The sequence below is a fragment of the Cupriavidus basilensis genome (assembly GCF_000876015.1).
In the GTDB taxonomy this organism is placed as follows: Bacteria; Pseudomonadota; Gammaproteobacteria; order Burkholderiales; family Burkholderiaceae; genus Cupriavidus; species Cupriavidus basilensis_B.
On record NZ_BBQM01000024.1, the window covers coordinates 1 to 230686 of the forward strand.

At 68.5% G+C, this 230686-nt stretch carries 180 protein-coding genes and 1 pseudogene (1 of these 181 cut by a window edge); 90 read left to right on the forward strand and 91 right to left on the reverse strand.

Going from position 1 to position 230686, the window contains the following annotated elements; translation table 11 throughout:
• The 6 genes from KF708C_RS26115 to KF708C_RS26140 form a co-directional block, all read right to left on the reverse strand.
• Window positions 1–1571, reverse strand: a 1571-nt coding sequence (locus KF708C_RS26115) for a condensation domain-containing protein (protein WP_231586583.1), incomplete at its 3' end; no start/stop codon positions are given.
• Window positions 1572–9470, reverse strand: coding sequence for a non-ribosomal peptide synthetase (locus tag KF708C_RS26120; protein ID WP_059413917.1), 7899 nt, complete (start codon window positions 9468–9470; stop codon window positions 1572–1574). It lies immediately after the preceding gene.
• Between the two features lie 48 nt (window positions 9471–9518).
• A complete protein-coding gene (locus tag KF708C_RS26125) occupies window positions 9519–12818 on the reverse strand; it encodes a non-ribosomal peptide synthetase (RefSeq protein WP_059413921.1) in 3300 nt (1099 codons plus the stop codon).
• A gap of 4 nt (window positions 12819–12822) precedes the next feature.
• Window positions 12823–17460: a condensation domain-containing protein gene (locus KF708C_RS26130; RefSeq protein WP_059413923.1), complete on the reverse strand. Its 4638-nt coding sequence runs from the start codon at window positions 17458–17460 to the stop codon at window positions 12823–12825.
• 59 nt (window positions 17461–17519) lie between these two features.
• Window positions 17520–18293 (reverse strand): thioesterase II family protein, encoded by a 774-nt coding sequence (locus KF708C_RS26135; RefSeq protein ID WP_020206419.1) that lies wholly within the window; start codon window positions 18291–18293, stop codon window positions 17520–17522.
• Window positions 18294–18295: 2 nt separating this feature from the next.
• The gene (locus KF708C_RS26140) at window positions 18296–18529 is read right to left on the reverse strand and encodes an MbtH family protein (RefSeq protein ID WP_020206418.1); all 234 of its coding nucleotides are present in this window, start codon (window positions 18527–18529) and stop codon (window positions 18296–18298) included.
• 283 nt (window positions 18530–18812) lie between these two features.
• On the opposite strand from KF708C_RS26140, the gene KF708C_RS26145 reads away from it, so the two are divergent.
• Together KF708C_RS26145 and KF708C_RS26150 are read left to right on the forward strand one after the other, a co-directional pair.
• Window positions 18813–20288 carry an MDR family MFS transporter gene (locus KF708C_RS26145; protein ID WP_059413925.1) on the forward strand — a complete coding sequence of 492 codons (1476 nt, stop codon included), beginning with the start codon at window positions 18813–18815 and terminating at the stop codon, window positions 20286–20288.
• Between the two features lie 163 nt (window positions 20289–20451).
• The gene (locus tag KF708C_RS26150) at window positions 20452–21873 is read left to right on the forward strand and encodes an MFS transporter (protein WP_020206416.1); all 1422 of its coding nucleotides are present in this window, start codon (window positions 20452–20454) and stop codon (window positions 21871–21873) included.
• A gap of 9 nt (window positions 21874–21882) precedes the next feature.
• Here KF708C_RS26150 and KF708C_RS26155 read toward each other — a convergent pair whose 3' ends face one another.
• Both KF708C_RS26155 and KF708C_RS26160 read right to left on the reverse strand, forming a co-directional pair.
• Window positions 21883–22344, reverse strand: a complete 462-nt coding sequence (locus tag KF708C_RS26155; protein WP_059413927.1) for a GNAT family N-acetyltransferase — start codon at window positions 22342–22344, stop codon at window positions 21883–21885.
• Between the two features lie 73 nt (window positions 22345–22417).
• Entirely contained in the window at window positions 22418–24391 is a 1974-nt protein-coding gene (locus tag KF708C_RS26160; RefSeq protein ID WP_043367551.1) for a sensor domain-containing diguanylate cyclase, read from the reverse strand.
• Window positions 24392–24690: 299 nt separating this feature from the next.
• On the opposite strand from KF708C_RS26160, the gene KF708C_RS26165 reads away from it, so the two are divergent.
• Together KF708C_RS26165 and KF708C_RS36940 are read left to right on the forward strand one after the other, a co-directional pair.
• On the forward strand, window positions 24691–25152 hold the full coding sequence (locus tag KF708C_RS26165) for a CopD family protein (protein WP_059413929.1): 462 nt from the start codon (window positions 24691–24693) through the stop codon (window positions 25150–25152).
• Window positions 25153–25170: 18 nt separating this feature from the next.
• Window positions 25171–25290: pseudogene (locus KF708C_RS36940) on the forward strand (PIN domain-containing protein); the annotation flags it as partial.
• A gap of 63 nt (window positions 25291–25353) precedes the next feature.
• On the opposite strand, the gene KF708C_RS26170 reads toward KF708C_RS36940, so the two are convergent.
• A complete protein-coding gene (locus KF708C_RS26170) occupies window positions 25354–26517 on the reverse strand; it encodes a GGDEF domain-containing protein (RefSeq protein ID WP_231586584.1) in 1164 nt (387 codons plus the stop codon).
• A gap of 353 nt (window positions 26518–26870) precedes the next feature.
• Between KF708C_RS26170 and KF708C_RS26175 the strand changes: the two genes are divergently transcribed.
• Complete coding sequence (locus KF708C_RS26175) at window positions 26871–27698, forward strand: hypothetical protein (RefSeq protein ID WP_059413933.1); 828 nt, start codon at window positions 26871–26873, stop codon at window positions 27696–27698.
• Between the two features lie 41 nt (window positions 27699–27739).
• Here KF708C_RS26175 and KF708C_RS26180 read toward each other — a convergent pair whose 3' ends face one another.
• Window positions 27740–28270, reverse strand: a complete 531-nt coding sequence (locus KF708C_RS26180) for a hypothetical protein (protein WP_370552858.1) — start codon at window positions 28268–28270, stop codon at window positions 27740–27742.
• A gap of 122 nt (window positions 28271–28392) precedes the next feature.
• Here KF708C_RS26180 and KF708C_RS26185 point away from each other — a divergent pair, with 122 nt between their 5' ends.
• Window positions 28393–28740, forward strand: a complete 348-nt coding sequence (locus KF708C_RS26185) for a winged helix-turn-helix domain-containing protein (protein ID WP_020201556.1) — start codon at window positions 28393–28395, stop codon at window positions 28738–28740.
• Window positions 28741–28809: 69 nt separating this feature from the next.
• On the opposite strand, the gene KF708C_RS26190 is transcribed toward KF708C_RS26185, so the two are convergent.
• Both KF708C_RS26190 and KF708C_RS26195 read right to left on the reverse strand, forming a co-directional pair.
• Complete coding sequence (locus KF708C_RS26190) at window positions 28810–29295, reverse strand: hypothetical protein (protein ID WP_059413937.1); 486 nt, start codon at window positions 29293–29295, stop codon at window positions 28810–28812.
• Window positions 29296–29538: 243 nt separating this feature from the next.
• Complete coding sequence (locus tag KF708C_RS26195) at window positions 29539–29880, reverse strand: hypothetical protein (RefSeq protein ID WP_020201554.1); 342 nt, start codon at window positions 29878–29880, stop codon at window positions 29539–29541.
• Between the two features lie 820 nt (window positions 29881–30700).
• Here KF708C_RS26195 and KF708C_RS26200 point away from each other — a divergent pair.
• The 13 genes from KF708C_RS26200 to KF708C_RS26230 all read left to right on the forward strand — a co-directional run bounded on the left by KF708C_RS26200 (window position 30701) and on the right by KF708C_RS26230 (window position 45669).
• On the forward strand, window positions 30701–30994 hold the full coding sequence (locus KF708C_RS26200) for a hypothetical protein (protein ID WP_059413939.1): 294 nt from the start codon (window positions 30701–30703) through the stop codon (window positions 30992–30994).
• 651 nt (window positions 30995–31645) lie between these two features.
• The gene (locus KF708C_RS26205) at window positions 31646–32785 is read left to right on the forward strand and encodes a polysaccharide biosynthesis/export family protein (RefSeq protein ID WP_059414205.1); all 1140 of its coding nucleotides are present in this window, start codon (window positions 31646–31648) and stop codon (window positions 32783–32785) included.
• On the forward strand, window positions 32782–33219 hold the full coding sequence (locus KF708C_RS26210; protein ID WP_059413941.1) for a low molecular weight protein-tyrosine-phosphatase: 438 nt from the start codon (window positions 32782–32784) through the stop codon (window positions 33217–33219). Before KF708C_RS26205 ends, KF708C_RS26210 begins: the two co-directional genes overlap by 4 nt.
• Window positions 33220–33239: 20 nt before the next feature.
• On the forward strand, window positions 33240–35498 hold the full coding sequence (locus KF708C_RS34895) for a polysaccharide biosynthesis tyrosine autokinase (protein ID WP_082079904.1): 2259 nt from the start codon (window positions 33240–33242) through the stop codon (window positions 35496–35498).
• 340 nt (window positions 35499–35838) lie between these two features.
• A complete protein-coding gene (locus KF708C_RS26215; RefSeq protein WP_156173958.1) occupies window positions 35839–37293 on the forward strand; it encodes a mannose-1-phosphate guanylyltransferase/mannose-6-phosphate isomerase in 1455 nt (484 codons plus the stop codon).
• A gap of 31 nt (window positions 37294–37324) precedes the next feature.
• Window positions 37325–38455, forward strand: a complete 1131-nt coding sequence (gene gmd / locus KF708C_RS26220; protein WP_059413943.1) for a GDP-mannose 4,6-dehydratase — start codon at window positions 37325–37327, stop codon at window positions 38453–38455.
• A 5-nt stretch (window positions 38456–38460) separates the two neighbouring features.
• Window positions 38461–39426 carry a GDP-L-fucose synthase gene (gene fcl, locus KF708C_RS26225; RefSeq protein WP_059413945.1) on the forward strand — a complete coding sequence of 322 codons (966 nt, stop codon included), beginning with the start codon at window positions 38461–38463 and terminating at the stop codon, window positions 39424–39426.
• A 43-nt stretch (window positions 39427–39469) separates the two neighbouring features.
• Window positions 39470–40753, forward strand: coding sequence for an oligosaccharide flippase family protein (locus tag KF708C_RS34900; protein WP_082079907.1), 1284 nt, complete (start codon window positions 39470–39472; stop codon window positions 40751–40753).
• Window position 40754: 1 nt separating this feature from the next.
• On the forward strand, window positions 40755–42176 hold the full coding sequence (locus tag KF708C_RS35970; RefSeq protein ID WP_156173959.1) for a hypothetical protein: 1422 nt from the start codon (window positions 40755–40757) through the stop codon (window positions 42174–42176).
• Window positions 42173–43051: a glycosyltransferase gene (locus KF708C_RS34905; RefSeq protein WP_082079910.1), complete on the forward strand. Its 879-nt coding sequence runs from the start codon at window positions 42173–42175 to the stop codon at window positions 43049–43051. The genes KF708C_RS35970 and KF708C_RS34905 overlap by 4 nt, the downstream gene beginning before the upstream one ends.
• Window positions 43044–43916, forward strand: a complete 873-nt coding sequence (locus KF708C_RS34910; RefSeq protein ID WP_197090431.1) for a glycosyltransferase family 2 protein — start codon at window positions 43044–43046, stop codon at window positions 43914–43916. Before KF708C_RS34905 ends, KF708C_RS34910 begins: the two co-directional genes overlap by 8 nt.
• A 74-nt stretch (window positions 43917–43990) precedes the next feature.
• Window positions 43991–45124 carry a glycosyltransferase gene (locus KF708C_RS34915; protein WP_082079914.1) on the forward strand — a complete coding sequence of 378 codons (1134 nt, stop codon included), beginning with the start codon at window positions 43991–43993 and terminating at the stop codon, window positions 45122–45124.
• Between the two features lie 86 nt (window positions 45125–45210).
• Entirely contained in the window at window positions 45211–45669 is a 459-nt protein-coding gene (locus tag KF708C_RS26230; RefSeq protein WP_231586605.1) for a DapH/DapD/GlmU-related protein, read from the forward strand.
• A gap of 1411 nt (window positions 45670–47080) precedes the next feature.
• On the opposite strand, the gene KF708C_RS26235 is transcribed toward KF708C_RS26230, so the two are convergent.
• Genes KF708C_RS26235 through KF708C_RS26260 form a run of 6 tightly spaced genes read right to left on the reverse strand, consistent with a single transcriptional unit; the run spans window position 47081 to window position 53049 of the window.
• Complete coding sequence (locus KF708C_RS26235) at window positions 47081–47935, reverse strand: glycosyltransferase family 2 protein (RefSeq protein ID WP_059413949.1); 855 nt, start codon at window positions 47933–47935, stop codon at window positions 47081–47083.
• Window positions 47925–48482, reverse strand: coding sequence for an acetyltransferase (locus tag KF708C_RS26240; protein ID WP_059413950.1), 558 nt, complete (start codon window positions 48480–48482; stop codon window positions 47925–47927). The genes KF708C_RS26235 and KF708C_RS26240 overlap by 11 nt, the downstream gene beginning before the upstream one ends.
• Window positions 48483–48528: 46 nt before the next feature.
• Window positions 48529–49782, reverse strand: a complete 1254-nt coding sequence (locus tag KF708C_RS26245) for a glycosyltransferase WbuB (RefSeq protein ID WP_059413952.1) — start codon at window positions 49780–49782, stop codon at window positions 48529–48531.
• Between the two features lie 4 nt (window positions 49783–49786).
• Entirely contained in the window at window positions 49787–51220 is a 1434-nt protein-coding gene (locus KF708C_RS26250; RefSeq protein WP_082079917.1) for a UDP-glucose dehydrogenase family protein, read from the reverse strand.
• Complete coding sequence (locus KF708C_RS26255) at window positions 51198–51671, reverse strand: VanZ family protein (RefSeq protein ID WP_059413954.1); 474 nt, start codon at window positions 51669–51671, stop codon at window positions 51198–51200. Before KF708C_RS26255 ends, KF708C_RS26250 begins: the two co-directional genes overlap by 23 nt.
• Entirely contained in the window at window positions 51661–53049 is a 1389-nt protein-coding gene (locus tag KF708C_RS26260; RefSeq protein WP_059414209.1) for an undecaprenyl-phosphate glucose phosphotransferase, read from the reverse strand. The genes KF708C_RS26255 and KF708C_RS26260 overlap by 11 nt, the downstream gene beginning before the upstream one ends.
• A 505-nt stretch (window positions 53050–53554) precedes the next feature.
• Here KF708C_RS26260 and KF708C_RS26265 point away from each other — a divergent pair.
• The 5 genes from KF708C_RS26265 to KF708C_RS26285 all read left to right on the forward strand — a co-directional run bounded on the left by KF708C_RS26265 (window position 53555) and on the right by KF708C_RS26285 (window position 60005).
• The gene (locus KF708C_RS26265) at window positions 53555–53755 is read left to right on the forward strand and encodes a hypothetical protein (protein ID WP_059413957.1); all 201 of its coding nucleotides are present in this window, start codon (window positions 53555–53557) and stop codon (window positions 53753–53755) included.
• Window positions 53756–54441: 686 nt separating this feature from the next.
• On the forward strand, window positions 54442–55233 hold the full coding sequence (locus KF708C_RS26270) for an XpsR family transcriptional regulator (RefSeq protein ID WP_370552861.1): 792 nt from the start codon (window positions 54442–54444) through the stop codon (window positions 55231–55233).
• Between the two features lie 370 nt (window positions 55234–55603).
• Complete coding sequence (locus KF708C_RS26275; protein ID WP_059413961.1) at window positions 55604–57307, forward strand: hypothetical protein; 1704 nt, start codon at window positions 55604–55606, stop codon at window positions 57305–57307.
• A gap of 182 nt (window positions 57308–57489) precedes the next feature.
• A complete protein-coding gene (locus KF708C_RS26280) occupies window positions 57490–58605 on the forward strand; it encodes a hypothetical protein (RefSeq protein ID WP_020201540.1) in 1116 nt (371 codons plus the stop codon).
• A gap of 545 nt (window positions 58606–59150) precedes the next feature.
• Window positions 59151–60005: an EAL domain-containing protein gene (locus tag KF708C_RS26285; RefSeq protein WP_020201539.1), complete on the forward strand. Its 855-nt coding sequence runs from the start codon at window positions 59151–59153 to the stop codon at window positions 60003–60005.
• Here KF708C_RS26285 and KF708C_RS26290 read toward each other — a convergent pair.
• Window positions 60002–60808: an NAD(P)H-dependent oxidoreductase gene (locus KF708C_RS26290; protein ID WP_059413962.1), complete on the reverse strand. Its 807-nt coding sequence runs from the start codon at window positions 60806–60808 to the stop codon at window positions 60002–60004. The genes KF708C_RS26285 and KF708C_RS26290 overlap by 4 nt on opposite strands.
• A gap of 102 nt (window positions 60809–60910) precedes the next feature.
• Here KF708C_RS26290 and KF708C_RS26295 point away from each other — a divergent pair, with 102 nt between their 5' ends.
• Together KF708C_RS26295 and KF708C_RS26300 are read left to right on the forward strand one after the other, a co-directional pair.
• Window positions 60911–61804, forward strand: a complete 894-nt coding sequence (locus KF708C_RS26295) for a LysR family transcriptional regulator (RefSeq protein ID WP_059413964.1) — start codon at window positions 60911–60913, stop codon at window positions 61802–61804.
• 120 nt (window positions 61805–61924) lie between these two features.
• A complete protein-coding gene (locus KF708C_RS26300; RefSeq protein ID WP_020201536.1) occupies window positions 61925–62500 on the forward strand; it encodes a nitrogen fixation protein NifQ in 576 nt (191 codons plus the stop codon).
• An 85-nt stretch (window positions 62501–62585) separates the two neighbouring features.
• Here the strand turns inward: KF708C_RS26300 and KF708C_RS26305 are convergent, their stop codons facing one another.
• Genes KF708C_RS26305 through KF708C_RS26325 form a run of 5 tightly spaced genes read right to left on the reverse strand, consistent with a single transcriptional unit; the run spans window position 62586 to window position 68947 of the window.
• Window positions 62586–64283 (reverse strand): dipeptide ABC transporter ATP-binding protein, encoded by a 1698-nt coding sequence (locus KF708C_RS26305; RefSeq protein ID WP_063923069.1) that lies wholly within the window; start codon window positions 64281–64283, stop codon window positions 62586–62588.
• A 20-nt stretch (window positions 64284–64303) separates the two neighbouring features.
• Window positions 64304–65116, reverse strand: coding sequence for an ABC transporter permease (locus tag KF708C_RS26310; protein ID WP_020201534.1), 813 nt, complete (start codon window positions 65114–65116; stop codon window positions 64304–64306).
• Window positions 65113–66069, reverse strand: a complete 957-nt coding sequence (locus tag KF708C_RS26315; protein WP_059413967.1) for an ABC transporter permease — start codon at window positions 66067–66069, stop codon at window positions 65113–65115. The genes KF708C_RS26310 and KF708C_RS26315 overlap by 4 nt, the downstream gene beginning before the upstream one ends.
• Window positions 66070–66123: 54 nt before the next feature.
• Window positions 66124–67725, reverse strand: coding sequence for an ABC transporter substrate-binding protein (locus KF708C_RS26320; RefSeq protein WP_231586587.1), 1602 nt, complete (start codon window positions 67723–67725; stop codon window positions 66124–66126).
• A gap of 16 nt (window positions 67726–67741) precedes the next feature.
• Window positions 67742–68947 (reverse strand): C45 family autoproteolytic acyltransferase/hydolase, encoded by a 1206-nt coding sequence (locus KF708C_RS26325; RefSeq protein ID WP_020201531.1) that lies wholly within the window; start codon window positions 68945–68947, stop codon window positions 67742–67744.
• Between the two features lie 775 nt (window positions 68948–69722).
• Here KF708C_RS26325 and KF708C_RS26330 point away from each other — a divergent pair.
• Window positions 69723–70772 (forward strand): porin, encoded by a 1050-nt coding sequence (locus KF708C_RS26330; RefSeq protein WP_059413969.1) that lies wholly within the window; start codon window positions 69723–69725, stop codon window positions 70770–70772.
• A 52-nt stretch (window positions 70773–70824) separates the two neighbouring features.
• Here the strand turns inward: KF708C_RS26330 and KF708C_RS26335 are convergent, their stop codons facing one another.
• The 7 genes from KF708C_RS26335 to KF708C_RS26365 form a co-directional block, all read right to left on the reverse strand.
• A complete protein-coding gene (locus tag KF708C_RS26335; protein ID WP_082079922.1) occupies window positions 70825–71847 on the reverse strand; it encodes a GntR family transcriptional regulator in 1023 nt (340 codons plus the stop codon).
• Window positions 71848–71946: 99 nt separating this feature from the next.
• Window positions 71947–72963, reverse strand: coding sequence for an alpha/beta fold hydrolase (locus KF708C_RS26340; RefSeq protein WP_059413971.1), 1017 nt, complete (start codon window positions 72961–72963; stop codon window positions 71947–71949).
• Entirely contained in the window at window positions 72960–74057 is a 1098-nt protein-coding gene (locus KF708C_RS26345) for a Zn-dependent alcohol dehydrogenase (RefSeq protein ID WP_231586588.1), read from the reverse strand. The genes KF708C_RS26340 and KF708C_RS26345 overlap by 4 nt, the downstream gene beginning before the upstream one ends.
• A 37-nt stretch (window positions 74058–74094) precedes the next feature.
• On the reverse strand, window positions 74095–74919 hold the full coding sequence (locus KF708C_RS26350) for a phytanoyl-CoA dioxygenase family protein (protein WP_020201526.1): 825 nt from the start codon (window positions 74917–74919) through the stop codon (window positions 74095–74097).
• 78 nt (window positions 74920–74997) lie between these two features.
• The gene (locus tag KF708C_RS26355) at window positions 74998–76209 is read right to left on the reverse strand and encodes an alpha-hydroxy acid oxidase (RefSeq protein ID WP_059413974.1); all 1212 of its coding nucleotides are present in this window, start codon (window positions 76207–76209) and stop codon (window positions 74998–75000) included.
• 49 nt (window positions 76210–76258) lie between these two features.
• Complete coding sequence (locus KF708C_RS26360; RefSeq protein ID WP_020201524.1) at window positions 76259–77521, reverse strand: MFS transporter; 1263 nt, start codon at window positions 77519–77521, stop codon at window positions 76259–76261.
• Between the two features lie 348 nt (window positions 77522–77869).
• A complete protein-coding gene (locus tag KF708C_RS26365) occupies window positions 77870–78730 on the reverse strand; it encodes a fumarylacetoacetate hydrolase family protein (RefSeq protein ID WP_059413976.1) in 861 nt (286 codons plus the stop codon).
• Window positions 78731–79016: 286 nt separating this feature from the next.
• Between KF708C_RS26365 and KF708C_RS26370 the strand changes: the two genes are divergently transcribed.
• The 4 genes from KF708C_RS26370 (at window position 79017) to KF708C_RS26385 (ending at window position 83168) form a co-directional block, all read left to right on the forward strand.
• A complete protein-coding gene (locus tag KF708C_RS26370) occupies window positions 79017–80237 on the forward strand; it encodes a CaiB/BaiF CoA transferase family protein (protein ID WP_059413978.1) in 1221 nt (406 codons plus the stop codon).
• A 52-nt stretch (window positions 80238–80289) separates the two neighbouring features.
• On the forward strand, window positions 80290–81270 hold the full coding sequence (locus KF708C_RS26375) for a Bug family tripartite tricarboxylate transporter substrate binding protein (RefSeq protein ID WP_231401564.1): 981 nt from the start codon (window positions 80290–80292) through the stop codon (window positions 81268–81270).
• A gap of 9 nt (window positions 81271–81279) precedes the next feature.
• Entirely contained in the window at window positions 81280–82104 is an 825-nt protein-coding gene (locus tag KF708C_RS26380; RefSeq protein WP_059413980.1) for an HpcH/HpaI aldolase/citrate lyase family protein, read from the forward strand.
• Window positions 82105–82280: 176 nt separating this feature from the next.
• The gene (locus KF708C_RS26385; protein ID WP_020201519.1) at window positions 82281–83168 is read left to right on the forward strand and encodes a LysR family transcriptional regulator; all 888 of its coding nucleotides are present in this window, start codon (window positions 82281–82283) and stop codon (window positions 83166–83168) included.
• 25 nt (window positions 83169–83193) lie between these two features.
• On the opposite strand, the gene KF708C_RS26390 is transcribed toward KF708C_RS26385, so the two are convergent.
• Window positions 83194–84105 (reverse strand): LysR family transcriptional regulator, encoded by a 912-nt coding sequence (locus tag KF708C_RS26390; protein WP_020201518.1) that lies wholly within the window; start codon window positions 84103–84105, stop codon window positions 83194–83196.
• A 130-nt stretch (window positions 84106–84235) separates the two neighbouring features.
• Between KF708C_RS26390 and KF708C_RS26395 the strand changes: the two genes are divergently transcribed.
• The 3 genes from KF708C_RS26395 to KF708C_RS26405 all read left to right on the forward strand — a co-directional run bounded on the left by KF708C_RS26395 (window position 84236) and on the right by KF708C_RS26405 (window position 89132).
• Window positions 84236–85918, forward strand: coding sequence for a GMC family oxidoreductase (locus KF708C_RS26395; RefSeq protein ID WP_082079925.1), 1683 nt, complete (start codon window positions 84236–84238; stop codon window positions 85916–85918).
• Between the two features lie 307 nt (window positions 85919–86225).
• Complete coding sequence (locus KF708C_RS26400) at window positions 86226–87998, forward strand: GGDEF domain-containing protein (RefSeq protein WP_059413982.1); 1773 nt, start codon at window positions 86226–86228, stop codon at window positions 87996–87998.
• 204 nt (window positions 87999–88202) lie between these two features.
• Window positions 88203–89132 carry a GntR family transcriptional regulator gene (locus KF708C_RS26405; protein WP_059413984.1) on the forward strand — a complete coding sequence of 310 codons (930 nt, stop codon included), beginning with the start codon at window positions 88203–88205 and terminating at the stop codon, window positions 89130–89132.
• A gap of 43 nt (window positions 89133–89175) precedes the next feature.
• Here the strand turns inward: KF708C_RS26405 and KF708C_RS26410 are convergent, their stop codons facing one another.
• Window positions 89176–89601 (reverse strand): Lrp/AsnC family transcriptional regulator, encoded by a 426-nt coding sequence (locus tag KF708C_RS26410; RefSeq protein WP_059413986.1) that lies wholly within the window; start codon window positions 89599–89601, stop codon window positions 89176–89178.
• A gap of 147 nt (window positions 89602–89748) precedes the next feature.
• On the opposite strand from KF708C_RS26410, the gene KF708C_RS26415 reads away from it, so the two are divergent.
• From KF708C_RS26415 to KF708C_RS26425, 3 genes are all read left to right on the forward strand, one after another.
• A complete protein-coding gene (locus tag KF708C_RS26415) occupies window positions 89749–90813 on the forward strand; it encodes an ornithine cyclodeaminase (RefSeq protein ID WP_059413988.1) in 1065 nt (354 codons plus the stop codon).
• On the forward strand, window positions 90813–93458 hold the full coding sequence (acnA, locus tag KF708C_RS26420) for an aconitate hydratase AcnA (RefSeq protein ID WP_059413990.1): 2646 nt from the start codon (window positions 90813–90815) through the stop codon (window positions 93456–93458). Before KF708C_RS26415 ends, acnA begins: the two co-directional genes overlap by 1 nt.
• Before the next feature lie 73 nt (window positions 93459–93531).
• Window positions 93532–94650, forward strand: a complete 1119-nt coding sequence (locus tag KF708C_RS26425; RefSeq protein ID WP_059413992.1) for a succinylglutamate desuccinylase/aspartoacylase family protein — start codon at window positions 93532–93534, stop codon at window positions 94648–94650.
• 63 nt (window positions 94651–94713) lie between these two features.
• Here the strand turns inward: KF708C_RS26425 and KF708C_RS36945 are convergent, their stop codons facing one another.
• The gene (locus KF708C_RS36945) at window positions 94714–96054 is read right to left on the reverse strand and encodes a tail fiber protein (protein WP_059413994.1); all 1341 of its coding nucleotides are present in this window, start codon (window positions 96052–96054) and stop codon (window positions 94714–94716) included.
• Window positions 96055–96537: 483 nt separating this feature from the next.
• On the opposite strand from KF708C_RS36945, the gene KF708C_RS26435 reads away from it, so the two are divergent.
• The 3 genes from KF708C_RS26435 to KF708C_RS26445 all read left to right on the forward strand — a co-directional run bounded on the left by KF708C_RS26435 (window position 96538) and on the right by KF708C_RS26445 (window position 99598).
• Window positions 96538–97404, forward strand: a complete 867-nt coding sequence (locus tag KF708C_RS26435) for an alpha/beta fold hydrolase (RefSeq protein WP_082079928.1) — start codon at window positions 96538–96540, stop codon at window positions 97402–97404.
• A gap of 96 nt (window positions 97405–97500) precedes the next feature.
• The gene (locus tag KF708C_RS26440; protein WP_059413996.1) at window positions 97501–97803 is read left to right on the forward strand and encodes a YciI family protein; all 303 of its coding nucleotides are present in this window, start codon (window positions 97501–97503) and stop codon (window positions 97801–97803) included.
• A gap of 232 nt (window positions 97804–98035) precedes the next feature.
• Complete coding sequence (locus tag KF708C_RS26445) at window positions 98036–99598, forward strand: class I adenylate-forming enzyme family protein (protein WP_059413998.1); 1563 nt, start codon at window positions 98036–98038, stop codon at window positions 99596–99598.
• 519 nt (window positions 99599–100117) lie between these two features.
• Here the strand turns inward: KF708C_RS26445 and KF708C_RS35975 are convergent.
• Window positions 100118–100294, reverse strand: coding sequence for a hypothetical protein (locus KF708C_RS35975; protein ID WP_155887968.1), 177 nt, complete (start codon window positions 100292–100294; stop codon window positions 100118–100120).
• A 71-nt stretch (window positions 100295–100365) separates the two neighbouring features.
• Between KF708C_RS35975 and KF708C_RS26450 the strand changes: the two genes are divergently transcribed.
• Both KF708C_RS26450 and KF708C_RS26455 read left to right on the forward strand, forming a co-directional pair.
• Window positions 100366–101088: a helix-turn-helix transcriptional regulator gene (locus KF708C_RS26450; RefSeq protein ID WP_020201506.1), complete on the forward strand. Its 723-nt coding sequence runs from the start codon at window positions 100366–100368 to the stop codon at window positions 101086–101088.
• 50 nt (window positions 101089–101138) lie between these two features.
• Entirely contained in the window at window positions 101139–101414 is a 276-nt protein-coding gene (locus KF708C_RS26455) for a hypothetical protein (RefSeq protein ID WP_059414000.1), read from the forward strand.
• 21 nt (window positions 101415–101435) lie between these two features.
• Here the strand turns inward: KF708C_RS26455 and KF708C_RS26460 are convergent, their stop codons facing one another.
• The 10 genes from KF708C_RS26460 to KF708C_RS26500 form a co-directional block, all read right to left on the reverse strand.
• Window positions 101436–102689 carry a hypothetical protein gene (locus KF708C_RS26460; RefSeq protein ID WP_231586589.1) on the reverse strand — a complete coding sequence of 418 codons (1254 nt, stop codon included), beginning with the start codon at window positions 102687–102689 and terminating at the stop codon, window positions 101436–101438.
• Window positions 102690–102691: 2 nt separating this feature from the next.
• Complete coding sequence (glmS, locus tag KF708C_RS26465; protein WP_059414002.1) at window positions 102692–104521, reverse strand: glutamine--fructose-6-phosphate transaminase (isomerizing); 1830 nt, start codon at window positions 104519–104521, stop codon at window positions 102692–102694.
• 84 nt (window positions 104522–104605) lie between these two features.
• Window positions 104606–105049: a hypothetical protein gene (locus KF708C_RS26470; RefSeq protein ID WP_020201502.1), complete on the reverse strand. Its 444-nt coding sequence runs from the start codon at window positions 105047–105049 to the stop codon at window positions 104606–104608.
• A 13-nt stretch (window positions 105050–105062) separates the two neighbouring features.
• Entirely contained in the window at window positions 105063–106385 is a 1323-nt protein-coding gene (gene pgaC / locus KF708C_RS26475) for a poly-beta-1,6-N-acetyl-D-glucosamine synthase (protein WP_059414004.1), read from the reverse strand.
• 29 nt (window positions 106386–106414) lie between these two features.
• Window positions 106415–108460 (reverse strand): poly-beta-1,6-N-acetyl-D-glucosamine N-deacetylase PgaB, encoded by a 2046-nt coding sequence (gene pgaB, locus KF708C_RS26480; RefSeq protein WP_059414006.1) that lies wholly within the window; start codon window positions 108458–108460, stop codon window positions 106415–106417.
• A gap of 6 nt (window positions 108461–108466) precedes the next feature.
• On the reverse strand, window positions 108467–110512 hold the full coding sequence (gene pgaA, locus KF708C_RS26485; protein ID WP_231586590.1) for a poly-beta-1,6 N-acetyl-D-glucosamine export porin PgaA: 2046 nt from the start codon (window positions 110510–110512) through the stop codon (window positions 108467–108469).
• 686 nt (window positions 110513–111198) lie between these two features.
• Complete coding sequence (locus KF708C_RS35980; protein WP_156173960.1) at window positions 111199–111348, reverse strand: hypothetical protein; 150 nt, start codon at window positions 111346–111348, stop codon at window positions 111199–111201.
• A 60-nt stretch (window positions 111349–111408) separates the two neighbouring features.
• Window positions 111409–112242: a hypothetical protein gene (locus KF708C_RS26490; protein WP_059414008.1), complete on the reverse strand. Its 834-nt coding sequence runs from the start codon at window positions 112240–112242 to the stop codon at window positions 111409–111411.
• 218 nt (window positions 112243–112460) lie between these two features.
• Window positions 112461–113696: an SGNH/GDSL hydrolase family protein gene (locus tag KF708C_RS26495; protein ID WP_156173961.1), complete on the reverse strand. Its 1236-nt coding sequence runs from the start codon at window positions 113694–113696 to the stop codon at window positions 112461–112463.
• 285 nt (window positions 113697–113981) lie between these two features.
• Window positions 113982–114875, reverse strand: a complete 894-nt coding sequence (locus KF708C_RS26500) for a LysR substrate-binding domain-containing protein (RefSeq protein WP_020201497.1) — start codon at window positions 114873–114875, stop codon at window positions 113982–113984.
• A gap of 104 nt (window positions 114876–114979) precedes the next feature.
• Here KF708C_RS26500 and purB point away from each other — a divergent pair, with 104 nt between their 5' ends.
• The 4 genes from purB to KF708C_RS26520 all read left to right on the forward strand — a co-directional run bounded on the left by purB (window position 114980) and on the right by KF708C_RS26520 (window position 119793).
• Entirely contained in the window at window positions 114980–116344 is a 1365-nt protein-coding gene (gene purB / locus KF708C_RS26505; protein ID WP_059414014.1) for an adenylosuccinate lyase, read from the forward strand.
• A 63-nt stretch (window positions 116345–116407) separates the two neighbouring features.
• Window positions 116408–117397: a Bug family tripartite tricarboxylate transporter substrate binding protein gene (locus tag KF708C_RS26510; protein WP_029043284.1), complete on the forward strand. Its 990-nt coding sequence runs from the start codon at window positions 116408–116410 to the stop codon at window positions 117395–117397.
• Window positions 117398–117458: 61 nt separating this feature from the next.
• Entirely contained in the window at window positions 117459–118568 is a 1110-nt protein-coding gene (locus KF708C_RS26515) for a mandelate racemase/muconate lactonizing enzyme family protein (protein ID WP_020201494.1), read from the forward strand.
• A gap of 163 nt (window positions 118569–118731) precedes the next feature.
• Window positions 118732–119793: an alpha/beta fold hydrolase gene (locus KF708C_RS26520; RefSeq protein ID WP_059414016.1), complete on the forward strand. Its 1062-nt coding sequence runs from the start codon at window positions 118732–118734 to the stop codon at window positions 119791–119793.
• Window positions 119794–119910: 117 nt separating this feature from the next.
• Here KF708C_RS26520 and KF708C_RS26525 read toward each other — a convergent pair whose 3' ends face one another.
• Entirely contained in the window at window positions 119911–121716 is a 1806-nt protein-coding gene (locus KF708C_RS26525; protein WP_059414017.1) for an IlvD/Edd family dehydratase, read from the reverse strand.
• 177 nt (window positions 121717–121893) lie between these two features.
• Window positions 121894–122583 (reverse strand): GntR family transcriptional regulator, encoded by a 690-nt coding sequence (locus KF708C_RS26530; RefSeq protein ID WP_059414019.1) that lies wholly within the window; start codon window positions 122581–122583, stop codon window positions 121894–121896.
• A gap of 318 nt (window positions 122584–122901) precedes the next feature.
• On the opposite strand from KF708C_RS26530, the gene KF708C_RS26535 reads away from it, so the two are divergent.
• The 7 genes from KF708C_RS26535 to KF708C_RS26565 all read left to right on the forward strand — a co-directional run bounded on the left by KF708C_RS26535 (window position 122902) and on the right by KF708C_RS26565 (window position 134534).
• Window positions 122902–124347 carry an NAD-dependent succinate-semialdehyde dehydrogenase gene (locus KF708C_RS26535; protein ID WP_059414021.1) on the forward strand — a complete coding sequence of 482 codons (1446 nt, stop codon included), beginning with the start codon at window positions 122902–122904 and terminating at the stop codon, window positions 124345–124347.
• A gap of 303 nt (window positions 124348–124650) precedes the next feature.
• Entirely contained in the window at window positions 124651–125604 is a 954-nt protein-coding gene (locus KF708C_RS26540; protein WP_063923065.1) for a Bug family tripartite tricarboxylate transporter substrate binding protein, read from the forward strand.
• A gap of 1 nt (window position 125605) precedes the next feature.
• Window positions 125606–126385, forward strand: coding sequence for an HpcH/HpaI aldolase family protein (locus KF708C_RS26545; protein WP_029043283.1), 780 nt, complete (start codon window positions 125606–125608; stop codon window positions 126383–126385).
• A 12-nt stretch (window positions 126386–126397) separates the two neighbouring features.
• Window positions 126398–128137: an L-arabinonate dehydratase gene (gene araD, locus KF708C_RS26550; protein ID WP_020201487.1), complete on the forward strand. Its 1740-nt coding sequence runs from the start codon at window positions 126398–126400 to the stop codon at window positions 128135–128137.
• Between the two features lie 260 nt (window positions 128138–128397).
• On the forward strand, window positions 128398–129291 hold the full coding sequence (gene imuA, locus KF708C_RS26555; RefSeq protein WP_059414025.1) for a translesion DNA synthesis-associated protein ImuA: 894 nt from the start codon (window positions 128398–128400) through the stop codon (window positions 129289–129291).
• The gene (locus KF708C_RS26560; RefSeq protein WP_059414028.1) at window positions 129224–130777 is read left to right on the forward strand and encodes a Y-family DNA polymerase; all 1554 of its coding nucleotides are present in this window, start codon (window positions 129224–129226) and stop codon (window positions 130775–130777) included. The genes imuA and KF708C_RS26560 overlap by 68 nt, the downstream gene beginning before the upstream one ends.
• Window positions 130778–130973: 196 nt before the next feature.
• Window positions 130974–134534: an error-prone DNA polymerase gene (locus KF708C_RS26565; RefSeq protein WP_059414030.1), complete on the forward strand. Its 3561-nt coding sequence runs from the start codon at window positions 130974–130976 to the stop codon at window positions 134532–134534.
• A 118-nt stretch (window positions 134535–134652) separates the two neighbouring features.
• On the opposite strand, the gene KF708C_RS26570 is transcribed toward KF708C_RS26565, so the two are convergent.
• Window positions 134653–134904: a hypothetical protein gene (locus KF708C_RS26570; protein ID WP_020201483.1), complete on the reverse strand. Its 252-nt coding sequence runs from the start codon at window positions 134902–134904 to the stop codon at window positions 134653–134655.
• A gap of 435 nt (window positions 134905–135339) precedes the next feature.
• Between KF708C_RS26570 and KF708C_RS26575 the strand changes: the two genes are divergently transcribed.
• Window positions 135340–137280, forward strand: a complete 1941-nt coding sequence (locus tag KF708C_RS26575) for a methyl-accepting chemotaxis protein (protein WP_231586591.1) — start codon at window positions 135340–135342, stop codon at window positions 137278–137280.
• A gap of 240 nt (window positions 137281–137520) precedes the next feature.
• On the opposite strand, the gene KF708C_RS26580 is transcribed toward KF708C_RS26575, so the two are convergent.
• From KF708C_RS26580 to KF708C_RS26605, 6 genes are all read right to left on the reverse strand, one after another.
• The gene (locus KF708C_RS26580; protein ID WP_020204091.1) at window positions 137521–137928 is read right to left on the reverse strand and encodes a Zn-ribbon domain-containing OB-fold protein; all 408 of its coding nucleotides are present in this window, start codon (window positions 137926–137928) and stop codon (window positions 137521–137523) included.
• A 4-nt stretch (window positions 137929–137932) separates the two neighbouring features.
• A complete protein-coding gene (locus KF708C_RS26585; RefSeq protein ID WP_020204092.1) occupies window positions 137933–139099 on the reverse strand; it encodes a thiolase domain-containing protein in 1167 nt (388 codons plus the stop codon).
• 128 nt (window positions 139100–139227) lie between these two features.
• Window positions 139228–140778, reverse strand: coding sequence for a class I adenylate-forming enzyme family protein (locus KF708C_RS26590; RefSeq protein ID WP_059414035.1), 1551 nt, complete (start codon window positions 140776–140778; stop codon window positions 139228–139230).
• Between the two features lie 224 nt (window positions 140779–141002).
• Complete coding sequence (locus KF708C_RS26595; RefSeq protein WP_059414037.1) at window positions 141003–142298, reverse strand: MFS transporter; 1296 nt, start codon at window positions 142296–142298, stop codon at window positions 141003–141005.
• A gap of 211 nt (window positions 142299–142509) precedes the next feature.
• Window positions 142510–143373: a crotonase/enoyl-CoA hydratase family protein gene (locus KF708C_RS26600; RefSeq protein WP_231586592.1), complete on the reverse strand. Its 864-nt coding sequence runs from the start codon at window positions 143371–143373 to the stop codon at window positions 142510–142512.
• Between the two features lie 45 nt (window positions 143374–143418).
• Window positions 143419–143685 (reverse strand): DUF2917 domain-containing protein, encoded by a 267-nt coding sequence (locus tag KF708C_RS26605; RefSeq protein ID WP_197090432.1) that lies wholly within the window; start codon window positions 143683–143685, stop codon window positions 143419–143421.
• A gap of 125 nt (window positions 143686–143810) precedes the next feature.
• Here KF708C_RS26605 and KF708C_RS26610 point away from each other — a divergent pair, with 125 nt between their 5' ends.
• The 9 genes from KF708C_RS26610 to KF708C_RS36000 all read left to right on the forward strand — a co-directional run bounded on the left by KF708C_RS26610 (window position 143811) and on the right by KF708C_RS36000 (window position 161239).
• Window positions 143811–144734: a LysR substrate-binding domain-containing protein gene (locus tag KF708C_RS26610; RefSeq protein WP_059414041.1), complete on the forward strand. Its 924-nt coding sequence runs from the start codon at window positions 143811–143813 to the stop codon at window positions 144732–144734.
• 388 nt (window positions 144735–145122) lie between these two features.
• Complete coding sequence (locus tag KF708C_RS26615; RefSeq protein WP_231586593.1) at window positions 145123–147627, forward strand: filamentous hemagglutinin N-terminal domain-containing protein; 2505 nt, start codon at window positions 145123–145125, stop codon at window positions 147625–147627.
• A gap of 11 nt (window positions 147628–147638) precedes the next feature.
• Entirely contained in the window at window positions 147639–149402 is a 1764-nt protein-coding gene (locus KF708C_RS26620) for a ShlB/FhaC/HecB family hemolysin secretion/activation protein (protein ID WP_059414226.1), read from the forward strand.
• Between the two features lie 34 nt (window positions 149403–149436).
• The gene (locus KF708C_RS26625; RefSeq protein WP_059414044.1) at window positions 149437–150258 is read left to right on the forward strand and encodes a peptidylprolyl isomerase; all 822 of its coding nucleotides are present in this window, start codon (window positions 149437–149439) and stop codon (window positions 150256–150258) included.
• A 79-nt stretch (window positions 150259–150337) separates the two neighbouring features.
• Window positions 150338–158005: a two-partner secretion domain-containing protein gene (locus KF708C_RS26630; protein WP_231586594.1), complete on the forward strand. Its 7668-nt coding sequence runs from the start codon at window positions 150338–150340 to the stop codon at window positions 158003–158005.
• Entirely contained in the window at window positions 158005–158370 is a 366-nt protein-coding gene (locus KF708C_RS35990) for a DUF7674 family protein (RefSeq protein WP_156173964.1), read from the forward strand. Before KF708C_RS26630 ends, KF708C_RS35990 begins: the two co-directional genes overlap by 1 nt.
• A 365-nt stretch (window positions 158371–158735) precedes the next feature.
• Window positions 158736–159197, forward strand: a complete 462-nt coding sequence (locus KF708C_RS35995; protein WP_156173965.1) for a hypothetical protein — start codon at window positions 158736–158738, stop codon at window positions 159195–159197.
• Window positions 159198–159813: 616 nt separating this feature from the next.
• Entirely contained in the window at window positions 159814–160389 is a 576-nt protein-coding gene (locus KF708C_RS34920; protein ID WP_082079935.1) for an Imm42 family immunity protein, read from the forward strand.
• A 610-nt stretch (window positions 160390–160999) separates the two neighbouring features.
• A complete protein-coding gene (locus KF708C_RS36000) occupies window positions 161000–161239 on the forward strand; it encodes a hypothetical protein (RefSeq protein ID WP_156173966.1) in 240 nt (79 codons plus the stop codon).
• Between the two features lie 799 nt (window positions 161240–162038).
• Here the strand turns inward: KF708C_RS36000 and KF708C_RS26635 are convergent.
• Window positions 162039–162446 carry a DUF1484 family protein gene (locus tag KF708C_RS26635; protein WP_082079940.1) on the reverse strand — a complete coding sequence of 136 codons (408 nt, stop codon included), beginning with the start codon at window positions 162444–162446 and terminating at the stop codon, window positions 162039–162041.
• A gap of 359 nt (window positions 162447–162805) precedes the next feature.
• Window positions 162806–163696: a LysR substrate-binding domain-containing protein gene (locus tag KF708C_RS26640; protein ID WP_029043836.1), complete on the reverse strand. Its 891-nt coding sequence runs from the start codon at window positions 163694–163696 to the stop codon at window positions 162806–162808.
• 124 nt (window positions 163697–163820) lie between these two features.
• Here KF708C_RS26640 and KF708C_RS26645 point away from each other — a divergent pair, with 124 nt between their 5' ends.
• From KF708C_RS26645 to KF708C_RS26655, 3 genes are all read left to right on the forward strand, one after another.
• Window positions 163821–164720 (forward strand): NAD(P)-dependent oxidoreductase, encoded by a 900-nt coding sequence (locus KF708C_RS26645; RefSeq protein ID WP_059414049.1) that lies wholly within the window; start codon window positions 163821–163823, stop codon window positions 164718–164720.
• Window positions 164721–164800: 80 nt separating this feature from the next.
• Window positions 164801–165757, forward strand: coding sequence for a Bug family tripartite tricarboxylate transporter substrate binding protein (locus tag KF708C_RS26650; protein ID WP_059414228.1), 957 nt, complete (start codon window positions 164801–164803; stop codon window positions 165755–165757).
• An 80-nt stretch (window positions 165758–165837) separates the two neighbouring features.
• Window positions 165838–166419 carry an amino acid synthesis family protein gene (locus KF708C_RS26655; RefSeq protein WP_059414051.1) on the forward strand — a complete coding sequence of 194 codons (582 nt, stop codon included), beginning with the start codon at window positions 165838–165840 and terminating at the stop codon, window positions 166417–166419.
• Between the two features lie 3 nt (window positions 166420–166422).
• Here KF708C_RS26655 and KF708C_RS26660 read toward each other — a convergent pair whose 3' ends face one another.
• Window positions 166423–169605, reverse strand: coding sequence for an EAL domain-containing protein (locus KF708C_RS26660; RefSeq protein ID WP_029043838.1), 3183 nt, complete (start codon window positions 169603–169605; stop codon window positions 166423–166425).
• Window positions 169606–170048: 443 nt separating this feature from the next.
• On the opposite strand from KF708C_RS26660, the gene KF708C_RS26665 reads away from it, so the two are divergent.
• The 4 genes from KF708C_RS26665 to KF708C_RS26680 all read left to right on the forward strand — a co-directional run bounded on the left by KF708C_RS26665 (window position 170049) and on the right by KF708C_RS26680 (window position 173649).
• Entirely contained in the window at window positions 170049–170444 is a 396-nt protein-coding gene (locus tag KF708C_RS26665) for a hypothetical protein (RefSeq protein WP_059414053.1), read from the forward strand.
• A 23-nt stretch (window positions 170445–170467) separates the two neighbouring features.
• Window positions 170468–170899 (forward strand): DUF2846 domain-containing protein, encoded by a 432-nt coding sequence (locus KF708C_RS26670; protein WP_020423845.1) that lies wholly within the window; start codon window positions 170468–170470, stop codon window positions 170897–170899.
• A 193-nt stretch (window positions 170900–171092) separates the two neighbouring features.
• The gene (locus KF708C_RS26675) at window positions 171093–172106 is read left to right on the forward strand and encodes a Bug family tripartite tricarboxylate transporter substrate binding protein (protein WP_231586595.1); all 1014 of its coding nucleotides are present in this window, start codon (window positions 171093–171095) and stop codon (window positions 172104–172106) included.
• A gap of 367 nt (window positions 172107–172473) precedes the next feature.
• Window positions 172474–173649, forward strand: a complete 1176-nt coding sequence (locus KF708C_RS26680; RefSeq protein ID WP_020204111.1) for an OpgC domain-containing protein — start codon at window positions 172474–172476, stop codon at window positions 173647–173649.
• Here the strand turns inward: KF708C_RS26680 and KF708C_RS26685 are convergent.
• The 7 genes from KF708C_RS26685 to KF708C_RS36950 all read right to left on the reverse strand — a co-directional run bounded on the left by KF708C_RS26685 (window position 173644) and on the right by KF708C_RS36950 (window position 180616).
• Entirely contained in the window at window positions 173644–174348 is a 705-nt protein-coding gene (locus tag KF708C_RS26685) for a TetR/AcrR family transcriptional regulator (protein WP_059414055.1), read from the reverse strand. The two genes, KF708C_RS26680 and KF708C_RS26685, sit on opposite strands and share 6 nt — an antisense overlap.
• Window positions 174349–174439: 91 nt before the next feature.
• Window positions 174440–175429: a Bug family tripartite tricarboxylate transporter substrate binding protein gene (locus tag KF708C_RS26690; RefSeq protein WP_059414057.1), complete on the reverse strand. Its 990-nt coding sequence runs from the start codon at window positions 175427–175429 to the stop codon at window positions 174440–174442.
• A gap of 88 nt (window positions 175430–175517) precedes the next feature.
• Window positions 175518–177446, reverse strand: a complete 1929-nt coding sequence (locus tag KF708C_RS26695) for an acyl-CoA synthetase (RefSeq protein WP_059414060.1) — start codon at window positions 177444–177446, stop codon at window positions 175518–175520.
• A 2-nt stretch (window positions 177447–177448) separates the two neighbouring features.
• On the reverse strand, window positions 177449–178255 hold the full coding sequence (locus tag KF708C_RS26700; protein ID WP_020204115.1) for an enoyl-CoA hydratase/isomerase family protein: 807 nt from the start codon (window positions 178253–178255) through the stop codon (window positions 177449–177451).
• Window positions 178256–178307: 52 nt separating this feature from the next.
• Entirely contained in the window at window positions 178308–179492 is a 1185-nt protein-coding gene (locus tag KF708C_RS26705; protein ID WP_029043840.1) for an acetyl-CoA C-acyltransferase, read from the reverse strand.
• A gap of 362 nt (window positions 179493–179854) precedes the next feature.
• A complete protein-coding gene (locus tag KF708C_RS26710; RefSeq protein WP_059414061.1) occupies window positions 179855–180406 on the reverse strand; it encodes a TetR/AcrR family transcriptional regulator in 552 nt (183 codons plus the stop codon).
• Between the two features lie 87 nt (window positions 180407–180493).
• A complete protein-coding gene (locus tag KF708C_RS36950; protein ID WP_269432181.1) occupies window positions 180494–180616 on the reverse strand; it encodes a hypothetical protein in 123 nt (40 codons plus the stop codon).
• Window positions 180617–180667: 51 nt separating this feature from the next.
• Here KF708C_RS36950 and KF708C_RS26715 point away from each other — a divergent pair, with 51 nt between their 5' ends.
• On the forward strand, window positions 180668–181855 hold the full coding sequence (locus KF708C_RS26715; RefSeq protein WP_059414064.1) for a thiolase family protein: 1188 nt from the start codon (window positions 180668–180670) through the stop codon (window positions 181853–181855).
• Between the two features lie 20 nt (window positions 181856–181875).
• Here KF708C_RS26715 and KF708C_RS26720 read toward each other — a convergent pair whose 3' ends face one another.
• From KF708C_RS26720 to KF708C_RS26755, 8 genes are all read right to left on the reverse strand, one after another.
• A complete protein-coding gene (locus KF708C_RS26720; protein ID WP_059414066.1) occupies window positions 181876–182496 on the reverse strand; it encodes a glutathione S-transferase family protein in 621 nt (206 codons plus the stop codon).
• A gap of 48 nt (window positions 182497–182544) precedes the next feature.
• Window positions 182545–184020: a gamma-glutamyltransferase family protein gene (locus KF708C_RS26725; RefSeq protein WP_059414067.1), complete on the reverse strand. Its 1476-nt coding sequence runs from the start codon at window positions 184018–184020 to the stop codon at window positions 182545–182547.
• A gap of 67 nt (window positions 184021–184087) precedes the next feature.
• On the reverse strand, window positions 184088–185629 hold the full coding sequence (locus KF708C_RS26730) for a hypothetical protein (RefSeq protein ID WP_059414069.1): 1542 nt from the start codon (window positions 185627–185629) through the stop codon (window positions 184088–184090).
• Window positions 185630–185820: 191 nt separating this feature from the next.
• Entirely contained in the window at window positions 185821–186201 is a 381-nt protein-coding gene (locus KF708C_RS26735) for a 2Fe-2S iron-sulfur cluster-binding protein (protein WP_029043843.1), read from the reverse strand.
• An 80-nt stretch (window positions 186202–186281) separates the two neighbouring features.
• The gene (locus KF708C_RS26740; protein ID WP_059414071.1) at window positions 186282–186590 is read right to left on the reverse strand and encodes a hypothetical protein; all 309 of its coding nucleotides are present in this window, start codon (window positions 186588–186590) and stop codon (window positions 186282–186284) included.
• 48 nt (window positions 186591–186638) lie between these two features.
• Complete coding sequence (locus KF708C_RS26745) at window positions 186639–186995, reverse strand: 2Fe-2S iron-sulfur cluster-binding protein (protein WP_059414073.1); 357 nt, start codon at window positions 186993–186995, stop codon at window positions 186639–186641.
• Between the two features lie 80 nt (window positions 186996–187075).
• On the reverse strand, window positions 187076–187807 hold the full coding sequence (locus tag KF708C_RS26750) for a TenA family transcriptional regulator (protein ID WP_059414075.1): 732 nt from the start codon (window positions 187805–187807) through the stop codon (window positions 187076–187078).
• A 147-nt stretch (window positions 187808–187954) separates the two neighbouring features.
• On the reverse strand, window positions 187955–188887 hold the full coding sequence (locus KF708C_RS26755) for an ornithine cyclodeaminase family protein (RefSeq protein WP_059414077.1): 933 nt from the start codon (window positions 188885–188887) through the stop codon (window positions 187955–187957).
• 472 nt (window positions 188888–189359) lie between these two features.
• Here KF708C_RS26755 and KF708C_RS26760 point away from each other — a divergent pair, with 472 nt between their 5' ends.
• The 7 genes from KF708C_RS26760 to wrbA all read left to right on the forward strand — a co-directional run bounded on the left by KF708C_RS26760 (window position 189360) and on the right by wrbA (window position 196512).
• Window positions 189360–190898 (forward strand): hypothetical protein, encoded by a 1539-nt coding sequence (locus KF708C_RS26760; RefSeq protein WP_020207105.1) that lies wholly within the window; start codon window positions 189360–189362, stop codon window positions 190896–190898.
• Between the two features lie 278 nt (window positions 190899–191176).
• Entirely contained in the window at window positions 191177–191908 is a 732-nt protein-coding gene (locus KF708C_RS26765) for a TenA family transcriptional regulator (protein ID WP_059414075.1), read from the forward strand.
• A gap of 75 nt (window positions 191909–191983) precedes the next feature.
• Complete coding sequence (locus KF708C_RS26770) at window positions 191984–193444, forward strand: aldehyde dehydrogenase family protein (RefSeq protein ID WP_059414232.1); 1461 nt, start codon at window positions 191984–191986, stop codon at window positions 193442–193444.
• A 44-nt stretch (window positions 193445–193488) separates the two neighbouring features.
• Window positions 193489–193968, forward strand: coding sequence for a GlcG/HbpS family heme-binding protein (locus KF708C_RS26775; protein WP_020205484.1), 480 nt, complete (start codon window positions 193489–193491; stop codon window positions 193966–193968).
• A 119-nt stretch (window positions 193969–194087) separates the two neighbouring features.
• Window positions 194088–195086 carry a 2Fe-2S iron-sulfur cluster-binding protein gene (locus KF708C_RS26780; protein ID WP_059414079.1) on the forward strand — a complete coding sequence of 333 codons (999 nt, stop codon included), beginning with the start codon at window positions 194088–194090 and terminating at the stop codon, window positions 195084–195086.
• A 2-nt stretch (window positions 195087–195088) separates the two neighbouring features.
• Window positions 195089–195766 (forward strand): GntR family transcriptional regulator, encoded by a 678-nt coding sequence (locus KF708C_RS26785; protein WP_020205486.1) that lies wholly within the window; start codon window positions 195089–195091, stop codon window positions 195764–195766.
• 125 nt (window positions 195767–195891) lie between these two features.
• Complete coding sequence (gene wrbA, locus KF708C_RS26790; RefSeq protein ID WP_020205487.1) at window positions 195892–196512, forward strand: NAD(P)H:quinone oxidoreductase; 621 nt, start codon at window positions 195892–195894, stop codon at window positions 196510–196512.
• Between the two features lie 22 nt (window positions 196513–196534).
• On the opposite strand, the gene KF708C_RS26795 is transcribed toward wrbA, so the two are convergent.
• The 13 genes from KF708C_RS26795 to KF708C_RS26855 all read right to left on the reverse strand — a co-directional run bounded on the left by KF708C_RS26795 (window position 196535) and on the right by KF708C_RS26855 (window position 211148).
• Window positions 196535–197164 (reverse strand): uracil-DNA glycosylase family protein, encoded by a 630-nt coding sequence (locus KF708C_RS26795; protein ID WP_059414080.1) that lies wholly within the window; start codon window positions 197162–197164, stop codon window positions 196535–196537.
• A gap of 163 nt (window positions 197165–197327) precedes the next feature.
• Window positions 197328–198818: a 5-carboxymethyl-2-hydroxymuconate semialdehyde dehydrogenase gene (gene hpaE, locus KF708C_RS26800; RefSeq protein ID WP_059414082.1), complete on the reverse strand. Its 1491-nt coding sequence runs from the start codon at window positions 198816–198818 to the stop codon at window positions 197328–197330.
• Window positions 198819–198862: 44 nt separating this feature from the next.
• Window positions 198863–199282, reverse strand: coding sequence for a RidA family protein (locus KF708C_RS26805; protein WP_043367136.1), 420 nt, complete (start codon window positions 199280–199282; stop codon window positions 198863–198865).
• Between the two features lie 35 nt (window positions 199283–199317).
• Window positions 199318–200325, reverse strand: coding sequence for a 3,4-dihydroxyphenylacetate 2,3-dioxygenase (gene hpaD / locus KF708C_RS26810; protein ID WP_231586596.1), 1008 nt, complete (start codon window positions 200323–200325; stop codon window positions 199318–199320).
• Between the two features lie 98 nt (window positions 200326–200423).
• The gene (locus tag KF708C_RS26815) at window positions 200424–201815 is read right to left on the reverse strand and encodes an amidase family protein (RefSeq protein WP_059414086.1); all 1392 of its coding nucleotides are present in this window, start codon (window positions 201813–201815) and stop codon (window positions 200424–200426) included.
• Window positions 201812–202573 (reverse strand): ABC transporter ATP-binding protein, encoded by a 762-nt coding sequence (locus KF708C_RS26820; RefSeq protein ID WP_020205493.1) that lies wholly within the window; start codon window positions 202571–202573, stop codon window positions 201812–201814. Before KF708C_RS26820 ends, KF708C_RS26815 begins: the two co-directional genes overlap by 4 nt.
• Window positions 202570–204321, reverse strand: a complete 1752-nt coding sequence (locus KF708C_RS26825) for a branched-chain amino acid ABC transporter ATP-binding protein/permease (RefSeq protein ID WP_059414087.1) — start codon at window positions 204319–204321, stop codon at window positions 202570–202572. Before KF708C_RS26825 ends, KF708C_RS26820 begins: the two co-directional genes overlap by 4 nt.
• A 33-nt stretch (window positions 204322–204354) precedes the next feature.
• A complete protein-coding gene (locus KF708C_RS26830; RefSeq protein WP_059414090.1) occupies window positions 204355–205377 on the reverse strand; it encodes a branched-chain amino acid ABC transporter permease in 1023 nt (340 codons plus the stop codon).
• A gap of 2 nt (window positions 205378–205379) precedes the next feature.
• On the reverse strand, window positions 205380–206618 hold the full coding sequence (locus KF708C_RS26835) for an ABC transporter substrate-binding protein (RefSeq protein WP_156173968.1): 1239 nt from the start codon (window positions 206616–206618) through the stop codon (window positions 205380–205382).
• Window positions 206619–206761: 143 nt separating this feature from the next.
• The gene (locus tag KF708C_RS26840) at window positions 206762–207457 is read right to left on the reverse strand and encodes a Crp/Fnr family transcriptional regulator (RefSeq protein ID WP_059414094.1); all 696 of its coding nucleotides are present in this window, start codon (window positions 207455–207457) and stop codon (window positions 206762–206764) included.
• Window positions 207458–207588: 131 nt separating this feature from the next.
• Complete coding sequence (locus KF708C_RS26845) at window positions 207589–208662, reverse strand: porin (protein WP_059414096.1); 1074 nt, start codon at window positions 208660–208662, stop codon at window positions 207589–207591.
• A 391-nt stretch (window positions 208663–209053) separates the two neighbouring features.
• Complete coding sequence (locus KF708C_RS26850; RefSeq protein WP_043367138.1) at window positions 209054–209977, reverse strand: LysR family transcriptional regulator; 924 nt, start codon at window positions 209975–209977, stop codon at window positions 209054–209056.
• An 85-nt stretch (window positions 209978–210062) separates the two neighbouring features.
• Window positions 210063–211148: a calcium:proton antiporter gene (locus KF708C_RS26855; protein WP_029044145.1), complete on the reverse strand. Its 1086-nt coding sequence runs from the start codon at window positions 211146–211148 to the stop codon at window positions 210063–210065.
• A 420-nt stretch (window positions 211149–211568) separates the two neighbouring features.
• Between KF708C_RS26855 and KF708C_RS26860 the strand changes: the two genes are divergently transcribed.
• Window positions 211569–211994, forward strand: coding sequence for an OsmC family protein (locus KF708C_RS26860; protein WP_020205501.1), 426 nt, complete (start codon window positions 211569–211571; stop codon window positions 211992–211994).
• Window positions 211995–212147: 153 nt separating this feature from the next.
• Window positions 212148–212879 (forward strand): BON domain-containing protein, encoded by a 732-nt coding sequence (locus KF708C_RS26865; RefSeq protein WP_020205502.1) that lies wholly within the window; start codon window positions 212148–212150, stop codon window positions 212877–212879.
• Window positions 212880–212904: 25 nt separating this feature from the next.
• On the opposite strand, the gene KF708C_RS26870 is transcribed toward KF708C_RS26865, so the two are convergent.
• Window positions 212905–214011, reverse strand: coding sequence for a GlxA family transcriptional regulator (locus tag KF708C_RS26870; RefSeq protein WP_059414098.1), 1107 nt, complete (start codon window positions 214009–214011; stop codon window positions 212905–212907).
• A 120-nt stretch (window positions 214012–214131) separates the two neighbouring features.
• Here KF708C_RS26870 and KF708C_RS26875 point away from each other — a divergent pair, with 120 nt between their 5' ends.
• Window positions 214132–215388, forward strand: coding sequence for a glutamate carboxypeptidase (locus tag KF708C_RS26875; protein WP_020205504.1), 1257 nt, complete (start codon window positions 214132–214134; stop codon window positions 215386–215388).
• A 30-nt stretch (window positions 215389–215418) separates the two neighbouring features.
• On the opposite strand, the gene KF708C_RS26880 is transcribed toward KF708C_RS26875, so the two are convergent.
• Entirely contained in the window at window positions 215419–216309 is an 891-nt protein-coding gene (locus KF708C_RS26880) for a LysR family transcriptional regulator (protein ID WP_059414100.1), read from the reverse strand.
• Between the two features lie 192 nt (window positions 216310–216501).
• On the opposite strand from KF708C_RS26880, the gene KF708C_RS26885 reads away from it, so the two are divergent.
• From KF708C_RS26885 to KF708C_RS26900, 4 genes are all read left to right on the forward strand, one after another.
• Entirely contained in the window at window positions 216502–217014 is a 513-nt protein-coding gene (locus tag KF708C_RS26885; RefSeq protein WP_082079948.1) for a CidA/LrgA family protein, read from the forward strand.
• Window positions 217007–217699 (forward strand): LrgB family protein, encoded by a 693-nt coding sequence (locus KF708C_RS26890; RefSeq protein WP_020205507.1) that lies wholly within the window; start codon window positions 217007–217009, stop codon window positions 217697–217699. Before KF708C_RS26885 ends, KF708C_RS26890 begins: the two co-directional genes overlap by 8 nt.
• Window positions 217700–217799: 100 nt before the next feature.
• A complete protein-coding gene (locus KF708C_RS26895) occupies window positions 217800–218714 on the forward strand; it encodes a glutaminase (protein ID WP_020205508.1) in 915 nt (304 codons plus the stop codon).
• Window positions 218715–218909: 195 nt separating this feature from the next.
• Window positions 218910–219152 (forward strand): hypothetical protein, encoded by a 243-nt coding sequence (locus KF708C_RS26900; protein ID WP_020205509.1) that lies wholly within the window; start codon window positions 218910–218912, stop codon window positions 219150–219152.
• 28 nt (window positions 219153–219180) lie between these two features.
• On the opposite strand, the gene KF708C_RS26905 is transcribed toward KF708C_RS26900, so the two are convergent.
• From KF708C_RS26905 to KF708C_RS26915, 3 genes are all read right to left on the reverse strand, one after another.
• Entirely contained in the window at window positions 219181–219825 is a 645-nt protein-coding gene (locus KF708C_RS26905; protein ID WP_059414102.1) for a LysE family translocator, read from the reverse strand.
• Window positions 219826–219922: 97 nt separating this feature from the next.
• Window positions 219923–220762, reverse strand: coding sequence for an alpha/beta hydrolase (locus KF708C_RS26910; RefSeq protein ID WP_082079950.1), 840 nt, complete (start codon window positions 220760–220762; stop codon window positions 219923–219925).
• Window positions 220763–220865: 103 nt separating this feature from the next.
• Entirely contained in the window at window positions 220866–221525 is a 660-nt protein-coding gene (locus tag KF708C_RS26915) for a helix-turn-helix transcriptional regulator (protein ID WP_059414104.1), read from the reverse strand.
• Between the two features lie 148 nt (window positions 221526–221673).
• On the opposite strand from KF708C_RS26915, the gene KF708C_RS26920 reads away from it, so the two are divergent.
• Window positions 221674–222126, forward strand: a complete 453-nt coding sequence (locus tag KF708C_RS26920) for a RidA family protein (RefSeq protein WP_059414107.1) — start codon at window positions 221674–221676, stop codon at window positions 222124–222126.
• 11 nt (window positions 222127–222137) lie between these two features.
• Here KF708C_RS26920 and KF708C_RS26925 read toward each other — a convergent pair whose 3' ends face one another.
• On the reverse strand, window positions 222138–223088 hold the full coding sequence (locus KF708C_RS26925; RefSeq protein WP_059414109.1) for a LysR family transcriptional regulator: 951 nt from the start codon (window positions 223086–223088) through the stop codon (window positions 222138–222140).
• A 370-nt stretch (window positions 223089–223458) separates the two neighbouring features.
• On the opposite strand from KF708C_RS26925, the gene KF708C_RS26930 reads away from it, so the two are divergent.
• The 4 genes from KF708C_RS26930 to KF708C_RS26945 form a co-directional block, all read left to right on the forward strand.
• Window positions 223459–224379: an alpha/beta hydrolase gene (locus tag KF708C_RS26930; protein WP_043367010.1), complete on the forward strand. Its 921-nt coding sequence runs from the start codon at window positions 223459–223461 to the stop codon at window positions 224377–224379.
• A 138-nt stretch (window positions 224380–224517) separates the two neighbouring features.
• Window positions 224518–225786 carry an efflux RND transporter periplasmic adaptor subunit gene (locus KF708C_RS26935; RefSeq protein WP_059414111.1) on the forward strand — a complete coding sequence of 423 codons (1269 nt, stop codon included), beginning with the start codon at window positions 224518–224520 and terminating at the stop codon, window positions 225784–225786.
• Between the two features lie 194 nt (window positions 225787–225980).
• Window positions 225981–229181, forward strand: a complete 3201-nt coding sequence (locus KF708C_RS26940; protein ID WP_020204765.1) for an efflux RND transporter permease subunit — start codon at window positions 225981–225983, stop codon at window positions 229179–229181.
• A gap of 11 nt (window positions 229182–229192) precedes the next feature.
• Window positions 229193–230686: the 5' portion of an efflux transporter outer membrane subunit gene (locus KF708C_RS26945; RefSeq protein WP_059414113.1), read on the forward strand. Its footprint extends 24 nt past the window's final position; only the first 1494 of its 1518 coding nucleotides appear in the window; it begins with the start codon at window positions 229193–229195; the stop codon falls past the right edge of the window.

Here is a 230686-nt window from a genome sequence, read left to right on the forward strand (position 1 = left end):
TGCTGGTGCACGGCAAGGCCATCGGCGGGCGGCGCTTCGCCCTGGCCCAGCGCTAGCAGCGCCGAGCGCTCGCCGGCATCGAGCAGCGCTACCGCGTCCAGCGCCACTTCGGGCGCCTCCGCCAGTTGCCGCAGCAGCCGCAGGTAGTGCGCGCCGAGCCGCGCCACGGTGGCGGCGTCGAACAGTTCGGCGGCGTAGTGGAAGCAGGCGCTGATGTGCCCGTCCGTGCTTTCGCGCGTGTCCAGCGTCAGTTCCAGCGCGGTGCTGCGCTCGCCGATGGGCGCGGTCTCCAGCACCAGCCCGGGCAGTTCGGCCAGCGCGGCGCGGTCGCTGCGGCGGTGGTTGTGCACCACCTGGAACAGCGGGTTGTAGCTCATGCTGCGCTCGGGCTGCAGCGCGTCCACCAGTTGCTCGAACGGCAGGTCCTGGTGCGCCTGCGCGCCGAGCACGGCGGCGCGCGCCTGTTCCAGCGCGGCGGCCAGCGGCTGGCGGCCGTCCAGGCGGCCGCGCACGATCTGGGTGTTGACGAACAGGCCGACCACGCCTTCGGTCTCGATGCGGTTGCGGTTGGCCACCGGCACGCCCACGCACAGGTCGCGGCTGCCGGCATGGCGGTAGAGCAGGGCCTGGAAGCCGGCCAGCAGCACCATGAACAGCGTGGCGCCGTGCGCGCGCCCGCGCTCGCGCAGCGCCTGTGCCAGCGCGTCGGGGATTTCGATGTCGAGGCGGTGAGCCTGGTAGACGGCGGCGGCCGGGCGCGGGCGGTCGGTGGGCAGCGCCAGCACGGCGGGCGCGTCGGCCAGTTGCGCGCGCCAGTAGGCCAGTTGCCGCTCTTGCTCGCCGGCTTCCAGCCAGTTGCGCTGCCACGCGGCATAGTCGGCGTAGCCGACCGGCAGTGCCGGCAGGCTGGCGGCATCGCCCAGCAGATGCGCGCGGTAGCAGGCCGCCAGCTCGTCGATCAGCAACTGCATCGACCAGCCGTCCGAGACGATGTGGTGCATCACCAGCAGCAGCCGGTGCTCCTCTTCGCCCAGCCGCAGCAGGCGCACGCGCAGCAGCGGCGCGCTGCCGAGGTCGAAGGGCTGGCCGGCCAGCTCGGCGGCGATGGCGTCGGCGCGCGCGGCGCGGGCCTGCGGCGTGGCTTCGGCCGCGCTGCCCTGGTACAGGTCCAGCAGCGGCATGGCCAGCGCGGCGGCGGGCAGCACGCGCTGGCGCACTTCGCCGGCGGCGTCGGCCACGAAGGCGGTGCGCAACGCGGCGTGGCGCTGCGCCAGCGTGGCGAAGGCCGCGCCCAGCGCCGCCACGTCGAGGCGGCCGCGCAGGCTGACGCCGCTGCTGATGTGGTAAGCCGCGCTGGCCGGCTCGAACTGGTGCAGGAACCACTGGCGCTGCTGGGCGTAGGACAGCGGCGCGCCGGCGGCATCGTCACCGCCTTGCGGCAGCGCAGGAATCGGCAGTTGCGAGAAGGCGATGCCCTGCTCGGCCATCTTGTCGAGGAACGCGCGGCGCTGCGCCGGCGCCAGCGTGGCAAAGCGCGCGGCCAGGCGGGCCGCGGTGTTGGCTTCGATCATTCAGACTGCCTCCAGGGTATTGGCGAACGCTTCCAGTTCCAGCAGCGCGCTTTCGTCGGCGTGGCGGGTCTGGCCGTCCAGCGCGGCGGCCAGCTCGGCCAGCGTGGCGGCGCCGAACAGCAGGTGCAGCGGCGCGTCGATGCGCAGTTCGCCTTGGATTCGGGATAGAAGCTGCACGGCCAGCAGGGAGTGGCCGCCCAGCATGAAGAAGTTGTCGTGGCGGCCCACTTGCGGCAGGTCCAGCAGCTCGCGCCAGATCGCCGCGAGCCGCGTTTCCAGCTCACCCTGCGGCGCCTGCGCGGCCGCATCGGTGGCGGCCCTCGTGCTGGCCGGCGGCAGCGCGCGCCGGTCCAGCTTGCCGTTGGCGGTGAGCGGCAGCGCGTCCAGCATCACGATGGCGGCCGGCACCATGTGCGCGGGCAGCGTGGCGGCCAGCGCCTGCCGCAGCGCGGCGGGCGCCGGCGCGTGGCCAGCAGCGGCGACGGCATAGGCGACCAGTTGTGGTCCGCCGCCATTGCCGATGGCTTGCGCCACCACCACGGCCTGCCGCACGCCCGGCAGCGCGCGCAGCCGCGCGGCGATCTCGCCCGGCTCCACGCGGAAGCCGCGGATCTTGACCTGGTCGTCGATGCGGCCCAGGTAGGCCAGCACGCCGTCGGCGCCGCGCCGCACGCGGTCGCCGCTGCGGTACAGGCGCGCGCCGCCGTCCGAGAACGGATCGGGCACGAAGCGCCCGGCGGTCAGCGCGGCGCGGCCCAGGTAGCCGCGCGCGAGACCCGGGCCGCCCAGGTAGAGCTCGCCGGCCACGCCGTCGGGCAGCGGCTGCAGCGCGCCGTCCAGCACGTAGGCCGTGGCGTTGCCCAGCGGCGTGCCGAGCGGCAGGCCCGGCGCCTGCGCGCCCGCCGGCGGCGCGCTGCCGGCCACGTGCAGCAGCACGCCCACGGTGCTCTCGGTCGGGCCATAGTGATTGACCAGCCGGCATTGCGGGCGCGCCGCGTGCAGGCGCGCGCGCAGCGCGGCGCCGGTGGCCTCGCCGCCCAGCAGCAGCGTGTGGGCCGGCAGCACGTCGGCCGCGCTGGCGCCCGCGGCGCCGGCGCCGTCCAGCAGCGCTTGCAGATGGCTGGGCACGATCTTCAGCACGTCGATGCGGTGGCCGGCCATGTAGCGCGCGAAGGCCGCGGCGTCGAACACGCAGCGGCGCGGCGGCAGGTGCAGCGCGGCGCCGCTGGCGAGCGCGCCGAACAGCACGGTGTGGCCGAGGTCGGCCGCCGGCGTCGACACCATCGCCATGCGCAGGCCGGGCGGCAGCGCGAGTGGCGCCAGCACGCCGTGCAGGTAGTTGCCGAGCGCGCTGTGGGAAATGCCCACGCCCTTGGGCTGGCCGGTGGAACCCGAGGTGTAGATCACGTAGGCGAGGTGGTCGGGCAGGAGCGCCGGCGCGGGGTCGTGGTCTGCGCCATCGGTTGCCTGCGCAGGCTGCGTCAGGTCGATCACCTCGACCGCGCGCGGCGGCGTCGGCAGCAGGTCGGCGCGCTGCGCCAGCAGCAGGGCCACGCCGCTGTCGCCGATCATGTAGGCGAGGCGCTCGGCCGGATAGTCGGGATCGAACGGCACGTAGGCGCCGCCGGCCTTGAGGATGGCGAGCAGGGCGACGACCATCTCGACGGAACGCTCGGCCAGCACGCCGACCGGCACGTCGGGCCCCACGCCCCGCGCGATCAGGCGATGGGCGAGGTGGTTGGCGCGGCGGTTCAGTTCGGCGTAGGTGAGCGTCTGTCCGTCAGCCTCCAGCGCGATGGCGTCCGGCTGCCGGCCAGCGTGCGCCTCGAACAGGCGATGCGCCGGCGCGAACGCCGGGTAGGCCTGCGGATTGCGGCCCAATGCCAGCAGGCGGGCCTGCTGGTCTTGCGGCACCGGCGCCACTTGTCCCAGCGGGCGGGCGCCGTCCTCGCTCATCCGCGTCATCAGCGCGAACAGGCTTTGCGCCAGCATGCGCGCACGCGGCTCGCCGAGCCTTGCGCGGTCGAAGCGGCAGGTCAGGCGCAGCGTGTCGGTGTGGGCGAGGACCAGCGTCAGCGGGTAGTTGGTCTCGGCGCGGTTGCGCACGTCGGAGAATGCCAGCCCGCCCGGCGCGCGGCGCAGCGCGGCGTCCACCGGATAGTTCTCGAAGACGAGGATGGCGTCGAACAAGGCTTGCCCGCCTTGTCCGGCCCAGCGCTGGATTTCGTAGAGCGGGGTGTGTTCGTGCTCGCGCGTGGCGAGGTTGAGGGCCTGGACCTCGCGCAGCCAGTCGCCGACGGCTTGCTCGGGGCGCGGCGTGGCAATCACCGGCAGCGTGTTGATGAACAGGCCCAGCATCTGCTGCGAGCCGGGCAGGTCTGCGGGTCTGCCGGCGACGGTGGCGCCGAAGGCCACGCAGTCCTGGCCGGTATAGCGCTGCAGCAGCAACAGCCACGCGGCCTGTACGAGGGTGTTGAGCGTGACCTTCTGCGCGCGGGCGAACGCCGCCAGCGCGGCGGTGCGGTCGGCATCGAGCATGTGATGTTGCTCGGCATGGCCTTCGCCATGTTCAGGCGCGGGCAGCGCGGCCATCAGTCGGGTCGGCGTATCGAGCGCGGCCAGTTGCGCGGACCAGAACGCGCGGCCGGCGTCCGCATCGCGGCCTTGCAGCCAGCCGATGTAGTCGGCGAAGCGGCCGCCCGTGGCGGGCAGGGCTTCGCCGGCGTAGTGGCGCAGGACTTCACCGAGCAACCGGGACGTGCTCCAGCCATCGAGCAGCAGATGGTGGACGGTCCAGAGCAGATGATGGCGACTGGCGCCGGTGCGGATCAGCGCGACGCGCATCAGCGGCGGGCGTTCGAGGTCGAAGCCTTGCGCCAGTTGATCGGCGGCAAGCTGGTCGAGATCACGCTGGCATTGCGTTGCATCGCGGTCCGACCAGTCCTCCATGACGACCGGCAGCGTGACATTACGCGCGACCCACTGCAACGGCTGCTCGCCGCGGTGGAGGAAGCCGCAACGCAGGCTGTCATGGCGCGCGAGCGCGGCATGCCACGCGGCGGCGAAGCGCGTGGCATCGAGGCCGTCGATGTCGACGCGCAACTGGTTGGTGTAGGCGCTGCCGGCTGGGGCATAGACGCTGTGGAACAGCATGCCGGCCTGCATGGGCGAGAGCGGATAGAGATCCTGCACCTGCGCCGGATCGAGGCCAAGACCATCAAGCTGCGCCTGCGACAGCCGCGCGAGCGGGAAATCGGACGGCGTGAAGCCGGCGGCCTCGTTCGACGCGCAATGCGCGATGACGGCAAGCAGTTCGGCGCGGTAGTCCTCGGCAAGCCGCTGCACGGTGGCGTGCTTGTGCCGCGCGCGGCTGAAGGCAAAGGACAGACGCAGCTCGCCGCCATGCACCTGCCCGCTGACCGACAGCGGATGCGACAGTGGCGCGCTGGCATCCTGGCTGGCGCCGGTGTTGCCGAAAGCGGGTTGCCACGGCGCGCCTTCGGCGAGGCTGGCGTCGAACTGGCCGAGGTAGTTGAACACGACCTCGGGCTTTGGGATCGCCGCGATGGCGGCTTGCTGTTCGGCGGTGCCGAAGCGGCGCAGCAGGCCGAAGCCGATGCCCTCGCCGGGCACGGCGCGCAGTTGTTCCTTGACGGCCCTGATCGCGTCCGGCAGTGCGCCGGTGCCGTCGAGCGCAACGGGGAACAGCGTGGTGAACCAGCCCACGGTGCGGCTGAGGTCGAGCGCATCGTCGACGCCGGCCACGCGGCCGTGGCTTTCGAGGTCGATCAGCGTTCGCGCGTTGCCGCTCCAGCGCGCCAGCACGCGCGCGAGCGCGGTCAGCAGCAGGTCGTTGATGCGGGTGCGGTAGGCGGCGGGCGCGTGCTGGAGCAGCGCCTGGGTGGCGTCGGCGGGCAGTATCAGCGTGAGGCTGTCGCGTTCGGCGACGGTGAGCGAGCCGCTCGGGTCGTCGCAAGGCAATTCGGCGGCTGTGCCGGACAGGGCCAGCCAATGCGGCAGCTCATCCGCGCGCGATGCCGTATTCCGGCGCAGCGCCTCCGACCAGCGCTGGCAGGACGCCGTGCGCGCGGGCAGCGCGGCCGGCTGGCCGGAGCGGCGCTGCCGGTAGGCGGCCAGCAGGTCTTCGATCAGGATGCGCCAGGACACGCCATCGACCACAAGATGGTGAATCACCAACAGCAGTTGCCATTGGCCCGCCGCGCCTTGCAGCACGACGGCGCGCAGCAGCGGTCCGTGCGCGAGATCGAGGCTGCGCTGCGCCGCTTCGCAATGGGCAATGCGTTCGGTCTCGTTCGGGAACTCGCGTACCCACAGCAAGTCCGGCGCGGTTTCCGCGTCCGCATAGGTCTGGACCCAGGCACCATCCGCCGGCGAGAACCGCAGCCGCAGCGCATCGTGGTGCGCGACCAGATCGCCCAACGCCAGCGACAGCGCCGCCGTATCGGGTGCCTCGCGGCAATCGAGCAGCACGGATTGGTTCCAGTGCCGGCGGCGTTCCATCGGCATGGCGAAGAAATCCGCCTGGATCGGCAGCAGCGGCACGGCGCCGGTTGGCACGGCTTCTTCGGCCGCGCCATCGCGCGGCAGCGGCTGCGCGACGGTGGCGAGCTCGGCCAGCGTCTGCCGCTCGAACAACTGGCGCGGCGTCAGCAGCCAGCCGGCGGCGCGGGCACGCGCGACGATCTGCAGGCTGAGGATGGAGTCGCCGCCCAGCTCGAAGAAATTGTCGGCGCGGCCCACGCGCGGCAGGCCGAGCACCTCGGCCCAGATGGCGGCAAGCGCGGCTTCCGCCTCGCCCGCGGGCGCGACGAATGCCTGCGTGCCGCCGAACTCGGGCGCGGGCAGCGCATGGCGGTTGAGCTTGCCGTTGGGCGTGAGCGGCAGCGCGGCGAGCACGACGAAGGCGGCGGGGACCATGTAGTCGGGTAGTTGCTCGGACAGCGCCGCGCGCAACGACGCTACGTCGATGGCCGCGTTCTCCGCCGGCACCACGTAGGCAGCGAGTCGGGCACCGTTCGGGCCGTCGACGGCGATCACGGCGGCATTGGCCACGCCATCCTGCGCCAGCAAACGCGCCTCGATCTCGCCCGGCTCGATGCGGAAGCCGCGGATCTTGAGTTGCTGGTCGATGCGGCCGAGGTATTCGAGTTGCCCGTCGGGCAGCCAGCGCGCGAGGTCGCCGCTGCGGTAGAGGCGCGCGCCGCCGTTGGAGAACGGATCGGGCACGAAGCGCTCCGCAGTGAGGCCGGGCCGGTTCAGATAGCCGCGCGCGAGGCCGTCGCCGCCCACGTACAGTTCGCCCGCCACGCCCGGCGGCACCGGGTTGAGGCTGGCGTCGAGCACGCGCACGCCCAGGTCGGGGATGCACTCGCCGATGGGGCTGCGCGCGCCGTGGCGCGGGTCGAGATCGGCCAGCGCGATGGGGCGGAAGGTCACGTGCACCGTGGTTTCGGTGATGCCGTACATATTGACGAGGCGCGGCGCGGCGTCGCCGAAGCGCTCCAGCCAGGGCCGCAGCGTCTGCGGCTCGAGTGCCTCGCCGCCGAAGATCACGTGGCGCAGCGCCAGCGGCTGCGCGCAGGCCTCGGGCTGGGCCAGCAGCGCGCGGAACGCGGACGGGGTCTGGTTGAGCACGGTGACGCGCTCGCGCCGCAGCAGCGCGAGGAAGTCCTGCGGCGCGCGGCTGACCAGGAACGGCACGATCACCAACTGGCCGCCGTGGCACAGCGCGCCGAAGATTTCCCATACGGAAAAATCGAAGGCGTAGGAGTGGAACAGGGTCCAGACATCGTCTTGGCCGAAGCCGAACCAGTCCTGCGTGGCGGCCAGCAGGCGCGACAGGTTGCCGTGCTGCAATTGCGCGCCCTTGGGGCGGCCGGTGGAGCCGGAGGTGTAGATCACGTAGGCGAGGTGGTCGGGCCGCACCGGCACGTCCGGCGCGTGTTCGGGCCAGTCCGCGCGCTCCGCTTCGGCGGCGTCGAGCAGCACCACCGGCAGGCCGGCGCGCCGCGGCAGCAGGTCTTGCAGCGCGGGCTGGGCGAGCAGCGCGGCGATGCCGCTGTCGTCGAACAGGTAGGCCAGCCGCTCGGCCGGATAGGCGGGGTCGAACGGCACGTAGGCGCCGCCGGCCTTGAGGATGGCCAGCAGGCCGACGATCATCTCGGGCGAGCGCTCGGCGGCGATGCCCACGCGCACTTCCGGGCCCACGCCGAGCGCGATCAGGCGGTGCGCGAGGCGGTTGGCGCGGCGTTCCAGCTCGCCGTAGCTGATGGTGGCGTCGCCGTGGCGCAGCGCCACCGCGTCGGGGTGGGCCTCGGCCTGACGCTGGATCAGGCGGTGCGCGGGCGCGAGGCCGGCAAAGCGGCGCCGCGGCTGGCCGGCGGCGTGCTGCATGGCGAGCGCGGCGCGGTCGTCGGCATGGCCGTCCGCGTCCAGCAGCGGCGTGGCGGTCAGCGGCAGTTCGGGATGGCGCAGCATGCCGTCGAGCTGCGCGACGTAGTGACGGGCCAGGCGCTGCGCGCTGGCGGCGTCGAACAGCGCGCTGTCGTATTCGAGGCTGATGTGGATGGCGTCGGCGTGTGTCCCGGCGTATGTCCCGGCGTGCGTTTCGACGTCGAGGATCAGGTCGAACTTGGCGCCGGTCTCGCGGGCCTCGATGGCCTCGGTGCGCAGGCCCGGCAGCGCGAATGCCTGCGCGCCGGCGCCGGCGCGCAGGTTGAACATGACCTGGAACAGCGGGCTGCGGCCGGCGTCGCGCGGCACCTGCATGCTGTCGAGCAGCACCTCGAACGGCAGTTCGGCGTTGGCCAGCGCGCCCAGCGCGTCGGCGCGCACGCGCTCGCACAGCGCGCCGGCGCTGACGCCGGGCCCGGTGCGCGAGCGGTAGACGTGGGTGTTGGCGAAGAAGCCGACCACGTCGTCCAGCCCCGGCTCGCCACGTCCCGCGTGCGGCACGCCGATGGCGAAATCGTGCTGGCCGGCATGGCGCGCGAGCAGCGCCTGCCAGGCGGCCAGCATCACCACGAACGGCGTGCAGCGCCGGGCCACGCAGAACGCGCGCACGGCGCCGGCCAGCGCGGGCGGCAGCGCCATGTCGACGCGGCGCGCGAGGTGCTGCGCGGCCGGCGCGCCGTGCGGCCGGTCGACCGGCAGTTGCAGCGCGGGGACGTGGCTGCCCAGGCTGGCCTGCCACCACACGCGCTGCGCGTCGAGCGCGCCGCTGTCGAGCTGTTCGCGCTGGCGGCGCGCGTGGGCGGCGAAGGTGGCGGCGGGCGGCGGCAGTTGCACGTCCGCGCCGGACGCCGCCTGCGCATAGGCGGTGGCGAGGTCGCGCGCGATCACGGCGTTGGAGACCGCGTCGGAGACGATGTGGTGCAGCGACAGCAGCAGCACGTGCTCGTCGTCGGCGCGGGCCAGCAGCGTGGCGCGCAGCAGCGGCGCGCGGGACAGGTCGAAGGCGCGCGCGGCCTCGGCGTCGATGCGCGCGCGCAGCGCGGCTTCGCCGGCGGCGAGCGGCTCGTGGCCCAGCGCGAACGGCGGCGCGCTCTCCACCACCTGCCGCGGCGGCTGGCCCGGCGCGCCGTCGGCGGCGAAGCGGGTGCGCAGCGCGGGATGGCGGTCGACCACGGCGCGCAGCGCGGCGGCCAGCGCGGCGCGGTCGAGTCGGCCATGCAGGCGGAACGCGCGGGTCTGGTTGTAGGCGGTGCTGCCGGGCTCGTATTGCAGCAGGAACCAGAGCCGCTGCTGGGAGAAAGACATGGGCGACGGCAAGGCGCCGCCATCGCCGCTGTCATTACCGGCGGCGGCCTGTTCGGCCTCGTCTTCCAGCAGCAGCGCCAGCAGCGCGGCGTCCTGCTGGCGGGTCGGGGATTGCGTCATGGGGCTGTCCTGTACGGTGAGCTTGGGCGGTGCGGGGTCCGGGCGGGATCAGCCGGCGGTGGCGGCGGGCGCGCCGACCGAGGCGCGCAGGGCCGCGCGCGCCTCGGGCGACATCGCGGCCAGCGTGCGCTGCAGGCCGGCCAGCGTTTCCAGCTGCGCGGGGTCGGCGCTGGCGGCGCGCAGCGCGGTGGCCAGCGCGGCGGCGCTGGGCGCGTCGAACACCGCGCCGGGCGCGATCTCCAGCTTGAGCAGCTTGCGGATGCGCGCCACCAGCTTGATGACCAGCAGCGAATGGCCGCCGGCCTCGAACAGGTCGTCGGTCACGCGCAGCGCGGGGGCGTCGAGCAGCTCGCGCATCTGTTCGAGCAGCAGCGCTTCGAGCGCGTCGGCCGGCTCGCGGGCGATGGCGCCGGTGGGCGCATCGTCCCCGGGCAGCGCGCGCGTGGCCAGCGCGCGCCGGTCGACCTTGCCGTTGGGCAGGCGCGGCAGCTCGGCCACCGCGATCCAGTGCGCGGGCACCATCGGTTCGGGCAGGCGCGCGGCCAGCGCCGCGCGCAGCGCGGCGCGGCGGGCGCCGCCGAGCGGGACGGCGCTGTCGTCGTCGGGCACCAGCCAGGCGGCCAGGCGCGTTTCGCCGGTGGCGCCGTCCGGCCCGGCCATCGGCACCACCGCGGCCTGGCGCACGCCGGGCAGCGCCAGCAGCGCGTGCTCGATCTCGCCGCACTCGATGCGGAAGCCCCGCACCTTGAGCTGGCTGTCGGCGCGGCCCGCCAGTTCCAGGCCGCCGCGCGGCAGGTAGCGCGCGAGGTCGCCGCTGCGGTAGAGGCGCTCGCCCGCGCGGCGCGGATGCGGCACGAAGGCGTCGCTGTCGCGGCCCAGGTAGCCGCGGCAAAGCTGGGCGCCGCCGAGGTAGAGCTCGCCGGTCTCGCCGGCCGCGGCCAGTTCGCCGGCGGCGTTGAGCACGTGCGCCTCGCAGTTGGCCAGCACGGTGGTGAGCGGCAGGCCGGCGCCGGGGTCGTTGGCGGCGTCTTCGGCATCGGCGGCATCGGCGGCATCGTCGGCATGCACGAGGATGCCGACCGTGGTCTCGGTCGGGCCGTAGTGGTTGCACAGGCGCGCGGCGGGCGCGCGGCGGCGCAGGCGGGCCAGCAGCGCGGGCGACGCGCTTTCGCCGCCCAGCACGATGGCGGCGCCGGCGGGCAGCGGCGCGCCGGCGCCGTTGCCATCGTTGTCGTGCTCACTGTTGTCTTCGCTGTCGCCGAGCAACGCGTCGAGGTGCGACGGCACCATCTTCAGGCAGTCCGGGCGCTCGCGCGCGAGGAAGCGGGCGAAGGCGGCGGCGTCCTGCGTGTCGGCGTCGTCGGCCACGCACAGACAGGCGCCGTGCCACAGCGCGCCGAACAGCGTGGTGTTGCCCAGGTCGGCGGCCACGGTGGAGGTCAGCGCGAAGCGCTCGCAGCGGTCCAGGCCCAGCGCGTGGCCGGCGGCGGCGGCGTAGTTGAGCAACTGGCCGTGCTCGATCACCACGCCCTTGGGCGTGCCGGTGGAGCCGGAGGTGTAGAGCACGTAGGCGGGCTGGCCGGCGGCGATGTCCGGCTCGCCGGCATCGGCTGGCGCCGTGGCGCTGTCCGCCAGCAGCGCGGCCACGTCGACGTGCGGCGGCAGGTCGGCGGCGCCATCGGTGTCATCGGCGCCGCCGGGCAGGTGGCGCGCCCCGGCCAGCACCAGCGTGGCGCCGGCATCGGCCAGGATCCGCGCGCGGCGCGGCGCCGGCCACGACGGGTCCAGCGGCAGGTAGGCGCCGCCCGCGCGCAGCACGGCCAGCAGCGCCAGCACCAGTTCGCCGCCGCGCGGCAGCAGCAGGCCGACCGGCGCGCCGCGGCGCAGGCCGAGGGCGGGCAGGCGCGCGGCCAGCGCGTCCACGCGCTGGTTCAGCGCGCGGTAGTCCAGCTGCAGGCCGGCGGCGCTCAATGCGTTCTGGTGCGGACGCTCGCGTCCCCATTGCGCCAGCCGCTGCGGCAGCATCCGCGTGCCCGCGTCGAGCGGCGCGGCGTGCATGGCGGCGGCGCGCGCGGCGTCGGCGGCGGTGGCCAGCGGCAGCGCGCCGATGGCGGTGCCGGGCCGCGCGCGCAGCGTGTCCAGCAGCGTGCGGTACTGGTCCAGCAGGCAGCTCATGGCATCGGCGCGGTAGCGCGCGCCGTCGTAGTGGAGGGCGAACTGGCGCGGCGCGCCATGTTCGTCCTCGCGGATTTCCAGCGCCAGCTCGAAGCCGGGCAGCGCTTGCGGCGGCTGCGCCTGCCAGTGCGGGCCGCCGCGCGCCGGCATGGCCGGCGGCAGCGTGGCGAGGGCGAAGCCGATGCGGCCGGGCGCGCCGGCGGCGGCGTCGGCCGGGCAGTGCTCGCGCCAGTCCAGGTGGCTGCCGGCCTGCGCGGCAAGCTGCGCGAGCCAGTGCGCGAACGGCGCGTCCGGGTCGGGGCGCACCGCCAGTGGCAGCACCGCTTCGTAGCGGCCCACCGCGCCGGCCAGCGCGTCGAAGTCGCGGCGGCAGTCGTGCAGCCAGCCGGCGGCGAACGCATCGGCCGGGTCCAGGCGCCACAGCAGCAGCCACCAGGCGGCTTGCAGCGCGAGCGGCAGCGGCTGGCCGAGCGCCTGCGCCCAGGCTTGCAGCGCGGCGGCCTCATCGCTGCCGATCCGCGCGTTCAGCTCGGCCGGCGCCGGCGCCGCGTCCGGCGCGGCGCGGCGCCACGGCAGGCGCGGCGCGTCCAGCGCGGCGAGCGCGCCGGCGATGCCGTGCCAGTAGTCGTGGCCGGCCTGCGCGTTGTCCTGGGCCAGGCCGGCGGTCCATTCGAGGTAGTCGGCGTAGGCGAGCGGGGCCTCCTGCGGGTCCTCGGCGGCGTTGGCGTCTTCGCCGGCATAGGCCCGCGCCAGTTCGCGGTACAGGGTGACGAGGCTGGCGCCGTCGGCGGCGAGCGGGCTGGCGGCCAGCAGCAGCTGGTGGTGGTCGGGGCCGAGCGGCAGCAGCGTGGCGCGCAGCGCGGGCAGCGGAGCGGTGGGATTGGCGGGAGCGGCGATGGCATCGGCCGCATCGGCTGCCTCGGCCCATCGCGGCGGCACGCCCTCGAAGCGCTGGCGCAGGCCGCGCAGCCCCTCGGCGTGGCCGAAGGCGAGGCCCAGGCTGGGGTGGCGCGCGGCCACGCGCAGCAGCGCGTCGCGCAGGCGCGGCACGTCCAGCGGGCCGCGCAGCGTGGCGGCGAGCGTGACCGGCGCGGTGGCGCGCGCTTCGAGCGCGCGCTGTTCGCGGCCCAGCGGCTGGGCCGCGGCGGAGAAGTCGTGGACGATGGCGTTCATCGCTTCAGCCCTCCGTGCCGGCGGTGGTGGCGGCAGCGGCCGCATCGGCGGCGGCGCTGCCGGCGAGCGGGCGCAGCGCGTGGCGCTCGAACATCTCGCCCATCGCCACCACGATCTTGCGCGGGCCCTGGAAGGGGTCGCGGGCGTGCGCGGCGAGCATGTTGTCGAGCATCACCACGTCGCCCTGGCGCCAGTCGAAGCGCACCGCGCAGGCTTCGTAGAGCTCGCCGAGCAGCGCCATCACGTCGTCGCCGATGGGGCTGCCGTCGCCGAACGTGACCTGGCGCGGCATGCGCTCGGCGCCGACGATCTCCAGCAGGTCGCGCCGCACCTCGGGGTCCAGGCAGGCGGTGTGGTGCAACTGGACCTGGTTGAAGAAGCTGCGCTCGCCGGTCACGGGATGGGCGATCACCGCCGGGCACAGCTCGCGGGTCTGCAGGGTGTCGGCGTCGAGCCAGCGGAAGTCGGTGCCGGAGGCGCGCAGGCGCGCTTCGACCTCGGCGCGCTCGGCGGTCTTGAAGAAGTCGCGCCAGCTCACGTCGAGCTTGTCGTTGAAGGTGCGCACGTAGCGCAGCTGCCGGCGCTCGAACTGCTCGGCCAGCGCGCGCGGCAGGCGGCGGTACATCTCGCGGCAGTCGACGATGGGCGTGGCGCCGCCCACCGGCGCCGGCAGCTCGCAGAAGAACCACTGCTTGCGCGGCCAGCGCGACAGGTGGGCGCTTTCGTTGTGGTAGAGGATCATCTCGCGCTCGGGGTAGGGCGTGGAGCGGTAGGTGTTGCGTCCGCCTTCCTTCTTGGGCAGGTCGCCGTAGGCGCCGTACAGGCCGGGCTCGATGGCCTCGGCGAAGGCTTCGAACTCCTGCGGCGTGCGCAGGCCGAAGCCGCGCAGCAGGATGCCGCCGTGGCGGCACAGCGTGGACTCGATGTAGTCGCGCTGCGCGCGCGCCCAGCCCACCGCGTCGATGTCGCTGGTGCCGGGCTCGATCACGATGGGGAAGGTCTTGCCGGGGGCGAGGAAGGAGGTCGCCACCAGCGGGCGCGCGGTGGTGGCCACCGCGGGTGAGGCGGATGAGACGGACGGGGCCGCCGGCGCGCGGCGGGTCAGTTGCTTGAGCTTGTCGAGCTTGCTGCTAGGACTTGGGCTGGGCGTCATGGCGGTATGGATGATGTCGTTGGCTTCGATGGAGCGGGTGGCGTGGCCGGCCGCGCCGGGCAGGGCGAAGGCGGGCAGTGGCCGGTCGGGATCGGCCACGGCCTGCGCCAGCACGGCGGCATAGGCTTCGGCCAGCGCCGCGGCGGCGGCGGGCGAGAACAGCGCGGTGGCGTAGACCCACTCGGCGCGCAGGCCGCCGGCGTGGGGCTCGAGAAAGACCGCGAGGTCGAACTTGGCGGCGTGCGCCGGCGCGGGCAGGCGGCTGGCGCTCACGCCGTCCATCGCCAGCGTGCCGGCGGGCGTGTTGTGCAGCACGAACAGCACCTGCACCAGCGGGTGCCAGCCGCGCTCGCGCCGCGCGGCGCCCTGGCCGGCGGCCTCGACGATGCGCTCGAACGGCAGCGCCTGGTGGTCGAACGCTGCCAGCGCGCGCGCGCGCACCTGCGCCAGCAGGTCGGTGAAGCGCAGGTCCGCGGCGCAGCGCGCGCGCAGCGGCAGCACGTTGACGAAGAAGCCGATCAGGCCTTCGAGCTCGCGGCGCGGGCGGCCGGCCACGTCGATGCCGACCAGTTGTTCCTCGGCGCCGCCCGCGCGGTGCAGCAGCAGGTGGAAGGCGGCCAGCAGCACCATGTAGCGGGTGGCGCCGTGGGCGTGGGCGAGCGCGTCGGCCTGCGCCAGCAGCGCGGCGGGCAGGGTGGCGTGGCAGGCGGCGCCGGCCGTGGATGCCACCGGCGGGCGCGGGTAGGTGGTTGGCAGCGTGGGCGCCCGCGGCGCGCCTTGCAGGGCGCCGCGCCAGTAGTCGGCGTCGGCGCGCAGCCGCGCCTGCCGCGCGGGCGCCTGCTGGTGGACCGCGTAGTCGGCGTACTGGATCGGCAGCGGCGGCAGCGCGGCGGCGGCGCCGGCCCGCGCGGCGTTGTAGCCGGCGGCGAATTCGTCGAGCAGCACGCCGACCGACCAGCCGTCGCCGGCGATATGGTGCAGCGTCAGCAGCAGCGCGTGGTCGTCGGCGGCCAGGCGCACGAGGCGCGCGCGCAGCGGCGGCGCGTGGGCGAGGTCGAACGGCTCGCGCGCCTGCGCCTCGGCCAGCTCGCGCAGGGCAAGTTCGCGCTGCGCCGGGCCGAGCGTGGCGAGGTCGCTGAGCGGCACCTCGAGCGCCAGCGTGGCGGCGATGCACGCATAAGGCTCGCCGTGGGCGTCGGCGCGATAGGCGGTGCGCAGGATCTCGTGGCGCGCCACCAGCGCGTTCAGGCTGGCGCGCACCGCGTCGGCGTCGAGCGCGCCCGTCAGGCGCAGGCCGCCAGCCATGTTGTAGGTCCAGCGCGCCGCGGCGCCGCCGATGCGGTCGACCAGCCACAGGCGGTGCTGGGCCGGCGCCAGCGGCATGTTGGGGTGGCGCGGGGCGGGGGCGATGGCGTCGTGGAGGTCGGCCTTGTTTTCGCCGGCCTTGTTGTCCGCGCTGCCGTCGATGCGGTCGATGCGGTCGAGCGCCCCGGCGCAGGCGGCCAGCGTGGGATGGTCGAACAGCAGGCGCAGCGGCACCGCCGCGCCATGCCGCTCGCGCAGCCGCGCCACCAGCCGGGCGGCGGCCAGCGAGTTGCCGCCGCTGGCGAAGAAATGCGCGTGGCGGCCGGCGGGGGCGTGGCCGAGCAGTTCCTGCCACAGCGCGGCCAGCGCCAGCTCGGTGGAGCCGCGCGGGGGCTCGGCCCGGGCTTGGTCGCCCGCATCGGCCGGCGCGCCGCCGCGCGTGAACGCGCCGTGCGCCCACACCGCGCAGGCATCGAGGCTGTCGTCGAGCCAGCCCTGGCGGCAGGCGGCGCGCTGCAGCTTGCCGCTGGAGGTCTTGGGCAGGGCGCCGGGATTGAGCAGCAGCGCCACCGCCAGCGGCTCGCCGCAGGCATCGCCCACGGCTTCGGCCAGCGCCTGCACCAGCGCGCCGTGGCCGACGCGGCGCTGCTCGGGGCGCGAGATTTCCACGGCGAGGCCGATGCCCTCGCCGTGGCCCGCCGCCACCGCGAAGGCCGCCACGCGGCCCGGCCGGGCGCTGGCCACGCGGGTTTCCACGGCGCGCTCGATGTCCTGCGGGTAGAAGTTCTGGCCGCGCACGATGATGAGATCCTTGCGGCGGCCGGCGATATAGAGCTGGCCGTCGCGGCGCAGGCCGAGGTCGCCGGTGCGCAGCCAGGCCGCACCGTCATCGGTGCCGGCGAAGCTTTCCGCCGTGGCCCGCGGGTTGCGCCAGTAGCCGCGCGTCACGCTGGCGCCGCGCACCTGGATCTCGCCCACGGCGCCGTCGGGCAGGGCGCGGCCGCCGGCATCGGCGATGCGCACCGCGTGGCCGGCGCGCGCGAAGCCGCAGGCCACCAGTTCGGTGGCGGCCGGCGTGGCGTCCTGGCCGCCGGGCACGTCGTCGCTGGCCGGCATGCCTTGCCCGCGCGCCAGCGCCGCGGTGTCGAAGCGCGTGCTGGCCATGCCCTTGCCGCGCTCGCCGCCGGTGACGAACAGCGTGGCCTCGGCCAGGCCGTAGCAGGGGTAGAGCGCGCCGGCGCGGAAACCCGCCCCGGCGAAGCGCTGCGCGAACGCGCGCAGGGTGTCGGCGCGCACCGGCTCGGCGCCGGAGAAGGCCAGCGCCCAGCTCGACAGGTCCAGCCCTTCGAGCTGGGCGTCGCGCACGCGCTCCACGCACAGGCGGTAGGCGAAGTCGGGCCCGCCGGACACCGTGCCGCGATGGCGCGAGATGGCCTGCAGCCAGCGTGCCGGGCGCTCCAGGAACAGCCGCGGCGGCATCAGCACCACCGGCGTGCCGGTGTGGATCGGCTGCAGCAGGCCGCCGATCAGCCCCATGTCGTGGTACAGCGGCAGCCAGCTCACCATCACGTCGCCGGGCGCCACGGCCATGCCGGCCTGGATCGCGGCCTCGTTGGCCATGACGTTGCCGTGGCTGACCATCACGCCCTTGGGCGCGGCGGTGGAGCCGGACGTGTATTGCAGGAAGGCGAGCGTGTCGGGCGTGGCCGCGAACGGTTGCCAGCCGGCCGGCGGCGGCGCCAGCGGCGCGTCGGCCAGCACCACGCGCGCGCGCGGGGCGATGGCGGCCAGCGTGTCGCCGTGGGCTTCGGCCTGCGCGGTGGTGGTCAGCAGCACGCCGGCGGCGGCGTCGGCGGCGATGGCGCGCAGGCGGCTGACCTGGGCCACGCGCATGGCGCCGGGCTCGAACGCGGGCACGGCCACGAGGCCGGCGTAGAGGCAGGCGAAGAAACCGGCCACGTAGTCGATGCCGCTGTCCATCAGCAGCAGCACGCGCTCGCCGGGCGCGGCGTGCCCGCCCAGGCAGGCGGCCAGCGCGCGCGCGCGGGCGTCGAGCGCGGCGTAGCCGTGGCGCTGCTCGCCGGCGTCGTCGATAGTGATCAGCGCCGTGTCGCCGGCGCGCTGCGCGGCCAGGCGGCCGAGGTGGGCCACCAGCGTGGCCGGGACGTTCGGATCGGGCTGCATGCTTGGATCGGCTTTCCAGGAAAACGGTTGGCGTGGGAGGGTGGCGCCGCGCGCGGCGTTCAGGCGGGCACGGGGCGGGCTGCGGCGGCGGGCACGGCCAGCGGTTCGGCCAGCAGTTCGGTCACACGGGCCAGCACGGCGCCCTGATGCTGGTGGAGGAAGAAATGGCCGCCGGCAAACCAGTCCAGCGTGTGGCCGGCGCTGGTCTCCGGCGCCCAGGCCTGCAGCTCGGCGGCGCCGATGGCGTCGTCGCGCCCGGCCAGCACGTGCAGCGGCACCGGCAGCGGCGCCGTGTCGGTGTGGCGGAAGCTCTCGCAGACGCGGTAGTCGGCGTCGAGCACGTCGAGCGTGAGGCGCAGCAGCTCGGCGTCGGCGAACACCGCCTCGGGCGTGCCGCCGTGCTTGCGCAGCTCGGCCGTCAGCGCGGCGTCGCCGCGCAGCGCGGCCAGGCGCCGCGGATCGCGCCGGCTGGGCGCGGCGCAGCCGGACACCAGCAGGCGCCGCGGCAGCGCGTGGCCGCGCTCGCGCAGCAACTGGCAGACGCGGTAAGCCAGCAGGCCGCCCATGCTGTGGCCGAACAGGGCGTAATCGGGCGTTGTGCCCCCGCTTCTGTCGCTACTTGCGCCACGTCCCAGCCGCGCGCCGGCGGCGCCGGCGAGGTCGGCCGCCAGCGCCTCGAAATCGCGCAGCAGCGGCTCGGCCAGGCGCGCGCCGCGCCCGGGCGGCTCGAGCGGCACCAGTTCCACGCGGGCCGGCAGCAGCCGGCGCCAGCGCAGGTAGGCGGTGGCGCTGGCGCCGGCGTAGGGCAGGCAGAACAGCAGCAAGGCGGGCATGTTCAGGCGTCTGCCGCGGCTTGTTCCTTCGCTTGTTCCTCCATATGGCGGCGCAGGCTCAGCGGCCGCATGTCGGTCCAGGTGCGCTCGATATGGTCGAGGCACGCCTGGCGGTTGCCGCTGAAGCCGGCGGCGCGCCAGCCGCCCGGCACGGGCTTGTAGTCGGGCCAGATGGAGTACTGCTCTTCGTGGTTGACGAGGACCAGGAAGGTGGCGTCGTCGCGGTCGAAACTCATGGTGGCTCCCGTGTCTGTCGTGGCGGTCGTGTAATGCGCTATCGCGGCCACGCCGGCGTTTCGGGCGGCATGGCGCGCATCACTGAGTTGGACGAAGCAGGGGAGCGGAAATTTAGACGGGGACGCCGCGATGGGCAGAGAGAGCCGCCGGAGAGCGAAGCGGCGCCCAGCACGTTTGCCGGTTTGCCGCTAGCATGTAGCCCTGCGCGCCCCCCCGGCCGGCCCTGTCCCGTGCCGGCACGCGGCGCCGCCGCGTCGTACCGGCTTCCTTTTCCCCCTATCCATGTCCTCCCAAGCTCCAGTTACCAACCGCCCCCTGGTCATCGCGGCCGTGATGGCGTCGATGGCGATGGTCGCGCTCGAAGCGACCATCGTCTCCACGGCCATGCCGCAGATCGTCACGCAGCTCGGCGGGCTGCGCCTGTATAGCTGGGTGTTCTCGTCGTTCCTGCTGACCCAGACCGCCATGACCGTGGTGTTCGGCAAGCTGGCCGATCTCTACGGGCGCAAGCCGGTCATCCTGGCCGGCATCGCGGTGTTCCTGCTGGGCTCGGTGCTGGCGGGCTTCGCCTGGTCGATGCCGGCGATGATCGTGTTCCGGCTGCTGCAGGGCGCCGGCGCCGGCGCCATCCTGCCGGTCACGCTGACCATCGTCGGCGACCTCTATCCCGCGCACGAGCGCGGCAAGGTGCAGGGCTACCTGGCCAGTGTGTGGGCGGTCTCGGCGGTGCTCGGGCCGATGGCGGGCAGCCTCATCATCGGCAAGCTGTCGTGGGCGTGGATCTTCTGGATCAACCTGCCGATCGGCGTGCTGGCCGCGCTGGGCTTCGTCGCTTTCCTGCACGAGCAGCCGTTGCGCAAGCGCCCGGCCATCGACGCCGCCGGCGCCGCGTATTTCACCGTGGCGGTGGCGGCGCTGATGATGGTGCTGACCGATGCCGGCGCGGCGGGCGCGGGCCGGCTGGCCGTGGAGATCGCCGTGCTGGGCGCGAGCCTGCTGCTGTTCGTGCGGCAGGAGCGCCGCGCGGCCGATCCGATGATCTCGTTCCGCCTGTGGGGCCACCGCCCGGTGCTGGCCTGCAACGGCGCCACGCTGTTCTCCGGCATGGCGCTGATGGGGCTGACCACCTTCCTGCCGATGTACGTGCAGGTGGCGATGGACCGCACGCCGGTGGTGGCCGGCTTCGCGCTGACCATGATGATGGTGGGCTGGCCCGCCGGCGCCACCATTTCGTCGCGCACCTTCCACCGCATCGGCCTGCGCCGCCTGCTGATCGGCGGCAGCCTGTTCCTGCCGGCCGGCGCGCTGGTCTTCGCGCTGCTCACGCCCGGGAGCAGCCCGGCGCTGGCGGGCCTGGGCTCGCTGGTGATGGGCTTCGGCATGGGCATCCAGAGCGTGTGCTCGCTGGTGCTGATCCAGGAGATCGTGCCGCTGGCCGACCGCGGCAGCGCCACCGCCTCCAACCTGTTCGCGCGCAACCTGGGCAACACGCTGGGCGCGGCGCTGCTGGGCGCGGTGCAGAACTTCGGCATGCACCATGCCGCGGGCCTGGGCGTGGTCAGCACCGAGCAACTGCGCCAGGTGCTCGACGGCGCCGGGCGGCACCTGGCCGGCAGCGCGCCGGTGCGCGAGGCGCTGCATCATTCGCTGCACGTCACCTTCCTGGCGATGCTGGTGATCGCGCTCGGCGCCATCGCGGCGATGCTGTTGCTGCCGGGCATCGAGATCGCGCGCCGGCAGGAAGTGCCGGCGGAATAGCGCGGGGGGCGGGCGCTACCTGCCCCGGGGCGGGTAGCGCGCGGCCCCCCGGCGCCGGCGCACCGTGCAAGCATCGGGCATCGGTGCGATAATCGCGGTCTTTTCCGCGATTCTCCCGGGCGGCAGCCGATCGTTTCGCCCTCCGCCTGCCCGTGCGCCACTCATGCTACCTGCCCTGAAGGCTTTCATCGTGCCCGTGATCGTCGCGTGCGCGATGTTCATGGAAAGCCTGGACGCCAACGTGATCGTGACCGCGCTGCCCGAGATGGCGCGCGCCTTCGGCCACGATCCGGTCACGCTCAAGATCGCCGTCACCAGCTACGTGCTCGGGCTCGGGGTGTTCATTCCGGTGTGCGGCTGGCTGGCCGACCGCTACGGCGCGCGCTCGGTGTTCCGCGCGGCGATCGGCATCTTCGTCGCCGGCTCGATCCTGTGCGCGGTGTCCACGTCGCTGCTCGCGTTCACGGTGGCGCGCTTCATCCAGGGCGTGGGCGGGGCGATGATGGTGCCGGTGGGCCGCATCATCATTTTCCGCGTGGTGGAGCGCTCGGAATACATCCGCGCCATGAACTACCTGAGCGTGCCCGCCATGCTCGGGCCGGCGGCGGGGCCGCTGCTCGGCGGCTTCATCACCACCTATCTCCACTGGCGCCTGATTTTCCTCATCAACATCCCGGTCGGCATCCTCGGCATCTATCTGGCCAACCGCTACATCAAGAACACGCACGAGCCGCATCCGGGCCCGCTGGACTGGACCGGCTTCGTGCTCTCGGCGGGCGGCGCGTCGCTGTTCCTGCTCGGCCTGTCGCTGGTCGACGGCGGCCTGGCATCTGCCCGGGTGGCGCTGGCGATGGCGCTGGCCGGCGTGGCGATGCTGGCGGTCTACGCCTGGTACGCGTACCGCGTGCCGCGGCCGCTGCTGGACCTGCGCTTCTTCCGCGTGCCGACCTTCCAGGCCAGCGTGCTGGGCGGCTCGCTGTTCCGCATCGGGCTGGGCGCGGTGCCGTTCCTGCTGCCGCTGGTGCTGCAGGAAGGGCTGGGCATGAGCGCGTTCCGCTCGGGGCTGATCACCTGCGCCTCGGCGTTCGGCGGCATGTTCATGCGCACGCTCGCGTCCAAGGTGCTGGGGCGCTTCGGTTTCCGCAACACGCTGATGTACAACGCGGCGCTGTCGGGCCTCGCCATCGCGGCGTGCGGCGCGTTCTTTCCGGGCACGCCGACGTGGGCGATCTGGCTGGTGGTGCTGCTGGGCGGCTTCTTCCCCGCGCTGCAGTTCACCAGCCTCAATTCGATGACCTATGCCGAGATCAAGAGCGCCGACGTGGGCCGCGCCACCAGCCTGGGCAGCGTGGTGCAGCAGATCTCGCTCGGCCTGGGCGTGACGATCAGCGGCATCGTGCTGGAGATCACGCGCACGGTGAACGGCCATGCGGCGCTGCAGTGGTCGGATTTCTGGCCGGCCTTCATCGTGGTGGGGCTGTGCTCGTTCGCGTCGATTCCCGTCACGCGGCGGCTTGCCCATGACGCCGGCGCCGACATTTCCGGCCGCGCGCGCGTCAATGCGCGGGCGGCGGGAAAGGCGTAGCGGCGCGCCTCAGAACTGCCGGCGGTACACCACGAAGCCCGATTTCTCGGCCACCGCGTCGTACAGGCGCATGGCGGTCTGGTTGGTTTCGTGGGTCTGCCAGTAGACCCGCTTCGCACCGTCCTCTTGCGCGCGCCGGTAGACCGCCTCGATCAGCGCGCGGCCCACGCCGGCGCCGCGCGCGGCCTCGGCCGTGAACAGGTCCTGCAGGTAGCAGCTCGGGCCGATCTGGATGGTGCTGCGGTGGTAGAGGAAATGCACCAGGCCCAGCAGCCGGCCGCCGCGCTCGGCCACCAGCGCGTGCACGGGCTCGTAGGCATCGAAGAAGCGCGACCACGTCATGCGCGTGATGTCCTCCGGCAGCGCGGTCGGCCCGTGGCGGCCATAGAAGGCGTTGTAGCCATCCCATAGCGCTTTCCAGGCCGGGTAGTCGGCCTGGCTGGCGGGGCGGATCAGGAGCGGGTCGGTCACGGCGTCATCCTCGCGGCGGGGCAAAGTCCGCAGTATGGCACCGATGCGCGCGCGGCCCGCCGCGTTCTCGCGCTCACGCCTCGGTCGGCGAAGGGGCCGGCGTGTAGCGGGCCTTGCCGCCGCGCTTGGCCTCGTACAGCGCCATGTCGGCGCGCATGAACAGTTCGTTGGCGGTCTGGCCGTCCCGGGGGTCGTGCACGGCGAAGCCGACGCTGGCGGTCGCCACGATGGTATGGCCCTCGATGAAATGCGGGCGCCGCGCCGCGTGCACGATGGCCTGCGCGATGCGCTCCAGGCTTGCCGTGCCGGTGGCGTCGTCGAGCACGATGCCGAACTCGTCGCCGCCGATGCGCGCCACGCCGTCGCCGGCGCGCACGCAGGCCGACAGGCGCTCGCCGAAGGCCGCCAGCAGCTGGTCGCCCACGGCGTGGCCGTAGCTGTCGTTGATGGTCTTGAAGTCGTCCACGTCCACCAGCATCAGCGCGGCGTTGCGGCCGGTGGCGCCGGCGCGCGTCATGGTCTCGGCCAGGCACCGGTCGAAGCCCTTGCGGTTGAGCAGGCGGGTCAGGTGGTCGGTCAGCGTCTGCGCCTCCAGGCTGCGGATGCGCTGGCGTTCGGTGGTCACGTTGCGGGCGAACATGTACAGGCCCTGCACCGTGTCGCCGGCATCGTTCCAGGCCGGCTGGTAGGTGACTTCCATGCACTCGCCGCCGTCCTGGCCTTCGAGGCTGAACGTGGCCGAGGCGCCCAGGTAGGCCTGCGCCAGGTACGGCTGCGACGCCACGTAGGTCGGCGTGCCCCACAGCTCGCGCAGCGTGAGCCCCACGATCTGCCGCGCCGGCAGGCCGAAGCGCCGCGCATAGGCTTCATTGACGAAGACGTAGCGCTCGTTCACGTCGATGAACGAGACGAAGTCCGGCACGTGGTTGGCGATGGCCTCGATGCGCTTCTCGCTCTCGGCGGCCTGGTCGCGGGCGGCGTAGAGCGCGGCCTCGCGCTCGGCAAGCTGCCGCATCACCGTGCCGAAGGTGGTCGCCAGCTCGCCGATCTCGTCGTTGCGCCCGGTGGGCAGGGCGGCCAGCGCGGCCGGGTTGCCGGGCGCCTCGCCCACCACGCGGTGCAGCAGCTCCAGCGGCGCCAGCATCCGGCGGATCACCAGCCACATCAGCAGCGCCGCCACCACCAGCGAGAAGCCAGCGGTCAGGATGGTCTTGCTGCGCACCTCCAGCAGCGGCGCATAGGCTTCCCTGGCGGGCAGCACGGACACCACCTCCCAGCCGTTGGTCTCCAGCAGGTGGCGCGCCACGATGGGCTGGCTGGGGCTCACGACCTCCCACGCGGCGCGCGGCGTCTCCAGCCCGCAGTTGTCGCCGATCGCCCTGGCCGGGGCCATCACCTTGCCGGCGTCGGCATGCATGGCATAGCGCGGGTTCTCGCCGGAAGACACCAGGCAATAGCTGCCGGTCAGCCCGACCCGGCTGCGCGCGATCTGGCCGAGGAAGTTGTTCTCCGAGAGGTTCAGCGCGCCGCCCACCACCGCCAGCAGCCTGCCGTCGGGCGCGCGCAGCGGCACCGCCATCACCACGCCGGGCGCGGCGCTCAGCCTGCCGCGCAGCAGGTCCGACACGGCAAACGCCGAGCCGTCCAGGACCTCGCGGAAGTAATCGCGGTCGCCCAGGTGGATGCGCTGCCCGTCGGGCACGGCGGTGCTGAAGGCCATCTCGCCGTCGGGCCAGACCAGGAACACCGCGTTGAAGTTCTGCGGCATGGACACCGCCTGCGCGGCAAAGCGCTTCATGACGGCGGGCGGCTGGCCGAGCATGGGCTGGAGCTGGCTCGCCAGGCGGCGCAGGTCGGTGGCGCGCGCCTCGAATTTCTCGTCGAGCTGCCCGGCGACCATCCTGACCAGGGTGTCCTGCTGGCTCTGGCGCAGTTCCGTGAGGCCCTGGAAGGCGTAATACTGCGCGAAGAGCGCGCGCGCCAGGACAATGAGCGTCACCACGACAGCCGTCGCAATGGCTACCCGATACTTTAAGGAGTGCCGCATGATTATCTTGTTATTGGTGTGCGGACCAGCCATGCTGCCCGGCGCGACTCCGCCGGGCTACCCGTCCTCCGCCGCGAGCGACTGACCCGGGTCACAGGTTAGCAGAAGCGGTGCGCCGGCCCGGGCATGCCGCGGCGGCGCGTTGCGATAAGGCCGCGCGATGCCGGTTCCCGGTGATGCAACCTGCCCACCCGGGCCACGCGCGGGGCTAGAATGCGGCATTCTTCCAACAGTGCCCCGACCGTGCCGCCCGGCGCGTCTTGCCGGGCCGTCCCGTCCACCCCACCAAGCCGCCGCCCATGAGCCTCGAACCCGTCCTGCGCTTTCTCCACATTGCCGGCGTCACCCTGTGGGTGGGCGGCATGTTCTTCGCCTACGTCTGCCTGCGCCCGGCCGCCGGCGCGCTGCTGGAGCCGCCCCAGCGGCTGCGCCTGTGGCGCGCCGTGTTCGCCACCTTCCTCGGCTGGGTGTGGGTGGCGGTGGCCGTCATCGCCGGCAGCGGCGCCATCATGATCGCCCGGGCGGGCATGGCCGCCGCGCCGCCGCACTGGCACCTGATGCTCGGCACCGGCCTGCTCATGATCGCGATCTTCGTCTACGTGTTCGCCGGCCCCTACGGCGCGCTGTGCCGCGCCGTGGACGCGCAGGACTGGCCGGCCGCCGGCGCCGCGCTGGGCCGCATCCGCCGGGCGGTGGGGGTGAACCTGCTGCTGGGCGGACTCACCATCGCGGTGGCGACGCTGGGGCAGTGGCTGCGCTGACGGGTGGCCTTTCGCGCTGGCGCCAACGACATGCTGATCGCCGCGCACGCGATGGCGCTGGACGCCGTGCTGGTCACGGACGACACCGCGGCGTTCTCCCGCATCGGCGGGCTGCGGCTCGAGAACTGGATCGCCTGAACGGAAGCCGTCCGCGGGGGCGCGGCAAGCCGCCGCGAGCCTGCCCGCGCTTCCCGGCGTTTGTCAGGCCGCCGCCTCCATCACCGACTCCACCCGGTTGCGGCCCGCGCTCTTGGCGCGGTACAGCGCGAGGTCGGCCCGCCCGACGGCGCCGTCGAGGCGGCGTTCGGCCTTGTCCACGCTGGCCACGCCGATGCTGATGGTCAGGTCGGCCACGCGCTTGCCGAAGAAGCGCGACGACGTTGCCCGCAGGCGCTCGGCCAGCGCCAGCGCCGCCGCCGGGGTGGTGCGCGGCAGCAGCACCAGGAACTCCTCTCCGCCGAAGCGGCCGGGATACGCGCCGGCCGGCAGCTCGCGCTTGAGCATGGCGGAGAAATCGGTCAGCACGCGGTCGCCTTCGGCGTGGCCCATGCTGTCGTTGATGTGCTTGAAGTGGTCCAGGTCGATCAGCAGCAGCGCCATCTCGCCGCCATGCCCGGCCATGTGTTCCAGCTCGCGCTGGCCGGCGTCATAGAGCGCGCGGCGGTTGAGCAGTTGCGTGAGCGGATCGGTCCTGGAGAGGATGTCGAGCTCCACGTGCAGGCGCCGCGTGATGACCAGCATGAAGGCGACTGACAGACCGAGGTCCATCAGCGTGTAGGAACCCAGGTAGATGGCCTGGATCAGGTCGTCGGACGCGAACAGCTTCTGCCCGGCCAGCCCCGAGAACAGGCTCGCCACGCAGCGCGCCAGCACCACCAGCGTCTGCACCGTCAGCAGGAAGCCGAAGAAGCGCGCGCTGAAATCGCGCCCGCCGTGGCGCAGCACCAGCAGCGCCTGCGTGCCGAAGAACAGGCCCATGACCAGGGTCACGATGGTGACGCGCGCGTCGTAGCTCTCGTGCCCGTAGACGAACCACGTCAGCGCCAGCGTGGCCAGCACGACCACGACGCCCGCAGGCGCGCGCGCCTGCGGGCGGCCGTAGAAGGCCTGCGTGCCCAGCGTCCACAGCGCCACCGCGGCGAGCAGCAGGCCGTTGCCCAGCACGATCGAGACCCAGTCCGGCGCGATGTCGCGCAGCCAGAACAGCATCGGCGCCACCACCAGCACCAGCGAGCCGGCCACCCACTCCCCGATGCCGCGGATGCCGCGCGGGAAACTGCGGTACGCCGACAGCAGCACCACCGACATCAAGGCCGACATGATCGATGCAAGGAAGACCGTTGTCTTGAGATCAAGCTGAAGCATCGTGGGCGGCGTATCCCAGGCAGGGGCAGGAGCCTATGCTACCAAAGACCCGCCGCAATGGCATCGCGTTGCCACCGCGCGCGGCGCCGGCGGTCTTCCCGTTTGCCGCGCCGCATGGGGTCCGCGGCAGCCAGGAGCCGTACTCGCGCGCTTTGTCATCTCCCCCTTGCGAGGGGAAGGGAAATGCCGCATGGCTGCTCGCTCGTATTGTTATAATTTTTATATCAAAAACGACCATCGCAGCGGGCCACGCGCGCTGGGCGCCCTGACACACACGGTGCGGGCAATTGCTGGGGAGCGGCATGAGCGACAGGGGAAATGGACTGCCGGCATGGTCCGGAACGGGGGCGTGGATGCAGTCATCCGCATGGCGGGAGGCGAGGGTTTCCGCCAGCCGGGCGCGCGCCGCGCCGGAGGACGAGCAGCGCGAAGCGGCGCAGGACAGCGTGGCGGTGACGGTCTCGCGCCATTGCCTGGATACCTACCTGGGGTCCTGCGCGGGCATGGAAGGCAATCCCGCGGCCAGCCTCTGGTTTTGCGATGTCCGCTCCAACAGCGAGCCCGTTGCGCCGGCCAGCATGCTGCTGCCGGTGGCGGCGCCGCTGGTGTGGGACGCGGCGTTCCGCCTGCGGCAGCGCGAACTGCTCGCGCGCTCGGCCACGCAGCAGAAGATCGCGCGCATTGCCGCCGCGGTGCGCAACGCCGCGGGCGGCATGGCGCCGTGCGAGGCCAAGGAATACTTCGAGCAGCATCTCTACGGCCCCGCGGGCCGGGAGTTCAAGCTCACCCTGTTCCCGCTGCCCACCGGCGAGGCCGGCGCCAGGAACTGGACCCGCGTCTACGGCAACCAGCCGGCGCTCAACCCGCAGGAACGCTACCTCGAACTCTGCCGCGACGGCATGCGCTTTCGCGCCATCGGCGCACTGCGCCGGCAGCGGCAGCCCAAGGTGATCGTCTGCCTGGGTACGCGCAACACCGATGACTTCCTGCGGGCCTTCGGCTTCGGCGGGACTTGCCCGACGCAGCACGTCCTGCAGCCCGCGGACCAGGGCAAGCCGATCCAGGTCTACGTGGACGGGCCCACCACCTTGCTGGTGTGCCCGCCGCTGAGCGGCGCCTCCGGGCTCAACTCCGACGTCCTGCAGGCCGCCCTGGGCAGGTTCGTCGCCGGTTTCATGTAAGGCGCGGGAACCGGCCGGGCGCAAGGCGCGCCCTTGTCGCGCTACGTTCGCGTACCCGCGGCACGCGCCGGCCACAGGCGCAGCAAGGCCTTCATCGCGTAGATCACGATCAGCGTGCCGGACAGGTCGCCGACGAACATCGCCAGGAAACCATGCGCCAGTGCCGCGCGATTGCCGCGCAGCGCGAACCAGATGTGGTGCAGCAGCGGATTTGTCACCGCATATGCCAGCACGAACGCCAGCAGCCGCGCCGGGGTCAGGTTGGTCAGCGATGCCCGCAGGCCGAACGCATGCCGGGCAAGCCGGTAGACCAGGTACGGCGCCGCGCTCGCCAGGATGGCGCCGATGACCGCGCGCGCGGGATCGTCCGGAAAAAGATAAAAGGCATTGACCAGCAACGAGGCAATCAGCAGCCCCGCCGCTCCCGCCGCGCCGAACAAAAGCGTGCATAGCAGCCGGACGCCCGCCGGTAAATAAATCCAATTAATTCCAGGCACAAATTCCAAATGCTGGAAAAGCCACTCATTTAGTGCCATCGCCAAAACAAAGAAAACAATTGTGACGAAGGCCATACTTAACTGGAGGCGAACATGGGGCATTGCCGTAAAATGCATCAGGGCATATAAAAAAAGGGCCTGATGATAGTCGATCCCGCGCGCCGGATACCGCGCTCCGTTTCCCGCAGGATGCCGTCGTGACGCGGCCGGCAGACATCTACCTGCGTTTTCTCCAGTTGGCCGAAGCAGTGCGGGGCTTGCCCTCGCTGCCGGCGCTCGACCCCCTCGAAGAACGGATTCTCGAACTGATCGCGCGTACCAGCCAGGCGCAGCAGCGCCTGTCGGTCAGGGACATGATGGCCCGCAGCGAACTGGGATCGCCCGCCACCCTGCACGCCCGTCTGAAGTCCATGCGCGAGAAAGGCTGGATCATGCTGACGGACACCGAGGACGCCCGCCGCAAGCAACTCGGGCTGACGCCCGAAGCGTTGCGCCATTTCGACAGGCTGTCCGAATGCCTGGTCAACGCGACGAAAAGTCCCTGAACGAAAATCCCTGAACGCCGCGGGCGCGCAATGCGCGCGGCGCCGCGGCGCCCGACGCACGCAGTGCCGTCAGCCCTTCTGCGATTCCCTGGCCGGGCCGCGCGCGTCGCGGCGCCGCAAGGTCTCGCTGGCCACCGATTCCGACAAGAACAGCCACAGCGTGCGCACGCGGATCACGCCATCGCCGGGGCCGTCGTGCGTCAGGCGGCCTGCCACTTCCTCCAGCCTGGCGAACATCTCCGGGCGCAAGCGCGCGCGCAGCGCCTTCAGCTCGGCGGCCGGCACGGCAACCTCGTCGCGGTTGCCGAACACCACGCGCCCGACGACGAACAGCACCGCGCCCAGCACCGCGGCGCCGATCCCCACGTTCTGGAAATCCTCGAGGTGGAAGCTGCTCGCCGCGAAGCACAGCACCGCCACCGCCGCTGACAGCATGAAGGCCGCGCGCAGTACCACGAAGCCGCGCGGCTGCGAGATACGGCGGGTCAGCTCGCGCACGGCGTCGATTTCGTCTTGCTCCAGGACGTTGAGGACATTGGTGGTCGAAACTTTCATTGTTTTTACTAGGTCTCGTTTCGTCTGGGTACCGCCAGGCCGGTGCGCAGGGGCAGATGGGCAGCGCAGGTGCCCGGCAGGATGGTATTTCCGTATTTTGAGGCCGGGCGGCCATGCCGGCAATCGGGCTTTTACCCGGTATGCGCCCTCAGGAGAGGGGCCAAAAGGATGAATGGAGGGATATTCGGAGGGATATTTGGAGAGATATTCGGGCGGACGGCCGCCCGGCCGCGGCCACCGGCGTCAAAGCCCGAGGCTGGGCACGCGCGGCACTTGTTGCGACCGCACATTGAAATGCGGCTCGCCGAAGGCTTCCAGCAGGCGCGCAATCTCGCGGGCCGAATTCGCGCGCGTGGTGCGGATCTCGCTCAGCCGGCGCGGCGCCGCCGTGCCAGCCACCACGAAATGCCGCCGCACCGTCAGCAGCGACTCACGCGGCGGCGGAATCAGCACCGGATGCGCATCCTGGTCCTTGTAGCTGCCATAGGTCCAGCCCGACGGGGTCAGGTGCGCCTCGACCCAAACCTCGCCGGAAGCCAGCGCATCCGGCGCAGCCGCTTCGCCAATCGTCATCGCCTTGCGCATCGTCCCGCCTCTCGAACATCGGCCAGGCCAGCCGCCGGCATACCGCCGCCAGGCCCGGCTGCCTGAAATCATTTCGCCCGCGCTCTGATTCTGGTTCGTGCGGCGGCGCGCCGGTACCCTGCCTTGGGGGGCATCGCGCAAACGCGGGCAAGCGGGCTGATGAAGCCGCCGCGCCTGTGGCGCGGACATCGTGTTTCTTTCCCCACCAAAGCGTGGCTCCCACCGAAGCAGGGTAAGCGTGGAACCATGCGTCCATCAATAATCCAACCCGGCAAGTGTGACCCCTTGCTAATTCCCGATAGGGTGTAGGCACTCCCCGCGCCTACACCCTCTTTTTTTGCTTTGCGATACCAGATCGGAAGCCCGGGAAATCGGCGCGAGACATGGGGTGCCGGGCATGAGGCTACAATGTTGCGCTGCGTGTCGTCTTCATTCGCTCGAATGAGACAACGGGACATTACCGTCGGGCAGGGGCCGAGATAAGCTTGGTCATCGCTGCAATCACAGCGATCGGGTTTGACAGCCCGTGCACAAAGGGCGGACAACCGCCTCCGGCGGTTTTTTTGTCCGTCTGCCTTCGCGCGCCCATTGGGCGGGCCTCGGTGGGGGAGCCCTCGGGCTCGCCGGTTCCTTTGTGTCGGTCTGTCAACCCCGTCTTGCGCCCGCCCACCCCGATTGACAGCGGGGAGCGGTGTTGAATTCGCTCACAAAGGAGGCAATCCAATGCTTCTGTTCTCACCTGTCCACTTCGGGGCAGCGACACTGCCGCAATCCATGTTCATCTCTTGGTGCGTCTTCGCGATGCAAGGGAGCGTGCTACATGCATAAGCACACCCGCTACGGCATCACCGCCGAACACACCGGCAGGGACGTGTTCGTCACCGCCCATTCTCCGTGCGAAGATCCTCTCAGCCTTGCCGGAGAAAAAGCCGCGCAGCTCCACGCGCTACTGACTGTCACCCGCGACAACGCCGCCGCCGGCATCGCGAGCGACCCGGCGCCAGCCATCCAGGACCATCTGCTCTCCCTGGCCGCCGGCCTCGCCCACGAAACACTCGTCCTGAGCGAGCTCGCCGCACGGCATGACACCGGAGACCGGCACCCCTCCGACTAACAGCTGACTAACAGCCGGCGCCTGTTGTCTCCCCTCTCCCGCTTGCGGGAGAGGGGTCGGGGGAGAGGGGCAGCGTCCCCACGAAGTCAGTCCCGTCAAGACTCCGCAGGCCTTCGCCTGCCTCGCCTCACCGCCCAGCCTTCCCCTTCCTTCGTAGGGTACTCGGATTCCGAAGAACAATAATCAAAAAAGCATCGACGAATTGGTGCGCAGGAAAACAAGAAAAGATCCGCAAATATCAGGAAAATTAATCAATAAATGGTGAATTAAATATCCTGAATATCGACGCAATTATCCAGCTTCACTAGGGTTCGAATTCTTCCGCAATACCCCTTCCGGGGGCATCCCCACCTTTGTCGGGTCCACCCTTCAGTAGGGATAGAAAACCCGGTAAAAACGCCAGTATTGCCTTGAAGATTGACCCCGAGCGGCCATACACTTCGCCGGTCCTCCTGCGGTGGTGCACTGCAAGAGAGACAGCAGGAGATGTCGCGAAACCACCGCCGCAAGGTCCATATCCGCCGGCAGCGCAAACAAGACGGAAAGACACCAACGAGTGCCATGACGGACAAGCGGATTCACCGCAGCAAGGCCCACCTGGAGACGGCAGGGCAGCGCGGAAATTTCGGGTATCAAGGAAATCATCAAGTCGTGTTCAAGCTTCCAAGCAAGCTGCCCGTTGGCAGAGCAGTACTGTGGCTGGGAATGATCCCGTTGCTGGCATCCTGCGCACTTGCGCCAGGCATGCGCTTCGATCCGCAGCGCCCCCTCGATCCCGACGATCCAGAGTCGGTGCCCAAAGTCACGTTGATCACGCCCGCGCTGGTGAAGGCGCTGAAGGCGGCGGCCAAGCCGGTCAATGCAGGAGTGGACGAGCTCTTTGCCGAGGTCGCGCCATATACCGTGGGCGTGGGCGACATTCTCTCCATCGTGGTGTGGGACCACCCCGAACTCGTATTTCCTACCCAGACGTATTCTATCGGCACTGCCTACGACATCCCCAACTATAGCGGGGCGGCTAATGTGCCTGGTTATGTGGTCAGCCCCAGTGGAACTATACAGTTTCCCTATGCTGGTAAGGTCGAAGTGGTCGGCAAGACACCCGACGAAATTAGGGCTCAGTTGACAGCACAACTCAAGCCGTATGTCGCCATGCCACAGGTGACCGCGCGCGTGCTCGCCTTTCGCAGCAAACGCGTCTACCTGGACGGCGAGGTCAAGACACCTGGCCCGCAGAACATCGACGATGTACCCATGACCTTGGTCGAGGCGTTGAATCGGGCAGGCGGAATCAATGTGCTGACAGGCGATAACAGCCGTATTCGCATCTCGCGCAATGGGAAGAACTACTACGTCAATTTGCCAGCGCTACTCCAGCAAGGGACTGACCCTGCCCGTATCCTGCTGCGCAATGGCGACATCGTTCGCGTGGAACAACGCGAGGACAGCAAGGTCTTCGTGACTGGGGAAGTCGTTCGCCCCATGAGCATCCTGCCGCGCAATGGTCGCCTGACGCTCAATGAAGCTATCGGCGAGGCCGGCGGCGTCAATCCCGTCTCCGCGGATGCCCGGGAGCTCTATGTCATTCGCAAGAGCGCGGATGGTGACGCAGAGATATTCCATCTTGACGGTAAATCGCCGGTCTCGTTGGCACTGGCTGAGTCCTTCGAACTCAAGCCGAAGGACGTCGTCTATGTCGATGCTGCCGGCGTAGTCCGCTGGAGCCGCGTGATCAACCAGTTGTTGCCGAGCGGCAATTTCGTAACTGGTGCTGCGAACGTCGCGAAATGATCAATACCGTACTCGTCGTGTGCATTGGAAATATTTGCAGGAGCCCTATGGCGGAAGGGCTCCTGAAGCAAGCGTTGCCTGATATCAATGTTGTCTCCGCTGGCCTCGGTGCATTAACCGGCCAGCCTGCGGATCCGTTCGCTATCGAGCTGATGCAAGAAATGAACATCGATATCTCGGCCCATCGTGCCCAGCAACTCGGTCGGCCCATCGCCACCGCAGCGGATCTGATCCTGGTGATGGACAACGAGCAGCGGCAAGACATCCAGCGACTACATCCGGCCACCACAGGGCGAGTGTTTCGCATGGGCGAGCTCGCCAAATTTGACATACCCGATCCGTACCGCGACGCTCGCACCGCCTTCGAGAATGCGCTGCAACTGATTCAGCGCGGCGTGGAAGCCTGGGTGCCGCGCATCCGGGCGCTTCGTTAACAGAATTAGTAGTAGAGCCTATGAACCAGAACCCTCCTCCTGTCGTTATGGCCGGGCCTCCGGAAGACGAGATTGATCTCGTTCACTATCTGGACGTGCTGCTGGCTAGTCGTTGGCTGATTGTGTCCATTGCCGGAATCGTATTGGCATTGGGAGTGGCTTATGCATTTCTTGCGCGGCCAGTCTACCAAGCAGATATCTTGGTGCAGGTCGAAGATAGCCCCAATAGCGCTAATAGTCTGTTGGGGGACGTGTCTAGCCTGTTTGATGTCAAAGCGTTAGCGACAGCCGAGATTGAGATAATCCGGTCTCGCATGGTTGTGGGAAAAGCAGTCGATAACTTGCACCTCTATATTTCCGCAAAGCCAAATTATCTACCCTTCGTGGGCGCATGGATTGCCAGCAGAGCCAAGGGTTTGTCTGAGCCGGGACTCTTTGGGCTTGGTGGTTTTGCCTGGGCTAAGGAGGCGATCGGTGTTGAGCAATTTGATGTGCCAGAGTCTCTTGAGGGCGAAAAATTCAAATTGATAACACTAGGCGACGGTCGCTATCGTCTTGAGCAATCCAGCTTGGATGAGCCCATTGAAGGGCACGTCGGTAGGCCGGTGAAGGTAAATCAGAACGTAGGCAGCATTACACTACTTGTAACTGACATAAAGGCCAAGCCAGGGATTGTATTCAACCTTGTGCGGAACTCACAGTTGCAGACGATTGAGAATCTTCAGGATCAATTAAGGATTGCTGAGAAAGGTAAGCAAAGCGGTATTATTGGTGCTTCATTGGACGGTACCGACCCTAGACTTACCGCTAGCATCCTGAATGAAATCGGTGGCGAGTATGTTGCGCAAAATATCAAGAGAAAGGCTGCTGAGGCTGAGAAGTCGCTGGTATTCCTCGGAGATATGCTGCCGCAACTTAAGGCTGAGTTAGAGCGAGCTGAGGTAAAGTATAACGAAATGCGTAACAAGCGTAATACGTTTAATCTCAGTGAAGAAGGGAAGGCATTCTTGCAGGAAAGCGTGACGGCGGAGACTAGTCTGCTAGAACTAAAGCAGAAGCGTACAGAACTGTTGACACGTTTTACTGCAACACATCCGGGGGTGCAGGCGATTGATAAGCAGATCGCAGTAATGAGTGCAAAAGTGGATGAAATGACTGCACACATGAAGACATTTCCCAATGTCGAGCAAGATACTATGCGCTTGATGCGTGATGTGCAGGTCAACAATGATCTCTATGTAGGACTGCTGAACAACATGCAGCAGCTGAAACTCGTCAAGGCAGGCAAAGTTGGCAATGTTCGAATGCTGGACAACGCGCCGGTCCCGGAGGAACCCATAAAACCTAAGAAGGGCTTGATTGTCATGATGGCCGCTATCCTTGGCCTATTGATAGGCATCATCGCTACGTTCGTGCGCAATGCTTTGTATGGTGGTATCACAGATTCACAGGATATTGAGCAGCATACGGGCCTAAGTGTCTACGCAACCGTGCCTTTGTCGGTAGCCCAAACATTCCTCACTGAAGAAATTCGCCAGCGCAAGCGTGGAAAATTTGTGTTGGCAGATCGTAATCCCAATGAGCCCTCGATAGAGAGCCTACGCAGTCTTCGCACTGCATTGCAGTTCGCCATGCTTGATGCGGACAACAATCGTGTGCTACTGACGGGGCCTACGCCGGGGGTCGGAAAGTCCTTTATTTCAGCTAATCTCGCTGTCGTGATGGCAACGGGAGGAAAACGCGTTCTGCTGGTCGATGCCGATATGCGTAAGGGCCATCTTAATCAATATTTCGGGAAGGATCGCAATAACGGTCTTTCGGACGTGTTGATAGGCAATGTCAGCTTCAACGAGGCGGTGCATTACGGCGTGTTCGAGAATCTGGATTTCCTGAGTACAGGCAGCCTGCCACCAAATCCGGCCGAATTGTTGCTAAACGAGCGCATGGCGAAGCTTCTCCAGGAAGTCGGTGAGCGATATGACCTGGTGCTAATCGATACCCCGCCGGTACTGGCTGTCTCGGATACAGCGGTACTGGCATCACGCTGCGGAACCGTGTTTCTCGTGACCCGTTTCGAAAAAACAACTATTGGCGAGGTAGCGGAATCCGCTAAACAACTGCGGCAAGCTAACGCTGATGTCAACGGTGTGGTCTTCAACGGCCTAGATCCGAACGCGTATCGATACGGTTATGGCTCGAAGTACGGACGGTACCGGTATGCCTACTATGGTTATGCACCGGAATCCACGCCGCCACAGATCACGGCCGGAGGAAAATAAATTCTATCAGAAGCGATATTTTAACAAGTAGGGATAGGGTCAACGCCGGATAAATATACCGGCGGCTAAGCCGGCAACCGATCGGCCAAATATCAGCCAGCTCAATGAGGCTGGCGAATCTTGCTTGATGGGGTAGTAAGCACAGAGTCGTGGACGCGTCTGACTATCACCTTCCCATCGGCCACCCGTGAAGTAGGACGATTGTGGCAACGCAATCGGGCATTCAGGGGATTTCTCCAATTGCAGGGGTAAGCCGCCGCCGTCTGGCGGCGTGCCCTGTCTCGTCGTGCTGACGGGAAATGGGCTGACTGAAGGTTGAATTGGCACAAGGAGAAGTCAGATGGAAGAGCCTGCTGTGATCATTCCCGTTGTCTTGTGCGGTGGTTCGGGAACCCGCCTCTGGCCGTTGTCGCGCGAGGGCTATCCAAAGCAATTTCTCAACCTGCTGGGCAACCGTTCGTTGCTGCAGGACACATTGCTGCGCATCAGGGAGATTCACGGGGTCGGGACACCGCTGCTCGTCACCAGCCACGCACATCGCTTCATGGTGGCCGAGCAGGCCAGGGAGATCGGGAGCAGCGACGCCGCTTTCATCCTCGAGCCGCACGCGCGGAACACGGCGCCGGCCGCGGCTGCGGCGGCGCTGTACGCTCTCGCCGCAGGGCAGGATCCCCTAATGCTGGTGCTTCCGTCGGACCACCTGATCCGCGATGCATCCGCATTCGCGGACATCGTGAAGCAAGGCGTGATGGCCGCGCAGGACGGGGCGCTCGTTACCTTCGGCATCACGCCAACGGCCCCCGCCACGGGATATGGATACATCAAGGCCGGCGGAAGCTGCACGCAGTGGAGTTACGACGTTGCCCGCTTCGAGGAGAAGCCGTCGCAGACCCGCGCCAGCGAGTTCCTGGCCGAGGGCAGTTATTTCTGGAACAGCGGCATCTTCCTGTTCCGGGCGTCGGCATTCCTGGCTGAACTGGAGTCTTTCTCGCCGGAAATCCTTCGCGCGGTGCAGGAATCTGTGAACCTCGGGCGGAAGGATCTCGATTTCTTCCGCCTCGACGAAGCTGCCTTCGCGCGTTGCCCGAGCAACTCCATCGACTACGCCGTCATGGAGCACACCAGCCGTGCGCAGATGGTGCCGTTTGCCACCGAATGGAGCGACGTCGGCGCATGGGATGCCGTCTGGGAACTTGGCGCCAAGCAGGAAGACGGCAATGTCATCGTGGGCGACGTGCTGACGCACAACGCCAGGGATTGCCTGGTCCATGCCTCCCATCGCCTGGTTGCCGTGGCGGGCGTGGAGGACGTGATGGTGATCGAGACGCCGGACGCCGTGCTGGTGGTGCACAAGGACCAGTGCCAGGACGTCAAGACCCTCGTGGACATGGTGCGCAGGCAAGGTCGCAGCGAAGCTGCCGACCACAGGAAGGTCTATCGCCCGTGGGGCAGCTATGACGCCGTCGACGAAGGGCAGCGCTATCAGGTCAAGCGCATTACGGTGAAACCCGGCGCGAAGCTCTCCATGCAGATGCACTACCACCGCGCCGAACATTGGATTGTGGTCAAAGGCACGGCCCGAGTGACATGCGGAAGCGAGACGTTCCTGCTCAGCGAAAACCAGTCCAGCTACATCCCGCTGGGCACCGTCCACCGGCTGGAAAACCCCGGCAGCGTGCCCCTCGAGCTGATCGAGGTGCAGAGCGGCAGCTATCTGGGCGAGGACGATATCGTCCGCTTTGACGACGTGTATGGCCGCGCTCCCGCTGCCGACTCTAAGACCGAATTGGCCTGATCGACCCGAACTACGGAACTGAATTCTTACCATGACCAAGACGAACCAAAAGACCGCACTCATCACCGGCATTACAGGCCAGGATGGGTCTTATCTAGCCGAGTTCCTGCTGGAAAAGGGATACATTGTTCACGGTATCAAGCGCCGCGCCAGCTCGTTCAATACCTCGCGCGTAGATCACGTCTATCAGGATCCGCACGTCAGCCACCGGAATTTTGTGCTGCACTACGGAGACCTGAGCGACAGCAGCAACCTGATCCGCATCGTGCAGCAGACGCAGCCGGACGAGATCTACAACTTGGGTGCGCAAAGCCATGTGGCAGTGAGCTTTGAATCGCCGGAATACACGGCAGACGTGGATGCGCTCGGCACGTTGCGGCTGCTCGAAGCAATCCGCATTCTCGGCCTGGAAAAGAAGACGCGCTTTTACCAGGCGTCTACCTCTGAGCTATATGGCTTGGTGCAGGAAATTCCGCAGAAGGAAACCACGCCGTTCTATCCGCGCAGCCCATATGCCGCCGCGAAACTCTATGCCTACTGGATTACTGTGAACTATCGGGAGTCTTACGGCATGTATGCCTGCAACGGCATTCTGTTCAACCATGAAAGCCCACGTCGCGGCGAGACCTTCGTGACCCGCAAGGTCACGCGTGGACTGGCCAATATTGCCCAGGGCCTGGAGAACTGCCTGTACATGGGCAACATGGATTCGCTGCGGGACTGGGGGCATGCGCATGACTACGTGCGCATGCAATGGCTGATGCTGCAACAGGAGCAGCCGGAGGACTTCGTCATCGCCACGGGCAAGCAGGTGAGCGTCCGGGAGTTCATAGGCAAGAGCGCCAAGCAATTGGGTATTACGTTGCGCTTCGAGGGGGAAGGCGTTGATGAGGTTGCACTAGTGGATGCTATCGACGGTGACAAGGCTCCCGCGCTAGCGGTTGGAGATGTCATTGTTAAAGTAGACCCGCGATATTTCCGTCCCGCCGAAGTGGAGACGCTCCTAGGTGACGCCACAAAGGCAAAAGAAAAACTCGGATGGGAACCCGAGATACAGCTTGATGAGATGATCTCCGAAATGGTGGCAAGTGACCTAGACCAAGCGTGTCGTCATGCTTTGCTGAAACAGCATGGATTTGATGTCACCGTAAGCGTGGAGTGAATGAAATGAGCAGGAATCCAAGGATTTACGTTGCCGGTCATCGCGGTATGGTTGGAGGTGCAATAGTTCGACACCTGAAAGCGATATCGAATGCCGAAATTATTACTCGTGATCGTTCAGATCTTGACCTCACAGATCAACACGCAGTTCGAGATTTTTTTCAAGAGGAAATGATCGATCAGGTTTATCTTGCGGCGGCGAAAGTGGGTGGAATTCATGCCAATAATACCTACCCTGCTGATTTTATCTATCAGAACATAATGATAGAGGCCAACATCATCCATGAAGCATGGCGTACTGGAATTCAACGGCTTCTTTTTCTGGGTAGCAGTTGTATTTATCCAAAGTTGGCATTGCAACCAATGAGTGAAGATGTTTTGCTGACGGGAGAATTGGAGCCGACAAACGAGCCATACGCAATCGCAAAGATAGCAGGAATTAAGCTATGTGAAAGTTATAATCGGCAATATGGGACGGATTTTCGTAGTGTCATGCCCACCAATCTTTATGGTCCCGGAGACAACTACCATCCGAATAATAGCCACGTCATCCCTGCACTTATCCGACGGTTTCATGAGGCAAAATTGGAGAATAAAACGTCCGTCGAAATTTGGGGGACGGGTCAACCTCGCCGGGAATTTCTCTATGTAGATGACATGGCCGATGCATGTGTTCGAGTTATGGGGGTTGAGAAAGAAATTTATGAAAAAAACACGGAAGTCACGTGTTCCCATCTGAATGTTGGAGTGGGGCAGGATATAAGCATCAAGGAGTTGGCGGAGCTCATACGGGAAACCGTTGGATATGGTGGCGAAATCTCCTTCGATATAAATAAGCCAGATGGACCTCCACAGAAGCTACTAAATATTGATCGTATAAATAGGTTTGACTGGGTGGCGCCAACGAAATTGAGGGATGGCTTAGCTGAGACGTATAAGAGCTTTCTTATTGAGTCAAATAGACGAAATTAAGGTTGATTGATCTATGTTGTTGTCGTGTTGTTAAGGGTCGCTTGTGCCTACATCAAATAACTTGATAAGCAGGGTTCTCCATGCCATTAGCTGGGGGACTCTTGGTGCAATTGCGTCGCGAGCAGTGAGCATCATTACGAATGTTTTGGTCGCGCGCCAACTGGGACGGGAAAGCTTTGGGATGTTTGGCCTGATTCAGTCCACCGTCCTGCTATTCTCTGTGCTTGGTGGTTTTGGTGCTGGTCCATCGATAACCAAATTTTGCTCTCAATACCGAATTGTTGATAGGATTAAGTGTTCACGGGTGGTGTCATTCTTTTGTGTCATTGGCATAATTTTTGTCATCATTATATCTGTTGGAATGTATTTCGGGGCCGGGCTCCTGGCCGGGTATGTATTTGGCAATAGACAGGCTGCCCACGGATTTGAAATCGGTTCGGTGGCCGTTTTCTTCTCTGGTGTTATGGCTCTTGCTACTGGGCTGCTGTCAGGTCTGGAGAAATATAAGGTAAATGCTTTTGTCAGTTTCTTGACTGCCGCATTGGCATTTGTAATCTGTATCCCTGCCACAAGATATTACGGATTAGAAGGTGCCCTAGTAGGTTTTTCATTCGCAACAACTGTGGTGTCAGTAATCACAATCTGGCTGGCTTATAAAATATATGTTGATGATGGGTTCAGGCTAACGACGAGTATTAAGGGGATCGAGAAAGGTTTGGTAAAGAGATTTGCTATTCCAACATTGCTCGGGAGCCTTACGAATACTGGAGTCACTTGGTTCAGCTTGGCGATGCTTGGTTGGTCAAATGGCGGAGCATATGAAATAGCCGCCATAAATGTTGCAAATCAATGGAGAGGGGCGATTCTGTTCTTGCCATCTGCCATTGGTGCGGCCCTAGTGCCAATAATATCGAACTCAATGGTAGGTGAGGAGACCGGGAATGCCAAACGTGTTCTTTATATTGGTATTTTGACAAGTTTCTCTGTATCTATTATTGCGTTCGGAGGGCTTCTTTTTTTTAGGCAAGATATAGCTATCATGTATGGCGGGGAGTTTAAAGATACAGGCCGAGTAATTTCCGTAATGGCGATTTCTGCGGTAATTACATCTATGTGTAACGTCATGTCGCGGTATGTAATGGCTACCGGTGAGATGTGGAGAAGTTACGGATACGATGTCTTGTGGTCTGCAAGTCTAATTGGATCCGCAACTTTTCTGGTTGCCAAGGCGGGTGCATTTGGATTGGCTATTGCTTATCTTTTTGCCGCAGCGATGCAATTCCTGTTTCAGATGTTTGATGGCTATCGTCTGTTGAGGAAAAAATGATATGAATGTCATAGAAACTGTGGCGCTGATTCAGTTTCTGATAACCATTGGGGCGATTACTATTGGGAGAGTGATATATAAATTATCTCCATTGGTCGGCCTATTTTCTGCGCTACTTGTTTGCCCGGTTCCTATATTTGTTGTGGGGATGAGTTCGGCCGGCTTCATATATTTTTCCGATCTAATTGGATTGTTGGTTCTGTTGGTGGTCTTAGCTAAAGGCCGATTTGATATTTCCACGATAAGTGGCGGTCGAGTAACATATGGAATGGTTGTAATTACGTTGGTTATTATTCCATTGGTCGCATCTATTGTCACGACAATGCGCGATGGAAATGGTGATGGACGATGGATCTTGCTTGGTTTATTTCGTGGAATTTCATATGTATTTATCTTTGTTGCTGCTTCTAAGTATGCGGTTGATCATCCGGAAAAAATAAAATCGGTCGTTTGTGTTCAGGCTATAACTATTACTTCGGTATGCGGAATTGGGATTTTACAGTTCTTCCTTAATCTAAATCTAGATCTTTGGAATGAATACGCGAATTACGATTTTACTGAATGGATCGGCGGATTTGGGCACGGTTTTATGGGGCTGTATCGCGGCGCAATTGGTGCATGGACGGCGGGTATGGCCGCCGTCATCATATCGGTTACAAATCGGCAGAGGTTTGGAGCCTTATTGGCCGCGCTATTTATAATATTTGGCTTGGCGGCAAATGTGCTGGTGGGTAGCCGGCAAGGTCTTGTTGGTACATTGATTGGACTAATTATTAGTTTGATTCTAGGGGTAAGAAATAAGAAGAACAAGATTAGAAGTCATTCGGCGGGGATATTTTTTTCGGTTACATTAATTGTCGGGGCGGCTCTCCTGTTTGGTGGGAATGGAATATCAAATCAAACGGGAGATGTTGGGGAGTGGCTTGGTAATCGATTCGATCTCTTCTCATCCGGAAGTGAAACAATCGATGAGGCCAAGAATAGAGATCCTCGGATGCCGTTGATACTCGATAGGGTTGCTAATGCGCCAGAGAATTATCTGATCGGATTAGGATACGGTCGAGTTATTTCCGAGGCAATGGGTAGTGGACTTGACCTAATATATGTCGACTCTGAGTTACTCTGGACACTGCAGCAAACGGGCTTTATTGGGATTATTTCCTACGTTCTGATGATCGCGATAATTCTGTCAAGGGTGGCTAAAGGAGGACGGAGAGGGGGAGGAGGGGATCAGCTAGATAAAATTGTAATGGGTGGTTCCCTTGTTTGCGTCGGTATCTTTTTGACATACGGCCATTTCTTCTTGTTGCATGTCCAGTCGTCACAAGCCCCCGTTGCATATTGGAATTGGCTCATGCTTGGTTTTTGTATGGCGACACCCTCACATTTTCGTGTGAATTTGAAAGTCGAGGATGAGAAATGAAAATCCCGAAAATATCCATAATTATCCCTACATACAATATGGCTAGATTCTTGCCTGATTGTCTCGGAACCCTGAGAAGGCAAAACTACCAGAATCTAGAACTCATAATTGTCGATGGACTTAGTACTGATAATATAAGCGAAATCGTCGAGGCTAATAGAGATATTGTTGATATTTTTATAAGTGAGCCAGATCAGGGACAAGGCGATGCCGTAACAAAGGGATTGAGAATTGCAACTGGGGACATTTGTCACTGGCACGCCGCCGACGATATATTTATGCCAAATGCCCTCGATCATGTCGCGGAAGCGTTCAATAGAAATCCGCAGATAGATCTGCTAATTAGTGATGGATGGGCTTTTGATACGCACCACATTGTACGCACGGGAAAGTGCCGATGGATATCGTACGAGCGATCGCTCTTTTTCAAGGGGCGCTTTCAGTCCGACTGCGCATACTGGCGTCGAGAGATCACGCATAACGCACTTCCGCTAGACATTGAGAAACCGCTTACTGTTGACGAGGACTTCTTTCTTCGGCTGTGGAATGGGAGGCCTCATCTTTGGCTTTCTGAGCCGCTTGGTGCATTTCGCATGCACGGCGAGCAGGTTTCGCAAACGGTTGACCGCTCAGTAGTCTGGATGGATCGACATCAAACGAGAAAGAGAATTTTTGAAGAAAAATCAATAACAGATACTGATGCCGCTGTTGCGAGAAAGCGATTATTTTCTGAATATATTTTATATGATTTAATTCTTCCCAGGGTAACAGATATGGGTGATAAATTCATGAGAATGGTGCACCGCGATTTGAATCGCCGTCGCTTTCATAAGTGGCTGATGAATGAGTGGATCGGAGGAGCTAGAAATGTGTGAAGGTATGGAGAATTTTACAATAGGAATAACCACAAAAAATCGCAGAGAAGACTTAAATTATACTCTTAAAAAATTAATCGATCTTGGCCTTTGTGATATTCCAATCATCTTGATTGATGATGCATCTGATATTGAAATATTTGATGATGAGGTGAATAAAAAATTCTCTAAAATGAGGGTTATAAAAAATAAAAATGGGCGAGGTCTGATAGCTAATAGAAATTTGATGGTTTCCTTATCTGAGACGCCATTCTTCATAAGTCTTGATGATGACTCTTGTTTTAGAGATAAGCCTGATTTCTCAGATATCGAGAGGGTTTTTTATGCCGATCATAGAGTTGCTGCTCTACAATTGAATAATGTTGATGTTAATTTCGGCTGCAATCCAAGTGACCGGCTGGAGTTATATCAAGTTCAAATGTACACAGGCTGCGGCCATGTGCTCCGTTGTGCTACCTTTCTCGCGCTGGGTGGGTATAGAGAGTATTTTATGCACATGTGTGAGGAGCGAGATTTTAGCCAAAGGGCGTGGAGAAATGGATATTGTGTGATGATGTACCCGTGGCTGATTGTCGATCATCTCAGGAGCCCCGTGGCACGAAATGTGGTGAGAAACACCAAATTTCTCGTTCGTAACACTGTTCTATTCAATTTTCTCAACTATCCGATTTGGTTTGGCTTAGCCAGGGCGATGGGGGTTGGCCCTATTTCTATTTTCAAAAACTTCAGAGAGCCTACTCTAATTGCCGCCTCTGCGGAGGGTTGGCTAAGTGGCCTGGGGATGGCATTAAGGCGGTTGCTTGAGCGTTCGCCGATGTCCATTTCTCAATATCGGAAATTTCGGCAACTACCGATGCGTAGTTGAATCGAAATATAGTGTGTAGTTGTTAGGGTATTGGGTATTCCGTTAATCCGTCTTGTGACTGTGTGAGGTTATGAATGAAAATTGCAGTTGTATACCATTATTTTCCTCACTACAGAAAGGGGGTGTTTGAGGAGTTGTCGGCTCGATATAAAGATGTAACATTTATCAGCAGCGACTGGGATTCACTGGAGGGCATTCCAAGGTTGAGTGTGGAAAATCTCGGTACGGCAGTTGAGTTTCCATCATTGCGACTTGGTAGAATGATATATCAAAGAGGACTCTGCTCATATGTTTTTAAAGAGCGATTTGATGTAGTGATATTTTTGGCAAACCCTAATTTCGCTAGTACTTGGTTGGCAGCTTGTATCGCTAGATTACGAGGATCGCGTGTAATATTCTGGGGGCACGGATTTCTGCATGGCCAGGTTAATATCAAGAACAGAATAAGAAAGATATATTTTAAATTGGCAAATGCAAGTTATGTTTACGGGTATGGGGCAAAGAAAAATGCAGTTGCGCTGGGTTTTGACCCGACGCACGTTCACGTTGGATTTAATTCGCTGGATTACGGCGCGCAATTAGTAATCCGGGAGCGACTGTTGGGGGCACAAGTGAATTTGTGTGGTGATGTGTTTCACATACTTTGTGTATCTCGCCTGACTGAGTTGTGTAAATACGATTTATTGATTCGTGCAATTGCCCTTTTCAGTGACGAAGAGAGGGAAAAAATAAGACTCGAATTTGTTGGGGCGGGGCCGGCGGAGCTCAAATTAAAAGATCTTGCAGCCGATCTCGGAATTCATGCGACATTTCGGGGGGCAATATACGATGAAGAAGTCGTGGCGGGTCGAATTTTCTCAGCAGATGTCGTTGTGTCTCCAGGGAAGGTCGGGTTAACAGCTATACACAGTATGACATACGGTACACCTGTTATAACACTCGGAAAACCGGATGAGCAGATGCCGGAATATGAGGCAGTCATTGATGGGGTCACGGGTATTCTATATGAGAGTCAGTCGGCGGCTGGAATAAATTCTGCGCTCGTGAGATTCAGATCTATATTCTTGAACCGGAAGTTAACACGAGAATGTTGTTTCCGGGTCGTGGATGAGATTTATAATCCGAGGTCTCAGGTGGACGTAATAGAGCGTGCCTTTCATGGATTACCGGCAAAAGAAGGAAATGATGTGAGTGCACTTGTATGGTGAAACTTGCTAGATCTGCATTTCGGCTTCTTCGTTCATTTTATTGGCGACTTAGGAAGGGCCTTTTTAAAACGCATTATACATTTTTAATGGGCGGCGATTCTGATATTTCGCGGGATTTGCGTGCCGGTAGCTATTGCTATGTAGGGCCAGGATGCTTGATCGGTCCGGGGGTGACGCTTGGAAATTACACTATAATCGGTCCGGCAGTTAGAGTGGTTGGTAACGATCATGTTTTTGATATACCTGGTGTACCTGTGGTATTTTCAGGTAGGCCTCCTTATCGAAAGACCGAAATTGGTCAAGACGTGTGGATTGGCGCGGGGGCGATAATTATCTCCGGCGTGTCGTTGGGCGATGGATCCATTGTTGCAGCGGGTTCAGTCGTAACGAGAGATGTGCCTCCTTACGCGATAGTAGGTGGGGTCCCCGCTAGATTTATGCGTCCCAGATTTGATAAGGAGGAGGATATGATTGCACATCGGAATTTCCTGGAATCTCCATCACGTGGCGGTAGGTATGCAGATCGGATCGCTGTCCTTGATTAAGCGCAATTGGCGTTAGAGAACAAGGCAGCACAGTTCCCGGAGGTGTCGTGTGTTGTTGACTGAGTCGAGTTGAATTTTCGCGATCGTGAGATGACGAGGCTAGAGTCATCGAGTTACGAAGCTTATCACATACTACTATGTACTGATTTCAGCCTTGCATGGAGATAGTCTGATTTGGCTAACGTACCGTGAGGGATAGATACGGCACTCACTATTTCGACTTATCTTGTATTGTATGGCGGCTGGCGTGTAACCTCCCATGAAAAGTCGAGCCTCTTGATAACTGGCTGAAAGATAATCTCGAGAATGTAGGCGCAGCTCAAGGCTCCAATAATTGAAAAGGTGATTTCTGCTGGGCGAGGGAGAGCTGCGGAGTATACTATTGTTATTATTGGTTGGTGTGAAACATATAGTCCGTAGGAAATAGGTGCCGGGTAGATGAGTGGCGCATAAATTTTCCGTGGTATGCTATTAATGTTTTTCGTTGCTATTAAAGTAATAACAAAAAATAATCCGGCGGAAAAGTGGCGTAATTGTGGTGTTGATTCCACGCCGACAGAGAGATGATGCCCTGCGGCTATCGCCCGGATGGCTGGAGTCGCCCAGATCAGTATATTTGTAGAAAGAAGAGGAAAGGGGAACGTTTAGCCTTTTATTGATATTGACTTAGTTTCGGGTAAATCTCTTGCTAGTTCGAGACCTGTCCACCAGATGAAAAAATAGGAGGAAAAGAGAAAAGGCTGCTCTGGTTTTATTAGGAAAAATATCCATCCTGATGTGGGAAAGGTGAAAACGATTGTGCACCTATTTCGATGTGTGAGATTATTTTTCTAAAAATACAAGGCCGTGAATGCTATATAAAACCACCACTCATACGATAGTGGCCATAGTGGTGAGTCCGAGCAAAGTGGTGCCACCTAAGTCTCACTCTTGATAGTCGCAATATCCTGCAACATTGCGAGATTACCTAATACACCCTCTGCACTCAGGCATGTAGTGTCACCAACTACTACACTGGCAATTAATCCCAATGCTAATGCAATTGCAGATATCGGATAAATTCGCGGTGCACGATAAAGTCACCGGCAGATTGGGGGTGGCGCAGATTCGAATGTGAGTAAAAGATTAAGAACCCGGAAACCAGAAAAACAGAATAACTGCTTCCTGTCCGAATCTTGTGAGGATTTCGAATTTGGTGGGGGAGAATGGATTGGGGTGGTGTAGTAAAGCGTATAATGCAGAAAATCCTAGTGCGCCTTCAAGTGCCTCAAATTTTATTTTTTGATTTTGTGAGGGTTTATGATATTTGGTCTGGCTAATAGGGCCCTTCCCCGTATCTCGGTGGATGGGATTCTGCCAATAATTGGATGTGCATGCACACAGCCATCAATGTAAGCATAGGTGCACGTTACTAATTACGTGTCCCGGCCATGTTGTGCTGCTTACTCAGTTGATCTGTCTTCAAGGTGATCAGATACTCATAGATCGACTGCAGCGTTGCATAGGTGAACCCTGCCTTTCCATCCAGGAATCCACGCTTGCCGATGTAAAGCACAAAGAATTTCACCAATGGTCGCATCGGGATGCGATAAAAAATTTCTTTCTGGTGGAATCGTCTTTCGTGAAAATCGCGGCTCATCAAGGCTTTCAGCACACTGAACTCTGTCTGGCCACGCCGGTTTTCGATGATCTGCTTGGCTTCCAAATCGCTATAGCTGTTATGCCTTGCCACCCAATGCTGCATTCCCTTGCTGAAGGGGAAGTGGTCGAGATATCCGGTGATGCGGGCGGTCGGCCCATCAGGGATGGAGATGGGGTTCACCAGCCGTTCGTAGCGCATCTTCTCGGGGCGGAACAGCCGGAGATAGTATGGCGAGGTTTGTACATGCTTCAGCCATGTCCCCATGAAGAAATCCCGGCGCTGGATGCTAAAGGCTACCTCGTGTTTGGCTGATTCGATAGCCTGTCGGGCGCTCTGGACCAGCTCGGGTGTCATCCGCTCATCCGCATCAATATAGAACACCCACGGATGCTTGAACTTGATGTTGGCCAGTCCCCAGTTCTGATGACTTGCCCAGTTATCGAATGGGCGTTGGGTGACTTTGGCCCCGAAGGCGTTGGCGATCTCCACCGTTGCATCGGTGCTGACGGAGTCGTATACATGGATGTCGTCCGACCAGGCCACGCTTTCCAGGCAGCCGGGAAGGTCCTGTTCCTCGTTCTTGGTCAGGATGAGGATAGAGATACCGGGGCTTTCATTTTTCATGCTGCGTTCTCTTGCCGATGGGTTTTGCCGGTACGCCGGCATAGACCGTCCAGGGAAATTCCAGGTTCTTGCTGACAACGGACCGTGCCGCAATGACGGCGCCTTCGGGTAGGGTCACGCCATGTGAGATGAACGCTTCAGCGCAGATCCAGACCCGGCAGCCCACCGTGATGGGTTCTGCGATGAGCTGAAAATTCGAGGAGTTGTAGTCGTGTGAGCCGCCACAGAGATGGACACCTTGCGATATCACGCTGTAGTCGCCAATCGTCAACTGATTCATGTTGTAAAGCGTCACCCCGTCCGCAATGCCGACGTTGCTGCCGATCTCCAGATTCCAGGGGGCCCAGATCTTGACGGCCGGATAGACGTGCACGTGAGCGCCCAGCCGTGCGCCGAACAAGCGGAGCAGGAAGGCACGCCAGATGTGCAAGGGGCGAGGGCTTGGGCGGAACAGAAAGAGCCATACCCAGTTCCACAATTGCCGGGCGATTCTGTTCCGCAGGGTAAAGGAGGGCTCGACTGTCGGGTCGTTTCCCTCGATGATCATCGTCGGGGGACTTGGAGCCTGTGCGTGCATGTTGTCCTTTGGCTGTTTATGCGCTGCGGGGGCGTTCGCCGGCAGGATTCTCGCGAAGGACGTCTGCGACGTGAGTCGTAAAACGCGTCAGCAGACTGTCCAGGGCCAGAGTTGTCTCCGCATACTGGCGCGCGGCTGTGCCAAGCGCTGTCCGGAGGGCTTCGTTGCCGGCCAGGGAAAACACGGCGTCGGCTACCGCCGAGGCATCTCCCGGGCTGACCGTGATGCCACGACCGCAGACTACGTCGGCCACCTCGGTGCCATCGGCTGCCGTGGCGACAATGGGGCGCCCACTCGCAAGCATTCCCGTCAGCTTGGATGGCATGACGAGATCGGCTGCATCTGCGCGTTGAGGCAGGAGATGAATATCTGCGCTTGCCAGGAGTGATGGCAGGCGCTCGATGGACTGCAGAGGGAGAAAATGCGCGCGATTCAGCCGCGCGCAAGTTTCTTCCAGCGCTGCCTTGCCGGGGCCACTCCCGCAAAAGACGAAATGGATGTTCTGCGAGTCCTGCAGCAGGTTGGCTGCCCTGCCAAGGATTTCCAGGCCCTGCTTGTGGCCCATGTTGCCGGAGTAGAGCGCGACCACGGCGTCGGCCGGAATGTTCAGTTCGTCCCGAATCGCATGACCTTTGACTTCTGGATGGATGGTCTCCACGTCTACCCAGTTGGGGAAATGAACAAGCCGGCTACGGTCGACGCCCTTTGCTTCCGCAAGTCGCATCATGGCTTGAGAGATTGTGGACACTCTGTCAAACCAGCGCAGCAGTCGGTTCTCAATGCGTTCAACGATGCGCTTGGCTCGTTCGTTCTTTAGTATGCCGAGCGCGAATGCGGCGTCGACTTCAAAGTCCTGAATATGCAACCATGTCTTGCTCCCGAACAGCTTGGCAAAAAGGAGGGTTGCAGGGGAGCAGAACAGGGGGGGCTCGACGACAAAGACGACATCGGGTTTCCAGCGCGCCTGCGCAAACAGCACAGGCATGCTGCTAACGGCGAACGTGGCCAGGTGGAGGAGGCGCTTGAGCCCCGAAGGCTTGGCCGGTACCCACAACGGGGCGCGCAGAACGGTGACGCCGTTGCGCATTTCCCGCTTGTAGGAGCAGGCTTTGTAGCCTTCGGAGACTTTCCACTCGGGATAGTACGGCGGCGCGGTAATGACACGTACCTCATGACCCTGCGCGACGAGCCATTCGGCCTGCTCAGCGGTGTATTTGCCTATGCCCGTCAGCTCGGGGGCATAGTTGAGGCAGTACATCAGGATCTTCATGGGCCTAGGCCTGGCGATAGTTGCTGGCCGCCGTGGCAGTGTCCTGTCGGCGCCTGGCAGCGAGCAGGGCAGAGGCTGCTTTTCGTCCAATGCCGTAGTACGTAAATCCCAGCTGGCTGAGCTCCGCCGGCTCATAGAGATTCCGCCCGTCAAAAATCACCGGCTCGCGCAGCGCGGCGGCAATGGCGGTAAAGTCCGGCGAGCGGAACGATTTCCACTCCGTCACCACGATCAACGCATTGGCGCCCTGCAGGGCGGCGGCCTGATCGACAGCGAAGTGGATGCGGGCAGCCGCGGTGCCTTCGTTGGCCAGATCCGCATGGATCGCGTGCCTGGCCTCTTCCATCGCCACCGGGTCAAAGGCCCGCACGCTGGCGCCGCGCGCCAGCAGTTCCTTGATGATCACGCGGCTCGGCGCGGCGCGCATGTCGTCGGTGTTGGGCTTGAAGGCCAGGCCCCAGAGGGCGAAAGTCAGGCCGCTGAGGTCTTCGCCGTAGTGCCCGATGATCTTCTGCACCAGGATGCGTTTCTGGTCGTGGTTGACGGCTTCCACCGCGGCCAGGATGCGCGGGGTCTGTCCGTGCTCAGCGGCGGTGTGCTCGAGGGCCTGCACGTCCTTGGGGAAGCAGGAGCCGCCGTAGCCGGTGCCGGCGTAGAGAAAGCTGTAGCCGATGCGGGGGTCGGAGCCGATACCCTGGCGCACCAGTTCGATATCGGCACCGACCACGTCCGCGAGGTTGGCCAGTTCATTCATGAACGAGATGCGGGTGGCCAACATGGCGTTGGCAGCGTACTTGGTGAACTCGGCCGACGCGATATCCATGTTGAGGATACGGTCGTGGTTGCGCGTGAAGGGGGCGTACAGCGCGCGCATGGTGTCACGTGCCTTCTGGCCGGCGGGGCCGGCATCGGTGCCGATGACGATGCGGTCCGGGCGCATGAAGTCTTCGATTGCTGCGCCTTCCTTGAGGAATTCGGGGTTGGACACGATGGCGAAGTCCAGCGCGGGCAACCCGCGCTCCTGCAACTGGGCGGCAATGCATTCGCTGACCTGGGTGCCGGTGCCCACGGGCACGGTGGATTTGTCGACCACGATCTTGGGGGTGGTCATGTAGCGGCCGATATTGCGGGCGGCCGCCAGCACATAGCGCAGGTCGGCGGAGCCATCTTCGTCCGGCGGGGTGCCCACGGCAATGAACTGGATATCGCCGAAACTGACGCTGGCTTCGATGTCGCTGGTGAAGCGCAGGCGGCCGGCGGCATGGTTGCGTTCGATGAGTTCCTTCAGGCCGGGTTCGTAGATGGGCACTTCGCCGGCGTTGAGCATCTCGATCTTGGTGGCGTCGAGATCCAGGCAAAGGACGTCGTTGCCGAGTTCCGCCAGGCAGGTGCCTGTGACCAGGCCTACATAGCCACTACCGATGATGGTGATTTTCATGAGCGCGTGTCGAGGGAGGTGAAGAGCGATCTGGGTTATTTGTGTCTTTGCGTGCCCTGGCGTTTGCCAGCGCATGAGCCAGCGAGAGCACGGCGATGGCAAGTACGGCAGCCGTCAGGTCCGTGAGCAGGTCTGCCAGGTCGGACGAGCGGTACGGAAAGAACGATTGGATGACTTCATCGAGGCCGCCCAGCACGGCAATGCCCGCCAGCGTGATGACGGCCTTGTGCCGGGAGAAAGCCAGGTAGATGGCGGCGCCCAGGCAGGCATAGGCGCTCAGGTGCATGACCTTGTCGCCGAATTCCTGGTTGAGCGCCTGTGCCTTGCCGGGGAGGTTGCCCACCACCAGCATGGTCAGGTAGAACACGGCGGCGGCCGCGAGCCAGAGCCTGCCCGTGGGCGAGAACAGCGTCGCGGCGTTGCTGCCCGGGCGCGACGGTTCAATACGCATTCTGCCCAGTCCACCCCTTGAACGCCGTCCAGAAGATGATCCGCAGGTCCATCCAGAACGACCAGTTGCGGATGTAGAAGATGTCGTGCTCGACCCGCTTGGCCATCTTGTCCAGCGTGTCGGTCTCGCCGCGATAGCCGTTGATCTGCGCCCATCCGGTGATGCCGGGCTTCACGCGGTGCCGCAGCATGTAGAAGTCGAGCTGTTCCTTGTAGATGTTGTTGTGGGCCATCGCATGCGGCCGCGGTCCCACCACGCTCATCTCGCCGCGCAGCACGTTGATGAACTGCGGCAGCTCGTCCAGGCTGGTGCGGCGCAGGAACGCGCCGATGGGCGTGATGCGGTTGTCGCCCTTGGTGGCCTGGGTGACGGTGCCGTGCTCGGCGTGCATCTTCATGCTGCGGAACTTGTAGACGTGGATCACGCGGCCGTCCATGCCGAGGCGTTCCTGCTTGAAGAAGACGGGGCCGGGCGAGCCGCGCTTGATCAGGATGCCGATCACGGCGAACAGCGGCGAGAGGGCGAGCAGGACGAGGGCGGCGAAGGTGCGGTCGAACACGGCCTTGACGGCGCCGCGCACGCCGAGCGAGGGCGGGCGGTTCATTTCCACCGCGGGCATGCCGAGGAAGTTGCCGACGTTGTGGTTGAGCAGGTCGAAGTCCAGCACGCTGGGCATCCACTTGATGTCGATGAAGTCGTTGCGCAGGGAGAAGGCGATCTCCTGCATGCGGCGGGATTCGGAGAGGGGCAGCGTGAGCCAGATCTCGTCGATGCCGTGCGCGCGCGAGAACTCGGCGATCTCCACACTGTCCTTGATGCGCGGGCGGCCTTCGGGCGTGGTTTCGCCTTCGGGCGCGTAGATGCCGCTGACCTTGTAGCCGGTGCGGTGGCTGGCGGTGGCGCGTTGGTACATCTCCTGGCCGGTGCGGCCGTAGCCGACGATCAGCACGCGCTTGTGGTTGACGCCGGCGCCGCGCACCATGCTGAGCATGGAGCGGGTGGCGAGGTGCAGGATGAACAGGCCGGCCAGCGAGAGCGCGTACCAGTAGATCATCCACAGGCGCGACAGGGCATCGATCTGATGCATGAAGTAGCACAGCAGCAGGCTGATGAGCCAGACCAGGGTCCACGCGGCAACCAGGCGCGTGGCCAGCGCGGCGAAGCTGCGTCCGCGCCATGAGGCGTAGAGGTCGAAGCCGGGCAGCACGATGAACGCGACCGCGCAGCCGAAGTACTGGATGAACTGGTGAATCGGTGCTGCCGCCCCGGGATCGGCCGGGAAGCGGAGTTCGGCGGCGACGTAGCCGGCGATCCAGATGGCACCGACATCGAACAGGCGCACCATCAGTGCCAACTGATCGTGATGCCTGGCAAACATGTCGCGATAGACTCCCATGATTCCCCCCGAAGTGTTCGCGTAGCAGGCGCCCGCATGCGCCGTGCTTTTCCCCCCGCTGGAAATTGACCTTGTGTGGCAGCCGGTCGTGCCAGTGCCATGCACAGTGCCGCGGCGTGGCCGCGGCGAGACAGAGGCAAAGTCGTGCTGGACTGCTTCCGCGGCAGTCACTCCATGGCGGGTGTGGCGCGGTGGCTGACCTGAGCCACCTGCGGCGTCCTTTGCAGACTGCCCATTGGAGTTGCAACGCTTCGTGCCTGGCCGGCGGCGCTGGCCGCGGCGGCATGCTTCTGTCTCTGCATTTGTGCGGATAATGCGGTGCAGCGAAACCTACCGGTACCCTGCATGAGAAGGGAACGCGTGGGGATCGGCGGCGCGTGTGCGCGTCAGCCGCGATTTTTTGAGACGCACGGTCGAGCGCCGCGGCGGGAGCGGGCTACGCCGCGCATGCCGGCATTGCGCGCAGGCGCCCCGGCGATGGTGGCCCGTGGCGGCTGCCACGGCATTCATCAGCACGATGATCTGGCACGCATTCGCCCGCTTCACCCGTAAGCGGCTCGACGCTTATCTTGCGTCTTTGCGGCACGTGGTGCCGCATGGCATCGATGGAGATGCGCGCGAGGCTGCGCTGCGGCGGCAGTCGGTGAAGAGCATGTCGCCGGCCAGGTGGCGGTCGATGGCGTCGTGAAAGGGAACCGTCAGGTTTGTCGTGCGTCACCTCCAGGTCCATGACGTGGCCGACGCGTTCGCGCCAGCGCAGTATCTTGCCCGCGGCGTTGCCGCGCGGGCTGCCGGAGGGGCTCGCGCGCGGGCGTGACTGTAGCGAAATTCGCCTGCGCGCGCTGGTGTCGGCGGTCTCATCCTTTTAGGCGATTGCCTTTCCCCGCATGCGCATGCACGCAAGGTCCGCGCTGGTTGTTACCCTGCTCAAGAAGGGATAAATGAGTACAACGAATCCCTCCAAAGGGGGGCGCGCATCGAAAGATTCTCGCGCAAAATCTCGGTCCGCCTAGTTAGTGTTTCGCGCAAACGCGATCAGGTTTCCTTGGGGCGGCATCCGGCGGCACGCGGGTCGTATGGTATTGGCGCCGGAGAGGTTTTCCATGGGGAAAGACTGGTCCAGATTGGTTGCAGGAAGGTCAAATCCGTCGGGGCAGGCATTGCGTCGGGCTGGCTGCTCCCCCGGTACGAAGCGGGATGGGAGGTGCCGGATCGCCGGCGCGGCTCTGCTTCCCGGTCAGCGGATTGTCTCCAGGTTCTATTAGAGATTTGCCGATGCATTCGGGGCGTCTCCTTGCCCTTCACGTCGTACAGGTGAGTATTGCCTCTGCGTGTGGGCATCTTCAACTCCACCAAGCGGTAGAGGCAATGGAAATAGAACAGAAGACGGTATTTTCGCGAGAGCAGCTGGATGCGTATTTCGCATCCTACGTGGGTATGGAAGGCGGGAATCCTGCGGCGGCTGTGTGGTTTTGCGACAGCACGCCTCATCCGTGGGTCGAGTCGCTGGTGGCGCCGCTGGTGCCGCGCGAGCATCCCGTGTCATGGGATGACGCATACCGTGGCAAGCACCGCCAGAGCATGGAGCGCTGGCAGTCGCACCAGAAGATCGCCCGGATCATGGCGGCGGCGCGTGCGCGCACCTTCGGCAGCTCGCTGAGCGAATGCGACTGGAAGCACTACTTCGACCACTATCTCTACGCGCCGCGCGGCGCGGAATTCAAGCTCAGCCTGTTCCCGCTGCCGGCTCACCTGATCGGGCAGACGCCGTGGTCCAAGGCGTTCCGCGGCCAGCCCGCGCTGGTGCCCAAGCAGCGCTATCTCGACCTGTGCCGCGGCGGCAGGCGCTTTGCGTTCATCGACGACATCCGCCGGCGCTGGCGGCCGAAGGTGGTGGTGTGCCTGGGCGAGCGCCATCTCGACGATTTCGTGCACGCGTTCTCGCTGGACGACGCGCACACATCCGACTACATCCTGCAGCCCGCCGATCTCGCCAAGACGCTGCGGGTGCTCAGGCGCGACGGCACCACGTGGATCGTCTGCCCGGCGCTGGCCGGCGCATCGGGGCTGACTTCCGACGTGTTGCTCGAAGCGATGGGCCGGTACCTGGCGGGCTGGCTCGCGCCGGCCGATTTTCCCGCGCTGCGCGCTGTGCAGACGGTGTAGATGCAGCTGTAGCAATGCAGTGGCCGTTGTAGTTCTTGCATGCGGCCATTGTAAAAAAGACAACCTGCAAGGGGGCATCCGCGCGGCCGAAAAACGCTGCGCGAGAGCGGTTGGCGGCGTGCCGCCGCGGGCTTTCCCCCGCCAAGTAGGGGTGACACGGAAGTAGGGATTGTTTATCTAGTGTGCTGGCAGGACGCGGCAGTGCACTGCACCAAAGCGTTGTTGCCAGGTCCGCTTGCAGGGGGCAGCAAGGCCGCGCGATGCGCGGCAGGACCCGGTGGCGCAGGGCGCAGGTGACAGTGTGCGGCGATGACCAGGCGCATTGACCCACAGACCACGTATCGACGTAACGATCTCAGGAGCGAGAAGAGTGCAAACCAATATCAGGAATATCTTTACCCTCGGCATCATGGCGGCCGCGGCAGCGACGCTGGTTGCTTGCGGGGGCGGCTCGGATTCGCCGTCGACACCGTCGACACCGTCGGTCACTGTCAGCGGCAAGGCAGTCGACTTCTACGTGTCGGGCGCCACCGTGACCTTCCTCGACTGCAGCAACCAGACCGCGATCACCAACGCGACGGGCGACTTCACCTTCCCCGCGGGCTGCACCTCGAGCGCGCTGAAGGGATCCGGCGGCACCGACATCGGCACCGGCCAGCCGTTCACCGGCGTGCTGCAGTCGCCTGCCTTGCCCTACAAGGCAGGCGTGACGCCGATGCTCACGCCGCTGACCACGCTGCTGGCGCAACTCGGCGCCGGGCAGGCCGAGGCGCTGGCCACCAAGCTGGGCCTTGCCGGCAAGGACCTGACCTCGCTCGACCCGATGCAGGACGCGGCCGTGCTCAAGGCGGCCGTGGTGGTGCAGCAACTGGTGGAACAGGTCACCAAGACGCTGACCGGCGTGGCCAAGGGCGGCACGCTGAGCGCGGCCGATGCCGCGGCGGCGGCGGCCAAGGCGGTGGCCAGCGCGGTCGGCGCGGCGTCGGGCCCGGTTGACCTGACCAGCAGCGCGCTGGTGACGTCGGTGGTGAGCTCGGCCGTGCAGAACGCCAAGGCGGGCCTGCCGGCAAGCCTGCAGGCGAACATCAACACGGTGGCGGCCAACGTGGCCGCGCTGGCCGGCCCGGTGGTGGCGACCCAGGTGGCGAACGTGAGCGCGTCGCTGGGCAACATCGTGCTGGGCACCACTCCGGCGGCCACGCTGGCCGCGCTGCAAGCGAGCGGCGCGGTCAATGGCGTGGTGGACAGCGCCAAGTCCACCACCACGAGCGCGCTGGTGTCGGCGGTGCCGGCGGCCACGCTGACCGACCCGGCCAAGACCGCGGGCCTGACGGCGCTGGGCACGGCGGTCGCGGCCGGCAACAGCGCGGCAATCCAGAGCGCGGCCACCGGCCTGGGCAGCGGCGCGGTGGACAGTGGCGCCATCGACAACGTGGCCAATGCCGTCAAGCCGGCCAACTTCATCCAGCTGGCGAGCGTGACCATCAACGGCCAGACCTTCCCGGTGAGCGACGCGGTGACGGTGACGGGCGGCACGCTCGGCGCCATCACGGTGGCGGTGTCGAAGGACGGCGACCCGTTCGCCGGCGGCGCCGCGGACGTGCGCGCGGGGCTGAGCTACACCTACAACGGCAACACGGTCAACGTGATCATCGAGAAGGTCTCGCTGACCTTCAGCGGCTCGGCGCTGACCGCCGTGCAGGTGCCGGTCAACACGACCTACTCGTTCAGCATCTCGGGCGCGACCTCGGCCAACGTCAGCCTGACCAACGCCGTCGCCGACAACCTGTTCAGCAGCGCCAACGGCGGCTCGCTGAGCCTGCCGTTCACCACCTTCCTCGGCAAGCTCAAGAGCGCCGGCGCGCTGAGCCAGGCGCAGATCGACGCGCTCACGCCGAAGGCGACCGCCACCTTCCCGGTGACGTTCGCGGTGACCGGCCAGGGCGGCAAGGAGGTGAGCGTGGGCACCCTGGTCAGCGGTACCGCGCAGAAGGCGCAGGTGCAGTCGGTGCAGACCGGCACGGCCACGGTGAGCGGCAACGCCATCAAGACCGCGGTCACGCTGAACCCCTGACCGGCGCGCAGCCGGCCTTCCGCCCGCACGGGGAAGGCATGCCCGGTCATCCGCCGCGCGCGCCGGCAGGCCAGCGCGGCGGGTGGCCGGCTTCTTTTTTTGCGTGCAGTGCGCCGGTTCCCGCGGGTCAGGGCCGCGGCGCATGCCGTGCATGAGGCCAGCCCACGGCCTCGGAGTCTCCTATGCTGTTGTTTCGCTCGCGCCGGCTCGGCAAGGCCGGTGCCCTGATGGTGGGCTTGTCGTGCGCGGGTGCGGCCAGCGCCGCGCCCGACGACGTGTTCATGCAGGCCGAGCCCGCCACGGGCGAGTTCACCTCCGTGCGCGTGGAAGCCAGCTTCGACATGGTCAACCGCTCGATGGACGTCTTCAACCAGGGCGGCAACAGCCTGCCGGACAACGCCGGCGACTACCGCGGCGGGCGGTTGATGCTGGGCTACAAGTTTTCGCCGCGCTGGTCGGCGTCGGCCACGTACTGGCGGCGCGGCATCGACTACGGCCCCGACAACAACCAGATCGACACCTGGATGGTGGCGCTGCACTACGACCCGCTGGCCGAGCCCGGCGCGCGCGACCGCGTCATGATGCGCTTCTCGCTGTGGGGCGACCGCTCGGGCACGCTGGACCGCTCCGCCGCGCTGAGGGTGCGCAGCGCCACCTTCAACGGCGTGACCGTCAACGACGCCAACGACATCCAGGCGCAGGCCGACGTGATCTTTTCGGGCGAGCTGACCGAGCGCAGCCAGTTGACCGGCTTCCTCGGCCTGGGCGCGAGCCGCGTGACCATCGGCGGCATCAACACGCGCCTGCAGCAGGGCGGCTGCAATTTCAACGTCGCCATCGGCTCGGACAATATCGCCAACGGTTCGCTGGCCGCGCCTTGCCGCACGGGCAACGTCAACCTGCAGTCGGCATCGTTCTCCACGGACGCGAGCCAGTACGGGCTCAACATCAACGACGATTTCAACTACGTGGCGGGCTACCTGAACCTGGGCGGCGCCTACCGCTGGAAGTACAAGGATTTCGCCGCGCGGCTGGGCTACCAGTTCCAGTACCTGCTGCGCAGCAACGTCGACAGCCGCGCGCAGGCCTACGGCACTTCGCCGATCCGTTCGAACCATACGCTGGGGCTGGAGCTGTCGTACGCGGTGGTGAAGAACGTGGAGGTGTTCCTGCGCGGGCAGGCATCGCTGCACAACTTCGTGGGGACCATCCCGTTTCTCTACAACGCGGCGACCGCCGGCAAGCTCGACCGTTATTACGGCTACGGCTCGATCGGCATCCGCTTCTCGGGATTCTGATGGTGCCGGCGGGCGGCGGTTGCGCGCCGGCGTGGCTGCCGGCGAAAAAGAGGGGTGCAGGTGCAGGGCGCCCCTGCACCCCTTGAGTGTTTAGCAAGGGGTCAGTCTTGCCAAGGTGAATTGTGGTTGATGTTGCACCGCGTCAGTACCCTGCCTTGGGGGGTGGACCTGCTTCGGAGGGGAATCCGAAACGCCCGGAAGCGCTCCGGTGCTGAAAGAATGAGGTACTGGCGCACCGGCATGCCGCATCGCTCATTGCATCGCCTGCGCGCAGGGTTGCCGTGCGCGAAAGCGGCAAGGCGGCAAGCGCGGGCGCACGTGGCGAACAGAACAAGAACAAAAGAAGAACGAGACGGGTGCGCAGAAAAACGAGAACGATCAGAACACCAAGAACAATGAATCGTGGTCAGGGTAGAGCGGACAGGTATGGCTTCCGGGAGCTTGAATTGCACTTCGCGTTAATCAGTGGCCAGGCTGGCGCCTGTCCGGGGCCGGACAGGCCGGACGCGTCCGTCACGGGGCCGGAGGAGGGCCCGCGCGACGCCTTGGCCGAACGCATCGCGCAACTGGGGCAGCGGCTGGGCGCGCCCGAGCTCGCGCCGCCGGGCGCGGAGGTGGTGGAGCGCAACCTGCAGACCGACGACCTGCTCGCGCTGAGCCGCGCCGAGCTGGTCGGCGCGATCGAGCTGGGGCATATCTATCCGGTGTTCCAGCCGCAGATCAGCGCGCGGCACGGCGGCATCGTCGGGCTGGAGGTGCTGGCGCGCTGGTCGGACAAGGGCTGCGAGCACGCGCCGGACAAGTTCGTGGAGAGCATGGCGGGCCACGGCGTGGAGACCCTGCTCATGGACCACTTCCTGTGCGCCTGCGCGCGCGTGCAGGCGCGCTTTCCGCGCTACCACGGCCGCTTCTCGCTCAACGTCAACCCGCGCACGGCGGCGGCGGTGGATTTCATTCCGGTGCTGCTGCGCGCGAGCATGTCGCACGGCCTCGACATTGCGCGGGTGGTGCTCGAGCTCACCGAGCAGACGCGCCTCGGGTGCGAGGGCGAGGCGCGCCTGCTGGAGAACCTCAACGCGCTCTCGAACCGTGGCATGGTGATCTCGCAGGATGACTTCGGCGCGGGTTATGCCTCGCTGCAGGCGCTCGGCCTGCTGCCGTTCAAGCAGGTCAAGATCGACAAGACCATGCTGCACCGGGCCCGCCATGCCGAGCGCGCGCGCCGGCTGCTCTCGCTGTCGATGGAGCTGGCGCGCTCGCTGGAGCTGCAGACCGTGGCCGAAGGCGTGGAGAGCGACGACGACATGGCGCTGGCAAGGTCGCTCGGCGCCGACCTGCTGCAGGGCTTTGCCATCTCGGCGCCGGTGCCGCTCGAGCGGTTGGGGGAACTGGCGCTCTAGCCCGGGCGCTGGTCCTGGCTGCCGCGCGCGTCGACGTGCGCGGCGAAGCCGGTCCGGCCCGGCGCGATGCCGGGCCGCAGCGTGAGCGCCGGGATGTCGTAGGCGCCGGCATTCTGCGCGCGGAACGGGATCGGCGCGGTTGTCCCGAGGCCGTCGAGGCGCTGGCCGAGCGCATCGCGGATACCCGCGAAGCGTGCTTCGTCGACCCGGCCGGTCCGGTAGACCACGAACGGCGGCAGCACGTCGAAGCCGGGGTAGTACAGGATGCCGTGCTGGATCGGGAACAGCAGGTCGTCGATCGGGCCGTTGATGCCGCGCGGGCCGTAGTGCGACTCCCAGCCGCCGGCCGTGACCACCAGCATCGCGCGCTTGCCGGCCAGCGTGCCTTCGCCGTAGCGCTCGCCCCAGCGGGCGTCGGAGTGTTCGCCCACGCCGTAGCCGAAGCCATAGGCGTAGACGCGCTCCACCCAGCCCTTGAGGATCGCCGGCATCGAGAACCACCACAGCGGGAACTGCAGGATGACGGCATCGGCCCAGCGCAGCTTGTCCTGTTCGCGCGCGATGTCCGCGCTCTGCGTGCCGTGCTCGAATGCGTGCCCGGAGTCGAGGGCGGGGTCGAAGCGCGCGCCGGGCTGGTGGTCCGTGTTGTCGTCCGCGTCGAGCGCGGCTTTCCACTTCATGGCATAGAGGTCCGAGACCTGGACCTCGTGGCCGGCCTCCCGGAGATGCCTGACCGTGAAGTCCCTGAGCGAGCCGTTCAGTGAGCGGGGCTCGGGATGGGCGTAGACGAGAAGTACGTGCATGGCTGGGTCTCGGGTTGCGATGAGCCGGGTGGTGGCGAGAACAGCAAGGTAGGCCCGCGCCGGGTATATTGGAAATGAATAATCCATATGCCAGGTATTGCCATGAATAATCTGCGACGACTGGACCTCAACCTGCTGGTGACGCTGGACGTCCTGCTTGCCGAGCACAACGTGACACGCGCGGCGCAGCGCCTGCATCTTTCCCAGCCGTCGGTCAGCGTCCACCTGGCCCGGCTGCGGGAGATCCTCGGCGACCCGCTGCTGCTGCCCGGGCCGCGCGGGATGCGGCCCACGGCCCGCGCCGAGGCGCTGCGCGAACCGCTGCGCGAGGCGCTCGCGGCGCTGGAAAGCGCGGTCGCGCCCGCCAGCCCGTTCGACCCGGCCACGGCCAGCCAGACGTGGCGCGTGGCGGCCTCCGACTACGGCGAGTCGACCGTCCTGCTGCCGGCGCTGAACGGCTTGCGCGCGGCGGCGCCCGGCGTCCGGCTGGCGGTGCTCGAACTGATGCCGCCGCGCATCGCGAAGCAGGCGGAGCAGGGCGAGATCGACCTTGCCTTCCACGTCGGCGACGAGGCGTCGCCGGGCCTGCGCCACCGCACCCTGTTCACGGAGCGCTACGTGCTGGCGGGCCGCGCCGGCCATCCGCGTCTGAAGCGGCGGCCGACGCTGGCGCAGTTCTGCGCGCTCGACCACGTGATCGTGTCGCCGGACGGCGGGGGATTCCGCGGCGTCACCGATGACGCGCTCGCGCAGGCGGGCCTGACGCGCCGGGTGGTGCTGTCCGTGCCGCACTTCCTTTTCATGATGTCGGTGCTGGCGACGACCGACCTCGTGGCGATGCTGCCCGCGCGCCTCGTGCACGGCGTTGGTGCGCTGCAGGTGGTGGAGCCGCCCCTCGCGGTGCCGGGCTACGAGATGGCCATGCTCTGGCACGAGCGCAGCCACCGCGATCCCGCGCACCGGTGGCTGCGCGAATACATCGCGGGCGCGGTGTGAGCGGGGCAGGGCCAGGTGGAGCGGGGCGGCGCCGGTTTGACTACCGTTATATACAACGCTATATTTCGGAAACCGGGCGCCGCCAGCCAGTCGCGGCGCCCGTCTTCACAAGGCCGTGCCGTGAACCAGTCGTTGCTGATCCTCGATGCGTTTTCGCTGTCTCCCGGCGAGCCCGCGGCGCGCGCGCTGGCGGGCGTGCTGGAGAGCGCCGACGCGGGCCGGCTGCCCCGTTTCGCGCAATGGCTCGGGCTGGACGAGGCGGAGTTCTGGCGCATGCTGGAGCAGTGCTTTCCGGGTGCCCGGGCGGCGGGATGGGCACCCGAGTCCGCCCCCGTCGACGCGGCCGCGCTGCCCTGCGAGTTTCCCGACCTGGTGGACATGCTGATCGCCTCGGGCGACGCCAGCCGCCCGGCGATGCGCTGGGCCGCCCACGCGCTGGCCAGCGGCTGCTTCGGCGGCTCGCACCTGTGGCAGGACATGGGGCTGTCCGGCCGGCACGATGTCTCGCGCCTGCTGCAGGAATACTTTCCCGCGCTTTATGCGGCCAACACCGCGGAGATGAAGTGGAAGAAATTCTTCTACCACGAGTTGTGCCGGCGGCTGGATCTGCATCCCTGTCCTGAACCGTCCTGTGCCGCCTGCGACAACTACGTGGCTTGTCATGGGGCGGAGACGGTGGCGGTGCTCTGGCGCTAGCGGTGGGATCTGGGCGCCTGCCCTCTCCCCCGGCCCCTCTCCCACAAGCGGGAGAGGGGAGCGCACCGGCAGCAGTGCCGGCGCTTCACGAAGCCGCAGCCCCCAGCGCCAGCGACCCCGCGCCATCCTCCGCCACCGACAGCGGTGCCCGCTGCCCCGGCGCGACATAAGCGGCTTCCAGCAGCGCCCGCGTGTAGTCGTGCTGCGGCCGGTCGAAGATGTCGGCCACGCTGCCTTGCTCGACGATCCTGCCCTGGTGCATCACGACGATGCGGTCCGCCACCTCGGACACCGCGGCGAGGTTGTGCGAGACGAAGAAGCAGGCAAAGCCGTGCTGCGCCTGCAGTTGCCGGAACAAGGTCAGCACCTGTTTCTGGATCGTCATGTCGAGCGCGGACACGGGTTCGTCCGCGACCACCAGCGCGGGCCGGCGGATCAGCGCGCGGGCGATGGCCACGCGCTGGCGCTGGCCGCCGGAGAGCGCGTGCGGATAGCGCTCGCCCAGTCCGTCGAGCCCGACTTCGGCCAGCATGGCGTCCACGCGCGCGCGGCGCTGGGCGCGCGTGAGCGGCTCGCCGTGGTTGAGCGGCTCGGCCACGATGTCGCCGATGCGCTGGCGCGGGTCGAGCGACGAATACGGGTCCTGGAACACCATCTGGCAGGCCAGCCGGAAGTCGCGCCGGTCTTGCCGGCCGCCGCTGCCGACCGGTTGCCCGCGGAACCGGATCTCGCCGCCGGCGAGCGGCAGCAGGCCGATCAGCGCGCGCCCGAGCGTGGTCTTGCCCGAGCCGGAGCCGCCGACCACGGCCACCACTTCGCCGGGCCGGATCGCCAGCGAGACGCCGTCGACGGCGAGCTTGTCCGCCTGGCGCGAGAACAGCCGGTGCGCGCCGGGGTAGGCCACGGCAACGTTGCGCGCCTCGATCACCGGCGGCGCGTCGGCCACGGCGGGGCGGCTGTCGTCGCGCCGCGGCAGCGCGGCGATCAGGCTGCGGGTATAGGCTTCGCGCGGGTTGCGCAGCACCTCGCCGGCGCGGCCGGACTCGACCTGGTCGCCGCGCTTGAGCACCAGCACCGAATCGGCATAGTGCGCGACCAGCTGCAGGTCGTGCGTGACCAGCAGCACGGCGGTGCCGCTGGTGCGCGTGAGGTCGGCCATGATCTGCATGACCTCGCGCTGGCTCAGGGCATCGAGCGCGGTGGTCGGCTCGTCGGCGATCAGCAGGCGCGGCTTGAGCAGCATGACGCAGGCCAGCATGATGCGCTGGCGCATGCCGCCCGAGAACACGTGCGGGTAGGACGCCATGCAGCCTTCGGGGTCGGCGATCTGCACGCGCGCGAGCATGGCCACGGCGCGCTCGCGCGCGGCCTGCGCGGGGATCTTCTCGTGCAGCATCAGGCCTTCGCACAGTTGCGCGCCGACCGTCATGGCCGGGTTGAGCGAAACCATCGGCTCCTGGAACACCATGCCGGCGACTTGCCCGCGCAGCGAGCGCATGCCGCGGTCGGGCAGCGTGGCGACGTCGTGGCCGGCCAGCGTGATGGTGCCGCCGGTCTGGCGCACCTGCGACGGCAGCAGGCGCATCACGGCGCGCCCGGCCATCGTCTTGCCGCTGCCGGATTCGCCGACCAGCGCGAGCACCTCGCCCTGCGCGATGTCGAAGGAGATACCGTTGAGGATGGGCGTGCCGGCGGCGCTGCGCAGCGTCAGGCCGCGCACGCTCAGCAGCGGGGCGCCCTGGCCGGCGGGGAGCGATTGGGGGACCGGTTGGGGGGCGGGCATGCGGGCGTTCATCCTGGAATTCATCGTGGCTCCATGCGGGGGTCGAGCCAGTCGCGCAGCGCGTCGCCCAGCAGGTTGATGCCGAGCAGCGTCAGCGCGATGCACACGCCGGGCGCGATGCCCAGCCAGGCGGCGGATTCGATGTAGGGGCGGCCCGACGACAGCATGTTGCCCCAGGTGGGCGCGGGCGGCGGCACGCCGAGGCCGAGGAAGCTCAGCGCGCTTTCGGCCAGCACCACCCAGCCGAACATCGAGGTGCCGAGCACCATCAGCGGCGCGGCGCAGTTGGGCAGGATGTGGCGCAGCATGGTGACGAGCTCGCTGTTGCCGATCACGCGCGAGGCTTCCACGTATTCCTTCTCGCGCAGCGACAGCACTGTGCCGCGCACCAGCCGCACCACGGTGGGGGTGTAGGCCAGGCCCAGCGCCAGCACGATGCCGTACTTGTTGGCGCCGGTGACGACCATGATGCCGAGCGCGAGCAGGATGCCGGGGAAGGCGAGCAGCGCGTCGTTGAAGACCATCATCACGCGGTCGATCCTGCCGCGGAAGTAGCCGGCGATCAGGCCGAGCAGCGTGCCGAGCAGGAGCGCCACCAGCACGGTCAGCGCGGCCACCAGCAGGCTGGCGCCGGCGCCGGCCAGCAGGCGCGAGAGGATGTCGCGGCCGAATTCGTCGGTGCCGAGCCAGTGCAGGCTGCCGGGCGGCTTGAGCCGCATGCGCAGGTTCAGGCGCAGCGGGTTGTAGGGCGTCCAGATCACGGAGAGCAGCGCCATCGCCGTCACCGTGGCCACCAGCAGGCCGCCTATCAGCGCGTTGGTGCGTAGTTTCATGATGTCGCCACTCGCGGATCGAAGAGAGGGTAGAAGAGGTCCACGACAAGGTTGACCAGCACGTAGATGCCCGCGGTGAACAGCAGGCAGCCCTGCACCACGGGATAGTCGCGCGCGAAGATGGCGTCCACCAGCAGCCGGCCGAGGCCGGGCAGCGTGAACACGGTTTCCAGCACGGCGATGCCGCCGAGCAGGTTGCCCAGCACCAGCCCGATCAGGGTCCAGGTGGGCGCGAAGGCGTTGGGCAGCACGTGGCGCAGCAGCACGCGCAGCTCAGACAGGCCCTTGGCGCGCGCGTGGGTCACGTATTCCAGCCGCAGCGTCTCGATCGCGCTGGAGCGTGCCATGCGCGTGAGCACGCCCATCTCGATCAGCGTCAGCGTGATGACCGGCAGCACCAGGTAGCTGGCCGCGGCGCGCCAGTCCTGGCTGAAGGTGACGTAGCCCACCACCGGCACCCAGCCCAGCTTGAGGCCGACGAACAGCAGCAACAGCAGGCCCAGCCAGAAGCTCGGGATCGACAGGAAGAAGGTGGCGCCGGCGACGATCACCGTATCGGTCAGCGAGTTCTGCTTCCACGCGGCGAACAGCCCGGCCGGCACCGCCAGCAGGGTGGCCGCGCCCACCGCCACCAGCACGATGGCGGCGCTGACCTGGAAGCGCTCGAGCAGCAGCGGCAGCACCGCTTCGCCGCTGCTCAGCGAGTGGCCGAAGTCGCCGCTGGCCATGTGCGACAGCCACAGGCCGAACTGCACCAGGATGGGTTTGTCGAGGCCGAACTGGGCGCGCAGGTCGGCGAGTTGCTCGGCGGTGCCGGCGTCGCCGAGGATGAGCTGGGCCGGGTCGCCGGGGATCAGCCGCATCAGCACGAAGACCAGCACCGCCACCAGCAGCAGCGTCGGCACCGTCCACAGCGCGCGTCTAAGCAGGTACAGCAGGAAGGACGAAGACAAGGGAGGCTCCGGTTATGTTCATCTGGCTGTGGTGCATGCGGGGCGGGAGCGGCGCTAGCGCCTGGCCAGCGACACGCCCCAGGCGCGCGGCTGGCCCATCGGCCAGCCCTTGTAGCCCTTCACGTAGTCGCGCGCGGCGCTGGTGCGCATCTCCGAGTAGAAGAACACCGCCGGCACGTCTTCGAGCAGGCGCGCGTCGAGGCTGTCGAACATGGCCTGGCGCTGCGCGCGGTCCGTGGTGTTCATGCTGTTGCCCAGCAGGCGGATGGCCTCGGGCGTGTCCCACACCTTGCGCGGCTGGCGGTCCTTGGGGCCGATGATCATCTCGTAGGAGAGCGAGGCGTCGAGCCGCGCGGAGTACGTGAAGGCCATCGCCTGGTAGTCGCCGCGGTTGTAGCGGTCGAGCATGGTGGCCCAGTCGAGCACTTCCACGTCCACCTTGAGGCCGGCTTCGCTGGCCATCGCCTGCGTCAGCACGGCCATGTCGAACAGCGAGTTGTAGCGCTTGGTGGCCAGGATCTTGATGGTCTGGCCGCGGTAGCCGGCCTCGGCCAGCAGCTTGCGCGCGGCGGCGATGTCGCGCCCCGGCATGCCGGACTGCGCGCGGCCGTAGAACGGGCTGGCGCGCGGGATCACCGAGCGGTTCGGCTGCGCCGTGCCCTCGGTGAGGGCGTCCACCATCTCCGGCACGTCGAGCGTGAGGGCCAGCGCGCGGCGGATGCGCACGTCCTTGAGCAGCGGGTCGCGGGTCTGGAACAGCAGGCCGTTCAGGCTCATGGTGGGCATGCTCTGCATCACCAGCTCGGGGTGCCTGCGGTATTCGGGCAGGTCGTTGTCCTCCACGTCGAAGATCAGGTCCACGCCGCCGGACAGCAGCGCGGCCTTGGAGGCGGCCACGTCGGGGATGACCACGAAGCGCACCCTGGCCACCTCGGCGGTCTTGTTGCCGGTGTTGCCGTCGCGCTTGCCGGGCAGGGCCGCGTAGTCGGGGTTGCGCACCAGGTCGATGTACTGGCCGCGCTTCCACTCGGCGAGCTTGAACGGGCCGGTGCCGACCGGCTCGCGCCACTTGCCGTCGGGGCCGACGGAGCTGCGGTGGTAGACGCCGGCGCCGCCGCAGTCGGGCCGCGCCAGCGTTTCCAGGAACAGCGCGGAAGGGCGGTCCAGCGTGTAGACCACGGTCAGCGGGTCTTTCGCTTCCACCTTCAGCACCTTGGCCTGGCCGCGCCCGTCGAACTCGGACAGGCAGCGCCAGTTGTTGGCCGGCGTCATGTAGCGGTGCCACGAGAACACCACGTCGTCGGCCGTGAGCGGCGCGCCGTTGTGGAATCTCAGGCCCGGGCGCAGCGCGAAAGTGTAGGTCAGGCCGTCCGGCGATGTGGTCACGCTCTGCGCCAGCAGCGGGCCCACGGTAGTGTCCTCGCGGAACGCCACCAGGCCTTCGACGATGTGCGAGACCACCGCGTCGGTGTTGGCATCGCGGTTGATGCCGGGATCGGTGGAGCGGATGTCCGCGTTCAGGCGGATGCGCAGCGTGTCCTGCGCCGGCTGGGCATGCAGCGCGGGCGCGCCCAGGGCCAGGCACGCCGCCAGGGTGAAGGTTGCCGTCAGCAGCCGGGCCAGCGGCCGCGCGGCGTTTTTTCGTCTCGTCTCCATCTCTCCTCCGGCCGCGTCAGGCGGCGACTGCCCGCCGGTGGGCGGGGGCCGCGCCATCCGTGCGCGGCTGCTGGATTTCCATGTCCAGAGTGAAGGTGGCGAAGGTGGGATGCAGCGCGGGCAGCATCGACACTTCCATCACGCCCAGCTCCGGCTCCATCACGATCATTGCCACCGTGGCCGACAGGTTGTTGCTCGTGTTCGGGCGCGGCGGGCGGCACACCGAATACGGGGTTTCGAAATCGTCGAACAGCGCGCGCTTGATGGTGTCCACGGTGATGCCGCCCACGTGCGGCAGCACCAGTTGGCGCACGCGCTCGTCGCGGTAGAGCGAGTCCGGCATCTTCTGGATGCCGAGGTCGCGCAGCTTGGACAGCGCCACCGGGCTCTGCCAGTGGTTGGCGTGCACGATCACGCCCTGCTCGGGCAGCACCTGGAAGGTCTCGTCGGGCGCGCATTCGAAATCGATGGCCACGCCGCCGGCGTGGGCCACCATCATGTTGTTGGCCGCCGACTTGGCGCTCACGTACACCGACTGCATGGCGAAGGCCAGGCGCCGCTGCTCCAGCACCTTGCGGCGGATCAGCGCCAGCGGCACGCCGAGCGTGCGGTAGTCGCGCTCGCATTCGAGGTAGTTGGCGGTGATCGAGATGCCGGCCGCGTTCATGCCCGAGCGCGCCAGCGCGCCGGCCTCGGTGAAGGTGAGGTAGTCGGGGCCGTCTTCGCGGTGCACCTTGAGCACCACCGACGATTCGGCGCATTCCGCCTTCCAGTCCCAGTTCTGCGCGTGGATCACGCGGCCGCTGGCGGTGGCGCAGGGCAGCGCCACCACGCCGGTGCAGCCGTCCGGGTCCAGCGGCACCGGTTGTTGGTTGCGCATGCGGTCGGCCAGCTTGAGCACCTCGGTGCGCGCGTTGAGCATGACCACGGCGGCGTATTCCACCTGCGCGCCTTCGGCGATGCCCTTCATTTCCTCGATGTAGGTCGCGTCGAAGGCGGCAATGGTGGGCTCGAAGGTCGCCACGATCTTGCGCAGCTCGGGCCAGCCGAGCTTGTTGCTCTCCAGCTGCCGCGCATAGTGGTCGATGCCGCGCCGGATGCGCGCGGCGGCTTGTTCGCCGTATTGCCGGCCGCGCTCGCGCGGCGGCCCGCTGACCTCGATCAGCGGGCAGTGGGGAACGGTGTCACGGAAGGCGGAATGGTCGTCGGGATGGCTGGACATGGGAGGGAGCGTTCTCGGAGTCGGATATTGTCGCGGCAACGTGGTCGGGTCCGGGCGCTGTCGCTATGGTGCAACCGCGGTGTGCTGCGGGTTGTGCTGCGATTAAGTGTATTTTGTTGATATAAAAAAATCAACGAATACTTGGGCGGCACGCCCGCTCCCCGCGGCGGTGCATGCCGGCTGCCGGCCGGGCACCACCGGCGCGCCCGGCGAACCACCTGGCGGACGCGATTTCCCTTTCCCGGTGCGAGACCATCGGTATTTTCCCCAGGCGCGTGCGCGCTTGCCGCTATGCCGCGCCGCAGCGCCATCCTGCCACCGGCGCCGTGCCGGTCCGCGGCCCGCCCGGCGACCTCCGGACACCTTCGTCCGGACCCGCCACTGCAGACCCGGCCTGCTTCCTTCGCGCCGCCGCGCCTCGCCCCCTCCGATCTGGCGTTTCGCAGCATCCCGCACGCTAAATGTATTGTTTATGGTGTTTTGGATTCACAATAGACACTTTATATTGGCGTCGCCCGCTGAAACAATGGATACGCCAATTGATGAAATTGTCGCCATTGCGAAGGGGGTGGGCACGGTTTTGTGCTGTTCATGGCACAGGGCGGGCCTTTCGTGCCTGCATTCCCTCGCGACCCGATAAGACATCCTGTCACACAAAAAACACATGACTCCGGGCTTCCGCCGGGGCCGTGGCGCTTGTGCCTGGACAGGGTTGGTACACGCCGGCACGAGCCAGACCGGCACTCGACTTTGACAACGAGGGGAAACCTGAAGCATGAAGAAAACAGCATTGGTGGTGGCGGCCCTTGCGGGGCTGCCCGGCAGTAGCGCGTTCGCGCAGTCGTCGGTGACGCTGTATGGCGTGGCCGACGTCGGCGTGGAGTTCGCCAATCATCAGAAGGGCGCCGGCGACAGCGTGGTGCGGATGCAGTCGGGCAACCTGTCCGGCTCGCGCTGGGGGCTGCGCGGCGCGGAAGACCTGGGCGGCGGCATGCGGGCCATCTTCGCGCTGGAGAGCGGCTACAACGTCGACGACGGCAAGAGCGGGCAGAGCGGGCGGCTGTTCGGGCGCCAGGCATGGGTGGGGCTGAGCACCGCCTATGGCTCGCTGACGCTGGGCCGCCACAACACGCCGATGTACGACATCGGCGTCCAGTACGATCCGATGGGCATTTCCACGCGCTATTCGATCGGCGTGCAGGACGACGTCTTCCAGTCGCGCGCGGACAATTCGCTCAAGTACACGGGCAAGTTCGGCCCGGTGACGGCCAAGCTGCTGTACAGCTTCGGCGCCGACGGCACCGCCGGCACCAATGGCGAGGTGCCCGGCCATTTCACGGTCGGCCGCGAATACGGCGCCAGCCTCGCCTACGAGAGCGGGCCGCTGGCCGTGGCCGCCGTCTATGACGAGCAGGACGGCGACACCGTGGCGAGCGAGGGCGACCGCACGCGCAAGGCGGCGCTGGTCGGCACCTACGCCATCGGGCCGACCAAGACCTACCTGGGCTACCGCTACGGACGCACCATGACGGCGCCCCTGAACCAGACGACGAACCTGTACTGGGCGGGCGTGCAGTGGGACATCACGCAGGCGTGGTCGCTGACCGGCGCGGCCTACTACCAGGACTTCCGCGCCTCCGGCGCCGATCCGTGGCTGTTCATCGTGTCGGGCGGCTATGCGTTCTCGCGCCGCACGGACGTCTACCTGAACGTGGCCTACACGCGTAACAAGGATGACTCGAACCTGGGCACCGGCGGCTTCGGATCGACCGTGCCGGGCAAGAACCAGACCGGCGTGCTGCTGGGCATCCGGCACAAGTTCTGAGCGGCGCGAGGCAGGCGGGCCTGACCCGCCGCGCCTTGCGCGCGGCGAGCGGCTACTCGTCCTTCACCTTGCTCAGGTAGGACGGCAGCGGCGGCTGCTTCATCCTGCTGACGATGTCGAAGCGCAGCATCCAGCGTTTCCTGGCCTCGTTGATGTGCTCGTACAGCAGGCTCGCGGTGCGCTGCGGGTCGTCCGAGAGCAGGGCGTCGATGATCTGCAGGTGTTCGGTGAAGGCATCGTTGATCAGTTGCCCGGGAATCTGCAGGTACGGGTCGGCCAGGTACCGGGTCGGCACGAACAGCACGTGCGTGCGCGCGAGCGCGACCGTCATTTCCTTGTTCGGGCAATACGACAGCAGGCGGATGTGCAGGTCCGTCTCCGCCTCGTCCATGTCCTTGGCCTCGCGCTGCCCGCTGGCGATCTGGGCGGCCAGCTTGTCCCGCACGCCTTCGAGCCAGGCGCGCGGCACGCGCGCGGCCGCCTGCACCAGCGCCACGGGCTCGACCAGGCAGCGCATCTCGAACAGGTGGCCGATGCGCTCCTGCGTCACGCGCTCCGCGATCCAGTGTCCGCCCTTGTCCTTCGACAGCATGCCGACGCTGTGCATGCGCGCCATCACGTCGCGCGCGACCGTGCGGCTGACGTCGAAGTGTTCCGCGAGGCGTTCCTCGGTGATGCGCACGGTGCCGAACAGCACGCGCGTGCACAGCTCCCGCTCGACGGCGGCATACATGCGCTGCCACTGCGGCTCGCCGGTCAGGTCGACCTGCTCGAGCGTGGCGACGCGGCCCGCGCATTCGCCCCGGGCCTTGCCCGCGACCCGGTAGCCGCGCCCTTCGTTCTCGACGAGCAAACGGTCCGAGCACAGCATGGCGAGCGCGATGCGCGCGGGCGAGCGGCCGATGCTGAACGACCTCGCCACCTGCGCCTCGAGCAGCTTTTCTCCCGGAGCGATGCGCCCGCTTTCGATCATCTCGCGCAGCAACTGATAGGTGCGATGCTGGATCGATCCGCCAACCTCCGCATCGTTGGATGCGGCGGGCGGGAAACTGGCGCTGGTGGACAACTGGCTCATGGGCAGGAAGAGTGGACGCGATGGCTGAACGATACTACCGCACTTGCGCCGCGTACAGCCGCCGCCGCTACCGCCGCCGCCGCTGCCACCGCCATGCGCTCAGGCCAGGAACATGCCGATTTCCCGGTCGATCCGGCCCGCCGTCTCCGGGTCCGCTTCGGATGCCGCCAGATGCCCGTCCTGGCTGGGCAGCTGGACGAGTTGGCAGTCCGCGATGTGCTGCGCTGCCCAGATGCCTGCCTCGACCGGGTTGTAGAGGTCGAGCCGCGGCACCGCGATCAGGGTCCGCGCCCGGATCGCGGCGAGCGCCCGCGCCGTGTCGCCGCCGAAGCCCGGCGTGGTGCCGACGTCGTGCGCGTCGTAGGCCCACGACTGGTAGATCCAGTCGAGGGGATCGGCCTGCTGCCGGCGCCACCATGCCGTGCGCCGCGCCAGCCAGTCGTGCATGCCGTTCAGCGTGGCATCGGCGGCAAAGCGCGTGGGGCTGCGCATGGCCAGGATGTGCGTGACCGCGACCCACGCGGTCCAGTCGACCTCCGCCGATGATCCGGCGCCGCCCGCGCGCAGCGCGAGCCGGGCCGTCTCGTTGAGCGCCTGGGACCAGGGCGCGGTCTTCGCCATCGGCACCAGCGCGACGATGCGCGACATCGCATCCGGATACGACACGCCCCATTGCAGCGCCTGCATGCCGCCCATCGACGCGCCCGCCACCGCGTGCAGCGACGCGACGCCGAGCTGCTCGAGCAGCCGCTTCTGGCTGCGCACCATGTCGCGGATCGTGAAGCGCGGAAAGCGCTCGCCCGGCTGCGTGGCCGAGTTCGACGGCGACGAGGACAGGCCGTTGCCGAGCGCGTCGACGACGATGGTCGTATAGCGCGCGGGATCGAGCGCGCGGCCCGCGCCGATCAGGAAATCCAGCCGGTGGTGCGTGCTGCCGATGGCGCACAGGCCGAGCACGACCGGTTTCGACTTGTCGTCCAGGTCGCCGTGCACGACGTAGGACAGGCGCAGGTCGTCGATGGCCTCGCCCGATTCGAGCGGGAAGCGGCCGAGCGCCGCGCCGCGGTGCGGCGCGTCGATCCATCCGTCCTGCAGGGGAGGATGGCGCGGGATCATAGCTCGATCACGGCGCGGATGTCGCTGCCCGCCGCGAGCCGGTCGAGCCCCTCGTTCACCTCGCCGAGCGTGATCGTCGAGGTCACGTATTCGTCGAGCTTCAGCGTGCCGTCGAGATACGCCTGCGCCAGCGCCGGAAAATCGCGCGCCGGCTGCGCCGCGCCGTAGCTCGAGCGCACGATGCGCTTCTCGCCCATCAGCGCGCCCCAGCGGAACGCCATCTCGGCGTCGGCCGGCAGCTTGCCGAGCCACACCACCTGCCCGCCGGGGCGCACGAGGTCGACGCTGGCGCGGAACCCGGCCGGGTTGCCCGCCGCCTCGAACACATGGTCCGCGCCGCGGCCTTCGGTCAGCTCCAGGTGCAGCGCGCCGAGCGTGTCGTCGGCAACCAGCGCGTGCGTGGCCCCGAGCTTGCGCGCGACCTCGAGCCGCTGCGGCTGCCGGTCGATGGCGATGATGCGCGCCGCGCCGGCCATGCGCGCGCCCTGCACGGCCGACAGCCCGACCGCGCCGCAGCCGATCACCGTCACCGTCGCGCCCGGCTCCACCTGCGCGACGTGCGCCACCGCGCCGTAGCCGGTCATCACGCCGCAGCCGATCAGGCAGGCGCGCGCGAACGGGATGTCGCGCGAGACCGGAATCGCGCAGTCTTCGCTGACCACGCACAGCTCGGCGAAGCTGCCCGAATACATCAGTTGATGCACGGGCTGGCCGTCCCACGCCAGGCGCGGACGCCCGTCGAAATGGAACGACTGCGCCGCGTGGTCGCGGTAGGGCTGGCACAGGACATGCTGCTGGCGCCGGCAGTAGAAGCAGGTGTTGCAGTGCGGGTTCCACGACGTCACCACGTGGTCGCCGACCGCGACGCTGCGCACGCTGCGCCCAATCCATTCGACCACGCCCGCCGCCTCGTGCCCGGGCACGAACGGCAGCGGCGTGCGCAGGTCGCCGCGCACCGCTTCCAGGTCGGTGTGGCACAAGCTCGTCGCGCGCACGCGCACGACGACGTCGGTGTCTTCCAGCGCCGCCAGATCGAGCGATGCGACCCGAAGCGGGCTGCCCGCTTCGACCATGACTGCTGCATTGAATCCCAAACCGTCTCCCTCCGTTGATCGTTGCGTCCGGTTGCGCTCAGCGCTGCTGGGCCGCGCCCTTGTACAGGATCTTCCAGTTGCGCTCGCCGATCTGCTGATGGAGCGCGACGAACGCCGGGTCCAGTTCCGCGGTCGGCCTCGGCTCGTGCTCGAACGTGTTGAAGGTGTCGGTGCCGCGCACCAGGGTGGCGCTGTCCTCGCCTTCGAGCTGGCGCACGTAGGTCGGGATGTAGCGGATCGCGTAGCCGATGCGCCGGTTGGCCGAGTCGTTGGGCGGCGAGCCGTGCACGATGCGCACGTGGTGCAGCGACATTTCGCCCGGTTCGAGCTCGATCGACACCGCCTGCGACGCATCCACCTCGACGGCGATTTCCTGGCCGCGCGTGAGCAGGTTGTTGGCCGAGAACGTGTCGCGGTGCGGTATCTGGTCCAGCAGGTGCGTGCCGGGGATGACCTGCATCGCGCCGTTGGCGCGGTTGCTCTCCGACAGCGCGACCCAGGCGGTCACCACGTCGGGCTTGGACAGGCCCCAGTAGGTGGAGTCCTGGTGCCACGACACGAAGGCCGGGTCGTGCGCGTTCTTGATGAAGAAGCTGCTGGCCCAGGCAAGCAGGTTCTCGCCGTAGAGGTCCTCGATCGCGTTGACCACGGCATCGCTGCCGACCAGTTCGTTGAGCCACGGGAACAGCAGGTGGCTCTTGAGGTTGAGCGCCTTCTTCACGAGCGGGCTGTCCGAATGCTCGAAATCTTCGAGCCGCTTGCGCAGCTCCAGCGCCTTCTCGACCGGCATCACGCGAATCGGCGCGACGTAGCCGAACTTCTGGAAGTGCTCGACCTGTTGCGGAGTCAGTGACTTCAACATGCAATCTTCTCCAGTGAATTGTTATGTGGGTTGTGTGACGTGGTGATAAATGGTGAAACAGTGGTGATGAACCGGTTGTCAGCCCGCCAGCGCGCGCGCCGGCGCGCCCGTGACCGTGACGTGCGGCACGCCGCGGGCCGGCATGCGGAACCCGCCGTCGAGCAGGATGCGGCCGTCGGCTTCGCGCACGTCGGTGATGCCGCACAGCGCCATCGTCATGTCGAGCTCTTCGCGGATGATCTCGAGCGCGCGCGTCACGCCCGCCTCGCCCAGCGCGCCGAGCGCGTACAGGAACGCGCGGCCGATGTACACGCCGCGCGCGCCGCAGGCGAGCGCCTTGAGCACGTCCTGCCCCGAGCGGATGCCGCCGTCCATGTGCAGCTCGATCTCGCCGCGCACGGCCTCGGCGATGCGCGGCAGCATCGAGATCGTCGACGGCGCGCCGTCGAGCTGGCGCCCGCCGTGGTTCGACACGATCAGCGCGTCGGCGCCGCAGTCCAGCGCGATCCTGGCATCCTCGGGATCGAGGATGCCTTTGAGGATGAGCTTGCCGTTCCACTGGCTGCGCACCCACTCGATGTCCTTCCAGGTGAGCGTCGGGTCGAACTGGTTCTGCGCCCACTCGGCCATCGAGGCGATGCCGGTCACGCCCGGCGCGTGCCCGACGATGTTGCCGAACGTGCGGCGCGGCGTGCGCAGCATGCCGGCGCACCACGCCGGATAGCGCGCGAGGTGCGCGAGATTGCGCAGCGTGAGCCGGGGCGGCGCCGACAGGCCGTTGCGCAGGTCCTTGTGCCGGCGCCCCTGGATCTGCAGGTCGAGCGTCAGCACCAGCGCGGAGCAGCCCGCCACCTGCGCGCGCCGGATCAGGTCCGCGATGAACACGCGGTCCTTCATCATGTAGAGCTGGAACCAGAACGGCTTGGTGGTGTGCGCGGCCACGTCCTCGATCGAGCACACGCTCACCGTCGACAGCGTGAACGGCACGCCGAAGCGCTCGGCCGCGCGCGCGGCGAGGATCTCGCCGTCCGCGTGCTGCATGCCCGCGATGCCGGTCGGCGCCAGCGCGAGGGGCATCGACACGGCGTGCCCGGCCATCGTCGAGGCCAGGTTGCGCCGGCTGAAGTCGACGGCCACGCGCTGCCTGAACTTGAGCCGCGCGAGGTCGTCCTCGTTCGCGCGGTAGGTCGATTCGGTCCACGAGCCGGCGTCGACGTAGTCGTAGAACATCTTGGGCACGCGGCGTTTGGCGCGCTGGCGCAGTTCCTCGATGGTGGCGAAATGGGTCATGTCGGTACGGCTGGCAGGTTGGAATGAAGAGGCGAGGGCCCGGCGGCGCTCATGCGATGCCCGGCTCGAACCGCGGCTGGCGCTTGGGCGTGCGCACGCAGACCGCCACCAGGATCGCGCCGAGCGCGGCAATGAGGCCCGTGAGCAGGAACGCGCTCTTGAAGTTGCCCGACCACTGCACCAGGAAGCCCGTCAGCGCCGGCGCGACGATGCCCGCGAGGTTGGCGATGAAGTGGATGAAGCCGCCGATGGCGCCAACCCGGTCCTTCTCGACCGTATCGAGCACGATCGCGAAGTAGGTGTTGTACGAGGCGTACATGAAGAACACCCCGGTCGCCATCAGCGCCACGGCGCTGGTGAGTTCCGTGACGGTGCCCGTGGCCGCGATGCAGGCCGCGCCGGCGCCGAGACTGGTGATCAGCACGACCTTGCGCGCGAAGATCGCGCGGCCGGTGCGCCGGAACAGGTAGTCGCACACCACGCCGCCGGCGATCAGGCCGGTGGCGCCCACCGCCCACGGAATCACGCTGACCACCGCCATCTTCTGGATGCTCAGGTGATGCGCCATCGTCAGGTAGCTGGGGAACCACGACAGGAAGAAGTAGAGGATGTAGGCGTAGCCGAAGAACGCGAACGCGGTGGCGAGAATGGCGGGCTGCAGCAGGTACTCGCGCAGCGGCGTGACGGTGCCCGGGGTGGTCTCGCGCGGCGCTTCCGCGCTGGCCGTGGCGGGCTCGTCGGGCGCGACTTCGGGGTTGTCCTTGGCCATCAGCAGCCAGCTTATCACCCACAGCAGGCCGACCGAGGCGATGATCACGAACGACACGCGCCAGCCGACGCTGACCGCGAGGAAGCCGACGATCGGGCCGGCCAGCGCCGCGCCCAGCGACTGTCCCGAGTTGGCGATGCCGATCGCGCTGGCTTGCTGCGCGCGCGGGAACCAGTTCGAGACGAGCTTGTTGATGTTGGCGCAGAACGGCCCTTCGCCCATGCCGAAGACCACGCGCACGGCCAGCAGGCTGGCCAGCCCGACCGTGGTCGCGGTGAGGCCGCAGAACAGCGACCAGACCAGCATCGACACGGTCAGCACGCGCTTCGGGCCGAAGCGGTCGGCCGCGTATCCGCCGACGAAGCAGAACAGCGCGTAGCCGACGAAAAAGCTGCTGAAGACGATGCCCAGTTGCGCCGGGTCCAGATGCAGTTCCTGCGCGACCAGCGGCGCCGTGATCGACAGCGCCGCGCGGTCGAGATAGCTGATCGCCCCGCCCACGAACAGCAACCATATGAGCGTCCAGCGCGAGCGTGTCTCCATGAGTGTCTCCTTTGTTGACTGCTTTGTTGACTGCTTTATCGGCAGATGCGCTGCCTGCGTCTTGATGTTATTTGGTACATTGCATCCAATGTGCATTCAGAGTAATGACGGGGTCGCGGGATGTCAATGTGGCGATGGCTAGTGATTACCCTTGGTGCGTGTCCGGATGCCTGCCGGGGGATGCCATGCGCCGTGGTTTGCGCGGTTTGCGCGGACGTGACGGAGCAGCGGCCCGCGCAGGTGCGCGGGCCGCCGCCGTTGTGCTCCCCCGTCCAGTTGTAGTCGTTTTGGCGGTTCTTGCCGCGTGTCGCCGTATCGCCGTATCGCCGTATTGCCGTGCCGGCGAGGTCAGCGCGCCACTGCCGCGCCGAACGCCACCACGGTCGAGCGCTGCTCGCCGAGACCGGCGATGCCGACGGTCATGGTCTGTCCCGGCTGGAGATAGACGGGCGGCTTCAGGCCCATGCCGACGCCGGCCGGCGTGCCGGTCGCGATCACGTCGCCCGGCTGCAGGCTCATGAACTGGCTGATGTACGACACCAGCTCCGCCGCGCCGAAGATCATGTCGCGCGTGCTGCCGTCCTGGCGCCGCACGCCGTCGACCTCGAGCCACAGCGCCAGCGCCTGCGGGTCGGGCACCTCGTCGGCGGTGACGAGCCACGGGCCCAGCGGGCCGAAGGTGTCCGCCGCCTTGCCCTTGTCCCACTGTCCGCCGCGCTCGAGCTGGAAGGCGCGCTCGGAGACGTCGTTCACCACGCAGTAGCCGGCCACGTGCGCCAGCGCGTCTTCCTTCGTCACGTAGCGCGCGGTCTTGCCGATCACGATGCCGAGCTCGACTTCCCAGTCGACCTTCTGCGCGTCGCGCGGGATCTCGACCGGATCGAACGGCCCGTTGATCGAGCTGGTCGCCTTCAGGAACAGGATCGGCTCCTTGGGCGCCGCCATGTTGGCTTCCTTCGCGTGGTCCGTGTAGTTCAGGCCGACGCAGACGAGCTTGCCGACCGCGCCGACGCACGGCCCGAGCCGCTCGCCCGGCGCGACCGCCGGCAGCGTGCGCGGGTCGAGCGCCGCGACGCGCGCGAGCGAGCCGTCCGCGAGCGCCGCGCCATGCCAGTCGTCGACCATGCCGACGAGGCTGCGCACCTGTCCTTCGTTATCCAGCACGCCCGGCTTCTCGGCGCCGGGCTGTCCCCACCGTACCAGCTTCATGTCCGCTCCTGTCTCTCTCTGTTGGTCTTTCGTGGCTTTAAATGTACATCGTGTGCAATGTGCGTTTCGAAGGTTATCGGCTGGAAAATCCAGTGTCAAGGAACATTTCGCGCGCGCTTCGCCGGACGGCATGTCGGCCAGCCCGGCCGGCCGGCCCGGCGGGCGATGCCGCAACGGCTTCTTAAGCATCGTTGATAAAGCTATTCATGGAATGTCATTGGACCGCCCCGACAGCGCTGCCTAGAATCCTGCCAACCGCAAGGCTTTGCGGCAAAAGACAGAGAACATGACAGAGCAGACATCCCAGAAGAACCAGGCACAGGCGCTGGATGGCATCCGGGTCCTCGATCTCGGCACGTTCGTCGCCGGCCCTTTCTGCACGACCATCCTGGCGGAATTCGGCGCCGAGGTCATCAAGGTGGAGCCGCCCGGAACGGGCGATTCGCTGCGGCGCTTCGGCACCCATACCGACTGCGGCGACACGCTGATGTGGCTCAACGAGAGCCGCAACAAGAAGTGCGTGACGCTCAATCTGCGCGACCCCAAGGGGCAGGAAGTCCTCAAGCGCCTGGCCGCGCGCAGCGACGTGATCGTGGAGAACTACCGGCCCGGCGTGCTGGAGCGCTGGGGCCTGCCGTGGGAAGAGATCCAGCGGCTCAACCCGCGCGCCATCCTGGTGCGCATCTCGGCCTATGGCCAGGAAGGCCCGTACCGCGGCCGGCCGGGTTTCGCGCGGGTGGCGCACGCCTTCTCGGGGCTCGCCTATCTCGCCGGCGAGCCGGGCCGCACGCCGGTCACGCCCGGGTCCACGTCGCTGGCCGACTACGGCTCGGGTCTGTACGGCGCGGTCGGGGTGCTGCTGGCGCTGCGCGCGCGGGAGAGCACGGGCGTGGGGCAGGTGGTCGATCTCGCGCTCTACGAATCCATGTTCCGCGTCCTGGACGAGATGGTGCCGGTGTACCAGCAGACCGGCATGGTGCGCGAGCGGCAGGGCGCCGACACGGTGAACGTGGTGCCGCACAGCCACTACCAGACCCGCGACGGCAAGTGGGTGGCCATCGCCTGCACCAACGACAAGATCTTCGCGCGGCTGGCGGCGGTCATGGGCGAGCCGGAACTGGCGGCGCCCGAGCGCTGGGGCCCGGTCGGGCACCGCCTGGCGGAGCGCGCGGCGGTCAATGCGCGCGTGGCGTCGTGGGCCGCGTCGATCGACTGCGCCGACCTGCTCGCGCGGTGCGACGCCGGCGGCGTGCCGGCCGCCACGCTGTACAGCGTGGCCGACATCTTCGCGGACCCGCAGTACGCGCTGCGCGAGAACATCAAGACGGTGCCGTCGCGCGCGGGGCCGGTGGCGGTGCAGAACGTCATCCCCAAGCTGTCCGGCACGCCGGGCGGCATCAAGTGGCTGGGCCCGGCGCTGGGGGAACACAACGACGCGGTCTTCCAGGAGCTGCTCGGCATGACGGCCGGCGAGCTCGACGCCATGCGGGAGGCCGGCATCATGTGACGCAGGCACGCGGCGGCGCCCGGACATATAAAAAAACATCAGGAGACAAACCATGAAGAGACGCAGGTTCATGCAGGCCACGGCCGCGGCGCTGGCCGCGCCGCTCGGCCAGTGGGCGGCGCAGGCGCAGACCTGGCCGGACAAGCCGGTCAGGCTGCTGGTTCCCACGCCGCCCGGCAACGCCCTCGACATCTCGGCGCGGCTGCTGGGCGACCGGCTGACGCAGCGCTGGAAGCAGGCGGTGGTGGTCGACAACCGGCCCGGCGGCAGCGGCCTGCCCGCCATGATCGCCGGCAAGACCGCGGCGCCGGACGGGTACACCATCATCGTGGCGCCGTCGTCCACGATGGCCATCAACCCCGGCCTCTATCCCAAGCTGCCCTACGATCCGCGCGAGAATTTCGACACGGTGGGCGGCATCTATCTCGCGCCGATCATGCTGGTGGCCGGCAATGCCTCGCCATACCACTCGCTGGCCGACGTCGTGGCCGCGGCGCGCAAGGAGCCCGGCAAGCTGGCCATCGCCATCGGCGGGCCGCCGGGCACCACGCAGCATCTCTCGGCCGAGCTGTTCCGCTTCCGCGCGGGCCTGCAGGTCATCAACGTGCCCTACAAGGGCAGCGGCCCGGCCATGCAGGACCTGCTGGGCGGGCAGGTCGGGCTGCTGTTCGACAGCGTGGCCTCGGCGCTGCCGCAGATCAAGGCCGGCGCGCTGCGCCCCATCGCGGTGGCCAGCGCGCAGCGCATGCCCCAGCTGCCGAACGTGCCGACCATCGCCGAACTGGGCTATCCCGGCTTCGAGGCGGTGAGCTGGGGCGGGCTGGCCGTGCCCAAGGGCACGCCGCGCGCCATCATCGAGCGCATCGGCGAGGACACCCGCGCCATCGTCAACGACCCGGCGGTGCGCGAGCAGATGCTCTCGCGCGGCCTGCTGCCCGATGCGCGCGGCGCGGCCGACTGGAGCCGCTTCATCGATTCGGAAATCGTCAAGTGGGGCGAGCTCATCAAGGCCGCCCACATCACCGTGGAGTAGCGCACAGACATGCCGGCCCAGCATTCCTTCCTGTTTGTCCCCGCCACGCAGCCGCAGCGTTTTTCCAAGGCGGCCGCGAGCGGCGCGCACGCCGTGATCGTCGACCTCGAGGACGCCGTGGCGCCGCCCGACAAGGAGCGCGCGCGCGCCATCTTCGCGGACGAGGCCGCGGCCCTGCGCGCCTTGTGCGACGGCGCGGGCTGCGAGCTGCTGGTGCGCATCAACGCCCACGGCAGCGCGTGGCACGCGCAGGACGTGCAGGCCTGCGCCGGCCTGCCGGTGCACGGCGTGGTGGTGCCCAAGCCGGACGACCTCGTCGTGCTGGCGGCGCTGGCGCGCGCCGTGGGAGGCGCCCGCGCGCTCTACCTGCTGGTCGAGTCGGCCGCCGGCTTCCTGCATCTGGCCGACATCGCGCGCGCGCCCGGCGTGCGCCGGCTGATGCTGGGCGCGGCCGACCTGATGCTCGACATCGGCCTGCCCGACGACGACGCGCCGCTGCACTATTTCCGCTCGCAACTGGCGATGCATTCGCGGCTGGCCGGGCTGCCGCCGCCGGTGGACGGCGTCTGCCTGGCGCTGGACGATGCCCGGCGGCTGGCGCACGAGGTCGAGCGCGCCAAGCGCTTCGGCTTCGGCGCCAAGCTGTGCGTCCATCCCACGCAGATCGAGGCCGTCAACCGCGGCTTCCTGCCGCCGGCGGCCGAATGCGAATGGGCGCGCCGCGTGATCGAGGCGGCGGCCGGCGCCGGCGGGGCGGCGGTCAGGGTCGATGGCCGGCTCGTCGATGCGCCGATCATCGAGCAGGCGCGCCGCGTGCTGGCGGCGGCCAGCTAGCCTCGCCGCCCTGGCCGCCTGTTGGGGGATGCCCGGCTTTGCAGGCCCGGGAAGTTGTCCCAGAATGGCGCGCAGCGGTCCCGCGCGGGCGCTGCGCGGCACTTGCCGTGCCGCGCAGCGGCGCCGGGATCTTCCCGAACCGACTTCCGACATCTCCCTCCCGCATGGGAACGCCTGTGGACCTACAGCACTTACGCGCCTTCGAGGCGATCGCGCGTGAGGGCAATCTCACCCGCGCGGCCGAAAGCCTGCACCTGACGCAGCCCGCGGTGAGCATGCAGATCAAGAGCCTGCAGGAGCTGCTGCAGGTGACGCTGTTCGTGCGCACCGGGCGCGGGCTCATGCTCAGCGCGCACGGCCGGGCGCTGGTGCCCGCGGCCCGCAAGATCCTGGAGGCCGTGGAGGAATTCGGCCGCGCCGCCGAGGCCATGCGCAGCGCCGCCTACGGCACGCTCGGCCTGGGCACCATCCTCAATCCCGAGGCCATCCGCCTGGGCGCCTGCCTGCAATACCTGGTCGAGCATCATCCGAACGTGCAGCCGCGGCTGCGGCACGGCATGTCGGGCTGGGTCCTGAGCCAGATCCGCGGCGGCGCGCTGGACGCGGCGTTCTATCTCGGCCCGCCGGGCGAGGTCGGCTCGGGCGACGACATCTGCGCGCTCAAGCTGCGCGCCATCCACTATTACGTGATCGCGCCGCGCGGCTGGGACGCGCGCGTGGCCGGCAAGAGCTGGGCCGAGGTGGCGCTGCTGCCGTGGGTCTGGACGCACGAGCATTCGACCCACCACCGCATGCTGAGCCGCAAGTTCGACGAGCTCGGCGTGCGCCCGCTGGTGGCCGCCGAAGTGGACCTGGAGGCGTCGATGGTGGACCTGGTGGTGTCGGGCGTCGGCCTCTCGCTGGCGCGCGACTCGGTGGCGCTGCGCGTGGCCCAGTCGCACGGGCTGGTGGTGGCGCAGACGCTCACGCTGACCGCCGATCTCTCGTTCATCGCGCTGGCCAGGCGCATGGAGGACCCGGTGGTGAGCGCGGCCTTCGCCGCCGTGCGCGCCACCTATGGCTGAAGCACGCCGGCGCCGGCGCCGCCCGTCAGTCCAGCCACACCCGGTTCAGCGCGCCCAGCGCCTCCACGATCAGCGCCTCCTCCAGCCTGGACGCCAGGCAGACGAACTGCAGCTCGCAGCCGATGCGGACCCGGTCCGCCACGGCCAGCCCTGACGTCTGGCTCTCGCGCATGGCGGTGGCATCGCGCACCAGGCTGAGCCCGACCCCCGACTTGATGAGATCGAGCATGGACGGCTCCTGGTCCACCAGCGCGGCGCGGCGCGGCGCCAGCCCGCGCGGGCCGAAGATGCCCGCCAGCAGGCGCGAATGCACGGATTCCGGCGGCGTCGCCAGCCAGGGCAGGGTGGCCAGCGCTTCCCAGTCGCAGCCCGTCACCTGCGGCCCCCAGCCGGCCGGCGCCACCACCCGGTACTCGAAGCGCGTCAGCGTGCGCACCGCCAGGTCCGGCTGCAACTGGTGCGTGGCTTCGCGGTCGGGGCTCAGGTAGAAGCAGACGTCCAGGCTGCCCTGCTGCAGCTGGGCCATCACGCTGCCGCTCATGCCGTGGCGCAGTTCGGTCTCGATCTGCGGCGCCGACTGCACCAGTTGCCCGAGCCAGTCGCCCAGGCGGATGAACGACGGCTCCAGGATGGTGCCGATGCGCAGCTTGCCGCGCACGGTGCCGTGCAGCCGGCTCACGGCATTGGCCACGTCCTGGATGGCATGCAGGGCGCGCTCGGCCTGGGGCAGCAGCGCGGCGCCGTCGGCGCTCAGCACCAGCCCGTGGGCGGTGCGGTGGAACAGCGTCAGGCCCGTGATCTCCGCCATGCGCTTGAGCTGGAGGCTGACGGCCGGCTGCGAGCGGTGCATCTGCTCGGCCGCCTTGGAGACATTGCCCTCGCGCGCCACCGCGACGAACACCCGCAGCGTCTGCAGATCAAGATTGGCCGGATTCATATTTGTGAAACCTATATCTCAGATTGCCGAAACTCAATGGATTTCGGAATATCCCGGGAGGAAACTACGCGCACTCGCCACAACAATTTTAGCGCGGCAAATAAAGCTCGCGTTCCGGAGACACAGCGTCGTGACCCACAGCACCGATCCCGCTTTCGACTACATCGTCATCGGCGCCGGCACCGCCGGCGCGCTGATGGCCAACCGGCTCAGCGCCGACAAGGACCGGCGCGTGCTGCTGATCGAGGCCGGCGGCAAGGATGACTACCACTGGATCCACATCCCGGTCGGCTATCTCTACTGCATCGGCAACCCGCGCACCGACTGGCTCTACCGCACCGAGCCCGACGCGGGCCTCAACGGCCGCCAGTTGCGCTACCCGCGCGGCAAGACGCTCGGCGGCTGCTCCAGCATCAACGGCATGATCTACATGCGCGGCCAGTCGCGCGACTACGAGCAGTGGGCGCAGCGCACCGGCGACGACACCTGGCGCTGGGACAACGTGCTGCCGGCCTTCCGCCAGCACGAAGACCATTATCTCGGCGACACCCCGGAGCACGACGCGGCCTTCGCCGACTACCACGGCCACGGCGGCGAGTGGCGCGTGGAAAAGCAGCGCCTGCGCTGGGACATCCTCGACGCCTTCGCCGAAGCCGCGGCGCAGGCCGGCGTGCCGCACACCGGCGATTTCAACCGCGGCGACAACGAGGGCGTGGGCTACTTCCAGGTCAACCAGAAAGCCGGCTGGCGCTGGAACAGCGCCAAGGCGTTCCTGCGTCCCGCCTGCAGCGGCCGGCCCAATTTCGAACTGTGGACCGGCGCGCAGGTCGCGCGCCTGCTGGTCGAGCCGCGGGCCGACGGCAGCCTGCGCTGCACCGGCGCGCGGGTGTGGGACGGCCGGCAGTTCGTCACCGTGCGCGCCGCATGCGAGGTGATCCTGTGCGCGGGCAGCATCGGCTCGCCGCAGATCCTGCAGCTCTCGGGCCTGGGCCCGGGCGCGCTGCTGCGCGAGCACGGCATCGAGGTGCTGGCCGACCTGCCCGGCGTGGGCGGCAACCTGCAGGATCACCTGCAGATCCGCGCCGTGTACCGGATCGAGGGCGCGGCCACGCTCAACGTGCTGGCGTCCAGCCTGTGGGGCAAGGCGCGCATCGGCCTGCAATACCTGCTGTCGCGCAGCGGCCCCATGAGCATGGCGCCGTCGCAGCTGGGCGCCTTCACGCGCAGCTCGCCGGAGCAGGCCTGGCCCAACATCCAGTACCACGTCCAGCCGCTCTCGCTGGAGGCGTTCGGCGAGCCGCTGCATGCCTTCCCGGCCTTCACGGCCAGCGTCTGCAACCTGAACCCCACCAGCCGCGGCACCGTGCGCATCCGCAGCGAGGACTTCCGCCAGGCGCCGGCCATCGCGCCCAACTACCTGTCCACCGCCGAGGACCGGCAGGTGGCGGCGGACTCGCTGCGCGTGACCCGCCGCATCGTCGCGCAGCCGGCGCTGGCCCGCTACAAGCCGCAGGAATACAAGCCCGGCCCGCAATACCGGACGGACGAGGACCTGGCGCGGCTGGCCGGCGACATCGCCACCACCATCTTCCACCCCGTGGGCACCGCGGCGATGGGCCGCGACGGCGACCCCGCGGCCGTGCTGGACAGCCGCATGCGGGTGCGCGACGGGCGCGGCGGCCGCATCGCCGGCCTGCGCGTGGTCGACGCCAGCGCGATGCCGTCGATCACCAGCGGCAACACCAACAGTCCCACGCTGATGATGGCCGAGAAGGCCGCGGGCTGGGTGCGCGCGGACGCCGGGCGGGGCTGAACGCCCGCGGCGCCGGCGGCCATTCCGGGGGGAGTGGCCGCCGCACCGGGCGAGGGGCCGGGCAAGGCAGCGGTGCCGGGCATGCGGCGCAAATTGTGTCCAAGTCACCCCGCACCCGTGGGGTCGGGCCAGATCTGCAACACCGCGGGGGCGGCGCCCGCTAGAATGCAGGCCTTGTTCCGAGGATTTTCGACATTGCGGCCCGCCGGGCGGCAACGCCCGGATGCGGGCGCCGCGCGACCTCGACACGCCACGAAGCCCTGGCCCGGTGCCGCGCGCAGCGCTTGCGCCGGCGCCCCGTCCCACGATGCTAAAGATCCCCCTGCCAGCCTCGCCGCTGGAACGCCGCTTTGCGCTGCTCGCCGCCACCCTGGGCTTTGTCCTGCTGGCGCTGTCCATCTGGCTGTTTCGATACCAGTGGGTGGCTTATGCGAATGCCGAGCACGCGCTTACCGACCTGCGCATCTTTCGCGCGATCCTGCTCGCGATGGAGCAGGTCTCGGTCGAGCGCGGCCCCAGCAACGCCGCGCTCGGAGAGGCGCTGCCGCTGCCGCCGGCGCAAGGGCAGGCGCTGCTGGACGCGCGCGCGGAAAGCGACCGGCGCATCGCCGGGCTGCTGGGCCAGCTCGAAGCGCCGGAGTGCGGCAACTGCCTCAGCGAGCGCGACACGGTGCTGCGCGCGCGCGACGATCTCGCCCGCGCGCGCGCCGAGGTCGACGGCCTGCTGCGCCAGCCGCACGGCCAGCGCACCGGCGAGGCGCTGCACCGCGCGGCGGACGGCATGATCCGGGTGATGCCGCCGTTGTCCGCCATCGCCGACGTCAGCGCCGCCAGGGTCGACCGGGGCGTGCCCGGCGCGCTCAGCCGCCTGCTGGCGGCGCGGCTGGCGGCGCTGCTGCGGGAGCAGGCCGGGCTGCTCGGCTCGCAGCTCACGCCCGCGCTGGGCACCAACCGGCAGTTGAACAGCACCGAGCAGTTCGCCATCGAGCGCACGCTGGGCACCATCGCGCAGCTGCGCGCGCTGCTCCAGCCGCGCGTGCTGAGCGATCCGGAGCTGCCGCAAGGGGCGTTCCAGGTGGTGGAGCGGCAGTATTTCGGCGCGGGCCTGGAGTATTTCTCGCGTGTGCACGCGCTGGCGAGCCTGCCCGGCGACGCGGGCGTCTCGAGCGCCGAATTCGTCGATCACTATGTGCCCTCGATGGGCGCGATCACGCGCTTTCGCGACGAGATTCTCGATCTGGTCGAGCGGCAGGTGCGGGCCCAGCGCGACACCCGGCTGGCGTGGCTGGGCGGCATCGTCGCCATCCTCTCGGCGGTGATCGTGTTCCTGTTCCTCGGCGTGTGGCTGTTCCGCCGGCAGGTGGTCCGGCCGTTCGCGGACGCCGCGCGCGCGATCCGCGCCATCGCGGCCGGCAACCTCGCCGTGACGCTGTCGTCCAGGCCGTACCGCGGAGAGATCCGCGAGTTGTTCGACGCCGTGCAGGTGCTGCGCGGCAACGCCGTCGAGCGCGCCAGGCTGGAGCGCGAGCGCCGCCAGTTGATCGCCGAGCTGTCGCGCATGGCGCAAACCGATGCGCTCACCGGGCTGTTCAACCGCGGCGCCTTCGACATCAGGCTGAAGGACGCCTGCTCCGGCGCGGGACGGCGCGCGGGCGGGCAGCTGCTGTCGCTGACCCTGTTCGACATCGATCACTTCAAGCGCGTCAACGACAAGTACGGCCATGCCACGGGCGACCGCGCGCTGCGGCGGATCGCCGAACTGAGCCGCGAGGTATGGCGCGAGGGCGACATCGTGGCGCGCATCGGCGGCGAGGAATTCGCGGTGCTGGCCAGCGTGCCGGCCTGCCAGGATGCGCTGGACATGGCGCAGCAGCTGCGCGCGCGCCTGGCGGCGACGCCGCTCGTGGCCGACAGCGGCGAACGGTTCAGCATCCAGGCCAGCTTCGGCACCGCCTTCGTCATGCCGGGCGAGGCGCAGGACGCGGACGGGCTGATGCGGCGCGCCGATCTGCTGCTGTACCAGGCCAAGCAGGGCGGCCGCGACCGGATCGTGGCCGAGACGGTGCCGCCGCGGCCATGACCGGCTGAAGCGGGCGGGGCCGCCCCGGCAAGACGACAAGAACGAGACCGGCCGGACCAGCCCGCACGGCACTTTCCGGCTAAGCTTGCGGCTGGCCGCCCTGTCCGCACGCGGATGGCGGGCGCGTGCCGCAGCCGCGGGACAGGCTGTCCGCGCGGCGGTAATGTACAATTGTAATTGTATTTTGATGAAACAAAAAAATAAATGAGCATGCCGAACGAGTCGGTGGGCCGCTCGCGCCTGGCGCTGCGGGACCGGATCGCCCAGTGGATCCGCGACGAGGCCCTGGCGGCGGGCGACCGCCTCAACGAGCAGAAGCTGGCGGAGTCGCTGGGGGTGTCGCGCACGCCGATCCGCGCGGCGCTGGACCAGCTCGAGGCGCAGGGTTTCGTCGAGCGGCGCCGCAACAAGGGCGTGGCGCTGCTGTCGGCGCCGCCGGTGGCGCAGGCCGACGAGACCGCGCCGGCCGACGAAGACCAGTTGCTCACGCGCATCGCCCACGACCGGCAGCGCGGCGCGCTGGCCGACGAAGTGTCCGAGCGCGACCTGATGCAGACCTACGGCGAGACGCGCGCCACCATCAAGCAGGCGCTGGTGCGGCTGGCCGACCTTGGCATCGTCGAGCGGCGGCTGGGCTACCGCTGGAAATTCCAGGACGCGATGTGGCACCGCGAGGCGCGCATCGAGGGCTACCGCTTCCGCATGGTCATCGAGCCGGCGGCCATCCTGGAGCCGAGCTTCCAGCTCTCGCCCGAATGGGCCGCGCACATGCGGATCCAGCATTCGGCGTTCCTGACGCAGCCGTGGACCGAGGCCTCGCCGGTGGCGTTCTTCGAGACCAACGCGGCGTTCCACGAAGGGCTCGCGATGGCCTCGGGCAACCGCTTCTTCGTCGACGCGATCCGCCGCCTGAACCGCATGCGGCGGCTGTCCAACTATGACTGGAAGCACGGCCGCGAGCGCGTGGAGGTGAGCTGCCACGAGCACCTCGGCATCCTGGCGGCGCTGGAGTCCGGCAACCGCGACGGCGCCGCCGACCTGATGCGCCGGCACCTGGACGTGGCGAGCCGCCTGCGCCGCCCGGCCGCGAGCGAGGCCGCCCCGGCGGAAGAGGCGCCGCCGGCGGGGGCCTGACCGGTCCCGCCCGGCCGCGCAATCTCCCGGCCGCGGCCACGCCTCACGACAGCTTGTAGCTGGTCAGGTGGATGCTGGTCTCCGTCGCGCTGATGCCGCGGATCAGCCGCACGCGCTCGAGCACGGAGGCCAGCCCGTCGAGCGTGGCGGCGCGCACTTCCGCCAGCAGGTCCCAGCGCCCGTTGGTGTCGTGCAGGGCGACCACGCCGGGCTCGCCCAGCAGGCTGGCAATCACCTCCCGCGCCTGGTTCCCGTCCACGGCGATGCTCATCCACGCGGCAATCGCGTCGCGCCGCGCCGCCGGGCGCAGCTGCACCGTGTAGCCGACGATCACCCCCGCTTTTTCCAGGCGCGCCATCCGGTTGGTGATGGTGGTGCGCGCCACCCCGAGCCGGTGCGCCAGCAGGGCAACGCTGGCCCGGGCATCGGCGCGCAGCAGCCCCAGCAGCTTGTGGTCGAAGTCATCCATGTGTCGGAACCATGTGTCGAAATGAAAGTCGTTGTGCTCGGTTTGACGTGATGATAGTATTTTGTGTGCACAATAACCACTTCATTTTGGGTGCCACGGCGGTGAGAATGGTCCGCAACTTTCCAGACCCGCTCACCGGAGCCACAGATGACGCCATTTCTTTCCACCCAGCACGTATCCCGCATCATCGCCGCGCGCGGCATCGCGCATGCCCTGCGCGGCATGGCCGGCTACATCGAGGACGACTTCCGCCGCTGGCGGGAGTTCGACAAGTCCGCCCGCTCGGCCAGCCACTCGCCGGCCGGCGTGATCGAGCTGATGCCCACGGCCGACGCCAGCCTCTACAGCTTCAAGTACGTCAACGGCCATCCGGGCAACACGCGCGGCGGCCTGCCCACGGTGATGGCGTTCGGCGTGCTGGCCGAGGTGGCCACCGGCATGCCGCTGCTGCTCAGTGAGCTGACGCTGACCACGGCGCTGCGCACGGCGGCCACGTCGGTGGTGGCGGCGCGCCGGCTGGCGCGGGCCGACGCCGCCACGATGGCGCTGGTCGGCAACGGCGCGCAGAGCGAATTCCAGGCGCTGGCGTTCTATCACCTGCTGGGCGTCCGCCGCATCCAGGCCTACGACGTGGATGCCGCCGCCACCGCCAGGCTGCGCCGCAATCTCGCCGACGTGCCCGGCCTCGAATTGCGCGTGTGCGCCAGCACCGCCGAAGCCGTGCGCGGCGCCGACATCGTCACCACGGTCACGGCCGACAAGGCCTACGCGACCATCGTCACGCCGGAGATGCTCGAGCCCGGCATGCACCTCAATGCCGTGGGCGGCGATTGCCCGGGCAAGACCGAGCTGCACCCGGACGTGCTGCGCCGCGCCTGCGTGTTCGTCGAATACGAGCCGCAGAGCCGCATCGAAGGCGACGTGCAGCAGATGCCGGCGGACTTCGCCGTGACCGAGCTCTGGCGCGTGCTCGAGGGCCAGGCGCCCGGCCGCCGCGACGCCGGCGAGATCACGGTGTTCGACTCGGTCGGCTTCGCGCTGGAAGACTTCTCCGCGCTGCGCTACCTGCGCGACCAGGCCGCGCTGCTCCAGATCGGCGAGCGCATCGCGCTGATCCCGGTGCTGGACGACCCCAAGAACCTGTTCGCGCAGTTGTCGCAGGCGCCGCGGGCGCCGGCGCCCGCCGCCGAGCTGGCCCATCCGCTGCCCTGATGACGCACTGCCGCCCCCTTGCCGGCGAGTTCCACTCCGGCGGCCTGACATACCGCTGCGTCGACCTGCCGGCGATGCTCGGCGAGCGGCTGCCGCGCCTGCCCGTGGTGCTGCGCCTGCTGCTGGAGAACGTCGCGCGCAACATGGCGGGAGCGGAGCGCGACGCCGCCATCGACGCCATCGCGGCGTGGCCGGACCACGGCACCAGCACGGCCGAGATCGCGTTCCAGCCGGGCCGCGTGCTGATGCACGACACCACCAGCACGCCGGCGCTGGTCGACATCGCCGCCATGCGCGACGCGCTGGCCGAGGCCGGCGTCGATCCCGCGGTGCTCAATCCCGGGCTGCCGGTGGACGTGTCCGTGGACCACTCGCTGGCCGTGGAGGCGTTCGCCCGGCCCGATGCCGCGGCGATCAACCTGGAGACCGAGGGCCGGCGCAACGCCGAGCGCTACGGTTTCCTGCGCTGGGCGTCGCGGGCGCTGCGCGGCGTGCGCATCCATCCGCCGGGCACCGGCATCATGCACACCATCAACCTCGAGCAGCTGGCCACGGTGGTGACCACGGTGCAGCGCGACGGCCAGGCCTGGGCCGTGCCCGACACGCTGATCGGCACCGACAGCCACACGCCGATGATCAACGGCATCGGCGTGCTCGGCTGGGGCGTGGGCGGGCTGGAGGCGCAGACCGTGATGTTCGGCATGCCGGTGATGCAGCGCCTGCCCGACGTCACCGGCGTGCGGCTGACCGGCGCGCTGCCGCCGTGGGCGCTGGCCACCGACCTCGCGCTGACGGTGACGCAGCGCCTGCGCGCGCTCGGCGTGGCGGGCGAGTTCGTCGAGTTCTTCGGCCCCGGCGTGGCGACGCTGAGCGCGGGCGAGCGCGCGGTGGTGGCCAACATGGCGCCCGAGTACGGGGCCACCACCGGCTTTTTTCCCATCGACGCGCGCACGCTGGACTACCTGCGCGCCACCGGCCGCGGCGAAGCCGGCGTGGCGCTGGTCGGCGACTACGCCCGGCGCGCCGGCCTGTGGTTCGAGCCGGATGCCGCGCCGCGCTACACGCGCGTGCTCGACCTCGACCTGTCGGCGGTCCGCATGCACGTGGCCGGCCCGCGGCGGCCGCAGGACCTGCTGTCCTATACCGAGACCGCCCGCGCGCTCGCGCCGTTCGCACCGGAGCCGGCGGGGCGGGAGCGCGACCTGCCGCGCCACCCGGTGGCCATCGCGGCCATCACGAGCTGCACCAATACGTCGGACCCGGCCCTGCTGATCGCGGCGGGCCTGCTGGCCCGCAAGGCGCGCGCGCTCGGGCTGTCGGCGCCGCCGTGGGTCAAGACCTCGCTGGCGCCGGGCTCGCCCGCGGCGGCCATCTACCTGGAGCGCGGCGGCCTGCTGGGCGATCTGTCGGCGCTCGGCTTCGACATCGTCGGCTTCGGCTGCACCACCTGCATCGGCAACGCGGGGCCGCTCACCGCGCCGATCCGCGACGCCATCGCGCGGCGGGCGGCGCGCCCGGTGGCGATGCTGTCCGGCAACCGCAATTTCCCGGGCCGCGTGCATCCCGATCTCGACCTCGGCTTCATCATGTCGCCGCCGCTGGTGGTGGCGTTCGCGCTGGCCGGCGACGCGGCGCGCGACCTGGGCCGCGACCCGGTGCAGATCGCCCCGGACGGCACGCCGGTGTACCTGAAGGACCTGTGGCCCACGCGCGCGGAGGTGGCGGCCTGCGTGGCCGCCGGCACGCAGGCCGCCGACTATCGGCCCGCGTTCGCCGCGGCTTCGCGCAACCCGGTGTGGGACAGCCTGCCTTTCGCCGACACGCCGCGCTATCCGTGGGACGCGCGCTCGACGGCGCTGCGCCGCCCGCCGTTCGCCGCGGCGGAACAGGGCACGCAGCTGGGCGACTACGGCGCCTATGCGCTGCTGGTGCTCGGCGACGACGTGACCACCGACCACATCTCGCCCGCCAGCGCGATCCCGAAGGACTGCCACGTCGCCGATTTCCTGGTCAGCCGCGGCGACGACCGCGACGACCTGAACGTGTTCGCCTCGCGGCGCGGCAACTGGGAAGTGATGGTGCGCGCGGCGTTCTACAACAAGACGCTGGTCAACCTGCTCGAGCCCGACGCGCCGGCCGCGCATACCGTCCACGCGCCCAGCGGCACCGTGCTGCCGGTTTTCGAAGCGGCCCGGCGCTACGCCGAGGAGGGCGACGCCGTGGTGCTGGTCGCCGGCGAGCGCTACGGCACCGGCTCGTCGCGCGACTGGGCGGCCAAGGGCCAGCGCCTGCTGGGCATCCGCGCCGTGCTGGCGTGCAGCTTCGAGCGGATTCACCGCGCCAACCTGATCGGCATGGGCATCCTGCCGCTGCGCATGCCCGCGGGCATGCATCCGCGCACGCTGGCCATCCGGCCCGGCGACCGCATCCACGTGGGCGCGCCGCCGGAGCGGCTGGCGCCGCGCTGCGCGGTGCCGGTGCGCATCGTGCGCGGCGACGGCACGGTGGCATCGTTCGACGCCATGGCCGCGGTGGAGACCCGGCTCGAAGTCGAACTGCTGCGGCACGGCGGCGTGATCCCGGCGATCCTGCGCCAGACGCTGGCACGGCAGGGGCAGCAGGGCGGCACCGCCGCCGCGCCGTGAGCGGGTACCCGCGCAAGCCACGGACCGAACATCAACCGCGCACATCAATCAAGCGCCAACCGAGCGACCCCATATGCAAAGCCAGATCCATCCCCTGATTGCCCCGGCGCCGGGCCTTGCCCTGCAACTCGCCAGCCACCATTTCGGCGACGCCGGCGCCGCGCGCAAGATCTACGTGCAGGCCGGCCTGCATGCCGACGAGATTCCCGCCATGCTGGTGGCCGTCACGCTCAAGGCGCGCCTGCGGGAGCTCGAAGCGCAGGGCCGCCTGCGCGCGCAGGTGGTGCTGGTCAGCGCCGCCAACCCGATCGGCCTGGGCCAGGCGGTGCTGGGCGGCTTCATCGGCCGCTTCGAATTGTCGAGCGGCAACAATTTCAACCGCGGTTTCCCGATGCTGTTCAAGCCGGTCGCGGCGGCGGTCGAGGACAAGCTCACGCAGGATGGCGCGCACAACCTGCGCGTCATCCGCGCGGCCTGGCGCGAGGCGCTGCTGGCGCAGCCGCCGGTGAACGCCTTCCAGTCGCTGCAGCAGGCGCTGATGCTGCTGGCGCACGACGCCGAGGTGGTGCTCGACCTGCACTGCTCGCGCGAGGCGGCCATGCACGTGTACACCGGCGACGCGATCTGGCCCGAGGTGGAGCCGCTGGCGCGCTATCTCGGCGCCACCGCCAGCCTGCTGGCGCTCGACTCCGGCGCGCACTCGTTCGACGAGGCGCACAGCTATACGTGGTGGCAGCTGCAGCAGGAGTTCGGCGCGCGCTTCCCGATCCCGCACGGCAGCATCGCCGTGACGGTGGAGCACCGCGGCCAGCGCGACGTGACCGACGCGCTCGCGCAGCAGGACACCCAGGCGCTGCTCGACTACCTGACCCACATCGGCGCCATCGCCGGCGAGGCGCCGCCGCTGCCCCCGCTGCCGCAGCCCGCCACGCCGCTGGCCGGCAGCGAACAGCTGGTGGCGGGCGCGGCGGGCCTGCTGGTGTATCGCGCGCAGGTGGGCGAGCGGGTGACGGCCGGGCAGCCGCTGTTCGACATCGTCGATCCGGTCGAAGGCACGCGCGCCACCACCGTCAGCCATGCCGACGGCGTGTTCTACATGGGACGGGAGGTGCGCTACGTGAAGCCGGGCGACCAGATCGGCCGTGTGTCCGGCGCGCGGGCGTTCCGCACGGGGAAGCTGCTGAGTCCGTGAGGCGGCCGGCGGCAGCCGGCGCGGGCGGATGATCCTGGCATGGCCATCCGCCCGTTGCGCCGGCTAGTTGACGCGCGAGGGGAAGACGCCGTCGACGCAGATCATGTAGGTCAGCCCGTTCGGCGTGACGGACGACAGGTTCGGCAATGCAAAATTGGTGACGCCGTCGCCGCCGAAGTTGGTGCCCAGCAAGCTGAACAGCGCCGTATACGCGTTGATCGGCAGCAGCCGGCCATCCGCGGCCATGCCTTCTCCCACCGTGGCTGCTGTCAGCCAGACGGTACCGATCGTGCACACGCCGCTGCCATTGCCGTCGGCGGCATGACTTGGCGTGCCCAGGCCAGGCACGCTGCCCGTGGCGCCGGTCGCGCCGGTGGCGCCAGTTGCGCCGGCCGCCCCCGTAGGACCGGTGGCCCCCGTGGCGCCGGTCACGCCGGTCACGCCGGTCGCCCCCGTACTACCCTGGGCGCCGGTCGCCCCCGTGGCGCCCTGCGTGCCGGGAGAGCCCTGGGGGCCGGTGACGCCCGTCGCGCCGGTGGTGCCGGTCGCGCCGGTGGCACCCGTTGCGCCTGTGGCGCCGGTCGGTCCGGTGACGCCCGTGCTGCCGGTCGCGCCGACCGCCCCCGTCGCCCCGACCGGCCCCGTGCTGCCTTGCGGGCCGGTCGCGCCGGTGGCGCCCGGAACACCGGGCGCGCCGTCGGCGCCCGTGGCGCCCGCCGCGCCGGTGGCCCCGGTCGCGCCTTGCGCGCCCGGCGCGCCCACGTCGCCGCGCGCGAGGTCCTGCGCGACCGTGGTCAGCGTGGCGTTGGTGGCCTTCAGGCGCACGATCAGCGCTTCGAGCTTGTCGTCGTAGGCGTCGCCGGCCTGGGGCTGGAACGCCTGGTTCATCAGGTTGAGCGTGTCCACCGAGACGCCGAGGTTGGCCAGCCGCTGCCTGGTCAGCGTCAGCGCGGTCGGCAGGCGGTTGATGGCGGCGTTGCCCGAGGTCGTGGAGAAGGTGTTGAAGAAGGCTTCGGTGTCCGGGTTCTGGGCGGCGCTCGCCACCACCAGTTCGGTGATGGGCGTGATGTTGGTGGTGCCGGGTCCGGTGATGAGCGTGTGCAGCACGCCGCTCGGGCCGGTCACGCGCGCCGCGCAGGGCACGGCCAGGCCGGCTGCCGAGACGCCCCATGCGCCGGTGGCGGAGGTGGTGGCGGTGGCGGTGCCGGCCGCGCACCGGATGTCGACCACGGCATTGGCGATGGGCGCGCCGGTGGCGGCCACGCCCGAGATGGTGGCCGGCGGTGGCGCGGTGCCGGCGGAGGCGCCCGCGGACTGGGCGCCGTCGTCGCCGCCGCCGCAGGCGCTCAGCACCGCGGCTGCGATGACCGACAGATAGATCGAACGTGTCCTGGCTTGCTTCATGATATTCCCCTGGTTTCCCGATTGGCTGCGCGCCCGGCGATCGAGGGCCGGACGTCTGTGTTCTTGCCGTGTTGGTGTTTGGCGCGCCGGGTGGCGCAGTGACCCTGCTGGGCCGGCAGTCCCGGACGGGGCTTCGGCCCGGAAGCCATCCGGCCCGGCAGGCGAAGCGGTGGGCAGGCGGCGTTCCGGGGCGGTATTCTATCGGCGCCGCCGGGCGCCATGATGAAATTGCGCCACATGGCCGCGCCGGCATCGACCGCGCGGCCCGCGAACCGTTGCGCCTGCCCGCTCGCGAGAATCCAATCCCCTCTTCGGTTGGGTGTTGGTCCGGCGCCATTGGCGCAAGTCCGGGCATCTTCGACGCAACCGCGCGGCCTGGCGGCACATGGCGCTACACTGCCGCCTGGCTCGCCGGCCGCCCGTGCCGGCGGATATTCCTGGTTCGTTCGTCGCTCGTTCAGCGCTTTTTTCCGCAGGCTCGCCATGCAAGGCACGGTTCCCGATCTTTCCCTTCCATCCGCCGAGGCCGCCGCGGCCGCCTCGCTTGCCATCGCGGCGCTCGAGCGCCAGGCCCGGCGCGTCGTCACCGAGGCCGGCGGCTGCCGCGTGGCGTGGCGCGGCTTCGGCCAGGGCCGCCCGCTGGTGCTGCTGCACGGCGGGCACGGCAGTTGGCTGCACTGGCTGCGCAATATCGAGGCGCTGGCCGCGCGGCGCACCGTCTGGGCGCCGGACATGCCGGGCTTCGGCGAATCCGGCGACGTGCCCAGCGAGCTGCCGGCGATCGTTGGCGCGCTGGCCGCGGCGGCCGGCCAGTTGCCGGGCTGCGCGGACGGCTTCGACCTCGCCGGCTTCTCGTTCGGCGGGCTGGTGGCGGCGCACGTGGCCGCCGCGCGCGTCGGCGTGAACCGGCTGGCGCTGCTCGGCCCGGGCGGGCACGGCGGCGCGCGCCGCCAGCAGCAGGCGCTGGTGGACTGGCGCCGCGCGCCGGACGACACCGCGCTGGCGCAGGCCATGCGCCACAACCTCGCCGCGTTCATGATCGCCGACCCGGACAAGATCGACGCCGTGGCCTTGCACGCGCATACCGTGTCCTGCCGCCACACGCGCTTTCGCAGCAAGCCGATCTCGCGCGCGGGCGGCCTGCGCGAGGCGCTCGACACCTTCGGCGGCGACGTGCTGCTGGCCTGGGGCGAGCATGACGTGACGGCCGACCCGGTGCCGGCGGGCCAGGCCATGACGCAGGGCAGCGCGCGGCGGCAGGTGCGCATCGTGCCCGGGGCCGGGCACTGGGTCCAGTACGAGGCGCCCGCGGAGGTTAACGCGCTGCTGGACGGGTGGCTGGCGGCGTAGCGCCCGCCGCTGCTTCCGCCAGCCTCGAGATCGATTTCATCCTCGACCCGGCGCCGGCCGCAACCTTATCCAACCCATCCAGGCGGAGGTCATCCCATGCTGTTCGTATTTCATCTGCTCGACAAGCCCGGCACCGGCGAGCTGCGCGCCAGGGTGCGTCCCGAGCACAAGGCCTATCTGGGCGCCAAGGCGGACAGCATCGCCTTCGCCGGCCCGCTGCTCGGCGACGACGGCCAGACGATGGTCGGCAGCCTGCTGGTGATCGACTTTCCCTCGCAGGCGGAGGCGCGCGCGTGGCTGGCGGCCGAGCCGTTCACGCAGGCCGGCGTGTACGGGCAGTCCACCATCCACGCCTTCGCCAACCTGTGGCCGCAGAAGGCGGGTTTTCCGCCGGCCTGAGCGTTCCCGCGAGAAGGCCCCGGGTTTGCCCCGGGGCCTTGCCGTCTCCGCAGCCCCAAAAATATAACGCCGCGCCCATGCGAGAATCCCGCGGGTCCGCCGCAGCCGGGCGGACGCACGGACGAACGGCGCGGCCCCTTGCCCGTTCGACGACATGAATCCGTTCGCGAAAGCCGCCGCGGCCCCGTGCCGCCGCGGCCGATCGCGGCATCCAATGGAGACAGGACTTCTCATGGGCATCACAGAACTTCTCGCGCAGCCGGTCGGCAATCTGGCCGACTGCGTGCGGCTGCACGCCGCCGAGCGGCCCGCGCACGTGGCGGTGATCGACAGCCACCGCACGCTGACCTACGCCGGATTCGACGCGCTGGCCGACCAGGTGGCCAGCGCCTTGCAGCGCGACGGCCTGCGGCCTGGCGCGGCGCTGGCGATCTGCGCGGCGGCTTCGATCGAGTACGCGGCGCTGCTGGTCGGCGGCCTGCGCGCGGGCGTGGCGCTGGTGCCGCTGGCGCCGTCCTCGACGCCGGCCAGCCTGGCCGGCATGGTGGCCGATTCCGATGCCCGGCTGCTGTTCGTGGACGCGGACGTGCTGCGCGAGCTGGCGCCGGTGCGCGACCGCATCGCGGTGCCGCTGGTCGGGCTGGCGGGCGCGCCCGCCGGGCAGTCGTTCGAGGCGTGGCTTGCGCCCGCGGGCAGCCGCCCGCAAGAGCGCCCGGTCGAGCCGGAGCAGGTCTTCAACATCATCTACTCGTCGGGCACCACGGGCACGCCCAAGGGCATCGTGCACGCGCACGCGCTGCGCTGGAACCAGATCCGCCGCGTGCAGGAAAGCAGCGGCTACGGCCCGGACGCCATCACGCTGATCTCCACGCCGCTGTATTCCAACACCACGCTGGTGAGCTTCCTGCCCACGCTGGCGCTGGGCGGCACCGCGATCCTGATGCCGAAGTTCGACGCGCAGCGCTACCTGGAGCTGGCCGCGGCGCACCGCGTCACGCACGGCATGCTGGTGCCGGTGCAGTACCAGCGCCTGCTGGCGCGCCCGGATTTCGACAGCTACGACTTGTCCTCCTACCGCATGAAGTTCTCCACCAGCGCGCCGCTGAGCGCCGCGCTCAAGGCCGACGTGCTCAGACGCTGGCCGGGCGGGCTGGTGGAGTACTACGGCATGACCGAGGGCGGCGGCAGCTGCGTGCTGGCCGCGCATGAGTTCCCCGGCAAGCTCCATACCGTGGGCCGGCCGATGGAAGGGCACGACATCCGCCTGATCGACGACGAGGGCAGGGAAGTGCCGGTGGGCGAGATCGGCGAAGTGGTGGGCAGCTCCAGCACCATCATGAGCGGCTACCACAAGCAGCCCGAGAAGACCGCCGCCGCGCACTGGCGCGATGCCAGCGGCAAGCTGTTCATCCGCACCGGCGACGTGGGCCGCTTCGACGAGGACGGCTTCCTCACGCTGATGGACCGCAAGAAGGACATGATCATCAGCGGCGGCTTCAACATCTATCCGAGCGACCTGGAGGCGGTCCTGCAGCAGCATCCCGCGGTGGCGGACTGCGCCGTGGTGGGCGTGCCTTCGCCGCGCTGGGGCGAGACGCCGGTGGCCTTCGTGGTGCTGCGCGACGGCGTGGACGTGTCCGCCGAAGCGCTGATGGCGTGGGCCAACGGGCAGGTCGGCAAGACCCAGCGCCTGGCCGCGCTGGAGCTGGTGGACACGCTGCCGCGCAGCGCCATCGGCAAGGTGCTCAAGCGCGAATTGCGCGACGCGTTCAGCCCGGCGCGCGTGCTGGACTGAGGCCGCGGCGCGGGCGCCTCGCGGTGCCCGCGCGCCCTGCGCGCATGGCGCAACGGCAAATGCCCGCAATCGCGGCCAGCGCGTATACCCTCGCTTGTGTTCCGCTTTTGCCGAAACTCGCGCCGAAAATCCATCTCATCCTTAAAACTTCCAGAAACCCCGCCTTAGTGGGGAGAAAAACCTCTGGCTGCCGCATATTCTTTTGCATGTAAAGATAACAATTCTTTAATTGAATTGATTATCCGGTGCCGCGCAAAGACGGGCACGAAATGGCATGAGAAGCGACAGGAGGCGAATGGTGCTTTACTGATTGCGGTCGATGATGACGGATTGCGGGCGGGTGGATGAGCGAAGGGCCGACCGATAACGGCTCAGGTTCCAAAAATGAAACGACGGGAGAGCGGGGCGCAGGCCCGCCTCCCCGGCCGCCGGCCTCGCAGGCCGGCGGCATCCGGTCCGCCAGGAAGGCGCGCATGGCGCGGCTTCCGGCCGGCGTGCGGAAAACGAGCGCACGCTTTTTCACGCAATCCCGATGCCGGCAACGGGGCGGGCTTTTCGCCGCCGCCGGGGCCGCGCGCGCATGTCATCCTCACGATTTTCCGATTTTCGAACGCGGCAATGCCGGCGCGCGCCGGCTTTATTTTCCTCCGGAAAAATCCAGGCAATGTCCGTGCCTGGAGATAAATCGAATTCCATGACGGATGCCGATTGTATTTTCCGATTATCGCAGGGCATCGGGTCGAGCCGAGCCATAAGGGGCAGAGCATATGAGAACCGAAATCATTGGCCAGGGCACCGTGAATGCATTGCTGATCGAAGACAATGCATTGCTGCGGCTGGGATTGCTCCACATCCTGGGCAACATCGAAGGCGTGGGCGAGGTGATCTGCGTGGCGCCGGCCGAGCTGGCGATGCTGCGCGGCCCGGTCGGCGACATCGCGCTGGTGATCCTGGGCGTGCCGGCCGAGGCGGAGCGCCAGCGGTGGCTGCTGGAAACCGCCTGCGAGCTGCTGTCGCCGCAATGCCTGCTGCTGTTCGCCGACTCCATGCAGCCCGGCATCCTGCCGGCGGGGCTGGCGCGCGGCAGTTGCACGTGGCTGCCGCGCTCGGCGTCGCTCGGCGCGATCGAGGCGGTGATCCGGCTGGCGCTGGCCGGCAAGGCGCGCGGCCACGGCGAGGCCGGTCCGCAGCGGCGCCTGTCGCTGGCGACGCTGTCCCCGCAGGACGGCGGCCCCGACCTGATCGGCGAGGCCCGGCTGCTGCAGCTCACGCCGCGCCAGTACGAGGTGCTGGTGCTGCTGTCGCAGGGTTATCCGATCAAGACGGTCAGCCGCATGCTCAATATCTCGGTGGCCACCGTGAAAAGCCACGTGGCGCTGATCTACCAGCGCCTGCAGGTGCGCAACAAGACCGAGGCCATCTACGCCGCGCGCCAGCGCGGGGCCAGGCTGGAGGCCGACCGGCGCGAGTCGCGGGCGGTCAACGGCTGAACCGCGCCGGCGCGGCCGCCGGTGAACGAGGGAACGGACGGGGAACGGACATGCGCACGAGGTACTTTGCCTATCGCGGCTTCGAAGTCCGGGCGTTCGCGCAGCGCGGCGCCACGGGTTTGTGGATCAGCGTGTACGAGGCGTTCGCGGTCAGCGGGCCGGGCGCGATCGACCTGGACTCCGTGCTCTGCGGCAGGTTCGTCTGCGACGGCCTCGACCACCGGCTGGCGCTGGACGAGGACGAGGCCATCGAGGAAGCGGTGGCGCTCGCGCGCGCGGCCATCGACACGCGCGAGATCCTGGCGTCGTGGGGGCCGCGCGAATAGCGCCGGGCGGTGCTGTTCGTGCTATTCGCAGCGGTCGGCCGCGGACGGCGGCGTGGCCGCGCGCAGGTCGAAATCCGCTTCGCGCAGGCCCTCCGGCGTGAGCGAGACCCAGTGCAGCGAGGTGGCCGAATGCGCGAGCCCGAGGCTGCCCTGGATGCGCCACGGCACCGGCGAGGGCTGGCTGCCGGCCAGCGCGATGGCATCGGCGGACAACTGGAGATGGAGCAGGCGGCCGTCCTGCGCCGGCGTGAAGGCCTTGTCGCCGATCACCGCGATGCCGGCCTCGCGCACGCTGGCCGGCATGCAGCGCAGCGAGGCGGTGACGCGGCCCGCGGTGTCCAGCAGATGGGCGAAGCCGCGGCCGCCGGTGCCGGTGCCGACCACGAGGAAGCGCGCGAGCGCCGGCACGTAGGCCACGCCGTAGGTGTAGTAGGCCAGGCGCTCGTCGAGCACTCGCGGCGCGCCGGGCGCGGCCGCGCCCGGCCGGTAGACCGCCGTGCGCAGGCGCGCGTAGGTGCGGCCCGGCACGAACTCCTGCCAGACCAGCAGCGCCTCGTTGTCCGAGGCGGCCAGCAGCGGCCACCACTGCCGCGTGTTCCTGGCCACGTCGGCGCTGCGCAGCAGCCGGCCGGCGCTGTCGTAGGTCTTGAGGTACACGCCGTTGCCGGTGCCGAGATCGTCCACGCCGCCGCCGTCGACCCAGTCGTCCGAGTAGAACACCACGAAGCGGTTGCCGACCGCGGCGACGTGGCCGGAATGGCCGCCGGCGCGCACGTCGCGCGCGCCGGCCTGCCGCGGGCGCAGGCCGGGGCCGTAGACCAGGTAGCGCTGGCTGACGTTGCGGGCGGTGTTCCAGCCGTCCTCGAAGCTGAGCATGATGCGGCCGTCTGCGGTCCGCGCGGCGGAGACCGGCTCCTGCGCCTCGTTGCGCGCGTACAGCACGCGCGGCTCGCCGAGCGCGGCCTGCCCGGGCTTCCAGCTGGCGACGTAGATGTCGTGGGTCCAGTTGCGGTCGCGCCCCGGGCCGCGCGGCGGCAGGCCCGAGCTGCTGAAGAAGACGTAGGTCAGGCCGGCGGGCCCCGCCACCGCGCCGATGCCGTGCATGTACGCGCGCGGGTCGGGGCCGGGCTTGGGGCCGACTGCGGGGCCGACTGCGGGATCGACTTCGGCCCCGGCCGCCGCCGGCCCCGCGCACAGCGCGCCGGCCAGCAGCAGCGGCAGCAGCGGCAGCAGCGGCAGCAAACCGGACGGGCGGCGCATCGCTTGCCGGCGCATGCTCATTCCACCGTGACCGACTTGGCCAGGTTGCGCGGCTTGTCCACGTCGGTGCCGCGCGCGCACGCGGTGTGATAGGCCAGCAACTGCAGCGGCACCACGTGCAGGAGCGGCGAGAGCCGGCCGTAGTGCTCGGGCATGCGGATGACGTGCAGCCCGGGCGCGCTCTCGATCATGGTGCCGGCGTCGGCGAACACGTAGAGCTCGCCGCCGCGCGTGCGCACCTCTTCCAGGTTGGACTTGAGCTTTTCCAGCAGCGCGTTGTTGGGCGCGACCGCGATGACCGGCATCTTCTCCGTCACCAGCGCCAGCGGGCCATGCTTGAGCTCGCCGGCCGGATAGGCCTCGGCGTGGATGTACGAGATTTCCTTGAGCTTGAGCGCGCCTTCGAGCGCGATCGGGTAGTGGATGCCGCGGCCGAGGAACAGCGCATTCTCGTGGCGCGCCAGCACCGCGGCCCAGGCCTTGATCTGCGGCTCCAGCGCCAGCACGCCGTCGAGCGCCGCGGGCAGGTGGTGCAGCTGCTGCAGCATGACCGCTTCCTGCCACGCGCCGAGCCAGCCGCGGCACCTGGCCAGCGTGGCGGTGAGCACGAACAGCGCCGCCAGCTGCGTGGTGAAGGCCTTGGTGGACGCCACGCCGATCTCCGCGCCGGCGCGCGTGAGAAAGCGCAGGCGCGCCTGGCGCGTGATGGCGCTGCCGGCCACGTTGCAGATCGCCAGCGTGTGGCGGTGGCCGAGCCGCTGCGCGTGCCGCAGCGCGGCCAGGGTGTCGGCGGTCTCGCCGGACTGCGAGATCGCCAGCACCAGGCACCGCGGGTTCGGCACGCTGTCGCGATAGCGGTATTCGCTGGCGATCTCCACGCTGGTGGGAATCTGCGCCATCGACTCCAGCCAGTAGCGGGCGGTCAGCCCGGCGTGGTAGCTGGTGCCGCAGGCCAGGATCAGCACCGAGTCGATGCGCGCGAACAGGTCGGCCGCGTCGGCGCCGAACAGCGCCGGCTCGAAGGCGTCGAGGCGCTCGGTGGCATCGGCGATCACGGCCGGCTGCTCGAAGATCTCCTTGTGCATGTAGTGCTGGTAGGGCCCGAGCTCGACGGCGGACTCGGTGGCGGCCAGCTCGTGGGTCTCGCGCGTGGCCGGCTCGCCGTTCTGGTTGACGATCGCGATGCCGTCGCGCGACAGCGAGACCAGGTCGCCTTCCTCCAGGTAGATGAAGCGCCCGGCGTAGCCCGTGAGCGCCAGCGTGTCCGAGGCCAGGTAGTTGCCGTCCTCGCCCAGGCCGACCACCAGCGGCGAGCCGCAGCGCGTGCCGATCACCAGTTCCGGCTGGCTGCGCGCGAACACGGCGATGGCGTAGGCGCCGCGCAGCTGCGCGCGCGCGAGCTGCACGGCGCGGCACAGGTCGCCGTCGCCCTGCTGGTGGAAGCAGTGGTGGATCAGGTGGGCGATCACCTCGGTGTCGGTCTGCGACTCGAACGCGTAGCCGCGCGCGCGCAGGGTCTCGCGCAGCGCTTCGTGGTTCTCGATGATGCCGTTGTGCACCAGCGCGATCTCGCCGCTGGAGAATATCGGGTGGGCGTTGTGGGTGAGCGGCGCGCCGTGCGTGGCCCAGCGCGTGTGGGCGATGCCCACCGTGCCCTCCAGCCGGCTGCGGTGCACCTGCTGCGCCAGGTTGGTCACGCGCGACACGCTGCGCGCGCGCCGCGGCTCGCCTTCCTGCAGCACGGCGATGCCGCACGAATCGTAGCCGCGGTATTCGAGGCGCCGCAGCCCTTCGAGCAGGACCGGCGTCACGTTGCGTTGAGAGACTGCACCGACAATGCCACACATGATGATTTCCCCCGGATAGCTGAGTTCATGCTCGGTGAAGGCGCGCGCGGCCGGCGGCCGCGCGCGCGGGACGGGCCTCGCGGCTCAGGCGAGTTCCTGCTGCAGCGGCGCGACGCGCGAGATCAGGCCGTCGTCGTCGTGGTAGGCCACCAGGCGGCGGCTCGGCCCCACCGCCAGCACCACGTCGCGGGCCAGGTCCAGCGTCGTGGCGGGCACCGCGCGCGCCGGGCGCATCGCGCCGGAGACGCTCTGCTCGAGGCGGCGCACCGTGGTCCACAGCGTGAGCGAGGCGATCATGCCGAGCACCACCAGCACGTCCGGCACGATGCCGCGCAGCGTGAATTCGTTGCTGCCGGCCGAGGTGACGCACCAGCCGATGTAGAGCGCCGCCATGACCCAGATCGAGGCCACCAGCAGCGGCCGCGCCAGGCGGTACCAGAGATAGCGCCGCAGCGCCTCGCTGCGCGCGTGGCGCTGCAGGTAATGGCCGAGCGTGGCGTTCGATGCGTCGATGATCGGGTTTTCCATGATCGTTTCCTCCTCAGTGGTGCTGCTCGAGTGGCGCAGCGTGCGACGGTGCCGGCACGGGTGGCTGCGGCGGCGCGGATGCCGGCGTGTCCGCGCGGATGCCCCGGTCGGGGCTGACCCACCTGGCCCGGGTGCGGCGCTGGTGCAGCAGCACGCTGGGCAGGGCGATCACCGATGCGACCATGCTGATGGTCCAGAACGCGACCGGGTACCAGATCGTGTCCAGCAGATAGCGCAGCAGCCGCGTGTCGTAGCGGTGGTCGATGGCGCAGCCGACCAGGATCTGCAGGCAGCAGGTCAGGAACAGGAACACCCCCGCGCCGCGCGGCATGCTGGCGAAGCGCCAGGAGTCGGGCAGGGTGAACAGCGCGGTGGCGGCGGTCATGGCCAGCGTGAACAGCATGCAGTAGGCCCACACCACGCTGACCGAGTATTCGAGGAAGATCGGCCACAGCATCGGCCGCCGGCGGGCGACGATGGGCGCGGCGTAGCGGCGCAGCACCTGGATGCCGCCGCGCGCCCAGCGCAGGCGCTGGCGGAACAGGCCGCGCAGGGTCTCCGGCATCAGGATCCAGCTCAGCGCGCGCGGCTCGAAGTGCAGGCGCCAGCCGTGGACCTGCAGCTTCCAGCTGATGTCGATGTCCTCGGTGAGCATGTCGGGGCTCCAGTAGCCCACGCTGCGCAGCGCGCTCTTGCGGAACATGCAGATCACGCCGGACACGGTGAGCAGGCGGCCGTACATTTCCTGCGTGCGCTTGATCAGTCCGACGATGGAGGAGAACTCGCCGACCTGCATGCGCCCCAGCAGCGAGGTGCGGTTGCGGATGCGCGGGTTGCCGGTGACGGCGCCCACGCCGGGGTCCTTGAGGAAGTGGCGCAGCATCCAGCCGATCGCGTCGGGGTCGGGCAGCGAGTCGCCGTCGATGCACAGCAGGTACTCGGCATCGGTCAGCATGGTGGCCGTGGTCAGGCCGATGGCCTTGCCCTCGTTGTTGTTCTGGTGGATCACCAGCAACTGCGGGTACTGCTCGGTCAACTCGTTGAGGATGGCGCCGGTGGCGTCGCGGCTGCCGTCGTTGACGGCGATGATGTTGTAGTTGGGGTAGTGCAGCCGCGCCAGGTTGGCGATGACCTCGCGCACGTTGTCCTGCTCGTTGTAGCAGGGCACGATGACCGAGACCTTGGGGAACTCGGGCGGGTCGTCGGCGCGCAGCTTCTTGCGCTCGCGCCGCTCGATCAGGAAGTAGTGCAGCAGGCCGCCGGTCATCCACAGGTACGACATGAACAGCGGGTAGTAGAAGACGAAGTTCGAGATCAGGCTCGCGGTGTTTTTCATGGTATCTCCCAGCTTCGTTCGGTGGCCGCCTAGGCCCGGATGCCCGCGCGCGGCCGCACCAGGTTCTGCATGGACATGACGTCGCGCAGCACGGCGAGGTCGGGCTGGCCGGACATGAACTGGTCCGGGCAGTAGCCGAGGTGCTTCGCGCCGGCCACGCGCAGGCGCTCCATCTGCGCGCGCAGCGTCGTGCTGGGCACCGGCGCGTGCGTGCGCGCGTCCAGCGTGAGCAGCGCGAAGATGGTCCTGGCCAGCGCGCCCGGGTGCGCCGCCACGGCGGCGGCCAGGCTGTCCAGCCACGGCGCGGGCGGCGCGCCGCCGCCCGGGTCGGGATAGGCCAGCAGGTTGACGAAGTCGTAGTGCGCGGCGAACGCGTCGAGGTCCTGGCCCAGGCGCGGCGCCGCGCCGGGGCGCAGCACGGCGTCGGCCGGCAGGCTGCGCACGGTCAGCACGTTGCCGCCGCCCTGGTAGTCCTTGATGGCGTCGGCCAGTTGCCCGGTGAAGCGGACGAGGTGGTCGAGGCGGGCGTCCGACCAGCGCCGCAGCAGTTCGGGGTCGGCGTGGATGGCGGCGAGGTCGCGCGGCAGCCCCCAGTCCGCATAGGCCGCCAGCGCGGCTTCGCCGGCGTCTTCGTGCATGCCCAGGCTCGCGTCGTCGCCGAACACGATGCCGTTGAAGCTGGTGTAGCGCGCGAGGTCGTCGTAGATCTCGCGGATCGCGCGCCGCGCGAGCGGGTCGAACGGACTGAGCCGCGTGCGCTGGCGCGGGCCGCTGCCGTCCTGCGACGTGCCCGGCGTGGAGAGCACCAGGCGCGACGCCGCCGGATGGCCGGCCGGCAGCCGGAAGGCGAGCACCGGCATGGCGGCGTAGACCTGCACGCCGGCGCGCGTGATCAGCTGCCACGCGGCGCGCGAGAACAGGTCGGCGCGCACCGGCATGTGGCGGTTGGGGAAGTAGAGCGCCTGCGCCGTGCCGCTGCCGTCGGGGTCGTGGTAGGCCTGCAGGTAGACCGACTTCGGCTCCAGGTCCTTGATGCGGTCGAGCAGCCGCGACAGGCGCGCCTCCTGGCGCTCGGGGTCGGGGTCGTACACGTCGTCGAGCGCGACGTTGACCACGCGCTCGACCGGCTCGCTGTCGCCGCGGTAGGCCGACTGCTGGCGGAACTGGCCGAGCATGATGCCGGCGTCCCAGTCGTAGGAGACCAGCAGCCGGCGGATCTTGCTCAGCGGCACGTCGGGCGTGTTGGGGCCGTCGTCGAGCGTGAAATGCACGTGCATGCCGAGCTTGCGCGAGGCGCCGATCAGCACCGCGTTGTACATGCCGTAGGGCCACACCATCGAGCGCGGGCCGACGCCGGTGTTGGCGCGGATCAGCTCGGCGCTCTGCCGCAGGTCGGCGCCCACGCGGTCTTCGTACTCGGCGTCGGTCTCGTAGCGCCGCAGGGCGGCGAGATAGAGATGGGTGCTGGCCGCGGGCAGCTCGTTGCCCTGCGGGTTGGCCACCGCGCCGTAGTGCATGTCGTGCGTGTGCGAGGCGATCTCCACCAGCCCGGACTGCGCCATCTCGCGCAGGTTGCTCCAGCTCATGAAATAGCCGCGCGGCATCAGCGACTTGTGGCTGATGCGCACCGGCCCCTGCGGCGATGCGTTGGTCCAGCTCGACACCACCGCCACCAGCGCCGGGTAGCCGTACTGCCGCAGCAGCGGGAAGGCCTTGCTGTACTGGCTTTCGTAGGCGTCGTCGAAGGTCAGCAGCACGGCGCGCGGCGGCAGCGGCGCGCCGCCGCGGCGCGAGGCGATGATCTGGTCGACGCTGACCGGATGGAAGCCGTTGCCCTTGAGCCAGGCGAAGATGTTGTTGAGCGTGGCGGTGCTGATCGCGCAGGTGTCGGCCACGGTGTCCACGTCGGCGCGCAGGTCGTCGCGGATGTCGTGGAAGGCGAGCACGCGGAAGGTCAGTCCGTCGTCGCGGTCCGGCGGCGGCAGCAGCGGCAGGCCGTAGCGGGCGTGGACACTCTGGGCCACCGACAGCGCGCCGGCGAAGCCAAGGAATTTTCGGCGATTGAATTGGCTCATGATGACCTATAGCGGAACGTTGAGGTTGAGGTAGATCAGCTTGGTGGTCTCGCGCGTGCCGTCGTAGCGCTTGCTGCCCACGCCGATGCCGTAGGCCAGCGACGCCTTGCGGCCAAGCTGCCAGTACTGTTCGAGGCGGGCCTCCCACAGCATGCTGGTGCCGAAGTCGTTCTGGCGGTAGCCGCCGACGGTGGCGTAGACGCGCTGGCTGAACGATTTCTCGGCGTAGCGCCACGGCGTCCACTGGTACATGGAGCGCAGCTGCGCGGTGTAGTCGCGGCGCGGGTTGAAGTACGCGGTGTCGGCCAGCGTGTTGCTGCTGGTGCCCACGTCGAGCCAGAACGAGACCTGGTGGCGCGGCTGGTTCATCAGCCGCTGGTACCAGGTGCCTTCCCATAACTGGTGCAGGTTGGTGTCGCTGTAGCGCCCGACGCCGTACATCACGTTGAGGTAGCGCGCGTCGTCCTGCATGTAGCGCGCCGAGGCGGTGGCGCTGCGGCCGGTGACGCCGGCCTGGTAGGCCTTCCACGGCAGCGTGTTGTCGTCGGAGTCCACGCCCGCGCCGAAGCGCCAGTGGTCGCTGGGGCGGAACGCCACCGTGCCGGTGCCGCCGGTGCGGCCGTTGCCGCCGGCGGACTGGTGCACCTCGGCGGCGGCTTCCCAGCCGTCGCGGCGGAAGTCGCCGCCGATGCCGTTGCGCACGCGGCTGACGCTCTGGCCGTCGCCGGTGCTGGCGCGCCCGGAGAACTGGTGGGCGAACACGCGCCAGTAGCCCGCCAGCGGCTGCGAGTAGAGCTGCGTGTCGATGCTCCAGGCGGTGTCGGCGAGCACCGAGTTGCCGTGCTCGACGCCGGCGTTGACGATGAGCTGCGGGCTGTCGTAGGCGCGGTACTCGCGCTGGAAGTTCTTGACCGCGTTGTTGTCGGGGAAGTTGGCGCCGAACGCCGTGGCCACGGCGCCGGCCTTGTCGTACTGATGGATCTGCAGCGCGCTCTTGCCGAGCCCGGCCAGGCTTTCGACGTCGCCGGGGTGGTCGGCCTGCGCCTGCTCGTAGAGCGCCAGCGAGCCGTAGGGGCGCTCCAGCACCAGCGCGCCGTCGGCGCGCGCGCTCAGCAGGGTGGGGTCGAACGGCGCGTCCTTGCGCAATGCCTCCAGCGCCGCCACGCCTTCGGCGACGCGGTTGGTGTAGAGCAGGTATTGCGCCTGCAGCTTCTGCACGCGGCCGTACTCGGGGTTGACCTTGTCGGCGTCTTCGGAGAGCGCGTCGTGCTGCGGCGTCTTGCCCGCCATGGTGGCGATCAGCGCGCGCGCGGTCTCGTAGTGGCCCTGGTCGAGGTAGGCGAAGAACAGGCTTTCCTCCACGTCCGGCAGCGACAGCGCGTAGGGCTCGGGGGTCTCCTTGAGCGGATCGACCTGGCTTTGCAGCGCCTGTTCGTAGGCGCGCGCGGCGGGGCCGGGCTGGTCGAGGTAGCTGTAGGCGTCGCCGGCGGCGGCGTAGGCGGGCGCCGGCAGCGGCGCCGGCGCCTGCGAGAGCTGCGCGTACAGCGCGGTGGCCTCCTTCATGCGCCCGCGCACGGCCAGCGCGACGAGGCGGTCGGTCAGCGCGGCGCGGCGCACCGCGTCGTACTCGGCTTCGTCGGGGATGCGGGCCAGCAGCGCGTCGGCGGCGGCCAGCGCGCGGTCGGCCGCGTCCAGCCGGTCGGGGTCGTTGGAGGCGTTGGCCTGCTGGCGCGCCCAGCGCAGTTGCTGGGCCAGGCGCAGGTGCTCGAGCAGCAGCAGGTCGCGCGTGCCGAACACGTCGGGCCGCGCGGCGGCCTGCTCCAGCGCCAGGGCCGGCGAGCCGCCCTCGGCGAGGTCGAACAGGCGCTGCCTGAGCTGGTCGGGTCCGTCGGGCGCGGCGGGCTGCGCCATGCCGGGCGCGGGTGGCTGGGCCGGCGCCGGCTGTCTTGCCGCGGCGGTTGCGCATTGTTCGCGGGCGAACAGCGCCAGCAGGACGGCGGTCGTCCTGAGCGTGGTTCGCAAGCGCTTGCGGCTGTGCTGCGATGAGTTCACGTTGTTTCCCCCGGAGTGCGCTGCGACTACAGAAAAAGCGTCCCCGTCGGTGCGCGGCATATGCTTGCCGGCGCCGCTGCGGTGAGGCGAGGGGACGGTGCTGGCCCGGCGGCGCGGCGTGCCGCCCGCGCTGCCGGACCATGACTGCTGGCATCGACCAGATGCGAAGGCGCCGCCGGCTGGTGCCGGCCACGCCCGTGTTTCCCATCCAAGGCCGGCGCGGCCCGCGCGCGCCCTGCATCGTGGCGCCGCGGGCAGTTGCCTGCCGCTTGCTGCTTGCCTGCCGTGCCTGCGTGATCGCTTGCCGCCCGTGGGCGGGTGTCACGTTGCTGGCACACGCGAAGCAGTATTTGGCGATGCGGCGGGGCAGCGGCAGAGGCCATAAGCACTAGGCTCGCGGATGGCTGGCACGGTGGAGGCGTCCGCGCGGGGCGGGCCGCGCCGGCGCCGTTGCCTGGCGCGGCGCCGCGGGCATGCCGGCCCGCCATCGGTGGCGGCGGTCCGGTGCCGGGGATGGTTGGCGCCGGGCACTCGGATGGTCCCGCGCCGGCGCCGGGGTGGAATTGTGCGGATGAGGGTCATCCGGACGGACTACCTGCCGGGAGGGCCGCCGTGTTTCAAGACCGTGGCGGTCGTGTGCTTCGCCTGAAGGAAATGCGCGGCGCGCGATGGCGGCGAGGTGAAAATCAAAAAAAATACCCCACCGAGCTACTAAGTTGTTTTACGGTAAATATCGGAAAAAATACGCGATCGGCATCGATGCCGATATCAATGCCGATGCCGGATCGGCATTGCGGCGCGCGCAATCCGTTGCCGGACCGGTTTGCTTCCGGCATGCCGCGCCGTGCCACCGGGCGGTGGCATGGCGGCATCGGTCGGGGGAGCGTGCGGGGGAACTACGTGCAGCAGTGGCCGCCGGCATCCTCGGGCGCGGGCTGCCGCCGCGTCCCGCGCGCAGCCGGCGCGTCGCCGCGGGCGGCGCCGAAGCTGGTGGCCAGCAGCTTGCCGAACGCGTTGAGCAGCACGTCCGAGTTCAGGCCGTTGGCGCCGGCCAGCGCGGGGCAGATGATCCAGGTGGTGCCGTCGCCGCGGAACACGCGCAGCGACATCACCAGGTCGGCCGGCTGCAGCTGCCATTCGTCCGCCACGGTCTTGCCGAGCCCGAACGCGCGGATGAAGTCCTGCGTGTGGCGCTGGCCGAAGCAGACCACCACCTTGGGCTGCCAGCACGCGCAGATGCGGGCCAGGAAGCGAAAGCGCCCGCCGAAGCGGCACAGGTCGAGGTAGCGCTCCTTGGGCAGCAGCGCGGGCTGGCCGCGGAACACGGTCGACCACCGGGCGACGCCGTCGAGCTGGTCCGGCACGGGGAACAGGTTGAGCTTGAACTCGGCGCCGTCGGGGCTGAACAGTTCCTGCTCGAAATACGGCTTCCAGTCGGTGTCGCTCAGGCGCCGGCCCAGCACCTCGGCGCGCGCCGCGGCCATGATGCGCGCGATGCGCTGGTAGCTCAGCCATCGGGCCATGCTGTCGCGGTGCTCGGCGCGGAAGGCCGCGTCCCAGGCGTGCGGCGCCAGGCGCGGCAGCAGCGGCGCGCGCAGCGGCTCGGTCCAGCGCTGCGGGCTGCTGTCGCAGAACCAGACCGCCGCCGCCGGGTTGCCGCCTTCCATCCCCACGTAGGAGGAAAAATAGGTATCCAGTTCCTGGCTCGTGAACACGGTCGTATCTTTCATGCGTCTCCTCGGATGGCGTGGTACGGGCTGTGCGGGTTGCCGGCCGCGCCGCGCAGGCGGCCTCCTGGAAGTCGTTTCAACATGAAGCGAAGCGGTCCTGGCCAGGCGCGCGGCCGCGGACAGTACAAGCGGTACTTGCCGTGCCGCGCAACGACGCCAGGATCTTCTTGAAGCGACTCCTTATGCAAGAAGCCCACCGGCGGTGGGCTCCTGGCGGCTCATGGCGAAAGCAGCGGGGGAAAGGCCGTGGCCCCGGGATCCGGCAGCAGCGAGCGCAGGCCGAGCTGGTCCGCGAGGTAGGGGCCGATCAGGCGGTTGCCCGCATCGCCGGGATGCTCGTCGTCCGCCATGTAGCCGCTGGCGGTGGCCTGCGCGAACGAGCCGAGCAGCGCGCGCAGGTCGACGTAGCCGGCGCCGGTCTGCGTGGCGACGCTCTGCTTGCGCGGCGCGAACGCGGCCAGCGCGGAGACCTGCCAGTCGCGCGTCTCGCCGGACTGCACCACCAGGATGCGCGTGGCCGGGCTGGCGGCGACGATGTCCTGGATGACGGCGAGCAGGTCGGACTCGTGCTGCTGCGCGGTGCGGGAATAGCGGTCGTTGAGGCCGCCATTGAGCAGGTAGGCGGCGGGCTTGAGCGCGGCGAACCATTGCCGGCGCATGTCGCTGTCCTGCGCGGCCACCGCGGCTAGGCGCCGGCCGCGCTGGCCGGTGTTGCCGAGCTGGATGCCGAGGCTGCCGAGCGAGAACAGCGCGCCGAACACCGTCACCTTGCCGGTGATCTGGCTGCAGCCCACGCCCACGCCGCCACCGCCGGCGGCCGGCTGGTAGGCCAGGTCGATCCACGCCAGCGTGTTGGCGGCGGCGTCGGTCTGCACGGCCTGCCCGGCGTCGCCCGCGTTGGTGGTCCGGCACTGCATGGCGCCGCCGCCGGGCTGCCGGAGGTAGAACAGCCGCGCGCTCGACCACAGGCTGGGCGGGGTCAGCGAGAAGGCGGCGGTGCCGGTGCCCGCGTCGGTGGCGATGCCGCGCCCGTCGAGCGAGAGCCTGCCCATCGGGTCATGGATGTGGAGGTGGCGCAGGTCGGCGGTCCTGGTGGCGGCAGGGTCGTCGAACGGCAGGTAGCCGGGCCCGCCGTCGCCAAGGCCGCCGCGCGTGGCGGCGAGGAAATAAGCGCGCCACGTACTGCCGTGCGCGCCCGCGGTGAGCCCGTCGATGCCGGCGAGCACCAGGGTGTGCGCCTGCGCGTCGGCGCCGCCGGGCGGTGGCGTGGAAGGGGGATTGGCCGGGTTGGCGGGGTTGGCGGGGTTGCCGGCGACGGGTGCCGGCGAGCCGCTGGCGTCGGCGGTGCCGGCGGGGCTGCCGCCGCCGCCGTCGCCGCCGCAACCGCCCAGCGCGGTTGCCGCCGCGAGCACGATGAATGCCAGAAGCCTGCTGAATTGCGCGTTCAATTGCATCTGTGTCTCCCCCGGTTCAATTGCGTCGGATTGCGTCGAATTGCGGTGGGCCTTTAAATGCAAGGCGGAATCCTGCTAATGACCAGATGATTTTGTCTGCAAAAAATCGTATTTCAAACAGATTCTAGTTTTAGGGTATTCGTGTAAAAAGCACATGCACCAGAAATCCCCACATACGAGTGGTATTTCATCTGCGATGCCGGCGCGAGGCGGGAAGGGGAGAGGTGGGAAGGGGAAATGCGGGAAGGGGAAATGCGGGAGGGCGTGCCGGGAATGGCCGCGGTTTCAGCGGCGCCCGCCCGCCGCGATCATGTCGATGAAGTCCTGCATGTAGCCGCGCACGTACTGGTCCTCTCGCAGGCTGACCGAGGCCATCGACGGCGGGAACAGCTCGCCGGTGTCGATCACGGCGAGGTCGGTGTCGCGCCGCGGCTCCACCGCCATCTGCTGCACCACCGCCACGCCGAGGCCGGCGGCCACGTAGGCCTTGATCACGTTGGCGTCGGTGGCGCGCACCACCACGCGCGGCGACAGGCCGCGGCGCTGGAACTCGCGCGTGACCATCCATCCCGAATTGAAGTGCTCGTCGTAGGTCACGAGCGGATAGCGCGCGATGTCCTCCACGCTCACGCGCGCGAGCTTGAGCAGCGGATGGCGGCGCGGCACGATCAGGCAGCGCGGAATGGGATAGGCCGGCAGCGCGACGATGCCTTCGGGCGTGTTGTCCGGCAGCGTGGAGATGCCGAGGTCCACCGCGTTGTCGCTGACCCACTGCACGATCTGCGCGGGATGGCCCTGCAGCAGTTCGAGGTTGACCGCCGGATGGGCCTTGCTGAAGCGGCGGATCACGTCCGGCAGGCCGTAGCGCGCGTGGATGTGGGTGGTGCCCACGCGCAGCGTGCCGCTGCCGCCGGCCTGCCCCGCGCCGGCCAGGCCCGCGAGCGCGCGCGTGTCGTTGAGCACGCGGCGCGACAGCGCCTGCGCTTCCTGGCCCGCGTCGGTCAGGCCGACCAGCCGGTTGCCGCGGCGCACGAACAGTTCCACGCCGATCTCGTTTTCGAGCGAGCGGATCAGCTTGCTGACCGCCGGCTGGGTGGTGTGCAGCGCATCCGCGGCGCGCGAGATGCTGAGCTGGCTGGCGATGACCGCCTGCAGGCAGCGCAATTGCTGGAGGGTCATATCATGCCATTCCGGTAATGATTGTCTACGAACATGTCATTTTACAGAAAGAAGCCCGAAGCCCAGAATGGCCCCACCGATCGAGGAGACAAAGGCTTCCCGCCATGACAAGCAGCGTGTTCGACCAGCCGCTCCAGCAGCACATGTGGAGTACCGATGAAATGCGCGCGGTGTTCTCGGAAGAGAACCGTGTGCAGAAGTGGTTCGACTTCGAGGCCGCGCTGGCGGCCGCGCAGGCGGAGCTCGGCATGATTCCCGCGGCCGCGGCCGCCGAGATCGGCGCGAAGGCGCGCGTGGCGGACATCGACCTGCCCGCGCTGGCCGCCGAGACGCGCCGCGTGAAGCACCCGCTGGTGCCGGCGGTGCGCGCGCTGCAGCGCCAGTGCGCGGGCGGGCTGGGCGAGTTCGTGCATTTCGGCCCGACCTCGCAGGACGTCTACGACACCGGCATGATGCTCCAGGTGCGGCAGGCCCACGCCATCCTGATGCGGGACCTGACCGCGGTGTCGCGCGAGCTGTACCGGCTGGCCGACGAGCACAAGCACACGCCGATGGCCGGGCGCACGCACGGCGTGCAGGCCCTGCCGATCACCTTTGGCCACAAGTGCGCGATCTGGCTGTCGGAGCTGGGCCGCCACCACGAGCGCATGCGCGCGCTGGAGCCGCGCACCTTCGTCGGCCAGATGGTGGGCGCGGTGGGCACGCAGGCGTCGTTCGGCGAGCAGGCCGGTGCGCTGGAGGCGCGCCTGATGGCGCGCCTCGGGCTGGGCGTGGCGCCGATCAGCTGGCAGCCGGCGCGCGACCGCCTGGGCGAGTACGTGAGCGTGCTCGGCCTGATCGGCGCCTCGCTGGGCAAGATCGCCAACGAGATCATGAACCTGGAGGGCGACGAGACCGGCGAGCTGGCCGAGCCGTTCAGCGAGGGCAAGGTCGGTTCCTCCACCATGCCGCACAAGCGCAACCCGGCCGTGGTGGAAACCGTGGTCACGCTCAGCCGCGCGATCCGCTACAGCGTGGCGATGATGCACGACGCGCAGATGGCCGAGCACGAGCGCGACGTGGCCGCGGTGCGCATGGAGTGGAAGGCGGTGCCGGAGGCCTGCATGATGGCCGCGGCGATGCTGCAGATGATGCAGTACGCGCTGTCCGGCCTTACCGTGAACGCCGCGCGCATGCGCGCCAACCTCGACCTGCTGGGCGGCTTCCTGATGTCGGAGCGCGTGATGTTCGCGCTGGCCGACAAGGTCGGCAAGCAGAGCGCGCACGAGCTGGTCTACGCCGCCGCCATGCAGGGCATGGAGGGCGGCATCACCTTCGAGCAGGCGCTGTCGCGCGACCCGGCGATCCGCGCCGCGCTCGAGCCGGCCGCGCTCAAGGCGCTGCTCGATCCCGCCACCTACGTCGGCCAGGCGCCGCGCATCGTCGAGCGCTTCCTGGCCGAGACCCGGGCCAGCGGCTGGCTCGACTGACGGCGCGCGCCGCATCCAGACGACACATAACAAACACACGTCACACAGACAGGAGACACAACCATGAACCGGATTGCCAGGATATCGAGACGCATGGCCGCGCTGGCGCTGCTGTGCACGGGCGCCGCGCTGGCGGCCCCCGCGCAGGCCGACGGCTACCCGAACCACCCCGTGCGGCTGGTGGTGCCCTATCCGGTGGGCGGCGGCGGCGACACCGTGGCGCGCCCGCTGACGATGTACATGTCGGAACACATGGGCCAGCGCATCATCGTCGACAATCGCGGCGGCGCCAACGGCAACATCGGCATGGACCTGGTGGCCAAGTCCGATCCGGACGGCTATACGCTGGCGCTGGCGCTGACCTCGCAGCTTGCCGTCAACCCGAGCCTGTACCGCCACCTGTCGTATGACCCGGTCAAGGATTTCGAGCCGGTCTCGCTGCTGGCCTCGGCGCCGTATTTCCTGGTGGTCAATCCCTCCGTGCCGGCCAAGACCCTGGCCGAGTTCATCAAGCTGGTCAAGGCGAACCCGGGCAAGTACACCTATGGCTCGTCCGGCAACGGCAGCGGGCCGCACCTGTCGATGGAGTTGCTCAAGTCGATGGCCGGGCTCAACCTCGTGCACGTGCCGTACAAGGGCACGGGGCCGGCCATGCCGGCGCTGCTGGCCGGGGAGGTCAGTGCGATGTTCGCCAGCTACGGCGTGGCGTCGCAGCAGATCAAGGCCGGCAAGCTGCGCGTGCTGGCCGTGTCCACCGCGCAGCGCGCGGCCTCCATGCCCGACGTGCCGACCATCGCCGAGGCCGGCGTGCCCGGCTACGAGTCCAACGTGTGGTACGCGCTGCTGGCGCCGCGCGGCACGCCGCGGCCCATCATCGACAAGCTCAGCGCGGAGATCGCCGAGCTGATCAAGAGCTCGGACCTGCGCAAGCGCTTCATGTTCGACGGCATCGTGCCGGTGGGCTCCACGCCCGAGGCGCTGGGCGCCTACATCCAGTCCGAGAGCGTCAAGTGGTCGGCCATCGTCAAGCGCTCGGGCGCGACGATCGACTGAGCCTTGCCGCTCCGACATTCCTTCATACGAAAACATAGCCAGGATCAAAGGAATTCCAACAATGAAGATCGAACGCGTAGAGGCCATCGCCGTCCGTATCCCGCTCAACAAGGTGTTTTCCGGCAGCTCGTACAAGGTCGACAGCCGCGCCACGGTGATCACCCGCATCCACACCAGTTCCGGGCTGGTGAGCGAGGTCTACAACGGCGACCCGCGCGAGCACGGCCCCGAGATCGCGCGCATGATCGAGCAGGACATGGCGCCGCTGCTGATCGGCGAATCGGTGCATGCCAGCGAGCGCATCTGGGAAAAGCTGTTCCGCCTGACCATCCGCGCGGCCGACCGGCCGCTGGTGATGAACGCCATCGCCTGCGTCGATTCGGCGGTGTGGGACCTGGCCGGCAAGGCGCTCGGCATCAATGTGTGCCGGCTGATGGGCGGCTACCGCCAGGAACTGCCCATCATCGCCATCGCCGGCTATTACCTGCCCGGCAAGACGCCGGCCGACCTCGCCGGCGAGATGGCGTGGCTGCGCTCGGTGGGCATGGCCGGCTGCAAGGTCAAGGTGGGCGGCGCGACGCCCGAGGTGGACGCCGAGCGCGTGAAGTACGCGCGCGAAGGCGGCGGCGACGACTTCCTGCTGGCGGTGGACGCCAACCGCGGCTGGAGCGTGGAGGAAGCCACGCGCTTCGCCCGCCTCGTCGAGCGCTACGACATCGCGTGGTTCGAGGAGCCGTGCCACTGGCACGACGACGTGCGCGGCATGGCCGAGGTGCGGCGCGCCACCTCGATCCCCATCAACGCGGGCCAGAGCGAGGTCAGCGCGGCGGGCGTGCGCCGCCTGCTCGACGCCGGCGCGGTGGACATCGTCAACTTCGACGCCTCGGAGGGCGGCGGCATCACCGAATGGCGCCGCGCGGCGGCGGCCTGCGCGCTGGCCGGCGTGCGCATGGCGCACCACGAGGAGCCGCAGATCGCCTCGCACATGCTCGGCGCGCTGCCGCACGGCATCTGCGTGGAGTGCTTCCCGGACCCGGACCGCGATCCGATCTTCCCCGGCATGTGGGCCAACCCGCCGCACATCAAGGACGGCATCATGGCGATCCCGCAAGGCCCGGGCTTCGGCATCGAGCTGGACTGGGACATGGTCAAGCGGTACCGCATCAACTGAACCATCGGGCGGCCGGCGGGCGATGTCATGCTGTGGGACAATCGCCGCGTGATGCACAAGACCACCACGCGGGAACTGCCCGCCGCCATGCGCCACGCCATCTGTCGCATCACCGCGATGGGCGGGCGGCCGCCCTGGCAGCTCCCATGTTCATGAATCTCCCATGTCCATGAGCGAGTCCACCAGCCAGACGCCATTCCCGATGTCATCCGTCGCCAGCGCGGCGGGTATTGCCACGTTCGACAGCCTGCCGCTGGACGGCGGCGGCGCGCTCTCGCCGGTGCGCCTGGCGTGGTCGCGCTACGGGCCGGAGCCCGCGCACGCGCGTTCGGTGGTGCTGCTGCTGCACGGCATTTCAGGCAGCCATCACGCGCTGCCGCCCGCCAGCGGACCGGCCCATCCCGATGCCGGCTGGGCCAGCGCCTGGCTGGGGCCGGACGCGCTTCTCGACACGCGGCAGACCTGCGTGCTGGTGCCCAACGCGCTGGGCTCCTGCTTCGGCAGCAGCGGCCCGGCCGATTCTCCTGCCGCGTCTGCTACATCTGCCACATCTGCCGCGGATTTCCCGCCGGTTTCCATCGCGGACACGGTGCGCCTGCAGGGGCTGTGGCTGCGCTCGCTCGGCGTGGCGCGCCTGGATGCCGTGCTCGGTTTTTCCTATGGCGGATACCAGGCGTTCCAGTGGGCGGTGGCCGGACCCGTGCCGGCGGCGCGGGTGGTGGTGCTGGCCTCGGCGCCGCGCGGCAACGGCACCGCGCAGGATGTGACCCAGCTGCGCCAGCTCGCCGCCGCGCTCGACGCGGGCGTGCCGGCCGCGCGCGAAGCCTGGGTCGCCATGCGGCGCGCGACCTTGCAGCGCTACGGCTACGCCGCGTGGCTCGCCGACCGTCAGCCGCATGACATGAACGCCGTGGAAGCCCGCTTGCGGGGCGAGGCCGAAGCCTGGGCCGCGCGCTTTTCGCCGTGGTCGCTGGCGGCCCTGCGCGATGCCGCCCGCCGCTTCGATGCGAGCGTGGCGCTGGCGGCCGCGCCCATGCCGGTCCACTGGCTGCGCTGTACCTCCGACGTATTGTTTCCTCCCGACGACGATGCCGCGGCAGCGGCGGCCCGCGCGGACTATCCGGCCTCCGTCGTGCGCACCACCGTGCACGGGCGCTACGGACATCTGTCGCCGTTGCTGGAAGCGGAGGCCTGGCAGGCGCCGCTGCGTCTGGCATTGCGGTAGCGCCGGCCCGGCGGGCAAGCGCTGCCGCGCGCGGCGCGGCGCGCGGGTTGTGTCGCCGCACCTGGCATGACTGGCCGCGCCCTGGGCGCGGCCTTGTTCATTTGTGCCTGGCCCGGGTCATTCCTGGTCCGCTGCATCCGCCGCATCCGCTGCATCCGCCGCATGGCCCGGCACGCGGCCGACCATCTCGGTGGCGCGCAGGAACGCGAAATCGCAGCCTTTGTCGGCCTGCGTGATCTGCTCGAGGAACAGCTTGCGGTAGCCGCGCAGGGGGGCCGCCGGCGCCGCCGGCGCGGGCTGCTGCGTCAGCGCCTCGCGGCGGCGCGCGAGTTCTGCGTCCGATACCAGCAGCGCGATGCTGCGCGCCGATACGCTCAGGCGGATGCGGTCGCCGCTGCGCACCAGCGCGAGCGGCCCGCCCAGCGCCGCCTCGGGCGTGACGTGCAGCACGATGGTGCCGGCCGCGGTGCCGCTCATGCGGCCGTCGGAGATGCGCACCATGTCCTTGACGCCGGTGCTGGCCAGCTTCTTGGGAATGGGCAGGTAGCCGGCCTCGGGCATGCCCGGCGCGCCGGCTGGGCCGATGTGCTTGAGCACCAGGATGTCGTCGGCGTGGACGTCGAGCTCGGGGTCGTCGATGCGGCTGGCGAGATCCGCCGAATCCTCGAACACCACGGCGCGGCCTTCGTGCTCCATCAGTTCCGGGTTGGCGGCGGACTGCTTGATGATGGCGCCGCCGGGCGCGAGGTTGCCGCGCAGGAAGGCGATGCCGCCGGCCGGGTAGATCGGGTCGGCGATGGGCCGCACCACGGTCTGCGGGAACGGCCGGAACGCATCGATCTCCTCGCCGAGCGTGCGGCCGGTGACGGTCAGCGCGTCGAGATGCAGCAGCGGGCGCAGCTCGCGCAGCACCGCGGGCATGCCGCCGGCGAAATGCAGGTCTTCCATGTAGTGCTGGCCGGACGGCTTGAGGTCGACCAGCACCGGCGTCTCGCGGCTCATGCGGTCGAAGGCGTCGAGGTCCACCTCGAAGCCCATGCGGCCGGCGATGGCGGTCAGGTGGATGATGCCGTTGGTCGAGCCGCCGATGGCGAGCAGCACGCGCAGGGCGTTCTCGAACGCCTTGGCGGTGAGGATGCGGTCCGGCGTGAGGCCCGTGCGCGTGATCTCGACGGCCTGCCTGCCGCTGAGCTCGGCGATGCGGATGCGGTCGGAGGTGACGGCCGGCGGCGAGGCGCCGCCCGGCATGACGATGCCGAGCGCCTCGCCCAGGCACGCCATCGTGCTGGCCGTGCCCATCACCGAGCAGGTGCCGACGCTGGCCACCAGCTTGCCGTTGACCTCGGTGATCTCCTGCTCGTCGATCTCCTGGGCGCGGAAGCGCCCCCAGTAGCGGCGGCAGTCGGTGCACGCGCCCACGCGCTCGCCACGATGGCCGCCGGTCAGCATCGAGCCGGTGATGAGCTGCACCATCGGGATGTTGGCCGAGGCCGCGCCCATCAGCTGCGCCGGCACGGTCTTGTCGCAGCCGCCGATCAGCACCACCGCGTCCATCGGCTGCGCGCGGATCATTTCCTCGGTGTCCATCGACATGAGGTTGCGCAGGTACATGCTGGTGGGCGCGGAAAAGCTCTCGGCGATCGAGATGGTGGGGAAGTCGATCGCCAGCCCGCCGGCCATCATCACGCCGCGCTTGACCGCCTCGATCAGTTGCGGCGCGTTGCCGTGGCACGGGTTGTAGCCACTGCCGGTGTTGACCACGCCGACGATGGTGCGGTCGAGCGCCTCGTCGGTGTAGCCGGCGCCCTTGATGAACGCCTTGCGCAGGAACAGGGAGAAGCCGGTGTCACCGTAGTTGGTGAGGCCCTTGCGAAGGCCGCGCGGCAGGACGACGGTGGTGCCGTCCTTGGGAGTCTGAGGCATGGTGAACGCTCTCCGGGTAATTATCAATAATACTATTGACGGATTCTGGCACGAACGCCGGGGCTTGTCGAGCGGAGATCGCCGGGGAGCGGAAGAGGGTGAGGGCTGGCGCGGCCAGCCGGCGTGGCCGGCGCGTGTGACCGGCGTGGTGTCAGGGGCGCGTGGCGCCGCGCGGTTTCAGGCGCCGGCGAACAGATGCCGGTTCAGCGCAAGGTAGGCGTCGCGCGACGGCGCGAGGTGATTGCGGCACAACGTGACGAGGTCGTCGCGGCGCCCTTCGCGCAGGGCGTCGATGATGGCCCAGTGCTCGTCGCGCGCGCGCGCGCGGTAGGCCGGGTCGACCAGCGAGCTGAAGCGGATCGGGTGCGTCTGGCGCGCGTATTCCTGGATCGCGCGCTGCAGCGTGGCGTTCTCGCAGAAGCCGAACAGCGTCTCGTGAAAGCGCTGGTTGCTGCGGAACACCGCGCGCGGGTCGTTCGCGGCGACGGCGGCATCGTGCTCGCGCTGGATCTCGATGAGGCGCTGCAGGCCTTCCTCGGGCAGCGGGCAGGGCAGGATGCGCGCGGCCTCGCTCTCGAGCAGCTCGCGCAACTGGTACAGCTCGGCCACTTCGCGCGCGCTGAACGCGCGCACCTCGCAGCCGATGTTCTTGCGGCGCTCGACCAGCCCGAGGCGGGCCAGCTCGGAGAGCGTCTCGCGCGCGGCGTGCCGCTTGAGGTCGAAGCGGCGCATCAGGTCGTCTTCGATCAGCCGTTCGCGCGGATGCAGCCGGCCGAGCACGATGTCCTCTTCCAGTTCGCACACGGCGGCGGGAACGTCGAAGGGTTTGCTGGCGGATTCGATATGGCGGTTTTGCGCGACGGACATGAATGGATCGTAAGTAAGACGGGACAGGGCGCGGCGCCGCGCGCCGCGTCGCACGCCTTCCCGCAGGGACGTGGATCGCGGCAATTCTACATGCGCCCCGGAGAGAGGTTACGCGGGGCCGCGGCGGGCGGTCAATGCGGCGCGGCGACTGCCTCCATATTAATATCAATACGATTATTGACAATCTGGTCGGGGCGTCCCAGAATCGCGGCACGGACGCCCCGCGTCCTCTGCACCCCGCCAGACCCGACCGGATGTCTTGCCAGGCATGAGCCTGCCGCGGCGCATCCCCGTCCCAACGATCCACAGAGAGGCATCATGTACAAGACACCCACACACTTCATCGACGGGGCCGAGGTCCTGGCCGCGGCTGCCGATGCCCCCGCCATTCCGGTCATCGATCCCGCCACCGAGACGCTGCTCGGCACCGTGGCCGGCGCCGGCGAGGCGGAGGTCGGCGCCGCGCTGCGGGCCGCGCAGCGCGGCCTGGAGCGCTGGAGCGGGACGGCGCCGTGGGCGCGCTCCGACGTGCTGCGGGAGGTCGGCCGCCTGATGCGCGAGCGCCAGGAGGAACTGGCGCGCCTGCTGACGCTGGAAGTCGGCAAGACGCTGGCCGAGGCGCGCGCCGAGGTGGCGGTCTCCGCCGAGCATTTCGAGTGGTGCGCCGACGAGGCCCGGCGCCTCTACGGCCTGGTGCTGGGCGGGCGCACGGCGGCCAGCCGGCTGGAGGTGCGCTACGAGCCGGTGGGTGTCGTGCTGGCGCTGACGGCGTGGAATTTCCCGGTCAACCTGGCCGCGCGCAAGCTGGCGATGGCGCTGGCGGCCGGCTGCGCGGTCATCGTGCGGCCGGCCGAGGAAGCGCCGGGCAGCGTGGCCGCGCTGGTGCGGTGCTGCCACGACGCGGGCGTGCCCGCGGGCGCGGTCAACCTGCTGATCGGCACGCCCGACGACGTGGTCGCGCCGCTGATGGCCGCGCCGGCGGTGCGCAAGATCAGTTTCACCGGCTCGACCCGCGTCGGCCAGCTGCTGATCCGCCAGAGCGCGGATACCGTCAAGCGCCTGACGATGGAACTGGGCGGGCATGCGCCGTTCATCGTCCTCGACGATGCCGACGTCGAGGGCGCGGCGGCGGCCGCGGTGCAGGCCAAGTTCCGCAACGCCGGCCAGGTGTGCGTGTCGCCGGGCCGCTTCTTCGTCGCGCGTCCGGTGATGGCGGCCTTCGAGGCCGCGGTGGTGGCCCGCGCCCGGCGCCTGCGCGTCGGCAACGGCCAGCAGGAGAACGTCGACATGGGGCCGCTGGCCACCGAGCGGCAGCGGGTGCGCACCGAGCGGCTGGTGCGCGATGCGCTGTCCCGCGGCGCGCGGCTGCTGTGCGGCGGGCGGCGTCCGCCCGAACTGGTCCGCGGCTATTTCTACGAACCCACGGTGCTGGCCGACGTGCCGGACGACGCCGAGATCCTCCACGAGGAGCCGTTCGCGCCGGTGATGGCGATCGTTCCCGTCGACGATGCCGACGAGGCCATCGCGCGCGCGAACGCGCTGGAGGCGGGGCTGGCGGCCTATCTGTACACGCGCTCGGCCGAGGCCGCGGACCGCGTGGCGAACGCGCTCGAGTCCGGCATGGTGGGCGTGAACACCACGGCGGTGGCCACGCCGGAAGCGCCGTTCGGTGGCATCAAGCAAAGCGGCTTTGGCCGCGAGGGCGGCGAGATCGGCGTGCGGGAATACCTGAACACCAAGTTCGTGCACCGGTACGCGGCGTAGGGCGACATAAGGCGGCATGGGGCGGCGTGGGGTGGTGTAGAGCGGCATAGGGCGACACAAGAGCGCCACAAGCTCGCCCAAGGTCCGCCACAGGAACTGCATCGGGCACCGCCGCCTCCGGCCTTGCCGGGCCGCTGCGCAACGACCTTCTTTTTCCCCGCGGTATGTGCTACCCACCCCGGCGCGACCCCGCCGGGCAGGCCAGGCTGTCGTCCCGTTGAATTATCGATTATATTATTGACAATCTATGAGGGCACACCTAGACTTTCCGTGCTCACCTATAAAAACCATCCGGAGACATTCATGAAGCGCTTATTGGCCTGCGTGGCCATGCTGTGGGCCACCGTGGCCGCGGCCCAGTATCCCGACAAGCCGGTCAAGCTGGTGGTGCCGTTCGCGCCCGGCGGCAACATCGACTTCATCGCCCGCACCCTGCAATCGAAGCTGTCCGAATACCTGGGCGTGTCGGTGGTGATCGACAACCGGCCCGGCGCGGGCGGCATTCTCGGCGCCGCCTACGCGGCCCGCCAGCCGGCGGACGGTTACACGCTGCTGCTGGCCAATACCGGCGTCATCGTGATCTACCCGGCCATCTACAAGCAGCTTTCGTATGATCCGCTGAAGGATTTCGTGCCGGTGGCCCGCGCCACCACCAACGAGCTGGTGGCCGTGGTCAACCCTGGCGTGCCCGCGCGCGACCTGAAGGAATTCATTGCCTACAGCAAGTCGAGTGGCGGCAAGATCAGCGCGGCCGTGGCCGGCGTCGGCTCGTCGCAGCATTTCGCCATGGAGATGGTCAAGCGCAGCGCCGGCGTCGACATGCTGATGGTGCCGTACAAGGCCAGCGTGCCCGCGCTCAACGACGTGCTCGGCGGGCAGGTCCAGTTCATGGTCGACGCGCCGCCCGTGGTGCAGTCGTTCGTCCAGACCGGCCGCCTGCGCGCGCTGGCCGTCACCGGCAGCAAGCGGCTGGCCACGCTGCCCAACGTGCCGACCTTCACCGAGGCCGGCCTGCCGGGCATCGACGCCACCGGCTTCCAGGGCTTCCTCGCGCCGGCGGGCACGCCCGACGCGATCGTCAACACGGTGTCGCGCGCGGTGCTCAAGGCGCTGCAGCAGCCCGAGGTGATCCAGCAACTGCGCGGCCAGGGGCTGGAGCCCGCGGGCATGGACGCCAGGGCATTCAATGCCTTCGTGCACACCGAAGCGCCCAAGTGGGCAAATCTCGCCAAAGCCGCCAACATCAAGGCCGACTGACATGAAAACACCTGAAACCCTGCGACCGAACCGCTTCAAGGAAGGCTTGCGCGAGGGGCGCAAGCAGCCCGGCCTGTGGCTCACGCTCGAAAGCCCCCACGTCACCGAGGTGGTGGCCGGCTCCGGCTACGACTGGCTGCTGCTCGACATGGAGCACGCCTGCGTCGACGTCTCCCAGGTCGTCGACCACCTGCGCGCCGCGCAGGGCGGCACGGCGGAACTGGTGGTGCGCATCCCGGCCAACGAGCCGGTCGTGTTCAAGCGCCTGCTCGACGCCGGCATCCGCTCGTTCATGGTGCCGTTCGTGCAGTCCGCCGAGGAAGCGCGGCAGGCCGTGGCCGCCACGCGCTACCCGCCGCACGGCATCCGCGGCGTGAGCGGCAACATGCGCGCCAACGGCTTTTCGCGCATCAAGGACTACGGCCAGCGCTACGCCGAGGCGCAGTGCATCGTGGTGCAGATCGAATCGCCGGCCGCCGCCGCGGCCGTGCGCGAGATCGGCGCGGTCGACGGCGTGGACGGCCTGTTCGTCGGCCCCAACGACCTGGCCGCCAACATGGGGCTGTACGGCCAGCCGGGCGCGCCCGAGGTGACGGCGGCGATCGCGCGCATCCTGGCCGACATCCGCGCGGCCGGCAAGGCGCCGGGCATCCTCAACTTCAACCCCGCGCAGGCGCGCGAGCTGCTGGCGCAGGGCTACGACTTCGTCGCGGTGGGCTCCGACCTGTCGATCCTGGCGCGGCGCAGCGAAGCCCTGCTCGCGGAAATCACCGCCGCCTGAGAGCCATTCCCCATGAGCAGAAAGCGAATTGAACTGTCCCAGCTGCGCAGCCAGCGCTGGTTCGGCGCGGCCGGCCAGCCCGGCAACCACAAGTCGTACCGCACCAAGCAGATGGGCTACACCAGCGAGGACTTCCAGGGCAAGCCGGTCATCGGCATCCTCAGCACGTGGTCGGACCTCAACAGTTGCCACACGCATTTCCCGCAGCGCATCGAGGAGGTCAAGCGCGGCGTCTGGCAGGCCGGCGGCTTCCCGGTGGTGATGCCGACGCTGAGCGTGGGCGAGACCTACGTGCGCCCCAGCACGCTGATCTACCGCAACCTGCTGGCGATGGACGCGGAAGAGATCCTGCGCTCGCACCCGATCGACGGCGCCGTGCTGCTGGGCGGCTGCGACAAGACCACGCCCGGGCTGCTGATGGCAGCCGCATCGATGAATATCCCGGCCATCTTCGTGCCCGCCGGCGCGATGCTGCGCGGGCACTGGCGCGGCCAGCAGATGCTGGGCACCGGCTCCAGCACCTGGCAGGCCCTGGCCGACTACCGCGCCGGCAAGCTCGACGAAAAATCGTGGCGGCAGGTCGGCGAGGGCACGGCGCGCTCGCCGGGCACCTGCAACACGATGGGCACCGCGTCGACCATGACCAGCATGGCCGACGCGCTGGGGCTGACCCTGCCGGGCGCCAGCTCGATCCCCGCGGTCGACGCCACGCATTCGCAGATGGCGTCGATGTCCGGGCGCCGCATCGTCGAGATGGTGTGGGAAGACCTGCGGCCGAAGGACATCGTCACGCGCCAGAGCTTCCTGAACGCCGTGGTCACGGACATGGCGCTGTCGGGCTCGACCAACTCCCTCATCCACCTCGTGGCGATGGCGCGCCGCCTCGGCGTCGAACTGTCGCTCGACGATTTCTCGCGCGCCAGCGAGACGGTGCCGGTGCTGTGCAACCTGCAGCCCAGCGGCACCTACCTGATGGAGGACCTGTTCTACGCGGGCGGGCTGCTGGCGCTGCTCAAGCGCATCGCCGGGCACCTCGACCTGTCCTGCCAGACCGTCACCGGCCGCACGCTGGGCGAGAACATCGAGCAGGCCGAGGTCTACAACGACGACGTCATCCGCACCGAGGAAAATCCGGTCTACGGGGCCGGCGGGCTGGTGGTGCTGCGCGGCAACCTGGCGCCGCGCGGCGCGGTGCTCAAGCGCGCCGCGGCCGACCCGCGCCTGCTCCAGCACACCGGCCCGGCCGTGGTGTTCCGCAACTTCCAGGACATGCTCGCGCGCGTGGACGACCCCGACCTCGCCGTGACCGCGGACAGCGTGCTGGTGCTGCAGGACAGCGGCCCGACCGGCGCGCCCGGCATGCCGGAATGGGGCATGCTGCCGATCCCCAAGAAGCTGCTGGCGGCCGGCGTGCGCGACATGGTGCGGATCTCCGACGCGCGCATGAGCGGCACCAGCTACGGCACCTGCGTCCTGCACGTCTGCCCGGAAAGCCGCGTGGGCGGGTTGCTGGGGCTGGTGCGCGACGGCGACCTAGTGCGCCTCGACACCGAAGGCCGCCGGCTCGACCTGCTGGTGGACGAGGCCGAGATCGAAGCGCGGCGCAAGGCCTGGGTCGCGCCGCCGCCGCACTACGAGCGCGGCTTCGGCCTGCTGCACATCGAGCACGTGCTGCAGGCGGACGAAGGCTGCGACCTCGATTTCCTCGCCAGGCAGGGCAACGTGCCCGATCCGGAAGCGCGCTTCTCGTAGAGCAAATCCGGCCGGGACACCGTTGCCGCGATGCCCGCGGCGGCTGTGTCCCGGCCGCCATCCCGTCACGATCCCGCCACGATCCCGCCGCCGTCCCGCCACGGGGCGGCGATCCCGGCACTCCCTGCTTCTCCCCCTTGCGTCCGCCGTGATACTGTATAAACATACAGTATTCGGAGATTCCGCCTATCCCGCCTTGTCCCACCTTATCCCGCCGCCTTGCCGCGAGGATAAGGCCGTCACAAGGCCGCAAGCATCACATGAGTTCCCTCGTTTCCTCCGGCTCGCACGCGCCGCCCGTTGATCCACCCGTGCCACCCGTGGCCCAGCCCGCCGAGGCCGGCCGCCAGGCGGCGCTGGAGGCGCTCGCGCAGCGCCATCCCGGCCTGTGGCGCGCCGGGCAGCTCGGCCGCGCGGGGCAGGCGGGCAGCGTGCCGGCGCTGGAGACCGGCCATGCGGCGCTGTCGGCCGAATTGCCGGGCGGCGGCTGGCCGCTGGGGGCGCTGACCGAGCTGCTGCTGGCCGAGCCCGGCGTGGGCGAGCTGCGCCTGCTGCGCCCGGCGCTGGCCGCGCTGGCGGCGGCGCCGCGGCGCCTGGCGCTGGTGGGGCCGCCGCACCTGCCGAACGCGGCGTGCCTGGCCGGCTGGGGGCTGCCGGCGCGGCAGGTGTTCTGGGTGCGCGCGCCGGCCGGCGCCGGCAAGGCCGCGGCGCAGGCCGACCTGCTGTGGGCGGCCGAGCAGGTGCTGCGCAGCCAGGCCTTCGGCGGGGTCGTGGTGTGGCTGCCCGCGGCGCGGCCCGAGGCGCTGCGCCGCCTGCAGGTGCTGGCGCAGGCGGGCGACGCGGTGGCGTGGGCCGTGCGCCCGGCCGGCGTGCTGCGCGAGTCGTCGCCGGCGGTGCTGCGCCTGCTGCTGGCGCCGGCGCCGGGCAATGCGGTGTCGATCACCTTCCACAAGCGGCGCGGCCCGGTGCGCGAGCAGCCGCTGGTGCTGCCGCTCGACGAGATGGCGGCGGTGCCGGGCCGTCCGTCCGCGCCTGCGGAGGCGCCGTTGCCGCGGGTTTCACAGGCCGTTGCGGGAGAGCAAGACCATGTCGTACTGGATCGCGGTGCATCTGCCGCGCCTGTCGCTGGACGCGCTGCAGCCGAACTGGCCTGAGCCGGACGCTGCCGCCGCGGTCCCCGGCGTGCTGCATCACGGCGTGCCGGTGGCGGTGATGGAGCGCGAGCGCGTGGTGCTGGCCAATGCCCCGGCGGTGGCGCTGGGCGTGCAGGCTGGCATGCGGCGCGGCGGGGTGCAGGCCCTGTCGGCGCAGGTGGTGCAACTGGAGCGCGAGCCGGCGGCGGAGGCGCAGCTGATGACGGCGCTGGCGCTGGCGCTGCTGCATTTCTCGCCGCACGTGAGCCTGCACCCGGAGCCCGACGCGGCCACGGTGATGATCGACGCGGGCGCCAGCGTGCGGCTGTTCGGCGGGCATCGCGCGCTGTGCCGCGCGGTGTATGCGCGGGTGCGCCGGCTGGGCGTGTTCCTTCAACTGGGCTGCGCGCCGACCGCCTTCGGCGCGGCGTGGCTGGCGGCGCAGCCGTTCCGGCGCGACCGGCACGGCCGCATGGTGCGCCCGGCGCGGCGCGCGCTGCGTCCGGCGCGCATGGCGCGGCTGCTGGACCGCCTGCCGGTGGCCATGCTGCGCAACGTGGCCGACGAAGGCTGGCTCGACGGCATCGGCTGCCGCACCGTGGGCGAGGTGCGCGGCCTGCCGCGCGCGGGTTTGCAGCGCCGCCTCGGCGCGGACGTGCTGGCGCGGCTGGACCAGGCCTATGGCGAGGTGCCGGTGCGCTTCGCCTGGTTCGCCGCGCCGCCCGAGTTCGCGCAGCGCATGGAACTGCCGGGCCGCACCGAATCGGTCCAGGGCGTGATGGCCGGCGCGCAGCGCCTGCTGCTGGCGCTGGGCGGCTGGCTGGCGGTGCGGCAGGCCGGCGTGACGCGCCTGGCGCTGCGGCTCGAGCATGAGCGCTACCGCCTGGGCTGCGAGACCCCGGCCACGCCGGTGACGGTAAGCCTGGCCGAGCCCAGCCGCGACCCGGCGCACTTGTGCCGGCTGCTGCAGGAGCGCCTGGACAAGGTGCAGTTCACCGTGCCGGCGGTGGGGCTGCTGCTGGTGGTGGAGGCCATGCAGGAATGCCTGCCGCGCAGCGAGGCGCTGTTTCCCGAGCCGGGCGGCACGCCGACCGGGCTGGGCCGCCTGCTCGACACCTTGATGGCGCGCCTGGGCCGCGAGAACGTGCTGCAGCCCCTGCCGCTGGCGGACCACCGGCCCGAGCGCGCCAGCCGCTGGTGCCCGGTGGACGAGATGCCCGCGCGCGCGCCGGCGGCACCCGCGCAGGCCTGGCCCGCGCGCCCGCCGTGGCTGCTGGCGCAGCCGCTGCCGCTGGCCGTGCAGCGCCACCGGCCCTGCCACGGCGGGCCGCTGGCGCTGCTGTCGCGGCCCGAGCGCATCGAGTCCGGCTGGTGGGACGACGCGCTCGCCACGCGCGACTATTTCGTCGCCGAGCGCGCCGACGGCCTGCGCTGCTGGGTCTACCGCCAGCGCCCGGGGCGCGAGGAGGGCGGCGAATACCGCTGGTTCCTGCACGGGCTGTTCTGAGCCGGCTGCACCGAGCGCGCCCGCGCCGCGCGCCATCCGGCCCGGTCCGGTTGCATCCCGCTCCGTCTTGCCCGGCTTCGTTTCCCAGCTTCGTTTCCCGGCTTCGTTGCGCTTGGCTCCATCCGGCTCCATCCGGCTTCATTTGGCTTCACCTGGTTCGACCTGGCCTCACCCTGTTTCATATCCGTCCTCGATCATGTCCAGCCTGCCCGCCGCGCCTTCGTTTTCCGCCCTGCCGCCCGCGCTCTCGGCGCTGCTGCCGGCCTTGCCCGATTACGTGGAGCTGCACTGCATCTCGAACTTCACCTTCCTCGAAGGCGCCTCGCATCCGGTCGAGCTGATCGAGCGCGCGTTCGCGCTGGGTTATGGCGGCCTCGCGCTCACCGACGAATGCTCGGTGGCTGGCACGGCGCGCGCGCACCACGCGCTCAAGGACCTGCGCGAGCGCGCCAGCGCCGCGCTCGCGCGCAGCGCGGCGCGGCTGGCCGCCGGCCTCGACGCGGGCGAGGAAGACGACGAAGACGAGGATGACCTCGAAGCCCTGGCCGCGGAGGAGGCGGAAGACGGCGAAGGCCACGACCCCGGCGCGCAGGACGTCCTGCTGCAAGCCGCCGGCCCCGGCGAGGCCGCCGAGGCCCGCCTGCGGCGCCATGAAAAACTCTCCGCCATCGCCGCCGCCGCGCAGGCCTTCCGCCTGCTGATCGGCAGCCGCTTCACGCTGACCGGCCAGGATGGCAAGGACGGCCAGAACGATGAGCCGGCCCTGCGCCTGGTGCTGCTGGCGCAGGACCGCGAAGGCTTCGGCAATCTCTGCGAGTTCATCACGCTGGGCCGCCGGCGCGCGGAGAAGGGCGCTTACCGCCTGCGCCCGGAGGACATCGCCGCGCCCGCAGCGGAACACGCGCACCTGCGCGGCATGCCCCGCTGCGTGGCGCTGCTGTTGCCCGCGTACTGCCCCGAGCCGCAAGCGCTGCTGCGGCAGGCGCGCTGGATGCGGCAGGTCTTCGGCGAGCGCGCCTGGATCGCGCTCGAGCAACTGCAGGGCCATGCCGACGCGCTGCACCGGCAGCGGCTGGAGGACGCCGCGGCGCAGGCCGGCGTGCCGCTGGCCGCGGCGGGCGCCGTGACCATGCACGTGCGCTCGCGCAAGCCGCTGTCCGACGTGCTCAGCGCGATCCGCACCGGGCAGACGCTGGCCGAGTGCGGCATGGCGCTGGCGCCCAATGCCGAGCAGCACCTGCGCATGCGCCAGCGGCTGTCGCGGCTCTACCCGCGCGAGGCGCTGGCGCAGACGCTGCGCATCGCCGCCATGTGCGATTTCTCGCTGGACACGCTGCGCTACGAATATCCGGAGGAACTGGTGCCCGCCGGCCTGACGCCGTTCAGCCACCTGTACAGCGAGACCATGAAGGGCAAGGCGATACGGTTTCCCGACGGCCTCGATCCCAGGTGGGACAAGCAACTGGCGGACGAGCTCGGCCTGATCCGGGAGAAAGGCTACGAGTCGTTCTTCCTCACCGTGCACGACATCGTGCGCTTCGCGCGCAGCAAGGACATCCTGTGCCAGGGGCGCGGCTCGGCGGCCAACTCGCTGGTCTGCTATTGCCTGTTCATCACCGAGGTCCATCCGGCCGACGCCAACATGCTGTTCGGCCGCTTCCTCTCGCGCGAGCGCGACGAGGCGCCCGACATCGACGTCGACTTCGAGCACCAGCGGCGCGAAGAGGTCATCCAGTACATCTACGGGAAATACGGCCGCGACCGCGCCGCGCTGGCCGCCTCGCTGATCACCTACCGCTCGCGCAGCGCGCTGCGCGACGTGGGCCGCGCGCTCGGCATCGACGCCAGCGTGATCGAGCAGGTGGTCAAGGGGCAGGCGTGGTGGGACGGCCCGCGCGGCTTCATCGAGCGCATCTCGCAATACGGGCTGGACCCGGAGTCGCTGGCGGTGCGCCAGTGGGCCAGCCTGACCATGCAGTTGCGCGGCTTTCCGCGCCATCTGTCGCAGCACGTCGGCGGCTTCGTGATCGCGCGGGACAAGCTGTCGCGGCTGGTGCCGATCGAGAACGCGGCGATGGCGGAGCGCAGCGTGATCCAGTGGGACAAGGACGACCTCGAATCGCTCGGCCTGCTCAAGGTGGACGTGCTGGCGCTGGGCATGCTGTCGGCGATCCGGCGCGCGCTGGCCATGATCCCGGGGCCGTCCGGCGGGCCGATGCGCATGGCGGAGATTCCCCGCGAGGACGGCAAGACCTACGACATGATCTGCGCGGCCGACACCATCGGCGTGTTCCAGGTGGAGTCGCGCGCGCAGCAGTCGATGCTGCCGCGCCTGCGGCCGCGCAGTTTCTACGACCTGGTGGTGGAGGTGGCCATCGTGCGGCCCGGCCCGATCCAGGGCGGCATGGTGCATCCCTTCCTCAAGCGGCGCGAGGTGGTGCGGCGCACCGGCAAGCAGCCCGTGTACCACGACAAGATCATCCAGAACGTGCTGGGCCGCACGCTGGGCGTGCCGATCTTCCAGGAGCAGGTCATGCAGCTGGCCATCGACGCGGCCGGCTTCACCCCCGGCGAGGCCGACCATCTGCGCCGCTCGATGGCGGCGTGGCGGCGCAAGGGCGACCTGCGCAAGTACCAGGACAAGCTGGTCAGGGGGCTGACCGCCAACAAGTATCCCGAGTCCTTCGCGCTGGCCATCTGCCGGCAGATCGAAGGCTTCGGCGAGTACGGCTTCCCGGAAAGCCACGCCGCCAGCTTCGCCAAGCTGGTCTACCTCAGCGCGTGGATCAAGTGCCACCATCCGGCCGCCTTCCTGTGCGCGCTGCTCAACAGCCAGCCGATGGGCTTCTACTCGCCCTCGCAACTGGTGCAGGATGCGCGCCGCCACGGCGTGCGCACGCTGCCGGCGGACGTCACGGTGAGCGGCTGGGAAAGCACGCTCGAAGCGGATGCGGATGGGAGCGCGGAGGTGGGAGCAAATATGGACGCGGACATGGACACGCAAGCGGACACGGAAGCAGGCGCGCAAGCGGGCAGCGCCCGCCCGGCCGTGAGGCTCGGCCTCGACCGCGTGAAAGGCATGAGCAAGGACGTGGCGCTGCGCATCGAGGCGGCGCGCGCCGGGCGGCCCTTCGCCAGCGTGGAAGACCTGGTGCTGCGCGCCTGCCTGGACCGCCACGACATCGACGCGCTGGCCGCCGCCGATGCGCTGTCCGCGCTCGCCGGGCATCGCCGCCAGGCGCGCTGGCAGGCCCGCGCCGCCGCGCTGCAGGCGGCCCACCGCGACCTGCTCTACGCGGCGCCGCCGGCCGAGAGCGCGCTTGCCTTGCCCGCGCCGCGCCTGGGCGAAGACGTGGCCGCCGACTACGCCAGCACGGGCCTGTCATTGAAGTCGCATCCGCTGGCGCTGCTGCGCCCGCGCCTGGCGGCCATGAAATTCGCCACCGCGCGGCAGCTTGCGCAGTGCGGCAACGGCCGGCGCGTGCGCGCCTGCGGCATCGTCACCGTGCGCCAGCGGCCCGCCACCGCCAGCGGCACCATCTTCGTCTCGATCGAGGACGAGACCGGCGCCGTCAACGTGATCCTGTGGCCGGACCTGATCGAGCGCCAGCGCAAGGAAGTGCTGGGCGCCACCATGCTGGGCGTGATCGGCACCTGGCAGCGGCAGGGCGAGGTCAGGCACCTGGTGGCGCAGCAACTGGTGGACCTCAGCCCGCTGCTGGGCCGCCTGATGGTGATGAGCCGGGATTTTCACTGAGCGGCGCTTGCTGCGCGCCCGCTTGTCTGCTTGTCTGCCTGCTGCGTTTGCCCGCGCGGGCGGCGGCGCGCGCCGCCCGTCCGCGCGCATGCCGGCGGGAGTGCCGGCATGCCGCGTGCTACAGCGCCTGCGTGCCTTGCGCCCGCGCCTGCCACTGCGCCTGGCGCGGTACCTCGTCCCGCCAGCCCACCGCCTTCAGCACGGCGAAGCCATGTGCCGTGACGCGCGGGCAGCGATGCCCGCCCGTGCAATCCTCGAGCGACACCAGGCCGCGCTCGACCAGGGTGTCCAGATCGACGGGGTCGAGTTCCAGGCAGTCCTGCGCATCGCGGACCAGCAGCAAGGTGGCAAATTCATGGGGACTCAGCATCGGTGACTCCTGGGTAGGGTAGCCCGCGCTCGCAGGCCTTCGAGGACAAAACTGCTGACCAAAAGACAGCATTGCCGCGAATAGGTTCAAGGTCTTTCGTGCCTCCCGGCGTGCCTCCTGGCCGGTGCATCGCACCGGCTTCGCTTGGCTTCGTTGTACGTTTTCTTTGCGTCCGTTTTGTGTCCGCTTTGTTGGCCCTTTGCTGACCTTCTTGCCATCCTGCCGCCGGCTTACCCGTTTCCCGCGTCCTTTGCCCAATCGGTCCCTTCCCGCCAGCGCTTGCCGGCGCCCGCTTTGCGGGCATGCCGCACCGCGCCTGTGCCGTTCTCGCCCCGTCGTTGTGCGGCGAAAAAATAAGCTGTCATCAAGGCCTTCAGGATGCCGGCGCGCAGCCGATACAAGCCGCATGCGAGTATTTTCCCAAGGATTTTCGTGGTGTCTTTTCTTTCCCCCGCAGTGCGCCTGATGGCGCGCCTGAACATCATCCGCAAGCTCGCCTTGCTGGCCGTCCTGTTTCTGATCCCGCTGTGCGGCGCGCTCTACGCGGTACTGAGCATGTCGCTGCAGTCCGTCGGCGCCGCGCGCGACGAACTGCGCGGCCTCGTGATCGTCGACCGCGCGCTCGATTTCATGCGCGAGACGCAGGTCAGGCGCGGCGCGGCCAACGCCGTGCTGGCGGGCAATGCCGCCTTCCGCGCCACCTTCGACGCCGCCGATGCCAAGGCGGCGGCACACCTCGCGCAGCTCAGGCAGGACGCCGCCGCGAGCAGCGGCTTCGATGTGGTGCCCGATGCGGAAAAGCTCGCGCAGGCGTGGCAGGCCATGCATGAATCGGGCCTGAAAGGCACCGCCGCGCCGCTGTTCGAGCAGCACAGCGCGCTGGTCAAGCAGACCCGCCTGTTCATCGGCGACGTGGCCGACCGTTCCTCGCTCGCGCTGGACCCCGATGCCGGCTCCTACTACCTGATCAACCTGCTGGTCGGGCCCATGCCGAAGCTGGCCGAGCTCAGCGCGCTGGCGCGCGGCCGCGGCGCGGCCATCATCACCCAGGGCGGCTATTCCGACGCGGCGCAGCAAGCCGACCTGGCGGCGCTGGCCGAGCAGATTCATGACGGGCTGGAATCAGTGCGGCGCGACATCGGCCGCGTCCTGCGCGCCGCGCCCGACTACCGCGAGCGCGTGGACGCGGCGCAGGCGAAGCTGTCGGCGATGGATGCCTTCCACGGCACGCTCAGGGACAAGATGCTCGGCACCGGCGGCATTTCCATCGACGCCAAGGCGTACTTCGACAACGCCAGCGCCGCCATCGAGGCGGTGTCCTCGGTCAACAAGGAGTTCTCGGACATCACGCACGCCATGCTGGCGCGGCGCATCGCCGCCGAGACCCGCCAGCTCGAAATGCTCGGCGGCGTGGCGCTGCTGGCCGTGGGCGCGGCGCTCTACCTGTTTGCCGGTTTCGCCGCCGGCATGCGCGGCGACGTGCGCGAGGTGGCGGGGATGGTCGAGCGCATCAATGCCGGCGACCTGGCCGTGCACGCGGAAGCGCGCGGCAAGGACGAGCTCAGCGAGGTCAAGCGTCACCTGCTGTCGCTGGTGCGGACCTGGCGCGTGCTGATCGGCGACACCAAGGCCGGCGCGCAGAACGTGCTGGCCGCCGCGGGAGAGATCGCGCAGGGCAACCTCGACCTGTCCCAGCGCACCGAGGAGCAGGCCTCCTCGCTGGAGCAGACCGCCGCCAGCATGGAGCAGCTCACCGCAGCGGTGCAGCAGAACGCCAGCAGCGCCGACCAGGCCAGCGTGCTGGCTGGCGAGGCGCGCGAGATCGCGCAGACCGGCGGCGCCTCGGTGGGGCGCGTGCTGCAGACCATGAGCGAGATCGAGGGCGACTCCCGGCGCATCGTCGAGATCATCGCGGTGATCGACGGGATCGCCTTCCAGACCAATATCCTCGCGCTCAACGCCGCGGTGGAAGCGGCGCGCGCCGGCGAATACGGGCGCGGCTTCGCGGTGGTGGCCACCGAGGTGCGCAGCCTGGCCCAGCGCGCCGCCAGCTCGGCCAAGGAGATCCGCACGCTGATCTCGCAATCGGTGCAGCGCGTGGAGGCGGGTTCCACGCTGGCCGGCGACGCCGCCGCGACGATGGACGACATCGTCGGCGCGGTCGGGCGCGTCACCACCATGATGGACGAGATCAGCCGGGCCTCGCGCGAGCAGAGCAACGGCATCGCCCAGGTCAACCAGGCGGTGGCGCAGATGGATCAGGTCACGCAGCAGAACGCCGCGCTGGTGGAGCAGGCCGCCGCCGCGGCCGACGCGCTCAAGGAACAGGCGCAGCACATGGAGCAGGCGGTGGCGGTGTTCCGGTTGGAGGCGTAGGGGGAGCGGACCGCTGGCAATCGGGATGCATCGGCAATCGGACGGCGCCATGCGCGCGGTCCAATTGCCGACGGCGCCGGCTTTGCTACCTGTGGTCTGCCCTCTCCCGCATGCGGGAGAGGGGCGGGGGGAGAGGGCCGGCGCATCCACGAAGCGATGACCTTCATCATCCGCAAGCGCCGGTCCTCGCTCCAGACCCTTCTCCGTCAGATCCCGCGGCGCCCAAGAGCCCCGCCGCTGTCAGCCCGCCTCCGCAGGCGCAAAGGTCGGCACCGGCGGCCCGTCCTCGGTCGGCGTGAAGGTCAGCTTCACCTTCTGCCCGATGCGCACCGTGTCGAGGTCGCAATCGACGATGTGGGTCATCATGGTCACGCCTTCTTCGAGCGTCACGTAGGCGATGCAGAACGGCGTCGGGCCCGCGCGGCGCGTGACGCTGAACGAGTAGATGGTGCCGCGCCCGGAGGCCTGCTTCCATTCGGTGTCGCCCATGCAGAACGGGCACAGCGTGCGCGGGTACCAGTGCGGCTTGCCGCAGGACTTGCAGTGCCTGACCAGCAGGCGGCCTTCGCGCGCGGCTTCCCAGAACGCGGTGTTGTCGGGCGCCACCTGCGGCGACTTGAGCGGCGTGGCCGTGTAGGGTGTGCTCATGGTGTTACTCCCGTTCCAGAATCACAGTGGCGCTGCCGTGGCGCGAGCCGAGATAGCCGCCCGTGCCCTGGGCCAGCGCCAGGTCGCAGTTCTTGACCTGCACGGCGGGGTGGGCCTCGCCGCGCAGCTGGCGCACGGCTTCGATCACCTTGGTGATGCCGCCGCGGTTGGCCGGATGGTTGTTGCACAGGCCGCCGCCGTCGGTGTTGAAGGGCAGCTTGCCGACGCCCGAGATCAGGTTGCCGTCGGCCACGAAGCGGCCGCCTTCGCCTTTCTTGCAGAAGCCCAGGTCTTCGAGCTGCATCAGCACGGTGATGGTGAAGCTGTCGTAGATCGAGGCGTACTTGATGTCGGACGGGCGGATGCGCGCTTCCTCGAAGGCGATCGGGCCGGAGATGGCCGCGCCCGACCAGCTCAGGTCGACTTCGCCGCCGAGCTGGCCCTTGACCGCTTCGCCGGCGCCGAGGATCTTGACCTTGGGGCGCTTGAGCCGGGCCGCGATTTCCGGGCGCGCCACGATCAGCGCGCCACCGCCGTCGCTGACCACGCAGCAGTCGAGCTTGTGCAGCGGGTCGGAGATCATCGGCGAGTTCAGCACGTCGTCCACGGTCACGACTTCGCGCAGCATGGCGTGGGGGTTGTGCTGGGCGTGGTGCGAGGCCGCCACCTTGATCCACGCGAGCTGCTCGCTGGTGGTGCCGTACTGGAACATGTGGCGCATCGCCACCATCGCGTACAGGTTCACCGTGACGGCGTTATACGGTGCCTCGAACGGCTGGTCGGGCAGGTTGGCGCCCCAGTTGCGCGCCTGCGTGCCGCTCGAGCCTTCCGAGCGCGGGCGGCCGGCCAGCGTGATCAGCGCCACGTTGCACTTGCCGGCGGCGATGGCCTGCGCGGCGTGCGAGACGTGGGCGATGTAGGCCGAGCCGCCGGTGTCGGTGGAGTCCACGTGGCGCACCTTGAGGCCGAGGTAGTCCACCATGTTGATCATGCCGAGGCCGGGCGCGTCGCCCGCGCAGAAGTAGCCGTCGACGTCCTGCAGGGTCAGTCCGGCGTCTTCGAGCGCGCCGCGCGCGCATTCCGCGTGCAGCTGCGCCACGCTCTTGTCCGGAGCCTTGCGCGTCGGGTGCTCGTAGGCCCCGACGATGTATGCCTTGCCGTTGATGCTCATGGGTCTCCCTGGTTGTTCCGGGTACGGATGATGGAATGGATGGAATCCGCCGGCGGGTCTGCGGGTCTGCCGGTCTGCCCGCTATCCGGCCAGCGCGTTCTTGCCTCGCCCTGGATTGTGGCGCGATCTCACGGCGCGCGCCCGAAGCGCTCGCGCAGCTCGCGCTTGAGCACCTTGCCGATGGCGTTGCGCGGCAGCTCGCCGGTCAGCTCCAGCGCGGCCAGGCGCTGCATTTTTTCCAGCCGGCCGTTGACCCACTCCAGCAGCGCCTCGGCGCTGGCCGCGGCGCCGGCGCGCGGCACCACGAAGGCCACCGGCGTCTCGCCCCAGCGCTCGGACGGCACGCCCACCACCGCCGCGTCGGCGACGTCGGCGTGCTTCAGCAGCACGGCCTCGATGTCGCTGGGGTAGAGGTTGAAGCCGCCCGAGATGACCATGTCCTTCTTGCGGTCCATCAGCACCAGGAAACCGTCGGCATCGAAATAGCCGACGTCGCCGGTGCGGATGAAGCGCTTGCCGCGGGCGTCGAACCATTCCGCCTCGGCGGTCTTGGCGGGCTGGTTGTGGTAGCCGGACATCATGCCCGACGAATGCCCCACGATCTCGCCCGGGGTGCCGGGCGGCGCGTCGGGCGGCAGCTCGCGGCCATCGTCGCCGAGCAGGCGCATGTCGGTGTCCGCCGAGGGGCGCCCCACGGTGTGCAGCTTGTGCGGGTGCTCGTGCGCGCGCAGCTCGCAGCGCCCGCCGCCTTCGGTCATGCCGTAATACTCGATCAGCGCGCCCGGCCAGCGTTGCAGCACCTCGGCCTTGAGCGCCGCCGGGAACGGCGCGCTGGTGCAGAACTTGTAGCGGAACGCGGACAGGTCGGTGCCGGCAAAGTCCGCGTGCGCGAGGATGCGCTGGTACTGCACCGGCACCAGGATGGTGTGGGTGGCGCGGTGGCGCGCCGCCAGCGCCAGGTAGCGGCCGGCGTCGAACTTGCCCATCAGCACCACCGTGCCGCCCAGCGCCAGCGTGGGCAGCAGGCTGACCAGCGTGGTGTTGGAGTACAGCGGCGTCGCCAGCAGCGCCACGCTGTCCGGGCCGTAGCCGCCCTGGGCGGCGCGCCGCACGTGCGAGGCGCGCATGCCGAACGGCTGGATGATGCCCTTGGGCACGCCCGTGGTGCCGGACGAATAGATCAGGTTGAAGGCCCAGTCCGGCCGGATCGCCACCGGCGCGGGCGGCGTGCCGGCGGGCGCCAGCCACTGGCTGAACGGCAGGCCGGCCGCGCTGTCGTCGAGCGCGATGCAGGGCGCGTCCGGCCCGGCTTGCGCGCCGCCGCGCAGCGCCTCGCGCGTGGTGGCGTCGACGAACACGCGGCGCGCGCCCGCATCCCGCACCATCGTGCGCAGGGTGTCCGGGTTCAGCGCCGGCGACAGCGGCGCCACCGCCACGCCCGCGCGCAGCGCGCCGAGGAACGCGGCAACGTAGCCGATGGACATGGCCGCGCAGATGGCGACGGTGCCCTGCGCGGGCACGCCGTCGCGCTGCAAGGCCGCCGCGACGCGGTCGGCCAGGCGGTTCAGCGTGGCGTAGTCGATGCTCTGCCCGTCCAGCACCAGGGCCGGGTGGCGCGGGCGCGAGGCGGCCTGCGCGTCGACCAGGGCGGGAAGGGGAACGAAGTCGGTACTTGTCATCGGGGGCGCAGCGAACTTCCCGCCGGAGCGGGAAAGCGTTGAGGAGAGCGTGGTCCGGGGCGCCCAGGGCGCCAGCCGCTGGGGAAAGAGTGTCGCGCCTGACGGCGGGTTCGACAATTTGGCTTTTTGGAAGTGAGCCTTGCGCGGCGATTTTGTGCGCCGCACAAGCGGCGGCGCGGCGAGGACCCCGGCGCCGGCGGCGCCGGGCCGGGCGAGCCCGCTGCCTACACGGTCGCCTGCACGCGGTTCTTGCGGTACAGGATGATGGTGGCGGCCAGCCCGCACGCCGCGGCGAAGGCCATCCAGTAGCCCGGCGCGGCCTTGTCCTTGGTGACTTCGATCAGATACGTGGAGATGGCCGGCGTAAAGCCCCCGAAGATGGCGGTAGCGAGGCTGTACGCGAGCGAGAAGCCCGCCACCCGCACCTCCACCGGCATCACCTCGGTCAGCGCCACCACCATCGCGCCGTTGTACATGCCGAACAGGAACGACAGCCACAGCAGCACCAGCAGCATGCGCTCGAAGCTCGGCGCGCCGGCCAGCCAGGACAGCGCCGGGTAGGCCGTCACCAGCGCGATCAGCGAGATCGCCAGTAGGATGGGCCGGCGGCCGATGCGGTCGGACAGCGCGCCGCCGACGGGCAGCCAGATGAAGTTGGAGATGCCCACGCACAGCGTCACCGCGAGGCTGTCGGCCGTGCTCAGCTTGAGCACGGTCTTGCCGAAAGTGGGCGTGTAGACCGTGATCAGGTAGAACGTGGTGGTGGTCATGGCCACCAGCATGGTGCCGGCCAGCACGGTGCGCCAGTTGCGCAGCATGGAGTCCAGCACCTCGCGCGTGCTCGGGCGGCTGCGGCGCGCGCTGAAGGCCGCGGTCTCCTGCAGCGAGCGGCGCAGCACGAACAGGAACGGCACGATCAGGCAGCCGATCAGGAACGGGATGCGCCAGCCCCAGCTATGCAGCGCCTCGGGCGCCAGCCACTGGTTCAGCCCGAAGCCGAGCGCGGCCGCCACCACGATGGAGATCTGCTGGCTGGCCGATTGCCACGCGGTATAGAAGCCCTTGTGGCCCGGCGTGGCCATCTCCGCGAGATAGACCGACACGCCGCCCAGCTCCGCGCCGGCCGAGAATCCCTGCAGCAGGCGGCCCGTGAGCACCAGCAGCGGGGCCAGCACGCCGATGGTGGCGTAGCTCGGCACCAGCGCGATCAGGATGGTGCCGCTGGCCATCAGCGTCAGCGTCACGATCAGGCCCTTGCGCCGGCCCACCTTGTCGATGTACGCGCCCAGCATGATGGCGCCGAGCGGGCGCATCAGGAAGCCCGCGCCGAACACGGCGAAGGTCAGCATCAGCGAGGCGAACTCGCTGTCCGAGGGAAAGAACGCCTGGGAGATGTAGGTGGCGTAGAAGCCGAACAGGAAAAAATCGAACTGCTCGAGGAAATTGCCGCTGGTCACCCGCAGGACCGCGGCGAGTTTCGAGGACCCGGGTACGGCCGTCCCGGCCATTTGCGCTTGCATTGCCTGTCTCCTTGGGCACGGCGTGCGGCGTATGCGGCGCCCCCGGCGAGGCGCCGGCGGGCGACCGCTTGTGCGGCCCGCGCGTGTGGAGGTCAATATATGCGCTGCAAGCCTCCGGCGCCAGTCCCGCGGTTCGGTCCGGGCGTGGCCTGAACGTGGCTCAAGCGTGGCTCACGCGTGGTTCAAGCACAGGCTCAAGCGCAAGCGCGGCCTAGGCGTGGCGGAACGCGGGCGGGCGTTTCTCCACGAACGCGCTGGTGCCCTCGCGCGCATCGTGCGAGGCCGCGGCCACCAGGAACTGCATCGCCTCCACCGCCAGTCCTTCGTCGATCGGCAGGTTGATGCCGCGCGTGACCGCGCGCAGGCTGGCCGTCACTGCCACCGCGGAATGGCGGGCGATGCGGTCGGCCAGCCGCACGCAGGCGGGGATCAGGCCGGCCGCCTCCACCACCTCGTTGACCAGCCCGAGGCGCAGCGCCGCGGCGGCGTCGATGGCCTCGCCGGTGAGGATCATCTCGTTGGCGCGCTTGCGCCCCACGTGGCGCGGCAGCCGCTGCGTGCCGCCGAACGTGGGCGGGAAGCCCAGCTTGATCTCCGGCTTGGCGAAGGTGGCGTGAGCGGCCGCGATGGCCAGGCTGCAGGCTTCCAGGATCTCGCAGCCGCCGCCGAAGGCCAGCCCGTTGACCGCCGCGATGACCGGCTTGGGGAATGCCTCGATGCGCCGCGTCATGGCCTGCCCGCGCTGCAGGAAACGGCGCAGCGCCTGCTCCGGCGACGCCGCGAGGTCCGGCGCGAAGCCGGCGATGTCCGCGCCCGCGCTGAAGGCGCGCGTGCCGCTGCCGGTCAGGATCACGCAGCGCACGGCCGGGTCCGCCTCGATGGCGTCGAGCTTTTCCATCAGGTCGTCGATCAGCGCGTAGCTCAGCGCATTGAGCTTGGCCGGGCGGTTCAGCACCAGCAGCGCGTGCGCGCCCAGCGTGCGACATTGCACCGGCGCGTCGTCGTGGCCGCGCGCATCGTCGCCGTGCACTCCGTGCGTTCCGTGCGCGCCGTGGCGCGGGCCGGTCTCGTTCATGGTCGTTCTCCTGTCGTGGTTCGTGTCGTTCTGCATGGCCGGTGTTCAGGCCGCGTGCCCCACGGCGACGCGCGCCGGCCGCCCGCGAAAAGCGGAGACGAACACCACCGCCGCGCGGCGCGCGACGAAGCGCTCGCCGCACGCCAGCACCGTGTCGCGTCCGGCCGCCTCGGGCGCGGCCGATTGCTCCGTGAGCCACGCCGTGCCCTGCGTGCAGATCAGGTAAGATCCACAGCCAAGCGGGATCCGCAGCGCGGCCGGGCCGAGCAGCCAGACGCCTTGCGCGGCGGGGTGCTCTGTCGGGTTTGTCATCGGCATGATGGTCTCCGGGCAAGGCGTTCCGGACCGCGGGCAGCGTCCTGAACGTTGACTGCATTCTTGCCGGGTTCCGGCCAGCGCGGCCGGAAGGATTTTCATCAGCGGTATGCCTGGGCGTCATGTCGATCCTGAGCCGAGCCTCCACCGGCGCGCTGCGCGCCATGTCCCTCGAAGCCCTGCGCGGTTTCGAATCCGCCGCGCGCCACCTCAGCTTCACCGCCGCGGCAGAAGAACTCTGCATCACCCAGTCCGCCGTCAGCAAACAGGTCAAGAGCCTCGAAGACATCATCGGCGCCGCGCTGTTCCGGCGCGGCGGCAAAGGCCTGAGCCTCACGCCCGAAGGCCGCCAGCTCTACGAAGCCGCGCGCGCCGCCATCGGCCAGCTGGGCGCGGCCATCGACCGCCTGCTGGCGGTCGACCGCGTTTCCATCGCCGTCACCACCACGCCATCGTTCGCCGCGCTGTGGCTGGTGCCCAAGCTGGCCCGCTTCCAGGCCGCCGAGCCCGGCATCGACGTGCGCATCGACGCCTCCGAAGCCATGCTCAACCTCGAGCGCGAAGGCATCGACCTCGCCATCCGCCTCAACGCCCAGCCCCCCGGCCCCGGCGACCCGCGCCCGCTGCTGCGCGAGCGCCTGATGCTGGTGGCCGCGCCCGCCATCGCCGCGCGCATCACCGAGCCGCGCCACATGCTCGACGCGCCGCTGCTGGTGTTCCACGATCCCGGCGCGCGCTTCGCCTGGATGTCGTGGACGCAGTGGTACCAGCGCCTGGGCCTGGCGCGCTCGTCCAAGCAGGCCTGCCTGTATTTCTCGCAATACGCCCACGTCCTCAACGCCGCCGTCCAGCAGGCCGGCATCGCCATCGGGCGCACGCCGATGGTGTTGCCGATGCTCAAGAGCGGCCAGCTTCAGGTGGTGCTGCCGGAGCATGCCGTCGACGGGCCGACGTACCAGATCGTTGCCGCCGACACCGAACGGCCCGGGGTGCGGCAGTTCCGGGCGTGGCTGGAGGGGGAGTTGGCGGGGGAGGTGATTGGGTGATGGGGGCGCGCGGGGGGCTGAGGCCGGTTTCCGCCGGTATTCAGGTGGCGTCAGGCCGACGCCTGCATCCGATGTCCATGAAATTCGGAAAATTCCGCAGTACAAACCAGACTTTGGGGGGGTGATCGTTTTCCCTCGCAGTGCCGTAATTCAGGGTCAACGGCGACAAATCGCATAAATGGCAGTTTCGGGAAACTTGACAGTTTCCGTGGAGATGCCGTGGCTGCGTGCGATCGCCGATCCACCAGGGTGCCGGCGCCATCGCGTCGCGCCCCGATCATGGCGCTGCAAACGCGAGGAAAACCAGGCGGAAAACACACGTTGAAGCCTTCAATTCGCCCGGATCCACCGGGGCCGTTTGCGCATAAGGTTGAGCGGAGTGCAAGCGGTGCAGGCAGTAAATTTCAGGGTTGGTGCAGGGATTTTCGTGGTGGCGGCGGGCTGGAGCCTGGCCGCCGTGGCCGCCGGCGTGACGCCCGACGGCGGCTCCGTCACCACCGTCACCACGGGGGCCGGCGGCCGCATCACGGTCGGTGTGGCGCAGGCGGTGGGCGGCGTCTCCACCAATACGTACCGCGATTTCAACGTGCCCCGCGCGGGTGTCGATCTCGACAACCGCGCCGCCTTCGCCCGCGTCATCCTCAATCAGGTCACGAGCACGAATCCGTCCGTGCTGGAAGGGCAGCTCGCGGTGCTCGGCCAGCGCGCCCACGTCATCATCGCCAATCCCAACGGCATCAGCGTGAACGGTGCTTCGGTGCTGAACGTGGGGAACCTCGCGCTGACCACTGGCCAGGTTTCGTTCAATGATTTCATCAGGCCGGACGGCGAGCTCCAGCGCAACGTCAAGCTGGCAACCACGGCGGGCATGATCGACGTCGGCCCCGGCGGCCTGTCCGGCGAGCTGCTCAATCTCGAGCTGGTGGCCAAGCAGATACGCATCGCGGGCAAGGTCGAGAACCGCTTCGACAATGCCAACGCGCATATCCGCGCGGTGGCCGGGACCAGCAACGCGGAGATCGATTCCAGTATTTCCCCCACCGACAACGCCAGCGAGTGGGTCAAGTATTCGGCGCCGGCGGTCAACCCGGGGCAGGGGTTCGCCGTGGACATCACCGCGGCGGGCAGCCTGAGCGCCGGGCGCATCGAACTGATGGTGACGGACCAGGGCGCGGGCGTGCGGCATGCCGGCGCGGCGTATGCCACCGCCGGCGATTTCGTCGTCTCGGGCACCGGCGACCTGCAACTTGCCTCCGGCCGGATCCAGGCCGCGCGGGACGTGCTGATCGGCAGCGGCGGTCTGGTCGGCAACGGCAACGTCGTGGCCGGCCGGCACCTGCAGGTGGCTTCCGAGCGGGTCGACCTGGCGGATTCCGCCTTGAGCGCGGGCACCCGCACCGCGGGCGACCTCGTGATCGGGTCGTCCGGGCAGGTGCATGCGCAGCCCGTCGCGCTGGCGGACACCACGCTGGCGGCCAGCGGCGGCATCGGCGTGTTCGACGCCGGCCCCGGCGTGCTGTGGCGCGGCACGCAAGCCACCGCCGGCGGGAATATCGTCCTTGCCGCCACCGGGCTGCAGGCTGCACAGGGCGCGGGCCGCAGCGCCCTGGTCTCGAAGAGCGGCGCCGTTTCCATCGAGGCCGCAAATGCCACGCTCGCCGGCACCGATATCGACGGCACGGCCGGCACGGCGATCCGGGCGCAGTCGCTGGCGCTGCAGGATGCCGACGTGCGTTCCTCCGGCGGCGCCATCGCGGTCACGGTCACGGGCGACTATGCCCAGCAGGACAGCACCCTGCTGGCCGCCGGCGATGTCCGCCTGCGCGCGGGCGCGGTGTCCATCGGCTCGGACGCTCGGCAATCGAGCGTGGTCGCCACCGGCGGCGGCGTGCTGGTGCGGGCCGACGGCGACATCGCCAACAGCGGCGGGCTGATCCAGGGGCAGGCGAGGAACGCCGACGATGCCGAGGCGGCCGGCGCCGTCACGCTGCGCGCCGGCGGCAACATCCTCAACACCGCCACGCCGCAATGGCTGGGCATCCTGTTCGGCGCCGGCGACGACGTCTCGGTGCAGGCCGGCGGCGACGTCGTCAACCTGCACGGCCGCATGCTCTCCAACGGCTATCTCGACGTGCGCGCCGGCGGCGACCTGCTCAACCAGATCACCAAGCAGGCCGGCGCCAACGGCGAGCAGCCCGACTTCCGCACCGCCTCCGGCAGGCGCTGGCTGTTCCTGACCAAGAGCACGGCCAGCTTCGACGTGGACTACGGCCAGGCCGACCGGCCCGGGCAGATCGCCTACCTGCTGTCGGACAAGGGCACCACGCTGACCGGCCGCAACGTGATCAACCAGGGCGGCGAGATCTATGCCAACAACGGCGACATCACCGTGCGGGCCGCCGATACCTTCAGCACGCAGGGCGTGGCCACCGGCAGCGCGCACTACGCGCGCTCGTGCCTGATCGTGTGCCGCGCCTCGGCATCGTCCACCACCACCGTGACCGGCGGCCTGCTGTCCGCCGGCGGCAACATCGACATCCAGGCGGGCAACGTGGCCGCCAACGTGGGTGGCCGGGTGCTGGCGCTGGGCGACCTGCGCGTCGACGCGCCCGTCACCTACGCCACCGGCATCACCGGCTACAGCGCCATCGCGCGGGACCGCGGCTTCAAGGCGTTTTTCGGCGACACCTGGGCCCGGCTCTACGCGATGGACGTGGGCGGCAGCTGGATGGCGGCGGGCCGCACCACCGTCACCGGCGACACCGTGACCAACGGCGGCAGCTTCGACGGCGACGTGACCATCGCCGGCAACGCGGCCACGATCCGGCCGCGCCAGCGCGATCCGGTGTCCATCGACAACCGGCTGGGCCTTACGTCCTGGTTCTGGAAATGACGGACGTGAGCATGCGCGACTTCGACGGATTCCATGCCGTGGCGGCACTGGCCGCCGCGCTGGCGATGACGCCGGCAATGGCGCAGGTGCCGCCGCTTCCCGTGCCGTCCGCGCCGGCGGTGCAGGAAGACCCCGCGCAACGCCTGCTGCGCGAGCAGCGCCAGCGCGAGCTGGAGCGCGAGGCCACCCAGCCGCCGGCGCAGATCCAGGCCGCGCCCGGGCTGGCGCCGGACGCGCCGGTCGAGGCCGTGCCGGAAACCTCCGCCACCTTCGAGATCCGGCGCATCCAGGTGCGCGGCAACACCGTGCTCTCCGAGGCCGAAGTCGATGCCATCACCGCGCCGTTCCTGGGCCACGCGCTCGGCACCAACCGCATCAACCTGCTGCTGCGCCGCTTCACCGAGGCCTTCGTGGCCCGCGGCTACATCACCACGCGCGCCTACCTGGGCGAGCAGAACCTGGCCAGCGGCGTGCTCGTCGTCACCGTCGTGACCGGCACGGTGGAGTCGATCCAGCTCAACGGCCGCGTCATCCGCCCGGGCGGCGGCGGGCTGTTCGACACCGTTGGCGGCGGCCTGCTGACCGATGCCGGCACCGCGTGGCAGTTCCCGGCGCCGGACGACACCCTGCGCCTGCCCGACCTGGAGCAGGGCGTCGACCAGATCAACCGCCTGCGCCGCAACCAGGCCGAGCTGCAGATCCTGCCCGGCCAGACCCCGGGCAGCTCGGTGGTGGCGCTGACGAACCAGACCGGCGACCGCTTCCGCTTCAACGCGGGGGTGGACAACTACGGCAGCCGCAGCACCGGCATCGCGCGCACCCGGCTGGGCATCGACGCGGACAACGCGCTGGGCTTCCAGGAGTCCGTTTCCGCCAGCTACATCGGCACGGTGGACACCAACGCCGCCGTGCTGTCGGCGGCCGTGCCGTTCGGCTACAACACGTTCAGCTATACCGGCTCGCTCTCGGAGTACCAGAGCGCCATCGCCGACACGGCGCTGCTCTACGGCCGCAGCCTCGGCCACACGCTGGGCTGGAACCGCGTGATCACCCGCGACAGGACCGGGCGCCAGGCGCTGGACCTGACGCTGACCTATCGCAAGAGCGAGCGCGAGATCAACAACCTGCAGCTCGACCCCCAGCGCCTGACCGTGCTGCGCGCGGCCTGGAGCGGGCTGCGCCGCTTCGCCGCCAACGGGCAGCCCGGATACGCCACGGCGGAGGCCGGCATCTCGCGCGGCCTGACCTCCCTGAACGCGACCCGCGATCCGTCGGACATCCGCGCCGACGAAGCCCACGCGCAGTTCACCAAGCTGGACGCCAGCGCCACGCTGCAATTGCCGCTGCCGCGCCTGTCTGGCGGCGCGCAACTGGCCTGGCGCGCGCAACTCGCCGGCCAGTGGGCCAACGTCGCGCTGTTCGGCTCCGAGCAGATCTACGCGGGCGGCATGAGCACCGTGCGCGGCTTCCGCGAAGGCGTGATCGCGGGCGACCGCGGCGCCTACCTGCGCAACGAGCTGGCCTGGGCCAACGCCCCGGCGCTGGCCGGCGTGCGCATGGAACCCTATGTGTTTCTCGACGGCGGCCAGACCGCCTATGTGGCAACGCGCAACTGGCAGTCCGTCGCCGGCACCGGCCTGGGGCTGCGCCTTTCCGCCCAGTGGGCCAGGCAGGTCTTCACCAGCGAGCTGATGCTCGGCATGCCGCTGGCGCAGCCCGCCTATCTGGGCACGAAGAGCGCGCTGGTGCTCGCCACCCTGAACTGGACTTACTGAACCCACGCTTTATCGGCTATCCCAAGGACCCGTCATGCAAGCACAGATCCGCCTCGTTCGCCTCACTCGCCTCGTTGCCGCCGCCGCGCTGGCCTGCGGCCTGCAGGCCGCGCAGGCCGCCACCGTCAACGGCGTGGCCGTGACCGACGAACAGGTCACGCAGGCCATGCAGCAGATGCGCATCGCCGACGCGCCGCAGGCACGCGAAGCCATCAAGCAGCAGCTCATCGCGCGCGAGCTGTTCCGCCAGGAAGCGGCCAAGGACAAGACGCTGGAGACGCGCCCCGAAGTCCAGGCCGCGCTGCGCGAGGCGCGCAACAACATCCTGACCCAGGCCTGGCTCAAGGACAGGATCAAGCCCGCGCCCGTCACCGACGAGCAGGTCAGGCAGCGCTACGACGCCATCGTCGCCAGCCTGGGCGAGAAGGAATACAAGGCCCGCGTGATCGAAGTCGCGGACGATGCGGCCGCCGGCAGCGCGCTGGCCCGCATCAAGGGCGGCGAGGACTTCGGCAAGGTCGCGCAGGCGGTCAGCCTGGCGCCCTCCAGGGCCAGCGGCGGCGCCATGGAATGGATCAGCTTCAAGGTGCCGGCGCAGGAGGGGCAGACCCAAAGCCTGCCGCTGCCGCTGGCGCAGGCCATTGCGGCGCTGCCGGCCGGGGCGGTCAGCGCCGCGCCCATTGCCTGGAACAACCACCGCTTCCTGGTCAAGGTCGATGAAGCGCGGCCGACCCAGGTCCCGGCCTACGAGGCCGCCAAGCCCGGCATCCAGCAGGCCCTGCAGGCGCAGGCGCTCGAGCGCGCCACCACCGCGCTGGTCACGCAGTTGCTGACCAAGGCAAAGATCACCCAGTAAGGCGATCCGGCACCGCCCCAGCGCAGGCGGCGAGCGGGACCAGCAGGCAGAACGAACAAGAAGACAGCCAGAACCGACCATGCACCACGACCGACCGGCCACGCCATCCACCGACACGCAGCAACCCATGCCGCCGCTCGCCGCCGACGCGGACGCGCTGTCGCTTGCCGAACGCGGGCGCCGCAGCGTGCTGGCGCGCGCGGTGGCGGGGCTGGTCGCCATGACCTTGTGGCTTGGCCCCATGCAGGTCACGTTGCAGCAGGCGCAGCAGGCCGCCGGCGTGCTGGCCGCGGGCGCGGTGGAACTGCAGGCGCCGGCGGTGCATGCGGGCGCGGTACGGCAGAGCTTGCTGCGCTGGGCGGTCGCCCACCTGCCGGTGATGCTGCGCTTCGGCCCGGCGCAGGCCTACGCCGCGCCGATCACGGACCCCAGCGCCCCGGTACGCTTCACCCCCACCATCACCAGCACCACCGGCCCCGGCGCGCCGCAGGGCGGCGTGCCCGTGGTGGGCATCACCACGCCCAATGCGCAGGGCATTTCGCTGAACCAGTACCGCGCCTTCGTGGTCGACCCGATCGGCCTGATCCTGAACAACAGCGCCACCGGCGGCGGCAGCTTCCTGGGCGGGCAGGTCGGCGCCAACGCCAACCTTGCCGCGTCGGGTCCGGCCAGCCTCATCATCAACCAGGTCACGAGCCAGTCGCCGGCGCAGATCAACGGCACCGTGGAAGTGTTCGGCGCGCCGGCCGGGCTGGTGATCGCCGCGCCGGGCGGCGTCTACACCAGCGGCGCCGGCTTCACCAACACCACGCAGGTCACGCTGACCACCGGCACGCCCCAGTTCCTCACGGCCGGCGGCGCGCCGACCAGCTTCGACACGGCGGCCGCGGCCGGTTTCCTGGTGCAGGGCGGGCGCGTGCAGATCGCCAACCCGGCGCCGGGCAACGCCAATGCGTCCGGCATCGAAGGCACGGTCGGCAACATCAGCCTGATCGCGGAGTCGATCGGCATCGACGCGGCCCTGCACGCCGGCAACCAGATCAACCTCGTGGCAGGCCGGCAACTGGTCACGCCCGACGCGGGCGGCTTCGCCACGTCCGCCGCAGGCGCCAACAACGCGGCCACGAACAGCTCCGCCACCGGCGGCCTGGCCATCGATGCCACCGCCTTCGGCGCCATGAACGCCGGCCAGATCAAGATCGTCAGCACGGCCGCCGGGCTCGGCGTGCGCGCCGATGGCAGCCTGGCGGCATCGTCCGGCAACCTGACGCTCGATTCGGCAGGCAACCTCAAGGTGGGCAACACCTACGCCAAGCAGCAGGCCGCGCTCACCGCCGCCGGCGCGGTCGCCGCCTCGGGCAATGGCCTCGGCGAGGCCGGCTACAGCATCAAGGCGGGCACGGACGCCACGCTTGGCGGCACGCTCGAATCCGGCCGCGCCTTGTCGGTGGCGGCCGGCGGCTCGATCACCGGCGCCGGCGGCGCGAAGGCGCAGGACGCCGTGACCCTGGCCGCGGGCGGCAGCGTCGATATCGGCGGCGTGGTCAACGGCGCGCAGGTGGCGGTGCAGGCCGCCGGCAACGACGGCCGCGGCGACATCCGGCTGCGCGGCGACGTCACCTCGCCCGGCCAGATCCAGCTCCTAGCCGCGCGCGACACCACCATCGACGGCAACGCGATCTCCGCCAGCGACCTGAACCTGTCCACCCGGCGCAACCTGACCATCAACGGCGCGGCAGGCAGCACCTCCGGCAACGTGGCGCTGACCGGCGTCACCGGCAGCGTCACCACGGCCGGCAATGTCGTGTCGCCCGGCATGCTCACGGTGAACGCCGGCACCGACGTCAACCTTGGTGGCGAAGTGCTGTCCGCAAAATCCGCCACCGTGGTCGCCGGCAGCGGCAGCATCGCCACCACAGGCCAGATCGGCAGCAATGAGGATCTCACGCTCGTTGCCGCGCAGAACGTCACCGTGGGCGGCCAGGCGCAGAGCGCCGGCAACACCGCGATCACCGCCGCCGCGGGCAGCGTGGCCATCGACGGCGCGCTCACCAGCGACAAGGACGTCACCGTCACGGCCGGGCGCGATGCCGTGGTTTCCGGCAACCTCGGCAGCGGTGGCGCGGTCGCCCTGACGGCCACGGCCGGTTCCGCCACCGTGAACGGCACGCTCGGCAGCGTCGGCAATGCCAGCCTGGCGGCGGGCCAGGACATCCACCTCGCCGGCAGCGTGCTCGCCGGCGGCAACCTGGCCGCCAACGCTGGCCGGACCCTCAACGCGGGCCAGCTCACCTGGGTCGCGGGCAATGCCACGCTGCGCGGCAAGGACATCTCCATCGGCTCCGCGCCCGGGCAGGTCAACGCCGTGAGCGGCACGCTCGACGCCGCCGCCACGCGCAATCTCACGTTGACGGGCGACACCACGGCAGGCAACGCCAGCCTCGCCGGGCAAGCGGTCGCCAACGGCGGCGCCACCATCGCCACGCAGCAACTGACCGTGCAAGGCGGCGCGCTCAGCAATACCGGCACCCTTGCCGGCAACCAGCTCACCCTGGCCGCCGACAGCCTCGTCAACCGCGGCACCATCGGCGGCCAGAACGTCACCGCCACCCTTGCCGGTGGCCTGGACAACGCCCAGGGCCTGATCGCCGGCACGCAAAACCTGGCGGTCACTGCAGGCGCGCTCACGGCCAACCAGGGCGGCACGCTGTTCGCCGGCGACCTGAGCGGCCAGAATCCGGCCATCGGCGACCTGACATTCAGCGTGACGGGCGGCAACGGCAGCTTCAACAACGCCGCCGGCCAACTGCTGGCCGGCAACAACCTCACGCTCAACACCCCCAGCCAGGTATTCGACCCGTCCGCCGCCGCCAACGGCACGCTCAATGCCAATGGCACGCTGACGCTGGCCGCGCTGGCCATCAACAACACCGGTACCTGGAACGTGCCGGGCGGCAGGGTCGTGCTCAACGCCAGCCAGGGCATCACCAATACCGGGACCATCCAGAAGGCGGGCGACCTGTCGCTTGCCACCGGCGGCACGCTGGCCAACAGCGGCCAGATCATCGGCGGCGGCAACCTGTCCCTGTCGGCCGGCAGCCTCGGCAACACCGGCACCGTGCACGCCAATGGCGACCTCGCGCTGAACGGCGACATCACCAATGCCGGCACCGTGGAATCGCTCGGCAATATCGCCATCACCGGCAGCAACTACGACAACCGCGGCGGCACCACGCAGGCCAATGGCGATCTCAAGATCGACATCGGCGGCACGGTGAACAACCTGGGCAGCGTGCTCGGCGCCAACGGCAACCTGCATATCGCGGCCGGCGCGGTCATCAACGACCGTGCCGGCCCGGTGGATGCGGGCAGCGCCACCAGCAAGGCCAGCAATCCGGGCCTGCTCGATACCGTGGTCATCGGCAGCTACGTGCCGTGGCTGCCCGGCGGCAGCTGCGACAGCTGCCCGGGTTTCATCCCCGGCACGCCGACCGAAGTCACGCTGGGCAATGTCATGCGCAACCCGGACGGCTCGGTGCGGCTGGTCTTGGGCAGGGAGAACACCACGAGCGGGGATGGCTTTGCGCAGGTTTATCTCTGGCACTTCATTCCCACCTCGGCGTGGGGCGGCACCATGCCGCCCGACTACCAGAATGCCACCGTGCGGGACATCGCCGCGCCCACGGTGGATCGCACCACGATACGGCAGACCGACGGCGCGGCAGGACAGATCATCAGCGGCGGCAATCTCGACATTACCGCCGCATCCCTGTCGAACAAGGGAGGCGTCGTGTCCGCCGGCAGGGACGTCACGCTCAATCTCGGCAGCCTTGACAACGGCCGCTCGGCAACGCTGGTCAACAGCGTTACGGATACCGTCAACCAGGTCGACCTGTCCGCCTTCATGGCACGGCTTGCCGCGCTGACGACCGAGCTGGTGTCCCCGACCATGCCCGGCCCGCTGGTCTACGGCGTGCCGCCGGTCATCAGCGACTGCGACACCTGTCCCGGCCCGCCACCCTGGTCGCCGGTCGTGCTCGGCCAGACCGGCAGCGGCGCCCAGCCGGCGCTGCCCAGCCAGTCCACCGTGAGCTACCAGCTCGGCAAGGCCGGCCAGATCGTCGCCGGCGGCAACCTTGGCCTGACCGGCACCGGCGACCTGACCAACAGCGGCGACCTGGCGGCCGCCGGCAAGATCGCCATCGCCACGCCTGGCACTTTCACCAACCAGGGCCTGCACGACAGCCAGGTCATCACCACGCCGGGCTGCGTGCCCGGCGCTGCCTCCTGCCCGGGCGACAGCTATCAGCGCGTGGAGACGCTGGCGTGGCAGCAGACCCCCAGCACGGTCGCCGCGGGCCAGACGCTGACCATCGACGCCGCCAATATCCAGAACCTCAGCGGCACGCTGGCCGCGCAAGGCGACGTCAAGCTCACCGCCGGCAGCAGTGTCACCAACCAGGCCGGGGCCATCCAGTCCCTGAACGGCGACGTGTCGATCACCGCGCCCACGCTGGTCAACAAGACGCTGGACCCGGTCCAGCTGCACAAAAGCTACGGCAGCAGCAACCCCGCCTACGCGGGCGGCTGCAACCCGGGCGGCAGCTACGGCAACAGCCAGTGCGCCGCCACCGAAGACACCGCCGCCGGGCCGGCCGCCGTCATCAGCGCCGCGCGCGACGTGCAGATCAACGGCGGCACGCTGACCAACAAGGGTGCCCTGATCACCGGCGGGCGCGACGTCACGGTCAGCGCCAGCGGCGCCATCGACAACAGCAGCCTGCCGCTCAATGCTGACTGGGTAGGCCGCTGGCAGGAAGACCGCTCGGGTGGCGACCGCTGGCACGACACCGGCGGACGCGCCACGCTCGGCAGCCTCGAATCCGGCATCCAGGCCGGCCGCGTGCTGTCCGTCACCGCAGGCGGCCAGGTGCTCAACACCGGCAACCTGATGGGCAGCACCGTCGACCTCACCGGCGCGGCGCTGGTCAACGGCTACACCAGCCCCAACCAGCCCACGCCGCCGTCCACCGGCGCGCAGCAGGTCATCTCCCTCGGTCCCGTGGCCGCACCCGCCGGCGCCGTGCCGGCCGCCACGCCCGTGAGTGACCCCACGCGGCCCTGGCAGTTCAATCCCGTGATCGTGGCCGCGCCCACGGCGCCGGACGTCGGCGGCAAGCAGACCATCGACTGGCACTTCAACGCTAACCTGGGCGGCAACCCGGTCAGCGGCCCCAGCGTCAATACCGATCGCGCCCAGTACCTCAACAACAGCGCGGCCACCGCCGTGCTGGCCGGCGTCACGCCGGACAGCCTGCTGGCGCAACTGCCGGCCGAACTGCGCCCAGGCAACGTCAACTTCTACTACGACCCCTACACCGAAGGCCAGAAGCTCCAGCAAGCCGCGCTGCAACAGACCGGACAAGCCAGCTTCATCAACGGCCTGGCGTGGGACAGCCAGAACCAGCTCTCGGTCACCGACCAGGAAAAGCTGGTCCTGTACCGCAACGCGGCGGACTACGCCAAGGAACACAGCATCGCGCTGGGCACCGCGCTCACGCCCGAGCAGGTGTCGGCGCTCGACGCGCCGATGCTGTGGTACGTGCAGCAAGCCGTGCCCGACCCGAGCTGCAACAGCCTGGCGAGCATTGCCTGCCCGACGGTCAACGCGCTGGTGCCGCAGGTCTACCTGCCCGAAGGTTACGCCCAGGCCCTGACCAAGCCCACCGGTGGCAGCATCGCGGGCGACAACATCAAGCTGGACATCGAAGGCCAGCTACGCAACACCGGCACGGTGACGGCCACCGACACGCTGCAGGTCAAGGCCGGCAGCATCGAGATCGGCCCGAACGTGGTGGACATCGGCACCTCGGCGTACAAGGTGCAAGGCGGCTGGAACGAGATCACGGGCACGGTGGTGCAGCCGGGCGGGTTCATGAGCGCGATGCACATGGACATCGAGACCGAGCGCATCCACGCGGTAAACGACGCCTTCCTGATCCGCAACGCCGACGGCACGGTCGACGAAGCCGCGACGCTGGCGCTGGTGAACCAACTGAAGGCCAACCTCGGGCTGAACTACACCGAGGATACGGTCAGCGACGATATTCATACGCGGTTCATTAAGGAGAAGAAGGGGTTTGGGGTTCTTGGCCAGATCGTGGCCTTGGCGGCCGCGGTGGCGATTTCGATTGTGACGGCGGGGACTGGCACAGCGATTGTCGGTGCGGCCTACAGTGCTGCGATGGGGGCCACGGCAGCGGCAGGGGCGGCATTTGCCGCCGCTGGCATTGGCGCGGCGATGTCGCTGGCGGTGACGGGGCTGGTAGCCGGCACGCTGTCGAGCATGGCAAGCCAGTTGATCTTGAACGGATCACTTGATATCGGCGCCGCGCTCAAGGCGGGCGTGGTGTCCGGCGCGACTGCCGGCCTGACCAAGGGCGTGACAGCCGGTTTGGACCTTGGCGGCGCAGGGCTTTCCAGCATCGGCGAGAACATCAGCCTTGGTAACTGGGGGGCGATCCAGGCCAATTTCGGCAGCTACATAGCATCCTCCGTGGTGCGCTCGGCGATCAGCGCCGGGGTGAACACCATTGCTTATGGCGGCAGCTTCGGCCAGGCGTTTGCCGGCGGCTTGGTTCGGGATGCGGCGGCGGGAGTGGCCAATGCGATTGGGGGGGGACTGCCGGGCATCGGCTCGGACAAGGCGACTGCGGAGACGATCCTGGCGAATGCGGCTGGTCATGCGTTGCTGGGTTGCGCTGCGGCGAGCCTGACGGGCGGTGACTGTGCGGGTGGTGCTGTGGGTGGCGCGGCCAGTGCCATCGTCGCCCCATTGATCCGGGATGTGGTCTACGCGGACAGTCCGGTGCTCAACTACAGCGACGACAAGATCCGGCAGGCGTTGACGGTCGGTCTGGCGACGCTGATCGGTGGAGTAGCCGGCGAGCTGCTCGGTACGGATGCAACGTCGGCGGCACTGGCTGCGCAGAATGAGTCGTTGAATAATGCGACTTCGACAGGACCGGCGCGCGGCATTGCCAACCGTGAGAACGCAAGACTGACGAAACTCTGTGAGCCAGACTGCACGGTTGATGACTTTAGACGTATCGACAAGCAAGTCCGGGAGGTAGAGGCCGCCGCGATGCTGGCGCGGATGAATAACTTGACGCCAGAGCAAACGCTGAAGCTGGCCGACACGTTGTCGAATCTGCTGCCGTACTACGGTTCGGCGGCGATGCTGTACCAGGCGGTTACGGGGCAGACCCTGAGCGGTCAGTCCCTCGATACGGCGGATCGGTGGTTGTCCGGAATTCTGGGTGCTATCCCCGTGGGGGCGGTAGCCTATAGCAAGATCAGCACGTTCATAGCGACCAAGGGCACACTTGCCAGCGATGCAATTGTGACGGCGGGGGGGACTGCGAATGCAGCGACTGCACCAAAGCTTGCGGACGATCTGGCATCGAAGATGGCAAAACCTGTTGTCTCAGACGCAAAGCTTGGCGGTTTGATCGACGACTTATATCGTGATGGTGCGAAAATTGGCACGGGAAGCACGGCAGACGCTGTTCGCTATGAAACCCAGACTGGTAGTCCTATCGGTGGTGTGTTCCATACCCAAAAGGCGCAAGACTACTCGATTGCTCTGCAAAAATGGTTGGACTCGAGTCCAAATGCTTCGTTTGGAGATCGTTCAGCAGCTCAGAACGTCTTACGGGATCTTCAAAATGCCTTGGGAGGAAAATAATGCGTACCTGGCAAGAGTTCGTTGCGGAACTGGCCCAATGCAATGTGCTCAGTTCGGCCAGGAGACTGGCCTTTGAGGAATGGGGAGAGGACATTCCCACTACAGTTTTGTTTGGAAAACTTGGCAAGGCTCTCGCCGATCATGTTGACGAACTTGATCTTGAAACCAGAACGCATATCTTCCAAATCATCGAGAGTGGTCTTGCAAGCAGCAATGTGGCGCTCAAGGAACTTGTGGCGACGGGTTTACTAGAGGCCTTTTATTTGCGAGTCTCTGGCGTTTCTGGTCATTGGAATCGGACTAGAGATTATCTCGGTCCTCTATCTACTGCTTATCTGGTGGAGTGGGGGGGGATAAATTCTTGACGCAGAAGAATCGAACCCGACCACAGTTGGGGTTGTCGTTTCTATGGAAAAATTTCTTCTGGCCTGCAGACGTTAGGCTTACGGATCCTACGAGGATAATGGAAAATTCGTGAAGGACGGGACCCGTGATGGTGTCAGTATTCTTATCGTACTTGAGCCACCCAGCAAGGGCGGAATTGTTACTTATATGCGGGATAAGCGCCGACTGTTTGTTACCTCTCAAGCTGGGACACTGGTCAACATTACGTCCGCTATGCCCCGGGGAGGTAGCTAGTCAGCTATGGAAGTTCTCAACGTAAAATCAAGGATGCATTACATTATCGCCAAGTGACTATGACTGGATTTGATATGCTGAAGTGGGTACCTTGCGACTCCCGCAGCGACATGGAGGCGCGCGCTTCTGGGGAAAATGTGCTGGGACGCTGCTGACCTGCGATGTGAATACGTGGGGATATGTTCAAACGCCGGAAGGCTCGCATCTGAACGTTGGTTACGCGAACTTAGGTCTGGTGCCGCAGGCCGTGCTCGATGGTCAACGTATGCTCGTGGGTATCAATGAATGTTTGGTCTGCTACGACTTGACGATCGGTATCAAGTGCTTCTCCTTCCGCGTGCCTTTGGTGTTTCACGAATTCATCGAGATTGGTGATTCGCTAATTGTTCGAGATGAGATGGGCTTTGTCGGCATTGCTCAAGATGGCACTGAGCTTTGGAAGCTTGGTACCGAAGGTGTCGTTGAAAGCTATACGGTGACATCGTCCAAAATCAGCGGGCAAACGACTGAGGGGTCGCGTTTCTCATTTGAGCTACCTATGAGACGGCGGTAGCCTTGGCGTTTGTTTTGCGCCGAGTGATGCCCGACTACAGGACATCCACACGGCGACGCACCCGGCGCGGCTGGCGGCGCAGCCAGCGCGATCGCGGCGCCATTGATTCGGGATACGGTGTATGCCGATAGCACGGTTGCGAAATATAGCGACGATCTCAACCGGTTGGCTTTGACGGTTGGACTGGCGACATTGATCGGCGGCGCGGCTGGTGCTTTGCTGGGGACAAATGCGACGTCGGCGGCGTTGACTGCGCAGAATGACTGCAATCAGTGGCTCTGGTCCTGGACTATCAACAACACCAAGCCCGGCGCTAGCTGACAGCCCGTACAGTCCTTCTAATGTAGAGGTTCGCGTAAAGCCGCCATATCAAACCAATCCGGCGCATGACACGGGGAGTTCGTTGTATAAACCCGAATAAAACACCTGAGCCTTTTGACGCTCAGAGCGCATACAACGCTGGAGCAGTTCGGGGAGGCATGGGGACGGGGTATGCGTTGGGTGAAAGCGGCTACTATCGGCATTTCTCGGACAATGCTGGTGCGGTGCATTTCAGTGGATCAGTTCCCAAATCATAGGTGCCAAATAGTGTTCTGAAACAGTTGGGGAAGTAGCCATGGAGTTTGGTGATAGATATAGATTTTCGATAGCGCTAGAGGTGGACCGGAACTGCGGTGGTCCATGGTTGTTCGGGAGATTTTGCTACTGGCTGGAGGGAAAAGTCGTTGGAGACTACGGCATGGGGACTTCTCTGCGAGATATTCTTTTTCAGATGAAGTATATTATCGGTGATAGAGGAGGGAGATTATGTCAGAAGCTCCTTATGTTGCCGGGGGAAAAGATATTCGGCATGATTTCGGATGCGCTAGACGGAGTCAGTGATGAAATTCTTGGCTATACACACCAGGATTTTTTGCCCGCGCGACTTGATGTGCGTATACCGGTCGATGTTTTTGATTGCTGGAAGATATATTTAGTCGAAGGTGTGAGCGAGGCGAAGCTCCTATATCGTAGCCTAAATTCGGATAAATTGAATGTGGCAACACTGAATTCGGGGGAATTCGACACAGTATTTGAGTCGGCATATAACTATCTTGAGCGTCTTTACCAAGAAATTGGTGATGAGGCCGGAGAGTCGTTTCGCAGAGATAATAATGGCACATCCAGTGATGATTTTTTCGATGGGAGTTGAATTAATTTTTGAAAAATTCGGCTAGAGGGCGCTATCAGTCCTGATATCTGTCCCCGGGGCCTAGTGATACGGTGATGTAGAAGAGCCGTTGCCGTTGCCGGAGAAGCCTGAGGTAGTCCGACCATTCAGGTCCGACAGCAATTAGTGCAACCGGCCTTCGGATTGGCCTCACCTACAAAGACGGCCGCAGGCGGTCTCCTTGTTAGTTCGGCATTTGCTGCTTTGCGACGGCTGCGGTCGCGTGGGCGGCTGATGCAATGCGTCAGGACCAGATTGAATCGTCTCAGCGATTCAAGGGTGTCTACGACACGCAGGACAAATCCGGTACGCTTACCTCCAATGCGACTGGACCTAGCGCTGGTATTGACGGTGATGGGATGAAAATTGCCGGAACGCGTGTCAGCATCGACGATCTGCAGAAATGTGGATCGGTTGTAGCGCGGCCGGATGGCGTATGGGATTTCACGGGAACTACTAACTTGGACACGGGAAAGCCGTGAACATTGGCGCAAGCACTCAACAATGAAGGGGGCTGACGGGAGGGTTCCAAGGACTAGAAGGCACGCCTGCAAAATCACCATACTTACCAGGCACATTTACCGACAAGGTGTTGGAGTCTTTTGCTGGGCCGCATGATTTCCTTGGTAGCCTTACTGCTGACGACAGCCTTGGCAACCTGAAGGAAGGCATGACATCATTCCAGCGCATGATGTTCGAAATCCAGACGGATATTGACATCCCGTTGGCGGCGCCTTTCGCCGCAGTCACATTGCTGAATCAATATGGCATCGATTGGTCGATATTCCGTAACCAGGCACAGAAAAAAAGGACAAAAAATGACGCGAGCTAAGTCATGTATTGTGGGACTGGCTCTTAGTTGTACTGCTTGTTTCCATTCCCCGCCGAACTACCCAGGTGCTGGAGGCAACAATCTTGATCCGGCAGAGTACGCGGCTGCACGTTGCCCGAATCTCAGTGGGCGATATGAAGGGATGGGTGAACTCATTGAAGGGGATGCAACAGCAAAACAAGGGGAGAGGAACTGGCGGCTATCAAATGTTTTTCCCTTCCGGGACACTCGTCAATTGAAAGACGTGCTAGCTACTTCCCAGTCAAGCGACGCTCGGTACCTCTCCCTTATTTACGCAAAAGTGAGGATGAGAGAGCGTCTTGTGACACTCGATCTGCAATATGAGGGCGGAAGATCTATTGAGTACGTTTCGTCCTTTGAGAACAAGGGCAGATTTGTTTGCACTGGTGAGAATGGAATCATTTCTTGGGGAGGGTCAAGTGATGGGGGGCGATCTGAGTTTGGGCCAAATCGTTCCGATTCTGTCGTCACTTTGTACCTGGATCCCTCTGGAAATCTCATCTTTGAACGTGGAATGCAAGTCCACATGAGTCTGCGCCTCGGCGCAATTCCCGTGGGGACAGCCAAGTACTTCGCTATCTATCGATTCAAACGGCTACCCGAGAGTATGAAATAAGGATCCACCTGTAATCCGTACATCAAAGTCCAGAAACTGCGGCCAGCCGCGCTAGAGCAGACTGGACAATGGAATCAAAGCGTAGGGGCGTGCCCGGTTGCTGACGGTGTGGGGTTCATAGGCAAGAGACACGGCCCGCGGCCGCGCCTCCTGCATCGAGCGCTAGTACATCCCCTGAATCCGACCGACAGCCAGATCCAACTGCACCTTCTGCGGCAAGAGCAGCGCATGCAGCCCGAGGCCAAACGTCGAGTCTTCACGCTGCTGGTCCAGCATGGCAAGGACCGATTCCAGCGCCGCGCTGACGCGCAACAACGCATCACAGCTTTCGAGCGTGGCGTCGCGCACGGTATCGCCGAGCGCGCCGAGTTCGGCGGTGATCTCTGAAAAGACCGGCCCGGCGCGCGGCGCGTCGGGGTCGGCCATCAAGATCAGTTCCGCGACGAGATCCCGGTATCGCGAGGCCGCGAGGGTTGGATTTTCGGTGCTGGGTGGATTGTGCTGCGTCGATGCTGGCGCGGGATTGGCGCCGGTGCCGATGTGGTCAGGAAAAGCAGTGTGGCTTTGCATGAGACCTCCGTGTGTGGGTTGGAGGCCCGCTGTCCGCTGTCAATCGGGGTGGGCAGGCCAAGGCAGGGTTGACAGACCGGCACACACGCAACCGGCGAGCCCGGAGGCTCCCCCACCGAGGCCCGCCCATTGAATCATATGGGCGTGCGACGGCTACGGACGAAAAAAGCCGCTGCTGCGCGGCTTCGTCCGGCGTGTAGTGAGCAGGCTGTCAAACCCGGTCGCCCGTTGTTTCAGACGACGAGCCGATTCTTCGCGATCAGCAAAGGGCTGTCAATACAACCGCGCAAGCAGAATGTTAACTTGTGCTACCGCACCGCCCCCTGAACGAAGCCCACACACGCCATCCCCGCACGTCACTACATCCCACCCGCCTGCGCCCTCAACAACCCCACAAACGCCTGCGCTTGCCGGCTCGGCGTATCGAAGCGAGAGCGCACCAGGCTTAGCGTCAGCGGAATGTGTTCGCGCAGCGGCCGCACCACGGTGCCGGGCCAGCCGGCGCGGCCGACCGAGAATTCGTCGACGATGGCCAGGCCCACGCCGGCGCGGACCAGCGCGCAGGCGATCTCGGCGCGTTCGATGTCGGCGCGCGCGCGCCACTCGACGCCGGCTTGCGCGAACGCCGCCGCCATCAACTGCCCGAACGGGATCTGGCGCGCGTAGAGCACCAGCGGGTGGGCGGCGACCTCGGCCAGCGTCAGCACCGGCGATGCGGCGAGCGCGTGCCCTTCGGGCAGGATGCAGACCATGCGGCCCTGCGCGAACGGTTCCACCACGAGGTTCGGATGTTCGATCGGCAGCACCGACACCGCCAGTTCGGCCTTGCGGCCGAGCAGCTCGAGCGCCATGTCGGCCAGCAGGGTGGTGCGCATGGTGAGCCGGACCTGGGGATGGGCGTCGAGGAAGGCGGCCATGATGGGCGGCAGGAAGTTCAGCGCGAGGCTCGGGCTGGAGCAGATCTTGAGCACGCCCTGGGGGTTGGTGGCGAGGTCGCGCGCGAATTCGTCGATGCGCAGCGCTTCTTCGTAGAGCGAGCCGACTTCCTGGAACAGCAGTTGCGCTTCGGCGGTCGGCCGCAGCTTGCCCTTGACGCGTTCGAACAGCCGCAGGCCGAGGCTTTGCTCGGTGTAGGCGATCAGCCGGCTCACGGCGGGCTGGGAAATGCACAGCAGGCTGGCGGCGCCGTTCATGGAGCCGGTCAGCATGACGGCCCGGAAGACCTCCATTTGTCTGAGTTTGAAGCGCATCGATAACAGATGGTTATAACCCACAATCACAAGAGCATACGACAAATCACGGCAAAACCCATACGATCTGGAGCACATGCCGGGATACGGACGGCAAAAAAGACATAGGAAGAGAGGAGACCACATGCGCCGCAAGATCGGCTTTATCGGCCTGGGAATGATGGGCTTGCCGATGCTCGAAAACCTGGCCACGGCCGCGGACCTGGAGATCCGGGCCTTCGACACCGCCGACGCGCCCTTCGCGCAGCTCGCCGGCCATGCCGCCTGGGGCAGCACGCTCACGCGCGCCACGGCGCTGGAGGCGCTGGCCGGCTGCGAGGTCGTGATCACGATGCTGCCGAACAGCCCGATCACCAACGCGGTCGTCGCCGGCGAGGGCGGCCGCGCGGGCCTGGCGGACATCCTTGCCGCGGGCGCCACCGTGGTGGACATGGGTTCGTCCAACCCGGCCGATACGCGCCGCCTTGCCGCCACGCTGGCCGGGCGCGGCATCGCGCTGGTCGACGCGCCGGTCTCGGGCGCGGTGGCCAAGGCGCGCGCCGGCACGCTGGCGATCATGGCCGGCGGCGATCCGGCGCACGTGGAGCGCGTGCGCGCGCTGCTGGAGCACATGGGCGAGACGCTGATCGTGACCGGCGCGGTCGGCTCCGCGCACGCGATGAAGGCGCTCAACAACTACGTCTATGCGGCCGGATTGCTGGCCGCATCCGAGGCACTGCTGATCGCGCAGCGCATGGACCTCGACGCGGGCATCTTCGCGAGCGTGCTCAACGCGTCGAGCGGCCGCAACGTGGCCACGGAAACCAAGCTGGCGCAGTTCATCATCCCGGGCACGTTCAACGCGGGCTTCGCCATGCGGTTGCAGGCCAAGGACCTTGCCACGGCCGCGGGGCTGCAGGCCCTGGCGGGCGTCGAGGCGCCGCAACTGTTGCTGTGCGCGTCGCTGTGGCAGCAGGCCGCCGGGGCGCTCGACCCGCGCGCGGACAACACGGAGATCATCCGCTACCTGGACAAGCAGGCGTAGCACGGGCGGCCTCGCGCCGCCACGACAAGAACACAAGAGCACAAAAGCACAAAAGCACAAGAGGAGACAACAACATGCGCATTTACCGAGGCATTGCCGCCGCGGCAATCGGCCTGGCTTTCAGCATGGGCGCGCTGGCCGGCGGTTATCCCGAGCGGCCGATCCGGATGGTGGTGCCGTTCCCGGCCGGCAGCATCACCGACGTGGTTGCGCGCGCGCTCGCCGAGCCGATGTCGCAGGACCTGGGCCAGCCGTTCGTGATCGACAACAAGCCCGGCGCCAACGGCATCATCGGCACGCAGCAGGCCGCGCAGGCCAAGGCCGACGGCTACACGATCGTGATCGTCGGCGTGACCACCGCGGCCAGCAACGTGAGCCTGTTCAAGAAGCTGCCCTACGATCCGGTCAAGGACCTGCAGCCGCTCGGCGGCGTGGCGGAGACGCCTTACCTGCTGGTCGGCTCGCCGGACGCGCCGGGCAAGCGGGTCGGCGACGTGTTCAGCTACGCGCGCCAGAACCCGGGCAAGCTGACCTATGGCTACGGCTCGGGCAGCGCGCAGGTGTTCGGCGCGAAGCTCGCCCACATGGGCAAATCGGACATCACGCAAGTGCCGTACAAGGGCGGCCCGCAGGCGCTGACCGACGTGATGGGCGGCATCGTCAAGCTGACCTTCACCGATTTCGCCAACGGGCTGCAGCAGGCGCGCGCCGGCAAGGTCAAGGTCTATGGCGTGAGCACGCGCGAGCGTTTTCCGCTGGCCGCGGACATTCCCACGCTCAACGAGAGCGGCGCGCCGGGTTTCGACCTGACGGTGTGGTTCGGCCTGATGGCGCCGGCCGGGCTGCCGGACGACGTGGCGCGGCGCCTGTCGGCCTCGCTCGACAAGGCGCTGTCCTCGGACGAGCTGATCCGCCGCTTCGCGGCGCAGGGCCTGACGCCCAAGCGTCAGCCGGCGCCGGACTTCGGCGCCTTCGTCAAGGCCGAGATCGGCAAGTGGGCGGCCATCGTCAAGGAAGCCGGCATCACGCCGGAATAGGCGGTGCTGGCCGTGCTGGCTGCGCTGGCCGCGCGGTCGGCGTTGCCCGCTTTTTTTCTGTGTTTTCTGGAGAGTTTCCCGTGTCCCTGATCGAAATCCGCAAGCGCTGCCTGATCGTCGAAACCACGTATCACGAAGGCGGCCCGCCGCCCGAGAAACCGCTCAAGCTGGCGGCATCGTGCGCGGTGATCCGCAATCCCTACGCGGGCCGCTACGAGCCGGACCTGATGCCGTTCATGTCGGAGCTGCGCTCGCTCGGCTCGCTGCTCGCCGGCGAACTGGTCGACACGCTCGGCGGCAAGGACAAGGTGGAGGTCTACAGCAAGGCCGCCATCGTCGGCATCAACGGCGAGATGGAGCATGGCGCGGTGTGGCACGAGGCGGGCGGCTGGGCCATGCGCACCGTGCTCGGCGAGCCCAAGGCGATGGTGCCGGCGGTGAAGGCCGTGGCCTCGGCCGGCTACCGGATGATGGTGCCGGTGCACTACATCCATGCGTCCTACGTGCGCAGCCATTTCAACAGCATCGAGATCGGCATCCAGGACTCGCCGCGCCCCGACGAGATCCTGTTCGCGCTGGTCATGGGCACCGGCGGCCGCGTGCATTCGCGTCTCGGCGGCCTGCTCAAGGAGAACGTCGTCGGGGCCGACGGGCAGCGGTAGCGCTCAGGCATCCACCAGCGCCTGCTCCCGCAGCCAGCCTTCCAGCGCCTGCGCCGACATCGGCCGCGCATAGAGGAAGCCTTGTAGCTCGTCGCAGCCGAGGCTGCGCAGGATGTCGGCCTGGTGCCGGCTTTCCACGCCTTCGGCGACCACGCGCAGGCCGAGGTCGTGGCCCAGTTCGACGATGGCCTTGATGACGGCGAGGTCGGCGGGCGCGTCGAGCATGTCGTGCACGAACGCGCGGTCGATCTTGAGCCGGTCGAGCGGGAAGCGGTTCAGGTAGCTGAGGCTGGAGTAGCCGGTGCCGAAGTCGTCGAGCGACAGCTTGACGCCGAGCGCTCGGATCGCGTTGATCGCGTCGAGATAGTTTTCCGCGCTGTCCATCAGCACGGTCTCGGTGATCTCCAGCTCGAGCCGTTCCGGCGCGACGGCGTGGCGCGCGAGGCTCGCGCGCAGCGTGGCGGCCAGGTCGGCGTCGCGCAGCTGGATCGCCGACAGGTTGATCGACATGCGGATGCCGGGCAGGCCGGCGGTGCTCCACTGCGCGAGCTGGCGGCACGCTTCGTCGATCACCCAGGCGCCGATCGGGATGATCAGGCGCGTGTCTTCCGCGATCGGGATGAACTGGGCCGGCATCACGCTGCCGAGCTGCGGATGGGTCCAGCGCAGCAGCCCTTCCACGCTGATGACGGCGCCGGTGATCGCGTCGAGGCAGGGCTGGAAGGCGAGGCGCAGTTCCTGGCGCTCGACCGCGGTGCGCAGGCAGGCTTCGAGCGTGAGCCGCTGGCGCGCGCGCTCGGCGATGTCGGGCGAGAAGAATTTCACCAGGTTGCGCCCGGCCGCCTTGGCCTGGTACATGGCCGCGTCGGCGTTCTGCATCAGGGTGTCGATGTCGGTGCCGTCGTCCGGGTACATCGCCACGCCCACGCTGCACGAGACCTGCAGCGTGGCGCCGCCGATCGCGTGCGGCTCGCGCACGAGCGGCAGCAGGCGGTCGTCGATGGTGCTGGCGACGTCCGCCGCGCCGCCGATGTCGTTCAGGATGACGGTGAATTCGTCGCCGCCCAGCCGGCTCACGGTGTCGCCGCTGCGCACGGCCTGCAGCAGGCGCCGCGACACCGAGCGCAGCAGCGCGTCGCCGATGTGGTGGCCGAGCGAATCGTTGATGTCCTTGAAACGGTCGAGATCGATGAACAGCACGGCCACGCGCGCCGGCGAGTTTCTCGCGCGCTCGAGCGCGATGCCCAGGCGCTTGGTGAACAGCGCGCGGTTCGGCAGCTCGGTGAGCACGTCGTGCTCGGCCAGGAACTGGATGCGCGCCTCGCTCTTCTTGCGGTCGGTGATGTCGATCAGCGTGCAGATGTAGTGCGAGACGTTGCCGCGCTTGTCGCGCACCGCGCTGATCATCAGCCAGGCCGGGTAGTCGCCGCCGTAGCGCCGCCGGATCTGCGCCTCGCCGTTCCACACGCTCGACAGGTCGACCAGCGTCGCCAGCCCCTCGATCAGCGGCGTGCCGCCCGCGGCCGCGACGACGAACTCGGGCAGCTTGCCGGTGACGTCTTCCGCGCGATAGCCGGTGGCGCGGTAGAACGACGCATTGGCCGTCAGCAGGCGCCGCTCCTGGTCGAGGATCAGGATCGCTTCCGAGGATGCCTCGAACACCTTGCCCCACAGCTCGAGCCGCTGCTCCATCAGCTTGATCTGGTTGATCGGCGTGAAGGCGGTCAGCACCGCGTCGCGCCCCTGGAACTTGAGCCGCCGCGCGGACAGCATGGCCCAGGTCGGCTCGGCGCTGGCCTTCCAGCGCACCTCGAATTCCTCCACCGCGTCGCGGTCGGACAACTGCTGGAAGAAGCGCGCCCGCACGGGCGAGTCGAGCGCGAAGGCCCACGGGTCGGCCGTGCAGCCGTTGAGCCAGTAGAGCGCGGGCTGGTTGGCGTGCAGCACTTCGTGGCCGGGGACCGCAGTCACCATCATCGGCACCGGCGTGGCTTCCACCAGCGCGTGCTGCGCGGCGGAGGCGCGCGCCGTGGCGGCGAGTTCCTTCTGCACGTCGCGCTCGCGGTCGAGCTGCTCCAGCATCTCGTTGAAGCCGCGCACCAGCTGGCCGATCTCGTCCTGGCTGTGCCAGCTCGCGCGCAGCGTGTGGTCGCCGGTGCGGCGCACGGTGTCCATCACGCGCGCCAGTTGCCGCAGCGGCCGCGAGATCTGCTGCGCGACGAAGTACACCATGCCGAGGATGCCGCACAGCAGGAACAGCGCGGTGCCCAGATGCAGCCACATGCGCGAGAACAGCCCGCGCACCCGCGCGTGGAGCAGCGTGTCGAGCTGCTCGCTGGTGTCGCGCCAGGTGTCGCGCACGCTCAGCACCAGCGCCTGCTGCGCGGTGTCGAGGTTGGCGAGCAGGGCGGGGTCGGTCTTGTCGCTGCCGTTCACCACGATGCGCGCGGCGTGCCGGTACGCTTCCACCGCGGCCCGCATGCGCGCCACGGAAGGCGCCAGCGCGGTGCCGAGCGCGCGGTCGGCGGCGCCGGCCTCGGCGAGGTCGGAGCGCAGGCCTTCCAGCACCGCGTCGAGCTGGCCTTCGAGCACGAGGTAGCGCGTGCGCAGGGCCTCGCGGGATTCCTGCCCGTGCATGCCGTCGTGCAGGCGCCGGCCGATGCCGTGCACCGCGTCGACCAGCGCCGGATAGCGCAGGATCGACAGCGACATGGCGTAGTAGCTGTCGAGGTCGGGGTCGAGGATCAGGTTGGACTGGTTGCCGATGCGCGTGACGAGCTCGCGGCAGGCCTCCAGGGCCTCGCCCACGGTGGCGGGCGTTGGCTGCGGCTCGCGCGCGATGGCAGCGAGTGCCGCGCGCACGCGCCGGCTCAGCTCGGCGCTCTGCATGTGCGTGCCGTACTGCTGCTCGGCGTGGGCCAGCTCGGCCCCGATCTGCTCGAAGCGCGCAGCGGGCGGCCGCGCCCCGGCCTCGGTCAGCGCGACGTCGGCCAGCGCGTCGCGCACCGTGTGCAGGTAGATGTTGCCGCCGATCTCCTTGTTGGAGAAATCGATGGCGATGTATTTCTCGTGGATCAGTATCCCGCTGATATAGACCACCGCGCTCAGATCCAGCAGATAGATCAGCAGCAGCTTGCGGCCCACGCGCAGGCGCCCGAGAAACCGGAAGAAGGGATTGTCTTTCATCGTGCGCGCACCGTCGCGCATTATTTAGGGTGACTCATGGCGCACTCCAACGGGCTGGCGGGAAAGAGGCAAGAAAGATGCCGGGCCTGGCTGGAGGGTTGGCTGGCATTCCCATATCGACGCCCGCGCGCCGCGGCTTTAGCGTTTGGCGGATATTCCCCGTGACGGTGCGTGCGTGCCGCAGGAGGGTGCGGGAAGCTGGCGGCCGGCACCATTGCGGCCCCTCCGCGTCACTGTTCGGGGTCATTGTTCCGGCCCCGCGGAGGCCACTCTTTGGTGGGGGGCATTTTTGGCGATACGTGCCGTTATTTGTCATTAACGACAATGTTGATCAACGATGACTGCTGCCATTGCGACCTGCGCGGCAGCCGGCGCGGCATGCAGCAATGACGCGGGCAACGCGCGGCCGCTGGCCGGCAAATATCAAGCAGACAGGAGAATTCATGGGGCGTATCCGTCTTGCCGGCGCATGGCTGGCGTTGAGCCTGTTTCTCGGCGCATGCGCGCCTTCGGTACCGATTTCGCAATCGAAGGTCGAGATATCCGGCCGGGAGGCGGCGGCACGGCGAATCCGGCTGCTGGAGCCGGCCGCCATCAAGCTCGATACGGGATATTCGCGCACGCTTGCCCAGGACTCGGTCTGGCAGTCCTTCGGGCGTCTTCCGCAGGGCCAGGTTTTCAGGCCGGTCGGCACGATTTTCACGATTGAAGGCCGCCAGGTGCATGAGGCGTACCTGGTGATCGAAGAACAAAAACTGGTGGGATTCTATTTGCCCGGGGAGGAAAACTATTCCCCGCTTTCAACCGCGGTACCCCTTAAATTCGGAGATATCAAGTGATTCGTGCTGTACGGACTGTAGTGATGGGCCTGGCCCTGGCTGGTCTTGTGGCGGGCTGCGCTTCCGGCGTGAAGCATTCGGAAATGGCCGCATCCATACCTACCATCAAGCAAGGCGAGGGCCGTATCTACTTCCTGCGCTCGGCATCCATGCTCGGCGCGGCGCTCCAGCCGGATATCCGCCTCAACGACCAGGTGGTGGGCGAGTCCAAGCCGGGCGGCTTCTTCTTCGTCGATCGTCCGGCAGGCAAGTATGTCGCCGCCACCGCGACGGAGACCGAGAAGACGCTCAGCTTCGGTCTCGATGCGGGGGAAACGAAATACGTGCGCAGCTCGCCTTCGTTTGGCCTGGTGGTCGGCCGGATCGTGCTTGAGCTGGAAACGCCGGAAAAGGCTAAGGAAGACCTGCCGTCGCTGAGCTACACCGGCAATGCGCTGACGCCGCAAGCGAAATAAGGCTGCCGGGGGCGGTCTCGCGCGGCGCCCCGGCCCAGGCCGGCGGCATGCGCGCTCCCATATGCGAAAACCGCCTTTCCATAGCCGAAAAGTTGTCTATACAAGTAGCGGGCGGCCCGATAACATCGGTCTGATCTACAAGCGCGCGCGGTCCCGGCGCGCTTGTTGTCTTTCCATGTTTCCGGAGTCAGAAGTGAACCGTCTTGTCCGCCTGTTGGCCGATTCCCTTGTCATCCGCATCGCCGGCGCCGCCTTGCTGGCCTGCGCGAGCCTGCCGGCGCCGGCCGCGGGGCCGGCCGGGGCGGAAGGCTATCCGGCGCGCCCGGTCCGGGTGATCGTGCCGTTCGCGGCGGGTGGCGTGGCGGATGCGCTGCCGCGCCTGGTCGGGCAGAAGCTGGCGGAGCAGTGGGGCCGCCCGGTGGTGATCGACAACAAGCCGGGCGCGGCCGGCAATATCGGCATGGAAGCGGCGGCGCGCGCGCCGGCCGATGGCTACACGCTGGCGCTGGCGCCGGCGGGCAACCTGACGGTGAACCCGATTCTGTTCCCGAAGCTCGGCTTCGAGGTGAAGGACCTCGTGCCGGTCACGCTGCTGGCGACCTCGCCGAACGTGCTGGTGGTGAATCCGGGCCTGCCGGCGCACACGCTCAAGGCGCTGGTCGAATATGCGCGCGCCCATCCGGGCGAGCTGAACTTCGCTTCGCCGGGCAACGGCAGCGGCGCGCACCTCGCGGGCGAGCTGCTGAACCTGGAGGCGGGCATCAAGACCATGCACGTTCCCTACAACGGCATCGCGACGGCGCTCAACGACGTGCTGGGCGGGCAGGTGCAGATGGTGTTCGCGGGCGTGTCGAGCGTGCTCCAGCACATCCGCTCGGGCAAGCTGGTGGCGGTCGCGGTGGCCGGGCCGCACCGGCTGGCGCAGTTGCCGGGCGTGCCGACGGTGGCGGAGTCGTATCCGGGCTTCGACGTGACCTCGTGGTACGGGCTGGTGGCGCCCAAGGGCACGCCGGACGCGGTGGTGCGCAAGTGGCAGGCCGACGCGGCCGCCGTGCTGCGCCAGCCGGAGGTGCGCGAGAAGCTGCTGGGTCTCGGCCTGGAGCCGGTGGGCAGCACGCCGGAAGCGTTCGCCAGGACCATCTCCAGTGAAACCCTGAAATGGCGCGCGATCGTGCATCGCGCGAAAATCCAGCCGCTGCAGTCGTAGGCCGGAATCGGGCACCGGCACCGGCACCAGTACCGGCAACCGTCCGCGCTCTCCGCGCGCCGGCTCGCGCGAGCCGGCGCTGTCTTTCCTCCCTCCCGCCTTCCCGCCTTCCCGCCTTCCCGCCCTCCCGCGTTTCCCCAGCCCCCGGCAGCCTCGCCCTAGGGTAATCCCCAATATGCCGTATCATCTCGCCCGGTGCATTGGCCGCCAGGGCAGGCCGCGTCGCGGGCGCGGCACATTTCTGCCTTTGCGCTGTCCAACGTGCCGGATTTCATAGTGAAACAGGTAGCGGATTCGCCATATGGCGGGTCCGGGGTGGCGGGGCGCCTTGTCGGGACGTCTGCCGCCTGTGATGCAGGAGAGGCTTTTGGCGACAAACGAAACCCAGCGCAGAACTGAGGTCGACCTGATCCGCGGCGTGGCGCTGATCTTCATCGTGGTGGATCACGTCAACGGCAGCGTGCTGGCTGACTACACCATCCGCAATTTCGCGTTCTTCGACGCGGCGGAGATCTTCGTCTTCCTGGCCGGCTATTCGGCCAGCTCCGCCTTCCTGGCGATGGAGGCGCGGCATGGCGCGGCCGCCGCGCAGAGCCGCCTGGTGCGGCGCAGTTGGGAAATCTACAAGGCCTTCGTGCTGACCGGGCTGCTGATGCTGGTGTTCGGCCTGCTGCTGGCGCTCGCGCGCGTGCCGGCGCCGGCGGTGGTGTCCACCGAGGCGCCGATCTTCATGGCGCATCCGTTCAGCACGCTGATCGAGGTGTTCAGCGTGGCGCGCCAGCCCTTCGTCTCCGACGTGCTGCCGATGTACGCGGTCTTCATCCTGTGCGCGCCGCTGTCGATCCGCATGGCGCGCGCGCGGCCGCTGACCTTCGTCGGCGCCAGCGCGCTGCTGTGGCTGATGGCGCCGATGCTCACGCCGCTGCTGCCGAGCAGCGACGGCAACGGCTGGAGCTTCAACCCGTTCGCGTGGCAACTGATGTTCGGCCTGGGGCTGATGTCGCGCCTGCGGCCGGACGTGATCCTGCCGCGCCAGCCGCTGGTGCGCTGGGTGGTGACGGTGCTGGCGGTGGCGATGACGCTGGCCGGCGTGCTGCTGGCCTACCTGTGGATGCGCCCGCACGTGTACGAGCCGTGGCTGCCGGCATGGCTGCCGACGATGGTGTTCCCGCTGCCCAAGAAGAGCCTGGCGGCGCTGCGCGTGGCGAGCTTCCTCGGGCTGGCGTGGCTGGCCTACCTGGCGGTGCGCGCGGGCTGGGTGGCGCGGCTGGCCTCGGTGATGGGCCCGGTGGTGCAGATCGGCCGCCACAGCCTGTTCTGCTTCGTGTTCGGCGCGGTGGTGTCGGTGGTGATCGAGGGCTTTACCTACGGCATCGCCGGCGGGCGGCCTTCGCGGCCCATCGCGCTGGGCGGCGACATCGTGGCGGTGGCGCTGCTGCTGGTGATCGGCGGCTGGTGGGGGCGGCGCAAGGAGGGGCGCAAGGCGGCGGTGGCCGCCCGGCAGTTGCGCGCGGTGCCCTGCGCGAACGGCCGCGGCCTATGAGCGGGCCGCGGCGCGCTGCCGCGTCCGCGGCTTCGGCGCGGCCGATGCGGTCGATGCCGCCTTCTCCCTGCCGGCGGCCAGCAGGCCGGTCAGCACGAACTGCTGCACGCCTTGCCGCCATTGCGCCAGCGCCACCTTCGGGCGCGTGGTGGGCCCGGTCGGCTTGGCGCTGAAGAACATGCTGACGCCGTGCATGGCGGACCAGGCGCAGCGCACCATCATGTCGTCGAACTGCGCGTCCAGCCCGTTCTCGCTGAAATAGTCCTGCACCGCGCCGTAGAGCAACTGGTAGGAAGCCGCGCCCGCCTCCAGCAGCTCGGGGTAATTCTCCTTGCCGACGATCTGCGGGCCGAACATCAGGTAGAACAGGGCGGGGTGCCTGACGGCGAATTCGATGTAGCCGTCCATCACCGTGAGCAGCCGTCCCTCGGCCGTCATGTCGGGCGACATGCGGGCGCGCCGTATCGCCACCAGCTCGCGGAAGCCGTCGGCGGCGATGGCGGCGAGCAGTCCTTCCTTGTCGGCGAACTGGTTGCGCGGCGCCCCGTGCGAGACCCCCGCGAGCCGCGCCGCCGAGCGCAGCGTCAGGCCGTGGACGCCTTCGGTTGCGAGGATCTCCCTGCCGCAGCGGATCATTTCCTCGCGCAGGTTGCCGTGGTGGTAGCTCTGGCGGGGCGGCGGGGTGGTGGCGTTGGTCATGGTGTTGCCGTGGGCGGTGTCGTCAGGCCTCCATGTTAGCGCCAACGGCAGCGCGCCCGCCCCGCATCCGCGCGCGCGGCGATGGTGATTGCTATTGCAGCGTGATGTGCTTTTCGGCGACCACCCTGGCCCAGCGCTCCGCGTCCTTGCGGATCTGCGCGTCGAACGCGGCCGGCGTGGTGCCGCTAGGCTCGGTGCCCAGCTCCTGCAGCCGGGCCTTGACCTCGGGCACCGCCACCGCCTTCGCGACCTCCGCGCTGAGACGGTTGACGATCGCGTCCGGCGTGCCGGCCGGCGCGAACAGGCCGAACCAGCCGACGTCGGCGAACTGCGGATAGCCCTGCTCGGCGAAGGTGGGCACGCTCTCCAGGCCCTTCCAGCGGCGCGGCCCGGTCACGCCGAGCGCGCGCACGGTGCCGGCCTGGATATGCGGCTTGATCGCCAGCGGGTCGACGAACAGGCCGTTGATCTGGCCGCCGATCAGGTCCTGGATCGCCGGCGCGGAGCCCTTATACGGCACGTGCATCATGTCGATGCCGCTGACCGAGGCCAGCATCTCTCCCCACAGGTGGGAGCCGGTGCCGGCGCCGAAGGAGCCGAAGTTGAGCCGCTCGGGCGACGCCTTGCCATAGGCCAGGTAGCTCTTGAGGTCCGTCACCGGCAGCTTGCGGTCCACCACGAACACCACGGGCGCTGCCGCGATCCCGGCCACGCCGCGGAAGCTCTTGATGGCGTCGTAGGGCAGGTCCTTGAACAGCGCCGGCTGGATGCTGTGCGCGGAGTTGTTGAGCAGCAGGGTGTAGCCGTCCGGCGCCGCCTTCGAGGCGATCGAGTAGGCCACCACCGTCTGCCCGCCGGGCCGGTTGTCCACCACGACCGGCTGCCCCATCTGCCGCGACAGGGCCGCGCCCACGGTGCGGGCGATGATGTCGGTGCCGCCGCCGGCGGCGTAGGGCACGATGATCCGGATCGGATGGGTGGGGTAATCCGCCGGCTTTTCGGCATGCGCGGGGTGGGGCGCCAGCAGCAGCAAGCCGGCCACCCCGGCCGCGAGGCGCGCGGCCGTGTTGGACGTGGTCATGGTTGTCTCCTGTCTTGATCTGTTTTCGATCTGATTTCGATCTGTTCTCGGTTCCGCATTTCGGCTGGCTTTCGCCAGCCTTTCCGCGCTACTCGTACACCACCGAGTAGCGCGTGGTCAGCGTGGCGAAGGCGGTCTCGATGGTGGCCATCGCCGCGGCGCGCTCGGCTTCGCTCATGGCGGCGGGCAGCACCAGCGTCGAGGCCAGCCCGAGGTCGCCGCGGTCTTCCACGCGGATGTCGCGCACGGGGAGCGGCGCCCCGGCGGCGGCATCGGCCAGCATCTGCTGCTGGGCGCGCCGGATGGCGTCGCCGCGCAGCACGTTCTTCTGGATCTTGCCGACCGCGGTCTTGGGAATGGCGTCGACCAGATAGAACTGCTTGGGCACCGCCGCGCGCTCGGGAATCGCCTCGTAGGCGTAGTGCCTGAGGCGGCCGAGCGGATAGTCGCTGCCCGGCTTGAGCGCGATGTAGGCTACCGGCAGCTCGCCCGCGTGCGCGTCCGGGATGCCGACCGCCGCGGCGTCGAACACGGCCGGATGGCGGTACAGCGCTTCCTCGATCATGCGCGGGTCGATGTTGTTGCCGCCGCGGATGATGAGGTCCTTGGCGCGGCCGGTCAGCCAGAAGTAGCCTTGCGCGTCCATGTAGCCGAGATCGCCGGTGTTGAACCAGCCGCCGTCGAACCAGATGTCCCGGTTGTGCGCCGGGTCGAGGTAGCCGGCGAAGACGTTGGGCCCGCGCACCACCACCACGCCCGGCTCGCCGGGCTCGCAGTCGCGCACGATGCGCCGGCCGGCCACCTTGACCGCCTTCATCTGCTGGTAGGCCATGCGGAACCCGATCGAGCCCGTGCGCGCTTCGCCGTGGCGCGGGTTGCAGGCGCTCAGCGCGGTGCCTTCGGTGAGGCCGTAGCCTTCCAGGATGACCGAGCCGGTCTTCCTGCCGAAGGCCTCGGCGATGGCCGTCGACAGCGGCGCGGTGCCGCAGGTGGCGGCCTGCAGCGAGCCGATGTCGGTATCCTCGAGGGGGATGTTGAGCAGCATGTTGACCACGGCCGGCACCATGCTGAGCGTGGTGACGCGGAAGCGCTCGATGATGCGCCAGATGTTGCGGATCACGGAGGGATCGCGCCAGCCGCCCGAGGTCAGCATGACCACCGAGGCGCCGCGCGCGAGCGGCATCAGGCAGTTGGTCAGCACGCCGGTGACGTGGAACATCGGCACGCCGCACACGCGCACGTCCGTGGGCTGCACGTCGTACTGCATGCCGCTGGCCCAGGCCATGAAGACCTCGTTGCCGTGCGTGTGCAGAGCGAGCTTGGGCGTGCCGGTGGTGCCGCCGGTGTGGAACATCGAGGCGGTGTCCCCGGGGGCGATGCGCCGGCCGCTGTCGAGCGTCTCGGCGCCGAAGCGCGGCAGCTCGGCCAGCAGGTCGACCACGCCATCCTCGCTCGCGGGGCCGCCGCCGGCCTTGATCCAGTGGCGCACGCCGGGCAGCTCCCGGCGGATCAGCATGGCCTTGTTCCAGGCCTCGATGTCCGGGTCGGGGCCGTAGACGATCACCGCCTTCGCGCCGGCGTTGGCGAGCAGGGTGCGGATGATCTCCGGCTCCAGCATCCAGTTGACGGGGCAGGCGATGCCGGCCGCCTCGCTGCCCCAGAGCGCGTATTGCGACTCCGGCGCGACCGGCATGAGGATGCCGATCACGTCGGCCGGCCCCAGGCCGAGCGCATGCAGCAGGTTGGCGGTCTGGGTGATGCGGCCGAACAACTGGCCGTGGCTCACGGTGGTGGCGCGCTCCAGCTCGTCGCCGGAGGCGAAGTGGTGCAGCGCGGGCGCATCGGGCGCGCGGTCGCGCGCCAGGCGCAGCAGGTCGTAGGTGCTGGCCGGCAGGTCGCGCGCCGGCAGCGGGGTCTGCTCGAAGCGCTCGATGTCGCCGAGCGTGGCCACGCGCAGCCCGGGCTGGTAGAGGTCCCGCCGCGCGCGGGCGGCGGCTTCGATGGCGGCTTGCGTCATGGTCAGGATCCCCGGTAGGCCGGACGGCGCTTGTTCAGGAAGGCATCGCCGCCTTCGTGCATGTCGTCGGTGCTGAACAGCGTGGCGAAGGCAAGCTGCTCCATCATCAGCGCCGTATCCAGGTTGGTGTCCTGCCCGTTGTTGATCATCAGCTTGGCCAGGGCGATCGAGTGCGGCGATTTCTCCGCGATGCGGTGCACGTAGGCCTTGGCCTCGTCGAGCAGCTGCGCGGCGGGCACCACCTTGTTGACCAGGCCGATGCGGTAGGCCTCGTCCGGCTTGATGATCTCGCCGGTGAAGATCATTTCCTTGGCGCGCGTCGCGCCCACCAGCCGCACCAGGCGCTGGGTGCCCCCGCGCCCCGGGATCAGGCCGACGTTGGTCTCGGTCTGTCCCATCAGCGCGTTGTCGGCGGCCACGCGCAGGTCGCAGGCCATCGCCAGCTCCAGGCCGCCGCCGAAGCACGGCCCGGCGATGGCCGCCACCACCGGCACGGTGCTGTGATGGATCAGCGCCCACAGGTCGGACGCGCCGCTGGTGGGGCCGAACGCATCGAGCGGGCGGCGCTTGAGCATCTCGACCAGGTCGCCGCCCGAGACGAAGGCCTTGGTGCCGCCCCACAGCACGATGCCGCGGATGGTCTTGTCGGCCATCAGCGCCGACATCGCCGCGTGGATGTCGTTGCGCAGCGCGGCGTTGAGCGCGTTGTACTTCTCGAGCCGGTTCATCGTGACGATGCCGCAGCCGCCGTCGCGGTCGACGAACACGGTGTCGTATTCGGTGATGGGGGTGGTCGGGTTGGTTGTCATTGGCTTGTCTCCTGTCGGCGTGCGCCGTCTTGTTTGTTGGCTTTCCGGTCGTTCAGTGGATGAACTCGAACAGGCCGGCCGCGCCCATGCCGCCGGCCGCGCACATGGTCACGACGCCGTACCTGGCCTTGCGGCGCCGGCCTTCGAGCAGCAGGTGGCCGACCTGGCGCGCGCCGGTCATGCCGTAGGGGTGGCCGATGGCGATGGCGCCGCCGTTGACGTTGACGCGCTCCTCCGGCAGCCCTAGCTGGTCGATGCAGTACAGCGCCTGGCAGCCGAAAGCCTCGTTGAGCTCCCACAGGTCGATGTCGTCGACGGCGAGCGCGTTGCGCTCGAGCAGGCGCGGTACCGCGCGCACGGGGCCGACGCCCATCTCGTCCGGCTCCACGCCGGCCGTCGCCAGCCCGATGAAATAGCCCAGCGGCGCCAGCCCGCGCCGCTGCGCTTCCCGCTCGGACATCACCACCAGCGCGGCGGCGCCGTCCGACAACTGGCTGGCGTTGCCGGCCGTCACCTGGTAGCCCTCGCCCTTGACCGGGGGCAGGGCGCCGAGCTTTTCCAGCGTGGTGTCCGGGCGGTTGCCTTCGTCGGCTTCGAGCAGGCAGGCCTCGGTGGTGGTCTGGCCGGTCGCCTTGTCGGTCACGCCCTTGCGCGTGGCCAGCGGCACGATCTCGTCGCGGAACAGGCCGGCCTGCTGGGCGCGGTCGGTGCGCTGCTGGCTGCGCAGCGAGAAGGCGTCGGCGCGCTCGCGCGACACGCCGTAGCGCCGGGCCAGGATCTCGGCGGTGTCGATCATGTGCAGGTACACGTCGGGCCGGTGCTCGGCCAGCCACGCTTCCTGCTGGGCCACCTTGAGCGTGACCGGCTGCGACAGGCTGATCGACTCGACCCCGCCGGCCACCATGACCGGCACCTTGTCGACCAGCACGCGCTGCGCGGCAAAGGCGACCGCCTGCAGGCCGGAAGCGCAGAAGCGCGTGAGCGTGGTGCCGCTCACCGAGACCGGCAGGCCGGCGCGGATGGCGCCGGCGCGGGCCACGTTGCCGCCGGTGGCGGCGACCGGCTGGCCGCAGCCGAAGATGACGTCTTCCACCTCGCCGCCTTCGAGGCGGGCACGCCGCACGGCATGCTCGATGACGTGGCCCGCCATCGTGGCGCCGTGCGTCTGGTTGAAGGCGCCCCGCCCGGCCTTGCCGATGGGGGTGCGGGCGTAGGAAACGATCACTGCGCGAGACATGGGTTCTCCTTTGGTATGGGTATCCGCACGGGGACTTCCGGTCCTGGTGCGTGGCAGATATAGACAGTGGATAGATTTGGGCGGATCGATCCGGCTGGTTGCCAGGATGCCGCCGGTTTTCCGTGTGTCCAGCCACCCGCACCGGGTGGTCGCCTCGGTGTATCCACTGTCTACATGCTAGTTAGCGGATTTCGGCAGGTCAAGCGCGCGGCGGGCTGGCGAGGGTTTACCTCGATGAAGCGGGAAGAGGAGGGAGAGAGAAAAAAAGGAGGGCCGGCGGCAGCCACATCACCGCGCGGAAATAATGGTTCGCATGCGAAGCGATGGCGATGCGCGGTGGCGCAACGCGCCGCCGCGCGCCGCTAGCGGGACGCCTGCACGGTATCCAGGATTTCGGTGGACAGCGCCTCCGAGCGCACCGCGCGCGCGAGCACGAGGCCGCCGACCATCGTGGCGAGCATCAGGATCGCGTCCTTGCGCGACGACGCGCTGTCGTCGCCCGCGATCAGTTCGATCAGCGCCGCCACGCCGGCCTCGAAGCGCTTGCGGGTCCTGGCGTCGAGCCGTGACACGTCGGCGCCGAGCGCGGCGATGGCGCAGCCGCTGGCGGGCTTGTCGCGGTGCTTCCGGTTCATGTAGGCGTGCAGGATCGCGCGCTTGCGCTGCCGCGCGGGCGCCGCCGCGGCCGCCGCTTCGAGGAAGGCCGTGGTCTGGCCGAAGGCGGCGTCGACCGCGTCGGCGACCAGGGCATCGCGGGAATCGAAGTGCGCGTAGAAGCCGCCGTGGGTCAGCCCGGCGCTTTTCATCAGCTGCGCCAGGCCGACGCCGTCGATGCCGTGCTCGCGGAATTCGGCCGCGGCGGCCTCGACGATCTGCTTGCGGGTTTCGGCCTTGTGTTCCGGCGAGTAACGCACGATTGGACTCCGTAGGTTGAAGGGCGGCGCTGATTGGATGACGATCATCATATCCGGATGATGAAGCGCCCGGCAGCCGATGCCACATCATGCCATGACGATGGCATGACGGTCATCATTCAATGACCGGTCCACGGTGGCGGAAGTGGCGGATACGCCGGCATCCGGCGCTTCATCTTCTTTCCGGTTCTTTAGTATGATGATCGTCATTCAATCGAATGACGCAAGGGCGGAACGTTCGCCCCAACCAGGAGCGATGTGATGAAAGCGAGAGACGTGGTGCTGTGCCATCCGGTGCGAACGGCAATCGGAGCCTATAACGGCGCACTGAAATCGACGCCGGCGACCGAGCTCGGCGCGGCGGTGATCGCCGAGACGTTCCGCCGCTCCGGGCTCGACCCGGAGCTGGTCGGCAGCGTGGTGTTCGGCAACGTGATCCAGGCCGGCAACAAGATGAACCCGGCGCGGCAGGCCGCGCGCGGCGCCGGCCTGCCGGTTTCGCTGCCGGCGATGACGGTCAACCGCGTGTGCGGCTCCGGCGCGCAGGCCATCGCCAGCGCGGCCGACGAGATCCGCCTGGGCTACGTGGACGTGGCGATCGCCGGCGGCATGGAGAACATGGACCAGGCGCCCTACCTGATGCCGGCGGGGCGCTGGGGCAGCCGCATGGGCGACGCGGTGCTGTACGACAGCATGCTGCGCGATGGCCTGGTGGATGCGTTCTCGGGCGAGCATTCCGGCTGGCACACCGAGGACCTGGTGGAGCGCAGCAAGCTGACCCGCGAAGACCAGGACCACTGGGCCGAGCGCTCGCAGCAGCGCTTCGCGCGCGCGCAGGAGCAGGGCCGCTTCGCCGCGCAGATCGTCGGCGTGCCGGTCAAGGCCAAGGGCGGCATGGCGACGTTCAGCGTGGACGAGGCGAACCGGCCGGACACCACCTTCGAGATCCTCGGCAAGCTGAAGCCGGCGTTCCGCAAGAACGGCACCATCACGGCGGGCAACGCGCCGGGGCTCAACAGCGGCGCGGCGGCGATGGTGGTGGCCGAGCGCTCGCTGGCCGAGGCGAAGGGCCTCGTGCCGATGGCGCGGCTGGTGGCCTACGGCGTCGGCGCGGTCGAGCCGGGCCTGTTCGGCCTGGGCCCGGTACCGGCCGTGCGCCAGGCGCTGCAGCGCGCGCAATGGGCGCTGGGCGACGTGGAGCGCGTGGAGATCAACGAGGCGTTCGCGGCGGTGCCGCTGGCGGTGGCCGGCGAGCTGGGCTTGCCGCTCGACATCATCAACGTGGACGGCGGCGCCATCGCGCACGGCCATCCGATCGGCGCCACCGGCGCGGTGCTGACCACGCGGCTGCTGTACTCGATGCGCGCGGACGGCATCCGGCGCGGCATCGTGACGCTGTGCATCGGCGGCGGCCAGGGCATCGCGCTGGCGCTTGAAGCGCTGGACTGAGGCGCCGGACCGACGCGGCGCTAGGCGGTCTTCTGCCGCAGCGCGAAGGCCCGCTGCGCCGCCGGCCGCGCCACGCAGCGCTGGTGCCACGCGGCCACGTTGGCGAGGTCCGCCGCGTCCAGGTCGGCCAGCCGATGCAGCACCGCGGCGAGGTTGAGGTCGGCCACGGTGAAGCTGTCGCCGAGCAGGTAGGGCTGGCGCGCGCAATGGGCGTCGAGCACGGCCAGCGGCTTGCGCAGCGCGGCCTGCGCGGCGGCAGCCTGGGCCGGGTCGCGCTGCGCCTGCGGCAGCAGGCGGGTGTGCTGGGCGAGCTGGGTGGTGAGCGGCTCGACCATCGTGGCGGCCCACAGCGTCCATTGCAGGATGAGGGCATCCTGCCGCGCGGTGCCGTCCCACAGCACGCGGCCGGCGTGCCGGCGCGCGAGGTACAGGGTGATGGCCAGCGATTCGTAGAGGACCAGGCCGTCGTCGTCGATGGCCGGCACCATGCCGTTGGGATTGATCGCCAGGTAGGCCGGCGCCTTGGCTTCGGGCGAGGCGTAGTGCAGCGGAACGTGCTCGTAGGGCAGGCCGAGTTCTTCGGCCGCCCACAGCGGGCGGATGGCGCGCGAGGCGGCGATGCCGTAGATCTTCAGGGTCACGGATGGGGTGCGGGTTGGTTCGAGGGTTGGGAAGGGGCGGCGGCGGGCTCACTCGCCCAGCGCGATGCCGTCCTTGCGCTTGTCCGACGCGCCCAGCAGACTGCCGTCGGCATCGCGCATGACGATCTGCGCGCCGCCGAAATCGCTGCGCCCGCCGAGTTCGCCGAGGCCGGCCGGATCGCCGTAGCCGGCGTCGCGCAGGGCCTTCGCGATGGCCGGCGGCGTGCCGGCTTCGATGGCGAGCGCGGTGTCGGACTCCAGCCGCCAGCGCGGCGCGTCGAGCGCGGCCTGCAGCGGCTGCTGCCACGCCGCCAGCCGCACCAGCAACTGCAGCTGGCCTTGCGGCTGCATCAGCCCGCCGACCACGCCGAAGCCGGCGTGGAAGCGCCCGTCGCGCAGCGCCGCGCCCGGCACCACGGTGTGATACGGGCGCTTGCCCGGCGCCGGGCTGTTGATGTGGCCCGGGCCGGCGAAGCCGAAGCCGCGGTTCTGCAGCACGAAGCCGCAGCCCGGCACCGCGATGCCGGAGCCGAAGCGCTTGAAGATGCTGGTCATCAGCGTGACGGCGAGGCCGTCGCGGTCCACCACCACGGTGCAGACGGTGTTGCCGGCCGGGTCCGCCACGGTCTGCTTGGCGTATTGCATGGCGCGGCCCATCGCCCGCACGGTGCGCAGCACGGCGGCGGGATCGTCCTCGGCCAGCAGGGCCGGATCGAGCTGGCCGAGCTCGTCGAGCGCGTGCAGGATGGCCACGCCGTGCGTGTTGGGCGGGCACTCGAGGATGGTCAGGCCGCGGAACTCGGTGGAAACCGGCGTGCAGAAGTCCCCGCGGTGGGCCGCGAAATCCGCCGCGGCCAGCGCGCCGCCGGCATGGCGGCTGGCGGTCTCGGCCGCCTGCGCGGGCGCGCCCAGGTAATAGGCGTCGGCGCCTTCGGCGGCGATGGCGCTCAGTACCCTGGCCAGTTCCGGGTTGCTGAAGGTCTCGCCGGCCACGGGCGGGCGCCCGGCGCGGTAGAGCGCGGCGCAGACCGGGTCCTGGTGCAGCACGCGGTCGAACACGGCCCATTCGCGCGCGGCCACCGGCGCCACCGCGAAGCCGTCGCGCGCCAGCGCGATGGCCGGGGCGAACAACTGCTTCCACTCCATGCGGCCGTAGCGGCGGTGCAGGTCTTCCCAGCCGCGCACCGCGCCCGGCGTGGTCAGCGAGAGCGCGTGGCGTTCGGGGATGCGCTGGTTGGGCAGACCGGCCAGCGCCTCTACGGGGAAGGCGGCCGGCGCGCGGCCGGTGCCGTTGTAGCTGACCGCATGGCCGTCGGGCTCGACGATCATGGCCAGCATGTCGCCGCCGATGCCGGTGGCCATCGGCTCCACCACGCCGAGGATGGCGTCGGCCGCGAGCGCCGCGTCCACGGCGCTGCCGCCTTCGCGCAGCACCCGCAGCGCCGCCTGGGCGGCGAGCGGGTGGCCGGTGGCGACCATGCAGTGCGGCGCGCGCACGCCTTCGGGCGGGATTGCGGTTGTCATGCGGTTTGCTCCATCAGGGTGAGGGGAATGGGGGGCCTGCGTTTCAGCGTTGCGGCGTTGCGGCGTTTCAGCGCCACAGCACCACGGCGCACATCGTCGATACCGCCAGGCCGGCCAGCACCGGCACCAGCAGCGCGCGCACGGCGTCGAGCACCGGCACGCGCGCGAAGCCGGCGATGGCCACCAGCGAGGACCAGGCGATCAGCGTGCCGCCGCCGGTCCACACCGCGCCCATCTGGCCGACCGCGCACAAGGTGGCGGCGTCCAGCCCGACGGTCGGGCCGAGCGCGCCGGCCAGCGTGCCGGTCAGCGGCAGGCCGGCGAAGCCCGAGCCGTCGATGCCGGTGATCATGCCGACCAGCAGCACGCCGAAGGCCACCAGCACGTGGTTGCTGGGGATCCAGTTCTCGGCGCCCTGGATCAGCTCGAACAGCAGGCTGGGCGCGTGGCCGGCGCCAATCTGCAGGATGGCGCCGGCGGTGTCGCCCGCGCCGATGAAGAAGAAGCCGGCGATCGGCAGCACCGAGCCCATCGCCTTGAAGGCGAACACGAAGCCGTCGGTGATGTGCTCGGCGCTGGTGTCGAGCATCCTGCGCGGGCCTTCGGCGGCCAGCGTGCACAGGATCATCAGCAGCGCGGCGGTGCCGCCGACCAGCGCGGCGGCCTCGCCGCCCTTGAGCTCGGCCATGCCCAGGCCGAGCTTGGGCGAGACCATCAGCGCGATGACCGCGGCGAAGGCCAGCGGCGTGAGCATGGCGAAGGCCTTGGACCACTTGATGCGCCGCTGCTCCACCATCGACAGGCTGCGCGCGATGTTCGCATCGGTGCCGAGCGGCTCGCCGTGCGCGGTGCCGCGCGCCAGCTCGCTCTTGTCGAAGCTGCCGGCGGCTTCCACGCGGGCCAGGTCCGCGTCGGGCGCGCGGCCCTGCCAGCGCTCCAGCAGGCTGGCGCTGGCGGGGCGGATGTGGCCGCGGATGGACAGGTAGGCCAGCGTCAGCGCGATGCCGCCGGTGATCAGCGACAGCACCAGCGCGCGGTCCGCCACCATCGTGGCGCTGACCGCGGCGCCGGCGGCCTTGGCGCTGATGCCCGGCGCCACGCCGATCACGTAGTCGGACGACAGCGCCGTGCCCTGGCCGGCGATGGCGATGGCCATCGCGCCGGCCAGCGGCGGCAGCCCGGCGGCGATCGCGGCCGGCAGCAGGATGGCGGACACCAGCGGGATCGCCGGGGTGGGCCAGAAGAACAGCGAGATGGCGTAGGTGATGGCCGCGAGCATGAAGTAGGCCGCGTGGCCGTTCTTCATCACCGCGCGGAACGGCTCGACCATGCGCACGTCGGAGCGCAGCGCCTTGAGCGCATTGAGCAGCGCCGTCATCAGCGCGATCACCAGGAAGATGTTGAACAGCTCGCGCGCGGCCACGAAGCTGGCGTTGAAGATGCTGGCCAGCGCGCTGACCGGGTTGTGGGTCCAGGCCAGCGTGACCAGGAAGGTGGCGATGATGGCGGGCACCACCACGTTGGCGCGGAACACCATCGTGAGCACGATGGCGAACACGCCGGCGAGGTAGACCCAGTGGGCCGCGCCGAGGGCGATGTGTGAATCCATTTGGGGGCTTGTCTCCTGTGCCGGCGCGCCTGGGGGCTGGCGCTGCCGGTCCGTGCAGAGGCGGCATCGTAGCCGGCTTCGCGCCGGGGCGGCAACCCTGGCGCGGACCGGCGGCTGCCGGAGGGGCGGCGCGCGCACGTCCCGCGGCGGGCAGGGCGCCCGCGGCGTGACGGCGAACGGCGTCCGCGTGCCTATTCGGCGTCGGTGGTGCTGGCCGCCGGGGCGGTGGGCGCCGGCGCGGCCGCGGTGGGCCGCACGGCGATCGAGGGCGGCCTGGCGGGGTCGGCCTGCGGCTCCCACGACACGCTGATATCGCCGTTGACGAAGGTCTGGCACGCCATGCGGTAGCCCTGCGCGAACTGCTCGTCGGTCAGGTGCCGGCGTTCCTTGGGCTTGATGGCGTCGGTGGATTCGCGCCCTTGTTCGATCCTGCACTTGCAGGTGCCGCACAGGCCGCCGCCGCACTTGAAGGGGATGCCGCCTTTCTCGCGCAGCGACACGCGCAGCAGGTTGCTGTTCTCGGGAGCGCTGACGACCTTGCTGCCGTTGGTGAGGAAGGTGATTTCAATCATGGGGCGGTCCGATTGCATGAGGGGGCTGCCCGGCGCCGTGCCGGTCATACTCGGGGTTTGTCGTGGGGCGGGCGGCGGGCTCAGCGCTTGACCAGCGCGATGTCCATGCTGCCGAAGCTGGCCAGGTGCCTGAGTTCCTGGCGCGCGTCTTCGAGCGTGTCGAACTTTTCCAGGAACTTGGAGGGCACGTAGTTGATCAGCGGCGGCGCGGCGCTGTCGGCTTCCGTTTCCTCCACCACCTTGAGCTTGACCGGATGCGCCAGCTCGGCGATCACGTACTGCGCCGTCTTGCGGCCGTAGAAGAGGTAGTCGTAGGCCTCCACGGCCACCAGCCCGTCGACGAGCTCGGTGCGGAACTGGCCTGGCTTGCTGCTGAGAATGACGTACATGACTGCGCTGCCTGCTGGATGCGGTGGGTTGCGGCGGATTGCCGGAGATTACGGATTGGCTGCCGGCACTATCGTGGCCGGCTGGAGCGCGGCGGCGGCGCTTTGCGCCGGCAGCTCGTCCTGCTCCAGTTCGATGTCATGCTCCAGCCAGAGCTGGCAGGTCAGGCGGTAGCCCTGTTCCAGCCGCTCGCCGAGCTGCTTCTTTTCCTTCCAGTTGGGCGGCGGCAGGTGCTCGGCGCCCGCGATCACGCGGCACGCGCATTTCGAGCACTTGCCCATGCCGCACTCGTAGCGCAGGTTGGGATACGGAAACTGCTTGATCCCGGCGCGCACCACCAGGTTGGTGTTGGGCTTGACCTCGTCTTCATAGGTCTCGCCGTTCTTGTGGAATACGACTTTCGGCATACGACTGTCCCGCGGGCGGTCTCTCTGGTGCGGGCGGCATCGCGCGATGCCGCCCGCGTCATGGCAAATTCAACGCATCTTCAGGCGGCGAGTTCGAGTTCGGGCAGCGGGATTTCTTGGGCGACGTAGTCGTGGTAGAGCGCGGTGGTGTAGAGCAGACGCATCTGGGCGCCGATCTCGCAGATCTTCAGGCAGCGCTGTTGCAGTTCGGGCGTGTTGGCGTGCTCGAGGACGATCTGGTAGCCGCGCTCGCCGTGGATCTCGTCGGAGACGATGTGCAGGTCGAAGAACTCGACTTCCTCGTCGGTGAAGCCGTACTTCTCGCGCAGCGTGGGGGTCTGCTTGCGGTAGATGGAAGGCACCTGCGACTCCAGGCCGACCACGAGTCCGGCGACGGCGACGATGGGGTCCTCGCGCATGGCGACGGCGTAGCACCAGCTTTGCAGGCCGCGGGTGGTGGCGGACATGTTGTCGGGGTCGATGACACGCTCGCGGGTGGTGCCGCAGGCTTCGGCGAAGCGGATGAGCAGGTCGGTGTGGCGGTCGCCGCCGATTTCCTCTTCATACATATTGGCGAGCAGGAAGTCCTTGGCTTCGGTGAAGCGGTCGGGGGTGCGGGCGTAGATGTAGGCGAGGTAGTCGGCGAAGGGGCCGACGTAGTGGTAGTGGTTCTCGGCCCAGCGGGCGAGGTGATCGCGGGAGAGCTTGCCGCTGGCCCAGGCGATGCTGAAGGGGGCCTTGTTGGCGCTCTTGCCCTTGATGGCGTTTTCGAGCGCGGTGCGGAAGACTTCGCGGTTCATGAGTTCGGGCATTTGGGGGCTCCAGGGTTGGGATCGCGTTGGAATCGGGCCGCTGTGGCCCTGCCGGTGAATCAATGTGTAGATTGTATACTATCTACCGGGTTGACCAAGGTCAACCCGGTTTTCGGATTTTTTCGGCGCCCGGCGCGTTTTTCCGCTTCAGGCGACCTTGAGTTCACCTGCCTCGCGCACCTTCCGGTAGGCGAAGCCCGCCAGCGCCACATCCTCCAGGCCCACGCCGACCGACTTGTAGATCAGCACGTCCGCCTCGCTGGCGCGCGGCCGGACCTTGCCGGTCACGACGTCGGCCAGTTCGACGATCTTGTCGGCCGGCAGCGCGGCGGGATCGGCCAGCACGATGTCGCCGGCCTCGCGCATCGACTGCGGCCACCACTCCACCACCAGCTTGCTGGCGCGCGCGAGCGCCACGTCGTCGAGTTCACGGGTATGCGGCAGGCTCGAGCCGATCGCGGCGACGAAGGCGCCGGGCTTGAGCGAGCGGCCCGAGAACAGCGGCGTGGTGGAGCGCGAGGCGGTGACCACGATGTCGGCCTGGGCGACGGCCTCGTCCGGCTCGGCGAAGGCGACCGGGATGCCACACCACTGCGCCAGGCGCTCCGGCATGGCGGCATCGGCATACGGATCGGACAGCAGGATGCGCTTGAGCGGCAGGGCCGCGGCGAGCTGGCGCGCATGTTGCACGCCTTGCGTGCCGGCGCCGAACAGCGCCAGCACCTCGGCGCCGGCGCGGGCCAGGTGGCGCGCGGCCAGCACCGAGCAGGCCGCGGTGCGCAGGCGGGTGATGGCGCCGGCATCGAACGAGGCCAGCGGGCGGCCGTCCTCGGTGGAGAAGATCAGGATCACGAAGGAGAACTGGCCGTTGATGGTGGTGTACACCTTGGCGCCCGCCACCTGCTGCTCGGGGATCACGGCGCCGAGCGTCGACAGCTTCACGCCGCCGGCCTCGGTGCGGATGCGCTCCTGCATGGCGGCCTTGCCTTCGCCGAAGCTGCGGAAGGCGTCCAGCATGACTTGCTGGACGTCGGCGGGGCTGACGTGGCGGTCGATCATCTCGTCGGTGATATGCAGCATGGTGTGTTTCCTCGGATGGCGCGGGGGCGCGATGGGTCAATGGATGGGGTGGGGGTCGATCGGGTCGGAACCGCCTGCGCGCGGCATCCCCATCGGGCCGGATGGCGGGGCGGTGACGCCGGCGGGAGGCGGGAATGCGGATGTCATGTGCGGTCGGGGCGGCGGGAACGGGCCGGCAACAGGCGCCGGCTGCGCTTTCTTACGTCTATTTGTATACAGTCTACATAAAATACGGGATGAAGGCATCTGCCGGAAACGCGCATAACGTAGGCCTGCTCTCAAAAGGTGCTGGAAATCCCTGTTTTAGCGCGGAAATATAAGGGTTCGCACCAATCCGGGGGCATTCCCTAATCCTTTCAGATTTCGCTTGTTTTGACCTCGATCAAGAATATAGTATACGTTCATGGGGCAGTGATAGCACCCAGAGAAAACAGCACACAGGTCTCTAGAGGCAAGGATCCAAGGGGAATACATGCAACACGAAGCAGTGATTGGCGCGGCACACTGGATCTATCTACTGGGCGTGGCGGTCATCGTCCTGACCATGATCCTGCGGGCCAACGTGGTCGTACCCTCGATTCTGGGTACGTTCCTGGTGGTGTTCGCGCTGACCGGCAGCCCGGTCTCGGCGCTCGGAGGCATTTTTTCGGCCAGCCTGGTGGCGGCCAAGGAGTTGTTCAACATCTTCCTGGTCATCGCCTTCATGACGGCGCTGCTCAATTCGCTCAAGACGCTGCGCTCGGACATCCGCATGGTCGAGCCATTCCGCGTGGTGATGAAGAACGGGCATTCCGCCTTCTTCATCCTGGCCGGCATCACCTACGTGATCTCGCTGTTCTTCTGGCCCACGCCGGCGGTGCCGTTGGTGTCCGCCATCCTGCTGCCGGCGGCGATCGCGGCCGGGCTGCCGCCGCTGGCCGGCGCGATGGCCATCGCCATCGCGGGGCAGGGCATGGCGTTGTCGTCGGACTACGTGATCGGCGTGGCGCCGGGCATCAGCGCCAAGGCCGCCGGCGCCGCGGTCAGCGCCGCGGTGGTGGCGGACCGCGCGCTGGTGCTGTCGATCATCACGGGCGGCATCGCGCTGACGCTGGCGTATCTGTCGATGCGCCGGCACATCGTGCCGGCCAGCGGCAGCCTGCTGACCAAGTGGCAGGCGCGCGCCAGCGGCACCGATGCCGAGCTGGAGCACTCCGGCACCTTCGACAAGGCGGAGATCGCGCGCGGCACCGAGCATGAGGAGCCGCTCGTCACCGATTCCAACATCGAGCGCAGCCTGTCGATGGTGGCGCAGCGCCGCGTGAAGTGGTCGAAGTGCTTCGCCATCGTCACGCCGCTGGCCTTCCTGGCGGTGGTCGCGGTGATGGTGCTGCCCAAGATGGGCACCGGCCTGCCCGAGCTCAAGGGCGGCGACGCCGCGGCGCTGGTGGGCGGCGTGGCGGCCGTGCTGATGATGCTGGCGACGCTGGCCGCCGAAGGCCCGCGCAAGATGCTCGACGTCTGTCCCGAGCACATCACCGACGGCTTCGTGTTCGCCTTCAAGGCGATGGGCTCGGTGCTGCCGATCGCCGGTTTCTTCTTCGTCGGCGCCGGCGAGACCGCCGCGCAGATCCTGGGCGTGAGCGCCGACCGCGCGCCCAGCCTGCTGTTCGAGCTGATCCAGGCCTACCAGCACATGATTCCGGACAACCACGTGCTGGTCGCCTTCGGCGTGCTGGTGGTGGGCATGATCACCGGCATCGACGGCTCGGGCTTCGCCGGCCTGCCGCTGACCGGCACGCTGGCCGGCGCGCTGGGGCCGGTGGTCGGCTTCGATTCGGCCACGCTGGCGGCGATCGGCCAGATGGGCGCGGTCTGGACCGGCGGCGGCACGCTGATCGCGTGGTCCTCGCTGATCGCGGTGGCGGGTTTCGCGCGCGTGCCGGTGCTCGACGCGGTGCGCGCGCTGCTGCTGCCGGTGCTGATCGGGCTCGGTGTCTCCACGGTCTGCGCGATGCTGATCTGGCACTGACCTGACCACCTGACCGGCCTGAACGGGGTGGCTCCGGGCTGCTTCCTCGGGCTGCATCTTCGCCACTGCCCGTTTTCGAGGGCGGCCGTGCCTGCCGGCGCCGCCGCCCTCGTCGCTTTCGCGGCGCCTTCCTGCCTCGCCGAAAAAACCATCCCCGATTCCGCAAAAAACTCATTGACCTTGGTCAACCCGGTAGATAGTATACAATCTACACATTGATTCACCGGCAGGGCCGCAGCGGCCCGATTCCAACGCGATCCCAACCCTGGAGCCCCCAAATGCCCGAACTCATGAACCGCGAAGTCTTCCGCACCGCGCTCGAAAACGCCATCAAGGGCAAGAGCGCCAACAAGGCCCCCTTCAGCATCGCCTGGGCCAGCGGCAAGCTCTCCCGCGATCACCTCGCCCGCTGGGCCGAGAACCACTATCACTACGTCGGCCCCTTCGCCGACTACCTCGCCTACATCTACGCCCGCACCCCCGACCGCTTCACCGAAGCCAAGGACTTCCTGCTCGCCAATATGTATGAAGAGGAAATCGGCGGCGACCGCCACACCGACCTGCTCATCCGCTTCGCCGAAGCCTGCGGCACCACCCGCGAGCGTGTCATCGACCCCGACAACATGTCCGCCACCACCCGCGGCCTGCAAAGCTGGTGCTACGCCGTCGCCATGCGCGAGGACCCCATCGTCGCCGTCGCCGGACTCGTGGTCGGCCTGGAATCGCAGGTGCCTTCCATCTACCGCAAGCAGACCCCCACGCTGCGCGAGAAGTACGGCTTCACCGACGAGGAAGTCGAGTTCTTCGACCTGCACATCGTCTCCGACGAGATCCACGGCGAGCGCGGCTACCAGATCGTGCTCGAGCACGCCAACACGCCCGAACTGCAGCAGCGCTGCCTGAAGATCTGCGAGATCGGCGCCCAGATGCGCCTGCTCTACACCACTGCGCTCTACCACGACTACGTCGCCCAAGAAATCCCGCTGCCCGAACTCGAACTCGCCGCCTGAACGAGGACAAGGCACGACTGCATTGGCATCGACGGCCCCCGCGCGGGGCCTGACCGGACGAAAGGCTTGCACATCATGGCAGTAACCAAGACAGACGAATTCGCCAACCACATCAACGGCGAATGGACCAAGAGCGCCAGCGGGCGCACCTTCGACAACGTCAACCCCGCGGACACGGACGATATCGTCGGCCGCTTCCAGGCCTCCACGGCGCAAGACGCGCAGGCCGCGGTAGCCGCCGCGGCGGCGGCGTTCGAGGCATGGAAGAAGACCCCGATCGGCAAGCGCGCGAAGATCCTCAACGGCGCGGCCGACTGGCTCGAAGCCAACGCCGCCCAGATCGCGGAGGAGCTCACGCGCGAGGAAGGCAAGGCGCTCGGCCTGAGCAAGGACGAAGTCCTGCGCTCGGCGCAGACCATCCGTTTCTACGCCGTGGAAGGGCAGTCGTTCGCGGGCGAGACCTATCCGCAGGACGACCCCGACATGCTGGTCTACAGCCAGCGCGAGCCGCTCGGCGTGGTGACAGTGATCTCGCCGTGGAACTTCCCGGTGTCGATTCCCGCGCGCAAGATCGCGCCGGCGCTGATCGCCGGCAACACGGTGGTGTTCAAGCCCTCGTCGGACGCGCCGCTGAGCGGCTACCGGCTGGCGCAGGCGTTCGTCGAGGCCGGCATGCCCAAGGGCGTGCTCAATTTCATCACCGGCCGCGCCGGCGACGTGGGCCCGGCCATCACCGAGGCGCCGGCCGTGCGCGCGATTTCCTTCACCGGCTCGACCGCGGCCGGCCAGCACATCCACCGCTCGGTGTCGCTGAGCACGCGCACGCAGATGGAGCTCGGCGGCAAGAACCCGCTGATCGTGATGGAAGACGCCGACCTCGACCGCGCGGTGGACCTCACCATCAAGGGCGGCTTCTCGCTGAGCGGGCAGGCCTGCACCGGCACCAGCCGCGTGCTGGTGATGGCCTCGGTCAAGGCCGCCTATACCGAGAAGCTGCTGGCCAAGGTCGGCACGCTCAAGATCGGCAGCGGCATGATCCCGGGCATGGACCTCGGCCCGCTGGCCACGCGCAAGCAGCTCGAGACCGTGCTGGGCTACGTGGACATCGGCAAGGCCGAGGCCACGTTCCTGTGCGGCGGCGAGCGCCTGAGCGGCGGCGATTTCGACAAGGGCTTCTACGTCGCGCCGGCCATCTTCACCGACGTCACGCAGCAGATGCGCATCGCCCGCGAGGAAATCTTCGGCCCGGTGATCGCCATCATCGAGGTGAGCAGCTACGCCGACGCCATCGCCAAGGCCAACGACACCGAGTACGGCCTGTCCGCCGCCATCGTGACCAGCAACCCGCGCTACGCACACGAATTCGCCAGCGACATCCAGTCGGGCACGGTCAAGATCAACCGCACCACCACCGGCAACCTGGTCAACGCGCCGTTCGGCGGGCTCAAGCAGTCCAGCACCTCCACCTTCCGCGAGTCGGGCCGGGCCGGGCTGGAGTTCTATACGCAGATCAAGACCGTGTACCGCGGCTGCTGAGGCGGCGCGGACTCAACCCATCAAGCAGGAAGCAGGAGCAGGACATGAGAAAAGCCATCAAGCTGGAACTGAAGGAAGCCCGCCACATGGTGGCGGCCGCGATCCGCAAGTCGGAGGAAATCGGCGTGCTGGAAACGATCTGCGTGGTCGACGACGGCGGCTATCCGCTCGCGCTCGAACGCATGGACGGCGCTCGCATCACCGGCCCGCAGATCGCCTGGAACAAGGCCTTCACGGCCGCCGGCCACAAGCGCTCCACCCATCTGTTCAACCAGGTGCCCAACGGCCCCGCGCTGCCGGGCAACGAAGCGTTCGGCATCCAGTGGAGCTTCGAGGGCAAGTTCGCGGTGTTCGTCGGCGGCTTCCCGATCGTGGTCAACGGCGAGGTGATCGGCGGCATCGGCCTGAGCGGCGGCAACGGCGAGCAGGACACCGCCTGCGGCGTGGCCGCGCTGGCCGCGCTGCAGGAACTGCTGGCCGGCGACGACCTCAAGGTGCTGGTCGAAGCCGACATCAAGAAGTAAGCAGGAAACCGCCAAATCGGCCTGCCGACTGTTGTCTCCCTTCTCCTGCGTGCGGGAGAGGGGAGCAGACCGCCGGCGGCACGCCGCGCCTTCGCCTTTCACGCATTGCCGAGTCAGCCATGTCTTACCGTATCCATCTCATCGAATCCCAGCAATCGTTCGAAGTCGGCGCCGACGAATCGGTGCTCGACGGCGCCCTGCGCGCCAACGTGCAGATGGCCCACGACTGCCGCTTCGGCGGCTGCGCCACGTGCCGCGTCAGGCTGGTGGAAGGCACGGTGGCCTATGAGGAATACCCCATGAGCCTGACGCCGGAGGAAGAGGAGGAAGGCTTCGCGCTGGCCTGCCAGGCGCGTCCCACCAGCGACCTCGTGATCAGCACCGCGCGGCCCGGCGAGCCTTGCGTCGAGCCCGCGCGGCACACCGCGGTGATCCGCAAGATCGAGCCGCTGTGCGCCGACGTGGTGCACCTGACGCTGGAGCTGCCGCAGGCCGGGGCGCTCGACTACCGTCCGGGCCAGTACCTGAAGATCTTCACCGGCGACGGCGTGGCGCGCAGCTTCTCGATGGCGTCGGTGCCGAAGGACCGCATCGTGGACCTGCACGTGCGCCGCATTCCCGGCGGCTACTTCACCGAGCGCCTGCTGGCCGGCCTGCGCTCCGACGATCAGCTCGACGTGGAGCTGCCGCTGGGCGGCTTCTATTTCCGCAAGGACGACTACCGCCCGCTGGTGATGGTGGCCACCGGCACCGGGCTGGCGCCGATCAAGAGCATTCTCGAATCGCTGATGGACGACCCGGACTGCCCGCCGGTGTCGCTCTACTGGGGCATGCGCACCGAGGCCGATCTCTACCTGCACGACCAGATCCAGCAGTGGGGGGCGCGCCTGTACGACTTCCAGTACGTGCCGGTGCTGTCGCGCGCGGGCGAGGGCTGGAGCGGGCGCCGCGGCCACGTGCAGCAGGCGGTGGCCGAGGACCTGCCCGACCTGTCCGAGCACGCCATCTACCTGTGCGGCTCGCCGGACATGATCCGCGACGCGCGCGAGACCTTCATGGGCCTGGGCGCCAGCGGCGCGCACATCTACGCGGACAGCTTCACCTTCCAGCGCACCTGAACATGGACCAGCCCGGCGGCAGCCTCGGCGCGCGCCATTCGCCGCTGTTCGCGCAGGTGACGGATACCTTGCGCCAGCGCATCGTGGGCGGCGTCTACCGCCAGGGCGACCGCCTGGTGGAGCATGCCTTGTCGGAAGAGCTCGGCGTGTCGCGCGTGCCGGTGCGCGAGGCGCTGCGCGCGCTCGCGGCCGAAGGGCTGGTGCGCATCGAGCCGCGCCGCGGCGCCTCGGTGGCGCGGCTGTCGGAGCATATGGCGCGCGAGATGGTGGAAGTGCGCGCCACGCTGGAAGGGCTCAACGCCAAGCTGGCCGCGCAGCGCCGCGATCCGCGCCTGGTGACGGAGCTGCAGGCGGTATTGCGCGAGGGCACGGCGGCCGCGCGCGGCGGCGAGGAGGAGCGCCTGCTCGCGCTCAACTTCCGCTTCCACGAGGTGCTCGGCAACATTGCCGCCAACAGCGTGCTGCAGGAGATGATGCGCTCGCTGCGCGAGCGCACCGGGCTGGTGTTCGCGCCGGCGCACCGCCTGCGCGCGCAGCAGAACTGGGACGAGCACGCGCAGATCCTGCGGGCGGTCATCGCCGGCGATGCCGACCTCGCCGCGCTGCTGGCCACGCGCCACGTCTACAGCGCGGCGGACGACGCCACGCCGGTCGCGCCCGAGGCGCAGGCCGGCGCATGAGTCGCGCAGCCGCCTTCGCGCCGCGGCCGCGCTTCGCCTAGACTCAACGGAGTGGGCGCGATGCGCGCCGGCGCGCATCGCATGCCGCCGTTCCCCGTTCCCCGTTTTCCGACAGGAGAGTGCTCATGACCTGCAAGATCCAGGTGGTCTTCTACAGCATGTACGGACACGTCTACAAGATGGCCGAGGCCGTGGCGGCCGGCGCGCGCGAGGTCGACGGCGCGGAAGTGGCGCTGCTCCAGGTGCCGGAACTGGTGCCCGACGCGGTGCTGGAAAAGAGCGGCGCCAAGGCCGCGCGCGCGGCCTTCGCCCACGTGCCGGTGGCCGAGCCGGACAAGCTGGCCGACGCCGACGCCATTCTGTTCGGCACGCCCACGCGCTTCGGCAACATGTGCGCGCAGATGCGCAATTTCCTCGACCAGACCGGCGGCCTGTGGATGAGCGGCAAGCTGGTGGGAAAGGTCGGCAGTGTCTTTACCAGCACCGCCACCCAGCACGGCGGGCAGGAAACCACGATCACGAGCTTCCACACCACGCTGCTGCACCAGGGCATGGTGATCGTGGGCGTGCCCTACGCCGAGGCGCGGCTGCTCGACATGAGCCAGATCACCGGCGGCACGCCGTATGGCGCGTCCACGCTCACCGCGGCGGACGGCTCGCGCCAGCCCAGCGAGAACGAACTGGCCATCGCGCGCTACCAGGGCCGCCACGTGGCCACCATCGCCGCGAAGCTGGCCGCGCATTGAGGCGGGGCGGCGCCATCGCCGGCTAGTCCGGCGCGGCGCCCCGCAGCACGCCGGCCACGCGCCCGCGCAACACCGGCAGCAGGTCCTGCGCGAACCAGGCGTTGTGCTTGAACCAGCCCTGGTTGCGCGGCGACGGGTGGGGCAGCGGCAGATACGCCGGCGCGTGCGCGGCAAAGCCGGCCACCGTGGCCGTCACGCCCTCGCGCGCCGCCGCGCCGAGAAAATGCCGCTGCGCGTATTGCCCGACCAGCAGCGTCAGTTCGATGCGCGGCAGGCGCGCCAGCAGCGCGTCCATCCACAGCGGCGCGCATTCCTTGCGCGGCGGCAGGTCGCCGCTGGCGCCGCGTCCCGGATAGCACAGGCCCATCGGGATGATGGCGATGCGCGCCGGGTCGTAGAACACCGTCTTGTCCACGCCCATCCATTCGCGCAGCCGGTCGCCGCTCGGGTCGTCCCACGGGATGCCGCTGGCGTGCACGCGCGCGCCGGGCGCCTGCCCGACGATCAGGATGCGCGCGGGGGCCGCGGCCTGGACCACCGGGCGCGGGCCGAGCGGCAGCGCGCCGGCGCAGACGCGGCAGGCGCGGACCTGGGTGAGCAGGGCGGGAAGGTCGGGTTCGGTGGCTGGCACGTCGTGAAATGAGTACGGCATCGGGTCTGGCGGCGAAAGCTGCCGGTCGGCATTGTCGAGAGTCTATTCGCTATCCCGGTCGACGGGCGCGCGCCTGTCGCTCCCGCCGGAGTCGAGCGAAGGCGGCCGATCGGCAGGCTGGAGCCAGATGGATCCTCCACGACACATGCCGAAGATCCGCAATTCAACGAACGATCGATGACGCATCGGATGACTCGGCGATGCCCCATCGGGGGATCTCGTGCTGCCCCATCGAGAGGCAGACGTTCTTGATCTCGCAGAAGGTCTCCAGGCTTGCCGCGCCACCTTCGCGGCCGATGCCGGAATCCTTGATGCCGCCGAAGGGCTGGCGCAGGTCGCGCACGTTCTGGCTGTTGATGAAGACCATGCCTGCCTCGATGCCGCGAGCCAGACGGTGAGCCTTGCCGATGTCCCGCGTCCAGACGTAGGAGGCCAGGCCGTAGCGGATGTCGTTGGCCATCCGCAGCCCGTCGTCTTCGGCGTCGAACGGAATCAGGCAGGCCACCGGGCCGAAGATCTCTTCCTGGGCGACGCGCATGCGGTTTTCGACGTTGGTGAGGACGGTGGGCTGGACGAAGTTGCCATGCCGCATGCTCGCCGGCAGCCCCGGCGGCACTGCGCCGCCCGCGGCGACGGTGGCCCCCTCTTGCCGCGCCATCTCGACGTAGCCCGTGACCTTTTCCCAGTGCTGTCGCGTGATCATGGCGCCGACATGAGTGGCCGGATCGCGCGGATCCCCCACTACCAGACGTTGTGAGCGCTTGGCGAAGGCGTGGGCGAAACTGTCGTAGATGCTGCGCTGGATGAAGATGCGCGAGCCGGCCGTGCAGCGTTCGCCGTTGATCGAGAAGATGGTAAACAGCGTGGCATCCAGCGCCCGGTCCAGATCCGCATCGGCAAACACCAGCACGGGGGACTTGCCGCCCAGTTCCATGGACAGGCGCTTGATGCCCGCGCGCTCGGCGATGCGGTGTCCCGTGGCCGTGCCGCCCGTGAAGGAGATCACCCGCACATCGGGGTGCCTGACCAGGGCATCGCCGGCCTCGGCGCCATAGCCATGCACGATGTTCAGCACGCCCGCGGGCACGCCCGCCTCCAGGGCCAGTTGGCCCAGCCGGTCGACCGTCATCGGCGACAACTCGGACATCTTCAGCACCGCCGTATTGCCCAAGGCCAGGCACGGCGCGACCTTCCAGGTGGCATTCATCAGCGGCACGTTCCACGGCGAGATCAGGCCGCACACGCCCGCCGGCTGGTACAGCGTGTAATTGAGCATCCGGTCGTCGGCCGGATAGGTGTGGCCGTTGACGCGGGTGGCAACCTCGGCGAAGAAATTGAAATTCTCGCCGGCCCGGGGTACCAGTTGATGCCTGGTCTGCTGGATCGGCAACCCGGTATCGTCCGTCTCCATCGCGGCGAGCTCCGGCACATGGCGCTCGATCAGCGCGGCGAGGTCGCGCAGGATGCGGGCGCGTTCCCTGGCGGGCCGGCCCGCCCAGGCGGGAAAGGCTGCCTTGGCGGCGGCGACGGCCAGGGCAATCTCCTTCTCGGTGCCGCGGGCAACCTCGGCCAGGACCGTGCCCGTGGCGGGATTCAGATTTTCAATGACGGACGGACTTTCGACTGACCGGCCGTTGATCAGGTGGGAAATCATGGCTTGGCTTCTCGATCGGTGAGCGGGCGGCGCCGCATGGTGTCTTACGGGAGGCGCGCGCGATGGCCGGCACCGGCGGAGCCGACCGCGACGACGGCTTCGATCTCGATCTTCAGGCCGGGGCGGGCCAGTTGCGCCACGCCGACGGTGGAGCGCGCGGGCGGAGACTCGGGAAAGGTCCGGCGAAAGACGGCATTCATGCCCTGGAAGTCGGCATCCAGGTCGGTCATGAAGACCGTCAGCTTGGCGATGTCCGCCATGCTAGCCCCGGCGGCATCGAGTACCGCGCGGATATTGCGGAATGCCAGCTCGGTTTGCGCGGCAATGCCTTCGGGAATTTCCCGGGATACCGGGTCGGACCCGGTATGCCCGGAAACGAACAGCAGGTCGTCGACGCGGATCGCGGGCGAGTAAGGGCGGTGCGGCAGCAGGCCCGTGGCAGGGATGATGACTTCGCGCTTCATGAGGATGCTGTTCTCCGTGCGGCGGATCGAGGGTTTCATTCGACGTAGAGGGGGATGGCGCGCGTAGTGGGTGCCTGTACCGGTTGGGGTTCGCCGGTCGCCAGGGAGGTCACGCGCATGGACTCCTCGAACCAGCAACGCGGCGGCGGCGGGCCCCACAGGCTTTGGCGGCGCGGGTTGTCGAGCTCCCAGCGCTTGGGCGGCTGGTCCCGGTCCACGGTAAGGTAGTCGCCGGTGTACAGCTCGAAGCGGTTGCCATCGGGGTCGCGGACGTAGACGAACAGGGCGTTGGAGATGCCGTGGCGGGCCGGACCGCGCTCGATGTTGTCGGCGTATCCGGCCGCGGCCAGGGCATCGCAGGCGCGAATCACGCCCATCGGTTCCATCAGGGAAAAGCCGGCATGGTGCATGGTCGGCCCCGGCCCGGTCATGACCGCCAGATCGTGCGTCGTGGGCTTGCGATAGAGCCAGGCGCCGTACACGTGGTCGTCGGGCGGAGCCGATTGCGTGTACTCGGAGCAGAAGAAGCCCAGCTCGCGGGTGTACCACTCGTAGCCGGCCTGCGCGTCCGGCATCAGGACGTTCACATGGTCCAGCCGCGTCGGACAACCGTGGCGATGCAGGTGGTATTGCTGCAGCAGCGATTCCACCGGCTGCTTGGTGGCGTAGTACTCGATCGGGAAGCCAAACGGGTCCTGTACCTGCAAGGTGCGCCCCTGGCCGCGCTTTTCCCACGGCTGGAGCCAGCGCATCGGCAACTGCCGGGCCTGGAACTTCCGTGCGAGCTGGTCCAGGTCTTCCTCGCGGGACACCCGAAAGCCAATGGCGCCGACGCCCGGCGTGCCGGACTGCGTCAGCACCATGCTGTGATGCTCGCGATCTTCGATGGCGCGCAGATACACATGCCGTTCGTCGCGCTCGGTCTCGAACAAGCCGATCGCGTCCACGTAGAAATCGCGCGAACGGGAGAGGTCGTCAACGAAGTATTCGATATGCCCGAGGCGAAGGATGTTGAAATTCATGTCGTCCATATTGCGCTCCATGTGGTTCTCCTTGTCCATGCCGCTGCCAGCGGCGATTCGATGTCATCGATTTTCTTGTGGTGGCTTGCGTGGCGCTGTATCCAGAGATACAGCGCCACTCAAGCGGCGAACGGGGCCAGCCGCAGCGGCAACACGCTCTCCAGCCACATCGCCAGGGCGAGCAGTCTTCCTTCCTGGTAGCGTGGGGCGACAAACTGGATGCCCGCCGGCAGATCGTCGCTGGCCGATGTCCAGAGCGGATAGGACATTGCCGGCACCTGCGCGCCGTTGAACGCCGGCGCATAGGGATTCCACGACATCCAGTCCGCCCCGGGCCAGTGCTCCGGCTGGTCCATCCCCGCGCGGAAGGCCCGGATCGGGACAGTGGGCAGCAGCAGCATGTCCACGCGCTCGAACAGCGCCTCCAGTGCGCCCGCGTGCGCATCCCGCTGCCGGCACAGGGCGTGGTACTCCGGCATCGACCCGCATCGGGCGGCGCCGGCAAACGCGGCGAGCCCGGGGTCCAGCTTTGCGCGCCGGGCGGGCGGGACGCCCGCGACCGCGGCCGCGCACCCCAGCCGGTATAGTTCTGCGGCGGTCCGGGATGCCGCATGGATGTCGTAGTCCACCTCCTCGATGCAGGCGCCGCCGTCGGTCAGGAGGACGAGCATGCCGTGCATGGCCGCGTGGACGGCCGGCTCGCTTTCTGCCCAGCGTCGCGGCGCGAGCAGGCCGATGCGCAGCTTGCCCGGAGGCGTGCCCGCGGCGGATATCCGCAGCGCCTGGCCCAGGTTCGAGGTCCAGTCCGCCGGGCTGGGGCCGCTGACGACCTGCAGGGTTTCGGCGATGTCGCGCGCGTGCGTGCCGAGCAGGCCGGCATGCACCAGGTGCGAAAACGCACTGGGGAACGGCGCCAGCGGGATGCGGCCATGATTCGGCTTGAGCCCGATGACGCCGCAGAAGGCCGCGGGGATACGCACCGACCCGCCGGCATCGCTGCCCAGCGAGATGCGGACCACGCCGGCCGCCACCGCCGCGGCGCAGCCCCCGCTGCTGCCGCCCGGCGTGAGCGCCGTGTTCCACGGATTGCGGGTGATGCCAAAGGCCGGGCTGTCGGTCACGCCTTTCCAGTTGAACTCCGGCGCGCGCGTCTGGCCCAGCAATATCGCCCCCGAGGCCAGCAGCCGCCGCACGAAGACCGTGGTGTCCGGGGCGGGAGTGTCGGCGGTGGTGGCCGATCCCCGGCGGGACGGCCATCCCCGCACGGAAGCGGACTCCTTGACAGTGATGGGCATGCCGTCGAGCGGCCCCAGCGGCGTGTCGTGCCGCCAGCGCCTGGCGGACTGCGCCGCCGCCACCAGGGCCGGCTGCCGATCGATCAGCGCAAAGGCATTCAGGACCGGATCGACCCGCTCGGCATGCTCCAGGGCCGAACGAACGACGTCGACCGGGGTCAGCGCACGGTCGCGGTACAACGCGCGCAGGCGCTGGAAACTGGCTTGGTGGATCATGCCGCCCGGCCCTGAACGGCGGAGGATTCGCATTCGTTCCGCCTGGCGCTGCCAAGGTAGCTGCGCAACAGATCGGGATCGTCGGCCATCGCCTGGCTGCTGCCGGACTTGACGATGCGGCCGAGTTCGATCAGATACGCCAGGTCGGCGTTCCTCAGGGCCAGGCGGGCGTTCTGCTCCACCAGGATGACGGTGAGCCCTTCCTCGCGGCGCAGCGCCACCACCACTTCCATGATCTGCTGGACGATCTTCGGCGCCAGTCCGATGGAGGGTTCGTCCAGCAGCAGTATCTTCGGGCGTGCGATCAGGGCGCGGCCAATGGCGACCATCTGCTGCTCGCCGCCCGACAATGTCCCCGCCAACTGGCCGCGGCGCGCTTGCAGGATCGGGAACAACGTGTAGATGCGCGCGAGCTCGCGCGCGAGATCGGTCCGGCGCCGCCGGGTGTAGGCGCCCAGCAGCAGGTTGTCCTCGACGCGCATCGAGCCGAACAACGCGCGTTTTTCCGGGATCAGGCTCATGCCGCGGCGCACGCGCTCGACCACCGGCGCATGCCCGATGGCGGTTCCGTCCAGCGCGATGCTGCCCGAATGGATGGGCAGGCTGCCCATCAGGGCCTTGAGCAAGGTGCTCTTGCCGGCGCCGTTGGCGCCGATCAACGTCACCAGCTTCCCCTGCGGCACGTCGAAGCTGACATCCTCGAGGGCATTGACCCGGCCATAGGCCACGGTGAGATTGCGCACGGCCAGCGTACTCATGCCTCGGCTCCCAGATAGGCGGCGACCACGGCCGGGTCGCGCTGCACCTCGGCGCTGGCGCCTTGCGACAGCAGCTCGCCGTAGTTCAGGACAAAAAGGTAGTCGACGCAGCCCATGACCAGGTCCATGTCATGCTCCACCAGCAGGATGGCCATCCCCCGTTCGTCGCGCAGCCTGCGCATGAGGGCGACGAGCGCGCGCTTCTCCGGCTCGCGCAGGCCGGCCGCCGGTTCGTCCAGCAACAGCACGCGGGGATGCGCCATCAGCGCGCGGGCTACCTCGACCAGGCGCTGGCTGCCCAGGGTCAGCTCGGCCACCGGGCGCCCGGCCTCCGCCGCCAGCCCGACCTGCGCCAGCGCGGCATGAGCCGCCGCGGCCAGTGCGCGCTCCTCGGCCCGGTCCCGGCCCAGCGCCGCCGCCAGCAGGCCGGCGCGGCCGTGGATGTAGCCGCCGAGCATGACGTTCTCCAGGACGCTCAGTTCCGCGACCAGTTGCACGTGCTGGAAGGTCCGGGCCACGCCCTGGCGGACGACCTGCGCCGATGTCCTTGCCAGCGGCTCGCCGCCCAGGGTGATCCGGCCCCGGGTGGCGGGCAGCACGGCCGTCATGACGTTGAACAGGGTGGACTTGCCCGCCCCGTTGGGCCCGATCAGGCCGGTGATGCGCGCGGCGCCGATCTCGAGAGACACGCCCTGCAGCGCTCTGAGGCCCCCGAAGTGCTTCTCCACCGCCTCCACGCGCAGCGCGCGCGCCGGCAACCTGTCCGCCCCGGCAGGCGAGACCGCATGGCCTTCCATTGCCGGCGCGGCGGCAGAGCGGGGCACGCGCACCCAGGTCATCAGGCCGTTCGGCCAACGCAGCAGCGCGGCGATGAGAATCGCACCGAACAGCATGCTCTCCATCTGTCCCGGCAGGTCGAGCAGACTGGCGACCAGGTACTGCGCGCCGATTTCCAGGCCGGTGAACGCGATGGCCCCCAGCAGCGCGCCGAGCGGATGGAGCACGCCGCCGAGAACCACCATGATCAGCAGGTTGAACGAGGCGCCGACGGAAAACGAACCGGGACTGAGGAATTGCATGTAGAACGCGTACAAGCCGCCAGCCAGCGCGGTCATGGCGGCGGACAGGACGAATATCCGGATCTTCACCGCGGCCACGTCGACGCCGAACGCGCTCGCCATCGTCGGATTGGACTTGATGGCCGCGGCGGCTCTTCCGATCCGCCCGCGATGGATACGGCAGAAGGCGAGGAAGGACAATGCCACCACACCCCAGGTGAGCGCCGTCATGGCGCGCGTGCCGAGCACGGCGCCATGCAGGCTGAAGGCGGGGATGTCCGGCAGGCCGGAAGCCCCGCCCGTCACCCCGGTCGCGGCACCGAAGCAGACATGGATCGCCATGCCCCAGGCCAATGTGGCCAGCGGCAGGTAATGGCCACGCAGGCGCAGCGTCAGGTGTCCGAGCAGGCAGGCCAGCGCCGCGCAGCCGGCCACGGCGGCAGCCAGGGCCAGCAGCGGCGGCCAGCCGGCGTCCCGGGTGAGAATGGCGGCGGCATAGGCGCCCGTGCCGAGGAACGCGGCATGGCCCAGGGACAACTGCCCGGCCGCCAGCAGGAACGACAGGCCAAGGCAGACGATCGCGTGGATGCCGGCCAGCGCAAGCAGCCCCGCGTAGTAGGTCGGCAATGCCGCAATCATGGTCGCCAGGACCAGCGTGGTGCCGACAAGAATCGATTTGGTGGAATGCATGCGCTTTCGAGCCAGGGAGTTGTCAGGGGTGCGTCATTCGTCGTGCGCGGCGCCGCCGCGGTTGCGCCACAGCAGGATCGGAATGACGAGGGCAAAGACGAGTGCGTCGCGATATGCGCTGCTCAGAAACGACGCGAAGGATTCGAGCGCGCCCACGAGGAACACCCCCGCCACCGAGAGCGGATAGTTGATCAGCCCGCCCATGGCGGCGCCGACGAAGCCCTTGAGGCCAACGACAAAGCCCATTTCATAGTGCGCAGTCACCAGCGGGGCCAGCAACATGCCGCTGAGGCCGGACAGCGCGGCCGCCAGGAAGTAGCTGAGCCGGCCCGCGAACACGACCGGAATGCCGCAATACTCGGCGCCCTCGCGGTTGATGGAGGCCGCGCGCAATGCCTTGCCCGCCAGCGTGTGGCGGAAGAACAGATACAGCGCCAGCGCCGCGGCCAGCGAGATGGCGACGATGAACAGTGACTGCGCGCCCACGCCGATGCCGGCGAATGCGAGGCTCGCATCGCTGAGCGCGGGCACCGGCCGTGGGTCGGGGCCCCACAGCAGCAGCGCCAGCGGATGCAGGATCATCGCCACCCCCACGCCGATGATGACCAGCACCACCGTGGAACTATCCGGCTTTGGCTCCACGGTGAGGCGATAGACGATCGGCCCCAGCGCCGCCACCAGTGCCGCGGAAGCCAGCATGCGCAGTCCGGCAAAGGGCAGCCGCAGCGACAGCATGCATAGCACCGCCAGCGCGAGGAAGGCCCCGAGATAGCCCGCCAGCGGGCGCAGCAGGCTGCGCTGGCCGTGGCGCGCGCGGCGCAGATCGAGCAGCAGGCAGACGGCGCCGCCGGCGGCCACCACATAGGCGACCGGCGCCAGCGTGCTTTCCAGGAAGCTCGCGTAGGTCAATGCGCCGAAGGTGATGTACTCGCCTTGCGCGATGTTGACCACGCGCGTGGTGGTGTAGACCAGCACCAGGCTCAGTCCGAGCAGGGAGTAGACGGCGCCGTTGGTCAGGCCATCCACGAGCAGAAACAGCGAGGTGAGCGCGTCCATGGTCATTTCAGCAGTTCGAACCTGCCGTTCCTGACGATGGCGAGGAAGGTGCTGCGCCCGTCCAGGCCGAGGTGGTCCTGCGGACTGTAGTTGTAGATGCCGGTGACGCCGACATATTCCCGCGTCTGCTCGATCGCATCGCGCAACGCGAGCCTGGCCTGGGCCAGGCCGGAAGCCTTGCCGGCGGCAACGACCTGGCGATAGGCGGCGACCGGAATGTTCACGGTGTCGTAGGCCTGCGCGGCGAACAGGTCGGCCTTGCCCGCGCCGTACTTGCCCTCATACAGGCCGACGAAGCGCTCGACCACCGGCTTGATCGGGTGGCTGGCCGGCAGCTGCCGGTAGACGGTGAGCGCGGCCGTGCCGACCACGGCGCCCTCGATCGCCTTCTTGCCCACGGCGATGAGCGCCGCGGTGGACGAGCCGGCACCGTGCAGGATCTCGCCCCCGAAGCCGACCCGGCGCAGGCTTTCGTGCGCCAGCGCGGACGAAGGCGGGATGGCGTGGACGTACACGGCATCCGGTTTCTGCCGCACTACGCGCATCGCCTGCGGCGTGAAATTGGTGTCGCCCCGCGCGAAGCGTTCCGCCGAGACGATCTTCATGCCTTTCTCGCCGGCGATGCGCTGGAATTCGACCCAGCCGCCCTCGCCATAAGAATCCTCCAGGCCCATGAAGGCGACCGTGCGATAGCCCTTGCTGCGCAGGTAGTCGACGGTGCGGACGATCATCAGGCGATCGGTCAACGGGGTCTTGAAGGTAAAGCGGTGCTGATCGGCCGGCTCGATCACCGCGGCCGCCGAGGCCAGCGACAGATTCGGCGTCTTCTCCTCCTCGACCACCTTGTTGACCGCCAGCGATGCGGGCGTCGTCGTGCAGCAGATGACGAGATGAACGCGATCCTCCTGGATCAATTTGCGCGCGGCATTGACCGCGCGCGCCGGATCGGAGCCGTCGTCGTATTTGACGAACGTGACGCGGAAAGGGAGTTCGGCGTCCTGGCCCAGCCGCTCCTGCATCAGATTGATGGTTGCCACGGCGCCGGCGGCGATGGCCGATGCCCCGCCGGTCATGGAACTCACCACGCCGATGCGCAGTTCCGGGCGCGTATCGGCGCTTGCCGCGTGGGCCAGCGCCAGGCCGGCGAGACTGAGCGCCGCGGCGGACCGCTTGATTCCCAACATGTCTTGTCCCCCTCGAAGATCCCGGCTCGCGCCGGCCGCGTTGCCACTCGGAGGCAAGCGCCGGATTGCGTGCTGGTGGAGAGGGCAGTCTCTCAGCGGGCGGCGCGTCACGCTGTATCTGGCGATACAAGAGGGGGACGCAGCCCTAGGGGTTTCCCCGAAGGGGTGCCGCGCGCCCGCGTCGGCGTGTTTGCCTGGCGCTAGTGGGAGGGCTGAACGAGAGACTTCAGCAAGAGCACGCGCCGGCCGCTGAAGGCAATGACGCCGTCACGCCGGAAGCGGTTGAGGACGCGGGTCACGGTAACGCGGGACAGGTCGGTGAGATGGCCGATCTGCTCATGCGTGAGGTCGACGGCCACCGCGCGCCCCGGGGACTCGGGATGCTGGTGTGTTACCCGGAACTGCTCGAGGAACTGGACGATGCGTTGTTCGGGCGGATCGAACACGGTCTGCCGCAGCCGTTCGATGGCCTGGCGCTGTTTGATGCTGAGCAGGTACAGCATGGCCATGGCGAAGGTCGGATCGCTCGCGACCATCGCTGGCATTCGCCGGATGTCGAACCGCAGCAGTCGCGAAGGCTCCATGGTGCGCGCGGACGCGCAGCGCGGGCGCTGCAGGACGGCCGCGGCTTCGCCGATGACGCTGCCCGGCCCCATGATGTTGAGGATGGATTCCTGCCCGTCCTCGCTGAGCATGTGAACGTGGAGGCGGCCCTCCACCACCACGTAGAACGCCTGGTCGATCTGCCCCTGGCTGAACAGGCAGACCCCGCTCTCCAGACTGAGAGATTCGCCCAGGTGCGTCAGCGAACGCAGATAGGCAGCCTGCTCGCCTTGCGGGAGCCAGGTTTCCATCGCCAGAAACTGCGACAAGCCTTCAGCGGTGCCTTTGCTCATGGGGCCTTCCGTGGACATGTCCGACTACATGGCGGAAATTGTACGGCCACCATTGGGGACCGGCGCTGTCTTAAGGGTAATCCCTGGCCCCAACTCGCCGCCGGCCGCGGCAGCCCCGGAGCGCGCCCGCATCAGAACCGGTGCCGCATCCCCAGCCCGAAGCTGTCGCCGTGCGACTGGTCGGTCAGCTTGTCGTAGAAGTAGGCCACGTACACGTCGGTGCGCTTGGACAGGTTGTAGTCATAGGCGAGGCCCGCGGTATTGCGCCGGAAGTCCGCCGCGTCGTTCCTGGTCTTGTCGTAGGCATACGAGACCAGCACGCTGCCCGCGCCGACCGGGATGGACGCGCCGATCTGGCCGTTGGTGTGCTTGATGTCGCCGGTGGCGTTGTTCACGCTGCTCTTGATGTACTGGCCCTGCGCGAACAGCTTGACCACCTTGAAGTCGTAGCTCACGCCGACCTGCACCGCGTTCTGCTTGTCGAAGCCGGCCAGCGTGGCGGGCGAGGTGACGTCGCCCGGCACGTTGCTGAACTTGACCTGCTGGAACGCCACGGTGGCGCCGAAGCCGCCGTTGAAGTAGAGCACGTTGCCGCCCCACTTGTTCTGGCCGTTGCTGCCCGGCTGCTCGCCGAAGGCGTAGATCGCGTTGGCGGTGAGGCCGCCGATGGTGGGCGTGGAGTACACCAGCGAGTTGCTCCAGCCCGAGTCGCCGATGATGCCCGGGTCGAACACGCGGCCGTTGCTGGCGGTGAAGTAGGTGTGGAAGATCGACGGCGAGAAGGTGTAGGAGTCGATCAGCGGGTTGAACAGGATCGTCGAGATGAAGTACGGCGTGGTGTTGCGCCCGAGCCGGACCGCGCCCAGCTTGTCGCTCTGCAGGCCGACGAAGGCGTTGCGCGTAAACAGCGGGTCGCCGTCGAAGCGGCCCTGCTTGCCGGCGTCGGGGCGGAAGAAGCCGTTGAGGTCGAAGATCGCCTTGAGGCCGCTGCCGAGGTCCTCGGTGCCGCGCACGCCCCAGTACGAGGTCTGCATGCCGCCGCTGTCAACGCCGTAGGCGCGCTGGCCGCCACCGGTCTTGCTGGCGCCGGCGAAGGCGTCGACCATGCCGTAGAGCGTGACGCTGGACTGCGCCATCGCGCTGCCGCACAGCAAGGCTGCGGCCATGATCGCCGGTTTGACCACCGGCTTGAACTTGTAATGCATGAAGACCTCCCTGGTTGATCCCGTTCTTGTCATTGCTGTGGTTGCTGGCTCTTGTGGTATGGCATCGCTGCATCCGGGCGCCGGCCCGGCGCGGGCGCGACAGGGCCCGCGGGGGCGTGAGCGGGACACGTCCCCGTTGCATCTGGCGTCTTGCGGTTCGCTGGAAATGGCCGGGCCCAGGGCGGGCCCGCCGCTAGGCTGGCGGCCGCCGCGGGCCGGCCTGCGCGCGTCGTGGATGTTGCATCGGTTGGCGATGGATGGCTGCGATGGATGCAGTTTGCGGCAATTCGATCGCACGCAACCAGCACTTATTTCTTCTCATGGCGCGCGCAAAATGTGTGCGCTGGCGGAGCCGGCGCCATCGTCGCCCGGTGCTGTCGGCGCCGTCGCCTCACGCGGCTTGCGCCAGCGGCTGGTACAGCCCCGCCAGCGCGGCCTTCAGGTGCTCGGAAAAGGCCGCCGCCGCCGGCGGCAGGATGCGGCCCTTGCGCGCGCCCAGCACCAGCCGGCCGGCGCACAGCTCGGGGTCCGACAGCGGGATGGCGGTCAGCGTGCCCTGGCGCGTCTCGCGCAGCGTGCCGGCCTGGAACTGGAAGCTGATGGCGCCGGTCTGGCGCGAGAAGCTCTTGAGCATCTCCACCGTGGTGGCCTCCAGCATGACCCGCAGCGACAGCCGGTTGCGCGCGCAGATGGCCTCGATCAACTGCCGGCTGCCGAAGCTCTCGGGCCCGAGCGCGACCGGGTAGGGCTGGCAGTCGGACAGGCGCAGCGAGCGCCGCTCCGCCAGCGGATGGTCGGGCCGCATCATGGCGCAGAACGGCTGCGCGGAGACCGACAGCTCGTGCAGGAACGGCGTGGGCGGCGGGTCGTGCGCGAGCAGCAGGTCCGCCTCGTCCTCGCGCAGCGCGGCCAGCAGCTCGCCGGAGTTGCCCACCGAGACGCGGAACTGCACGCCGCGGTGGGTGGCCTGGTAGCGGCCGATGACCTCGGGCAGGAAATCGGTGGCGACCGATTCCACCGTGGCCACGCGCACGGTGCCGCGCACCAGCCCGCGCAGCTGCTCCATCTGCGCGGCGGCGGCGTCCAGGTCGGCCAGGCTGCGCCGCACGGTGGCGATCAGCACCTCGCCGGCGGCGGTCAGGCGCACGCCGCGCGGCAGGCGCTCGAACAGCGCGGTGCCGACCTGCTGCTCCACCTCCAGGATCTTGCGGTTCAGCGCGGTGGACGCCACGTGCAGCTGTTCGGCGGCCTTGCGGATGGAGCCGTGGCGGGCCACGGCGTCCAGGTAGAGGTACAGGCGAGGCGGGTGGAGCATGGCGTGGGCGCTCGGGCGCTAGTGAGAACGATAAGTTCTCGCTAGCAAGGATCGTGCGCGCGCCTGGCCCGGAACGGGGGCGCGCTCAGGGCACCACCGACAGGAACAGGTAGGCCGCCAGCAGCACCAGGTGCACCACGCCCTGCAGCATGGTGGTCCGCCCCGAGTGCAGCGTCAGCGTGCTGACCAGCAGCGTGAACGCCAGCAGCACGGTCTCGGTCGGCCCCAGGCCCAGCACGAGCGGCTTGCCGACCACGATGAAGACCGCCGCCACGGTGGGAATGGTCAGGCCGATGCTGGCCAGCGCCGAGCCCAGCGCCAGGTTCATGCTGGTCTGCAGCCGGTCGGCGCGCGCGGCGCGCAGCGCGGCCAGGCCTTCGGGCAGCAGCACCAGCGCGGCGATCACGATGCCCACCACCGCGGGCGGCGCGCCGGCGCTGGCCACCGCGGCTTCCACCGTCGGCGAGAGCAGCTTGGCCAGCCCGACCACCGCCACCAGGCACACCAGCAGCATGCCGCCGCTGGCCAGCGCGACGCGCGTGGGCGGCGGCGGCGCGTGCACGCTTTCGTCGGAGTTGCCGGGCACCAGGAAGTAGTCGCGGTGGCGCACCGTCTGCACGAACACGAAGCTGCCGTACAGCACCAGCGAGGCGATGCCGGCGAAGGCCAGCTGCGACTGCGACAGCATCGGCCCGGGCACCGCGCTGGTGTAGTTCGGCAGCACCATCGTCAGTCCCGCCAGCGCGGCCAGCACCGCCAGCGCGGCGGTGGCGCCGGGCGCCTGGAAGGCCTGCTCGCGGTGGCGCAGGCCGCCCACCAGCAGGCACAGCCCGACGATGCCGTTGCATACCAGCATGGCCGCGGCGAACACCGTGTCGCGCGCGAGTCCGGCCTTTTCCGGGCCGGCCGAGAGCATCACCGAGACGATCAGCGCCACCTCGATCACCGTCACGGCGATGGCCAGCACCAGCGTGCCGAACGGCTCGCCCACCTTGTGCGCCACCACCTCGGCGTGATGCACGGCGGCGAACACGGAACCCGCCAGTGCCACGCCGGCCAGCGCCAGCAGCAGCGCCTGGCCGGGCAGCGCCAGGCCCGCCGCCAGGATGGCCCAGGCCGCCAGCGGCAGCCACAGCGTCCAGGCCGGCAGTTTCGTCGAAGTCAAAGTCATCCGTTCTCCCTTTTTTCGTTGGATCTTGCGATGGTGGCGCGGTTTTGTGCCGTATCGGGCCCGCCGGGCATGCCGCTGGCCGTTTCCCCCTTTGCGTCCTATTGTGGTTCAGCCTGGGCACGCAAGCCGCGCGCCAGGCGTGCATCGCGGAGATAAGGCAGGCCCGCGGGTAATTCGGTTCCCGATAATTCGCATGAATTGACAGAAATTGGTGGTGAATTTGCTGGAATTGCCGTTGCTTCGGCGAATTTCCGCCAGATGGCGCCGTCCCGGGTGAAGCCGGCGGCACCGGAGCGCGCCGGCGCCGCATGCGGCGCACGCGCGCGGCAAGCGGTCCGGGCGGGACGCGGTTCCGTCACATCATCGGCTCGGCGCAGGCCCTGCCGCAACCTTTTCGCTTTTCCTCGTGGGAGCACAGTCATGCAAAAGTATGGATCGGCCAGATGGCAGGGCGGCATCAAGGACGGGCAGGGCACCATCTCGGCCCAGAGCGGGGTGCTGAAGGACGCGCCCTACGGCTTCAAGGCGCGCTTCGAAGGCGGCCCCGGCACCAACCCCGAGGAATTGATCGGCGCGGCGCACGCGGGCTGCTTCTCGATGGCGCTGTCGCTGATCCTTGGCGAGGCGAAGCTGGTGCCGGAGAAGATCGAGACCAAGGCCACCGTCACGCTGGACAAGGACGACAGCGGCTTCACCATCACCGCGGTGCAGCTCGACGTGGCGGTGCGCGTGCCGGGCGCCGACAAGGCCGCCGTGGAGCGTTGCCTGCAGGCGGCCAAGGCGGGCTGCCCGGTGTCGAAGGTGCTCAAGGCCGAAATCAGCATGCACGCCACGGTGGAGACCTGAGCCCGCCGCGCCAACAGTCCGGGCACGCCCGGACTGGCTTCCTATAATGAAAACTGCCTGCCGCGCGCCGCACTCCGGCGCGCGGCATCGCGTGCGTTTGCCGGACGGAACGCGTCTCCTATATCCAGACCCATTAAAGATAAGGCAGACATCATGCATAGCAGTGAAGCAGTCCTGACCCAGGCCCGGGCGGCCATCGCCCACGTGCCGTTCCACAGCCATCCCATCCATCCCACCATCCACCTGCGCCTGAGCGACGGCGCGCTGATCCTCGAAGGCGACGTCCCGGACATCGTCGACAAATCCCGCGTGGCCGCGATGGTGCGCCGCGTCGACGGCGTGCCCGAGGTGATAGACCACCTGCGCATCGCGGCCGAGGGCACGCCGGTGGGCGACGCGGAGCTGCGCAATGCGATCTGCGTGCGGCTGCTGCAGGCCATCGATTTCCGCAACTGCCGCATCTGCGCCCATGCCAAGGGCCGCGTGGAGCCCGTGCGCGAGGCCGTGGGCGAATCCAGCGGCGAGATCGCCATCGAAGTCACCGACGGCGTGGTCACGCTGCGCGGCCACGTGATCAGCCTGTCGCACATGCGCCTGGCCGGGGTGCTGGCGTGGTGGTCGCGCGGCTGCCGCTGCGTCGTCAACGAACTGGTGGTGGCCCCGGCCGAGACCGACCGCGACGACGAAGTCACCGAGGCGCTGCGCCTGGTGCTGGAAACCGATCCGTTCGTCGACGCCGACCGCATCCACGTGCAGACGCGCAACCGCGTCGTCACGCTCGAAGGCTATGCCACCAGCGAGACCGCCCGGCGCCAGGCCGAGCGCGACGCCTGGTACGTCCACGGCGTGGAGGACGTGGTCAACCGCATCGTCCTGAGCAACTAAAGTCCCCCGCGGCGGGCGCGGCGCGCTACGCCCCGCCCGTGGCGCGCGCCATGTCCTCCACGCGCCAGTAGCGCCGCTGCGCCCGCAGCGCGAAGCGCGCGCGGTAGTTCGACATGGACATCCCCGTGGCCCGCTGGAACAGCCGGCGGAACGCCGCCGCGTCGCTGTAGCCGCACGCCTCGGCCACCGCCTGCGCGCCGTGCAGCGTCACTTCCAGCAAGGTCTTGGCGCGCTCCACGCGCAGCGTGTGCAGGTAGTCGAGCGGGCTCATGCCGCTGACCTGGCGGAAGTGCCGCAGCAAGGTGCGCTCGCTGACCGCGGCGGCCTCGGCCACCTGCGCGAGCCGGTAGGGCGCGTCCACGTTGGCCTGCAGCCAGCGCATGGCGCGGTAGACCGGGCTGTCGGCGGTGCGGCTCAGCCAGCGCTGCGAGACCAGCTCCGGCGTCAGCTGCTGGCGCCCGGCCTGGTACAGCAGCAGCCGCGAGCAGGCCTGCGCGAGATCGGGGTCGTGCAGGTGGCCCAGCACGCGCAGCATGAACTCGGTCTGGAGCGCCGGCGCCACGCAGCCGAACACGCGCTGGTGCACGCTCATGGGCTCGCTCGCGGAGAAATCGCAACGCGGATAGCGCCTGGCCATCCAGCTCTGGAACGGCCACGGCGCGCCCATGCGCGCGCCGTCGAGCAGGCCGAGCTCGGCCGGGAAGGCGATGCCGCATTCGCCGGCCGCGATCCAGCCGCCCGCCTGCGCGTGCCGCTCCAGCAGGCGCAGCGCCGGGCCGGCGCCGCTCACGATCTCCTCCAGGTGCGGCGCGTTGCGCGCGTGCACGCCCGGCACCACCACCAGCGCGTTGCCGTCCTCGCCGCCGCGGCGGCGGCGCGACGGCTCCAGCCCGAGCGCGGGCAGCGACAGCGCGCGGCCGCCGGGGCCGATCACGCTCCAGCTCAGGTCGGGGTCGGCGTCGGGGCGCTGCAGGCGGGCCACGCCGGCCGCGGTGCGCAGCACGTCCAGCGCGCCGAACAGCATGCCCGGCATGGCATCGGGCAGCCACAGCAGGCGCACGCGCAGCGGCACGGCGCGCGGTGGCGGCGCGGCGGCGGGTGGAAGGGCGGTCGGGTCGGCGCAGGCGGTCATGGCGAGATCGGCATTCCAAATGGCGGGATCGATCCTACCCCGAGGCGCGCGCCCGGGCTAGCATCGTCGCTCGGCCGGCACCACGCCGCCGCCACGACAACAATGCCAACAGGAGACTTCATGCAGCCATCCCTGCGCCGACTTACCCATGCCGCCGCCGTGCTCGCCCTGGCGCTCGGCGCCGCCGGCAGCGCCCGCGCGGCCGACCAGCAACTGCTCGATGGCGCGCGCGCGGCCCAGCCCGCGGTGATCCAGTCGCTCAAGGACATGGTGTCGATCGAGTCGGGCAGCGCCAATGCCGCGGGCCTGGCGCGGATGGCCAGCTTCACCGAGGGCCGCCTCAAGGCGCTCGGCGCCACCACCGAGCGCATCGCCGTCACGCGCGGGCCCGGCACCATCGTCAAGGGCACCTTCACCGGCAACGGGCGCCGCCGCATCATGCTGATCGCGCACATGGACACCGTCTACGGCCCCGACACGCTGGCCACCCAGCCGATCCGGCAGGACGGCAACCGCCTGTACGGCCCCGGCATCGCCGACGACAAGGGCGGCATCGCCGTGATCCTGCACTCGCTGGCGCTGCTCAAGGCCGCCGGCTGGCAGGACTACGCCCGGCTTACGGTACTGTTCAACCCGGACGAGGAAGTGGGCTCGCCGGGCTCGGGCGACACCATCGCCACGCTGGCCGAGCAGCATGACGTGGTGCTGTCCTGCGAGCCGTCGGCGGGCTCGGTGGTCATGAAGGGCCAGCCGCTGCTGCTGGCCTCGGCCGGCGTGGCCACCGCCACGCTAGACGTGAAGGGCCGCGCCGCGCATGCGGGCGCCGCGCCCGAACTGGGCCGCAACGCGCTCTATGAACTGTCCTACCAGATGCTGCAGACGCGCGACGTGGCCAGGGACGTGCCCGGCGCCGCGCTGATCTGGACCCGCGCCAGCGCCAGCGGCCCGCTCAACCAGGTCACGGAGCAAGCCGAGGCGGTGGGCGACGTGCGGCTGACCCGGCCCGGCGCGCTGGAAAAGCTGCAGGCCGCGCTGCAGAGCAAGCTGGCCGCCGGCAAGCTGATCCCCGACACGGAAACCACGCTGACGCTGACCCCGGGACATCCGCCCTACGTGGCGGACCAGCGCGGCCGCGCGCTGGCGGCGCGCGCGCAGGCCATCTACCAGGAGATCGACCGCGAGCTGACGATGGTGCCGCAGACCGGCGGCGGCACCGACGCGGGCTACGCCGCGCGCTCGGGCAAGCCCACGGTGCTGGAGAGCTTCGGGCTGGCGGGCTTCGGCTACCACGCGCGCGACGAATACATCGAGATCGACTCGATCGTGCCGCGGCTTTACCTGATGTCGCGCATCCTGCAGGAGATCGGCCGCGACTGAGGGCCGCGCGCGATTGCGGCGCGGCGTGTTTCAGGCGGGCTTGCGGGCGGTGCCGAAAGCCTGCTTGCAGCAGGCCAGCCACGCGCGCGCGGCGCGCGACAGGTAGCCCTCGCGCCAGACCAGGCCAAGCTCCCACACCAGCCCCGCGGCCAGCGGGCGGGTGGCCACGCGCGCGGGGTCGAGCTGGCCGGCGACCGGCGCGGGCAGGATCGCCACGCCCACGCCGGCCGCCACCAGCTCGCCGATGAAGTCCCACTGGCGGCTCTGCCCGGCGATCTGCGGCGTGAAGCCGGCCGCCTCGCAGGCGTCGAGCAGCATGCGGTAGAGCACGAAGTCGTCCTCGTACATCACGAACGGCCGGTCGGCCAGATCCGCCAGCTTCACCGCGCCGGCCTTGCGCGGCGCGTCGCCGGCGGGGAACACCGCGACCAGCGCGTGGCTGGTCACGGCCAGGCTGGCCAGCCCCGCCACCGCCGCCGGCAGCACGGTCACGCCGAGGTCCAGCTCGCCGGCGGCGACGCCTTCCTCCAGCGCGCGGCCGCCTTGCTCGCGCAGCCGCAGCTTGACGCCCGGGTACAGGCGCCGGTACGCGCCGATCACCGGCGCCATGTAGCGCCCGGCCATCGGCGGAATGCCGACCCGCAGCTCGCCGCGCGCCATGCCGTCCACCTCGGCCACTTCCTGGCGCAGGCGGGCCACCTCGGCCAGCACGGCCTGGCCGCGCGCGAACACCACCTCGCCGGCGTCGGTCAGCTGCACGGTGCGGCCTTCGCGCAGCAGCAGCGGGCCGCCCAGTTCTTCCTCCAGGCTCTTGACCATCTTGCTGATGGTGGGCTGGGTCACGTGCAGGGTCTCGGCCGCGCGGGTGAAGCCACCCTGGCGGACCACCTCGACGAAATAGCGCAGGGCGCGAATGTCCATTGGGCTGCCTGAAAGATTGCCAACTCCGATCGCCGTCGGATTGCGGTCGGATCGTGGTCGGATCGTGGTCGGATCGCCGCGCCGGATTGGTATTCCAGATCGGCATCGATTCGATAATTTATATTCATTTTATATATCGAAGTGCGCTTCGTACACTAGCTTCCATCGCCATCCCCGGTTTTTCCCCGATCCATGCACAGCGCAGTTCCCTCCACGCCGGACGCCGGCCACCCGGCGCCGTCCATTTCCTCCCCGCGGCCCGCCGGCCGGCTGCGCAACGGCGCCGTGGCCGGCGCGCAGGTGGCCGCGCTGTCCGCCCTGTGGCTGCTGGCGGACTGGCTGCGCGTGCGCCTGGGCATTCCGCTGCCGACCGGCCTGCTGGGCCTGATGGCGCTGGCGGCGCTGCTGTTCAGCGGCGCCGTGCGCGGCGGCTGGGTGCGGCGCGGCGCCGACTGGCTGCTGGGCGAGATGCTGCTGTTCTTCATTCCCGCCGTCTTGGCCGTGGTGCAGTACCCGGACCTGGTCCGGCACCAGGGCCTGCGCATCTGCGCGGTGATCGGCGCCAGCACGGTGGCGGTGATGCTGGTCACGGCGCTGGTGGTGGAGCAGGTCTACCGGCTGGAGCTGCGCCTGGCGCGCCGCGCGCGCGGGCGCAAGCATCTCCGGCAGCGGCACCTGGGCAAGGAGCAGCATCGTCATGCGTGATACCGTGCTGGCGGCGCTGAGCTTCGCGGCCACCGTCGCCTTCTACTATCTCAACAAGCGCGTCTACGCGCGCCGCGCGCGGCTGTGGCTGATGCCGCTGCTGGCCACGCCGGTGGTGCTGATCGCGCTGGTGTTGGCCGCGCGCATTCCCTATCGCGACTACATCGCCGACACGCGCTGGCTGATGTGGCTGCTGGGCCCGGCCACCATCGCCTTCGCGCTGCCCATCTACGACCATCGCGCGCTGGTGCGCCAGCACTGGCTGTCGATCTCGCTCGGCGTGCTGGCCGCGGTGACGACGTCCGTGTTCAGCTCGGTCTGGCTGGCGCGCGGCTTCGGCTTGTCGGAGGCGCTGCAGAAGGGGCTGGCGGTGCGTTCCGTGACCACGCCGTTCGCGGTGGACGCGGTGCGCGCGCTGGGCGGGCCGCCCGATCTGGCCGCGGTGTTCGTGGTCATCACCGGGCTGCTGGGCATGGCCATCGGCGAGACCGTGCTCGCGTGCCTGCCGTCGGTGCGCAGCCGGCTCGCGCAGGGCGCCATCTTCGGCGCGGCGGCGCACGGCGCCGGCACCGCCAAGGCGCGCCAGCTCGGCGAAGTGCAGGGCGTGGTGGCCTCGCTGGTGATGATGATCGCGGGGCTGGTCAGCGTGCTGGCCGCGCCGCTGATCCGCGGCCTGTTCTTCTGACCTTCCGGCCTTTCGATCTTTCGACGCGGGGGGCGGCCCCGCGCCGCCCGTGCCGCGGTACGATGTGCGCTGTTTTTTCAACCCACGCCCGCCGCCACGCATGGACTACGCGCACATCCTCGAACGCATCCACCGCGACATCCAGCCCCTGCTCGGCCAGGGCAAGGTGGCGGACTACATTCCCGAACTTGGCAAGGTCCGCGGCGACCGCTTCGGCATGGCGCTGGTGTTCGCCGACGGCCGCAGCCACTGCGTGGGCGACGCCGCGGTGCCGTTCTCGATCCAGAGCATCTCCAAGCTGTTCGCCTGCACGCTGGCGTTCCAGCTGCTGGGCGAAGACCTGTGGCAGCGCGTCGGGCGCGAGCCTTCGGGCAACGCCTTCAACTCGCTGGTGCAGCTCGAATACGAGCAGGGCCTGCCGCGCAACCCGTTCATCAACGCCGGCGCGCTGGTGGTGACGGATGTCCTGTGCAGCCGCTTCGTCCAGGCCGAGACCGCGCTGGTGCAGTTCATGCGCCGCCTCAGCGGCAATCCCGCCATCGACTACGACACCCGCGTGGCGCAGTCCGAGTCCGAGCACGCGGAGCGCAACCGCGCGATGGCCTATTTCATGAAGAGCTTCGGCCGCCTGGAGATGCCCGTCGACAAGGTCATCGAGGCCTATTGCCGCCAGTGCGCCATCACCATGAGCTGCCAGGACCTGGCCCGCGCCGCGTTGTTCCTCGCGCACGGCGGCGTGGTGCCGTGGAGCGGCGAGCGCATCCTCGGCGCCAGCCCGGCCAAGCGACTGTCCGCGCTCATGCTGACCTGCGGCACCTACGATGCGGCCGGGGATTTCGTCTACCGCGTCGGCCTGCCGGCCAAGAGCGGCGTGGGCGGCGGCATCGTCGCCGTGCTGCCGCACCGCTGGGCGGTGTGCGTGTGGTCGCCGGGGCTGGACCACAGCGGCAATTCGCTGGCCGGCGTGCAGGCGCTGGAATGGCTGACCACGCTCAGCGGGCACTCCATCTTCTGAGCATCTGCGTGCCGGCAGGGCGCCGGCACGGTGTCGCCGGCGCAACAGCCGGCCCGACGCGGGCGGCGTTCGCGGCCAGCTTTGATAGGATAGTGATTAGGTTCCGGCACCCGCGCGCGCGGGCGCGGGTGACGCGCAAGCGCCATCGTTCGCCAGCGGCGGCACCGGGACCGCCCCATAAGAACGGAGACAGTCATGCCCTATGAGATTGCCTGGAAGAAGCGTGTGTTCGAAACGCACGAGGTGCAGGTGCTGGTGCGCGCCAAGACGCCCAGCGCGTGGGACTACACGGTGCGCGTGTGCCGGCCCGGCACCAATATCCGGGCCGCGAGCACCCTGGTGGAGTCCGCCAAGCCCTCGGAGCAGTACTCGACGCCCGAGGCGGCCGAGGCCGCGGGCTTCGTGCATGGCAAGGAGATGGCGGCGCGCCTGCCGTAGCCGCCGGCGCGGCCTGGCCGGCGGCGGTTCAGGCCTGCGCGCGCCGGTACACCGCCAGCACGCCGGCCAGGCCGATCAGCGTCGCGCCGGAGACGCGGTTGAGCCAGCGCATGCCGCTGTCGCGGAACGCGTGCATCACGCGCGCGCCGAGGATGGCGTAGACCAGCATGGCCAGCAGGTTCAGCAGCGCCAGGATGGCCATGATGAGCGCGTATTGCGGCAGCAGCGGCGCGCCGGTGTCGATGAACTGCGGCAGGAAGGCGGACATGAACAGCAGCGCCTTCGGGTTGGTCGCGGCCACCAGGAAGCAGCGCATGAACAGCTCGCGCGCGGGCGCGCTTTCCCGCGGGTGGCCGGCTTGCCGCGCGGCCCCGGCGGGCAGGTGGCCGACCCTGGCGCGCAGCAGCTTCCAGCCCACGTAGGCCAGGTACGCGGCGCCGATCCACTTGAGCGCGCGGAAGGCGACCTCCGACGCGGCGATCACCGCGCCCAGCCCGGCCGCGGCGGTGGCGATCAGCAGCATGTCGGCGCACACCGCGCCGGCCATGCCCCAGCAGGCCGCGCGCACGCCGAAGCGCGAGCCGTTGCTGAGCGCCAGCAGCACGGTCGGGCCGGGCGTGGCGATGGTGACGGCCGAGGCCAGCACGAACAGCAGCAGCGTGGAATGGGTCATGGCGGGTTCCTGATGAGATGCGGGGCGGAAGGCATGCCCGCCATTCTAGCGTCCGCGCGCGCGGTGGCCACTTTGGCTGTCATGGCCGCTTGCGCGGCTACTTCTGCGCCATCCAGCGCGCCGTGGCCTGCACCACCTGCGGCTCGATGCCGTTGAAGCCGTGGTAGGCCAGCGCCTCGCACGGATCGCCCTCGTTGCTGCCGCCGTCGAAGCGGATCAGGCCGGCCCTGGGCGCCTTCGCCAGCTTGTCCATCAGGCCCTGCACCTCGCCGAACGGGCACAGCTTGCAGCCGTCCTGCACGTGGTGCACCACCAGCACCGGCACCTTGAGCTTGTCGAGGTCCATCGCGGGCACGGCGCGGCCGCGCTCCTCGCGCAGGATGGTGGAGGTCAGCACGATGCCGTCGGGGCCGCCGCCGTCGGCCAGCCGGATGGCGATGGCGGCCACCGACTGGGTGCCGCGGCTGGTGCCGACCAGCCACACGGGCACCTTGGCGCGGCTGCGCATCCAGGCGATCACGGCCTGGGCGTCCTGCGCGTGCTCGGCGGTCTGGCGGAAGCCGTTGAGGAAGGGCGGCGCGAGGCGGTCGCTGGGCGCGTCGACCACCGCCACGGCCAGGCCGTTGTCGACGAACAGTTGCCGCGCGCGCACCAGGAAGTTGTTGGCGCCCCAGCCGAAGCTGCCGCCGGGCGCGATGCGCAGCCCGCCGTGGCCGCCCGCGTAGAGGATCACGGCGGCGGTCGGCTGCGCCGGCGCGAGGTAGATGAAGCGCTGCGTGACGCCGGGCCGGGTCGGGATGTCGATCACTTCCGGCGCGCCTTGCGCGTGCGCCGGCGCGGCCAGCCACGCCTGGGCAAGCAGCACGGCGAGCAGCAGGGCCATCATCCATGCCGCGCCGGGCAGGCGGGCGAATCCGGAAGCGGGGCGGTTCGGCATGGTTGTCTCCATTGGTGGCGGGCGCCGGTTTCTTGTCGGGGTGCCGGGCGGCCGGCCCAAGATAGCATTGCCGCGCCCGCCCATCAAACGCGGCCCGCCCGCGTCAGGCCGCCGCGCGGATCCGGTACACGCAGCGGCGCGCGTTGCTCAGCAGATGCTCTTCGCGGTCGACGGTGGCGCCGGCGCCGGCGACCTCGCGGAAGATCTCCAGCTCGGCGCGGCAAAAGCCCTGGCAGGCCTGCGCCGCCGCGCAGATCGGGCAATGGTCTTCGATCAGCAGCCAGTCTTCGCCGTCGCGCTCGAGCCGCGCCATGTAGCCTTCGGCGCTGCGCAGCCCGGCCAGCGTCTCCAGCCGCCGGCCGATCTCCGCCTGCCCCGCCACCGCGGCGAGGTATTGCGCGCGGGTGTCGGCTTCGCGCCTGGCGATCAGTTGTTCCATGCCGGCTTCGCCGAACAGTTGCCGCACCGAGCCGATCAACTGGATGGTCAGTTGAGCGTGGGTGTCGGGAAAGCGGCCGTGGCCGCTGGCGGTGAGCACCCAGTCCTGGCGGGGCCGCCCGGCGCCGGCCGGGGTCTGCTGGCGGCCTTCGATCAGTCCCGCCGCCAGCAGCTTGTGCACCTGCTGGCGCGCGGCCTCGGCGGTGCCGCCGAGGGCCTGGGCGATCTGCGTGGTGGAAGCCGGGCCGCGCGTCTTGAGCAGGAACAGGATGCGATCACCCGGAGACCCGGCAGGGTTATCCAAGTTTTCTATTGCGTAATGCATGGTGGCGCCCTAATATCCAAAAACTTTCTTGGATATTAGGGCAGCCCGCGCGCGTTGTCGAGCGCGGCGCTTTGCTTCCGCCCTGTCCGGCATCCGCCGCATCCGCCGCATCCGTCGCATTCGTCAAGAGTCAAAAGGAGACCGCCCCATGCACGCCCCCGGCATCCGGCCCGCGCCGCGCCAGCTCACCATGCTCAACCCGCTCGGCCTGTACGATCCCCGCGCCAACGGCTATTCCCACGTGGCGATGATTCCGCCCGGCGCCGCCCTGGTCTGCGTGGCCGGGCAGGGCGGCGAACGCGCCGACGGCAGCCTGCCCGCCGGTTTCGCGGCCCAGGTGCGGCAGGCGCTGGACAACCTGTGCGTGGCGCTGGCGGCGGCGGGCTCGCAGCCGCGGCAGGTGGCCAGGCTCACGGTACTGGTGGTGGATCACAGCGAAGCGCGCCTGGCGGTGCTGTCCGGCGAGCTGCGCCGGATCTGGGGCGACGCGCCCGCGCCGGCCTGCACGCTGATCCCGGTGCCGCGGCTGGCGCTGGACGGCATGCTGTTCGAGATCGAAGCGCTGGCGGTGGCGGATGCCCCGGCGGCCCGCCCGGCGTGATGCGGCCGCGCCTACGCCGCCAGCTTGGGCGGCTGCGCGGGGCGGCCGTCCTTGCTGTCGCCGAAATGCGGGTGGCGGGCGAACAGGTCGGCGGCCCAGTTGACGAATACGCGGACCTTGGCCGACAGGTGGCGGTTCTGCGGATACATCGCGGACACCGGCAGCGAGTCGGTGGGCCAGTCGGTCAGCACTTCGACCAGCCGGCCGCTTTCCACGTAGGGCTGCGCCATCATGCGCGAGATGCGCGCCAGGCCGTGGCCTTCGAGCGCGCAGGCCAGGTAGGCGTCGGCGTCGTTGGTGGAGATGGCCGAAGGCAGCAGCAGTTCGGTGCGCTTGTCGCCCTGGCCCATCGGCCACGGCATTTCGCGGCCGGTGCGGTTGGACAGGTAGTTGACCGCCCTGTGCTGCGCGAGGTCGCTCGGCTGCGTGGGCGTGCCCTGGCGGTTGAGGTAGAGCGGCGAGCCGTAGAAGCCCAGGCGCAGCTGCCCGATGCGGCGCGCCACCATCGTCTCGTCCACCGGGTCGCCCACGCGCAGCACCACGTCCACGCCTTCCTTGAGCAGGTCGATGGGCTTGCCGTTGATGGTCAGCTCCATCTTCAGCTCGGGATAGGCGGCGAAGAACTCGTGCAGCCCGGGGATCAGCACCATCTGCGCCAGCCCGGCGGAGGTGTCCACCGCCAGCGTGCCGCGCGGCGTGTTGTTCTGGTGGGTCAGCGACTGCTCGGCTTCCTCCACGTCGGCCAGGATGCGCACGCAGCGCTCGTAATAGGCAGCGCCATCGGTGGTGACGCTGATGCGCCGCGTCGTGCGATGCAGCAGCTTCACGCCGAGGTGCGTTTCCAGGTTCTGGATCAGCCGCGTGAGGGTGGCCTTGGGCAGATCCATCGATTCGGCCGCCCGCGCGAAGCTGCCTATATCCACGACGCGGGTGAATGCCTGCATTGATACGAGACGATCCATGTTCACTCCCCGGGAAAAGGATACGGGCGGGCCTGGCTGGCGTGCCGGACTTCTTGTCGAGTCCGTCGGGCCTGCCGGGCCTGTTGGGATTACAGGGCCTGCTGGACTTGTCGGCCGCCCGGGCCAGACCTTTAGCGGCCGGGCCGGGAGCGCATCGCGCAGCGCGCGCGGCCGCGGAAGTGCGGGAGTGGATCACAAAACCAATGACCTTGCACGGCGCAGGGTTTCCCGCCGCGGGCGCGCCGGATTATTTCACGGCAGAAACAGTGCATTGGTAAAGCCTCGCTTTATCCCACCTTTATCAACCACCATAATTCGCTGCATCGCAATATGCAATGGAAGCGCCGTTAACGCGGCGCATGTGATCGCCATGCCTTCCCGATCGAAAGCTGCAGCCGCAGCGTCCGCCGCCGAACTGGCCGTGGGACGCACGACCGAGCACGCCGTCGAGAGCTGCGGCCGCACGATCCTGGTGCGCCTGAGCTATCCGCCGGGCTATCCGGAAGGCAAGGGCGCCGCGCTGCTGCCGTGGCTGCTTTATCTGCACGCGGGCGGCTTCGTGGAATGCAGCGTGGAGAAATCCCAGCGCCTGGCCGCGTGGCTGGCGGCCACGATGCCGGCGGTGGTGGTGACGCCGGCCTATTCGCTGGCACCCGATTTTCCGTTTCCGGCGGCGCCGGAAGACGTATTCAATACCACCGCCTGGGTGTTGCGTCACGCGCGCCGCCTGAAGGTGGACAAGCTGCGCTTCGCCCTGGTGGGCGAGGAGGCCGGCGGCAACCTGGCGATCGCGCTGTCGCAGATGCTGCGCGACCGCGGCCTGCCCGAGCCGCGCGCGCAGTGGCTGATCCGGCCGGTGACGGACCCCTGCCTGGAGCACGCCTCGTGCGCGTTCGCGCAGGGCGGGCCGAGCGTGTCGCTGGAGCGGCTGCAGCGCCTGGCGGGTTTCTACCGCGATTACCTGCCGACCCCGGCCGCCAGCGTGCACCCGTATGCGGCGCCCGCGCTGGCCTCGCGGCTGGCGGGCTTGCCGCCCACGCTGATCCAGGTGGCGGAAGAAGATGCGCTGCGCGCCGAGGGCGAGGCCTTCGCCGCGCGGCTGCAGGCGGCCGGCGTGCCGGCCGAAGCCAGAATCATGCCCGGCGCCTGTGGCGACGGGGTGGAACAGACCCTCGACCGATGTCAGGTCTGGGTCAACGAAGGCGCGCATTACCTGCAAGGCTGCCTTGCCGGCGATGACGATGCCTCACCAAGGACCGGACGCGACCCGGGCGCCAGCTCGCCAGGCTGACCCGCGCGAACCACGACAAGCCGGCCTGCGCGAGCAGGCATACCGGGCGCGGCCCCTGGCGCGCCCCGGCGGCGGCGTTCGTCCTTTTTTTGCTTTCCAGTTGAAGAAAACCCGCTACGGAATACGGAGTGTAGAAAAATGAAGCAGCAATATCGACGCACCATGATTGCCCTGGCCATCGTCGCCGTGCTCGGCGCGGGCCTGGCGACCTCATTGCTCAAGCCCTGGCATGCCGGCGAGGCGCAGGCCGTGCCGGCACCCGCCCCGACCGCCGTGGACGTGGCCGGCGTGATCGGCAAGACCATCACCGAGTGGGACGAGTTCTCCGGCCGCCTCGAAGCGGTGGACCGCGTGGAAATCCGCGCGCGGGTGGGCGGCACCATCGACGCCGTGCACTTCCGCGAGGGCGCGCTGGTGAAGAAGGGCGACCCGCTGTTTACCATCGACCCGCGCCCCTACGCCGCCGAAGTGGCGCGCGCCGAGGCCGCGCTGGCCGCCGCCCAGGTGCGCGCCTCGCACGCGCAGACCGAACTGGCGCGCGCCCAGCGGCTGGTGCAGGACAACGCCGTGTCGCGCCGCGAGTTCGACGAGCGCGACAACACCGCGCGCGAGGAAGTCGCCAACGTGCGCGCCGCGCAGGCCTCGCTCGAAGTGGCGCGGCTGAACCTGACCTATACCCGCATCGTGGCGCCGGTGAGCGGGCGCGTCTCGCGCGCCGAGATCACGGTCGGCAACCTGGTCGCGCCGGGCGCTTCGTCGCCGGTGCTGACCACGGTGGTGTCGGTGTCGCCGATGTACGCCAACTTCGAGGTCGACGAGCAGACCTACCTGCGCTACACCGCGCCCGAGGCCGGCGGCACGGGCGGCGCCCAGGGCGCGCAGTCCAGGCTGCCCGTGTTCCTGGGCCTGGGCAACGAGGACGAATACCCGCGCGAGGGCCGCATCCAGTCGATCGACAACCGGCTCGACACGCGCAGCGGCACCATCCGCGTGCGCGCCGTGTTCGACAACCCGGACGGCCGCCTGCTGCCGGGCCTGTACGCGCGCATCAAGCTCGGCGGCGGCGCGCCGCATCCGGTGGTGCTGATCAATGACCGCGCGATCGGTACCGACCAGGGCAAGAAGTTCGTGCTGGTGCTGGACAAGGCCAACAAGCTGGCCTACCGCGAAGTCACGCTCGGACCGTCGTACGAAGGCCTGCGCGTGATCCGCCAGGGCCTGAAGGCCGACGAGAAGATCGTGGTCAACGGCCTGCAGCGCGTGCGCCCCGGCGACACGGTATCGCCCAAGGCGGTGGAGATGGCCTACAAGCGCGAGCTGGACCAGCGCGCCGACGCCGCCGAGCGCAAGCAGGCCGCCGCCGACAAGGAAACCGACAAGGCCGCCGAGGGCAAGCCGGTGACCTGAGCCCCGAATGGCCGACATGAACCCGACATGAACGGAATCTGCTGAGGGTTTGCTCCCCTCTCCCGCGTGCGGGAGAGGGGCCGGGGGGGCGAAACGCCGCCCCCCGGAAAACCGAGCCATTTATTTGCTTCCCCACGCTCCATATGGCGCCCGCCACCCGGGCCGCCAGGGGGAGCGCTTTCGCCGAGACTGAGATGAATCTCTCGAAATTCTTTATCGACCGGCCTATCTTCGCCGGCGTGCTATCGGTGCTGATCTTCCTGATCGGCGCCATCTCGATGTTCAAGCTGCCGATCTCGGAGTACCCCGAGGTGGTGCCGCCGTCCGTGGTGGTGCGCGCGCAGTTCCCGGGCGCCAACCCCAAGGTGATCGCGGAAACCGTGGCCACGCCGCTCGAAGAGCAGATCAACGGCGTCGAGGACATGCTGTACATGTCGTCGCAGGCCAACAGCGACGGCACGCTCACGCTGACCGTGACCTTCAAGCTGGGCACCGACCCGGACAAAGCGCAGCAGCTCGTGCAGAACCGCGTCTCGCAGGCCGAGCCGCGCCTGCCGGAAGACGTGCGCCGCCTGGGCATCACCACCGTCAAGAGCTCGCCTGACCTGACGATGGTGGTCCACCTGGTCTCGCCGAACGACCGCTACGACATGACCTACCTGCGCAACTACGCGCTGATCAACGTCAAGGACCGCCTCGCGCGCATCCAGGGCGTGGGCCAGGTGCAGATGTTCGGCTCGGGCGACTACTCCATGCGCGTGTGGCTCAATCCCGAGAAGATGGCCGAGCGCCAGCTCGCCACCAGCGACGTGGTCAACGCGATCCGCGAGCAGAACGTGCAGGTGGCCGCCGGCGTGATCGGCCAGTCGCCCTCGCTGCCCGGCACCGACCTGCAGCTCTCGGTCAACGCGCAGGGCCGCCTGACCAGCGTGGAAGAGTTCGGCGACGTGGTGGTGCGGACCTCGGCCGACGGCGCGGTGACCTACCTCAAGGACATCGCCCGCATCGAGCTGGGCGCGTCGGAATACGCGCTGCGCTCGCTGCTGGACAACAAGTCCGCGGTGGCGCTGCCGATCTTCCAGGCGCCGGGCTCCAACGCCATCCAGATCTCGGACGACGTGCGCAAGACGATGGAAGAGCTCAAGGAGAACTTCCCCGACGGCGTGGACTACAGCATCGTCTACGACCCCACGCAGTTCGTGCGCCACAGTATCGAGGCCGTCACCCACACGCTGTTCGAAGCGATCGCGCTGGTGGTGCTGGTGGTGATCCTGTTCCTGCAGACCTGGCGCGCCTCGATCATCCCGCTGCTGGCCGTGCCGGTGTCGATCGTCGGCACCTTCGGCCTGATGCACGCGTTCGGCTTCTCGATCAACGCGCTCTCGTTGTTCGGCCTGGTGCTGGCGATCGGGATCGTGGTGGACGATGCGATCGTGGTGGTGGAGAACGTCGAGCGCAACATCGAGGAAGGGCTGAGTCCGAAGGAAGCGACCTACAAGGCCATGCGCGAAGTCAGCGGCCCGATCATCGCCATCGCGCTGACCCTGATCGCCGTGTTCGTGCCGCTGGCCTTCATGAGCGGCCTGACCGGGCAGTTCTACAAGCAGTTCGCGCTGACCATCTCGATCTCGACCATCATCTCGGCCTTCAACTCGCTGACGCTGTCGCCGGCGCTGTCCGCGCTGCTGCTGCGCGGCCACGACGCGCCCAAGGACTGGCTGTCGCGCGGCATGGACCGCGTGCTGGGCAAGTTCTTCGCCCGCTTCAACCGTTTCTTCGGCGCCAGCGCCGAGCGCTACGGCCGCGGCGTGAAGGGCGTGATCTCGCGCAAGACCGCCGTGTTCGGCGTCTACGCGGTCATGCTGGTGCTGACCTGGGGCGTGTTCCAGCTGGTGCCGAAGGGCTTCGTGCCGGCGCAGGACAAGCAGTACCTGGTGAGCTTCGCCAAGCTGCCCGACGGCGCCACGCTGGACCGCACCGAGGACGTGATCCGCCGCATGTCGGAGATCGCGCTCAAGCATCCGGGCGTGGAGTCGGCGGTGGCCTTCCCGGGCCTGTCGATCAACGGCTTCACCAACAGCCCGAGCGCCGGCATCGTGTTCGCCACGCTCAAGCCGTTCGAGGAGCGCAAGAGCGCCGCGCTGTCGGGCAACGCGATCGCCGCCGACCTGAACCAGAAGTATGCGTCGATCCAGGACGCCTTCATCGCGGTGTTCCCGCCGCCGCCCGTGCAGGGCCTCGGCACCATCGGCGGCTTCAAGCTGATGATCGAGGACCGCGCCGCGCTCGGCTACGACGCGCTGTTCGACGCCACCAACGCGTTCATGGGCAAGGCACGCGCCACGCCCGAGCTGGCCGGCATCTTCAGCAACTACCAGGTCAACGTGCCGCAGCTCGACGTCAAGCTCGACCGCGTCAAGGCCAAGCAGCTCGGCGTGCCGGTCACGGACGTGTTCGACACGCTGCAGACCTACCTCGGCTCGGCCTACGTGAACGACTTCAACAAGTTCGGCCGCACGTACCAGGTCAAGGTGCAGGCGGATGCGCAGTTCCGCAACCACGCCGAGGACATCCTGCAGCTCAAGACGCGCAACCGCGCCGGCGACATGGTGCCGCTGTCGTCGCTGCTCACCGTCAAGCAGGGCTTCGGCCCGGACAGCGTGGTGCGCTACAACGGCTTCACCGCCGCCGACATCAACGGCGGCCCGGCGCCGGGCTTCTCCTCGGGCCAGGCGCAGGCCGCGGCCGAGCGCATCGCCGCCGAGACGCTGCCCAAGGGCATCAAGTTCGAATGGACCGACCTGACCTACCAGGACATCCTGGCCGGCAACGCGGGGGTGTGGATCTTCCCGCTGTGCGTGCTGCTGGTGTTCCTGGTGCTGGCCGCCCAGTACGAAAGCCTGACGCTGCCGCTGGCGGTGATCCTGATCGTGCCGATGAGCCTGCTGGCCGCCATGACCGGCGTGTGGCTCACGCGCGGCGACAACAACATCTTCACGCAGATCGGCTTCATCGTGCTGGTGGGGCTGTCGGCGAAGAACGCGATCCTGATCGTGGAGTTCGCGCGCGAGCTGGAGCACGAAGGCCGCTCCATCGTGCAGGCCGCGATCGAGGCCAGCCGCCTGCGCCTGCGCCCGATCCTGATGACCTCGTTCGCCTTCATCATGGGTGTGGTGCCGCTGGTGATCTCCACCGGCGCCGGCGCCGAGATGCGCCACGCGATGGGCGTGGCGGTGTTCGCCGGCATGCTGGGCGTGACCTTCTTCGGGCTGTTCCTCACCCCCGTGTTCTATGTGGCGCTGCGCCTGCTGGCCACGCGCGGCGAGCGCCGCCGCGCCGCCAGCGCGGGCGATGCCCCGTCGGCGAGCCACAAGGCCATCGCCTCCGCAGAATAAGGACGACTGACATGACTGCATCAATCACATCCGGGGCCCTGCCGCGCCTGGCCACGCTGGCCGTGGCCCTGATCCTGGCCGGCTGCTCGCTGGCGCCCACGTACAAGGTGCCCGAGGCCGCCACCGCCGCCACGCCGGCCTACAAGGAAGCCGAGGCCGCGCGGGCCGAAGGCAGCCAGTGGAAAGTGGCCACGCCCGCCGAAGGCGCGCAGCGCGGCGAATGGTGGAAGATCTTCGGCGACGCCGACCTCGACCGCCTGATCGCCCAGGCCAGCGAGTCCAACCAGGACCTCGCCGTGGCCGCGGCGCGCCTGAAGCAGGCGCGCGCGTTCACCGGCGTGGCCGAGGCCGACCTGTATCCGCAACTGAGCGTCGGGCTGGACCCGACCCGCACGCAGTACTCGGCCGCCTCGCAGGGCTTCCCCGACGGCACCAAGGTGCCGGCGCAGACCGTGTACAAGGCGCGCGCGTTCGCCAGCTACGAGCTCGACCTGTTCGGCCGCGTGGCCGACAACGTCAAGGCCGCGCGCGCCGAGGGCGCCGCCGCCGAAGACCTGTACCGCTCGGTGCAGCTCGCGCTGCAGGCGGACGTGGCGCAGGCCTACTTCTCGCTGCGCACGCTCGACAGCGAGCGCGACCTGCTCAACGCCACCATCGTGCTGCGCGAGGATGCGCTCAAGCTGCTCAAGCGCCGCTTCGACGAAGGCGAGACCACCGACCTCGACCCGGCCCGCGCCGAAGCCGAGCTCGGCACCGCGCGCGCCGACCTAGCCGCCATCGAACGGCGCCGCGCCAACCAGGAGCACGCGCTGGCGGTGCTGACCGGCGCGCCGCCGGCCGCGTTCACGCTGGCCGCGCGCCCGCTCGACGCCACGCTCATCACGGTGCCGGCCGGGCTGCCCTCGGACCTGCTGGAGCGCCGCCCCGACATCGCCCAGGCCGAGCGCCTGATGGCCGCGGCCAACGCGCGCATCGGCGTGGCGCGCTCGGCGTTCTTCCCGAAGATCACGCTGACCGGGCTGTTCGGCTTCGAGTCGAGCGACCTGTCGAACCTGTTCAAGTGGTCGTCGTCGGCATGGATGCTGGGACCGCTGGTCGGCAGCACGCTCGTCGCGCCGATCATCGACGGCGGGCGCAACCGCGCCAACCTCAACGCGGCCAAGGCCCAGCACGAAGAGGCGGTGGCAAGCTACCGCCAGAGCGTGCTGACGGCGCTGCGCGAAGTGGAGGACAGCCTCGCCGACGTGCGCTGGCTGAGCCAGCAGGCCGGCGCGCTGGACGGCGCGCTGGGCGGCGCGCGCCGCGCGGCGAAGATCTCGCGCAGCCGCTACGAGGCCGGCGCGGTGGACTACCTGACGGTGATCGACGCCGACCGCACGGTGCTGCAGTCGCAGCGCGACGCCAACCAGGTAGCCGGCCTGCGCGCCTCCGCCACGGTGGCGCTGGTGCGCAGCCTGGGCGGCGGCTGGGGGCCGCTGCCCGACGCCGGCTCGTCCGCGCCGCCG

Coding starts and splice junctions, on each gene's coding strand:
- KF708C_RS26305 (WP_063923069.1), bottom strand. CDS start 64,283: ATGCCCGCCCCCCAACCGGTCCCCCAATCGCTCCCCGCCGGCCAGGGC.
- KF708C_RS26180 (WP_370552858.1), bottom strand. CDS start 28,270: ATGGCCTTCGTCACAATTGTTTTCTTTGTTTTGGCGATGGCACTAAAT.
- KF708C_RS26940 (WP_020204765.1), top strand. CDS start 225,981: ATGAATCTCTCGAAATTCTTTATCGACCGGCCTATCTTCGCCGGCGTG.
- hpaD (WP_231586596.1), bottom strand. CDS start 200,325: ATGGAGCGCAATATGGACGACATGAATTTCAACATCCTTCGCCTCGGG.
- KF708C_RS26210 (WP_059413941.1), top strand. CDS start 32,782: ATGATCAATACCGTACTCGTCGTGTGCATTGGAAATATTTGCAGGAGC.
- KF708C_RS26630 (WP_231586594.1), top strand. CDS start 150,338: ATGCACCACGACCGACCGGCCACGCCATCCACCGACACGCAGCAACCC.
- purB (WP_059414014.1), top strand. CDS start 114,980: ATGACAAGCAGCGTGTTCGACCAGCCGCTCCAGCAGCACATGTGGAGT.
- KF708C_RS26230 (WP_231586605.1), top strand. CDS start 45,211: ATGGGCGGCGATTCTGATATTTCGCGGGATTTGCGTGCCGGTAGCTAT.
- acnA (WP_059413990.1), top strand. CDS start 90,813: ATGACGCACTGCCGCCCCCTTGCCGGCGAGTTCCACTCCGGCGGCCTG.
- KF708C_RS26425 (WP_059413992.1), top strand. CDS start 93,532: ATGCAAAGCCAGATCCATCCCCTGATTGCCCCGGCGCCGGGCCTTGCC.
- KF708C_RS26460 (WP_231586589.1), bottom strand. CDS start 102,689: ATGCGCCGGCAAGCGATGCGCCGCCCGTCCGGTTTGCTGCCGCTGCTG.
- KF708C_RS26590 (WP_059414035.1), bottom strand. CDS start 140,778: ATGACAAGTACCGACTTCGTTCCCCTTCCCGCCCTGGTCGACGCGCAG.
- KF708C_RS26415 (WP_059413988.1), top strand. CDS start 89,749: ATGACGCCATTTCTTTCCACCCAGCACGTATCCCGCATCATCGCCGCG.
- KF708C_RS26260 (WP_059414209.1), bottom strand. CDS start 53,049: ATGTTTGCCAGGCATCACGATCAGTTGGCACTGATGGTGCGCCTGTTC.
- hpaE (WP_059414082.1), bottom strand. CDS start 198,818: ATGATTTCCCACCTGATCAACGGCCGGTCAGTCGAAAGTCCGTCCGTC.
- KF708C_RS26880 (WP_059414100.1), bottom strand. CDS start 216,309: ATGGACATTCGCGCCCTGCGCTATTTCGTCGAGGTGGTCCGCCAGGGT.
- KF708C_RS26910 (WP_082079950.1), bottom strand. CDS start 220,762: ATGCCGAACCGCCCCGCTTCCGGATTCGCCCGCCTGCCCGGCGCGGCA.
- KF708C_RS26135 (WP_020206419.1), bottom strand. CDS start 18,293: ATGCCCGCCTTGCTGCTGTTCTGCCTGCCCTACGCCGGCGCCAGCGCC.
- KF708C_RS26440 (WP_059413996.1), top strand. CDS start 97,501: ATGCTGTTCGTATTTCATCTGCTCGACAAGCCCGGCACCGGCGAGCTG.
- KF708C_RS26560 (WP_059414028.1), top strand. CDS start 129,224: ATGTCGTACTGGATCGCGGTGCATCTGCCGCGCCTGTCGCTGGACGCG.
- KF708C_RS26925 (WP_059414109.1), bottom strand. CDS start 223,088: ATGGATCGTCTCGTATCAATGCAGGCATTCACCCGCGTCGTGGATATA.
- KF708C_RS26540 (WP_063923065.1), top strand. CDS start 124,651: ATGAAGCGCTTATTGGCCTGCGTGGCCATGCTGTGGGCCACCGTGGCC.
- KF708C_RS26870 (WP_059414098.1), bottom strand. CDS start 214,011: ATGACCGCCTGCGCCGACCCGACCGCCCTTCCACCCGCCGCCGCGCCG.
- KF708C_RS34915 (WP_082079914.1), top strand. CDS start 43,991: ATGAAAATTGCAGTTGTATACCATTATTTTCCTCACTACAGAAAGGGG.
- KF708C_RS36945 (WP_059413994.1), bottom strand. CDS start 96,054: ATGAAGCAAGCCAGGACACGTTCGATCTATCTGTCGGTCATCGCAGCC.
- KF708C_RS26845 (WP_059414096.1), bottom strand. CDS start 208,662: ATGCATTACAAGTTCAAGCCGGTGGTCAAACCGGCGATCATGGCCGCA.
- KF708C_RS34910 (WP_197090431.1), top strand. CDS start 43,044: ATGTGTGAAGGTATGGAGAATTTTACAATAGGAATAACCACAAAAAAT.
- KF708C_RS26375 (WP_231401564.1), top strand. CDS start 80,290: ATGAAGAGACGCAGGTTCATGCAGGCCACGGCCGCGGCGCTGGCCGCG.
- KF708C_RS26120 (WP_059413917.1), bottom strand. CDS start 9,470: ATGACGCAATCCCCGACCCGCCAGCAGGACGCCGCGCTGCTGGCGCTG.
- KF708C_RS26255 (WP_059413954.1), bottom strand. CDS start 51,671: ATGCGTATTGAACCGTCGCGCCCGGGCAGCAACGCCGCGACGCTGTTC.
- KF708C_RS26365 (WP_059413976.1), bottom strand. CDS start 78,730: ATGAAGCTGGTACGGTGGGGACAGCCCGGCGCCGAGAAGCCGGGCGTG.
- KF708C_RS26125 (WP_059413921.1), bottom strand. CDS start 12,818: ATGAACGCCATCGTCCACGACTTCTCCGCCGCGGCCCAGCCGCTGGGC.
- KF708C_RS26760 (WP_020207105.1), top strand. CDS start 189,360: ATGCAACACGAAGCAGTGATTGGCGCGGCACACTGGATCTATCTACTG.
- KF708C_RS26535 (WP_059414021.1), top strand. CDS start 122,902: ATGTACAAGACACCCACACACTTCATCGACGGGGCCGAGGTCCTGGCC.
- KF708C_RS26295 (WP_059413964.1), top strand. CDS start 60,911: ATGAATAATCTGCGACGACTGGACCTCAACCTGCTGGTGACGCTGGAC.
- KF708C_RS35975 (WP_155887968.1), bottom strand. CDS start 100,294: ATGGAATTCGATTTATCTCCAGGCACGGACATTGCCTGGATTTTTCCG.
- KF708C_RS26840 (WP_059414094.1), bottom strand. CDS start 207,457: ATGAGCAAAGGCACCGCTGAAGGCTTGTCGCAGTTTCTGGCGATGGAA.
- KF708C_RS26140 (WP_020206418.1), bottom strand. CDS start 18,529: ATGAGTTTCGACCGCGACGACGCCACCTTCCTGGTCCTCGTCAACCAC.
- KF708C_RS26685 (WP_059414055.1), bottom strand. CDS start 174,348: ATGACCAACGCCACCACCCCGCCGCCCCGCCAGAGCTACCACCACGGC.
- KF708C_RS26855 (WP_029044145.1), bottom strand. CDS start 211,148: ATGACTTTGACTTCGACGAAACTGCCGGCCTGGACGCTGTGGCTGCCG.
- KF708C_RS26530 (WP_059414019.1), bottom strand. CDS start 122,583: ATGTCCGTCGCGCAAAACCGCCATATCGAATCCGCCAGCAAACCCTTC.
- KF708C_RS34905 (WP_082079910.1), top strand. CDS start 42,173: ATGAAAATCCCGAAAATATCCATAATTATCCCTACATACAATATGGCT.
- KF708C_RS26700 (WP_020204115.1), bottom strand. CDS start 178,255: ATGACAACCAACCCGACCACCCCCATCACCGAATACGACACCGTGTTC.
- KF708C_RS34920 (WP_082079935.1), top strand. CDS start 159,814: ATGGAGTTTGGTGATAGATATAGATTTTCGATAGCGCTAGAGGTGGAC.
- pgaC (WP_059414004.1), bottom strand. CDS start 106,385: ATGAAAAACACCGCGAGCCTGATCTCGAACTTCGTCTTCTACTACCCG.
- KF708C_RS26370 (WP_059413978.1), top strand. CDS start 79,017: ATGACAGAGCAGACATCCCAGAAGAACCAGGCACAGGCGCTGGATGGC.
- KF708C_RS26245 (WP_059413952.1), bottom strand. CDS start 49,782: ATGAAGATCCTGATGTACTGCCTCAACTATGCCCCCGAGCTGACGGGC.
- KF708C_RS26280 (WP_020201540.1), top strand. CDS start 57,490: ATGCTGTTGTTTCGCTCGCGCCGGCTCGGCAAGGCCGGTGCCCTGATG.
- KF708C_RS26695 (WP_059414060.1), bottom strand. CDS start 177,446: ATGACGCAAGCCGCCATCGAAGCCGCCGCCCGCGCGCGGCGGGACCTC.
- KF708C_RS26670 (WP_020423845.1), top strand. CDS start 170,468: ATGGGCCTGGCCCTGGCTGGTCTTGTGGCGGGCTGCGCTTCCGGCGTG.
- KF708C_RS26490 (WP_059414008.1), bottom strand. CDS start 112,242: ATGAAAGATACGACCGTGTTCACGAGCCAGGAACTGGATACCTATTTT.
- KF708C_RS26640 (WP_029043836.1), bottom strand. CDS start 163,696: ATGCGCTTCAAACTCAGACAAATGGAGGTCTTCCGGGCCGTCATGCTG.
- KF708C_RS26190 (WP_059413937.1), bottom strand. CDS start 29,295: ATGAAAGTTTCGACCACCAATGTCCTCAACGTCCTGGAGCAAGACGAA.
- KF708C_RS26660 (WP_029043838.1), bottom strand. CDS start 169,605: ATGAAAGACAATCCCTTCTTCCGGTTTCTCGGGCGCCTGCGCGTGGGC.
- KF708C_RS26455 (WP_059414000.1), top strand. CDS start 101,139: ATGCGCACGAGGTACTTTGCCTATCGCGGCTTCGAAGTCCGGGCGTTC.
- KF708C_RS26400 (WP_059413982.1), top strand. CDS start 86,226: ATGCTAAAGATCCCCCTGCCAGCCTCGCCGCTGGAACGCCGCTTTGCG.
- KF708C_RS26690 (WP_059414057.1), bottom strand. CDS start 175,429: ATGACCACGTCCAACACGGCCGCGCGCCTCGCGGCCGGGGTGGCCGGC.
- KF708C_RS26340 (WP_059413971.1), bottom strand. CDS start 72,963: ATGATCCCGCGCCATCCTCCCCTGCAGGACGGATGGATCGACGCGCCG.
- KF708C_RS26200 (WP_059413939.1), top strand. CDS start 30,701: ATGCATAAGCACACCCGCTACGGCATCACCGCCGAACACACCGGCAGG.
- imuA (WP_059414025.1), top strand. CDS start 128,398: ATGAGTTCCCTCGTTTCCTCCGGCTCGCACGCGCCGCCCGTTGATCCA.
- fcl (WP_059413945.1), top strand. CDS start 38,461: ATGAGCAGGAATCCAAGGATTTACGTTGCCGGTCATCGCGGTATGGTT.
- KF708C_RS26900 (WP_020205509.1), top strand. CDS start 218,910: ATGCCCTATGAGATTGCCTGGAAGAAGCGTGTGTTCGAAACGCACGAG.
- KF708C_RS26620 (WP_059414226.1), top strand. CDS start 147,639: ATGCGCGACTTCGACGGATTCCATGCCGTGGCGGCACTGGCCGCCGCG.
- KF708C_RS26525 (WP_059414017.1), bottom strand. CDS start 121,716: ATGCCTCAGACTCCCAAGGACGGCACCACCGTCGTCCTGCCGCGCGGC.
- KF708C_RS26565 (WP_059414030.1), top strand. CDS start 130,974: ATGTCCAGCCTGCCCGCCGCGCCTTCGTTTTCCGCCCTGCCGCCCGCG.
- KF708C_RS26730 (WP_059414069.1), bottom strand. CDS start 185,629: ATGGATTCACACATCGCCCTCGGCGCGGCCCACTGGGTCTACCTCGCC.
- KF708C_RS26610 (WP_059414041.1), top strand. CDS start 143,811: ATGTCGATCCTGAGCCGAGCCTCCACCGGCGCGCTGCGCGCCATGTCC.
- KF708C_RS26860 (WP_020205501.1), top strand. CDS start 211,569: ATGCAAAAGTATGGATCGGCCAGATGGCAGGGCGGCATCAAGGACGGG.
- KF708C_RS26515 (WP_020201494.1), top strand. CDS start 117,459: ATGAAGATCGAACGCGTAGAGGCCATCGCCGTCCGTATCCCGCTCAAC.
- KF708C_RS26320 (WP_231586587.1), bottom strand. CDS start 67,725: ATGGAGACGAGACGAAAAAACGCCGCGCGGCCGCTGGCCCGGCTGCTG.
- KF708C_RS26750 (WP_059414075.1), bottom strand. CDS start 187,807: ATGCCCGAACTCATGAACCGCGAAGTCTTCCGCACCGCGCTCGAAAAC.
- KF708C_RS26735 (WP_029043843.1), bottom strand. CDS start 186,201: ATGATTGAAATCACCTTCCTCACCAACGGCAGCAAGGTCGTCAGCGCT.
- KF708C_RS35980 (WP_156173960.1), bottom strand. CDS start 111,348: ATGCCGGAAGCAAACCGGTCCGGCAACGGATTGCGCGCGCCGCAATGC.
- KF708C_RS26355 (WP_059413974.1), bottom strand. CDS start 76,209: ATGACCCATTTCGCCACCATCGAGGAACTGCGCCAGCGCGCCAAACGC.
- KF708C_RS26215 (WP_156173958.1), top strand. CDS start 35,839: ATGGAAGAGCCTGCTGTGATCATTCCCGTTGTCTTGTGCGGTGGTTCG.
- KF708C_RS26310 (WP_020201534.1), bottom strand. CDS start 65,116: ATGAAACTACGCACCAACGCGCTGATAGGCGGCCTGCTGGTGGCCACG.
- KF708C_RS26795 (WP_059414080.1), bottom strand. CDS start 197,164: ATGCCGTACTCATTTCACGACGTGCCAGCCACCGAACCCGACCTTCCC.
- KF708C_RS26755 (WP_059414077.1), bottom strand. CDS start 188,887: ATGCTGCATATCACCGACGAGATGATCGACCGCCACGTCAGCCCCGCC.
- KF708C_RS26330 (WP_059413969.1), top strand. CDS start 69,723: ATGAAGAAAACAGCATTGGTGGTGGCGGCCCTTGCGGGGCTGCCCGGC.
- KF708C_RS26930 (WP_043367010.1), top strand. CDS start 223,459: ATGCCTTCCCGATCGAAAGCTGCAGCCGCAGCGTCCGCCGCCGAACTG.
- KF708C_RS26765 (WP_059414075.1), top strand. CDS start 191,177: ATGCCCGAACTCATGAACCGCGAAGTCTTCCGCACCGCGCTCGAAAAC.
- KF708C_RS35970 (WP_156173959.1), top strand. CDS start 40,755: ATGAATGTCATAGAAACTGTGGCGCTGATTCAGTTTCTGATAACCATT.
- KF708C_RS26435 (WP_082079928.1), top strand. CDS start 96,538: ATGCAAGGCACGGTTCCCGATCTTTCCCTTCCATCCGCCGAGGCCGCC.
- KF708C_RS26405 (WP_059413984.1), top strand. CDS start 88,203: ATGAGCATGCCGAACGAGTCGGTGGGCCGCTCGCGCCTGGCGCTGCGG.
- KF708C_RS26740 (WP_059414071.1), bottom strand. CDS start 186,590: ATGTACGTCATTCTCAGCAGCAAGCCAGGCCAGTTCCGCACCGAGCTC.
- KF708C_RS26170 (WP_231586584.1), bottom strand. CDS start 26,517: ATGCTTCAGCTTGATCTCAAGACAACGGTCTTCCTTGCATCGATCATG.
- KF708C_RS26915 (WP_059414104.1), bottom strand. CDS start 221,525: ATGCATTACGCAATAGAAAACTTGGATAACCCTGCCGGGTCTCCGGGT.
- KF708C_RS26145 (WP_059413925.1), top strand. CDS start 18,813: ATGTCCTCCCAAGCTCCAGTTACCAACCGCCCCCTGGTCATCGCGGCC.
- KF708C_RS26725 (WP_059414067.1), bottom strand. CDS start 184,020: ATGACAACCGCAATCCCGCCCGAAGGCGTGCGCGCGCCGCACTGCATG.
- KF708C_RS26785 (WP_020205486.1), top strand. CDS start 195,089: ATGGACCAGCCCGGCGGCAGCCTCGGCGCGCGCCATTCGCCGCTGTTC.
- KF708C_RS26635 (WP_082079940.1), bottom strand. CDS start 162,446: ATGCAAAGCCACACTGCTTTTCCTGACCACATCGGCACCGGCGCCAAT.
- KF708C_RS26380 (WP_059413980.1), top strand. CDS start 81,280: ATGCCGGCCCAGCATTCCTTCCTGTTTGTCCCCGCCACGCAGCCGCAG.
- gmd (WP_059413943.1), top strand. CDS start 37,325: ATGACCAAGACGAACCAAAAGACCGCACTCATCACCGGCATTACAGGC.
- KF708C_RS26745 (WP_059414073.1), bottom strand. CDS start 186,995: ATGCCGAAAGTCGTATTCCACAAGAACGGCGAGACCTATGAAGACGAG.
- KF708C_RS26895 (WP_020205508.1), top strand. CDS start 217,800: ATGGACTACGCGCACATCCTCGAACGCATCCACCGCGACATCCAGCCC.
- KF708C_RS26850 (WP_043367138.1), bottom strand. CDS start 209,977: ATGCTCCACCCGCCTCGCCTGTACCTCTACCTGGACGCCGTGGCCCGC.
- KF708C_RS26625 (WP_059414044.1), top strand. CDS start 149,437: ATGCAAGCACAGATCCGCCTCGTTCGCCTCACTCGCCTCGTTGCCGCC.
- wrbA (WP_020205487.1), top strand. CDS start 195,892: ATGACCTGCAAGATCCAGGTGGTCTTCTACAGCATGTACGGACACGTC.
- KF708C_RS26160 (WP_043367551.1), bottom strand. CDS start 24,391: ATGCGGCACTCCTTAAAGTATCGGGTAGCCATTGCGACGGCTGTCGTG.
- KF708C_RS26585 (WP_020204092.1), bottom strand. CDS start 139,099: ATGAGCATCAACGGCAAGGCATACATCGTCGGGGCCTACGAGCACCCG.
- KF708C_RS26470 (WP_020201502.1), bottom strand. CDS start 105,049: ATGGAAAACCCGATCATCGACGCATCGAACGCCACGCTCGGCCATTAC.
- KF708C_RS26195 (WP_020201554.1), bottom strand. CDS start 29,880: ATGCGCAAGGCGATGACGATTGGCGAAGCGGCTGCGCCGGATGCGCTG.
- KF708C_RS26780 (WP_059414079.1), top strand. CDS start 194,088: ATGTCTTACCGTATCCATCTCATCGAATCCCAGCAATCGTTCGAAGTC.
- KF708C_RS26150 (WP_020206416.1), top strand. CDS start 20,452: ATGCTACCTGCCCTGAAGGCTTTCATCGTGCCCGTGATCGTCGCGTGC.
- KF708C_RS26595 (WP_059414037.1), bottom strand. CDS start 142,298: ATGCAAGCGCAAATGGCCGGGACGGCCGTACCCGGGTCCTCGAAACTC.
- KF708C_RS26805 (WP_043367136.1), bottom strand. CDS start 199,282: ATGAAGCGCGAAGTCATCATCCCTGCCACGGGCCTGCTGCCGCACCGC.
- KF708C_RS26705 (WP_029043840.1), bottom strand. CDS start 179,492: ATGTCTCGCGCAGTGATCGTTTCCTACGCCCGCACCCCCATCGGCAAG.
- KF708C_RS26645 (WP_059414049.1), top strand. CDS start 163,821: ATGCGCCGCAAGATCGGCTTTATCGGCCTGGGAATGATGGGCTTGCCG.
- KF708C_RS26830 (WP_059414090.1), bottom strand. CDS start 205,377: ATGGACGCGCTCACCTCGCTGTTTCTGCTCGTGGATGGCCTGACCAAC.
- KF708C_RS26885 (WP_082079948.1), top strand. CDS start 216,502: ATGCACAGCGCAGTTCCCTCCACGCCGGACGCCGGCCACCCGGCGCCG.
- KF708C_RS26445 (WP_059413998.1), top strand. CDS start 98,036: ATGGGCATCACAGAACTTCTCGCGCAGCCGGTCGGCAATCTGGCCGAC.
- KF708C_RS26510 (WP_029043284.1), top strand. CDS start 116,408: ATGAACCGGATTGCCAGGATATCGAGACGCATGGCCGCGCTGGCGCTG.
- KF708C_RS26235 (WP_059413949.1), bottom strand. CDS start 47,935: ATGAAAAATGAAAGCCCCGGTATCTCTATCCTCATCCTGACCAAGAAC.
- pgaB (WP_059414006.1), bottom strand. CDS start 108,460: ATGAGCCAATTCAATCGCCGAAAATTCCTTGGCTTCGCCGGCGCGCTG.
- KF708C_RS35990 (WP_156173964.1), top strand. CDS start 158,005: ATGCGTACCTGGCAAGAGTTCGTTGCGGAACTGGCCCAATGCAATGTG.
- KF708C_RS26570 (WP_020201483.1), bottom strand. CDS start 134,904: ATGCTGAGTCCCCATGAATTTGCCACCTTGCTGCTGGTCCGCGATGCG.
- KF708C_RS26520 (WP_059414016.1), top strand. CDS start 118,732: ATGTCCATGAGCGAGTCCACCAGCCAGACGCCATTCCCGATGTCATCC.
- araD (WP_020201487.1), top strand. CDS start 126,398: ATGAGCAGAAAGCGAATTGAACTGTCCCAGCTGCGCAGCCAGCGCTGG.
- KF708C_RS26410 (WP_059413986.1), bottom strand. CDS start 89,601: ATGGATGACTTCGACCACAAGCTGCTGGGGCTGCTGCGCGCCGATGCC.
- KF708C_RS26240 (WP_059413950.1), bottom strand. CDS start 48,482: ATGATCATCGAGGGAAACGACCCGACAGTCGAGCCCTCCTTTACCCTG.
- KF708C_RS26825 (WP_059414087.1), bottom strand. CDS start 204,321: ATGCATTCCACCAAATCGATTCTTGTCGGCACCACGCTGGTCCTGGCG.
- glmS (WP_059414002.1), bottom strand. CDS start 104,521: ATGTGTGGCATTGTCGGTGCAGTCTCTCAACGCAACGTGACGCCGGTC.
- KF708C_RS26890 (WP_020205507.1), top strand. CDS start 217,007: ATGCGTGATACCGTGCTGGCGGCGCTGAGCTTCGCGGCCACCGTCGCC.
- KF708C_RS26290 (WP_059413962.1), bottom strand. CDS start 60,808: ATGCACGTACTTCTCGTCTACGCCCATCCCGAGCCCCGCTCACTGAAC.
- KF708C_RS26360 (WP_020201524.1), bottom strand. CDS start 77,521: ATGGAGACACGCTCGCGCTGGACGCTCATATGGTTGCTGTTCGTGGGC.
- KF708C_RS26500 (WP_020201497.1), bottom strand. CDS start 114,875: ATGACCCTCCAGCAATTGCGCTGCCTGCAGGCGGTCATCGCCAGCCAG.
- KF708C_RS36950 (WP_269432181.1), bottom strand. CDS start 180,616: ATGACGATCATCATACTAAAGAACCGGAAAGAAGATGAAGCGCCGGAT.
- KF708C_RS26165 (WP_059413929.1), top strand. CDS start 24,691: ATGAGCCTCGAACCCGTCCTGCGCTTTCTCCACATTGCCGGCGTCACC.
- KF708C_RS26250 (WP_082079917.1), bottom strand. CDS start 51,220: ATGAAAATCACCATCATCGGTAGTGGCTATGTAGGCCTGGTCACAGGC.
- KF708C_RS26605 (WP_197090432.1), bottom strand. CDS start 143,685: ATGACAAACCCGACAGAGCACCCCGCCGCGCAAGGCGTCTGGCTGCTC.
- KF708C_RS26770 (WP_059414232.1), top strand. CDS start 191,984: ATGGCAGTAACCAAGACAGACGAATTCGCCAACCACATCAACGGCGAA.
- KF708C_RS26815 (WP_059414086.1), bottom strand. CDS start 201,815: ATGATCCACCAAGCCAGTTTCCAGCGCCTGCGCGCGTTGTACCGCGAC.
- KF708C_RS26580 (WP_020204091.1), bottom strand. CDS start 137,928: ATGAGCACACCCTACACGGCCACGCCGCTCAAGTCGCCGCAGGTGGCG.
- KF708C_RS26350 (WP_020201526.1), bottom strand. CDS start 74,919: ATGTTGAAGTCACTGACTCCGCAACAGGTCGAGCACTTCCAGAAGTTC.
- KF708C_RS26905 (WP_059414102.1), bottom strand. CDS start 219,825: ATGACCCATTCCACGCTGCTGCTGTTCGTGCTGGCCTCGGCCGTCACC.
- KF708C_RS26495 (WP_156173961.1), bottom strand. CDS start 113,696: ATGCAATTGAACGCGCAATTCAGCAGGCTTCTGGCATTCATCGTGCTC.
- KF708C_RS26545 (WP_029043283.1), top strand. CDS start 125,606: ATGAAAACACCTGAAACCCTGCGACCGAACCGCTTCAAGGAAGGCTTG.
- KF708C_RS26335 (WP_082079922.1), bottom strand. CDS start 71,847: ATGAGCCAGTTGTCCACCAGCGCCAGTTTCCCGCCCGCCGCATCCAAC.
- KF708C_RS26175 (WP_059413933.1), top strand. CDS start 26,871: ATGCAGTCATCCGCATGGCGGGAGGCGAGGGTTTCCGCCAGCCGGGCG.
- KF708C_RS26935 (WP_059414111.1), top strand. CDS start 224,518: ATGAAGCAGCAATATCGACGCACCATGATTGCCCTGGCCATCGTCGCC.
- KF708C_RS26130 (WP_059413923.1), bottom strand. CDS start 17,460: ATGCAGCCCGATCCGAACGTCCCGGCCACGCTGGTGGCCCACCTCGGC.
- KF708C_RS26325 (WP_020201531.1), bottom strand. CDS start 68,947: ATGTCCAGCCATCCCGACGACCATTCCGCCTTCCGTGACACCGTTCCC.
- KF708C_RS26715 (WP_059414064.1), top strand. CDS start 180,668: ATGAAAGCGAGAGACGTGGTGCTGTGCCATCCGGTGCGAACGGCAATC.
- KF708C_RS26450 (WP_020201506.1), top strand. CDS start 100,366: ATGAGAACCGAAATCATTGGCCAGGGCACCGTGAATGCATTGCTGATC.
- KF708C_RS26390 (WP_020201518.1), bottom strand. CDS start 84,105: ATGAATCCGGCCAATCTTGATCTGCAGACGCTGCGGGTGTTCGTCGCG.
- KF708C_RS26775 (WP_020205484.1), top strand. CDS start 193,489: ATGAGAAAAGCCATCAAGCTGGAACTGAAGGAAGCCCGCCACATGGTG.
- KF708C_RS26820 (WP_020205493.1), bottom strand. CDS start 202,573: ATGAGTACGCTGGCCGTGCGCAATCTCACCGTGGCCTATGGCCGGGTC.
- KF708C_RS26600 (WP_231586592.1), bottom strand. CDS start 143,373: ATGAACGAGACCGGCCCGCGCCACGGCGCGCACGGAACGCACGGAGTG.
- KF708C_RS34895 (WP_082079904.1), top strand. CDS start 33,240: ATGAACCAGAACCCTCCTCCTGTCGTTATGGCCGGGCCTCCGGAAGAC.
- KF708C_RS26920 (WP_059414107.1), top strand. CDS start 221,674: ATGCACGCCCCCGGCATCCGGCCCGCGCCGCGCCAGCTCACCATGCTC.
- KF708C_RS26865 (WP_020205502.1), top strand. CDS start 212,148: ATGCATAGCAGTGAAGCAGTCCTGACCCAGGCCCGGGCGGCCATCGCC.
- KF708C_RS26665 (WP_059414053.1), top strand. CDS start 170,049: ATGGGGCGTATCCGTCTTGCCGGCGCATGGCTGGCGTTGAGCCTGTTT.
- KF708C_RS26875 (WP_020205504.1), top strand. CDS start 214,132: ATGCAGCCATCCCTGCGCCGACTTACCCATGCCGCCGCCGTGCTCGCC.